This is a genomic window from Streptomyces sp. SGAir0957 (assembly GCF_043523415.1).
Genome location: NZ_CP027293.1, coordinates 1,716,365 through 1,947,050, shown reverse-complemented (window position 1 = coordinate 1,947,050; position 230,686 = coordinate 1,716,365). Strand labels below are relative to the sequence as shown.

The following is a 230,686-nucleotide window of genomic DNA, read 5'->3' as shown; positions in this document are numbered from 1 at the left end:
TCGCACCGTCGCCGGGGGCCGGTCGCCGGCTTCGGGTACGTGCCGTCCCCTGAGCCCAGACCGTGACGGATTCCGGCGGCCATCCGGCCCGGCACTACCCCGCCGGGCCGGACCAAGCCCACGGGCCCGGATCCCGCCCAGACCCCGCGCCGGGCCCGTCGGCCCGGCGTCACCCCGCCGGGCCCGGGCCGGCCCCCGGTTCCGTGCGGCGGCCGGGCCCCGCACCGCGCGGCGGGAACGGCGGCAGCAGATCGGTCATGCGGACGATCCCCACCGCGCGGCCCCCCTCCACCACGGCCAGGCGCCGCACCGCGTGCCGGCGCATGAGCGCCGCCGCGGCGCTCACCACCGTCTCCGGGCCCACGACGACCGTCGCCGGGGTGCACACCGCGTGGGCGCTGACCGTCAGCGGGTCCGCGCCCTCGGCCACCGCGCGCACCGTGATGTCCCGGTCCGTGAGCACCCCCAGGATGCGGCCGCCCTCCGCGACCAGGACGTCGCCGATGTCCTGCGCCCGCATCAGCTGGGCCGCCTCGACGAGCGAGGCCTCCGGGCGTACCGCAGCCGCTCCCGGCCTCATGACTTCCCGCACCAGATCGGCCATGGCTGTGGGCCTTCCTGCCCTCGGACGGGCCCGGGACGACTGCGCCGGGCACACGGCACCCGGCGCAGTACCCCTCGGTCGGAGGGTTATGCGTTTGCTCCCTCGATTGGAGGGCAGGCGTAGGTGAGTGCTTCGGACTGGAGGCACGTCCGTGGGAGAGATACCGCTCGGTATCGACCCCGGGTGTGTCCGTGGCCGTGCAGTGACGTTCGCGACTCTCTCCCTCGGTGACCACCGAACCCCAAAGCACTTCCAGGGGAGTTGCGATCCATGCGTACGCCCACCAGCGCACCCGTGAACCCGGTGAAGTCCGGCCGACGCCATCCGCATGACGACGCGCCCGACACGGCCGAAGCGTTCGCGAAACTGTCCGACATGCCCGACGGACCCGACCGGGACCAGCTCAGGCACGGCGTCGTCGAGGCCTGGCTGCCCATGGCGGAGCGGCTCGCGGGCCGCTTCCGCAACCGCGGCGAGTCCTACGACGACCTGCGCCAGGTCGCCGCGATGGGTCTCGTCAAGGCCGTCGACCGCTACGACCCCGCGCGCGGCAACGCCTTCGAGAGCTACGCCGTGCCCACCGTCACCGGCGAGATCAAGCGCCACTTCCGTGACCACATGTGGACCCTGCACGTGCCGCGCCGCGTGCAGGACCTGCGCAACCGGGTCCGGTTCGCGCAGCAGGAGCTGGCCGGGAAACTCGCGGGCCGCGCCCCGACCGTCCCGGAGATCGCCGAGCTCGCCGACCTGACCGAGGACGAGGTGGCGACGGGCCTGGAGGCCCTGGAGAGCTTCACCGCCCTCTCCCTCGACGCGGAGCTGCCCGGCAGCGACGACGGCTACTCCCTCTCCGACGCGCTCGGCGGCGCCGACCCGGCCCTCGACACGGTCATCGACCGCGAGGCCGTCAAGCCGCGGATCGCCGCGCTGCCGGAGCGGGAGCGGCAGATCCTCTACATGCGGTTCTTCGGCGACATGACGCAGAGCCGCATCGCCGAACAGCTCGGCATCTCGCAGATGCACGTGTCGCGCCTCATCTCGCGCTGCTGCGACCGGCTGCGGGACGAGGTGCTCGCCGACGCGGCGTGAGCTGCCCGCGCACCGGTCATCGGCGCAGCGTCAGCGCGATGTGACGGGACATCACGTCCACGGCCCGCGCCTCCGCCATGGAGAACGCGGGCCGCCCCGCCGACCGGCACAGGGTCAGCACACCCTGGACCGGTTCGCCGGGCGCGGGGATCAGCGGCACGCACAGCAGCGACGTGACGTCCGCGCGGACCAGGACCGGCGCGCCGGACGCGTCCTCGCCGAGCGCCCCCGGGTCCTCCGGGCGCACCAGCAGCGCCGGTGAGCCGCCGCGCGCCGCCTCGACGACGAGGGGGCTCGCGGCCGGGTCCTGGGCGGCGATGTCGCGGAGCGCGTCCGCGTCGGCGCCGAGCACGGCCGTACGGACGACGTGGGCGGCGCCCCGGTCCGCTATCACCCAGTCCGCGAACCGCCCGTAGAGCGTCCGGGCGGCGCGGCGCAAAGCCTCGTCCGGGTCGTCGGCGGGCGCGCCGATCAGCTCCCGGGCCATCAGGTCCACGAGGTCGAGCAGCGCCGTGTGACGCGTCGCCTCCGCGAGGTCGGGGACGGCACCCGCGCCCGGGGGAGCGGGCGGCACCGGCGGGTCGTCGCCCTCGGGCTGGAGCAGGACGAGCACGGTGGTGTGCCGCTCACTGCCCGGCCGCAGGCCCGTCAGCGTGGTCCGGATCGCCGCCTGCGGGCTCTGCTGGAGGTGCACGGTCAGACCCCGGTCGCCCTCGCCCCTGGCCACCGCCGCGATCTGCGAGCGGAACGCCGCCCGGTCGGCGTGGGCCAGGAACCCGGTCAGCGGGCGGCCCGTCGCGTAACCGGCGCGGACCCCGGTGAGCGTCGTCGCGGCGAAGTTCAGGCGGCGCACCACCGACTCCCGGTCGACGAGGGCCACCGCCTGCGGCAGCCGCTGGAAGACGGCGCGCAGCAACTGCTGCTCCTGCCGGTCGGCGGCCGCCGCGCGGCTCGTGCCGCCCCCGGCCGCCGGGTCCCGCTGCCGGGCCCCCAGGCGGCGTACGGCGTGGTCGAGTTCGAAGAGGGCGGCGTCGAGCACGGCGGGCAGTTCTTCCGCGGGGCGGGCGCGGGCCGCCTTCAGCTCCGCGACGCGGCGTACGAAGTCCGAGAGTTCCTCACCGAAGTCACCGAAGTCCTCCATCCGCGACATGCCGTGAACCTATCCCGCACGTCTGTTTTCCGGGACAGGCCCGGGGAAAGCGCGGTAGGTAGTGGGAGGAGGCGTGTGCTCATGCGACAGCCCTTGCCGGATCCCCAGTCGTCCCGGCTGTCCGTCCGCAGGCTCGCCGAACTCGCCGAGGGCGCGGCGACCTGCATGTCCGACTGCTGCGGCGCGGTGGCCACGGCGTCCGACGGCGGCGGGGAGCGGCCGTCCGCCGCGACCCACCCCGACCTCACCGCCCTCGTGACCGTGCAGCTGTCGTCCGGCGAGGGGCCGATCCCGGCCGCCGAGGCGGAGGGCAGGCCCGTCGACGCCGCGGATCTCCTGGTCGACGAGCGGTGGCCGCGCTACCGGGCCCTGGCGCTCGACACCGGGGTGCGCTCCAGCGTGACCATCCCGTTCCGCAGCGGCGGTCTCACCGTCACCCTCAGCCTCTACAGCTTCCGCCCCGGCACGCTGCGGGACGCCCCGCGCGGCCCGGTCCGCGCCCTCGGTGACCTGGCCGCGACCAGCCTGGCCCGCGACCGCTCCTACCAGGCGGCCCTGACCGAACTCGACCAGCTGGGCGCCGCCCTGCGCAGCCGCCCCGTCGTCGACCAGGCGTGCGGCATCGTCATGCACGTACTGGTCTGCGACGCGGACGAGGCGTTCGCCGTCCTGCGCCGCATCTCGCAGGCCACCAACCGCAAACTGGCCGAGGTGGCCGCGGCCGTGGTCGAACGCCGGGGGCGCGGCCTGGAGCGGGAGTTCGCCGCGCTGACGCACTGAGACCGGCCTTCGCCCCGGCCTGTGTCACCCGTGCGGCGCAACGCCCGCACCCGCCCCATGACCGCGCGACCGCCCCTTCGGGTACGCGCGGGGGAGAGGTACGCCGCGCGCGGACACCCATCTGGATGTGACGCTGGGGGCAGCGCCCTCGCGACGGGCGCGGTGGCGACACACGGCACGGAGGCAGCATGCGGCCATCGGACCCCACGGCCCGGACCGCCCCGAAGGACAGAGCGCGCGGCGCCGGCCCCGCGGGGCGTGGACCGGTGCGGTTCAATCCCGTCATGCCCGAGCCGGGGCTGCCCGTCCTCCCCGAGGTGGCGGGCGTCGTCGCGGGCGCGGCGGGCCGCCCGCACCCCGAACCGCCCGGCGGGGCGCCCGCGCTGCTCGACGCGGCCCGCGGCTACTGGGAGCGCCGTGGGCTCGGCGCCGGGCACGGGCGGGTCGTCGCGGCGCCGGGCGGCGCGCCGCTGCTGCTCGCCCTGACCGCGGCCGCCGGCGGCGACGTCCTCGTCCCGCGGCCCTGTCCGGCGTGGTGGGCGCCGCAGGCCCGGCTTCTCGGCCGGCAGGTGTTCCCGGTGCCGACGCCCGTCGAGTGCGGCGGCGTCCCCGACTCGTACGCCCTCCTGGAGACCGTCCGCCGGGTCCGGGCCGAGGGCGGCGATCCACGGCTGCTCGTCCTGTCCGTCGCCGACGACCCGACCGGGACCGTGCCGCCGCCCGAGGTGCTGCACGAGGCGGTGGAGGCCGCGGCGAGCGAAGGGCTGCACGTGGTCGGCGACGAGACCTGGCGCGACACCGTGCACCCGGGGCCCCCGGGCACGGACACCGTCCTGTTCAGCCCCGCCGAGATGTACCCCGACCTGGTCACCGTCGTCACCGACCTCGCCGGGGGCCATCTGCCGCCCGCCCTGCCCGCCGCCTGCGCCCGGTTCGCGCCGACCGCGCACGGCGAGCGCCTCGCCGACCGCGTCCTGGACTTCCTCACGGCGACCGGCGCCGTGCTCGCGGCCCCGGTCGCGGCGGCGGCCACGTACGTGCTGGGCGAACCGGAGGACGTCACCGCCCACCGCGCCCTCGCCGTCGCGCTGCACGGCGCTCTCGCCACCGCCGCGCACCGCGCCGTGCTCGCCGGGGGCGGCCTGGCGCTGCCGCCGCGCGCGGGGCGCCACCTCTACGTCGACCTGGACCCGCTGCGGCCCGCGCTCGCGGAGCGGGGCGTCGCCGACAGCCAGGACCTGGAGGACTTCCTCACCGAGCGCCTCGGCATGGCGGCGCCGGGCGGCCACCGCTTCGGCGACGACCCGGCCGCGCTGCGCGTACGCCTGTCCACCGGGCCGCTCCTCGGAACAACCCCGGACGAGCGCACGGCGTCCCTCACCGCACGGGAGCCCCTGCGACTGCCGCACGTGGAGATGCAGGTGAACAAGGTCACGGCGGTGCTCGACGAGCTGTACGGCGAGGGACGGGAGAGCGAGCGATGACCCAGGCGTCCGAACCGGCGACGGAGCGGCGGAGCGATGCCGGCGGGGCCGCCCGGCCCCTCGTCGAGCCGCGGCCGCTCGGCGGGGGAAGCGCCGTCGAGGCGCCGCCGCGCCGCTGGCCCCGCTCGTTCGCCGACCGCCTGACCGCACCGCTGCCGGGCCTGCGGGCCTTCGCCCGGTTCGCCCGTGAAGGCGCGCTGCGGCCCCGCAAGGACGGGCTCGCCGACATCCCGCACCTGCCGTTCGCGCCGGGCCCGCTGCCCCCGGTCGACGCCCGTACCGTCGCCGTCACCTGGGCCGGGCACGCCAGCTGGGTCGTCCGGATCGGCGGCCTCACCGTGCTCACCGACCCCGTGTGGTCCCGCAGGATCCTCGGCACCCCGGCCCGGATCACCCCGGTCGGCGTCGCCTGGAGCGCGCTGCCGCCCGTCGACGCCGTCGTCATCAGCCACAACCACTACGACCATCTGGACTGGCCCACGCTCAGGCGCCTGCCGCGCACCACCCCGGTGTTCGTCCCGGCGGGGCTCGGCCGCTGGTTCGCCCGGCGCCGCTTCACCCGCGTCACCGAACTCGACTGGTGGGAGGCGGCCGAACTCCACGGCGTCCGCTTCGACTTCGTGCCCGCGCACCACTGGTCCAAGCGCTCCCTCACGGACACCTGCCGCACCCTGTGGGGCGGCTGGGTCCTCACCGACGCGGACGGGCAGCGCGTCTACTTCGCGGGCGACACCGGGTACGGCCGCTGGTTCGCCGAGATCGGCCGCCGCCACCCCGGCATCGACCTGGCGCTCCTGCCGATCGGCGCGTACGCCCCGCGCTGGTGGCTGCGGGACGTGCACTGCGACCCGGAGGAGGCGGTGCGGGCCGCGCGGGACGTGGGGGCGCGGCGGATGGCGCCCATGCACTGGGGCACCTTCCTGCTGTCCGCCGAGCCGGTCATGGAGCCGATTTCGCGGCTGCGGGCTGCTTGGGACCGGGCGGGGCTGCCGCGCGACGCCCTCTGGGATCTCCCGATCGGGGCGTCGCGCGTCCTGCCCGGCTGACGCCGGACCTCTGCACCGGATACGGCTGCCCCGCCGTCGTGGCCGGGCGCGCCGTTCCCCGCGCCCCGCGGGGTTCGGCATCAGGCGTGCTGGCTGCCTGCCAGGCGTCTTACTTTGCGCCACAGTGCCGGTGTCGCGCTGATGGCCACCGTCAGGACGATCGCCGCCACGACGCCCTGCCACGGCTCCTTGAACAGGGAACCGCCCAGGATTCCGATGATCTGGTACGTCACCGCCCAGGCCAGGCACGCCGGTATGTCGCCCCGGGCGAACCGGCGCAGCGGCATCTTCGCCATCAGGCACGCCAGCATCACCGGGATGCGCCCGGCGGGCACCAGACGGGAGAGCACGAGGACCATCACGCCGTGGTCCGCGAGCTTGTCCTGCGCCTGTTCGAGCCGCTCCTGCGGGGCCCGTGAGCGGATCGCCTCCAGCCAGCGCGAACCGTTCTTGGAGTGCATGCCGCGCCGCCCCAGCCAGTACAGGGCGATGTCCCCGAGGAACGCGGCGAGCGAGGCCACCCCGAACAGGAGAAGCAGCGAGAACGGCGCGGTCTGGTGGAACGCCACGACCGCCGCCGAGCTGACGAGGGCGCCCGTCGGAATGACCGGCACCAGCGCGCCGAGGACGACGAGCAGGAACAGCGTCGGATAGCCGGCGACCTGCTGGGTCGTCTCGGTCGGCACCACCCCGGCGACGGCGGCGAACGTCATCTGGCCACCTCCGGGCGGACGCTCTCGCCGTGCGCCAGCCGATGCACCGACACCTCGGGCGCCCGCAGCGCCGCCTGCCGCACGAACTCCTCGCCCGGCGTGTGGAACTCGTGCGGGCGCACCGCGTCCATCCCGATCGGCCAGTACGTCCCGTAGTGCACCGGCACCGCGCTGCGCGGCGCGATGCGGGCCAGCGCCTCGGCGGCGCGCGCCGCGTCGAGGTGGTGCGGCCCGAGGTGCGGCCCCCACCCGCCGACCGGGAGCAGCGCGACGTCGACGTCCCCGACGACGTCGGCCATGTCGTCGAAGAGCCCGGTGTCGCCCGCGAAGTACGTACGGGCCTCGCCGCTGATCACGTAGCCGAGCGCGGGGGAGCGCTGCGGCCCCACCGGAAGGCGCCGCCCGTCGTGCGCGGCGTGCACCACCCGTATCGAGACCCCGCCCGCCTCGACGACGGCGCCCGGCTCGACCTCGGTGATCTCCAGCGACCGCAGCCGCCGCAGCCCCGGCACGGAACGCGCCGCGCCGCGCGGCACCAGCACCCGGGTGCCGGGCGCGAGCCTGCCGAGCGAGGGCAGATGCAGATGGTCGGCGTGCAGATGGGAGACGAGCACCACATCGGCGCGCGCGGCGCTCGGCGGCGGCGGGGCCCCGCGGCGGCGCCGCAGATGCGCCAGGCGCCGGGCGAACAGCGGATCGGTGAGCACTCTCGTGCCCGAGTCCTCCACCGTGCAGGTGGCGTGCCCCCACCAGGTGATCTCCACCGGCACCCGTTGCCTCCTTACGTGCGACTGCCTTGAGCGTACGTGCAGGAGTAGGGTCGAGCCGAAAGCTGAGGTGAGGGGGACACCATGGGCGCACCCGACGAGGCCGGCGGCGCGGTGCGGGTCGCGGCGATCGCCAGCCTGATCCCGCTGGAGGAGCTGGACGCCGACCCGTTCCTCGTGGACTCGCGCAGCCAGCACGCCATGTGCGCCCGCTGGGCCGCCGAGCGCGGCTACGTCGTCACCCGCGAGCTGCTCGTGCACGGGGTCCGCCCCGACCACGACATCCTCTGGTCGGACGTGGACGCGGGACAGATCGACGTCTTCGTCGCCCCCAGCGACCGCGTCCTGCGGGCCGCGCTCCGCTCGGTCGACGCGTTCTCCGCGGAGTGCGCGCGGCGCGGCGTCCGCCTGGAGACGGCGGGGTTCGCGGAGCCCTCGTACGACACGGAGATGAAGGCGCGGGTGCACCGCAGGCTTTCGATGCCGACGGCGGGGTACGACGGCTGCTGACGGGCGCTGCCCGTGATCAAGGAAAGCGCCTGACGGAGCCGTTCGCGGAGCCGTCCAAATCGTATGAAACCCTGGCCTACGACAGTCAGCGCACAGCAGCACAGGGGCGAGGGGAGCCAGGGACGTGGCCGCAGGCCGATGGAGGCGCGCGGCGAGCACCGCATGGCGCTCGCTCACGGTCTGGGCGGCGTCCACCCTGACCATGCTGATCATGGCGGGGATCCTGCCGGACTTCCAGCTCCAGTCGGACACCGGCGACAGCGCCAGCCACATCGCCACCACGGCCGCCCTCGGCGCGGGCGCCTTCGGCCTCCTCTCCGCACTGGTCTGGCCGCTCCTCGTCCGCGCCCTGCTCCTCGTCCCGGCGCTCGTCCTCGCCCTCGCCGTGTTCTTCCTGAACGGGGCCCTGCTCCTGTTCGCCCTGCACCTCATCCCGGACAACCGGGGCGAGGTCGGCCCGGAGACCGCCGTCCTGGTCGCCGCGGTGATGTCCGCCGTGGCCTCCGCGACCGGCGGCGCCCTGGCCGTCCGGGACGACGACGCCTACCGGCGGCGCCTGTACCGGCTCGCCGACCGAAGACGCCGCGCGGCCGTCGAGGACGAGGCGGCCGCATCGGGACCGCCCGCGCCCGGCACCGTCTTCCTCCAGCTCGACGGCGTCGGCCACGAACTGCTCGTCCGCGCCGCCCGCGACGACGTGATGCCCACCGTCGCCGCCTGGCTGCGCGACGGACAGCACCGCCTCACCCCCTGGCGCACCGACTGGTCCAGCCAGACCGGCGCCAGCCAGCTCGGCATCCTGCACGGCTCCAACCACGACGTCCCCGCCTTCCGCTGGTACGAGAAGGACACCGGCGAGATCCAGGTCTCCAACCGGCCCACCAGCGCCGCCGAACTCCAGCGCCGCGCCATAGAGCGCACCGGGGACGGCGGACTCCTCACCGTCGACGGCGCCAGCCGCGGCAACCTCTTCAGCGGCAGCGCCGAAGAGGTCGCCCTCGTCCTGTCCGTGGCCGCACGGCGCGGCAAGGAGAACCGCTCGCGGGCCGGCTACTTCGCCTACTTCTGCGACCCCGCCAACGCCGTGCGCACCGCCCTCTCCTTCTGCGCCGAGGTCGGCCGCGAGATCGGCCAGTCCGTGCGCGCCCGGATCCGCCGCGAGCGCCCCCGCGTCGGGCGCGGCGGGCTCTACCCGTTCATCCGCGCCTTCGCGACCGTCGTCGAACGGGACGTCGTCGTCGCCGCCGTCATCGGCGACGTCCTCGCCGGGCGCACCGCCGTCTACGCCGACCTCGTCGCCTACGACGAGGTCGCCCACCACTCGGGACCCTTCAGCCGCGACGCCCGCAAGGTCCTCGAACGGCTCGACCGCTCCCTCGCGCTGATCGTGAAGGTCGTCGAGCACGCGCCGCGCCCGTACCGCATCGTCCTCCTGTCCGACCACGGGCAGAGCCCCGGCGAGACGTTCCAGGCCCGCTACGGGCTGACCCTCCAGGACCTCGTGCGCGCGGGCTGCGGCCTTCCCGTGCCGCGCAAGGCCCGGCGCACCCACAGCGGCGCCGAGGCCCGCTCCGCCGTCCGGGCCGCGCTGCGCCGCCCCGTCGAGGAGAAGGACGGGGAGTCCGCGCCCAGGGGCAAGCAGCACGAGCCGATCGTCCTCGCCTCCGGCAACCTTGGCCTCGTCTCCTTCCCCGACGTGCCCCACCGGATGAGCAAGGAGGAGATCGACGCCCGCCACCCGGCGCTCCTGCCGACCCTCGCCAACCACCCCGGCATCGGCTTCCTCCTGGTCCGCAGCGAGGAGCACGGCGCCGTCGTCCTCGGCGCGCGCGGCGCCCAGGTGACCCTCGCCGAGCTGGCCGACGGGCGGGGCCCGCTCGCCGACTTCGGGCCCGGCGCCGCGGCCGCCGTGCGCCGCACCGACTCCTTCCCGCACACCGCCGACATCATGGTCAACTCCATGTACGACCCGGTGGACGGGGAGGTGCTCGCCTTCGAGGAGCAGATCGGCTCGCACGGCGGGCTCGGCGGCGCCCAGAGCCGCCCCTTCCTGCTCTCCCCGGCGGAGCTGTCCGACCCGGTGCCGGGCGGCGGCGAACTCGTCGGCGCCGAACAGGTCCACAAGGTGCTGCGGCGCTGGCTGCGCGAGGAGCACGGGCCGCAGGTGCCGGTGGAGAATTCGCTTTCGCAAGCCCCCGAAGTCGCATCTTTTGTCGCGGCACCCCCCGAGCCGCGGGATGAATCCGCCTGATTTGGAGCGCGCCGCCCCCGCGACCGACCATGGAGTGCCGCCCGGCGATCCCGCGGTGGCGTCAGCACTTCCGAGAGGCGCACCACCCCATGCACGACACCGGGCCCGCACCGCAGACGGCTCCGGCCAGGGACGACGACCAGGACAGCAGGCACGCCCGCAGGTTCGGTCTCCCCATCGCCACCGCCCTGGTCATGGGCAACATCATCGGCGGGGGCATCTTCCTGCTCCCCGCCTCCGTCGCCCCGTACGGCACGGTCAGCCTCGTCGCCTTCGGCGTCCTGACGGTCGGCGCCATCGCGCTCGCCCTCGTCTTCGGCCGCCTGGCGCATCGGCATCCGCAAACAGGTGGCCCGTACGTCTACGCCCGTGAGGCCTTCGGTGACTTCGCCGGGTTCCTGGCCGCCTGGTCGTACTGGATCACCACCTGGGTCTCCAACGCGGCGCTCGCCGTCGCCGCCGTCGGCTACCTCGACGTGCTGCTCCCGATCCACGGCTCCACGTTCTGGACGATCGTCGCGGCCCTGAGCTGCCAGTGGCTGCCCGCGCTCGCCAACCTCGCGGGCACCCGGTACGTCGGCGCGGTGCAGCTGATCTCCACCGTGCTGAAGTTCGCGCCGCTACTGCTCGTCGCCGTCGGCGGCCTGTTCTTCTTCCACGCCGACAACCTCGGCCCGTTCCGCGCGACGGACGACTCCGCGCTCGGCGCCGTCTCCGCGTCCGCCGCGATCCTGCTCTTCAGCTACCTCGGCGTCGAGTCCGCGTCCGTCAGCGCGGGCGAGGTCCGCGACCCGCAGCGCAACGTCGGCCGCGCCACCGTCCTCGGCACCGGGCTCGCCGCGCTGCTCTACCTCCTCGGCACGGTCTCGGTGTTCGGCACCGTCGCGCACGACCGGCTGGTCGACTCCACCGCCCCGTTCTCCGACGCCGTCAACGCGATGTTCGGCGGCACCTGGGGCGGCACCGCCGTCGCCGTCGCCGCACTCGTCTCCATGGTCGGCGCGCTCAACGGCTGGACACTGCTCAGCGCCCAGACCCCGTACGCCGCGGCCCGCGACGGCCTGTTCCCGCAGGCGTTCGCGAAGAAGCGGCGCGGGGTGCCGACGGTCGGCGTCGTCGTGGCCGTCGTCCTCGCCTCGCTGCTCACGGTCTACAACTACACGGCGGGTTCGACGGGCGTCTTCGAGACACTCGTGCTCGTCACGACGTTCACCGCGACCGTGCCGTACCTGCTCGCCACCGCCGCGCAGATCTACTTCCTGCTGTCCGGTCAGGGCGACCGCGTCAACCGTTCGCGCCTGGCCCGGGACATGGTCCTCGCGGTCGCCGCGTTCGGCTTCTCCATGTGGCTGGTCGGCGGCGCCGGATACGCGGCCGTCTACCAGGGCGTGCTGTTCCTGTTCGCCGGCGTCCTCGTCTACGCGTGGATGGCGGCCCGCAAGAAGCGGACCGCCACCCCCTGACCCCCGTCGGTCACCTGGCCAGGGGCGCGACCACCCAGCGCAGCTTCTTGAACATGCTGTCCCGCGAGCCCAGCTCGATCAGCTTGCGGGCGGCCGGATAGGCCTCGTTGCCCTCGATCTCGTAGCCGACCTCGAGCGTGCCGGGGACGTCCCTGACCTCCAGCTGCGCCTCGATGTCGGCGGCCGAGCGCTCACTGTCGGACGCCATCGCCGTCAGGTGCGCGATGCGCCGCTGCTGCGCCTCGTCGAGCGCCTGGCGCGGGTCGCGCGAGCCGGGCGACGCGAGGGCCTGCTTGCCCTTGCCGGACGGCGGGGCGACCGCCGAGCTCGGGGTGCGGACGTCGCCGGTCGGCTGCCGCGTCGACAGGGTCGCCTGGACGACGGTGCCGTCGTTGTCCAGCGCCACGCGGAACTCGCCGCGGCCCGGCGTGATCACCGGTACGCCGCCGAAGACCTGCCGGAACGTGACGTGCGTCTGCAACGACACCGGCTCACCGATCTGCGAGCCGTCCTTCTTGCCGCTGTTCTGCATCAGGTCGTGCACGCCCTCGACGACCAGTTCGGCGCCGCCCGTCGCGTCGCCGTGCTGCTCGACGAAGGCGCGGGCCAGCTCCACCGCGCGGTCGGTCGGCAGCTGCTCGGTGTTGCGGTGGTTGGCGTCGGCCAGCTTCACCCAGCGCACCGCACCCGGCGCCGTCGACACGTACTTGTCGCCCGAGTTCGCGCTCAGCACGCCCTGCCGCTCCACATGCACCTCTTGCAGCGCGGCCTGCGGGAAGTGCGCGAGCTGCCCGAGCTGGGTCAGCTCCTGGCCGGGCTGGCGCGGCGCGAGCTGCACGATCTTCGGCTCGGCCGGTGCCTGCGTCATCGGGTCGCGCAGGCCCTCGCGGGCGTAGTACCAGCGCCAGGCGTACCAGGCGTCGGAGACGTGCTCGCGGAAGAAGTTCCGCTCCTGGTTGAGACGGTTGGTCGCCTCGGCCTGGGTGGCGCCCGTCGCGGCGACGGAGGGGGCCTGCCCGTGGTAGATGTCCCAGCTCGCGTTGAGCCACGCGTCGCAGTACGTCTGCCCGGCCCGCCACTTCTCCCAGAACTTCTTGCCGTAGTCGCCGCTGTCGATGCTCGTCGTCTCGAATCCGAAGATCATCCGGGAGCCGAGGTTGGGCCCCGCCCATGTGCGGATCGGGGAGTGCCCGTCGAGGACGCGCAGCGAGTTGCACGTCGACCAGAACACGTAGTTGGCCCGCTCGTTGCCGAACGCCATCCGGTTGGAGACCGCGTCCGAGCGGTTGTCCCACTTCGCGCCGAGCGGCGCGAAGAACACCCCGTTGCCGTCCATGCCGCCGTGGCCCGAGTGGTACACGGCGACGACGGCGTCCATCCCGTACCGGTCCTGCCAGTTGTCGTACGTCTCCTCGTACGCCCACACCTGCGCACCCGCGTCCGCGAACCAGAAGTTGCGGTCGTAGAACTGCTGGAGGTACGCCAGCCAGCCGGTGGCGTCCTCGTGCGTGTGCGAGAGCGGGTTCTGGTTCACGAACTTCTGGATGCTGAACGCACCCCACCAGCCGAACGTCGAGTCGCGGTCGGCCGCGCCGGGCTTCCCGGTCTCCAGCGGTGACGGACCGCGCTCTGAATAGATCATGCGCATTGGTCTAACCCCCTGCGAACCCCCGTGCGGATTCCCCTGGTCGGGTGGGCCAAAGTGTCACCGTCGCTCCGGTTTGCCCAGCGCGTATTCCGGCCATTGGCCAGTGGCGCGGTCCTCCCCGTACAGCGGGGGCGGATGTGGTCGGATGGGGGCCGGAGACAATCGGGAACGGTCCCGTCCGGGGGCCGTACGGAAGGGAAACATCGTGGCAACCACGCGCACCGCACACACCGTGTGGGAAGGCAACCTGCTCGAGGGCAACGGCGTCGTCACCTTCGACTCGTCCGGCATCGGCGAGCAGCCGGTGTCGTGGCCCTCGCGCGCCGAGCAGGCCAACGGCAAGACGAGCCCGGAGGAGCTGATCGCGGCGGCGCACTCGTCCTGCTTCTCCATGGCGCTCTCGCACGGCCTGGCCGGCGCGGGCACCCCGCCCACCAGGCTGGAGACCTCCGCGGACGTGACGTTCCAGCCCGGCGAGGGCATCAAGGGCATCCACCTCACCGTCCGGGGCAGCGTGCCCGGCATGGACGAGCAGGCCTTCGTCGCGGCGGCCGAGGACGCCAAGAAGAACTGCCCGGTGAGCCAGGCGCTGACCGGTACGGAGATCACGCTGACGGCCGAGCTGGCCTGACCGCCGCCCCGTCGCCGTTCGTCCCCTTGACGCGGGCCCGCTCAAGATTTGTGCTTGATGACTGAGCGGGCCTGCTTCCATGGGATGCGAGCGGCGAGAGGGGACGCGTCATGGCGCGTGCGGTCGGGATCGATCTCGGTACGACGAACTCGGTGGTGGCCGTACTGGAGGGCGGTGAGCCCACCGTCGTCGCCAACGCGGAGGGCGCGCGCACGACCCCCTCCGTCGTCGCCTTCGCGAAGAACAAGGAGGTCCTGGTCGGCGAGGTCGCCAAGCGGCAGGCCGTCACCAACGTCGAGCGCACCGCGCGCTCCGTGAAACGCCACATGGGCGACGGGAACTGGCACTTCCCCGACAGCGGCACCATCGACGGCGCCCGCTACAGCGCGCAGGAACTCGCCGCCCGCGTCCTGCAGAAACTCAAGCGCGACGCCGAGTCCTACCTCGGCGAGGACGTCACCGACGCCGTGATCACCGTGCCCGCCTACTTCGACGACGCACAGCGCCAGGCCACCAAGGAGGCCGGCGAGATCGCGGGCCTGAAGGTGCTGCGCATCATCAACGAGCCGACGGCCGCCGCGCTCGCGTACGGCCTGGACAAGGGCGAGGAACAGACCGTCCTCGTCTTCGACCTGGGCGGCGGCACCTTCGACGTCTCGCTCCTGGAGATCGGCGACGGCGTCATCGAGGTCAAGGCGACCAACGGCGACACCCGGCTCGGCGGCGACGACTGGGACCAGCGCGTCGTCGACTACCTGGTGAAGCAGTTCAGGAACGGCCACGGCATCGATCTCGCCGCCGACAAGATGGCCGTGCAGCGGCTGCGCGAGGCCGCGGAGAAGGCGAAGATCGAACTGTCGTCGTCGAGCGAGACGACGGTCAACCTGCCCTACATCACCGCGTCCGCCCAAGGCCCCCTGCACCTCGACGAGAAGCTGACACGCGCCCAGTTCCAGGAGCTGACCGCCGACCTCCTCGACCGCTGCAAGAAGCCGTTCCACCAGGCCGTGCAGGACGCGGGCGTGGACCTGTCGGCCGTCGACCACGTCATCCTCGTCGGCGGCTCGACGCGGATGCCCGCCGTCACCGACCTCGTACGGGAGCTGACCGGCAAGGACCCGCACAAGGGCGTCAACCCCGACGAGGTGGTCGCGATGGGCGCGGCTCTCCAGGCGGGCGTCATCCGCGGCGACGTCAAGGACGTGCTGCTGCTCGACGTGACGCCGCTGTCCCTCGGCATCGAGACCAAGGGCGGCGTCATGACCAAGCTCATCGAGCGCAACACGACGATCCCGACGCGGCGTTCGGAGACCTTCACCACCGCCACCGACAACCAGCCCTCCGTCGGCATCCAGGTCTTCCAGGGCGAACGGGACATCGCCGCCTACAACAAGAAGCTCGGCGTCTTCGACCTGACGGGCCTGCCGCCCGCGCCGCGCGGCGTCCCGCAGATCGAGGTCACCTTCGACATCGACGCCGACGGGATCATGCACGTGTCGGCCAAGGACATGGCGACGGGGCGCGAGCAGAAGATGACGGTGACCGGCGGCTCCGCCCTGCCCAAGGACGAGATCGACCGGATGATGCGGGAGGCCGAGGCGCACGCCGAGGAGGACCGCGCCCGCCGCGAGGCCGCCGAGGCGCGCAACGAGGCGGAGCAGCTCGTCTACCAGACGGAGCGGTTCCTGCGGGAGAACGAGGAGCGGGTCCCGTCCGGGATCCGCGCGGAGGTGGACGCGGCCGTCGCCGAGTTGCGGACGACGCTCGCCGCCGATCCGCCGGACACGCACGCCCTGCGCGAAGGCGTACGCAAACTGGCCACCGTCAGCCAGAAGGTGGGCCAGGCGATGTACCAGGACGCGCAGAGCGGAGGCGGCGCGGCGCAGGACGTGCCCCGTGAGGAGCCGCACGAGGACGTGGTGGACGCCGAGATCGTGGACGACGAGAAGGGCGAGAAGGGCGGTGACAAGGGCACCGGCGCCTCTTCATGACCCCCTGTCACTCCTCCGCGGGGCCGAGCCGCTCCCGCCACTCCGCCATCAGTTCGAGCGTCCGCTCCGCGCTCGCCGCCTGCGCCACCAGGTGGTCGAGCACCTCCAGATGCATGCCCACCTCGTCCCGCGAGTCCAGGTACAGGGCCCCGGTGATGTACTCGCTGTAGACCATGTCGGGCAGTTCGCGCACGGGGAAGCGGAACAGGGTGAACGGGCCGAACGTGCCCGGGTGCGGCCCGCTCGCGAACTCGGCTATCTGGAGCGTGACGTGCGGGAGCCGGGCCACTTCGAGGAGGTGGTCCAGCTGGTCGCGGAGCACGTCGGGGCCGCCTGGCGGGCGGCGCAGCGCCGTCTCGTCCATGACGACCCACAGGTGCGGGGCGTCCTCGCGGGTGAGCAGGGACTGGCGGGCGAGGCGCAGGGAGACGTGCCGGTCTATCTCGTCGGGCTTGGAGCGGCCGACCGTGCCCGCGTCGAAGACGGCCCGCGCGTACGCCTCGGTCTGCAGCAGCCCCGGCACGAAGTGCGGTTCGTAGGCGCGGATCATCTCCGCCGCGCCCTCCAGGCTGACGTAGAGGCTGAACCAGTCGGGCAGCACGTCGTGGAACCGCTGCCACCAGCCGGGCAGGTTCGCCTCCTCGGCGAGCGCCACGAACGCCTCTATCTCGCGCTCGGGGACCTCGTACAGCTCCAGGAGCATCTGGACGTACGGGATCTTCAGGGCGACCTCGGCGGTCTCCATGCGGCGGATGGTGGCGCCGGTGACGCGCAGGGCCTTGGCGGCCTCGTCGCGTTTGAGCCCCGCGGCCTCCCTGAGGTCGCGCAGGCGCCGCCCGAGTACCACCTGGCCCACGGTGGGGGCGGGCCGTCGTTCACTCACGTCACACGTCTCCCCACGTGCCGTTCTCTTCGTGCAGCGGCTATGAGCCGGTGCGCTCCCACCCCCGTCGCTCCGGTCGCGCGGTCAGGCGCCGCGGGTCGCGGCTGCGATAGACCACGTAGGGCCGGAACAGGTACTGCAGCGGCGCGCTGAACATATGCACGAGCCGGGTGAACGGTACCAGCGCGATGAGTGACATGCCCACTACCGCATGGATCTGGTAGAGCACGGGCACCCCCTCCATCCGCGAGATGTCCGGGCTCAGCGTGAACAGGCTGCGGGCCCAGGGGCCGATGGTCTCCCGGTAGTTGTAGCCGTCGCCCGAGGAGTGCGACAGCTTGGCGACCATGCCGAGGACGAGGGAGGCGAGCAGCACGACGTACATGAGCTTGTCGTTGCGGGTCGTCGCGAGGAAGACCGGCGCCTTCGTACGGCGCCGGTAGATCAGCAGGAAGATGCCGACGACGGCGAGGACGCCCGCGAGGGTGCCGCCGATCAGCGACAGCAGATGGTAGGAGTGCTCGCTGACGTGCACCGCGTTCGTCCACGACATCGGGATGAACAGGCCGATGACGTGGCCCGCGAGGACGAACAGGATGCCGTAGTGGAAGACCGGCGAGGCGATGTTCAGAAGCTTGGACTCGTAGATCTGCGAGGAGCGCGTCGTCCAGCCGAACTTGTCGTAGCGGAACCGCCAGATCGTGCCCGCGGCCAGCAGGACGAAGGCGATGTAGGGCAGCGCGCCCCAGATCAGCGTGGTCACCGGGCGCGCTCCTTCACGAACAGCGGCAGGGATTCGCGGCCCCCCAGGTCACCGAAGGGCTCCAGGCCGACGTCCTCGCGCGGCGGGCCCGAGCGGGCGAGCGCGAGCGCCTCGGCGCGGTCCTTGGGGGAGGGCCCTGGCAGCGAGGCGCAGACGGCGTCGAGAACGGCCGCGTACGGGGTGCCGTGCTCGGTCAGGGCGAGGCGCAGGAGTTCGAGGCCGCTGCGGTGCTCCTCCAGGAGGAACGGACCGGCCTGCGCCGAGAACTCCAGGACCGCGGGCAGGAAGTCCGGCAGCTCCTCGCCGGTGAACTCCATGCCGTGCTCCCGGTAGACCTCCTTGAACCGGACCAGGGACATGCCGCGCCGCCGGGTGTCCCCGTCGCGCCACCAGGTCAGGTACAGGCTGTGCCGGTTCTTGAAGTCGAAGACCTGGACGTAGTGGGCGGCCAGGTCCTGAAGAGCGGTGCTCTCGGCGTGGTCGACGAAGGGGGCGAGCTGCTGCGCCGCCGCCCGGACCAGCGGAAGCCGCTCGTACAGCTCCTCGTCCGGGTACGTGAGGCAGAGCGCCGCCGCCTGGTGGAGGAGTGCGGAGGGGGGCGTCACGGGCTCTCCTTCGGGTCGTCGGCGGTCTGGCGGCGCTTGGTGAGGTGGAAGTTCTCGAAGGAGACGACCGGCAGCAGCTTACGTCCGCCCGCCATGGTGTTCCCGGAGTCGCCGCCGAAGGGGCCCTCGCCGCCCATGCCGGGCCCGTCCGCGTGGTCGAGGCTGCAGGAGTCCGGCAGCGCCGACTCCTCCAGGCGCTGGGCGTCACCGACGGCGGCCGTCGGGATGACGTACCGCTCCTCGTACTTGGCGATGGCGAGCAGCCGGTACATCTCCTCGATCTCGTGCGCCTCCATGCCGACCGACGCCGCGACGGACGTGTCCGGCTGGTCGCCGAGGTTGATGGCCCGCATGTGCGAGCGCATGGCCGCCAGCTTCTCCAGGGAGGCGCGGACGGGGCCGATGTCACCGGCGGTGAAGATCTCCGCCAGGTAGGCGAGGGGGATGCGCAGGGTGTCGATCGCGCCGAAGAGGTTGGCGTGGTCCTCGCCGTCGTGCCCGGTCTCGTTGAGTGCGTCCACGACGGGGGAGAGCGGCGGGATGTACCAGACCATCGGCATCGTCCGGTACTCCGGATGCAGCGGGAGCGCCACCTTGTACTTGCTGATGAGCGCGTGCACCGGGGAGCGGCGCGCCGCCTCCATCCAGTCGTACGGGATGCCGGCCTCCTCGGCGGCCCGCTGCACGTCCGGGTCGTGCGGGTCGAGGAAGACATCGAGCTGCGCCTCGTACAGCGCGGTGTCGTCCTTGGTCTGCGCCGCCGCCGTCACCTTGTCGGCGTCGTAGAGGATGACGCCGAGGTAGCGCAGGCGCCCCACGCATGTCTCGGAGCAGACGGTGGGCAGGCCCACCTCGATGCGCGGGTAGCACATGGTGCACTTCTCGGCCTTGCCGGTGCGGTGGTTGAAGTACACCTTCTTGTACGGGCATCCCGTCACGCACATCCGCCAGCCCCGGCACTGGTCCTGGTCGACGAGGACGATGCCGTCCTCCGCGCGCTTGTACATCGCGCCCGACGGGCACGAGGCGACGCAGGACGGGTTCAGGCAGTGTTCGCAGATGCGCGGCAGGTAGAACATGAAGGTCTCCTCGAAGGCGAACTTCACCTTCTCGGCGGCCTGCTGCCGGGTCTTCTCCACCATCGGGTCGAGGTCGCCGTACTGCGGGGCGCCGCCGAGGTTGTCGTCCCAGTTCGAGGACCACTCGATCTTCATCGGCTTGCCGGAGATCTGCGAGCGCGGCTCCGCCACCGGGTAGTCGTCGCCGAGCGGCGCCTCGGTCAGGTTCTTGTAGTCGTACGTCCAGGGCTCGTAGTAGTCCTTCATCTCGGGCAGCTTCGGGTTGGAGAAGATGCCCGCGAGCTTCTTGAACCGGCCGCCGTTCTTCAGCTTCAGGGCGCCCCGCTTGTTCAGCTCCCAGCCGCCGCGCCACTTCTCCTGGTCCTCGTAGCGGCGTGGATAGCCCTGGCCCGGGCGGGTCTCGACGTTGTTGAACCAGACGTACTCCATGCCGTTGCGGTTGGTCCACGCCTGCTTGCAGGTGACCGAGCAGGTGTGGCAGCCGATGCACTTGTCGAGGTTCATGACCATCGCGATCTGAGCCATACAGCGTCCGATGGTGACTTCGTCACGGGGCATGGGGTCAGTACTCCACCTTCTGCGAGCGGCGCCGGATGACGGTGACTTCGTCGCGCTGGTTGCCCGTCGGGCCGAAGTAGTTGAACGCCCAGGAGAGCTGGGCGTAACCGCCGATGAGGTGCGACGGCTTGAGGATGAGCCGGGTGAGCGAGTTGTGGATGCCGCCGCGCTTGCCACTGGCCTCGGCCTTGGGGACGTTGACGGTGCGCTCCTGCGCGTGGTGCATGTAGACCGTGCCGGCCGGCATACGGTGCGAGACGATCGCGCGGGCGACGACGACGCCGTTGCGGTTGACCGCCTCGATCCAGTCGTTGTCCTTCACGCCGATGGCGTCGGCGTCCTGCGGCGCCATCCAGATCGACTGGCCGCCGCGCGAGAGCGCCAGCATGAACAGGTTGTCCTGGTACTCGGAGTGGATGGACCACTTGTTGTGCGGGGTGAGGTAGCGGACGGTCACCTCCTTCTCCCCGTCCGGGCCGAGGCGCGGCTCGCCGAAGAGGCGGTTCATGTCGAGCGGCGGCCGGTAGACGGGCAGCGCCTCGCCGAGTTCGTGCATCCAGTCGTGGTCGATGAAGAAGTGCTGGCGCCCGGTGAGCGTGTGCCACGGCTTGGCGTGCTCGGTGTTGAGCGTGAACGCCGTGTACCGCCGCCCGCCCGCCTCGCTGCCCGACCACTCGGGCGACGTGATCAACGGCACGGGCGCCGCCACCGTGTCCGCGTACGTCACCCGTTTGCCCTCGTGCTCGGCGGCGAGGTGCGCCATCTCCTGGCCGGTACGGGCTTCGAGCGTGTGGAAGCCCTGGGTGGCGAGGCGGCCGTTGGTCGTCCCGGACAGGGCGAGGATGGTGTTGGCCGCCTTGACCGCCGTGTCGAGCAGGGGCCGTCCGTCGGCGGGCCCGCCGCGCACGACGCCATTGCGCTCGCGCAGCTCGGCGACCTCCTGGTCGGGTTTGAGGGCGATGCCCTTCGCGGGCAGACCCAGCTTCTCGACCAGCGGACCGAGCGCGCCGAACTTGGCGCCGATCGCGGTGTAGTCCCGTTCCACGACGACGAGGTTCGGCATCGTCCTGCCCGGCACCGGCTCGCACTCGCCCTTGCGCCAGTCCAGGACGACCCCGCCCGGCTGCGCGATCTCCCCGGGGGTGTCGTGCTGGAGCGGCGCCGCCACCAGGTCCTTGCGCACGCCCAGGTGATCGACGGCCAGCTCGCTGAGCCTGTTCGCGAGCGCCTTGAACGTGTCGAAGTCGGTCCGCGCCTGCCACGGCGGGTCCACGGCGGGCGAGAACGAGTGCACATAGGGGTGCATGTCCGTGGAGGACAGGTCGTGCTTCTCGTACCAGGTCGCGGCGGGCAGCACGACGTCCGAGAGAAGGGTGGACGAGGTCTGCCGGAAGTCCAGCGAGAGGAGCAGGTCGAGCTTGCCCTCGGGCGCCTCGTCGCGCCAGGTCACGGTGGTCGGCCGCTCCTCCGGCGCCGCCTCCTGGGCCCGGAGGGAGGAGTGCGTGCCCAACAGGTGCTTGGTGAAGTACTCGGCGCCCTTCGCGGAGGAGCCGAGCAGATTGGCGCGCCAGAGGGTGAGGACGCGCGGCCAGTTCTCGGGCGCGTCGGGGTCCTCGACGGCGAACTTGAGCGTCCCCGCCTTCAGCTCGTCCACCGTGGCTCGGACATCCTGCTCACCGAGGTCGAGGGAGCTGCGGTCGAACGTCGGGTACGACGGCATCCACCCCGTCCGCGCCGAGAGCGCGAGACAGTCGGCGCCCGTCATCCCCCGGAAGGCGCCCTTGCCGAGCGGCGAGGCGAGGACGTCCGCGCCGAACCGGTCGTAGCGCCACTGGTCGGTGTTGGTGAACCAGTACGCCGTGCCGATCATCTGCCGGGGCGGGCGCGACCAGTCGTTCGCGGAGGCCAGCGAGGCCCACCCGGTCACCGGACGGCACTTCTCCTGCCCCACGTAGTGCGCCCAGCCGCCACCGTTCCTGCCCTGGCAGCCGGTGAGCTGGAGCAGGGAGAGGAAGCTGCGGTAGATCGTCTCGGAGTGGAACCAGTGGTTGGTCCCGGCGCCCATCAGGATCATGCAGCGCCCGCGCGACTTCTCGGCGGTCGTCGCGAACTCGCGCGCGATCTTGACGCACTTCGCGGCCGGTACGGAGGTGTGGATCTCCTGCCAGGCGGGGGTGCCGACCGCGTCCGCGTCGTCGTACGAGGACGCCCACGCACCCGGCAGCCCCGCGCGGCCCACCCCGTACTGGGCGAGCACCAGATCGAAGACGGTGGTGACCAGCGGCCCGTCCTGCCCGCCGAGCCGCGTCGCCGGAACCCCGCGCCGGACGACCTCACCACGCCCCTGCCCGTGCGCGCCGCCGTCGGTGTCGAAGCGGGGCAGGAGCACGGGCACGCCGGTGGCGACGTCGGCACCGTACAGACTCAACTGCGGCTCGATGTCCTCCAGTTGGAGATTCCACCTGCCTTTCCCCGACTCGGTCCAGCGGAAGCCGAGGGAACCGTTGGGCACGGCGGCCCGCCCGGTCGCCTCGTCGAGCACGACCGTCTTCCACTCCGCGCCCTCACCGCCCTGCCCGAGGTCGGATGCGCGCAGGAACTTCGACGGGACATAGCCGCCGTCCCGCTCCTCCAGAGTCACGAGGAACGGCAGATCCGTGAACTTCTTGACGTAGTCCGTGAAGAACGGGGTCCGCCGCTCGACGAAGAACTCCTTGAGGATCACGTGCCCCATCGCGAAGGCGAGCGCGCCGTCCGTGCCGGGGTGCGGGTGCAGCCACTCGTCGGCGAACTTCGCGTTGTCCGCGTAGTCCGGCGCCACGACCACGACCTTCTGGCCGCGATAGCGCGCCTCGGCCATCCAGTGCGCGTCCGGCGTCCGGGTGACGGGAACATTGGAGCCCCACATCATCAGATACGCGGCGTCCCACCAGTCGCCCGACTCCGGCACGTCCGTCTGGTCGCCGAAGACCTGCGGCGACGCCACCGGCAGATCGGCGTACCAGTCGTAGAACGACAGCATCGGCGCGCCGATCAGCGACATGAACCGGGCCCCGGCGGCGTGCGACACCATCGACATCGCGGGGATCGGCGAGAAACCGGCGACGCGGTCGGGCCCGTACGTCTTGATCGTGTGGACGTGCGCGGCGGCGACGATCTCGACCGCCTCGTCCCACGTGGCCCGCACCAACCCGCCCTTGCCGCGCGCCTGTTGGTACCGCCTGCGCCGCTCGGGGTCGTTCTGGATGTCGGCCCAGGCGAGCACCGGATCGCGCAGCCGCGCCTTGGCCTCCCGGTACATCTCCAGGAGCAGGCCCCGGATGTACGGGTAGCGGACCCGGGTGGGGGAGTACGTGTACCAGGAGAACGCCGCGCCGCGCGGGCAGCCGCGCGGCTCGTACTCCGGGCGGTCCGGGCCCACGCTCGGGTAGTCGGTCTGCTGGGTCTCCCACGTGATGATGCCGTCCTTGACGTACACCTTCCAGCGGCACGACCCCGTGCAGTTCACCCCGTGCGTCGAGTTCACGACCTTGTCGTGGCTCCACCGGTCGCGGTAGAAGACGTCCCCGTCCCGGCCGCCCTTGATCCGCACACTGTGCAGGTCGTCGGAGGCGGTCCCCCGCCGGAAGAACCGCCCGGCCCGCAACAGCGCGGCGTCCGGCTCGGGCGGGCGGTGCGTCGTGTCTGTCACCGTGTGTGCTCCCTCGCAGTGCCGTCTGGTGCACGCTAGGGGCCGGGGGCACGGGCCACCTTCCGGCGGGGGCCGTACGGGTGGAGCGCGGGGGGCGGGCCGCCGTACGGGTGGAGCGCCGGGGGCGGGCCGCCGTCCGGGGCGTCACCCGTACGGCCCCCGCCATGGGGCGGCTCCGGGGCTCAGCCCACCTCGGACTGAAGGTACTTGACGGTCGCCGGGTCGGCCGGGAGCAGTGTCTCGATGGCCAGCTCCGCGACGGTCACGTCCATCGGCGTGTTGAACGTCGAGATCGACGACACGAACGACAGCACGTGCCCGTCGTGCTCGATCACCATCGGCAGCGCGAAGTACGGCACCGCCTCGTCCGGCACGTGCCCCGGCGCGTCCGCCGGCACCGGGTACGCCGCGACCTCCTCGTACAGCGCCCGCAGCTCCTCCGAGCGGGCCAGCGCGATCTGCCGCTCCATCTGCGCGAGCAGGTGCCCGCGCCACTCGCGCAGATTCCTGATCCGGGGCGCGAGGCCCTCCGGGTGCAGGGTCAGCCGCATCGCGTTCAGCGGCTGCTCGGCGAGCAGCTCCGCGGGGAGCGACGCCATCAGGGCGGCGAGCCCGCGATTGGTGGCGACCACGTTGTACGTCGCGTCGACGATCAGCGCCGGGTACGGCTCGTAGCCGCGCAGCAGCCGCTCCAGACCGTCCCGCAGCGCGCCCATCGACGGGTCGTCGAGCGACGTCTGGCTGAACCGGGGCGCGTAACCCGCCGCGAGCAGCAGCGCGTTGCGCTCCCGCATCGGGACGTCCAGGTGCTCGGCGAGGCGCAGGATCAACTCCTCGCTCGGGCGCGAACGGCCCGTCTCCACGAAACTGATGTGCCGCGCGGAGGAGTCGGCGCGCAACGCCAGCTCCAGCTGGCTGACCCGGCGCTGCTCGCGCCAGCCGCGCAGCAGACGGCCCACCTCGGAAGCGTTTTTGCGCGTCGCAGTCGTCATGGGGAGACCGTAACCCGCTGCGGGTGGCACGCTGGGGCCATGCCTACCGAACCGCTCTCCCAGAAGGACATCGAGGACCGCCTCGCCGAACTCCCCGGCTGGTCGCTCGACGGTGACCGCATCACCCGTGAGTACCGTCTGCCGAGCCACTTCGCGGCGACGGGCCTCGTCGTGCACATCGCCCAGGTCCAGGAGGAGCTGGACCACCACTCCGACCTGACCCTCGGCTACCACACGGTGACCCTCGCCGTGCACACGCACGACGCGGGCGGCGCGGTGACGGCGAAGGACTTCGAACTCGCCGAGCGCGTCGAGGCGTTGGCGCCGGCCCATGGCGCGAACTGACGCCCACCCCCTCGGTACGGTTGTGTCCGTGCTCGACTACGACGCGGAAGCCGCACAGTACGACGCCAGCCGTGGCGGGGAGCCCCGCGCGCGAGCCGCGGCGCAGGCCGTGCTCGGGCTCGTCCCGGACGACGCGTGCTCCCTTCTGGACCTGGCCTGCGGCACCGGCATCGTGACCCGCCGCCTGGCCCGGCCCGGCCTGCGCCCGTTCGGCGTGGACCTGGCCGACGGGATGCTGCGGGCGGCGGCGCCGCGCCTGGCGGGCCGGGTCGTGCGGGCCGACTGCCGTCAACTGCCCTTCGCAGAAGCCCGGTTCGACGTGGTCGCCTCGGTCTGGCTGCTGCACCTCCTCGCCGACGCGGCACCCGTCGTCGCCGAGGCGGCCCGCGTGCTGCGCCCCGGCGGCGTCTACCTCACGACCGTCGACAAGAACGCCGCGCACCTGGTCGGCAGCGACCTCTGCGCCCTGGTCGAGCCCTACCGCCCGCACCCTCCCGCCGACGCCGCCGACCTGATCACCTCCCACGCGGCCGTCCACGGCCTGCGCCTCTGCGGCCGGGCGACGTTCGTGGGCCACGGGCAGGGCCGCGCCCCGGCCCGCGTCGCGCGGGAGGTGCGGGCCGGGCGGGTCTACGCGGCGGGCGGCGAGGAACTGGCCCGGCGCCTGGAACGCCTGCCGGACCAGGACGTCCCGCGCCCCGACCCCACGTACACGGTGCTGGCCTACCGCCGCGAACGCTGACCCCCTGCCGTGCGGCGTCACACCGCGTCGAGGCGGGCCCGCTCCTCCGCCGTCAGCTCCAGGTCGACGGCGGCCAGGCTCTCCTCGATCTGGGCGACGGAGGAGGCGCCGACGAGCGGAATGGCCGGGACCCGATGCCCGATCATCCACGCCAGGACGACCTGGTTGACGGTCGCGCCGGACGACTTCGCCACCTCCCGCAGCGCCGCGAGCCGGGGCCGGGTGCTGCCATGGTCGTGTCCGGCGCTGAGCGGCTTGTCGTCCCGGACGTAGGCGCCGCCCAGCAGCGGGGAGTAGGCGACGAGGGTGAGGTCCTCCTCGGCGCGGACCATGCTGAGCAGGTTGCCGTCGGCGGTGCCGAGCTCGCCGTCCGGGGAGAGCGGGCTGGGGGTGTCGATACGGTGCCGCAGGTAGCTGTGCTGGTACTGGAGCACCTCGTACCCGGCGAGCCCTTCGGCGCGGGCGATCGCGCGGGCCCGCTCCACCTGCCACGCCCAGTGGTTGGAGACACCGAGCAGCCCGACCGTCCCCTCGGCCACGAGCGCCCCGAACTCCCGCACCGTCTCGGCGAGTTCCACCTTCGGGTCGGGGATGTGGGCGTAGAGCAGATCGAGCCGCTCCATGCCCAGGCGGGCCGTGCTGCCCGCGACCGCGGTGCGGATCGCCGCCGCGGAGAGCCCCTCGGCGTTGTCGACGAACCCGGTGCCGGGGGCGAGCGGCGCCGCGCCCAGCTTGGTGGCGACGACGATCTCGTCGCCGATGCCACGGCTGCGCCGCCAGTTGCCGAGCACGGTCTCGCTCTCCCCGCCGACGCTGCCGGTCTGCCAGAACGCGTAGTTGTCCGACGTGTCGACGAACGTGCCGCCCGCCTCCACATAGCGGTCGAGGATCGCGAACGCCGTCTTCTCCTCGGTCACCGTGCCGAACAGCATGGCACCCAGACTGAGCACGCTGACCTCGCGCCGGGTGGCCGGGTCGGTGCCGATGGTGCGGTACTTCATACGGGGCTCCTTCACTTCTGACCCGGGTGCGGGCCGGGCTGTCGGACGGGAGTCAACGCGTTGAAGCGCACACGAAGTCAAGCCGCCCCGCACACACGGCTCCTCTGCGGCTCGCGCCACCTCGGATCCACGGCCCACGACCGGCAACTGAACGACGGCGCGCGGCAACTGACGGAAGGTGAGCCCTTCACGAGGTCCGATCCCCAGGAGCCCCCACATGCCCACAACCCGCCCCCACCGCAGACGCCGCGGCCCACTGCCGGTCACCACCGCGGCCGTCGCCCTCGTCGCCGCCGGACTGACCTTCCTGCCCGGCGACAACGCCGCCGCCGCCACCGCCCGGCAGGCCGAGAAGCTCGACCGCGGCCTGGTCAGCGTGCACACCGACGCCGGAAACCTGATCAGCTGGCGCTGGCTCGGCACCGACCCGGACACCGTCTCCTTCAACGTCTACCGCGCCGGTACGAAGGTGAACTCGACCCCGGTGACCGGCTCCACCAACTACTTCCACTCCGGCGCCCCGAACTCCGCCGACTACACCGTCCGCGCGGTCGTGAACGGCACCGAGCAGGCCGACTCGCCGCACGCGATCCAGTTCCGGGCCGGCTACAAGGACGTACCGCTCTCACCGCCCGCGGGCGGCACCACCCCCGACGGCGTCGCCTACACCTACGAGGCCAACGACGCCTCCGTCGGCGACCTCGACGGCGACGGCGTCCTCGAATTCGTCCTCAAATGGCAGCCCACCAACGCCAAGGACAACTCCCAGTCCGGCTACACCGGCAACACCATCGTCGACGCCGTGAAACTCGACGGCACCCGCCTGTTCCGTGTCGACCTGGGCCGCAACATCCGCTCGGGCGCGCACTACACCCAGTTCCAGGTGTACGACTACGACGGCGACGGCAAGGCCGAGGTCGCCATGAAGACGGCGGACGGCACGGTCGACGGCAGAGGAAACGTCATCGGCAACTCCTCCGCCGACCACCGCAACTCCAGCGGCTACGTCCTCTCCGGCCCCGAATACCTGACGATGTTCAACGGGCAGACCGGCGCCGCGATGGGCACCGTCGACTACGTCCCCGCGCGCGGCACCGTCTCCTCGTGGGGCGACTCGTACGGCAACCGCGTCGACCGCTTCCTCGCGGGCACGGCCTACCTCGACGGCGCCCGCCCCTCCCTCATCATGGCGCGCGGCTACTACACGCGGTCGGTGATCGCGGCCTGGGACTGGCGCAACGGGGCGTTCACCCGCCGCTGGACGTTCGACACGAACTCCTCTACGAACAGCGGCAAGGGCTACGACGGTCAGGGCAACCACCAGCTGTCCGTCGCGGACGTCGACGGCGACGGCAAGGACGAGATCGTCTACGGCGCGATGGCGGTAGACGACAACGGCGCGGCGCTGTGGACCACGAAGAACGGCCACGGCGACGCGATGCACGTCGGCGACCTCGACCCGTCCCGGGCGGGTCTGGAGGAGTTCAAGGTCGACGAGGACGGCTCGAAACCATCGTCGTACATGGCCGACGCGAGGACGGGAGCCGTCATCTGGTCCACGGCCGCCAACGGCGACAACGGACGCGGTGTCTCCGGCGACATCTGGTCCGGCAGCGCGGGCGCCGAATCCTGGTCGTCGGCCGAGTCCGGCATCCGCAACCCCAAGGGCGCGGTGGTCTCCTCCCGCAAGCCGTCCTCCACGAACTTCCTCTCCTGGTGGGACGGCGACACCACCCGCGAACTCCTCGACGCCACCCGCATCGACAAGTACGGCACGTCCGCCGACACCCGCCTCCTCACCGCATCCGGCGTCCACTCCAACAACGGCACGAAGGCGACGCCGTCCCTCGCGGGCGACATCCTCGGCGACTGGCGCGAGGAAGTCGTCTGGCCGACCACCGACAACACGGCCCTGCGCGTCTACTCGACCCCCCTGGAAACCTCCACCCGCATCACCACCCTCCTCCACGACACCCAGTACCGCACGTCCCTGGCCTGGCAGAACACGGCCTACAACCAGCCACCGCACCCGAGCTTCCACCTCGGCGCGGGCATGGCGACGGCGCCACGTCCTACGATCAACACGCCCTGAGACGGCGGGGACCGGTTTTGTCGCAACTCTGTACTGAGACGGCTGCTCCGGTTGATACCCCGTGGGCCCAAGGTGTCTAGTTGATCACCGCTGTCGGCTGTCACTCACCGCGCCGACAACGACCGCAACGACATCAACACCACGGGGGATCACGGGGCATGGGCATAGTGCTGCCCGACATCGTCGACAGGGCGCTCGACCTTGCGGGCGTCGACTGGCCGAACGTCGACGAGGACGACTACACGGACATGGCCGACTCTCTCCGCGAGTTCGCGGAGAAGTTCGAGGGCCACGGAGCGGACGCGCACAAGGCGTTCACGCGGATCCTCAGCTCGTCGGAGGGCTGGGCGGTCGACTCCATGGAAAAACACTGGTCGCATGTGAAGGCCGGCCATCTGGAGAAAATTCCGGACGTGGCGCGGACGTTCGCGTTCGTGTGCGACCGGATCGCCGAGATCATCATCGCGATGAAGACGAAGGCGACGATCGAACTCGGCGTCCTCGCCGGCACGATCGTCGCCGAACTCGCCGCGTCCGGGGTGACGCTCGGCATCTCGGCCGCTGCCGCCGCAGGCGAGATCGTACTGATGCGGCAGATCGTGAAACGCCTGGTCAAAGAGGCGATCGAGGAGATCGTCGCGGAGATCGCGGCCAAGCTGGCGGAGCCCGTCACGGCGAAGCTGGAAGAACTCGCGATCGACAAAGCGCTCGACCTGGCCGAGGGGGCGTTCCACCCCGACGGCGGGGGCGGCATGAACCTCGCGTCCGCGGGCGGGGGTGGCGGTGGCGGTGGCGGTGGCGGTGGTGCGGGCAAGCGGACCCTTATCGACCACGTCGAGTTCGAGGACGGCGCGGGCAAGGTGTCGCTCCACGGCGTGGACCTTGGCGGGAACGCGCACGTCCACCTCGGCAAGGCCAAGGGCGCCTTCGGCCGGACCAAGGGCCGGGACGGGTTCACCGCCACGTTCGACCACGCCCTGGAGAAGGCGCTCGACGCCGCGACCAAGTCCGTCACCCGCACCGCCAAGCACGTCACGGACGAGATCCCGCAGCGCGTGAAGGCGGCGTCCCGGCACCAGAAGACGACCGACCACAAGGTCCGTACCCGGACCGACGCCATCGACGTGACCAAGCCGGAAGGGCGCGAAGGAGCCGGCGGCGGCGGTGGCGGAGGCGGCGGGGGTAACGGCGGCGGCAGTGGACGGGGCGACGACGACGGCCCTCGCCGGATGGACCCGCAGCCGGGCTGGCACGGCAGAAGCGCTGGTCAGATGCGACACTACCGGCGTGATGCGATGCAGGTGGATCACCTCGACCCGGAGGCGCAGCGCCGTGCGCTGGTCGATGAGGCCAAGAACGTGGCGGACGAGGCACGGAAGGCGTCGAACGGGCCCGACGGACAGCCCGTGTTGGGCCGGGCCAGGATCAAACAGGGTTGTTCCGGAGCGCTCCTGCACGACGGTGTGCTGACGGGACACTCCAGTGTGACGAAGCTGAAGGCGAATCCGCAGAACCCGGAACCGCAGCAGCGACTCGATACGCATCCGGCCCTGCGAGATGTGCTGGACGACGTGCAACGCCGACTGGAGAGTCGGGGCGAGCTGACGGGGACCGGACACGGACAGTGCACGGAAGTTGCGCTGATCTCCGACAGATTGCATGCCATAGCGGAGCGCGACGGTGTTGAGATACGCAGCGCCGAGGACATCAGGCGCGTCATGGACGGGGCGCAGGTGCATACGCGCCAGATCGGCGACATGAACCCGAACAGGCCCGGTTACCTGAGCCACGGGGAGTACAAGAAGCCGTGCCCCTCCTGCGAGGTCATGCTGCCACTCATCAACGTCACGGCTGTTTGAACGAAAGAGGATGGAAACTGTGCCCATTCTGAAATCGCCCGAGGAAGTGGATGCCTGGCTGTCGGAGGCCGGGTGGTATCCAGGGCGTCGGTGCGACGACCTCGCGGCCGCCGAGGTGGCGGACGTGCTCCAGGACTTCCGGGACGACGGTGGCAGTCTCGAAGTGATCGAACCCGCGCTTGCATTCGTGCGTGAACACGTCGGACTCGTGGCGCCCCGCCACGCATCCACCAACGACAGGGTGGAATTCAACCCCCGCCTCATGTACCGGGAAGCAGCGGAGGATGTGCAGGAAGTCGCCGACGGGCTGGGGAAGCGGGTCTTCCCCGTCGCGCACGACACGTACGACGGTGGCACGGTCCTGATGGACGAGGCGGGGCGGTTCTTCTACCTGCATCACACCGGTGCATACTTTCTCGGCGATGAGAAGTACTCGGCGCTGATGAGCTATTCGCGCGGGTACCCGCTCGAGGACGCGGAGGATTACTATGTCTGAGCACGTACCCATGACCGCCGCGTCCCTTCTGGTGAACGGGCAGATCTTCAGTCAGACCGATATCGACCCGGGCGTCGAACCCGATCTGCACCCCGCGATCACGGAATTCTTCGCGCAGCTCCCCGCGGCAGAGCGGGAACCGTTCCTCGGCTACTGCGCCGAATCCGCGCTGATCTCCGACCAGTTCTGGGGCCTCGACCAGATGCACGCGGACGGGCGGAGCACGACCCTCGACGAGGCGCTGCCGCATTTCGCCGGGTCCGCCCTGGTGGCGAGGAAGGTGCGCCCGGCGGGCGACCCGGAGCACGGACGCCCGGCCGAGCCCTGCCGTACGTGCACCGCCCTGATGGAGCGGCTGGGCATCGAGCTGATGGAAGCGTGACCCCGCACCACCGGCCCGCGGAGCGGATCGGCTGGACCGCGGGCCGTGACGTCGAACGGGTGGCGATGCGCGCGGCCCTGCGCCTGGGCGCGATGGCAGAGGGCTACGGAACGACATTCACGGTCTTCCCCGCCGCCAAGTCCTTCCTGAGCGAGTTCTACGGTCTCGGTCACCACCCCACCGGACCGGGCAGGGAAGTGGCGGCGGCCGGGTTTTCCCTCGACCCGGAGAAGGCCAGGTTCCAGCTCGCCCGGCTGGGCCGCCTGTCGGCCACGCTCCGGACCGCCCTCTTCCCGGTCGGCGTCACGCAGAGCGACTCCGTGCTCGCCGTGGCCGAGGAGGGACAACTGCTCTGCTTCGGGCTGGGCGGTTCCTGGCACGTGGGGGACAGCGCGCTGGAGGGCGTCGAGAACCTGATCACGGGGATCGCCCCGCGCAGACTGCGCGAGACCGAGCACGCCTGGGACGTGAAACCGGCGGAGCCCGGCCGGTCGACGGTGGTCGGGGCCGTGCAGGCCGCGCTGACCGCCGTGTACGTCCTGCACCACCACGGGATCTACAGCGCCCGGAGTCTGTGCCTGACCCTGACCGGTCTGCGCGGCAGCGGGGCCGAGACCGCCCGGCGGTCGATCGCCATACCGCGGGGACCGCTGGGCGAGGCACTGACGCCGATCGTCGGCGCGGCGGACGAGATCCTCGCGGCCCACGCCGACGGCGCGGGCTGCGAGGTGAGGCTGGACGTGGAAGCGGGTCGTACGCAGGCGGAGAAGCCGGCCGGACTGGTCCGGTTCTCCGTACGCTACGGCCACATGGCCATGCGGCCCGACGGCCTGGAGTCCCGCCTCCGGATCGGCGCGGGCGCGCGGACCGGCAGCGTCCACGCGCGGGCCGAGGACGCCCTGCGCGACCTGCGGCAGATGGCGTGAGAGCGGGCGTGCGAGGACGACGGCGAGGAGACCGGCCGGGCGCCACGTCCCGGAGGGTGTGGATCGGTGCGGTACGGGCTGGAGGCGATGCCCGAGCCGGTGCCCGAGCCGATGCCCGAGCTGTCGCAGGCGGCGGGCGTCGTCACGGGCGCGGCCGGGTGGCCGCGCTCCACCGCCCGGCCGGTCGACGGTTCGGTCGTCAGCCCTTCGCGCACCCCTTCCCGCCCACCGAGAACGCCCCCGGCGTCCCGTTCGCCGAGGTCTTGGTGCCCGTGAAGCCGAACGCCGCCGAGGCGCCCGGGGCCACCTTGCCGTTCCAGGTCACGTTCTTGGCCGTCACCGTCGACCCCGACTGGCTCGCCTCCGCGTTCCACGCCTGGCTCAGCTTCTGCCCGTCGGGGAAGGACCAGGTCAGGGACCAGCCGTCCCAGGTCGTGGGGCCCGTGTTCGTCAGCGTCACGTCCGCCTGGAAGCCGCCCGGCCATTCATTGGTCACCTTGTACGTGACCTTGCACGCGGCATCGCCGGAGCCCCCGTCGCCCGGGTCCGTCGGGGTGCCCGCCGTGTCCCCGTAGATGACTCCCCGCCCGTTCGTGGCGACGTACACCCGGCCGTAGACGCGCGGGTCGCCCGTGATCGCGGCGCCCGTCCAGCCCCACTGGTGGGCGTCGTCGTTGATCCGGGTCCAGGTGGCGCCCGCGTCTGTGGAGCGGAAGATGCCGCGGACGCCGCCGATCTTCGCGCTGGTGAACAGGGTCTGGTAGGTCGCGCCCGGCGCCGCCTTGCCGAAGCCGATCGTGTCGGCCTGGTCGACGTTCGACACCTTGGTGAACGTGGCGCCGCCGTCCTTCGAGTGCCACAGCCCGTACGCGCCCTGCGTCGAACCGCCGGCCAGCCAGATGTCCCCCTTCGCGCCCGGCACCGCCTTGAACCGGACCGGGCCGTCCGTCGGCAGCCCGCTCGACGCCTTCGCCGTGAAGGTCGATCCGCCGTCCGAACTCGCGTAGAAAGTACCCGACTTGAATGCGTAGAAGGTCTTCGCGTCCGCCCGGTCCGATTCCACCACCGCGCCCGCCGGTACACCGCTCGACGCCGTCCACGACGAACCCGTACCCGTCTGGACCCCCGCGCCCTCCGGGCTCCACACGTACCGGCCGCCGTCCGCCGACACCGCCACCGTGCCGCCGCCCGTGACGCCGGACGGGTCGGTTCCCGCGTACCAGTTCGCACCGTTGTCGGAGGAGAAGGCGATGTGCGCCCCCGAGTCGACGTTGCCGACGCGAACGACCGCGTCCGGCCGTGCCTCGGCGAAGTCCAGGCTCGTCGACGTCGTGAAGTTCGGGCTGGTGTACATCATCGGCGGAACCTTCGTCAGGTCCGTGTGGCGGAAGCCGCCGATGTCACCGAGCGCGCTGAGCAGCGGTGCGCCGGAGGGCGGGGACGCGAGGTCGTTGACCGCCGTCTCCTCCAGGCCCTTCACCATCGGTTTGATGGTGACGCCGCCCGTGGTGCCCGTGTCCCACGCGCCCAGGTTCTCCGTCCCGTAGATCGTCGCGCCCGTCCCGTACATCATCCGGTTCGAGTCGAACGGGTCGATCTCGAGGGCCTCCGTCATCCAGCCGAGCTTGGGTGTCTGCTCGGGCGGTGTCGGGTTCGCGCCCCACGTCAGCCAGGGGACCGAGGAGACGTCCATCGTGTAGCGGTTCGCGCGCTCCGGGTACGCGGTGTAGTCCCATGCCTTCGTCCACGTACCGCCGCTGTCGCGGGAGCGGAAGATCAACGTGTCCGGCCACCAGGAGCTGTAACCGGAGACCATCACCGTGCCGGGGTGCTGCCGGTCGAGCGTCAGGCCGCTGAAGCCGTAGTACGTGTCCGCCTCGGCGGCCGGGCTGATGTTCTTCCACTCGCCGGTCTTCGTCGCGTACCGCCAGACCTGGCCCTTCGCGCCGTCGTACGGGCCGCCCGTGTCGCTGTACGCGAGGTAGAGGTAGCCGTTCTGCGCGTCCAGAACGCCCTTGTGGGGGAGGTAGCCGGTGGGCTGCCCGGCGACGCGCTGCCACGTCGCGCCCGCGTCCGTCGAGCGGTAGACCGCGTTGTCCTTGTCCGCCACGCCCGCGTAGATCGTCTGCGTGCGGGACGTGCCCGTGCCCGTCGACTCGTCGAACGTCACCCACACCACGCCCTGGAGATCGGACGCGTAGCCCGACGTGTCGGACGGGTCCTGCCGGTACGTGCCGGGGTTCGGGAACGCCGTGACCTGTGACCATGTCACGCCCGCGTCCGTCGAGCGCCACAGCCCCTTGCCGCTCGGCGCGCCCAGGTAGAGGACCTTGTTGTCGTGCGGGTCGATCGCGAGGCGTTCGCCCATGCCGCGGCCCGGCATGTTGCCGCCGAGCTTGAAGGGCAGGTCCGTCTTCTTCCAGGTCGCGCCGCGGTCGGCGGAGCGCAGGATCGCGCCGCTCCCGGGGTCCCAGTCGTTGGTGTAGGTGCCGACGGCCGCGTACACCTTGTCCGGGTCGACGGAGTCGGTGGCGAGGGAGGCGACGCCGGTGTGGCCCCAGTCGTCCCAGCCGACCGAGTCGAGCAGCGGGGTCCAGGACTTCGTCGCCTGATCCCAGCGGTAGGCGCCGCCGATGTCGGTACGGGCGTACGCGAGGTTCTTCTCGGCGCGGTTGAAGACGATGCCGGGGACGAAGCCGCCCCCGTCGATCCGGGCGTTCTTCCAGGTGTACGTGTCGGCGGCCAGGGACGTGCGGGGTGCGGCAGGCGCTTCGGCCGCCGTGGCCGCGCCCGTCGTCGTCAACAGGCCCGCCACGAGAGCCAGTACGCCTGCCAGGGGCAAGCGGGGTCTGCGCATGAGGTCTCCAGGGAGGGGAGCGGGAGGGGGAGCAGGGTGAGGGCCGGGCGGGCCCCGGGGAGGGGGACCGCCCGGCCCGACTTACGCGGAGCCGTCGCCGGCGGGGCGTCTATTCGAGCAGCTCCGCGTACGAGCCCATGGCGAGCGCGATGTCCGCCTGGGCCCAGAATCGGTGGTACGTGAACGTCGGTGCCGCGCCGCCCGCCAGGTAGGCCTCGACCTTCGACCAGTTGGGGTCGCTCTTGTAGAAGGAGCGCAGCGAGGAGAAGGTCGACGAGGAGTTGATGGCGTCGCCGTTCGGCATGGTGCCCGTCCAGCCGCTCGGCACGTAGACCGGGTCGCCGAACCGGCTGTAGTCGGCCCGGGTCTCGGGCACGGCGATGCCGAGGGCGTCCTGGTTGTTCGCCCACATGCCGTCGAGGAGCGCCTTCGCGACCGACTTCGCCTGCGTGTCACCGGACTTGGCGGCGTAGTACGTCAGGGTCTTGGCGTAGGCCGCGGCGACACCGACGTCGTTCGTGTAGTCGGCGACCGTGACGTGCAGGCCGCTGTTGGCCCCCGGACTCGACGCGTTCCAGGTGTCCGGCTTGCCCGACCACTGGAGCGTCGACGGGATCCGGAACGTGCCGTCGGGGTTGACGGTCGTCTTGGACAGGGCCCACTTCACCCACTTGTCCAGGACCACCTTCGCGTCGGCGTCGCCCGTCTGCTGGTAGTACTCGGCGACGCGCTCCATCGACCACGCCTGGAAGCCGAACCACTGGTTCGACGGCGGGTCGTGGTAGACCGGCGCCTCGTCGTAGTACATGCCGTAGAAGGTCGGCGTGCCGGACGGCGGGGTGCTGTAGCTGCCGCCCCAGCTGTTGGTCGCGCCGCCCGCGATGGCACCCTCGTCCGACTGCAGCCAGCGGTAGAACTCCAGCTGCCGGTCGAGGGATTTCGCCCAGTCCGCCTGTCCCGTCGCCGACTTGGGCTTCAGGTCCGCCACCGAGGAGAGGGCGTACGCGGCGAGCGGGTTCTGGTAGCCGCCGTGCGTGTGGCTGGAGCCGATGCGCCAGGCCCAGCCCGCCGAAGTGTCGGTGGCGCCGCCCCACGCGTAGTACCAGGACATCAGGTAGTGCGAGGCGTCCTTGCCGGTGCCCGCGGGGCAGGTGGTCGGACCGGTGCAGTTGCCGACCTTCTTGAAGTACTTGTCGTACATCGAGTAGCGCAGGTAGTCGCCCATCTTGGCGGCCTTGCCGACGGTCGCGGAGACGTCGGCGCTCTTGCCCTGCTGCTTGGCCCAGATGTCCGCCCAGTACGCGGCCTGCACGGCCCGCGCGTCGGCGTCCGGGGCGTTGGTGAACTTCCACTGCTTGGCGTAGGACGAGTCGCCGGTGAACAGGTCCAGGTAGCCGTTCTTGCCGCCGTACTTGAACTGGTCACAGGTCGGCTGCGGCACCGTCTCCCACACCGATTCCTGCGCGCCGCGCTGGAAGGTGTTGATGTAGGACGGTCCGGTCGCGGTCGGGCCCGCCTCGCATTTGCCGGGCTCGTTGCCGTAGCCGTATACGTTGTCGACGTCCTGGAGCCAGTGCATGCCGTAGATGTCGTCCGTGCCGTACGCGCTCTTCAGCTCGCCCGCGATCGGGTCGCTGCCGACGGAGACCGACGGGTCGAGCTTGGCCGGGTACTGGGACGGCAGGTCGTGCTCGGGCGCGTAGGTCGCGGGCTTGGAGGCGTTGTAGAAGGAGTTCGTCGGCTGGTCGGCGTGGGTGGGGATCATGTACTTCTCCATGATCGACCAGGCCCCGTTGAACTTGGACCAGTCGCCGGTGACCTTGCCGTACATCGCCTGGAGCCAGAGCAGGTAGCTGTACGCCTCCGACGTCGTCTCATGGCCGTGGTCGGGCGCCTCGACGATCAGCGTCTCCACCGAGTGGTACGGGACGCCCTCCGGCGAGAAGTAGCCGTTCGCCGGGTTGGTGATCTTCCCGTAGAGGTCGAGGAAGCGGGCGTCGTACGTCTTGGAGGCGGCGAGCTGGGTCACCGTGACCGTGGCCTTGGAGTGCCCCGGGGCGCTCACGGAGAAGGTCGCCGCGCCCGTGCCCGTCGCGTCGGCCGCGATCGTCACCTTCTGCGCCGTGTTCCAGTTCGACGGGGTGAAGGTCAGGCTGGCGCCCGAGGAGACGGACAGGCCGGTGTTGCCGCTCGCGCGGGCCGTCGAGACCGTGACGCCGGCGGAGGGTTGCGTCGACAGCTTGACGTCGAACGTGCCCGACTTGCCCTGCTGGACGCCGAGTTGGGACGGCGAGGCGACCACGGCGGGGCCCGCCGCGACCGTGATGCCGACCGGCGTCGACTCACCGGACGCGCCCAGACTGTCGTACGCCTTCGCGTACAGGGAGTGCGTGCCGGAGGCCAGTGAGGACGTCGACAGCTCGTACGGGGCGGACGTGTCCGTGCCGAGGAGTGTCGTGTCGTCGTAGAACTCGACCTTGCCGATGCTCGCCCCGTCGGCCGCGGCGGCGGTGGCGGCGAGCGGGACGGCGTCGCCCGCCGAGTAGACCGCGCCGGCCTTCGGGCTGGTGAGCACGGTGACCGGCGGCTGATGGGCGCCCGCGCAGACCGTGCCGTTGATCGCGAAATCGGTCGGCGCCGCATTCGAGCCGCTGTACGTGAATTGCGCGCCCGCGCTGGTGGCGGCCCCTGGGGCGATCTTGGAATTGTACGAGAGGTTTTTCGCGGTGATCGTTTTCCCGGACTGCGACCAGGCGGCGTTCCAGCCGTTGGAGAGCTTCTGGTTCCCGGCGTAGCTGTAGGTGAGGCTCCAGCCGTCGATCGCGTCGGCGCCGCGGTTGGTGATCGTCAGCTCGGCGGTGAAGCCGGAGCCCCAGTCGTTGGTCTTGTAGTCGACGCTGCACGCAACCGCCGCCGCGTCGGCGGCGGTTGGGAGTGCTACCAGTGTGGCGAGCGGTAAAGCCAGGGTGGCCGCGACAGCGGTCCACAGCCGCCGGGCCCGTCTCTTGGGCATGGACTGGTTCCTCCTTGCGGTTCGGGGGAGGCGGGGGGTCAAAGAGGTGCGGCTGTGATGTGGGCGTCACAACCTGTGAACCAGTGGGAGCGCTCCCAAGGATGGGGACGCGGCATAAGGGGGTCAAGAGGCTTGAAGAGTCGAATTAATTCGACAGCAAGAATTCGTAACTCCTCTGTTGCTTGACGGCAGTTCCTTCTCTACAGTCCTCCAGCAACCAGTGGGAGCGGTTCCATCAGTTGTCGCGCCGGCCTGTGCCGGTCGTGGCCGAGCTGCGAGGAGTCGCTCATGCACCACCCCTCTCACCACCCCTCTCACCACCCCTCTCAGCGCCGTGTCCGCGGCGTCGGCGCGACTGCTCGCGCGCACTGATCGCAGTTTCCCCGGGGCGTCCGGCAACCTCCGCGCGCCCCGCGGCGACCACCCCTCGGCCCCGACGATCACCCGTGGTCCGAGCCGAGCCGAGCAGCGCACGCCCGATCCGCACCACCTCACCCCCAGGGGACACCGACACCCCGGGGCACCCCCCAGGAAAGGGACACCGCACACCATGAGCCGTATCAGATCGCGAGCCGGTACCGCCGTGCTCACCGCCCTCGCCCTCACCGGCGCCGCCTGTGCGGGCAGCGCCGTCGCGGCGCCCGCCGAAGCCGCCGCCGCCGCGGGCTGCAGCGTCGACTACAAGGTGCAGAACCAGTGGGACAGCGGCTTCACCACCGCCGTCACCGTCACCAACAACGGCGCGGCGGTCAGCAGTTGGGACGTCACCTGGTCCTACGCCGGCAACCAGAAGGTCACCAGCGGCTGGAACGCGAACATCACCCAGTCCGGCGCCGCCGTCAGCGCCAAGAGCCTGTCCTACAACGGCTCCCTGGCCACCGGCGCCTCCGCCTCCTTCGGCTTCAACGGCTCCTACAGCGGCACCAACGCGGCGCCCACCACGTTCAAGCTGAACGGCGTCACCTGCAACGGCGCCACGGACCCGACCGACCCGACCGACCCGACGGACCCCACGGACCCGACCGACCCGACGGATCCGACCGGCCGCGTCAACAACCCGTACGCCGGCGCCAAGGTGTACGTGAACCCCGAGTGGTCGCGGCAGGCCGCCGCCGAGCCCGGCGGCACACGGATCTCCAACCAGCCGACGGGCGTCTGGCTCGACCGCATCGCCGCGATCAACGGCGTGAACGGCGGCATGGGCCTGCGCGACCACCTCGACGCGGCCCTCACCCAGAAGGGCAGCGGCGAGGAAGTCGTCCAGCTGGTCGTGTACGACCTCCCCGGCCGCGACTGCTCGGCCCTCGCCTCCAACGGTGAACTCGGCCCGACCGAGATCGACCGGTACAAGAGCGAGTTCATCGACCCGATCGCCGCGATCCTCAAGGACTCCAAGTACGCGGGCCTGCGCATCGTCACCACGATCGAGATCGACTCGCTGCCCAACCTCCTCACCAACGTCAGCGGGCGCCCGACCGCCACGCCCAACTGCGACGTGATGAAGGCCAACGGCAACTACCAGAAGGGCGTCGGCTACGCCCTCGACAAGCTGGGCGACATCCCCAACGTCTACAACTACATCGACGCGGGGCACCACGGCTGGCTCGGCTGGGACGACAACTTCGGCCCCTCCGCGGAACTCTTCAAGACGACCGCCACCAGCAACGGCGCCAAGCTGTCCGACGTCCACGGCTTCATCGTGAACACGGCCAACTACAGCGCCCTGAAGGAGACCAACTTCTCCATCAACGACTCCGTCAACGGCGTCTCGGTCCGCCAGTCCAAGTGGGTCGACTGGAACCGCTACACCGACGAGCTGACCTACGCCCAGGCCATGCGCGACAAGCTGGTCTCGCTCGGCTTCGACTCGAACCTCGGCATGCTGATCGACACCTCCCGCAACGGCTGGGGCGGTTCGGCCAGGCCCGCGGGTCCGGGCGCGAAGACCACCGTCGACACCTACGTCGACGGCGGCCGCATCGACCGCCGTATCCACCTCGGCAACTGGTGCAACCAGTCCGGGGCCGGCCTCGGTGAGCGACCGAAGGCCGACCCGGCCGCCGGGATCGACGCGTACGTGTGGATGAAGCCGCCGGGCGAGTCCGACGGTTCGAGCTCCGCCATCGACAACGACGAGGGCAAGGGCTTCGACCGCATGTGCGACCCGACGTACACGGGCAACCCGCGCAACAACAACAACATGTCCGGCGCGCTGCCCAACGCGCCGCTCTCCGGGAAGTGGTTCTCCGCCCAGTTCCAGGAGCTGATGAAGAACGCCTACCCCGCGCTGTAGGCGCGGCGTCAACGGCCCGCCGGGGCCCGGGACATGCGGTCCCGGGCCCCGGCGGCACCGCTCGTCCGGCTCAGACCAGGTCGAACTCGGCCGGGTCCGCGCCGAGCCGCCGGTCCTCGTTGAGCGCGCTGATCGCGCCCAGGTCCTCGGTGTCCAGCTCGAAGCCGAACACGTCGATGTTCTCCTTGATCCGCGACGGGGTCACGGACTTCGGGATGACGACATTGCCGAGCTGGACGTGCCAGCGCAGGACGACCTGCGCGGGCGTACGGCCGTGCTTCTGCGCGATCGCCACGATCGCCGGGACCTCCAGAAGGCCCTTGCCCTGGCCGAGCGGCGACCACGCCTCGGTGGCGATGCCGCGCTCCGCGTGGATCTCGCGCGAGACGTGCTGCTGGAGGTGCGGGTGCAGCTCGATCTGGTTGACGGCCGGGACGACGGACGTCTCGGCGATCAGCCGGTCCAGGTGCTCGGGCAGGAAGTTCGAGACGCCGATCGCGCGGGCCCGGCCGCTCTCGTAGATCTCCTCGAACGCCTTGAACGTCTCCACGTACAGGTCCTTGGAGGGGAGCGGCCAGTGGATCAGGTACAGGTCCACGTGGTCGAGGCCCAGCTTCTCGAGCGAGGCGTCGAAGGCGCGCAGCGTGGAGTCGTGGCCCTGCTCGGAGTTCCAGAGCTTGGTCGTGACGAAGAGCTCGTCGCGGCTCAGGCCGGACGCGGCGATGGCCCGGCCCGTACCCTCCTCGTTGCCGTAGACGGCCGCGGTGTCGATGCTGCGGTACCCGGCCTCCAGGGCCGTCGACACGGCCTTCTCGGCCTCGTCGTCCGGCACCTGCCACACGCCGAAGCCGAGCTGCGGCATCTCGACGCCGTTGTTCAGGGTGATCGGGGGGACCTTGCTCACGAGGTGTCGATCCTTAAGTCGTCGGTTGGTGCTCCCCATGATCAACGATCGGGGGCGCGAGCGCATTCCGTTGATCATGATCAGGGGGCGGGTTCCGTACCCGGGCGCTCTCCCCGGGCAGGCATCCCCGTACCCGCTCATCGGCGCGGCTCACCGCCGGAGTTCGCCGGGCGTCAGGCGCGGTACAGCGCGTCGATCTCCGCCGCGTACGCCGTCTCGATCGACTTGCGCTTCAGCTTGAGCGACGGGGTGAGGAGGCCGTGCTCCTCGGTGAACGGATGGGCCAGTATGCGGAACGTGCGGATCGACTCCGCCTGCGAGACGAGCGTGTTCGCGGCGACCACCGCCCGCCGCACCTCCATCTCCACATCGCCGTCGCGGACCAGCTCGGTGGGGGTCATCAGCTGCTTGCCGCGCATACCCAGCCAGTGCTCGACGGCCTCGGCGTCGAGGGTGACGAGCGCGGCGATGTAGGGCCGGTCGTTGCCGACGACGATGCACTGCGAGACCAAGGGATGGTCCCGGACCCGCTCCTCCAGCTGCTGCGGCGAGACGCTCTTGCCGCCGGAGGTCACGATGATCTCCTTCTTGCGGCCGGTGATGGTCAGGTAGCCGTCCTCGTCGAGGGCGCCCAGGTCACCGGTGGCCAGCCAGCCGTCGTGCAGCGCGGCGTCCGTCGCCTTCGGGTCGTTGAGGTAGCCCTGGAAGATGTTGGCGCCGTACAGCCAGATCTCGCCGTCGTCGGCGATGTGCACCGTCATGCCGGGGATGGCCTTGCCGACCGTGCCGTAGCGGGTCTGCTCGGGCGGGTTCGCGGCCGCGGCGGCGGTCGACTCCGTCAGGCCGTAGCCCTCGTAGATCGCGACGCCCGCGCCCGCGAAGAACAGGCCGAGGCGGCGGTCCATGCCGGAGCCGCCCGACATCGCCTGGCGGACCCGGCCGCCCATCGCCTCGCGCACCTTGGAGTAGACGAGCTTGTCGAAGAGGGAGTGCTGCATGCGCAGGGACGCCGACGGTCCCGGGCCGGTGCCGAACGCCTTCGCCTCCAGCGCGTCCGCGTACTTCACGGCGCACTCCACGGCCTTGTCGAACGGGCCGGACTTGCCTTCCTTCTCCGCCTTCCTGCGGGCGGCGTTGAAGACCTTCTCGAAGATGTACGGCACCGCGAGGATGAACGTGGGCCGGAACGCCTGGAGGTCGGGGAGCAGGGCCGCCGCGTTGAGGCGCGGCTGGTGTCCCATCTTGACCCCGCCCCGCACGGCGGCGATCTGCACCATCCGCCCGAAGACGTGCGCGAGGGGCAGGAACAGCAAGGTGGAGGCGACGCTGTCGCGCTTGGAGGCGAAGACCGGCTCCCAGCGGGCGACCATCGTGTCCGCCTCGAACATGAAGTTGGCGTGCGAGATCACACAGCCCTTGGGGCGGCCCGTCGTGCCGGACGTGTAGATGATGGTGGCCGTCGAGTCCGGGGTGACCGCGCGGCGGTGCCGGTGCACCGTCTCGTCGTCGAGGTGGGCGCCCGACGCCGACACCTCGCCGACCGCGTCGGCGTCGAGCTGCCACAGGCGCCGCAGGTGGGGGAGGCGGTCGATGACCGTGGCGATGGTCATCGCGTGGTCCTCGTGCTCCACCACGGCGGCCGTCACCTGGGCGTCGTAGAGCATCCAGAAGACCTGCTCGGCGGAGGAGGTGGGGTAGATCGGGACGACCTGGGCGCCCACGGTCCACAGCGCGAAGTCGAACAGCGTCCACTCGTACCGCGTGGGGGACATGATCGCGACGCGGTCGCCGAACCGGATGCCCTGCGCGAGCAGCCCCTTGGCCAGGGCGAGCACCTCGTCACGGAACTGGCCGGAGGTGACGTCGTGCCACCGGCCCTCCTTGTCCTTGCGGCCGAACGCGATGTGTGAGGGGTCCTCCAGGGCGTGATCGAACACGGCGTCGGCCAGGCCGCCCACCGGCGGCGCCGTCGCCAGAGCGGGATTGGTGAACTCGCGCAAAGTTGCTCCTTGTGGCGCTCCGCACAGCGTCGGTGACGGTACCCGACCGCGGCCTCCGGCGGGAGGGGTGCCGAGGTGCCGGAGGCACACGGAATAGGCACAGGTCAGCCGGGTAAATGCGGCCACATGGGGAGGGCCGGGACAGAATTCTTACGCCCGAGTAAGTTTCGGTGGCGTAATCTCCCGGCCCTCTTCACCACTCTCCACGGAATCTGTACGGAGAGGTCACCGGCGCGCGACGACGCCCTACGCACCGGAACGCCAGGTTCCACCTACGACCCGGCGGCGACGCTACCAGCCCCGCCAGGGTCGCGTGGCTGCTACCGGACCCCCCGATGGAGTCGGTCCCCGCCCGCCAGGATGGCCTGCGCCAGCGCCACCGCGGGCCCACCCAGGTCCCGCCCCCGCCCCGCGGAACCGTGGAGCAGCACGAAATCGACCTCCCCCAACTCCGGCAACCCCCGGTCAGGGACCCGTACGAGCCCCGGCGGCACGAGCCCCCGCGCATGTGCCATGACCCCGAGCCCGGCCCGCGCCGCCGCGATCAGCCCGTTCAGCGACCCGCTCGTACAGGCGATGCGCCAGGCCCGCCCATGCCGCTCCAGCGCTTCGAGCGCCATCGCCCGCGAGATCCCGGGCGGCGGATAGACGATGAGCGGCACGGGCCGTTCCGGATCGAGCCGCAGCCGCTCGGAGCCGATCCACACCATCCGGTCGTGCCACACGGACTCCCCGCGCGGATCCTCGGGCCGCCGCTTGGCGAGGACGAGGTCGAGCTTCCCGGCGTCGAGCTGCTCGTGCAACGTCCCGGACAGTTCGACGGTCAGCTCCAGATCGACCTCGGGATGCTCGTGCCGGAAGGACTCCAGGATCTCGGTGAGCCGGGTCAGGACGAAGTCCTCGGACGCCCCGAACCGCAGCCGCCCCCGCAACCGCGTCCCGGTGAAGAACGCGGCGGCCTGCTCGTGCACCTCCAGGATGCGCCGCGCGAACCCGAGCATCGCCTCCCCGTCCTCGGTCAGTTCGACGGAGTGCGTGTCCCGGGTGAAGAGGGTGCGCCCCGCCGCGTCCTCGAGGCGCCGCACATGCTGGCTGACCGTGGACTGCCGTACCCCGAGCCGCCGCGCGGCCTGCGTGAAGCTGAGCGTCTGCGCGACGGCGAGAAACGTCCTCAACTGCGCGGGTTCGTACATCCCCCGACCCTACCCCGGTCATCACGGACGGCGATCACAGTCAGAGTGGTGTACGGGATTCCCGATCACGGTGGAAGGGAGGACCATGAAGAGGGCACGACCTGAACCGAGAGCTAGGAATCAATGAAACGCCTGCACTGGCCGCGCTGGATGCCGATCGACCCGTACATCCTGGCGTTGATCGGGACCGTGGGGATCGCCGCGCTCCTTCCGGCCCGCGGCACCGCCGCCGATGTCGCCTCGGGCGCCTCGACGGGGGCGGTCGCCTTCCTCTTCTTCCTCTACGGGGCGAGACTCTCGACCCGGGAGGCGATGGACGGACTGCGCCACTGGCGGCTCCACGTCACGGTTCTGGCCTGCACGTTCGTGGCGTTCCCGCTGCTCGGTCTGGCGGCGCGCGGCCTGGTCCCGGTACTGCTCCCGAGGAACCTCTACGAGGGCCTGCTCTTCCTCACCCTCGTCCCCTCCACCATCCAGTCGTCGATCGCGTTCACCTCGATCGCGCGCGGCAACGTCCCGGCGGCGATCTGCGCGGGCTCCTTCTCCTCCCTCGCCGGCATCGTCCTCACCCCGCTGCTCGCGGCGGCGCTGCTCGGCAACAGCGGCGGCGGCTTCTCGGCCGACTCGCTCGTGAAGATCGTGCTGCAACTGCTCGTGCCGTTCGTCGCGGGCCAGCTGCTGCGCCGCTGGGTCGGCGCCTTCATCGCCCGCCACAAGAAGGTCCTCGGCTACGTGGACCGGGGCTCGATCCTCCTCGTCGTCTACACGGCGTTCAGCGAGGGCATGGTGCAGGGCATCTGGCACCAGGTCAGCGCCGTCCGCCTGGCGGGCCTGCTCGCCGTCGAGGCCGTGCTGCTCGCGGTGATGCTGGCGGCGACCTGGTACGGCGCGAAGGCGCTCGGCTTCGACCGGGCGGACCGGATCGCGATCCAGTTCGCCGGTTCGAAGAAGTCCCTCGCGTCGGGGCTGCCGATGGCGAGCGTGCTGTTCGGCGCGCACGCCTCGCTCGCGGTGCTGCCGCTGATGCTCTTCCACCAGATGCAGCTGATGGTGTGCGCGGTGATCGCCAAGCGCCGCGCGAAGGACCCGGAGGAACCGGGCGAGGCGCCCTCGCTCAGCCGAGCCGGAGGGACACGAACCGCGGCCGGTACAGCGCCACGTTCCGGCTGAGGTGCGCCTGGGCGGTGGCGGGCGCCGCGTCGAGCCAGTTGACGTCGTAGCTGAGCACGAGCCGCCCGCTCCCGCTCACGGCCTGGTGCGCCTGCGGGTTGTACGCGGCGACGGTTCCGTCCGGCAGCGGCGCCGTGAACCCCTTCGCGGGCCCGTGCCAGGGCCCGGTGGGGGAGCAGGCCCAGTACGAGGTGACCGTGGACAGTCCGGCGGTGCCCGCGGCCATGGTGAACAGGACGTACGTCCCCGCGTCCCGCACCACCCCGAACGCGCTGCCCACCCCGCGCCGCCGCCCGTCCCCGAGCACGGGCGTGCCCGGCGCCCCGGCCCGCCAGCGTTCACCGTCCCAGTACCGCCAGTCCCGCGGTGAGCCGAGCTGCCCGCGCTCGACCCGGGCGACGTAGGCGCGGCGCACGGGCGCCTGCCCGTCGTCACCGCCGAACACGTAGGTCCACTCCCCGTCGTCGACCATGGTCGTCCCGTAGAGCACACGCCGGGCCGGGTCGGGCACCTGCCGCTGGTCGAGCACCTGCGTCAGGGAGTCGAGCCGCAGGTCGGGCAGGGTGAGGGTGGCCACCTCGGTCGCCGTGGGCACCCCGTAGATGTAGGGCCCGGTCCCGGCGGTCCGCGTCCACAGCAGCACCCGTACGACCTGCTCCTGCGCGCCCGGCGACCGCGGTTCCACCCGCGCCGCGACGGGCCACCGCCACTCGCCGGCCCCCGTGTCGGGAAACAGCGGTGCGGCGAGGGTCCGCTCGATCCGCCCCGAACGCCCCATCAGCACGGCCGAGTTCCGCACCATCGGCGCATTGGCGTCCCGCCAGGAGTGCGGCTGTCCCGCGAGGTTGGGCGGCGGATGGACGGGCCCGAGATACGTGTCGGAGAACAACCACAGCACGCGCCCGTCGGGCAGCGCGACGGAGTGCGTCCCGTCCCCACCGGTCCAGTCGTCACCGCGGGAGTTGTCGTCCCCGTACCGTTCCCACCGCTCGGTCAGCTGGTCATCGGCCGTCCAGCCGACCACGGAACGAGCGCCGCACGAGGCGCCGCCCCCGCCGTGCTCGACGAGGGCGACCCACACCACGAAGCCGCAGACAAGAGCGAGCACCAGCCCGATCAGGGGCGCGGGGAACCGCGCGACCGGCCGGAACCGGCCGTGGGCCGCCGACGATTCCCCACCACCCCTCACACATCGCGACGCTAACCCCCCGAGCCGACACGATCCAGCGGCAACCAGAGAACAGGCCTCCCACCGGAGGTGACCCGCACATCGTCGAGGGCCCCGGCGAAGAACGCCCGGCTGTCCATCCGCTGCCCCACATGCACCCCGAACGGCGAGTTCCGGCTGACGGACCCGGGCACGGCGGCGGCGCTCCTCACCACGACACCGTCGACGCTGAGCGTGAACCCACCCTCCGAGCGCCGGAGTTCGGCCTGATGCCAGGCCCCGTCGTTGTACGCGGAGCTACTGCTCACCGACACACTCCGCGCAGGACCCGCCCCGTCGCGCGCGGTCATCAACCCGATGATCCGGTTCGAGGCCGGCTCTCCCCGCAGCCACACCTGCGGCTGCGTCGACCCTGTGCCGCCCATCCACAGGAACGGCTGCTCCCCGCTGGTGGCGGTGTACCGGAACCGCACGGAGGCGACGAAGTCGCGGTCGTCCAGGGTCAGCGAGTGCCGGTAGGGCAGCCGCACCGCGTCGTCGACCCCGTCGAAGGAGAGCGCCCGGCCGACCGCCCCGTCGGTCACCGTCGCCCCGCCGAGGACGGCTGCCGGGCGTGCGCCGGGCGCCTGGTCGAGCGTCGTCGGATCGGGCCCGCGCCGCTCCTTCAGCCAGTCGAGTGTGAACCGCGCGAAGCGGATCTCGTCGCGCGCGTCGACGGCGCCGCCCTCGTACAGGAGGCCGACGTGGTCCCGGTCGGCCTGCACCAGGTCCGAGTAGCCGGACCAGTCCGTGGTCACGACGGTGGAGCGGTCGAAGCTGTCCCAGGTGCGGCCGCCGTCGTAGGAGGAGCGGATCGTCATGGTGCGGCGCCGGTCGGGGTCGCCGGGGCAGCCGAGCAGCAGCTGCCGGCCGCCCTTTCCGACGGGCAGGATCGAGCACTGCACCTGCGGCGCGTACAGGTCGGGCAGCGCGGTGAAGGGGCGGGCGAAGGAGGCGCCGCCGTCCCGGCTCACGGTGTGCGTGCGGTGGCCGAGGTCGGTGCCGTCCTGCTCGCGTCCGCTGACGTAGACCGTGCCGTCGGGGAGTTCGGCGAGCGTCATCTCGGACGGCTTCTGACGCCAGGTGCCCGCCGGCGGTATCGGCCAGGTGTCCTTCGCGCCGATCCGCCAGTGTTCGCCGTGGTCATCGCTGATCACGAGCGTGGCGTGGTTGGCGGTGACGCGGCTGCCGTCCCACGTCTCGGCGTTGACCGTGAAGACGAGGCGTCCGCGGTGGCGGCCCTTGGTGAGCTGGATGCCGTGCACGGGCCCGGTCGCGTACCAGGAGTTGAACTCGGGCGGCAGCAGTTCGTCGCTCAGGTCGCGCGGCGCGGACCAGGTGCGGCCGTCGTCGTCGCTGTACTGGAGGTGCGGGGTGCGGTCGCACGGGACGGGGCAGTTCCCGCCGCCGGGCAGGCCCGTGTTGTAGGTCTCGGCGAGGAGGATGCGGCCGGTCCGGCGGTCGACGACCGGGGCCGGGTTGCCGTGGGTGTCTCCGGCGCCCTCGTTGACGACCTGGAGCGGTGACCACGTACGGCCGCCGTCCTCGGACCGTTTGACGACGACATCTATGTCACCGGCGTCGGAGCAGTCGTGCGTGCGGCCCTCGGCGAAGGCGAGGAGGGTGCCCTTGACCGTCCGTACGACGGCCGGGATGCGATAGCAGGCGTAGCCGGGGTCCTGCGACGCCTTGAACAACACCTGTTGCTCGAACGGGGGTTGGGGCTCGGCCGCCGTCGCGGTGGTGGCCGGGAGTGCCGCCGCGACAGCTATGGCCGCGGCCGCGGCCGCGGCCGCCACCAGCGATCTCGGCGATCTCAGACGTGCGCGCACGAAGTTACGTCGCATGACGCGACCCACCCTTCAGGTCATACCGCCACAGGGTTATAAAGCAGACATCCCACGTCCAACGTATGCGCCAAAGACGCTACTGGCGTGCCCCGACACCCCACAAGAACCGCGCACCCCCGGCTCACCCCGGCCGGGCTCCGGAACAGGCGCCTCCTTCAGGAACGGAACCCCGGGGCCACCGCTGCGGGCATACCGGAGGGGCCCGGCCGGCGCAGGGGGCGCTCCCCGCCGGTCCCGGGCCCCGCCGACGTGCCGCGGGGAGCGGGCTCAGCCCTGCCGCGGCGAGGCGGCCGTCGCCGCCTCGTGCAGCACGAGCCGGTCCTCACCCGCGTACACGTTCATGGAGGCGCCCCGCAGGAAGCCGATCAGGGTGAGGCCGGTCTCGGCGGCGAGGTCGACGGCGAGCGACGAGGGCGCCGACACCGCCGCGAGCACCGGGATGCCCGCCATGACGGCCTTCTGCGCCAGCTCGAACGAGGCCCGCCCGGAGACCATGAGGACGGACCGCGACAGCGGCAGGTCCCCGCTCTGCAGGGCGCGCCCGACGAGCTTGTCCACCGCGTTGTGCCGCCCCACGTCCTCCCTTATGTCGACGAGGGTGCCCTCCTCGTCGAAGAGGGCCGCCGCGTGCAGGCCACCCGTACGGTCGAAGACCCGCTGGGCCTCGCGCAGCCGGTCGGGGAGCGAGGAGAGCAGCTCGGGGGTGAGCCGCAGCGGGGGAGTGTCGGCGATCGGGAAGCGGGCCGTGGTGCGCACCGCGTCGAGGCTCGCCTTGCCGCACAGCCCGCAGGAGGAGGTGGTGTAGACGTTGCGCTCCAGCGTGATGTCGGGCAGGACCACCCCGGGCGCCGTGCGCACGTCCACCACGTTGTACGTGTTCGAACCGTCCTGGGTGGCGCCCGCGCAGTAGACGATGTTCAGCAGCTCGTCGGCGGCGCCGAGCACGCCCTCGCTCACCAGGAAACCGGCGGCGAGCGCGAAGTCGTCGCCGGGGGTGCGCATGGTGATGGCGAGCGGCTTGCCGTTCAGCCGGATCTCCAGGGGTTCCTCGGCGACGAGGGTGTCCGGCCGGGTCGAGACACGTCCGTCCCGGATGCGAAGCACCTTGCGCCGTTCGGTGACTCGTCCCATGTCCTGATCAGTCCCGGTTCTGTACGTGCTGGTAGCCGAAGCGGCCCTTGATGCAGAGGTTGCCGTGCGTCACCGGATTGTCGTGCGGCGACGTGACCTTCACGATCTCATTGTCCTGCACATGGAGCGTGAGGTTGCAGCCGACTCCGCAGTAGGCGCACACCGTCACGGTCTCCGACTGTGCCGACTCGTTCCAGGTACCCGCCGCACGCATGTCGAACTCCGACTTGAACGACAACGCTCCCGTCGGACACACCTCGATGCAGTTGCCGCAGTACACACATGCCGACTCGGTGAGCGGCGCGTCCTGCTCCACCGCGATACGTGCGTCGAAACCGCGCCCGGCGACCGAGATCGCGAAGGTGTTCTGCCACTGGTCGCCACAGGCGTCGACACACTTGTAGCAGAGGATGCATTTGCCGTAGTCGCGCACGTAGAGGTCGTTGTCGATCCGGGGCTCCTCACCGAGCCGCTCGGCGTCCGGGCCGAACCGGTCGGGCTGCGCCCCGTACTCCTTGAGCCAGCTTGCGACCTGCGGAGTCGTCGACAGGTCGACCGACGACGCGAGGAGTTCGAGGACGACCTTGCGGCTGTGCCGGGTCCGCTCGGTGTCGGTGCGCACCTCCATCCCCGGCTCGGCCTTCCGGGAACACGCGGGTACGAGCGTGCGCGCCCCCTCCACCTCCACGACACACACCCGGCAGGCGTTCTTCGGCGTGAGGGTGTCTCCCTGGCACAGGGTCGGTACGTCCTTCCCGGCGGCGCGGCACGCGTCGAGGAGCGTGGACCCCTCGGGCGCGCGGACCGGCTCCCCGTCGAGCGTGAACTCCAGGAGGCGACGCGGGATACCCAGCTCGGTGACGGTCATGACGCGTAGACCCCCAGGCGGTCGATGGCGGACTCGATGGCGTTCCAGGCGGTCTGGCCGAGACCGCAGATCGAGGCGTCCTGCATGGTGCGGCCCACCTCGCGCAGCAGGGCGATGTCGTCGTCGGCGGCGATGCCCTTCTTCTCGGCGATCCGGTGCAGCGCCTCCTGCTGCCGCACCGTCCCCACCCGGCACGGCACGCACTGCCCGCAGGACTCCTCGCGGAAGAACTGGGCGATGCGCAGCAGCACGCGGGGGAGCGGCACCGCGTCGTCGAGGGCCATGACCACCCCGGAGCCGAGCGTGGTGCCCGCGGCGCGGGTGCCCTCGAAGGTGAGCGGGATGTCCAGTTCGTCGGGGCGCACGAAGCCGCCCGCGGCGCCGCCGAGGAGGATCGCGCGGAGCGGGTTCGGGGTTCCGGCGAGGGCAAGGAGGTCGCCGAGGGTGGCGCCGAAGGGCAGCTCGTAGACCCCGGGCCGGTCCACGGCGCCGGAGACGCAGAACAGCTTGGGCCCGGTGGACCGCCCGGTGCCGATGGCCGCGTACGCCTGCGCGCCCATGGTCAGGATGGGCAGCACATTGACGAGCGTCTCGACGTTGTTGGCGGCGGTCGGCTTGCCGAACAGGCCCTTCTCGACGGGGAACGGCGGCTTGGAACGCGGCTCGCCCCGGTACCCCTCGATCGAGTTGAACAGCGCGGTCTCCTCCCCGCAGATGTAGGCGCCCGCGCCGCGCCGAATCTCGATGTCGAAGGAGAACCCCTGCCCGAGGATGTCGGGCCCCAGGAACCCGCGCGCCCGCGCCTCCTCGACGGCATGGCTCATCCGGGCGAGCGCGAGCGGATACTCGCCGCGCAGATAGAGGAAGCCGCGCCGGGCCCCGACCGCGTACGCCGCGATGGTCATGGCCTCGACCAGCGCGTACGGGTCACCTTCCAGCAGGACGCGGTCCTTGAAGGTGCCGGGCTCGGACTCGTCGGCGTTGCACACGAGGTAGTGCGGCTGATCCGGCTGCGCGGCGGTGCCCTGCCACTTCCGCCCGGTGGGGAAGGCGGCCCCGCCCCGCCCGACGAGCCCGGCGTCGGTCACTTCCTGGATGACGGCGGCGGGCCCGAGGGCGAAGGCGCGCCGGAGGGCGGAGTAGCCGCCGGCGGCGCGATAGGAGTCGAGGGAGGCGGGGTCGACGACTCCGATGCGGCGCAGCAGTATCGGCTCCGCCGCGTAGGCCGGCGCATCCGGCGACGAATGCAGCCCCGACTTCAGCCCCTCCGGCGATTGAGGAGCGGGGTCCGGGGCGGAGCCCCGCAACGGCGCGAGCGGCACGGCCGACGCGGAAGACCCGGCCCGCACCAGCAGCGCGGCGGGCGCCCGCTCACACAATCCCAGACACGCCGACTCGGCCACATACACATCAGGCCCGAACCGCTCCCGCGCCGAGCCACACATATCCGGACCCGAGACTCGCGCACACGCCAGATCCGTACACACATGCACCACCGTCGCGGCCCGCTCCCGCAAGGAGAACATGGAGTAGAACGTGGCCACCCCGTACGCCTCCGCAGGCGGCACGGTCAGCCGCCGGCACAGATAGCCGAGCGCGCCCGGGCTGATCCACCCGACCCGGTCGTTGACCGCGTGCAACCCCGGAAGCAGCAGATCCCGCCGCTCCCGCACAAGGGCCCGCCCGCCCCGCGCCCACCGCAGATCCGCGTCGGACCGGTCGCCGGCCCCCTCCCACGCGGACTCGGGCGGCCCGAGCAGCGCGTCGACGGCCGCCCGCTCCTCGGCCGTGGGTTCGCTGTCACCGAAGCGCAGATCCACGTGCACCCAGCCCCTTCCCGCCGCTCACACCGCTGCTCACACGTGCAGCTGGTTCAGCTTCTCGATACGTATCGCCGACGCCTTGAACTCCGCCGTCCCGGCGATCGGGCAGTTCGCCTCGATCGTCAGCGCGTTGGTGTCCACCTCGTCGGGAAAGTGCATGGTCATGAAGGCGAGCCCGGGGCGGAGCCCCGGATCGACCCAGACCGGCGCGGTGACCACCCCGCGCCGTGAGGAGACACGTACCTCCTCACCGACCACGACCCCGTACCGCTCGGCGTCCTCCGGGCACAGCTCGACGTACTCGCCGCGGCGCAGCGGCGAGGCGAAACCGCCGCTCTGCACCCCGGTGTTGTAGGAGTCGAGGCGGCGCCCGGTCGTCAGCCGGATCGGGAACGCCTCGTCGGTCAGGTCGACCGGCGGATCGTGCTCGACCAGCCCGAACGGGGCGCGCCGCCCGCGCCGCACCGGGTCGGTGTCCCACAGCCGCCCGTGCAGATAGGAGGAGGGCAGCACGTCCACGTCGGGGCAGGGCCATTGCAGCCCTTGGTGCTGTGCCAGACGGTCGTACGTCATGCCGAAGTGATCCGGCGACAGGGCGCGCAACTCGTTCCAGACGGCCTCGGCGTCCGCGTACTTCCAGTCGTGGCCGAGGCGGGTGGCCAGGTCGCAGAGGATGTCGATGTCCTCGCGGGCCTCGCCGGGCGGGGTGAGCGCGGCCCGTACGCGCTGGACGCGGCGTTCGCTGTTGGTGGTCGTGCCCTCGGTCTCCGCCCACGCGGCCGTCGCGGGCAGTACGACGTCGGCCAGTTCGGCGGTCCTGGTCAGGAAGATGTCCTGCACGACGAGGTGGTCGAGGGCGGCGAGCCGGCGCACGGCCTGCTCGCTGTCGGCCTCGGACTGCGCCGGGTTCTCGCCGATGCAGTACACGGCGCGCAGCCGCCCGTGCTCCATCGCCTCGAACATGTCGGTGAGCGTCATCCCGTACCGCGCGGGGAGCACCGTGTCCCACGCCTGCTCGAACTTGGTCCGGTGGCCGTCGTCGAGGAGGTCCTGGAAGCCGGGGAGCCGGTTGGGGATGGCGCCCATGTCGCCGCCGCCCTGCACGTTGTTCTGCCCGCGCAGCGGCTGCACCCCGGCGCCGTACCGGCCGACGTGGCCGGTGAGCAGGGCGAGGTTGATGAGCGCCCGGACGTTGTCGGTGCCGTTGTGGTGCTCGGTGATGCCCAGCGTCCAGCACAGTTGCGCGCGTTCGGCGCGTGCGTAGGTGTGCGCGAGATCGCGGACGGCGGCGGCGGGGACACCGGTCACCTTCTCCGCGAGCGACAGCGTCCACGGTTCGACGAGCGCCCTGAACTCCTCGAACCCGCTGGTCGCCCGCTCCACGAACGCCTTGTTGTGCAGACCCGCCGCGATGATCTCCCGGGCGACGGCGTGCGCGAGCGGGATGTCGGTGCCGACGTTCGGGCCGAGCCAGCTCTCCGCCCACTCGGCGGTCGAGGTGCGGCGGGGGTCGACGGCGTACATCCGCGCCCCGTTCCGTATCCCCCGCAGTACGTGCTGGAAGAAGATCGGGTGCGCGTAGCGGGCGTTGGAGCCCCACATCACGATGAGGTCGGTGTGCTCGACCTCCTCGTACGAGGAGGTGCCGCCGCCCGAGCCGAACACCGCCGAGAGACCGGCGACGCTCGGCGCGTGACACGTACGGTTGCAGGAGTCCACGTTGTTGGTGCCCATGACGACACGGGTGAACTTCTGCGCCACGAAGTTCATCTCGTTGGTGGCGCGGGCGCAGGACAGCATCGCGAAGGCGTCCGGACCATGTGTCTCGCGGGTGTGCCGGAACCCGTCGGCGGCCAGGGTGAGGGCCTCGTCCCAACTGGCCCGCCGCAGCGGCGACGTGCGGTCGCCGGGTGTCTCGCGCACGAGGGGGTGGGTGAGCCGGGTGTAGCTCCTCGGCGGCTTCCTCCGCGATGTCATGCGGCGTCCCTCCTCATGCCGTCGGCGAGCAGATCCGTGAGGGCGTGCACGGTGCGCAGGGTGGGCACCTCGACACCGGTGATGTCCGCGAGCTCCACCACCGCGGCCAGCAGCACGTCCAGTTCCAGGGGCTTTCCGCGCTCCAGGTCCTGCAGCGTGGAGGTGCGGTGGTCGCCGACCCGCTCGGCGCCGGCCAGTCGCCGCTGCACGGAGATGTCGGGGGTGCAGCCGAGCGAGGCGGCGACGGCGAGCGTCTCGGCCATCATGATCTCGATGACGCGGCGGGTCCCGCCGTGCCGGCACATCTGTCGCATCGTCGCGCGCACGAGGGCGCTGATCGGGTTGAAGGAGATGTTGCCGAGCAGCTTGATCCAGATGTCGGCGCGCAGGTCGGGCTCGACGGGGCACTTCAGGCCGCCCGCCCGCATGGCGTCGCTGAACGCGGTGCAGCGCGCCGACACCGTACGGTCCGGCTCCCCGACGGAGAACCGCGTCCCCTCCAGATGGCGGACGACTCCGGGCGCCGACAGCTCCGTCGCCGCGTAGACGACGCAGCCGACGGCCCGCTCCGGCGCGAGGACCGCGCTCACCGTGCCGCCCGGGTCGACGCTTTCGAGGCGGTGGCCGTCGTGCGGGCCGCCGTGCCCGTGGAAGTACCACCAGGGGATGCCGTTCTGCGCCGCGACCACCGCCGTACGGTCGTGCAGGAGCGGCTCGATCAGCGGCCCGCACGCCGCGTACGAATGCGCCTTCAGACCGAGGAAGACATGGTCGACGGGCCCGATCTCGGCGGGGTCGTCGGTGGCGTGGGTTCGCGCGGTGAAGTCGCCGCGCGCGCTGAGGACCCGGACACCGCTGCGCCGGATGGCCGCCAGGTGCGGCCCGCGGGCGACGAGATGGACGTCGGCGTCGGCGCGGTGCAGCGCGGCTCCGACGTAGGCGCCGATCGCTCCGGCGCCGAGGACTGCGACTTTCACTGGCGTGCTCCGTCCGGTCGAGGGTGCGAAGCGGAACCTGTCTGGTGCGTGGAGCGGAGACTGTCGGTTGAATATTGTCTACAGTATGGAAGTTGGGCCGACAAGGGAGTTGAACCGCATACCGTCGACGGATTTCGTGCGGCTGTGCTCCGACCTCTTCCCAACGCCCCCGCGCCTGCCTACCGTTCTCGATCATGAGGCCCCCCGTCGCACCCCCCGGCTGGAGCCGCTGGCTCGTACCGCCCGCCGCCCTCTCGGTCCATCTCTCCATCGGCCAGGCGTACGCCTGGAGCGTCTTCAAACCACCCCTCGAATCCGCCCTCGGCCTGAGCGGCACGCAGAGCGCGCTCCCGTTCCAGCTCGGCATCGTGATGCTCGGCCTGTCCGCCGCGTTCGGCGGCACGCTCGTCGAACGCAACGGCCCGCGCTGGGCGATGACCGTCGCCCTCGTCTGCTTCTCCTCGGGCTTCCTGCTCTCCGCGCTCGGCGCCGCCACCGAGCAGTACTGGCTGATCGTGCTCGGCTACGGCTTCGTCGGCGGCATCGGGCTCGGCATCGGCTACATCTCCCCGGTCTCCACCCTGATCAAGTGGTTCCCCGACCGGCCCGGCATGGCGACCGGCATCGCGATCATGGGCTTCGGCGGCGGCGCGCTCATCGCGTCGCCGTGGAGCGCGGAGATGCTGGACGCGTTCGGCACGGACAGCGACGGCATCGCCCTCGCGTTCCTCGTGCACGGCCTGGTCTACGCGGTCTTCATGACGCTGGGCGTCCTCCTCGTGCGCGTGCCGGGCAAGGAGGTACGGGCAGGGGAGCGGGGAACCGCGCGGGCGGCGACCCCCACCGGCCCGCAGGTGTCGGCGAAGCAGGCCATCCGCACCCCGCAGTTCTGGTGCCTGTGGCTCGTCCTGTGCATGAACGTGACCGCGGGCATCGGCATCCTGGAGAAGGCCGCGCCGATGATCACGGACTTCTTCCAGGACTCCAGCACCCCGGTGACCGCGAGCGCGGCGGCCGGATTCGTCGCCCTGCTCTCCGCCGCCAACATGGCGGGCCGCATCGGCTGGTCCTCCGCCTCCGACCTCATGGGCCGCAAGAACGTCTACCGCCTCTACCTCGGCGTGGGCGCCGTGATGTACCTCCTCATCGCCCTCTACGGCGACGCCTCCAAGCCCCTGTTCGTCCTGTGCGCGCTGGTGATCCTCTCCTTCTACGGGGGCGGCTTCGCGACCGCGCCCGCCTACCTGAAGGACCTGTTCGGCACGTACCAGGTCGGCGCCATCCACGGCCGGCTGCTCACGGCCTGGTCGCTCGCCGGTGTCCTCGGCCCGCTCATCGTCAACTGGGTCTCCGACAGCCAGGAGAGCGCCGGGAAGCACGGCCCGTCGCTGTACGGCGTCTCCTTCGTCATCATGATCGGGCTGCTCGTCGTCGGCTTCGTCGCCAACGAACTCATCCGGCCCGTCCACCCCCGCCACCACGTCCCCGCCCCCGACGCTCCCGAGGAGTCCTCCGATGACACCGCCGAGCACGACCGCGACCGCCAGCAGCCCGCCTAGGCGGCGCGGTCTCATCGCCTTCGCCTGGCTGTGGGTGGGCCTGCCGCTCGCCTACGGACTGTACGAACTGGTGCAAAAGGCGACACAGCTGTTCACAGGCTGACCGGTCGGTACTCTCAGGAACTCTCCAACCCAGCCCGCGCAATCCTGTGCTTTACCTCACCTCGTACTCACCGGTCGCTGAGCAGACTGATACGTCCGCGGCTCGCGCCTGGCGCGATCCGGGCACACGACCAGGCATACGAGGGGCACTCCATGAACGGTTCGCGCATCGTCGGCATCGGCCACTATCAGCCCGCCGGAATCCTCACGAACGAGGATCTGGCGGGCATGGTCGACACCGACGACGAGTGGATCCGCTCCCGTGTCGGCATCCGCACCCGGCACATCGCGGGGCCCGACGAGCCGGTCGACGAGCTGGCCGCGCACGCCGCCGCGAAGGCGCTGGCCGCGGCGGGCCTGACCGCCGACGCCATCGACCTGGTGGTCGTCGCCACCTCCACCGCCGTCGACCGCTCCCCGAACATGGCGGCCCGCGTCGCCCAGCGGCTCGGCGTCCCCTCCCCGGCCGCGCTCGACCTGAACGTCGTCTGCGCCGGGTTCACCCACGCCCTCGCCACCGCCGACCACACCCTGCGCGCGGGCGCCGCCACCCGCGCCCTCGTCATCGGCGCGGACAAGATGTCCGCCGTCACCGACTGGACCGACCGCTCCACCTGCGTCCTCGTCGGCGACGGCGCGGGCGCCGTGGTGATCGAACCCTGCGCCGACGGCGAGGAGCCCGGCATCGGCCCCGTCCTGTGGGGCTCGGTCCCGGAGATGGGCAACGCCGTCCGTATCGAGGGCGAGCCCGCGCGCTTCTCCCAGGAGGGCCAGTCCGTCTACCGCTGGGCGACCCGGCAACTGCCGCCGCTCGCCAGGCAGGCGTGCGAGAAGGCGGGCCTCGCCCCGGCCGACCTCGCCGCCGTCGTCCTGCACCAGGCCAACCTGCGCATCATCGAACCCCTCGCGGAGAAGATCGGAGCGGTGAACGCGGTCGTCGCCCGGGACGTCGTCGACTCCGGCAACACCTCCGCCGCGAGCGTGCCCATGGCGCTGTCCAAGCTGATCGAGCGCGGCGAGGTGCGCAGCGGGGCGCCCGCGCTCCTCTTCGGTTTCGGCGGCAATCTCTCGTACGCGGGGCAGGTCGTGCGCTGCCCGTGAGCGGCCGGCCGCGGCGGCCCGGGGTGTGACGAGGCCAACTGCCCCTGGTGGTGGTGATTGTGCTCGGTAAACTGTATTCCAAAGACAATCGCAGCCGCGACGATCGAAGCCCACGAGGGGGACCGCGATGTTGTCCACAGGACTGCCGCAGGGGGCGGTGCCCAAGCTCGAACGCCCCGGGCCGCTGCGCGAGCGCGTCTACGAGGCGCTGCTCTCCCTGATCACGACCCGCGCCCTCCAGCCGGGCCAGCACCTCGTCGAGAGCGAGCTGGCCGGACATCTCGGGGTCTCGCGCCAGCCGGTGCGCGAGGCGCTCCAGCGCCTGAACACCGAGGGGTGGGTGGACCTGCGCCCGGCGCAGGGCGCGTTCGTGCACGAGCCGACGGAGGAGGAGGCCGACCAACTCCTCACCGTCCGCACGCTCCTGGAGGCCGAGGCCGCCCGGCTCGCCGCCGCCAACGCGGGCAAGACCGGCATCACCGCCCTGGAAGAGCTCTGCGCCAAGGGCGAGCAGGCCGTCGCCGACGGGGACGTGGACCTGGTCGTCGCGACGAACGCCGAGTTCCACCGCAAGGTCATGGAGCTCGCGGGCAACGTGGTCCTGGCCGAACTCGCCGGGCAGGTCGACGCCCGCGTCCGCTGGTACTACCAGCCCGTCGCCCGCCAGCGCGGCAAGCAGTCCTGGATCGAGCACCGCGAACTCATCGCGGCGATCTCGGCCCGCGACGAGTCCCGGGCCACGGCCGTCATGCGGACGCACACGGAACACACCCGCGAGACGTACCACCACCGCAACCAGGACTGAACACCCCGGCGCGCCCCGACCCCCGCAGCCCTCCCCGTACTCACCCGCGCATCCATCTTTGTCCTGTGACTGGAGAAAGTCATGGGTAATTCCTGCGCAACTTCTTCCCACACCCGGCAGGCACTGCTACGTTCCCCATCGAAAGAACGGCGAAAGTACCGGAGCCCGAAGAGGCGGGGAGGGGCACGTGAGACGCATGACGGCTCGACCCGCGAACGCGCACCAGGCGCGCCTGCTGCGGCTGCTGCGCGACGGAGGGCCCAACTCCCGCGCTCAGCTCGGCGACCAGATCGACCTGTCCCGCTCCAAGCTGGCCGTCGAGGTGGACCGCCTCCTGGAGACCGGACTCGTGGTCGCCGACGGACTCGCCGCCTCGCGCGGCGGCCGCCGGTCCCACAACATCCGGCTCGCCCCCGAACTCCGCTTCCTCGGTGTCGACATCGGCGCGACCTCGGTCGACGTCGCGGTCACCAACGCTGAGCTGGAGGTGCTCGGGCACATCACCCAGCCCATGGACGTACGCGAGGGCCCGGTCGCGGTCTTCGAGCAAGTACTCGCCATGGCGGCCAAGTTGCGGGCGTCCGGACTCGCCGAAGGGTTCGACGGGGCGGGCATCGGCGTGCCGGGCCCGGTCCGCTTCCCCGAAGGCGTCCCGGTCGCCCCGCCGATCATGCCCGGCTGGGACGGCTTCCCGGTCCGCGAGGCGCTCAGCCAGGACCTCGGCTGCCCGGTCATGGTCGACAACGACGTGAACCTGATGGCCGTGGGGGAGCAGCACGCGGGCGTCGCCCGCTCCGCGCGCGACTTCCTCTGCGTCAAGATCGGCACCGGCATCGGCTGCGGCATCGTCGTCGGCGGCGAGGTCTACCGGGGCACCACCGGATCGGCCGGCGACATCGGCCACATCCAGGTCGAGCCCGACGGAAGGCAGTGCGCCTGCGGCAACAAGGGCTGCCTGGAGGCCTACTTCAGCGGCGCGGCGCTCGCCCGCGACGCCGAGGAAGCCGCCCGCGACGGCCGCTCGCCCGAGCTGGCCGGACTCCTGGAGTCGGCCGGAAAGCTCAGCGCCGCCGACGTGGCGGTCGCCGCCGCGGCCGGTGACGGCACCGCCCTCGACCTCATCCGCGACGGCGGCAACCGCACCGGCCAGGTCATCGCGTCCCTCGTCTCCTTCTTCAACCCGGGCCTGGTCGTCATCGGCGGCGGTGTCACCGGCCTCGGCCACACACTCCTCGCCGCCCTGCGCACCCAGGTCTACCGCCAGTCGCTGCCGCTCGCGACCGGCAATCTGCCCATCGTCCTGGGCGAGCTGGGCCAGGCCGCAGGGGTCATCGGCGGCGCCCGCCTCATCAGCGACCACCTCTTCTCACCCGCGTAACACCCGTCAGCCTTCCTCGAAGATTCCTCCACTTCACTTCACAGCACGCGACTTCCTTTCACGTCACTGCCTTTCGCGCCACTTCATTTCACGTCACTCCACTCAGCACAGCGCCCTGCTCTGCCCTGCCCTGAAACCGGCCCGCACCCGCTGCTAGGGGAACCGCCATGGCACTTTCGGCACCAGAACCACCGCTGCTCACGATGTCCGGCATCACCAAGTCGTTCCCCGGCGTACGCGCCCTCGACGGCGTGGACCTAGAGGTCCAGGCGGGTGAGGTGCACTGCCTCCTCGGCCAGAACGGTGCGGGCAAGTCCACCCTCATCAAGGTCCTCGCCGGCGCCCACCAGCCCGACGAGGGGTCCATCACCTGGCGCTCCGAGCAGGTCACCCTGCGCTCGCCGATCGCCGCGATGCGCCTCGGCATCGCCACCATCTACCAGGAGCTCGACCTCGTAGAAGGACTGTCGGTGGCCGAGAACGTCTTCCTCGGACACGAACCGACCTCGGCCGGATTCGTGGTCCGTGGCAAGGACGCCAGAGCAACAACTGCCGCTCTGCTCAAGCGACTTGGCCACGGGGAGATCGACCCGGGCACGCTCGTCGGCGACCTGTCCGCCGCCGGGCAGCAGATCGTCTCGATGGCCCGCGCCCTCTCCCACGACGTCCGCCTCATCGTCATGGACGAGCCGTCCGCCGCCCTCGACCCCGACGAGGTCGACAATCTCTTCCGCATCGTCGAGAGCCTCACCGCCGACGGCGTCGCCGTCGTCTACATCTCGCACCGTCTGGAGGAGATCCGCCGCATCGGCGACCGCGTCACCGTCCTCAAGGACGGCCGTGCCGTGGCCGGCGGACTGCCCGCCAAGGACACGCCGACGCGCGACGTGGTGGCGCTGATGACGGGCCGCAACGTCGAGTACGTCTTCCCGGAGCGGCCGTCGTCCGGTGCCGCGCCCTCGACTTCTGCAGAACCGGTTCTGCACGCCGAGAACCTGTCCCGCGACGGCGAGTTCGAGCCACTCGACCTCACCCTGCGCTCCGGCGAGATCGTCGGCCTCGCCGGACTCGTCGGCTCCGGCCGCTCCGAGATCCTGGAGACGATCTACGGCGCCCGGAAACCGACGACCGGCCACGTCACGGTCGAAGGGCGGACCCTGCGCCCCGGAAGCGTCCGCGCGGCGGTCCGGGCCGGGCTCGGACTCGCCCCCGAGGAGCGCAAGGCGCAGGGCCTGCTGATGCTGGAGTCCGTCACCCGCAACGTCTCCGTCTCCTCCATGTCCCGCTTCTCCTACGGGGGTTGGGTCGACCGGGGCCGGGAGAACGAGGCCGCGCACAAGGTCACCCGCGAACTCTCCCTGCGCCCCGACAACCCGGCCGTCCCCGTCCGCACCCTCTCCGGCGGCAACCAGCAGAAGGCCGTCCTGGCCCGCTGGCTCCTGCGCGGCTGCAAGGTGCTGCTCCTGGACGAGCCGACCCGCGGCGTCGACGTCGGCGCCCGCGCCGAGCTGTACGCGGTCATCCGCCGCCTCGCCGACGAAGGGCTCGCCGTGCTCCTCGTCTCCAGCGAGGTCCCCGAGGTCCTCGGCCTCGCCGACCGCGTCCTCGTCCTGCGCGAGGGCCGCGTCGTCCACGAGGCCCCGGCGGCGGAACTGACGGAACACCGGGTCCTGGACCTGGTGATGGAAGGAACACCGGCGCGATGACGCAGCTCGCCGCATCCGCCCCGCCCCACAGACGAACCCGACCAGAAGGGACCCCGGCGCCATGACGCAGCCCGCCTCACCCGCCCGCCCGGCGGAGCCCAAGACCGCGCCGGCCTCACCGTCCAGCGCCCTGAAGACCCTGCGCCTCGACGTACGGACGCTGTCCTTGCTCGGCGTCCTCGCCGCCCTGATCGTCGTCGGCGGCATCACCCAGCCCGACTCGTTCCTGGACACCGACAACGTCCAGCTGATCCTGGTCCAGGCGTCCGTCATCGGCGTCGTCACCGTCGGCATGACCTTCGTCATCATCTCCGGCGGCATCGACCTCTCCGTCGGCGCGATCGTCGCGCTCGCCAGCTGCTGGGCGACCACGGTCGCCACCCAGGAGTACGGGTTCATCGGCATCCTGTTCACCGCGGTCGTCGTCGGCGTCGGCTGCGGCCTCGTCAACGGTGTCCTCATCGCCTACGGCGGCATGGTCCCGTTCATCGCCACCCTCGCGATGCTCGCCTCCGGGCGCGGTCTCGCCGAGCAGATCACCGACGGCAAGACCCAGGTGGTCACCGTCGACAGCGTCCTGAAGCTGGGGGAGCGCGACGCCTACGTCCTCGGAATCCCGCCGCTCGTCCTCGTCTTCGCCGCGGTCACGATCATCGGCTGGCTGGTCCTCAACCGCACCACCTTCGGCCGCCGCTCGGTCGCCGTCGGCGGCAACGCGGAGGCCGCCCGGCTCGCCGGCATCGACGTACGCCGCCAGCGGCTCTACCTCTACCTGCTGTCGGGCCTGTGCTGCGGCATCGCCGCGTTCCTGCTCATCGTCCTCGCCGGGTCCGGCCAGAACACCAACGGCAACCTGTACGAGCTCGACGCCATCGCCGCCGCCATCATCGGCGGCACCCTCCTCACCGGCGGCCGCGGCACCATCGTCGGCTCCGTCCTCGGTGTCCTGATCTTCACCACCATCACCAACATCTTCGCGCTGAACAACCTCCAGAGCGACGTCCAGGAGATCGCCAAGGGCGCGATCATCGTCGCCGCGGTCCTGGTCCAGCGACGCACCGCGAACACGCATTCCTGACCTCTCAGCCCCGCTCAGCCCGCTCAGCCCGCTCAGCCCCGCTCACCCCCGTTCAGCCCCGGGAAGGGACGACGCCATGCCAGAGACCACGAGCCGCAGAGGACTCCTGTTCGGCGCGGCAGCAGCCGTCACCGCAGGCGGTCTGCTCACGGCCTGCACCAGCAACGAGCCCAGCGACAAGGGCGACAGCAGCAAGGCCGCCGACCAGCCGGTCGCCGACGACAAGCCCGGCAAGCAGGTGACCATCGGCTTCGCCGGACCGCAGGCCGACCACGGCTGGCTCAACGCCATCAACGAGAACGCCAAGGAACGGGCGAAGAAGTACTCCGACGTCACCCTCGAGGCCACCGAGGGCTCGAACGACACGGCCGCGCAGATCGGCCAGGTCGAGACCCTCATCAACAAGAAGGTCGACGTCCTCGTCATCCTGCCCGCCGACGGCAAGGCGCTCACCCGGGTCGGCCTCAAGGCGATGCGCGCCGGGATCCCCGTCGTCAACCTCGACCGCATCTTCAACACGCCGCAGGCCTACCGCTGCTGGGTCGGCGGCGACAACTACGGCATGGGCCTGAGCGCCGGCAACTACATCGGCGAGAAGCTCAAGGACAAGAAGAACGCCAAGGTCATCGAGCTGGCCGGGATCGACAACCTCGAACTGACCAAGCAGCGCACGCAGGGCTTCGACGACGCCCTGAAGAACTACCCGAACATCGAGAAGGTCGCCCGCCAGGCCGCCGACTTCACCGTCGAGTCGGGCCAGGCCAAGATGGCCCAGCTCCTCCAGGCGCAGAAGAGCTTCGACGCCATGTGGAACCACGACGACGACCAGGGCGTCGGCGCCCTGCGCGCCATCAAGCAGGCGGGCCGCGACGACTTCCTGATGGTCGGCGGCGCGGGCGCCCTCTCCGCGATGCAGGCCATCGAGGCCGACGACAGCGTCCTGAAGGCCACCGTCCTCTATCCGCCGACCATGGCCGCGTCCGCCATCGACCTGGCCCGCGCGCTCGGCCAGGGCAAGGGCATCAGCGGCATGGCCGAGTTCGAGATCCCCGCCCACGTGACCCTGTTCTCCGCCGTCGTCGACAAGGAGAACGTCGGCAAGTACATGTCCACCGGATTCAAGTGACGGGCGCCGGCACGAGGCATCGGGCGATCACCGCGTGGACCAGGAGGACTTCCGCATGGCAGGCAGCAGCACGGGTACGACGGCTCGGGTTACGGGCGGCGACGACGGCGAGGACGGGGCCGGCGAGGTGAAGCCGGTCCTGGGGGTCGGCATGGTCGGCTACGCGTTCATGGGCGCCGCCCACTCGCAGGGGTGGCGCACCGTGGGCCGGGTCTTCGACCTGCCGCTCACCCCCCGGCTCGCCGCGGTCTGCGGCCGTGACGGCTCCGCCGTGCGCGCCGCCGCCGACCGGCTCGGCTGGGCCGCCGCCGAGACCGACTGGCGGGCGCTGATCGAGCGGGACGACGTCGACCTCGTCGACATCTGCACCCCCGGCGACAGCCACGCCGAGATCGCCGTCGCGGCGCTGGAGGCGGGCAAGCACGTGCTGTGCGAGAAGCCCCTCGCCAACTCCGTCGACGAGGCGGAGGCCATGACGGAGGTCGCCGAACTGGCGGCCTCGCGCGGGCAGGTGGCGATGACGGGCTTCAACTACCGGCGCGTGCCCGCCATCGCCCTCGCCCGCCGCATGGTCGCGGAGGGCCGCATCGGCACCCTGCGCCACGTCCGCGTCAGCTACCTCCAGGACTGGCTCGTCGACCCGGCGTTCCCGCTGACCTGGCGGCTGCAGAAGCCGTACGCGGGCTCCGGCGCACTCGGCGACCTCGGCGCGCACGCCGTCGACCTCGCGCAGTACGTGGCGGGCGAGCCGGTCGCGGGCGTCTCGGCGCTCACGGAGACGTTCGTACGGGAGCGGCCTTTGGTGGAGGGCTCGTCGTCCGGGCTCTCCGGGACCGGGGGAGGGCGGTTCGGGCAGGTCACCGTCGACGACGCGGCCGTCTTCACCGGCCGCTTCGCCTCCGGCGCCCTCGCCTCCTTCGAGGCGACCCGCTTCGCGACGGGCCGCAAGAACGCCCTGAAGGTCGAGCTGAACGGCGAGCGCGGCTCCCTCGCCTTCGACCTGGAGCGCCTGAACGAGCTGTCCTTCCACGACCAGACCGAGCCGAGCGCCAGCGCCGGCTTCCGCCGCATCCTCGTCACCGAACCCGAACACCCCTACCTGGAGGCGTGGTGGCCGCCGGGCCACGGCCTCGGCTACGAGCACACCTTCGTGCACCAGGCCCGCGACCTCGTCCACGCCGTCGCGGAGCGCGCCGTGCCCGCCCCGTCGTTCGCCGACGGCCTCCAGGTGCAGCGCGTCCTCGCGGCGGTCGAGGAGAGCGCGGCCAAGAACTCCGTCTACACCCTCGTCCAGGTTTGACCTCGTCCAGGTTTGACCTCGTCCAGCTTGACCTCGTCCAGGCTTAGGAGGCTTGACGACCGTGCCACGCCAGTTCACCCTGTTCACCGGCCAATGGGCGGATCTCCCGCTCGAAGAGGTCTGCCGCCATGCCCGCGACTTCGGCTACGACGGCCTCGAACTCGCCTGCTGGGGCGACCACTTCGAGGTCGACAAGGCCCTCGCGGACCCGGGCTACCTCGACTCGCGCCACGCGCTGCTCGACAAGTACGGCCTCAAGTGCTTCGCCATCTCCAACCACCTGGTCGGCCAGGCCGTCTGCGACGCCATCATCGACGAGCGGCACGAGGCGATCCTGCCCGCCCGTATCTGGGGCGACGGCGACGGGGAGGGGGTGCGGCAGCGCGCCGCCGCCGAGATCAAGGACACGGCCCGCGCGGCGGCGGCCTTCGGCGTCGACACCGTCATCGGCTTCACGGGTTCCTCGATCTGGCACCTGGTCGCCATGTTCCCGCCGGCCCCCGAGTCGATGATCGAGCGCGGCTACCAGGACTTCGCGACGCGCTGGAACCCGATCCTCGACGTGTTCGACGCGGAGGGCGTGCGCTTCGCCCACGAGGTGCACCCGAGCGAGATCGCATACGACTACTGGACGACGCACAAGGCCCTTGAGGCCGTGGACCACCGCCCGGCGTTCGGCCTCAACTTCGACCCGTCGCACTTCGTGTGGCAGGACCTCGACCCGGTCGGCTTCCTGTGGGACTTCCGGGACCGGATCTACCACGTCGACTGCAAGGAGGCCCGGCGCCGCCTCGACGGCCGCAACGGGCGCCTCGGCTCCCATCTGCCGTGGGGCGACCCGCGCCGCGGCTGGGACTTCGTCTCCGCCGGTCACGGGGACGTGCCCTGGGAGGACGTCTTCCGGATGCTCCGCTCGATCGACTACCAGGGGCCGATCTCGGTGGAGTGGGAGGACGCGGGCATGGACCGCCTCCAGGGCGCTCCCGAGGCGCTGAGCCATCTGCGGAAGCTGGACTTCGAGCCGCCGAGCGCGTCGTTCGACGCGGCGTTCAACAGCTGATCCGGAGCCCCTTCGCGGCTCGTTTGTCCGACGGGCCGAACGCCTTTGTCCTGCACTGGGAAAAAGCTCAACCAGTTGTGACGCTAGGGGTGTTCGGCTCGGACAAACAGAGTTAACGTCCGTGTCACACACCTCCGGGGTGACGGCGCACCCCGGCGCCCCCACCGCACGTCTCCGCACCCATTCCGTACGGCACACCCCGTTCCCGGAGGGACTTTCGTGCACAGCAGCAGAAGCAGAAACCGCAACGGCACCACCACCCGGCGCTCCAGACTCCGCACCACGATCGCCCTGCTCACCGGCTCCGTCCTGGTCGGCTCCTCGCTCGCGCTCGTGCCCGGCACCGCCGTCGCGCACCCGGACCACCCGGAATCGCCCGCCGCCGACTCCGACTTCCAGCAGGTCACCCTCGCCAAGGGCGCGGACGAGACCGGCGAACCGATGTCCCTCGCCGTGCTGCCGGACCGCAGCGTCCTGCACACCTCCCGCGACGGCACGCTGCGCCTGACCGACGAGGGCGGCTCCACCTCCGTCGCCGGCACGCTCGACGTGTACGACCACGACGAGGAGGGCCTCCAGGGCGTCGGCGTCGACCCGGGCTTCAAGGACAACCGGTTCATCTACCTCTACTACGCGCCGCCGCTGAACACCCCGGCCGGTGACGCCCCGGAGAACGGCACCGCCGCCGACTTCGCCCCGTTCGACGGCGTGAACCGGCTCGCCCGCTTCGTCCTCAAGGAGGACGGCACCCTCGACAAGGCGAGCGAGAAGAACATCCTCGAGGTCAAGACCTCGCGCGGCACCTGCTGCCATGTCGGCGGCGACATCGACTTCGACGCCGACGGCAACCTGTACCTGTCGACCGGCGACGACACCAACCCCTTCGCCTCCGACGGCTACAGCCCGCTGGACGAGCGCGCCGACCGCAACCCGGCCTTCGACGCGCAGCGCAGCTCGGGCAACACCAACGATCTGCGCGGCAAGGTCCTGCGCATCAAAGTCAAGGACGACGGCTCGTACGACATCCCCGAGGGCAACCTCTTCGCGCCGGGCACCGAGAAGACCCGCCCCGAGATCTACGCGATGGGCTTCCGCAACCCGTTCCGCATCAGCGTCGACAAGCCGACCGGCACCGTCTACGTGGGTGACTACGGTCCGGACGCCGGCGCCGCCGACCCCAAGCGCGGTCCGGCCGGACAGGTCGAGTTCGCCAAGGTCACCAAGGCCGCCAACTTCGGCTGGCCGTACTGCACCGGCGCCAACGACGCCTACGTCGACTACGACTTCGGCACGAAGGTCTCCGGCGCCACGTTCGACTGCGACGCGCCCAAGAACACGTCGCCGAACAACACCGGTCTCACGGACCTGCCGCCGGCCCAGCCCGCCTGGATCCCGTACGACAACGCCTCCGTGCCCGAGTTCGGCTCCGGCTCCGAGTCGCCGATGGCGGGCCCGGTCTACCGCTACGACGCCGACCTCGACTCTCCGGTGAAGTTCCCCGAGGAGTACGACGGCGACTTCTTCGCCACCGAGTTCGGCCGCCAGTGGATCAAGCGGATCGAGCAGGACGGCTCCGGGAACGTCTCGAAGATCAACGACTTCCCGTGGTCCGGCACCCAGGTCATGGACAGCGCCTTCGGCCCCGACGGCGCCCTCTACGTCCTCGACTACGGCCTCTCCTGGTTCGGCGGCGACGAGCACTCGGCGCTGTACCGCATCGAGAGCGCCGTCGGCGGCCACTCCCCGATCGTCGAGGCGAAGGCGTCCAAGACGTCCGGCCAGTCGCCCCTGCGCACCACCTTCACGGCGACCGGCACCGAAGCCGACGACGACCCGATCACGTACACCTGGGACTTCGGCGACGGCACGACGGGCACGGGAGCGAACCCCAGCCACACGTACCGCAAGGACGGCACGTACGTGGTGACGGTCACCGGTGACGACGGCACCGGCCGCACCGGGACCGCCAGCGTCCGCATCGTCGTCGGCAACACCGCCCCCTCGGTGAAGTTCCAGAACCCGCCGAACGGTGCGCTGTTCAAGTTCGGCGACACCATCCCCTTCAAGGTCGCGGTCAGTGACCCGGAGGACGGCACGATCGACTGCTCCAAGGTCACCGTGCGCTACCTCCTCGGCCACGACAACCACGCCCACGCCATCACCTCGGCCAACGGCTGCGAAGGCACCATCACCGCGCCCGCCGACGCCGAGCACGACCCCAACGCCAACATCTACGGCGTGCTCGACGCCGAGTACACCGACGGCGGCGGGGGCGGCCAGGCCGCGCTGACCACGCACGACCAGGTCCAGCTCCAGCCGCGCCACCGCCAGGCCGAGCACTACACCGCGCAGCAGGGCATCACGCTGCAGGACAAGACCCAGGCCAACGGCGGCCGCACCGTCGGCGACATCGACGACGGCGACTGGATCTCCTTCACCCCCTACAACCTCACCGGGGCCAAGAAGCTCACCGCCCGGATCTCCTCCGGCGGCGCGGGCGGCTTCCTGGAGGTCCGCGCCGGCTCTGCGACGGGCACCCTGCTCGGCTCCACGACGGTCCCCGTCACCGGCGGCTGGGAGACGTTCCAGAACGTCGACGTGCCCCTGCGCAACGTCCCGAAGAAGACCACCGACCTGTACCTCGTGTTCAAGGGCGGTGACGGCGCGCTCTACGACGTCGACGACTTCGAGATCAGCAACGACCCCCCTGTGAAGGGCGCCAAGCGGGTCCTCGTCTTCTCCAAGACGGGCGGCTTCCGCCACGACGCGATCCCCGAGGGCATCGCGGCACTGAAGGAACTGGGTGCCACCAGCAACATCACGGTCGACGCCACCGAGTCCGCCGCCCAGTTCACCACCAACAACCTCGCCCGCTACGACGCGGTCGTCTTCATGTCGACCACGGGTGACGTCCTGAACGACGCCCAGCAGAAGGCGTTCGAGGGCTTCATCGCGAACGGCGGCGGCTACATGGGCGTCCACGCCGCGGCCGACACCGAGTACGACTGGTCGTACTACGGCGGCCTCGTCGGCGCCTACTTCGACTCGCACCCGGCCATCCAGAAGGCCACCGTGCGCGTCGAGGACACCGCCAACCCGGCCACCGCCCACCTCGGCAAGGCCTGGGAGCGCACCGACGAGCTGTACAACTACCGCACCAACCCGCGCGACAAGGTGCACGTCCTCGCCACCCTCGACGAGACGACGTACCAGGGCGGGAACATGAAGGGCGACCACCCGATCGCCTGGTGCCAGAGCTACGGCGGCGGCCGCTCCTTCTACACCGGACTCGGCCACACCAAGGAGTCCTACGCGGACGACGCCTTCCGCACCCACCTGCTCGGCGGCCTGAAGTACGCCGCCGGCCAGGCCAAGGCGGACTGCAAGCCGAACAAGGGCTACCGGTCGATCTTCAACGGCCAGTCCCTCGACGGCTGGAAGCAGGCAGGCCCCGGCAAGTTCTCCATCAAGGACGGCACCCTCAACTCCGAGGGCGGCATGGGCCTCCTCTGGTACCAGGCCAAGGAGCTGAAGTCGTACTCCCTCAAGCTCGACTGGAAGATGCAGGGTGACGACAACTCCGGTGTCTTCGTGGGCTTCCCCGCCTCCGACGACCCCTGGTCCGCGGTGGGCAAGGGCTACGAGGTCCAGATCGACGCCACCGACGCCGTCGACCGCACCACCGGCTCGATCTACACCTTCAAGGCCGCCAACATCAAGGCCCGCGACCAGGTGCTGCGCCCGCCGGGCCAGTGGAACTCCTACGAGATCAAGGTCCAGGGCGAACGCCTCCAGGTGTTCCTCAACGGAGTCAAGATCAACGACTTCACCAACAAGAACCCCGAGCGCTCCCTGACGGACGGCTACATCGGCATCCAGAACCACGGCGACGCCGACCATGTCTCCTTCCGCGACATCCAGCTGAAGGAACTGCCCGGCTCGGGCGAGTGAGGACCGCCTGAACCGTCCGGCTCGGGCCAGTACGGACAGCCCGGTCCGGGCGACCAGAACGGCGGTGGGCGGAGGACGCCGGACCTCCGCCCGCCGTCCCCACCAAGTGACCCGGCCGGGGTGCGAGCGCCCTGGCCGGCTCCGGCACCAGGCATGCCCGTCCCGGGCGCGCATGCGCACCCGGCGGGCACCGCCATCGCTCGCACTCGCACCACGTACGACCCCGCTCGATGAACGTCCCCAGTTCATGTACGCCCCCCTCGGTTCAAGTACGACCCCAGTTCGAGAACGATCTCGGGTCGAGAACGCCCCCAATTTGTGTACGCCCCCAGTTCATGTACGACCCCGGTTCGTGTTCGACAAGGAGGCTGCCCATGTCCGCCGAACCGTCCCCCGCCGCTCCTCTCACCTCCCCGACCCCCTCCCCCTCCTCCTCTTCCTCCGCGCCCTCCACGGCACCCGCTCCGCGCTACGGCGTATGGCTCGTCGGAGCCCGCGGCTCCGTCGCCACGACCGCCGTCGCGGGATGCGCCGCCGTCGCCGCGGGCCTGCACCCGCCGACCGGCATGGTCACCGAGACCGCCCCCTTCGCGGACGCCGGCCTGCCAACGTTGTCCTCCCTCGTCTTCGGTGGCCACGACACCGACGACTGCCCGCTGCCCAAACGCGCCGAACACCTCGCCGCGGGCGGCGTCCTGCCGCACGGCCTGCCCTCCGCGATCGCCGCCGAACTGGTCGCGGCCGACCGGGAGATCAAGCCCGGCGGTCCGCTGCCCGGCCGCGACGACGACCGCACCCAGGACGAGCTGATCACCACCTTCGCCACCGACATACGGGATTTCATCCGCACCCAGGGCCTCGCGGGCGCCGTCGTCGTCAACGTCGCCTCGACGGAACCCGCCCCGGCCGACGGCGACGCCCTCCCGGCCAGCTCCCTCTACGCCGCCGCCGCACTCCGCGCGGGCTGCCCCTACGTCAACTTCACTCCCTCCACGGGCCTGAACCACCCCTCCCTGGCATCCGAGGCGTCCGCCGCCTCCGTCCCCTACGCGGGCCGCGACGGCAAGACCGGCCAGACCCTCCTGCGCTCCGTGCTCGGCCCGATGTTCCTGCAGCGCGCCCTCGCCGTCCGCGCCTGGTCCGGCACCAACCTGCTCGGCGGCGGCGACGGCGCCGCCCTCGCCGACCCCGCCGCGGCCGCCGCCAAGAACGCCGGCAAGGAACGCGTCCTCGCCGACACCCTCGGCGGCGCCCCCGAGGGCCAGGTCCACATCGACGACGTGCCCGCGCTCGGCGACTGGAAGACCGCCTGGGACCACATCGCCTTCGACGGCTTCCTCGGCGCCCGCATGGTCCTCCAGACCACCTGGCAGGGCTGTGACTCCGCGCTCGCCGCGCCCCTCGTCCTCGACCTCGCCCGGCTGCTCCTCCGCGCCGCCGACCTCGGCCTCACCGGCCCGCGCCCGGAACTCGGCTTCTACTTCAAGGACCCGGACGGCGACGCCTCCTCGGCACTCGGCGAACAGTTCGCCGCGCTGGTGGACTTCGCCCAGCGGCTGCGGGACCCCGAGTGAGCGGCGGCCGACGACGTGCCTGGGCCGAACTCCTGCGCCTTCCCGCCCTCTTCACCGTCCCCGGCGACGCCCTCGCGGGCGCGGCGGCGACCGGTGCCCGCCCCGGCCGCGGCACCTTCCTCGCCATCGGCTCCTCTCTGTGCCTGTACGAGGCGGGGATGGCCCTCAACGACTGGGCCGACCGCGCCGAGGACGCCCTCGACCGCCCCCACCGCCCGATCCCGTCGGGCCGCGTCCACCCCACGGCGGCCCTGACGGCAGCGGCCGCGTTCACGGCGGCGGGCATCGCCCTGGCCTTCCGCGCGGGCCGCACCCCGGGAACCCTGAGCGCGGCGCTCGCGGCGACGGTCTGGGCGTACGACCTGGGCCTGAAACGAACCCCGGCCGGCCCGGCGGCGATGGGCGCGGCCCGAGCCCTGGACGTACTCCTGGGAGCGACGGCCTCCGGCCCCGGGCCCGGCTCCGGCTCCGGCCCCGGTGAGGTGGGCCCGGGCGCGGGCTCGGCCGCCGGTGGGGCCACGCCGTCACGGGGCCCCACTTTGAGCGCGCTGAGCGCGGCGCTCCCCACGGCGGCGCTCGGGCTTGTGCGTGCCCTCCCGTCGCCGGGTGCCACCGGCGCGAGACGGCCCGTCCTGGGGGCCACCCGCGGGCGGGGCCCCGCTTCGGGCGCGCTGAGCGCGGCGCTTCCCGCCGCTCTCACCCTGGGGGCCCACACGGCCGCCGTCACCACCGTCTCCCGCAACGAGACGACCGGTGGCGCCCCCGCCGCCCCCGCCGCGGCCCTGGCCACCACCGCCCTCCTGACCAGGCACCTTCTCAAGCTCCCGGCGGGCCGAGGAGCCGCAGCCCCCCTCGGCCTGCCGGGTCCCGCCGCGTACGCCGCCACCGCGGCACGCCCCCTCCTGCACGCCCTCCTCAATCCGTCCCCGCCCTTGACCCAGCGCGCCGTCGGCGCCGGGATCCGCGCCATGATCCCGCTCCAGGCCGCTCTGGCGGCTCGCGCGGGTGCCCCCCGAACGGCTCTGGCCACCGCCGCCCTCGCCCCCTTGGCCCGCCGCTTCGCGAAGAAGGTGAGCGTCACATGAACCCCCGAACGCCTCGGCTCACCCGAAGCGGCGCTCCGAGCCTTGCCCCCGACACCGCCGAGCGCGGCGACCTCCGCTGGGGCTACGGCACCAACGGCCTCACCGACCTCCGCCTCGACGACGCCCTCGCCCTCCTCTGCGACCTCGGCTACGACGGGGTGGGCCTCACCCTCGACCACATGCACCTGGACCCGCTCACCCCCGACCTCGGGGAACGCACCCGCCAGGTCGCCCGGCTCCTGGAGCGGTACCAGCTGACGGCCACCGTCGAGACAGGCGCCCGCTACGTCCTCGATCCGCGCCGCAAACACGGCCCCTCCCTCCTCGACCCCGATCCAGACGCCCGTCAGGCCCGCGCCCGGCTGCTGATCCGCGCCGTCCACGTCGCCGCCGACCTGGGCGCCCACGCGGTGCACTGCTTCAGCGGCATCACCCCCGACGGCACGGACCCGGACACCGCCTGGAAGCTGCTCGCGGACGAACTCGGCCCGGTCCTGGACGCCGCCACCACCGCAGGTGTCCCGCTCGCCATCGAGCCCGAGCCCGGCCACCTCCTGGCGACGCTCGCCGACTTCCACCGGCTGCGCCACGCCCTGGGCAGCCCCGACGCGCTCGGCCTCACCCTCGACATCGGCCACTGCCAGTGCCTGGAGAACGACTCGCCGGCCGACTGCGTCCGCGCGGCGGCGCCCTGGCTGCGGCACGTGCAGATCGAGGACATGCGGCGCGGCGTCCACGAGCACCTCCCGTTCGGAGAGGGCGAGATCGACTTCCCGCCGGTCCTGGACGCCCTCGCCGCCACCGGCTACCAGGGCCTGACCGTGGTCGAACTGCCCCGGCACTCCCACGCGGGCCCCCAGCTCGCCGCCGAGGCGATCCGGTTCCTGAGAACGGCAGCGCGCTCCACAGCGGCAGAAGCAGCAGCCGCAGGAGCAGCCGCACGAGGAGGCCGGGCATGACGACCGACTCCGCCACCGTCGCCGCGCTCCGCGCCGGCCTCGACAACGCCCTGACGGGGGCCGCCCGCGCCTGGCTCGACCAGGCACTCGCCGAGGCGGCCGCCCACTCCGGCCCCCGCGACGAGAAGGCCCCGCCCGTGTGGGAGCTGCGGTTCGCGGAGGCGGGCCGCCGCACCGGCGCGGACCACGCCGACACCGCCCGCGTGCTGCTCCTGCACGCGGCCCGCGCCGACGTCGACACCCTCACCCGTGTGTACGCGCAGGGCAGTGCCGCCGAACGCCGCGCCGTCCTGACGGCCCTGCCCCACCTCGTACCGGGGCCGGAAGGGCTGCCGCTCACCGAGGACGCCCTGCGCACCAACGACACCCGGCTCGTCGCCGCCGCCGTCGGCCCGTACGCCGCCGAGCACCTGCCCGCCCACGACTGGCGCCACGCCGTCCTGAAGTGCCTGTTCACCGGCGTGCCCGTCGACGCCGTCGCCGACCTGTCGCGCCGCGCGGCGGGTGACGCCGAACTCGCCCGGATGCTCGGCGACTTCGCCCAGGAGCGCACCGCCGCCGGCCGCCCCGTACCCGAGGACCTGCACCGCGTGCTGAGCCTGACGGCCCCCGCGAAGAAGGAGTCCTGATGCGCATCTTCGACCCCCACATCCACATGACCTCGCGCACCACCGACGACTACCAGGCCATGTACGCGGCCGGGGTCCGCGCCCTCGTCGAGCCGTCCTTCTGGCTGGGACAGCCCCGCACCTCGCCCGCCTCCTTCTTCGACTACTTCGACGCCCTGCTCGGCTGGGAGCCCTTCCGCGCCGCCCAGTACGGCATCGCCCACCACTGCACGATCGCCCTCAACCCCAAAGAGGCGAACGACCCGCGCTGCACCCCCGTCCTCGACGCCCTGCCGCGCTACCTGGTCAAGGACAACGTGGTCGCCGTCGGCGAGATCGGCTACGACTCGATGACCCCCGCCGAGGACGACGCGCTCACCGCCCAGCTGCAGCTCGCCGCCGACCACGAACTGCCCGCGCTCGTCCACACCCCGCACCGGGACAAACTCGCCGGCCTGCGCCGCACCCTGGACGTCGTCCGCGAGTCCGCGCTCCCCGTCGAGCACGTCCTCGTCGACCACCTCAACGAGACCACCGTCAAGGAGGCCAAGGACGCCGGCTGCTGGCTCGGCTTCTCCGTCTATCCCGACACCAAGATGGACGAGGACCGCATGGTCGAGATCCTGCGCCTCTACGGAAGCGAGAAGGTGCTCGTCAACTCGGCCGCCGACTGGGGCAAGAGCGATCCGCTCAAGACCCGCAAGGTCGCCGACGCGATGCTCGTCGCCGGGTTCACCGAGGACGACGTCGACCAGGTCCTGTGGCGCAACCCGGTCGCCTTCTACGGGCTGAGCGGCCGCCTCCAGCTCGACGCGGTCACCCCGCCGGAGGCGACCCACGAGGGCAACTCCATCCTGCGCGGAGGGGCGTGACGTATGCGCTTCCGCCACCCCGACGGCTCCACCGTCCACCTCGCGTACTGCACCAACGTCCACCCGGCCGAGACCCTCGACGGCGTCCTCGCGCAACTCCGCGACCACTGCGAACCCGTCCGCAGACGCCTCGGCCGCGACCGCCTCGGCATCGGCCTCTGGCTCGCGAAGAACGCCGCCCGCACCCTGATCACCGACCCGGCGGCCCTGCGGGGCCTGCGCGCGGAGCTCGACCGGCGCGGCCTCGAGGTCGTCACCCTCAACGGCTTCCCCTACGAAGGGTTCGGCGCCGAAGAGGTCAAGTACCGCGTCTACAAGCCCGACTGGGCCGACCCCGAGCGCCTCGCCCACACCAGCGACCTGGCCCGCCTCCTCGCCACGCTGCTCCCCGCCGACGTCACCGACGGCACCGTCTCCACGCTGCCGCTCGCCTGGCGCACCGCTTACGACGCCCAGCGCGCCGACACCGCCCGCGCCGCCCTGGTCACGCTCGCCGAGCGCCTCGACGCCCTGGAGGAGCTGACCGGGAAATCGGTCCGCGTGGGCCTGGAGCCCGAACCGGGCTGCACCGTCGAGACCACCGCCGACGCCATCGCCCCGCTCACCGCCGTCGCCCGCCCCGACCGCATCGGCCTGTGCCTCGACACCTGTCACCTCGCCACCTCCTTCGAGGACCCGGACACCGCGCTCGACGGCCTCGCCGCCGCCCATGTCCCCGTCGTCAAATCGCAGCTCTCCGCAGCCCTGCACGCCGAACACCCCCATCTCCCCGAAGTCCGCGAGGCGCTCGCCGCCTTCGACGAACCCCGCTTCCTGCACCAGACCCGCACCGTCACCGCCGGCACCCTGCACGGCACCGACGACCTCGGCCCCGCCCTCGACGGCACCGCCCTGCCGGACGCCGCTCCCTGGCGCGCCCACTTCCACGTCCCCCTGCACGCGGCCCCCGCCGCCCCGCTCACCTCCACGCTGCCCGTCCTCAAGGCCACACTGGCCCGCCTCGTCGGCGGAGCGCGCCCGCTCACCCAGCACCTTGAGGTGGAGACGTACACCTGGCAGGCGCTCCCGCCCGAGCTGCGTCCACGGGCCCGCACGCAGCTCGCCGACGGCATCGCCGCCGAACTCGCCCTCGCCCGCGATCTGTTGACCGACCTCGGCCTCAAGGAGCTGCCATGACGGACACCCGCCCCACCCCGCTCCTCGTCCTGGACGTCGTCGGCCTCACCCCCCGTCTCCTCGACCACATGCCGCACCTCAAAGCGCTCGGCCAGTCCGGCTCCCGCGCGCCCCTCGGCACCGTTCTGCCCGCCGTCACCTGTGCCGCCCAGTCCACGTTCCTGACCGGCACCATGCCCTCCGAGCACGGCATCGTCGGCAACGGCTGGTACTTCCGCGAACTCGGCGACGTCCTCCTGTGGCGCCAGCACAACGGCCTCGTCTCCGGCGACAAGCTCTGGGACGCCGCCCGCCGCGCCCACCCCGGCTACACCGTCGCCAACATCTGCTGGTGGTACGCCATGGGCGCCGACACCGACATCACCATCACCCCCCGCCCCGTCTACTACGCCGACGGCCGCAAAGAACCCGACTGCTACACCCGGCCCCCGGCCCTGCACGACGAACTCACAGACAAACTCGGCACGTTCCCCCTCTTCCACTTCTGGGGTCCGGGCGCCGACATCGTCTCCAGCCAGTGGATCATCGACGCCACCCGCCACGTCATGGCCACCCGCCACCCCGACCTGACCCTGTGCTACCTCCCCCATCTCGACTACGACCTGCAGCGCTTCGGCCCCGACGACCCCCGCTCCCACCGGGCCGCCGCCGAACTCGACACGGCCCTCGCCCCGCTCCTCGACGACGCCAGGGCCGAGGGACGCACCGTCGTCGCCCTGTCCGAGTACGGCGTCACCCGCGCGGACCGGCCCGTCGACATCAACCGCGCCCTGCGCCGCGCCGGCCTCCTCGAAGTGCACACGCAGGACGGCATGGAGTACCTCGACCCGATGGCGTCCCGCGCCTTCGCCGTCGCCGACCACCAGATCGCCCACGTCTACGTGCGCCGCCCCGAGGACCTCGACGCGACCCGCGCCGCCCTCGCCGGCCTGCCCGGCATCGAGCAACTCCTCGACGACCAGGGCAAGAAGGATCACCACCTCGACCACCCGCGCGCCGGTGAACTCGTCGCGATCGCGGAGCCCGACGCCTGGTTCACGTACTACTACTGGCTCGACGACGCCCGCGCCCCCGACTTCGCGCAGCTCGTCGAGATCCACCGCAAACCCGGCTACGACCCGGTCGAACTCTTCATGGACCCCCTCGACCCCTACGTCAAGGTCAAGGCCGCGACCGCGCTCGCCCGCAAGAAACTCGGCATGCGCTACCGCATGGCGGTCGTGCCGCTGGACGCCTCACCTATTCGCGGCAGCCACGGCCGCCTCCCCGCGAGCGACGACGAAGGTCCGCTCATCATCAGCTCCACCCCCCACGCACTTCCCGGCCGGGTCCCGGCCACCCAAGTGAAATCGCTGCTGCTCGAACTGGCCGGTCTGGGCTGAGACAGCCCTCGGCGCCATCCGATATCCGCCCGGCCCTGACAAGGACCGATTACAGAGAGTGAAGCACGCGCCACTGACAACGCGCCAGTGGTTCCGCCGACTTTCACCCGCACGTCGACCAGCACCGGCCAGAACCGCACCACCGTCACGAAAAGCACCGGCCAGAACCGCACCACCAGCACGAGCCGCAGCACCCGCCCGACGACCATCACCCGCACGTCGAAGAGAGGCACCCGTGACCGACTTCCAGGACACCCCCGCCGACGAGGCCCTCAGACAGCGTCTCGGTGTCAACCGCCGCCGCTTCCTCAGCACCTGCACCGCCGTCGCCGCGGGTGCGATCGCCGCGCCCGTCTTCGGCGCCTCACCCGCCTTCGCCCAGCCGCACCCCGGTCACGGGCACGGGCACGGTCACGACCACGGGCACGACCACGGCCACGGAGGCGATCTCGTGCCGGCGAACAAGCGCGGCATCATCCTCTACACCGTCCGCGACGCGACCGGCCGCGACCCGCTCTCCACCGACCTTCCCTCCGGCTTCCGGGAAGTCTTCAAGGAACTGGCCCGCTACGGGTACAAGCAGGTCGAGTTCGCCGGCTACGGCCAGCACGCCAACGCCCCCGGCGGCGCCAACCTGGAATCCGTCGCGGGCGCCAAGCTGCTGCGTTCCTGGCTCGACGAGTACGGCCTGCGCGCACAGGGCAACCACGGCTTCATCCCGTCGTCCTGGCCGCTCAGCACAGCCGACCTCGACACGTTCAAGAAGCATCTGGAGATCGCCAACATCCTCGGCATGGCCCACATGGGCACCGGCGGCGACCCGACCAACAGCTCCTACAAGGTGGACTGGGACGTCGCGGCCGACAAGTGGAACGCGCTCGGTGACATCGCCCGCAAGGCCGGCATCAAGCTCTACACCCACAACCACGACGCGGCGTACGGCTTCCTGCTCGACGGCGGCCCGCTGGACGCCCAGGGCCGCCCGACCCGCAGTTCCGGCATCCGCAAGCTGGAGTACTTCCTCAAGGTCACCGACCCGAAGACGGTCTGGCTGGAAATGGACGTCTTCTGGGCCCACGTCGCCCAGTACAAGTTCCACACCTACACCGCCCACGACGGCTCGCAGCGGGAGAAGATCTTCGACCCGGCCGGGCTCGTCGTCCGCCACAACAAGCGCTACCCGCTGTTCCACGCCAAGGACGGCACGCGCAACGAGACGAGCGGCGAAGGCTACGACATGGGCGTCTTCGGTGAGGGCGTGCTCGACTACCGCACCTTCTTCAGCCGGGTCGGCGAGAAGAACTACCGCAACCCCATGGTCGAGCAGGACAACGCGCCCAGCTCCACGGATCTCGGCCAGTCCCTGAAGTACGCCAAGATCGGCTACGACAACCTGGCGGCCCTGCACAAGAAGCGCTGACCGCGGGGGACCTGAGCGAGCGGACATGAGAGGGGCCCGGCCGTCGAGCCGGGCCCCTCTCAATCCCCACCAGTACGTACTGCGCGTCCCACGAGTACGTACTACGCCTCCCACCAGTACTTACTGCGCGGCGGCGCCCCTTTCCCGGCCCGGCTGGCGCAGCAGCAGCGCGACCGCGGCCGCCACCATGGAGACACCGCCGGCCAGCGCGTACGCCCCGTTGTAGCCCCATGCGGCGACCACCATCGAGCCGAGCCCGCCGCCGAAGAGGCCGCTGACGAGTTTGCCGCTGTAGACGAGCCCGTAGTTGGTCGCGTTGTAGTTCTCGCCGAAGTAGTCCGGGGTCAGCGCCGCGAACATCGGATAGAAGGCGCCGCCGCCGAACCCCGACAGGAACGCGAAGGACAGGAACAGCCATTCGCTGCGGATGTCGCCCGCCCAGATCACGCCGAACTGCGCGAGGCCGAGGACGACGATGACGAAGACGAGGCTGGGCTTTCGGCCCAGGAGGTCCGACATCCAGCCGACGACCGCGCGTCCGACGCCGTTGATGACGGCCATGACGCCCATCGAGGACGCCGCGACCAGGGGGCCGAATCCGACTTCCTTGGCGAAGTCCACCTGGAAGGAGATACCGAAGATGGAGACTCCGGCCGTCAGTACCAGACTGAGCCACATCAGCGGCAGCATCCCGGTCCTGATGGCCTCCTTGGGCGTGAACTGCCGTACCGCGGGCGGATTCTTCGCCAAACTCCGCTCGTTCTTCCCCGAGCCCGGCCTCGCCGGCGTATCGACCTCCGCGGGCCACCAGTTCTTTGGCGGGTCCCGGAAGAAGAAGGCACAGACGAGTACGACGACCAGGACGTACGCACCGATCATGTCGAGCACCCGGTGGTAGTTCGACGTGTCGAAGCCATAGTTGAAGATGAAGATGAACGGCAGTGACCCGTAGGCGAATCCGCCGTTGACGAATCCGGTCCTGCCGCCCTTGCGTTCGGGGAACCATTTGCCGACCATGTTGATACAGGTCGCGTAGACGAGGCCGGAGCCCAGGCCGCCGACGACACCGAATCCGAGGATCGCCAGCCATACATTGCCGAAATGGCTGAGCGCGAGGAATCCCAGCATGCACATGAAGGCGCCGCTCATGGTCGCCCTCTTCGCCGTGAGGATCCCCTTCTCCCGCAGCCAGCCGGCCGGGAAGGCGATGCCCGCCTGGAAGAACACCCAGACGCTCAGGATCCAGAAGGTGTTCGACTGTGTCCATCCATGGGCGCTGGACAGGGTGTCCTCCGCCGAACCGTACGCGTACTCGGAGACGCTGATGGCCATCATCGCGACCCATGGCAGATACACCATGAGTTTCCGTGAATGGCCGAGGATGTCGTGGTCCGTCTCGCCGACGCGGTAGACGCGGCCGTTCTCGTCGGTGATCTCTCGGTATCTCGTGCCGGGTGCAGGTGCGGTATTGCCTGCGGCGATGGGCTCCGCCGTCATATCAAGCCATCTCCTCACCGAGCGGTTGCGGATTGGGTCGGATGTCCCGGGGCTTGCGCCTGCCGGGCGGGGACAGGAAGAGCGCGATGAAACCGGCGAAGAACGAGATGCAGCCCGCCAGGATGAAGGCGCCGGAGTGCCCCCAGGCGCTCACGACGAGGGCGCCCATGCCCGCGCCGAGTCCGGAGACGAGCTTGGAGCTGTAGACCATCCCGTAGTTGGTGGCATTGTTGTTCTCGCCGAAATAGTCGGCGGTCAGCGCGGCGAACATCGGGAAGATGGCGCCGCCGCCGAAGCCGGACACCGCGGAGAACACGAGGAACAGGGGAAGGTTCCCGGCCTCGGCGGAGAACAGGATGCCGAACTGGGCGGCGCCCAGAATGGCGCAGACCGCGAGCAGACACTGTTTGCGGCCGTAGCGGTCGGAGAGCCAGCCGATGACGCCGCGCCCGGTGCCGTTGACGATCGCCTTGAGCGACATGGCCGTGGCGACGATCCCGCCGGCGAAGCCCGCCTCCTCACCGATGTCGACCTGGAAGGCGATTCCGAAGATGTTCACGCCGGACGTGCATGCCAGACAGAACCACATGAGCGCCACCCGGCCGGTCCTCCACGCCTCCATGGGGGTGTACTGCTTGACGGCCGGGGGGTTCTTCTCCAGGGACCTACGCGCGCGTGAGTCCTTCGGCGGGTTCAGCGGGTCGATGTGCGGGGGCCACCAGTTCTTCGGCGGGTCCTTGAAGAAGTAGCCGGCGGTCGCCACCATCGCGGCGAGCAGTACGCCCACCGAGAGCAGCACCCAGCGGAAGTTCGTCAGGTCCATGTAGCCGGTGAACAGGAAGACGAACGGCACGGAGCCGTAGGCGAAGCCGCCGTTCACGAAGCCGGTCTTGCCGCCCCTGCGCTCCGGATACCACTTGCCCACCATGTTGACGCAGGTGGCGTACACCATGCCCGCGCCCATGCCGCTCAGGACGCTGAAGCCGATGTAGGCGAGGACGACGTGCGGCGCCAGAGCGAGCGACAGGTACCCCATGAAGGTGCCCGCGGCGCCGATCATCATCGCCCAGCGGGCCGGAAGGCGGCCGCTCTCGCGGAGCCTGCCCGCGGGGAAGGCGACGGCCGCCTGGAAGAACACCCAGACGGTCATCATCCAGAAGATGTGCAGGCTGTTCCAGTCGTGCGCGGTGTGCAGCGTGTCCTCGGCGGACGCGAACGCGTACTCGGCGGAGGAGATCCCCATCATGCCCACCCAGGGCAGGATCACCATCCACTTGCGCTTGCGCCCCATGATGTCGATGTCGCTCTCGCCAACGCGGTACACCCGGCCGTTGACGTCCGCCACCTCCCGGTAGGGAACGGCGGCGGGCAGCTCGGTGGTCGTCATGACGGTCGCACCCCTTGCGTCGAAAGACTTGGCCAGCGCCCCCTGTCCAGTCGCTTTCGTGTGCGCACGGGACCTGGGTCCGGCCGGCGCGCACCGTCGGCCGGACCCGCCGGAGGTCACCTCATCGACCGCCCCCCCAACAGCCCGGCCGCGCGCGCCCACCGGTACTTGGCGCCGAGGACCGCCACCGGCTTCTCGGTCGTGTACGGGTACGCCACCACGCCGCGCTCGAAGAGGTAGCGGCACGCTTCCTCGACCTCGACGTCCCCGGCCAGCGACGCGACGACCGGCTTCTCGATGCCGCGCTCCTGGAACTCCCGCACCACGCGGGCCGTTACCTCTGCGAAGACCATGGGAGGGGTGACGATGGTGTGCCAGTAGCCGAGCACGAGCGCGTGAACGCGCGGGTCCTCCAGGCCGAGCCGGATCGTCGCCTCGTACGTCGACGGCGGCTCGCCCCCGGTGATGTCGACGGGGTTGCCAGCGGCCCCGAAGGGCGGGATGAACCGCCGGAAGGCCGCGTCCAGGTCGGGCGGGATCTCCATGAGGCGCAACCCGTTGTCCGTGACCGCGTCGGAGAGCAGCACACCGGAGCCGCCCGCGCCGGTGATGATCACGACGTTGTCGCCCCGCGGGGTGGGCAGCACGGGCAGCGCCCGCGCGTACTCCAGCATGTCGTTCAGGCCCGGGGCCCTGATGACCCCGGCCTGCCGCAGAATGTCGTCGTAGACGGCGTCGTCGCCCGCGAGGGCGCCCGTGTGCGATCCGGCGGCCCGCGCGCCCGCGGCCGTCCGCCCCGCCTTCAGGACGACGACGGGCTTCTTCTGCACGGTCGCGCGGGCGGCCTCCACGAAGGCCCGCCCGTCCTTGAGGTCCTCCAGGTGCATGGCGATGCACCGGGTGTGCGGGTCCTCGCCGAACCAGGTCAGCAGGTCGTCCTCGTCCAGGTCCGACTTGTTGCCGAGCCCCACGATCGCCGAGACACCGGTCCCGGTGGTGCGCGCGAAGCCCAGGATGGCCATGCCGATGCCGCCGGACTGCGAGGTGAGGGCGACGCCGCCCTTCACGTCGTAGGGCGTGCAGAACGTGGCGCACAGGTCGTGCCAGGTCGCGTAGTAGCCGTAGATGTTCGGCCCGAGCAGTCGCACCCCGTGCCGCTCGCCGATGGCCACGATCTCGTCCTGGAGCGCCTGTTCGCCGGTCTCGGCGAAGCCGGAGGGGATGAGCACCGCGTTCGGGACGCCCTTGCGCCCGACCTCCTCCAGGGCCGCCGCGACGAACTTCGCGGGGATCGCGAAGACCGCCACGTCCACGTCGCCGGGCACGTCCGTGACGCTCTTGTACGCCTTGCGGCCCAGAATGTCGTCGGCCTTGGGGTTCACCGGATGGATCTCGCCGGAGAAGCCGCCGTCGATCAGGTTGCGCATCACGGAGTTGCCGATCTTGCCCGCCTCGTTGGAGGCGCCGATCACGGCGACCGAGCGCGGCTGCATGAGCCGCCGCATCGTCGTGAGGATCTCCTCGCGCGTGTACGTGCGCCGGGGCTTCGGCGCTCCTTCGGCGAGGAGGACGCGGATGTCGGCGGCGACCGCTCCCTCGGGCGTGGCGATCACCGGGTTGAGGTCGACCTCCGCGATCTCGGGAAAGTCCGTGACCAGCTGCGACACCCGCCGGATCTGCTCGGCCACCGCCCACCGGTCGACCCCGCGCGCGCCCCGCACCCTGCGCAGCACCTCGGCCGCCCGGATGGAGTCGAGCATGCCGGCCGCTTCGCCGGCGTCGACCGGGGCGAGCCGGAAGGTGACGTCCTTCAGGACCTCCACAAGGACACCGCCGAGCCCGAAGGCGACGACCTTGCCGAACGTCGGATCGGTGACCGCCCCGACGATGACCTCCCGCGCCGCGCCGCCCGTCGGCAGCAGCTCCTGCACCTGTACGCCTTCGATCCGCGCGTCCGGCGCGTACGCGCGCGCGTTGTCGATGATCCGGTGGAACGCGGCGCGTATGTCCGCCGCGCCCTCCACCCCGACGACGACCCCGCCCGCGTCGGTCTTGTGCAGGATGTCGGGAGAGACGATCTTGAGCACGACGGGCTTGCCGAAGCGTGCCGCGGCCGCCACCGCTTCGTCGACGTCGGTGGCGAGGGCTTCGCCGGGGACGGCGATCCCGTACGCGTCGGCGATCACCTTGCCCTCCGGCGCGGTGAGCGCGGTGCGGCCCTCGGCCCGTACGGCGTCCAGCAGCGCGCGTACCGTCGGTTTCCGGTCCTCGGCCAGCAATCAGATCACCCCGTTCGACTTGAGCAGGCGCAACTCTTCGTCATTGAGCTCCAGTTCACGGACGTAGACCTCTTCGTTGTGCTCGCCGAGGAGCGGGGAGGCGGTCACGTCGACGGGGGAGTCGGAGAGCTTGAGCGGGGAGCCGACGGTCGTGAAGGAGCCCCGCTGCGGGTGCGCCACCTCGACGACCATCTCGTTGGCGACGAGCGAGGCGTCCTCGATGATCTCCTTGGTGGAGAGGATCGGGCCGCACGGGATGTTGTGCGCGTTGAGCCTCTCCAGGACCTCCCACTTGGGCAGCGTCGCGGACCACTCCTCGATCAGCTGGAACATCTTGCTGAGCTTCGGCAGGCGGGCCTCGGGGGTCGCCCACTCGGGGTCGGCCGCCAGTTCGGGCCGCCCGATGAGGTCGGTCAGCGGCTGCCAGCCGACCGGCTGCACGATCACGTAGACGTAGTCGTTCGGGCCACCAGGCGCGCACTTCACGGCCCAGCCGGGCTGTCCGCCGCCCGAGGCGTTCCCCGAGCGCGGCACCTCGTCGCCGAAGTCCTCGTTCGGGTACTCGGCGAGCGGGCCGTGCGCCAGGCGTTGCTGGTCGCGGAGTTTGACGCGGCACAGGTTGAGCACGGCGTGCTGCATGGCCACGTTCACGCGCTGCCCGCGCCCGGTGCGCTCGCGCTGCAGCAGGGCGGCGAGGATGCCGGCCACCGCGTGGACGCCGGTCCCGGAGTCGCCGATCTGGGCGCCTGTGGCGAGCGGCGGCCCGTCCTCGAAGCCGGTGGTCGCCATGGACCCGCCCATCGCCTGGGCGACGACCTCGTACGCCTTGAAGTTGGTGTACGGGCCCTCGCCGAAGCCCTTGATGGACGCGTACACGATCCGCGGGTTGATCTCCTGGATGCGCTCCCAGGTGAAGCCCATGCGGTCCACGGCGCCGGGACCGAAGTTCTCGACCATGACGTCGGAGCGGCGGATCAGTGCGGTGAGCAGCTCCTTGCCGCGTTCGGTCTTGGTGTTGAGGGTGATGCTCCGCTTGTTGCAGTTGAGCATGGTGAAGTACAGGGAGTCGACGTCGGGGATGTCCCGCAGCTGTTTGCGGGTGATGTCCCCGGTGGGGGCCTCCAGTTTGACGACGTCGGCGCCGAGCCATGCGAGGAGCTGGGTGGCGGAGGGCCCCGACTGGACGTGGGTCATGTCGAGGACGCGGATGCCTTCGAGAGCCTTGGTCACGAGGGACTCACCTCACTTGTACATGGTCTGGTTCATGGTTCCGGGGGCGTACGCGTCCGGGTCGACCCACACGTTGATCAGGGACGGTTTGCCGGACTCGCGCGCGCGGCGCAGCGCCGGGCCGATGTCGGCGGGGTCGCGGACCTCCTCGCCATGGCCGCCGAGGATGCGGGCGAACTGGTCGTAGGGGACGTCGCCGAGGGTGTTGCCCACGCGCTCGCGCGCGGCACCGTACTTCGCCTTCTGGCCGTACCTGATCTGGTTCATCGAGGAGTTGTTGCCGACGATCCCGACGAACGGCAGGTCGTAGCGGACCAGTGTCTCGAAGTCCCAGCCGGTCAGGGAGAACGCGCCGTCGCCGAAGAGCGCGACGACCTCCTTGTCGGGCCGTGCCTTCTTGGCGGCCAGGACGAAGGGGATGCCGACGCCGAGCGTGCCGAGCGGGCCCGGGTCCATCCAGTGGCCGGGCGCCTTGGGCTGCACGACCTGCCCGGAGAAGGTGACGATGTCGCCGCCGTCGCCGATGTAGAGCGAGTCCTCGGTGAGGAAGTCGTTGATCTCGCCGACGAGCCGGTAGGGGTGGATGGGGGAGGCGTCGGAGCGCAGGCTCGGCAGCCGCTTCCCGATCGCGGTCTGCTCGGCGGCGCGCAGCTCGTCGAGCCACTCCTTGCGCTTGGCGGCGCCCCCGTTGAGCCGCCCGGAGGCGGCCTCGGTGACGGACTTCAGGATGAGCCCCGCGTCGCCGACGATGCCGAGGTCGATGTCGCGGTTCTTGCCGACGGTGCGGTAGTCGAGGTCGATCTGCACGACGGTCGCGTCGGGGGAGAGGCGCTTTCCGTAGCCCATACGGAAGTCGAAGGGTGTGCCGACGATGATGATGAGGTCGGCGTTGGAGAAGGCGTAGCGGCGCGACAGCTGGAAGTGGTGCGGATCGCCGGGCGGCAGGGTGCCGCGGCCCGCGCCGTTCATGTAGGCGGGCACGTTCAGGGTGCGGACGAGGTCGATGGCGGCGGCGGTGCCGCGGGTCGTCCACACCTGGCTGCCGAGCAGGATCGCGGGCTTCTCGGCGTGCACGAGCAGGTCGGCGAGTTTCTCGACGGACTCCGGGTCCCCGGCGGACCGGGTGGACGCCCGGTAGTGGCCGGCCTTCGGCACGCGCGCCTTGTCCACCGGCACCTTCGCGTCGAGCACGTCGCGCGGTATCTCCAGGAAGGAGGGCCCGGGCGCCCCGTGGTAGCACTCGCGGAACGCCATGGAGACCATGTCGGCCGCGCGCGCGGTGTCCGGCACCGTCGCGGCGAACTTGGTGATCGGCGCCATCATGTCCACGTGCGGCAGGTCCTGGAGAGAGCCCATCTTGTGCTGGGTGTGGGCCCCTTGGCCGCCGATGAGCAGCATCGGTGACTCGGCGCGCAGCGCGTTGGCGACTCCGGTGACGGCGTCGGTGGTGCCGGGTCCGGCCGTCACGACGGCGCAGCCGGGTTTGCCCGTCACGCGCGCGTGGCCGTCCGCGGCGTGCGCGGCGACCTGTTCGTGGCGTACGTCGACGACTTCGATGCCTTCGTCGACGCAGCCGTCGTAGATGTCGATGATGTGGCCGCCGCACAGGGTGTAGATGACTTCCACCCCCTCGGCCTTGAGCGCCTTGGCGACCAGATGCCCGCCGGAGATCTGTTCCTGGCCGTGGTCCTTGTCCGCGTCGGACTGGGGCATGACGAAGTCCCGTCCCTTCGTAGGGGGAGCGCTGAGGGGTTTCGTAGATTGCATACAGTCGACGAATACTGTATGAACCTTGTTATCCCGCATTCGATGAACGGTGTCCAGGGGGCGTGCGGCACTTTCGAGTCAGGAGCCGGAATGGACCTGTACGAGCATCAGGCGAGGGAACTCTTCGCGGAACACGGCATCTTGGTCCCGCGAGCGGACGTCACCGACTCCCCCGGGGAGGCGCGGCGGATCGCGCGCCGGCTCGGCGGCCGGGCCGTCGTCAAGGCGCAGGTACGCACGGGCGGCCGCGGCAAGGCGGGCGGCGTCAGGCTCGCCACCGACCCGGCCGCCGCGGAGGAGGCGGCACGCGACATCCTCGGCATGGACATCAAGGGCCACACCGTGCGCACGGTCATGCTCGCTCAACCCGTCGACATAGAAGCCGAGTTCTACGTCTCCTACGTCCTCGACCGCGCGGCCGGCACCTTCCTCGCCGTCGCCTCCGCCGAGGGCGGCATGGAGATCGAGGAGGTCGCGGCGGCCCGGCCCGAAGCGGTCGCGCGGGTTCCTGTCGACCCGGTCCAGGGCGTCACCCCGGCGGTGGCCGCCCGCATCGCCGAGACGGCCGGACTCCCCGCGCAATGCGTCGACGTCCTCGTCCGCCTCTGGTCCGTCCTGACCCGGGAGGACGCCGTCCTCGTCGAGGTGAACCCGCTCGTCCGCACCGCGCAAGGACAGATCCTCGCTCTTGACGGCAAGGTCACTCTCGACAACAACGCCCGCTTCCGACAGACACGTTGGGGCGCGCAGGGGACGGCGTACGACGATCCGCAGGAGGCCGAAGCGGCGGCCAAGGGGCTCACCTACGTGAAGCTGGACGGCGAGGTCGGCGTCATCGGGAACGGCGCGGGGCTCGTCATGTCGACGCTCGACGTCGTCGCCGCCTGCGGCGCCCGGCCCGCCAACTTCCTCGACATCGGTGGCGGCGCCTCCGCCCGCGTCATGGCCGACGGGCTGGACGTCGTCCTCGCCGACCCGTCCGTGCGGTCCGTCCTCGTCAACGTCTTCGGCGGCATCACCGCCTGCGACGCCGTCGCCGACGGCATCGTGCGCGCGCTCGACAGGGTGCGGCCGACCAAGCCGATCGTCGTCCGGCTCGACGGCAACAACGCCGCACGGGGCCGCGCCCTCCTGGACGAACGGGCCCACCCGCTCGTCCGGCAGGCCACCACGATGGACGACGCCGCCCGGCGGGCCGCGCGCCTCGCCCTCACCGCCGACGCCAACGCCGTATAGGGAGCCGGGACATGGCCATCTACCTCACCAAGGAGAGCAAGGTCCTCGTCCAGGGCATGACGGGCGCCGAGGGCATGAGGCACACCCGCCGCATGATCGACGCGGGGACCGACGTGGTCGGCGGCGTCAACCCCCGCAAGGCGGGCCGCAGCGTCGACTTCGACGACCGCACCGTCCCCGTCTTCGGCACCGTCCGCGACGCCGTCGAGGCCACCGGCGCCGACACCACCGTCGTCTTCGTCCCGCCCGCCTTCGCCAAGGCCGCCGTCATCGAGGCCGCCGACGCGCGCGTGCCGCTCGCCGTCGTCATCACGGAGGGCATCCCCGTGCACGACGCCGTCGCCTTCCACGCCCACGCGCGCCGCACGGGCACGCGGATCATCGGCCCCAACTGCCCGGGCCTGATCACGCCGGGCCGGTCCAACGCGGGCATCATCCCCGCCGACATCACCGAGCCCGGCCGGATCGGACTCGTCTCCAAGTCCGGCACGCTCACCTACCAGCTCATGCACGAACTGCGCGACATCGGCTTCTCCACCTGCGTCGGCATCGGCGGCGACCCCGTCATCGGCACCACGCACATCGACTGCCTCGCCGCCTTCGAGGCCGACCCCGACACCGACCTCGTCGTCCTCATCGGGGAGATCGGCGGCGACGCCGAGGAGCGGGCCGCCGCGTACATCCGCGACCACGTCACGAAACCCGTCGTCGCCTACATCGCCGGATTCACCGCGCCCGAGGGGCGGACCATGGGTCACGCGGGCGCCATCGTCTCCGGTTCGTCCGGTACGGCGCGGGCGAAGAAGGAAGCCCTGGAGGCCGTCGGCGTACGCGTGGGGTCGACCCCGACCACGACGGCACGGCTGGTCCTGGAACAGCTCGCCCAGGGCGGCAACACGCGCAGCGCGCACGGACGCCCATGACCCACACCCCGCCCCGCCCGAACCGCACCTCGCCCCGACCCGCCCGAACCGCGCACCGTGAGCGGAGACCCCACCATGGCATCCACCCTCAAGGCAGGCACCTCCTGGGACGAGGTCTGGCAGCGCTGCCGCACCGTCGCCCCCGAGGCCTTCCGCGACGACCGCGTCCTCAACCTCTGGAACGCCGCCTGGCACGCCGACGGCAGCCCGCTGCCCGCCACCACCCCCGTCGACGGCGGCCCCGTCGCCGGTCCGCCGCGCCTCGACGCGGCCACCGCCCACCGGGCCGTACGCGCCTCGCTCGACCAGCACCGGGCCTGGCGCCACGTCCCCCTCGCCGAGCGGCGCGCCCGCGTCGCCGCGACCCTCGACGCCCTCGCGCACCACCGCGACCTGCTCGCGCTGCTCCTCGTCTGGGAGATCGGCAAACCGTGGCGGCTCGCCCTGGCCGACGTGGACCGGGCCGTCGACGGCGTGCGCTGGTACGTCGACGGCATCGACGCCATGCTCGGCGACCGCACCCCGCTGACCGGCCCGGTCTCCAACATCGCCAGCTGGAACTATCCGATGAGCGTGCTCGTTCACTCCCTGCTGGTCCAAGCACTGGCAGGGAACGCGGTCATCGCCAAGGCCCCGACCGACGGCGGTGTCTCCTGCCTCACCCTGGCCTGCGCCCTCGCCGCCCGCGAAGGCGTCCCGGTCACGCTCGTCAGCGGCAGCGGCGGGCAGCTCTCCCAGGCGCTCGTCCGCGCGCCCGAGATCGGCTGCGTGTCCTTCGTCGGCGGGCGCGACACCGGCGCCCGCGTCGCCACGGACGTCGCCGACCTCGGCAAACGCCACATCCTCGAACAGGAGGGACTCAACACCTGGGGCATCTGGAACTTCACCGACTGGCCGAAGCTGACCGCGACCATCCCCAAGCTCTTCGACTACGGCAAGCAGCGCTGCACCGCCTACCCGCGCTTCGTCGTGCAGCGCGACGCCTTCGACGCGTTCCTCGCCGCGTACCTGCCCGCCGTTCGTACTCTGCGCGTCGGACATCCGCTGGCCGTGGCCGATCCGGGGGACCCGTACCCGGACCTCGACTTCGGCCCGCTCATCCACGCGGCCAAGGCGAAGGAACTGACGGACCAGGTCGCCGAGGCCGTCGACCGCGGCGCCGTGCCCGTGTACCGCGCCGCCCCCGACCCCGGCCGCTTCCTGCCGGGCCAGGACACCAGCGCGTACGTCCACCCCGTCACCCTCCTCGGCCCGCCCCCGTCGTCACCGCTCCACCACGCCGAACCCTTCGGCCCCGTCGACACGATCGTCCTGGTCGACACCGAGGCGGAGCTGCTCGCCGCCATGAACGCCTCGAACGGCGCGCTGGTGGCGACCCTCTCCACCGACGACGAGGCCACGTACGCGCGGCTCGCCCCGCAGATCCGCGCCTTCAAGACCGGCCACGGCACGCCCCGCTCGCGCGGCGACCGGGACGAGCTGTTCGGCGGGTTCGGGGCGTCCTGGCGCGGCGCCTTCGTCGGCGGCGAGCTGCTGGTGCGGGCGGTCACCCGGGGCCCGGCGGGGGAGCGGCCGCCGGGGAACTTCGCCGAGTACCGGCTGCTGCCCGGGTGACGGCCCCGTCACTCCTCGTGCAGAGGTAAACCCGCTGGTCACGTGGGGCGGATACGCAGGTGAAAGGCACTCCGAAACCTTGGTATTGTTGTCCATGTCGCCGCGGGGAACACGCCGCGAACGACAGACACCTTGTCCGGGTGGCGGAATGGCAGACGCGCTAGCTTGAGGTGCTAGTGCCCTTTATCGGGCGTGGGGGTTCAAGTCCCCCCTCGGACACCAGCGCAGTACAGAAATCCCCAGGTCGCATGGTTGACCTGGGGATTTCTGCGTGATCAGGACGCGTTGGCAGGGGTCAGCGGTCGTCGGTGCGGGGCTTGCGCAGGCGCAGGTGGAGGACCGTGCCGCCGAGCAGGGCGACCGCGCTGGTGGCCGCGAGGGTGGCGGCCTGGTTGAGGGTGGACGCGGCGTTCTTCTCCGACGCGGCGGTCACGTCGGCCGTATCGGTCACGTCGGCCGTGTCGGTCACGTCGGTCGCCCCGGATGCATCGACCACACCGGTCACATCCGTCGCCTCGGTCGCCGTCTTCGCCGCCCCGTGATGCGCCGTATGGTCCGCGTGCGCCGCGGCCGGGACCGCCGCGGTGATCGCCTTCGCGGCGCTGGACAGTCCGGTGACCTCGCCGTTGCCGCCGTCGAAGACCAGGTCCGAGCAGGAGAAGAAGTTCTCCTGGCTGTCGGAGCGGACCCACTGGACGAACATCATGTGGCGGCCGGTGCGCTGCGGCAGCTGCAGGTTCCAGTAGTAGTGGCCCGCTTCCGTGCCCGGACCGCCGCTGCTGGGCGGGTTCGTGATCGTCTGCACCTGCTCCAGGTCGGCCCAGCGCAGCGGCTGCGTCGCGTCGAAGCCCTGCTTGGTGACGTAGACCCGGAACGAGCCCGGGTGGTGCGCCCAGTTGCTGTACTTCACCTGGATCGTGGCGCCCGCCGTCAGATGGGTCACGGGCCAGTCGGTACGGGCCGCGTTGTAGGCGGAGAAGTTGTACGGGCTGCGGTCGCCCGCGCTGCACAGTTTGCCGTCGGCGACGTAGCCCTGGCCGCGCCCGCCCGCGTTCGAGTCGAGCACCGCGAACCAGTTGTAGAGCGGGGTGGTGCCCGCCGACTGCACCGCCGCCTTGCAGGCGGGGTTGGCCGGCATCTGGGTCGAGGAGTGCGCGAGCAGGTCCTTGTAGCAGAGGTAGGTGCGGGAACCTGGCGTCAGCGCCACGCCGTGTGCCGAGGCCGGGCCGGGAAAGGCGAGGACCGCCGCCACGGCCGTGCCCAGGGCGCCGGCCAGGGCCGCGACTCTCGCCGACCGGGACGTGCGAGACGAGAGAGAGATGCGAGACGAGGGAGAGGTGTGAGACGAGGGAGAGGTGCGGGAGGCTTGAGGGGAGTGAGAGGCGCGCCCGGGGCGTAAGCGACGGGTCGGGCGAGGATCAGTCATGGAACGTCTCCTTCTGGGGGCCTGGAGTTTCCGATGAGTGGCTCGCCCGGTGGTTGCCGCCGACGCCCCGAAGGTTGCCGCCCCTTTCCAGATTCTTGGAACGCGCCCTCGGTCAGGTCGACGCGGGGCGCAGCACGTCCACCACCAGATCCTGCAACCGGGCCGTCTTCTCCGGGCAGTTGACCGCCGTGGTGGAGAGGAAGACGCCGAGGAGCATCAGCGTGATCTCCCCGGCCTCCACGTCTGCCCGCAGGGTGCCCGCCCGTACCCCGGCGTCGAGGATCAGCGCGATCGCCGCGGTGATCCGCTCCCGGGTGGCCGGGGTCGCGATGGTGCCCGCGGCCCAGCCCGCCCGCAGGGTGTCCGACATGCCGCGCTTGGCCGCGCAGAAAGCGGCGTACCGCTCGACCCAGGCACGCAGCGCGGCCTCCGGCGGGAGCTCGGCGAGGAGCGCCGGCGCGCTGTCGACGACGGCGTCGAGCTCGGCCGCGTACAGGGCCTCGACGAGCGCCTCGCGCGTGGGGAAGTGGCGGTAGAGCGTGCCGATACCGACCCCCGCCTCGCGGGCGATGGCGTCGAGGGGAGCGGCTCCGCCCGACGCGGTGAACGCGGCGCGGGCGGCGGCGAGGAGCTTGTCGCGGTTGCGGCGGGCATCGGCGCGGGCCGGCCGTCGCTCGGGGGCCCGGACCGGCCGGGTGTGCGCTCGGGGGCCCCGGACTGGCCGGGTGCGGCGGAATCAGGCGCGGTCAAAACGGAGGCCCTCCGGTTAGTGGTACGGTCGCAATAACGGAGTCCCTCCGTTTACCCCATCGTCGCACGAGGGCGGAACCGTCATGTCATCTCCTGCTTCCAGTGCAAGCGACCGCTCCGACCAGTTCACCGCCGGCGGCGCCCGTCGCGCCGGCGGCCCCGGCGCGCTCGCCGGGCGCACCGTCTCCCGCATCGGCTTCGGCGCCATGCAGCTCGAACGGCTTCGCGACGACCGCGCCGCCGCCGTCGCACTGCTGCGCCGCGCCGTCGAACTCGGCATCGACCACATCGACACCGCCCAGTTCTACGGGCACGGCTTCGTCAACGAGGTCATCGCCGAGGCGCTGCGCCCCGAGGACGACGCCTTCGTCGTCAGCAAGGTCGGCGCCGAACCCGCCCACGACGGGCCCCTCCCGCTCCGCCTCGCCCAGCGGCCCGAGCAACTGCGGGCCCAGGTCGAGGACAACCTCAAGAGCCTCGGCCTCGACCGGATCCCGCTGGTCAACCTGCGCCGCGCCGACACCGGCCCCGGGCTGCGCGCCGAGGGGGACCAGCTCGTCGACATGGACGACCAGCTCGCCGTCCTCACCGACCTGCGCGACGCGGGCAAGATCGGCGCGATCGGCGTCAGCAACGTCACCGCCGACCAGCTGCGCCAGGCCCTCCCCGTGGGCGTCGCCTGCGTGCAGAACGCCTACAGTCTCGTGGCGCGCGGCGACGAGGACATGCTGCGGCTCTGCGTCGACGAGGCCATCGCCTGGGTGCCGTACTTCCCGCTCGGCAGCGCCTTCCCGGGTATGCCGAAGGTGACCGACGAGCCCGCCGTCGTCGAAGCCGCGCGGACACTGGGCGGCACCCCGGCCCAGACCGGCCTCGCCTGGCTGCTCCACCACGCCCCGAACGTGCTGCTCATCCCGGGCACCGCCGACCCGGAGCACCTGCGGGCCAACGTCGAGGCCGGCGCGATCGTCCTCGACGGGGCGACGCTGGCCGCGCTCGACGCCGTACCGACGCGTGCCGGGGACATCGAGCTGCACTGACGCCGGTGCCCTGGAGCGACCTCTACGGCACCCGCGCCGTCCACTGCGGCGTGCCGAACTTCGTCCGCACCAGTTCCTCCGCGCGGGCCATCTCCGACTCCGTCACCCGGTCGTCGGAGAGCCCGTAGCGGGCGCGGAAGGAGTCGATCATGCGGGTGATGACCTCCTCGCGCGGCAGCCCCGTCTGCCGGCGCAGGGGGTCGACGCGCTTCTTCGCGCTCTTCGTGCCCTTGTCGGAGAGCTTCTCCTTGCCGATGCGGAGCACCTCGACCATCTTGTCGGCGTCGATGTCGTAGGACATGGTCACGTGGTGCAGGACCGCGCCCTGACCCGCCACGACGCGCTTCTGCGCGGCGCCCGCGACCTTGCCGATGTCGGTCGCGATGTCGTTGAGCGGCTGGTACCACGCCTTGATGCCCATGTCGCCGAGGGCTTCCAGCACCCAGTCGTCGAGGTAGGCGTACGAGTCCTGGAAGGACAGGCCCGAGACGAGGGACTCGGGGACGGCGAGCGAGTACGTGATCGTGGACTTCGGCTCGGCGAACATCGCGCCGCCGCCGGAGATCCGCCGTACGACGGTGACGCCGTGCCGGTCGACGCCCTCGGCGTCCACCTCGTTGCGCAGGGACTGGAAGCTGCCGATGATCACGGCGGGGCGGTCCCACTCCCACACGCGCAGGGTCGGCGGGCGGCGCCCGAGCGCGACCTCCTCCACCATCACCTCGTCCAGCGCCATGTGCAGGACGGGGGACTGCGGGGCGTCGTGGATGAGCTGCCAGTCGTAGTCGCGCCAGTCGGTGGCCTGGGCGAGCGCACGCCGCACGGCCGTGGCGACACCCTCGGTGGTCAGGCCGAGCATGACGGTGCCGGGCGGCAGCGCCGCCTCGACGCGCGCCGCGAGCGCCGCGTGGTCGGCGTCGGCGGGGGCACCCTCGAGCGCGGCGTTGATCGCCAGGAGCGCGTCGTCCGGCTCCAGGAAGAAGTCGCCCGCCACGCGGACGTCGCGCAGGAGGCCGTCCGCCACCTCGACATCCGCGACGACGAGCTTGCCGCCGGGGATCTTGTACTCGCCGTGCACTGTGCGCCGCCTTTCCGCTGCCGCGGACGTTCGGAGTCCACGGCGTTTCTCTGGCGGGGGCCGTCGCCGCTCCTCGGCGTTTCACCGCCAAGGCCGTTCCGGGTCCGCGGCTTCTCGCCGCCGCGGGCATCCCGTACCCGCCGCCGTTCTCACCTCCGCCAACGCTATCCGCAACCCGGACATTCCGGTTGGCCGCACCCCCGGACGGCGGCGCTTCCCCTCCTGATGCGGCGTCAGGGTGGCCTCGCCGTGCCCTTCCCCGCACGTGACCGGACACACCCTTGTCGGGGACGGGGGCGCCGGGGTGGAGTTCCCCTATCCGAACCCTGGGGGTGCGCGATGAGGGAGTACGTGCGTGGCGCCGCCTGGTGGGCGCCGGACGGCAGGCCCGTACGGGCCGACCCCGCCGACCGGGACCGGCTGCCCGGGGACACCTGGGAACGGGCCAGGACGCCGGCCGGGGTCCGCCTGGAGTTCACGGCGCACGGCGTCACGGCGGTCGAGGTCGTCTACGAGCCGTGCGCCCCGGCGGAGGCGGACCCCGACCGGGACGTGCCGGCCGTGTTCACCGTGATCGGGGGCGTGGACGTACGGGCGCGGACCACCCCGGGCGCGCACGTCGCACGGCTTCCGCTGCCGCGCCCCGACGGCACCTACACCGTGCAACTTCCGCAAGGGGTACGGCCGTTGCTGCGGGAGGTACGGGCGCTCGGTGGCGGCACGCTCGCGCCCGCCCCGCGCCGCCCGCGCTGGCTCGTCTACGGCGATTCGCTCGTCGAGGGACGGGCCGCGACCCGGCCGCACTTCGCCTGGCCGTCCGTGGCCGCGCGGATGCTGGGCGTCGAGGACGTGAACCTCGGGTACGCGGGAGCGGCGCGGGGCGAGGTCGCGTCCGCGCAGCAGATCGCCGCGCTCGACGCGGATCTGCTGACCGTCGCCTTCGGCACCAACTGCTGGGCCCGTACGCCCCATCCGGTCCCGCTGCTGTACGAGACGGCGCGCGCGTTCCTGGCCGTCGTCCGCGCGGGCCACCCGCAGGCCCCGCTGCTCGTGCTCTCCCCGGTGCTCCGCCCGGACGCCGAGACGGCGCCGAACGCACTCGGCGCCACGCACGCGGAGCTGCGGGACGCGGTCGAGCGCGCGGCCCGCGACGCCGCCGGGCACGGTGACAAGCAGCTCGCCCTGCTGCCCGGCGGCGCCCTGCTCACCGCCGAACACCTGGTGGACGGGGTGCATCCGGGCGACCGCGGCCATCTGCTGCTCGCCCGCGCCGTGACGAAGAGCCTCTCCGCGGTGGCGCGAAGCCTCACCGGTGCCGGTGCCGGTGCGGGTGCGGGTGCGGGTGCCAATGCCAATGCCGGTGCCGATGCCGGCGGCGCGGCGGGCGTGGCACCCCAGGGACTTCCGCAAGGCCCTTGACTAAAACCTGTTCGGAGTCGAAGGATCCCTTCCGCACGCCAGTTGCTTTCTGGTGGAACCTGTTCGCTCTGGAGGGGTCTCGCTCATGCCTGTCACCCGTAGAACCGTGCTGGCCGCAGGCGCGGCCACCTCCGCGGCCGGAGCGCTCGCCGCCCCCGCCACCGCGCACGCCGCCGACCACGCGGCCGGACGCGCCGGGGCGGTCGGGCGCCGCACCGCCGAGCTGACCGACGACTGGCGCTTCGCGCTCGTCGACCCGGGCGGCATCACCGACCCGACCGGCGCGTACGACGGCGCCGAGCAGCCCGGGTTCGACGACTCGCGGTGGCGCACGGTCGCCGTCCCGCACGACTGGAGCATCGAGCAGACCCCGACCACCGACCACAACACGACCAGCGGCACCGGCTTCCTGCCGGGCGGACTCGGCTGGTACCGCACCACGTTCACGCTGCCGCGCGGCTGGGGGGGCAAGCGGATCTCCGTCGAGTTCGACGGCGTCTACATGGACTCCGACGTGTACGTGAACGGCCGGCTCGTCGGCAACCACCCCTACGGCTACACCGGCTTCGCCCACGACATCACCGGCCTCGTGCACACGGACGGCCGCACGCCCGACGTCCTCGCCGTCCAGGTCCGCAACCGGCTGCCCAGCAGCCGCTGGTACTCCGGCAGCGGCATCTACCGCCACGCCCGCCTCGTCGTCACCGAACCGGTGCACGTCGAGCGCTGGGGCACGTGCGTCACGACGCCCGGCCTGGCCGCCACCCTCGCCCAGGGGTACGCGACGGTCGACGTCCGTACGACGGTGGCGAACGAGGCGGACACCGCGCAGGACGTCACCGTCGTCTCCACCGTCCGCGACCCCGGGGGGCGGCGCGTCGCGCGGACGGAATCCGTGCTGAAAGGGGTCGGGGGCGCCCGGGAGGCCCATCACGAACTGCGGGTGCGGGCACCGCGGTTGTGGTCCGTCGAGACCCCGGGCCACCAGTACACCCTCGTCACCGCTCTCCGCGTGGACGGCCGCACCGTCGACACGTACCGCACCCGCTTCGGCATCCGGCACGCCGTGTTCGACCCGGAGCGGGGCCTCTCCCTCAACGGCGCCCACCTGAAGATCAAGGGCGTCGACCTCCACCACGACCTCGGCGCCCTCGGCGCGGCCGTCCAACCCGACGCCGTGCGACGCCAGTTGAGCATCATGAAGAGCATGGGCGTCAACGCCCTGCGCACCTCCCACAACCCGCCCGCGCCGGAGGTGATCGCCGCCTGCGAGGACCTCGGCCTCATCATGCTGGTCGAGGCGTTCGACTGCTGGCGCACCGGCAAGAACACCTACGACTACGGCCGCTTCTTCGACGCGCACAGCGACGCCGACATCGCCGAGATGGTCCGCGCCGCCCGCAACTCACCCGCCGTCCTCATGTGGTCGATCGGCAACGAGATCCCCGACTCGACCCGCACCGAGGGCATCGCCATCGCCCAGCGCCTCGTCGATGACATCAAGGCCCTGGACACGACGCGGCCCGTCGTCATCGGCTCCGACAAGTACCGCTCGCTGCCCGCCGCCGGATCGCCCGCCGACCTGATCCTGGCGAAGCTGGACGGCCTCGGCCTGAACTACAACACCGCCGCCTCCGTCGACGCGCTGCACGCCCGCTACCCGCACCTGTTCCTCTTCGAGTCGGAGTCGTCCTCGGAGACGTCGAGCCGGGGCACCTACCAGGAGCCGCAGCACCTCAACACCGGCGAGAACCACACCCCCGGCAGGCGCGCCACCTCCAGCTACGACAACAACCTCGCCTCGTGGACGATGAGCGGCGAGTACGGCCTGAAGAAGGACCGCGACCGGCGGTTCTTCGCGGGCGAGTTCCTGTGGTCCGGCATCGACTACATCGGCGAACCGACCCCGTACGACGTGTTCCCGGTGAAGGCGTCCTTCTTCGGCGCGGTCGACACGGCAGGGTTCCCGAAGGACATGTACCACCTCTTCCGCAGCCAGTGGACCGACGAGCCGATGGTGCACCTGCTGCCGATGGACTGGACGACGCACGAGCCGGGCGAGGAGGTGGAGGTGTGGGCGTACGCGAACGTCGCCGAGGTCGAGCTGTACCTCGACGGCCGCTCGCTCGGCGTGCGTGCCTTCGACCGGAAGACGACGCTCGACGGCCGCGCCTACCTGGAGACCACGGAGGCCACGGGCGACGACAAGACCGTCACCTCGGGCGCCTACCCCGGCAGCTACACCAGCCCGAACGGCAGCGCGGGCAAACTGCATCTGACGTGGAAGGTGCCGTTCGCGGCCGGTGAACTGAAGGCGGTCGCGCGGCGGAACGGGAAGACCGTCGCCACCGACGTCCTGCGCACCGCGGGGAAGCCGCACGCGATACGGCTCACGGCCGACCGGAAGACGGTCGCGGCGGACGGGCGGGCGCTCGCGTTCGTGACCGCCGAGATCGTCGACGCGCGCGGGACGGTCGTGCCCGGCGCCGGGCACCTCATCGAGTTCGCCGTCACGGGCGGCTCGCTGGCCGGGGTCGACAACGGGCGGCAGGAGAGCGCCGAGCGCTACCAGGCCCGCACCCGCACCGCCTTCCACGGCCTCGCCCTCGCGATCGTCCGCTCGGGCACGAAGCCGGGCGCGCTCACGGTCACCGCGCGGGCGGAGGGGCTGCGCGCGGGGAAGGTCTCCGTGCGGGTGACCGGCCCGGCCGGGTCGCCGGTGACCCCCGTGGCGCCGTTCGCTCCGGACCCGGGGCCCGGATCACCCACGTACCCTCTCGCGGACGCCAGTTACTCGGGCGCCACGGACACCCTGCCCGCCGCCATGCTCGACGGCGACCCGGCCACCCGGTGGTCCAACGCCTTCCAGAAGGCCGCCACCGCCCTGCTGCCCGCGTTCGACGGGGCCCGGCCGCGCGACTGGGTCTCCGTGACGTTCGAGGAGGAGCGGACCATCGGCCGGGTCGAGGTCTCCTTCACGGTCGACGATCGGCACACGCTGCCCGAGGCGGTCACCGTGTCGGTGGGGGACGTCACCGTGCCGGACGCCGACGTCGCGTGGGCGACCGTCTCCGGTGAACCGACCGTCATCACCTTCGACGCGGTACGCGGCAGCGGCGTCCGGCTCGACCTCGTGAGCGGAGCGCCCGGCACGCGGGAAGGGGCGTTCGGGATCAGCGCGCTCGACGTGTCCGCATCATGACCTGGCACGCGGGCGGAGCCCGGCGCTCGGCCCGCGCGGTGAGCGGGACGTGATCGGCTAGGCTGCCGGTCTTCAATGGCATGTACACATGGGGGGAACCGTGTCCTGGAGGCGAAGGCCGGCGTCGGCCGGATCGATACTGGTGCTCACGGCCGTGCTCACAGCCGTGCTCGCGGCGTGCGGCGGCGACAGCGAACCCGAGACGGTCACCGGGGTCCGCGACTCGGTGCGGCACGTCACGCCGCAGACCGTCAGGGACACCCGGCCGCGCATGGTCAGGAACTGTGTGAGCGACAGCCGCGAGGTCAAGCACTCCAAGCGGAGCAACGGCAAGACGAAGACCTGGTACACGACCGAGAAGTACCAGAACTGCACGAAGGTGCGCCGGGGCACCGAGTCGTACACCCGTGTCGTCCGCAGGGAACGCTGGTGCGTCGAGCTCGACGACGTCGGCGGCCGGTCCGACCGGGACGACGTCTGGTACCGCGTCCGCCCCTCCGTCTACGACGAGGTCAGAGCGGCGGACGAGCGGACGAAGGTGACGTTCGCCTACGACGCGCGGGGCTGCTGAGCCCCGTCCGGCGCCCGCCCGTTCACCTGCGGACCGCCCGCTGCACGGCCTCGGCCGCGAGCTGGGCGGCCGCCCGCCGGGTCGCCGCGGCGAGCAGGTCCGTGTGGATCGGGCCGCCCGCCGCGAGATGCCGGTCGTAGGGCAGGTGGACGACGCCGACGCCCGTCTCCCGGATGTGCGCGGTGGCCGCCGCCAGGTCCAGGTTCTGGTCCGGGGCGCCCGAGGTGAGCGCCACGACGGTGGTCGGCAGCGTGGAGTGCGGCAGGTTGCCGAGCCAGTCCAGGACGACGCGGGTGCCGCCGACGCCCTCCGCGGTCATCGGGGCGACGACGATACGGGCGTGTGCCGTGTCCATCGCCGTCCGGGCGACGTCGCCCGGCAGCGTCTCGCAGTCGACGACCGTCATCGCGAAGTGGCGGCGCAGGCCGAGCGTGACGCTCCGGTAGGTGGGGACGTCGAGCGGGGGGCCCACCCGGCCCTGGCTCGCGGGGAGCAGCCAGCCGCCGTCCGGGAGCGGTACCAAGTAGCCGGTGATGTCGAGGAGATGCATCGACGGGGTCAGGATCCGGGCCAGTTCGCCGGCCGACCAGCGCACCGACTGGGCACCCAGGCGCACCGCGAGCGTGCCGAGCGCGGCGTCCGCCTCCAGGGCGAGTACGGGGTCCTGGCGGACGCGTTGCAAGGTGCGGGCGACCAGCGCGGCGGTCGTCGTCTTGCCGACCCCGCCCCGGATCGAGGTGACCGCGACGACCCGGCCCGTCGTCACCGGGTGCTGCAACTCCCGTACCCAGGGCCCCTCTTCACCCCCGGCCTGCGCCGAGGGCCTGGCCATCCGGCGCAACGACTGCCCGGACCGCCGCGCCACGGAGTCCCCGTGCTGCGGCTTCCCGCTCGCCTGCGCGAGACGCGGATCGACGGTGAGGACGGGCTCGGGGGCGGGAAAGGCGAGCTCCGTACCGGGGCGCGGGCGCAGGACCGGGGCGGTGTTCGTCTGCTGCGCGGGGACCACGGGCGGGGCCGAAGGCGGGAGCGGGGCCCCGGCCGGGGGCGGGGGCGGCGCGGTGACGGTGGTGCGGGGTGCCTGCGGCGCGGGAGGAGTGTCGGTCACGGCCGGGGCGCCGACGGACTCGTACCCCGGGAGGGGCCGGGGGGTCGTGTCGATGACGGGCGGGGGCGCGGTCACGCCGGCCCGGGGCGGTTGCTGCGGGACGGCGTCCTGGACCGGTGGCACCGGGGCGGAAGCGGGGCCGGTGGACACGGTCACGGTCGGCTCCGGGGGAGTGGCGCGGGCCGGCGGTACGGGGGCCGGGGCGGCGGGCTGTGCGGTGGGTGCGGCCGGGGCGGCGGGCTGTGCGGTGGGTGCGGGCAGGGCCGTGTCCGGCGGGGTCGCGGTGGGACCGGCCGGGCCCCTGTCCGGCGAGTTGGGAGTGGGGCCGGTCGGGCCCCTGTCCGGCGAGTTGGAGGCGGGGCCTGCCGGGCTCGTGTCCGGCGAGTTGGAGGTGGGGCCGGTCGGGTTCGTGTCCGGCGGGGTCGCGGTGGAGCCGGCCGGGGCGGGGGAGTGCGGAGGCTTCGGGGTCCGGGTGCGGCGCACGGTGCCGGGGTTGGGCCGGGACACATCGCGCCGGCGTACCGGCAACGGGGTCTTGCCCTGCCCGGCACCGGAGCTCGCGGCCGACTCCCCGGAGCTGTGAGCGGGCTGGTCCGGTCCCGGGGCGTCCAGCGCGGCCGGGGCCGGGGCCAGGTCGATCAGTCGGTACAGGGCCGAATCCGCTGCCGAGGCCGACGCCGTCTCCGCGTTGTTCTCCACCGGGTTCATCGAACTCACCGCACCCCACGGGTCGTAGCCCGCGACGGCATCTGCGGAACAGTCATCCGTGCCCCCACGTCGCACATCATCGGCAGACCCCCGGAACTGAGGCGATTCGCCTTCACTCGCGCCTTCTGCGGTCCCTTGTGGACCACCTGCCGCGAAAGCCTATCTCCCCGCGCCCGTGCCCCCGGGATCGGTCACCGGCTCATCGCGCCAACTGCCGGGCCCGTCCCGCCCCGACGCCCGCGATCCCCATCGGCACGCACACCACCGCGAGCAGCGCCAACGGAACCGTCCAGCCCCCGGTCGCGTCGTGCAGCGCGCCGAGGAGGAACGGGCCCGCCGCCGCCAGCAAGTACCCGACCCCCTGCGCCATTCCGGACATCTCGGCGGCCCGCGCCGCGTCCGGGGAGCGGAGCACGATCACCGCGAGTGCCGTGCTGATGAGCAGTCCTGAGCCGAAACCCTGCATGAGCATCCACGCGTACGCCCCGCCGACGGGCGCCACTATCAGGCCGATCAGCGAGACGAGGAACAGCACCGTGCCGGTGAGCGCGAACGCCACCTGGTTCCGGGACCGTCCGACGAGCGCCGTGAAGGCGAGCGAACCGGCGATCCCCACCAGGCTCATCAGGGACAGCATCCAGCCGGCCTGCGCCGACGACATGCCCTGGTCGGTCAGCATCGCGGGGATCCACGCCGCGCACGCGTAGTACTCCAGGGACTGGAGCCCCATGAGGAGAGTGATCTGCCAGGCGAGGCGGGAGTGCCGCAGCGGGGTACGGGCGACGGCCGCGTCCCCGGCGACCGCGGTCGGCGCGTCCGAGCGGCGCAACTGCGGCAGCCACACCACGAACGCCAGCGCAGAGAGCACCGCCCACACCCCGATCGCCCCGCGCCAGCCGAGCCCGAGGGCGTCGCCGAGCGGCACCGTCACCCCGGCCGCGAGGGCCGCGCCGCAGAACAGGGCCACGGAGTACAGACCCATCATCAGGCCCGTACGGTGCTGGAAGTGGCGCTTGATGACGCTGGGCACGAGCACGTTCGACAGGGAGATCGCCGCGCCGAGCAGCACCGTTCCCGCGAAGAGCGCGGGCAGCCCGGGGGCCAGGCGCACCGCGATGCCCGCCGTGAGCAGCGCCATCATGACGCCGAGCGCCCGCGTCATCCCGATCCGCCGGGACAGCTTCGCCGCGAAGGGGGCGAGGAGTCCGAAGCACAGGATCGGCAGTGTGGTGAGGAGCCCGGCGAGTGAACCGCTCAGGCCCGTCGCGCCGCGGATCGTGTCGAGTTCGGGGGAGACCGACACCACGCCCGGCCGCAGGTTCATGGCGATGAGCAGGATGCCCGCCGCGAGCAGCGCGCCCGCCACGGGCAGGGGTGGGGGCGGCGCGGCCGCGGCCGCGCCGACGGGCGGGGCCTGGGTCGGGGCTGGAGTCGGAGCAGGGGTCGGAGCAGGGGTCGAAGGGTCGGCACTGTGCGGCATGCGTCCAACGTAACATCCCATGTTTCGGGCCATCGGGGCGACCGTCGGGGCGCGTAGCCCCGCCTCACGCCGGGTGTAGCCCCGCTCCAGCGCGGCCATGAGCGCGGCGCACCGCGCACAGATATGGGATATTTGAAGCCACGCCTCCATAAGAAAGGCCCCGCCTTGCACCCCACCCTCGTCCAGCAGACCATCCACCGCATCGAGCAGCGCATCGAGCGCGGCGACTGGCCCGTGGGGCACCGCCTGCCCGCCGAGGGGCAGCTCGTCGAGGTGTTCGGGGTCGGGCGGAACACGGTGCGGGAGGCGGTCCGCGCGCTATGCCACACGGGGCTCCTGGAGGCGCGGCGCGGCGACGGCACGTACGTCCGTGCCGCCAGCGACCTCAACGCCGCTCTGCAACGGCGCCTGCGCCGGGCCGAGTTGAGGCATGTGCTCCAGGTCCGCCTGGCCCTGGAGCGGGAGGCCGCGCCCGCCGCCGCCCTGCATCGCGGCGAGGAGGACCTGGCCCGCATCCTGTCGGCGCTGCTCGCGCGGCGCCGTGCCGACGAGCGCGGGGACGTGGTCGCGTTCGTGGACCGGGACCTGGAGTTCCACCGGGCGGTCGTCGCGGCGAGCGGCAATCCGCTGATGACCGATCTCTACGAGAGCATCACGGCGTCGGTGCGGCACAGCATCGAGACGCTCGTCCCGGACTGGACCCCCGAGCTGCCGGGCGCCTCCGCCCACGACGACCTGGCCGACGCGATCGCGCGCCGCGACCCGGACGCGGCGGTCAAGGCCGCCTGGGCGCACACGCGGACCGTGGAGGACGCCATGGAGCGGCTGGCGGAGCGCGGCGACAGGGCGGGGGAGAGCGAGTGATGTGACGTCGCGCCGCGGGGGAGAGCGAGTGATGTGACCCCGCGCCGCCCCCTGTCCGCCGCACCGCCCGCGCTCTACCCTGAGACCCTGTCCGCGCCTCACCGGGCTTCGAGGGGGAGTCGCATGAGCGACGGCAGCGATGGCAGCGACGGCGACAGGGACGGCGGCGAAGGGCGGCGTGCGAACCCCCCGGGCAAGGGGGAGCGCCTCGCCGACTGGGCCGACGGCCGTCTCGGGATCTACCAGCTCGCCAAGTCCCAGATGCGCAAGATCTTCCCGGACCACTGGTCCTTCATGTTCGGCGAGATCTGCCTCTACAGCTTCATCATCCTCATCCTCACCGGCACCTATCTGACGTTCTTCTTCGAGCCGAGCAACGCCGAGGTCGTCTACAACGGCTCGTACGAACCGCTCAAGGGCATCCTCATGACGCGGGCGTACGAGTCGACGGTCGACATCAGCATGGAGGTGCGCGGCGGGCTGCTCATCCGGCAGATGCACCACTGGGCCGCGCTCGTCTTCGTCGCGGCGATGCTCTGCCACATGATGCGGGTCTTCTTCACGGGCGCGTTCCGCAAGCCCCGCGAGGTCAACTGGCTGTTCGGCTGGACGCTGCTGATGCTCGGCATCGTCACGGGCCTGACCGGCTACTCGCTCCCCGACGACCTGCTCTCCGGCACCGGGCTCCGCTTCTCGCAGGGCGCGATCCTGTCGGTGCCGATCGTCGGCACGTATCTGTCGTTCTTCCTCTTCGGCGGCCAGTTCCCCGGCGAGGACTTCATCGCCCGGCTCTATCCGGTCCACATCCTGCTGCTGCCCGGCATCATGCTCGGCCTGGTCGTGGCCCATCTGATCCTGGTCTTCTACCACAAGCACACCCAGTTCGCGGGCCCGGGACGCACGGAGCGGAACGTGGTGGGCGCGCCCTTCCTGCCGATCTACGTGGCGAAGGCCGGCGGTTTCTTCTTCCTCGTCTTCGGGCTCCTGGCGTTCATGGGCGCGATCGCCACGATCAACCCCGTCTGGGCCTTCGGGCCGTACCAGACACACCTCGTGACGACCGGCGCCCAGCCCGACTGGTACCTCGGCTTCTCCGAGGGCCTGATCCGGGTGATGCCGGGATGGGAGATCAACGTCTGGGGGCACACGTTACAGCTGGGCGTCTTCATTCCGTTCATGCTGTTCCCCCTGGTCATGACCCTGATCGCGGTCTATCCGTTCGTGGAGGCGTGGGTCACCCACGACCGGCGCGAGCATCACATCGCCGAGCGCCCGCGCAACCGTCCCGTGCGCACAGGGCTCGGTGTCGCCTGGCTGTCGCTGTACGGCGTTCTCCTGATCGGAGGGGGCAACGACATCGTGGCGCTGCGCTTCCATCTGTCCATCAACGCCATCACGTGGGCGGTGCGGATCGGCTTCTTCGTCGTGCCCGTGCTCGCGTTCTTCGTCACCAAGCGGATCTGCAACGGGCTCCAGCGCCGTGACCGCGAGAAGTCCCTGCACGGCCGTGAGTCCGGCACGATCAAACGGCTGCCGCACGGCGAGTACATCGAGGTCCACGAACCGCTCAGCCGCGCCGAGTTGTACAAGTTGAACCTGCACGAGCAGCCCGCACCCTACGAGCTGGGGCCGCGGGTCGACGAGAACGGGGTGGCGCGGAAGTTCACCGTGCGCCAGCGGGTCCGCGCGCGGCTCGCCAAGGCGATGTACGGGCCCGGCTCGTACGTGCCGAAGGCGACCGTGGAGGAGTACCAGGCGCTGCACGCCGGCTGGCACGAGTCCGAACGCGACCCGTCCGCCCACTGAGGTCGGCCCACTGAGGTCGGCCCACTGAAGTCCGCCCGCCGAGGCGCCCTTCTGTTCCGTGTGCGGCTTCGCTGCTACCTTCCACCTAACAAATGTTAGGTCGGAAGGTGGCGGTGCCGCTCATGCCCGTCTCTCTGTCATACGCCTCGTACGCCGGTTCCTCGCCCCCCGCGCGGGCCGTCGCCGTCGTCGACGTCGACTACGCCCCGGTCAACGCCCTGCCCGTACAGGGCTGGTACGACCTCGCCGACACCGTCCGCGCGGCGGGCCGCGACCCCGACGTGCGCTGCGTCCTGCTCACCGCCACCGGCCGAGGCTTCAACGCCGGGGTCGACCTCAAGGAGATGCAGCGCGACAGCGGCCACACCGCGCTGATCGGCGCGAACCGGGGCTGCGCCGCCGCCTTCGCCGCCGTGTACGAGTGCGAGGTGCCGGTCGTCGCCGCCGTGCACGGGTTCTGCCTGGGCGGCGGGGTCGGGCTCGTCGGGAACGCCGACGCGATCGTCGCCAGCGACGACGCCACCTTCGGCCTGCCCGAGCTGGACCGGGGCGCGCTCGGCGCCGCCACCCACCTGGCCCGCCTGGTCCCGCAGCACCTGATGCGCGCCCTCTACTACACCTCGCGCACCGTCACCGCCGCCGAGCTGCACGCGCACGGGTCGGTGTGGAAGGTCGTCCCCCGCGCACAACTACGCGCGCAAGCAATGGGGTTGGCCGGTGAGATCGCCCGCAAGGACGGCTACCTCCTGCGGCTCGCCAAAGCCGCGCTCAACGGCATCGACCCCGTGGACGTGCGCCGCAGCTACCGCTACGAGCAGGGTTTCACCTTCGAGGCGAACCTCAGCGGCGTCGCCGACCGGGTCCGCGCCGCATTCGGCACCGCTCCCGGGGAGGCGAAGTGAGCGCCCCCGACAAGACCCTCTCCGCCGACGACGTGGCCGGGCGGCTGCGCAGCGGCATGACGCTCGGCATCGGCGGCTGGGGCTCGCGCCGCAAACCCATGGCACTCGTGCGGGCCCTCCTGCGCAGCGACGTCACCGACCTCACCGTCGTCTCCTACGGCGGCCCCGACGTGGGCCTGCTCGCCGCCGCCGGGAAGATCCGCAAGCTGGTCGCGCCGTTCGCCACCCTCGACTCCATCCCCCTCGAACCGCACTTCCGCGCCGCCCGCGAGCAGGGCCGTATCGAGCTGACAGAGATCGACGAGGCCATGTTCATGTGGGGGCTGCGCGCCGCCGCGAACCGGCTGCCGTTCCTGCCCGTGCGCGCGGGGCTCGGCTCGGACGTCCTGCGCGTCAACCCCGGCCTGCGGACGGTCACGTCGCCGTACGAGGACGGGGAGACGTTCGTCGCGATGCCCGCCCTGCGCCTGGACGCGGCTCTCGTCCACCTGAACCGCGCCGACCGGCGCGGCAACGGCCAGTACCTCGGCCCGGACCCGTACTTCGACGACCTCTTCTGCTCGGCCGCAGACGCCGCGTACCTCTCCTGCGAGCGGATCGTGGACAGCGCCGAACTCGCCAAGGGCGGGCCCCCGCAGTCGCTCCTCGTCAAACGGCACCGCGTCACCGGCGTCGTCGAGGCGCCGAACGGGGCGCACTTCACGTCCTGCGCGCCCGACCACGGCCGCGACGAGGCGTTCCAGAAGCTGTACGCGACCACGCCCTTCGAGGAGTTCCGGGCGCGCTTCCTGGCCGGGGACGAGCAGGAGTACCAGGCCGCCGTCGAGGCGTGGCGGCAGGAGCGGGAGGGGGAACCCCGATGAGCGACCCGAGTGAGCCCGGCGCCCCGACGGCCACCCGCGCCGACCACTGCGTGATCGCCTGCGCCGAGGCGTGGCGCGGCGACGGCGAGCTGCTGGCGAGCCCGATGGGGCTGATCCCCGGCATCGGGGCGCGCCTCGCGCGGCGTACGTTCGCCCCCGACCTGCTCCTCACCGACGGCGAGGCCATGCTGATCGGGCCCGACGGGGAGTGCGAGGGCTGGCTGCCCTACCGCCAGCACCTGGAGCTGGTGGCGAGCGGGCGGCGGCACGTGATGATGGGCGCGAGCCAGCTCGACCGGTCCGGCAACCAGAACATCTCCTGCATCGGCGACTGGCACCGCCCGGCCCGCCAGCTCCTCGGGGTGCGCGGCGGCCCGGTCAACACGCTCAACAATCCGGTGAGTTACTGGGTGGCGAAACACTCGCGCCGGGTCTTCGTGGACAAGGTCGACATGGTGAGCGGGGTCGGCCACGACCGTGCCGCCGCGGCCGGACCCTCCGCGACCCGCTTCCACCAGCTGCGGCGCGTCGTCACCGACCTGGCCGTGCTCGACTTCGCCACCCCGGACCGCACGATGCGGCTCGCGTCGCTGCACCCCGGGGTCACGGTCGCCCAGGTGCGCGAGGCGACCGGGTTCGCGCCGGCGCTGCCCGACGAGATCCCGTACACCCGGGAGCCGACCGCCGAGGAGCTGCGACTGATCCGGGAGGAGCTGGACCCGGACGGGCTCCGCCACCGCGAGGTGCCCGCGTGAGCGGCGCCCCCGTCCTGCGGACCGCCCTCACCGACCTCACCGGCGTGCGCCACCCGCTCGTGCAGACCGGCATGGGCTGGGTCGCCGGGCCCCGGCTCGTCTCCGCCTCCGCCGAGGCCGGGGCGCTCGGGTTCCTCGCCTCCGCGACCATGACGACGTCCCGGCTCCGCGCCGCCGTACGGGAGGTGAAGGCCCGGACCGACCGGCCCTTCGGGGTCAATCTGCGGGCCGACGCCGGGGACGCGCGGGAGCGGGTGCGCGTCATCGTCGACGAAGGCGTGAGGGTGGCCTCGTTCGCGCTCGCGCCGTCCCGTGAGCTGATCGCGGAGCTGAAGGACGCGGGGGTCGTCGTCATCCCGTCCGTCGGGGCGCGCCGGCACGCCGAGAAGGTCGCGGCGTGGGGCGCCGACGCCGTCGTCGTCCAGGGCGGCGAGGGCGGCGGGCACACGGGGGACGTGGCGACGACCGTGCTGCTGCCCCAGGTCGTCGACGCCGTCGACATTCCCGTGATCGCCGCCGGTGGGTTCCGCGACGGGCGCGGGCTCGTCGCGGCGCTCGCCCACGGTGCCGCCGGGATCGCCATGGGCACCCGCTTCCTTCTCACCTCCGACTCGACCGTGCCGGACGTGGTGAAGGCCCGCTATCTCGCGGCCGGTGTGCAGGACATCACCGTCACCACCGCCGTCGACGGGCTGCCGCACCGCATGTTGCGCAGCGAACTCGTCGCCGGGCTCGAACGCGCGGGGCGGCCCGCCGCGCTGTTGCGGGCGGTGCGCCACGCGGCCGCGTTCCGCAAGGTGTCCGGGGTGAGCTGGGCGCGGATGGTCCGCGACGGGCGCGCGATGCGGCACGGCAAGGAGCTGACCTGGAGCCAGGTGCTGCTCGCGGCCAACACGCCGATGATGCTCAAGTCCGCGATGGTCGACGGGGACCCGCGTGGCGGTGTCATGGCGTCCGGGCAGGTCGCGGGCGTCATCGACGACCTGCCGTCGTGCCAGGAGCTGGTGGACCGGATCATGGCGGAGGCGGAGGAGACGCTGGCGAGGCTCGGGGCGGCCCCGCTGCCTACAGACGCTCGATGATCGTCACGTTCGCCTGGCCGCCGCCCTCGCACATCGTCTGGAGCCCGAACCGGCCGCCCGTGCGCTCCAGTTCGTGCAGCAGCGTCGTCATCAGGCGTACCCCGGTCGCGCCCAGGGGGTGGCCGAGGGCGATCGCGCCGCCGTTGACATTGACCTTCGCCGGGTCGGCGCCGGTCTCCTTCAGCCAGGCGAGGACGACCGGGGCGAACGCCTCGTTGATCTCCACGAGGTCGATGGCGTCGAGCGACAGACCGGTCTTCTTCAGCGCGTACGCCGTCGCCGGGATGGGCGCGGACAACATGCGGATCGGGTCCTCGCCGCGTACGGAGAGATGGTGGACGCGGGCCCGGGGCGTCAGGCCGTGCTCGCGCACCGCCCGCTCGGAGGCGAGCAGCATCGCGGCCGCGCCGTCCGACACCTGCGAGGAACAGGCCGCCGTGATCGTGCCGCCCTCCAGGACGGGGGTGAGCGCCGCCATCTTCTCCAGGGTCGTGTCGCGGCGCGGGCCCTCGTCGGCGGTGACGCCGCCGTACGGGACCGTCTCGCGGGTGAACCGGCCCTCGTCGACGGCGCGGACCGCCCGCTGGTGCGAGCGGAGCGACCACTCCTCCATGGCCCGCCGGGAGATCGACCACTTCTCGGCGATGAGCTGCGCGCCGTGGAACTGGTTGACGGGCTGTGTGCCGTAGCGGGCCCGCCAGCCCTCGCTGCCCGCGAACGGGCCCTGCGTCAGCCCGAGCGGCTCGGCCGCCAGCCGGGACGCGAACGCGATCGGCACCATCGACATGTTCTGCGTGCCGCCCGCGACCACCAGGTCCTGGGTGCCGGAGAGCACGCCCTGCGCCGCGAAGTGCACCGCCTGCTGCGAGGAGCCGCACTGCCGGTCGATCGTCACGCCCGGCACCTCCTGCGGCAGCCCGGCCGCCAGCCACGACGTGCGGGCGATGTCACCGGCCTGCGGCCCGACCGCGTCGAGGCAGCCGAACACGACGTCCTCCACGGCGGCCGGGTCGACGCCGGTGCGCCGCATGAGCGCGGTCAGTACATGCGCGCCCAGGTCGGCGGGGTGCACGGCGGACAGGCCGCCCCTGCGCCGGCCCACCGGGGTGCGCACGGCGTCCACGATGTACGCCTCGGGCATGATCGACTCCATTCCGGTCTCACGGGGCTCAGGGTCTCTGGGGCTTTGGGTCTCTGGGGGTCGGCTATGCGTGCCGGTCGCTGACGGAGAGCACCTCGCCCGTCAGGTACGAGGAGTAGCCGCTGGCCAGGAACACGATCACGTTGGCCACCTCCCACGGCTCGGCGTACCGGCCGAACGCCTCGCGCGAGGTCAGTTCGCCGAGCAGCTCCGGCGAGGTCACCTTCGCCAGATGCGGGTGCATGGCGAGGCTCGGCGACACCGCGTTGACCCGGATGCCGTGCTCGGCCGCCTCGACGGAGGCGCAGCGCGTCAGCGCCATCACCCCGGCCTTGGCGGCGGCGTAGTGCGCCTGCCCGGCCTGCGCCCGCCAGCCGAGCACGGAGGCGTTGTTGACGATGACGCCGCCGCGGCCCGCCGCCTTCATCAGCCGCAATGCCGTACGCGTGCAGCGGAACGTGCCGGTCAGCGTCGTGTCGACGACCTTCGCCCACTGCTCGTCCGTCATCTCGGTCAGCGCGGCGGTGCCGCCGAGGCCCGCGTTGTTCACGACGATGTCGAGGCCGCCGTGGGCCGCGTCGGCCAGCGCGAACAGGGCTTGCACCTGGTCCTCGTCGGTGACGTCGCACGGGATGCCGGTCACGCGGTCGGCGCCGAACTCCTTCGCCAGCGCCTCGACGGTCTCGGCGGTCCGCCGCGCGTGCGCGTCCCCGACGACGACGCGCGCGCCCTCTTCGAGGAAGCGGCGGGCGGTGGCGCCGCCGATGCCCGCGCCCGCCGCCGCGGTGATCACGGCGGTGCGGCCGGCGAGGAGATGGTGGCCGGGCTCGTACGGGGGCGGCGGGCTCATACGCGTACCTCCGGGTGTCGACGGATGTCGGCGCTGACGGCTAATCTACCAAACAGTTGTTAGGTGAAAAGGGGGCGCGAGTCCGATGGACCTGACGATCGACGCCGACGACGCGGCGTTCCGGGCGCAGGCGCGCGACTGGCTCGCCGCACACGTCCCGGACGAGCCGCTGCCCTCCCTGGAGACCGAGGAGGGGTTCGCCGCGCACCGCGCCTGGGAGCGCGAACTGGCCGCCGACCGCTGGTCCGTCGTCTCCTGGCCCGAGCGGTACGGGGGCCGGGGCGCGGGGCTCGTACGGTGGCTGCTCTTCGAGGAGGCGTACTACGCGGCAGGGGCCCCCGGGCGCGTCACCCAGAACGGCATCAACCTCCTCGCGCCGACCCTGTTCGACTACGGCACCGAGGAGCAGCGCGACCGGGTGCTGCCGTCCATGGCGAGCGGGGAGACGGTCTGGGCGCAGGCCTGGTCCGAACCGGAGGCGGGGTCCGACCTCGCCTCCCTGCGCTCAACCGCTGCCCGTGTCCAGGGTGGTTGGGTGCTCAACGGGCAGAAGACATGGTCCTCGCGCGCGCCCTTCGCCGACCGCGCCTTCGGCCTGTTCCGCAGCGACCCCGCCACGGCGCGCACCGACAAGCCCCATCGCGGCCTCACCTACCTCATGTTCGACCTGCGCGCGCCCGGCGCCACCGTCCGGCCGATCCCGCGCCTCGACGGCAAACCGGCCTTCGCGGAACTCTTCCTCGACGACGTGTTCGTGCCCGACGCCGACGTCATCGGGGAGCCGGGGCAGGGCTGGCGCATCGCCATGTCCGCGACCGGCAGCGAACGGGGCCTGACGCTGCGCTCCCCGGGCCGGTTCCTCGCGAGCGCGGCCACGTTGGCGCACCAGTGGCGGGCGACGGGCGACACCGCGCTGCGCGACCGCGTCGCCGACGCCGTGATCGGGGCCCGCGCCTACGAGTTGTTCACCTGGGCGCACGCCTCCCGCGCCATGGAAGGGCAGGACGTCGGGGCGGAGTCCAGCATGAACAAGGTGTTCTGGTCGGAGTTCGACGTGGCGTTGCACGAGACCGCCCTCGAACTCAGCGGCCCGGAGCGTGACTTGGCGGACAGTCCCTGGTCCGAGGGGTACGTCTTCTCCCTCGCGGGGCCCCTCTACGCCGGGACCAACGAGATCCAGCGCGATCTCATCGCCGAGCGCCTGCTCGGCCTGCCGAAGGGGCGGCGCTGATGCGGTTCCTCCTCGACGCCGAGCAGCGCGAGTTCGGCCGGACGCTCGACGCGCTGCTCGGCAAGTCGGACGTGCCCGGGGCGGCCCGCGCCTGGGCCGAGGGCGACTTCGCACCCGGCCGCACCCTGTGGCGCCGGATCGCCGGACTCGGGGTGTTCGCGCTCGCGGCGCCTGACCCGTACCCCGTCGAACTGGCACTGGCCTGCGAGCAGCTGGGCCGCCACGCGGTGCCGGGGCCATACGTCGAATCGCTGGCGGCGGCAGCCCTGTGCGGCCGCCTCCGCGTCCCCGGGGAGGCGGACGCCATGGTCACGCTCGGCCTCCCCGGGAGCGGCCCGTACGTCCTGGACCCGGACGCCGCCGGCCGGCTCCTTGTCGTGGAGGGCGGCGACCCCTGGACCCTGCGCCTCGCCCCCGGCCACGGCCCCGTCCGGCCCGGTCTCGATCCGGCCCGCCGGTACGCCCGGCCGCTGCCGGGCGGTGAGCGGCCGGCCGCGGGCCCGGCCGTGCGGGACGCCGCCGCGCACGCGCAGGCCTTCGCCCGGCTCGCCACCGCCGCGCAGGCCCTCGGCGTCGGGCGGGCGCTGCTCGACCGGACCGTGGCGCATGTGCGGCGGCGGACGCAGTTCGGGGTGGCGATCGGGGCGTTCCAGGCGGTCAAGCACCGGCTCGCCGACACCCTGATCGGCCTGGAGTTCGCCCGGCCGCTCGTGTTCGGGGCGGCGGTGACCATGCGCCCCGCGGACCTCGCCGCCGCCAAGGTGGCCGCGGGCGAGGCGGCGTACGCGGCGGCCCGTACCGCGCTGCAACTGCACGGCGCCATCGGCTACACCGCCGAGTTCGAGCTCAGCCTGTGGCTGATGAAGGCGCGGGCGCTGCGCGACGCGTGGGGGACGCCGGGGGAGTGCCGGGCCCGGGTGCTCACCCCTGAGCCGCGTACGCCCAGAAGTCCCGCATGAGCGGCGGCAGCGGTGACGGGCCGGTGAGGGAGAGCTGGGTCAGCAGGATCGTCACCGTGCCGGTCGACGGGGTCAGATGGGCGGCCGTACCGGTGCCGCCGACCCAGCCGTAGCGGCCCGGCACGTTCCACGGGTCGCGGCGTTCGACGTCGACGGAGCCGCCGTAGCCCCAGCCCGAGCCGAGCGTGAACAGGTCGCTGTCGGTGCGCTGGGCCGCCGTGAGGTGGTCGGTCGTCATCAGGCGTACCGACTCGGGCGAGAGCACGGGGGCGCCGTCCGCGAGGAGCATCCGGGCGAACGCCCACCAGTCGTCGGCGGTGGAGACGAGCCCGCCCGCGCCGGAGGGGAACGCGGGCGGACTGCTCCACCGGCCGTCGGGGGTGTCGACGCGCTCGGCACCCCCGTCGGCCGTGGGTACGTAACAGCTGGTGAAGCGCGAGCGCTTCGCGGCGGGGACCGCGAAACCGGTGTCGCGCATCCCGAGCGGCTCGAAGATCCGCTCGGCGAGGAAGTCCGGCAGGGGCTGCCCCGTGACCCGGGCGATCAGGAGGCCCTGGAGGTCGGAGCAGGTGTTGTAGAGCCACGCCTCGCCGGGCTGGTGGAGGAGCGGGACGCGGGCGAGCGCCGCCAGCCAGGTGTCGGGGCCGGGCGCGTGCTGCGGGTCGTGCGGGTCCGTCAGCGCGAAGACCGGCTGCACGGCGGGCAGGGTGAAGTCGGTGGGGAAGCCCCAGCCCGCGCGGGACGTCAGCACGTCCTCCACCGTGATCGGCCGTCTCGCCGGCACGACGTCACCGGCCGGGCCCGCCGGGTCCCGTACGACCACCGGGTCGGCCAGTTCGGGCAGCCAGCGCCCGATCGGCGCGTCGAGGGTGAGGCGGCCCTCGTCCACCAGGATCATCACGGCCGCCGCGACGACCGGTTTGCTGATCGAGGCGAGGCGGAAGAGCGAGTCACGGGCGAGCGGCACCGTCCCCTCGGCGTCCGCGTGGCCGACGACCGCGACCTCGGCCCGGTCGCCGCGGGCCACCAGGCCCACGGCTCCCGGCACCGGACCCTTCGTGACGTGCGGCTCCAGGACATCGTGCAGAGCGGTGGAGGTCTCGGGCATCGGGGTCACCCTCCAGGGCGAGCGGTGGCGCGTGGCAGGACATGAGGGGTGACTCCCGGACCTCTCCTAACTCATCGCCTCACCGTCCCAGAGGGTGTCGTGCGCCCGGTGCGCGTCGGTCAGCCCGTTGGTGAAGAAGCGCTCGTAGTACTCGCCCTCCACGTGGTGCGCCTGGAGCCAGATCCCGGGCACGTGGATGGCGTCCGTGTGCGCGGGGAAGCGGCGGTGCGTCGACAGGATGTACGTGCAGACGTCGCGGGCGCAGTCGATGACCCGCTCGTCGTACTCGCTGGCCTCGGCGAGGTAGTGCTGGCCGTAGTCCTCCTTGTAGATGCGGGTGAAGACGTCCTTGTCGGCGTAGGTGCCGCCGGTGCCGAACTTCGACTCGACGACCGCGTCCACCGCGTCCGACATCGAGGCGTGGGCGGGCGGGCAGGCGGCGGCGATCAGCGGTTCGCCGGTCGCCGGGTCGGTCAGGCCGACCGGGTGCGAGCGCAGCGTGGCGTACTTGGGCAGGGGCACGTGCCAGCGCCACAGGTCCGCCAGGCGCCAGCGCGGCGTGACGAACGTGAAGCCGAGCATCCGGCCGTACACCTTGCTGAACTTCGGGTCGCCGAGCGCGATCTGCGGGTTGACCGAGGCGTGGATCCAGGCGCCGAGGCCCATCGCCTCCGCCGTCAGCATCACGTTCTGCAGGAGGAGGTCCGCCTCGATCTGGGTGCGCAGCGGGCCGAGCGCGCCCAGGGGGAGTTTCAGGTCCTTGTTCAGGAACCCGTTGTCCATCCACTTCTTCACGCCCGCCGGACGGTAGAGGTTCCGGTCGTCGACGAAGGTGGGCCGCGCCCCGTCCGGCTGGGTGAGCAGGTACATCAGCGCGTTGATGTACTGGTGGGAGAGGTCGACGACCGGGAAGAGCACGGTCGTGCCCGGCAGATTGGACAGGAAGCGGTTGGAGTCCAGGTAGGCCGGGAAGTCGCGCAGGCCCTCGGCCACGTCGAGGCGGTGGTCGAGGATCCGCACCTTCGTCCGCCGGGCGCGCTCGATCAGAGTCTGCGCGTCGAACGGTTCGTGCGGGGCCGGGTCGAGCTTGCGCAGGAAGTACGTGCCGCTGTCGTTGATCAGGAAGAAGTACGTGCCCTGCGCGTTGTCGGGGCTGCCCGCCGTGCGGCCCGTCATGGTCAGGTTCGGCTTGGCCATGATGGGCTTGCCGTCGCGCGGGTCCTCGAAGGGGCGGTCCGGCATGGTCAGGCCGGTGGAGCCGGTGACCGCGATCAGCACCGCCTCCTCCAGCTCGGTCAGCGGCCGCGCCTCGTGCGGGGACCGGTAGCTCATCGACCCGGCGGGCACCGACGCGCCCCGGGAGACCCGGTGGGTGCGGCGCCGCCAGACCGTCTGGAGGAACGGGCGGGAGAGGAGGTCGTCGAGGCCCCGGCTGCCCGCGTTGCCGTCAGCCGGCGTCATCGGTGCCTCCACCGCCACCGTTGTCGCCGCCGGCGACCGGTGACACCGGACGCCACGGCGCGAACGCGCTGGCCTCGCGCGGCAGCAGGGACGCGAGGTCCGGGCAGTGCCGCAGGACGACGGACTTCATGCCGCCCTTCTCCACCCAGTCCATGCCGAGCGGGGTGTAGATCTCCGGACGGTAGTCGACGGTGAGGAACCGGTCGCTCTGCAGCCGGCGCGTCGCCATCAGGATGAAGATGCGGAACGCTGTGTCCGAGAAGCCGAAGCCGGTCGGCGGGTTCTCCGCGAACAGGCCGACGACCGTGTCGATCTCGTCGACCGTCCGGTACACCTCCTTGAGGCGGGCGAGGGTCTCCGGCTCGCGGGTGAGGTCCTCGAAGCGCTGGATGCGCTGCTTGTGCAGGCCCGCCCGGAAGTCGTTGTAGCGCGGCACCCCGCGCCTGCGGGTGCGCACCAGGTCGACGACCGAGAGGTCGATGATCTCGCCGTCGCGCTGGAACTGCTGCAGCGACTTCGGGTAGTTGTGCAGGGTGATCGCGCCCGGGTGCGCGATACCGAACGAGTAGAGCGTGTTCGCGAGGCCCGTCTTGCGGATCTGGCTCTCCGCCGCCGCGCCCTGGATGTCGTGGAAGCCGACGGTCTCCAGGCGCTGCCCGAAGTGGAACTCGCGCAGCTCGTAGTCGTCGGGGATGAGCGGATGCATCCGGTAGACGGTGACGAAGTCCTCGGTCAGCGAGTACGGCGCCCCGTGGTGGTCGGGCAGCGTCTTCGGGATGCCGGTGAGGGAGTGCGCCTCCAGGAGCCACAGGCCGAGCTGGTTCAGCCAGTTCCTCGGCGGGCCCTCCCAGTTGGTGCGCAGGCCGATGTCGATCGCCTTCGTCGCGAGGATCGCCGGGGTCCACTCCACCGTGTGGATCTTCGCGATGAGCGCGGAGACGACCAGCCGGGCCGTGTGGTAGATCCGGTCCTCGCTCATCGACGGGTACTCGGCGCGCAGCGCGTCGCACACCGCGTTGTGCTCACGGGCGAACAGCGTGTGCATGGCGCTGAGCCCCATCCACCAGTTGTCCTTGAACCCGGTGATCGGGATGCCGCCCCGGTCGATCGGGATGTGCCCGCCGTCGAGCAGGAGCCTGGCGCCGCCCTCCGGCTCGCGCAGCTGCCGCGCGGTCGTCTCGTCGCCGCCGTACACCTCGGACCCGTCCCACCAGTGCGAGGCGGTGTTCCCGAAGAGGACGGGCGGCTGGTCGCCGGGCACCTCGATGCCCTCGTTCTCGGCGAACCGCATCACGCTCTCCTGCGGCCCGCCCGGCGTGTTCGTCCACGTGCCCCCGCCCGGCGGCAGCGGCACCTCGACCGTCCTGCCGCCCTCCGGGTAGCGCCGGTGGTTGACCCAGTCGTGCACCTGGAACTGGATCCAGGCCGCCGCCAGGATGTTCAGGGACGTCGCCGGTACGAAGCTCTCCCGGGTCAGCAGCTGACGGCTGACCGTCACCGGGTTCGGGGTGTCGAAGAGGTCGGGCCGGTACCGCGGCTTCAGGTTGCGGCCGAACGCCGCGCCGACCGCGCCCATCTTCGGCGCCGACAGATCGTTATAGGTCCCGTCGTACGAGCGTGAGGTGCGCAGCCGCTCGTCGACGGGGACCGGCACGGGCACGGCCTTCGGCGGCGCCTCGGGCACGTCCGTGTCGATCAGGTTGAGGCGGCGGAGCACCTTGCGCAGGAAGACGAGGTTGAGCAGGCTCGCGTCGACCGGCAGCCGGTGCCAGGGCACGGCCCGGTTCAGGACGCGGAAGGCGAACGCGAACGGCACGTCCAGGACACGGTTCCTGACCGGCTCCGTCGTGGTGAACCGGAGGTCGTGCCGCTGGGCGCTGCTCGCCTGGTAGGCGGCCTTGCGGGCCCGGTTGATGTTGCCGAGGGGACGGAAGTCGTCCGTCGTGAACCACGGGTTGAACGACAGCCCTTCGACGCGCCGCGCCGCCGACCCCGCCTCGGCCGTCGTGATGTCCTGCCGGGGGATCGTCAGCCGGGCCACCACGATCGGCGGCGTGATCGCGTCCTCCCACTCGACGGCCGCGTCCTCGACGGGCGTGCGCCGCTCGTCCACGTAGCGCTGCACGCACAGGTCGAAGGCGACGTCGTCGCGGGACAGCCGCTGCCCCAGCTCCTTGCGCAGGAAGTCCGGGTCGCTCCGGTCCGGGTGCGGTGCGCCGCCGCCGGTCGCCGCGGGCCGGAACAGATAGCGGACCGGGCCCGCCTCCGCCCACAGCAGCGCGCCCCGGCTCCAGTAGGTCTCGCGCGCCAGGCTGGTGACCTTCTGCCGGGTCGCCGCCTGGACGTTGCGCCGCATCCGGGCCGCGGTGGAGAGCCCCACCGCCAGCGGCAACCTCACGAACAGGCCGAACGCCTTCTGCAACGGGGTGCGCGCGCCGGCCATCGCCTTGGCGAACGCCACGAACTCGCGGGCGTTGCTCGCGTGCGAGACGGGGAAGCTCGTCGCGAGCAGGTCGTGGCTCTCGTCACCCGTCACCTGGACGCGCACGGCGATCCCGTGCAGATCGGGCGCTCCGTCGGGGCCGCGCATCCCGCTGGCGTTGGAGAGCCGGACCGTCGCCGGATAGTCCGCGCCCGGCTGGGCGAAGCCGCCGCGCAGCGCGGCCGGGAGGTCGTCGGCGAACCGCAGGCGGGCGTTCTCCACACCGAGCGCGGCCTTCGCGTGGAAGGTCCGCTCATGGCCCGGGGCGCCAACGGCCCGCCGGTTCGCGACCTGCACCGCCATGATCTCGCGGGCGAGGCGTTCGAACACGAGGCGCTCCGCCTCGGGGCTGCCGCCCTCGTACCGCTCGTACTGTGCCGACTCGTACGGTGTGTGACGTTCGGTCTCGGCCATGGGTTGCCGTCCCTGTCGTGTGCTGTGCGTCGTCGGTCGCGCCGGAGGTCGTACCTGGTACATGACGGAGGAAGAAGGAGGAAGGGCCAGTGACGCTATCGGCGCCGTGACATGGACCGCAGCGCCGCTTCCCGCCATGTCCCGACATCGGCCGCTCGCACGAACTCCCGTACGTATGAGGGGGTTTGGGCATGTCAGGGCCGAGCGCCCCGGCGGCCCCCGCCGTGACCCCGTACCGTGCGCCGCCCGCTCCTCACTCGCCCCTCCAGGGCGCCCCGGCGGTGGCCGGTCAGCGACGCCTTGACGGCGTGTCGTCCCGGTGGTGTGCTCGGCAGCCCGTCCAGGGAGGCCCTTCATGCGGGACATGACCGAGCACGGACCGACCTTCGCCGAGCTGCGCCCCTTCAAGGAACCGACCTTCGTCGAAGGGGGCCGGGCGACCTTTCCCGTCTACCCCGACCTGCCGGCACGGCTCCTCGACGACAAGGGGCACCCCGACCCGGACGGCGTCCTTCCGCACGCCTTCGCGACGCTGTCGGCGTACGCCTACGCCGGATTCGACCAGGGCGCCGACCCCGCCACCGTCGCGATGATGGCGACCCGGCTCGGCCTGGAGGAGAACCGCTGCCGCGTCTTCGTCCAGCGCGTCGACGCGCTCTACATCTCCTCCGCCGCCTACCTGATCCAGGACAAGGACCGCCGCGTCGCGATCCTCTGCTATCGAGGCACCCAGCCCGAGGACATCATCTCCATCCTCACCGACGCCGACGTGCACCCCGACACCCTCCGCGTCGACCTCGACGGCGTCCGCCACCCCGTGCACGCGGGCTTCTACCGCAACATGCGCGCCACCCGCCACCTGGTCCTGGAGGCCCTCGACCGGGCCGTGCGCGGCGAGTCCCTCGACCCGCGCGAGGACGGCACACGGGGCGGCGGCCTCGAAGCGCTCTACATCACGGGGCACAGCCTCGGCGCGGCCATGGCGGCCCTCATGGCGGTCACCCTCGTCCACGAACCGCGCTACGCCCGCATCGCCCGCTGTCTGCGCGCCGTCTACACCTTCGGCCAGCCCATGCTCGGCGGCCCCGAACTCGCCCGCGCCTGCGAGCGCGCCACCGACGTCAACGGCACCCACCTGCTGCGCGACCGGCTCCTGCGCTACATCTACGACCACGACGTGGTGCCCGCCCTGCCGCCGCGCCCCGTCGGCCCGTACGCCCCGTTCGGCCGCGAGTTCCACTTCCGCAAGGAGCGCACCGGTCTGGACGCCGCGTTCGGGGCGGCGGCCGACGTGGCGGCCGAGGCCGTCTCGCTCCCGGGCGACCTGCTCGCCGGGGTCAGCCCCGTGCACCGGCTTCGCCGCCTCGCGGCGGTCCCGCGCTCGGTCCAGGAGCACGGCTGGGTCGAACGCCGCGAACCGGCGCCGACCTACCCGCAGATGGACAGCCTCGCGGGGCTCGCCGTCGTCGCGCCGCTGGCGTTCTTCGCGGCGCGGCTCGCCCTGACCCGCTCCCTCCCGTTCAAGTACTCCTTCGAGGACCACGGACCCGGCCACTACGTGAACGCGCTCACGCCGGACAACGTGCTCAGCGAGTTCGGGGACCTGCGCTGACCTGTGAATTCCGCAAGCCCCGCGGTCAGTCCCGGCACAGCTCGGACAGGGGGAGTTCGGCCGGGGCGCCCGGCCGGAAGGCGATCGCCCGGTCCGCCACCCACTGGCCGCCCGCGAGGCGGACCGTGCGCACGGCGAGCGTGTGCGCGTCGCCCTCGCGGGCCACGAACACCTCGTTGTACCCGTTGTGCTCATCCGTCTCGCGGCTGCCGAGCGCGGGCGCCCCGGCGATCCGCGTCGTCCACTCCTGCTCCCCGCCGAGCAGCCGCTCGGCGGCCAGGAACCCCAGATGCGTATGGCCGTGCAGGACCAGGGACGTCTCGGCGGCGGCCAGCGCCCGCTTGGCCTGCCCCGCGTTGACCACCCCCGAGTACGGGGCGATCTCCACCGCGGGCACCGGGGAGAGCGGGTGGTGCAGGGCGGCGAGCGTGGTCCAGCCCGGGTCGGGGGCGAGCCGGTCGAGGACGGCGCGGGAGACGACCCCGGGGTCGATCCGCTCGAAGTCCAGTATCAGCGAGGCGAGTTCGGTCTCGTCGAGCGCGGTGGCGAACTCCTCCTGCGCCGCCTCCAGCTTGCCGCGGTCCTCGTCGTGGGCCGCCTCGCCGCCCGACTCGGCGGAGCCGAGCAGCGCGATCCGAAGCCCCGCCTCCGGGTAGCGCACGTACAGGCGCCTGCGGTCCTGGCGGGGCTCGTGCAGGTCCGGGTGGGGGAACTCGGCGAAGGTCCGCGCGAACCACTCGTGCCGCGCCCCGGGCCGGGGATCGAGGGTGAGGTCCCACGACACGTCGTGGTTGCCGCCGACGAGCAGGATGCGGGGATCGTCCGGGCGCAGGTCCGGGTGGTCGGCGAGGCTCTTGCCCGCCTTGCGCAGCCAGTTGAGCGCGACGGTGCCGAACGCGTCGTGCGGCCGGTTGACGAGATCGCCGGTGACGAGCAGCAGGTGCGGTGCCCGGCCGAGTTCGCCGAGGCGGCGCAGATGCTCCAGATAGCTGTCCATCGGGGATCCCGCGCCCGCGAGATCGGCCAGCCTGCGGCCCGCCTCGGTGACGTCCTTGGCGTCGACGTTGGAGCGCAGGCTGCCGCCGTGGTGCAGGTCGGAGACGTGGTGGACGCGGAGCACCTCGGGCAGGTGGCGGGCGAGGACCGGGTCGGCGGCCGGGTCCGCGGCGCCGGAGCGCGGCTGCTCGGCCCGGGTCTCGGCCCGCCCCTCGGGTTCGGAGACGGTCAGCCCCGAGCCGCGCCAGCGGTGGGCGCGCAGCGACGCGCGCCCCGCCGCCGAGGTCCCGTCGTGGAACCACTGGTCGATGTAGGCGTGCCGCTCCACGGCCGCGTCGCTCGCCGCCCGGTCGAGGGCTTCGGCGTCCGTGCGCAGCTCCGGCTCCAACTCGGACACGTACAGCGCGAGTTCGAGGAGGAACGGGGTCTGGAGCCAGCCCGGGAAGGAGTCGCGGAGCAGCTCCACCACACCCGGCGCCCAGTCCGGGGCGCGCGCCGCCATCCGCGCACACTCCCCGGCCGACAGCACGGGCGGCCGGACGACGTCCTTGGGGTGGTCGGCGCCCAGGTAGGGCCCGAGCAGCTCGTGCTCGGCCGGGGTCGCGAGGACGACGGGGACGATGCCCGCCTCCCGCACCTGGGCGAGCCCGGCGGCGAGCACGGCCGGGTCCACCCCATGGCCCGGCCGCCCCGGCGCGGACAGCGCGGGCTCGTCCACGAACAGCACCGAGCCCGGGGCGGGCGCCGGGGCCGAACGCCGGCCGAGCAGGCAGCCGAGCCCCGCCCGGCGGACCGCCGCCTCGCCGGAGCGCAGATCGATACGGCGCGCCCCGCCCGGGGCCGCCCCCGCCCGCTCGGCGGCCTGCGCGAGCCAGCTCTTCCCGGCCCGCCGCGCCATGACCGCCACCCACGCGGTGCTGTTCGGCGGCCGGCCCTCCACCAGCGGGCGCGCCCACGCCGGGACGGCGCCGTCGGCGAAGCGGATGTCGAGGTCGTGGCGGTAGGCCTGGCTGGGCCAGAAGTCGCTCATGGTCGTCATTCCCGGGGAGGCTGGTCAGGACTGGGGCAGGGCGGCGGATGGACGGGTCACGGCCGGGACTCCTCGTCGCGCAGCGCACTCTCGCTGTGGCCGACCCAGTCGAGGAACGGCCGGTCGGCCAGCCACCGGTTGTTGAGGCCGAGCAGGCCCACCTCCCGCAGGTCGTTGCGCTGGGCGCGGGCCGGGTCGACCGGGACGGCGCCGGGGTCGGCGAGGAGCGCCGCGCGCCCGGCGGGGCCGATCTCCTCCCAGCGCGCCCGGAAGTGGTGGTCCCACTCCACGACGAGGCGCTGCTCGACGAGGTCGGCGAGGGCCTGGTCGTCGGAGAGCGGGCGGACCTCGTTGTCCTGCGCGGCGCGGACCAGGGCGTCGCCGACGACCTGGAGGTAGAAGGGCCAGGTGCCGACGAGGTCGAGAACGGCCTGCCCGGTGCGGTCCGGGGCGATGTTCACGCCCAGGTTCTCCGCGGTGCCGGTGAGGAACTTCAGGGCGGCCTGGTGGTCGAGCGGGCCGAGGACCCGCGCGTTCACGTCGTTGCCGAAGCTCGAACCCGGCGCGGTCAGCGCCCAGCGCACCACCCGGTGCCAGTCCTTCTCGGTGCCGGTGTAGACGAACCAGGCCCCGGCCTGCCCGAGGTCGCGCAGCCACGAGACGACACCGGGGTCGTAGTGGACGAGCCGGCCGATCTCGTCGAGGAGGAACGCCATCCGGTCGGAGCCCGAGCGCCGGCCCACCTTGTTGATGAGCCGCTGGGCGGCGCCGGGCCCGGAGAGCCGGCGGTCCAGGAGGTGGGCGAGGGCGTCCGGGGTCTCGACCTGCCCGCTGGAGGGGAGCACCAGGATCGGCTGGACGGCGGTGGCGCCGTCCGCGCGCAGCCGCCGCCACAGCTCTTCGAGCACCCACGTCTTGCCCGCCCTGCGCGGTCCGAGCAGGGCGACCGAGGCGCCGGTGGCGTGCCGGTCGCGCAGCCAGGCCAGCTCCGCCTCACGCCCCACCGGGCGGCCCTTGCCCGTCCCCACGTGGAACTGGTCGGCCACCAGCGGCAGATCCTCGATGCGGAACGGGCGCTGGCTGCCCTGGACGTCGGTGTCGCGGGCGCGCGCCTCGGCCGCGTACCGGGCGAGCGCGTCGGTCTGGCCCTGCCGTGTCGTGGGCCCCGGCAGCGTCGCGATCTGCAGCAGCCGCCCGCTCTCCGCGCTCAGCGCCCGCCCGGCGGGCTGCACCTCGGGGAAGCGCCGCCGGGGGAGCCCCACGTTGGCGTACCAGTCGGGGGCGGGAAGGCGCAGGACGAGGAGGCGCTCGGTCAGCGAGACCAGGCGCCGCGTGCTGAGGATCTGGGCGCCGCCCGCCAGGACCGTGCACACGCCGACCTGCGGGCCGCCGCGCAGCACCGCGTACAGATCGTCGACGGCGCCGCCGCCGTCGGTGGAGCCCATGCTGGTCAGGAACTCCTCCCAGCCGTCGAGGAGGACGAGGAGGTAGTGCATCCGGCGCGGTCCCGCGACGGACTGGCGCTGCGCGCCGATGTCCGCGAAGCCGCCGTGCGAGAGCAGCTCCTGACGCCTGCGCACGGTGGCGGTCAACATGCCGAGCAGCCGCACCATGTGGTCGGGGCGGCCCAGGTGCACGACGGTGCCGCAGTGCGGGAGTTCGGTGAGCGCCTGGAGCGCGCCGTCGCCGCAGTCGATCCCGTACACGTGGATGTCGGCCGTGCTGTGCTGGCGGGCGACCGCCGCCGCGAGGGTGCGCAGGAACTGGGAGCGGCCGGTGCGGGGCGCCCCCACGATCCGCAGGTTGCCGTCGCGCGCCAGGTCGAGGATGGCCGGGCGCTGCGTCTGCTCCTCCGGCGCGTCCTCCAGGCCGAACGCGAGGGGCGCGAGGCCCCGGCCGCGCGAGGGCGGCCGGATGTCGGTGAGCGGCAGGACCTCCTTGAGCGGCGGTGGCAGCGGGGTGGGCGGCGGTTCGACGGCGAGCAGTTCGGTCGCCTCGCACAGAGCGTCCACCAGCAGCGCGAGATCCGTCGTGCCGACCGAGTCGGGTTCGGCCCGCACGGTCAGCGGGGTGCGCGGCTGGGACCCGTAGGGCGTGATCTCCCGGACGACGACCGCCTCGCGGCCCGCCGGCCGGTGCAGGCCGCCGACGCGGGCGGTCTGGACGAGCAGCGGGTCGAAGGTGCCGGTCCTGATCAGGGCGATACCGGGCGACGACGTGCTCAGCTGGGCGGCGTCCGGCGCGTCGATGACGTCCATGCTCTCGCCCGGGTCGAGGAGGCGCAGGGCGACCCGCAGGTTGGTCAGGGCGCGGATCTCCGCGCTGACCACGCCCGACGGGCGCTGGGTGGCGCAGACCAGGTGGATGCCGAGGGAGCGGCCGCGCCGGGCGATGTCGATCAGGCCTGACAGGAAGTCGGCGTCCTCGCGGGCGAGCGAGGCGAACTCGTCCATGACGATGACGAGCCGGGGCAGCGGCGGCGGAGCCGGCTCCGTCCCGCCCCGGCCCCGGTCGCGCAGGTCCGCGTACTCGTGGATGTCCTTCACCTGGGCCTCGAACAACCGGCGTTCGCGGCGGCGCAGTTCGGCGCCGAGGCCGTCGAGGACACGCTCGCCGAGCCCCGGCCCCACATCGTTGACGACCGCCACCGTGTGGGGGAGGCGGGCCAGGTCGCCGAAGGCGGCGCCGCCCTTGTGGTCGACGAGCATGAACGTCATCTCGTCCGGCCGGTTCGCCACCGCCAGCGAGGCGATCCAGGTGCAGAGGAACTCCGTCTTGCCGGACCCGGTGGTGCCCGCGACCAGGGCGTGCGGGCCGTCCCGCAGCAGATCGAGGGCGACCGGGGTGGGCGTGGACCGGCCGATCAGCGCCTCCGTGCCGCGCGGCGACGCCTCCCAGCGCGCCACGATCTCCTGCGGATCGGGCGTGCCCAGGCCGAGCAGGTCCAGGAGGCGGTGCGGACGCGGGCGCAGATCGTCGGCGGAGGCGTCGCGCAGCGGGGCGACGGCGCGGGCCGTCCGGTCCAGCCAGTCGTCGGAGACGGTGTCGGCGATGCCCGTCAGGTCGGTGCCGCCCGCCGCGTACAGGGTGAAGGCCGTCGAGTCCGGGGAGCGCGGCGGGAGTTGCTCGGCCTCGATCACCGCCGCGCACTGCTGCGGCAGCGACCGCACGTCCGGCGCCAGGCATACGGTGAAGATCCCGGCGGCCGGGCCCTCGCGCAGCAACTGCGGCACCCCGGGCAGCGAGATGAGCGGGCGGGCCCCGTCGAGGACGAGCACCAGATGGCGCCGGGAGCCGTCGGCCGTCGGCAGCGGCCTGCTCTGCCGCTCGCGCAGCGTCGTCAGCGCCTCGGAGACCTGCCGCAGGTGGCCGGCGTAGTCGGTGCTGATCCGCGGCCGGCTCTCCCCGTCGTACGAGCGCAGGCCCGGCAGCCAGCGGGCGAACCGCCAGTCGGCCGACCCGGCGGGCGTCGTGAACACCCGCACCCCCACGTCGGCCGGGCTGTGCAACAACGCCACCTGCGCGACCAGCCACGCCCCGATGCGGCGGGTCACGGGGGTGGTCCCCGCGATGCCGAGGACGCCCGTGCCCGGCAGGTCGACGGCGACGGGGACGGGGTAGGCCCCGACGCTGTTGACGCCGACGCGCAGCCGCAGATGGTCGCTGTCGCCCACCCGGCGCTCCCACAGGCGGGCCGTCTCGCCGTAGGCCCCGGCCAGGATGTCGGCGGGGCCGGGCACCAGGTACGCGGTCTGCGCCCGCAGCTGTTCGCGGGCCCGCTTCGCGGCGCGGCGCAGCCGGAACCGGCCCGGCCTGCCCGGTTCGACCGGCGGCCCGGCCGGGAACACCCGGGGCGGCCTGCGGAACATGAGGGTGCCGTCGCCGCCCGCGGTGAGCAGGTCCTGCGGCAGGGCCGTGAAGTCGGGCCCGGCGGCCGTCGGCGGGGCCGGAGGCCGGTGCAGCCAGAGCGTGCAGCCGTCCCGCAGCGGCGACTCGTCGAGCGGCGCGTCCAGCGCCACGTTCTCCGGACCCGACGTGCCCTGCGCGCCGCGCAGCGCGAGCCGCGTCACCTCCGGCAGCCCGCACACATGGCCGAGCGCCTCCGCGACGGCCCGGACCGGGGTGTCCCCGGCGGCCGTCACCGCCACGTCCCGCTGCACGCCGTCCGGCGCCACCACCGTAAAGATCCGCCCCATGCTCCCCGCCCCCGTAGTCGGGCCCCAGAGCCCCATGCTCGTGAACGAGCCCCGTCGTCGACCGGGCCGTCCCTCCCGAACCTCAGCGCGGCGCGGGCGCGGGCCCGGGAACCGCCGTCTGGTCCCGCAACTGCTGCTCGCTCGCGGCGAACTCGGTCAGCCAGCCCGCCGTCTCGCCCTCGACCTGGCTGTGCACGGCCGCCACCAGCGCGGTGATCAGGTCCATGCGATGCTCCAGGTCCTCGGCGGTGATGCCGTCCGCCGCGGGGCCCGCCCGCAGCTCCTCGCGCGACCAGGCGAGCCGGAACTCGCTGAGCTTCGTGCGCAGCGCCTGCGCCGCCGCCATGTCCCGCATCCAGGCGGCGGAGAGCCCGAAGAAGTGGTCGAAGCCCTTGCAGCCCGCGGCAAGCGCGAGCAGCACGTACCCGAGCGCCTGCGGCGGGCCCTGGTCGAGGGAGCCCGCGAGCGGGACGGCCGTCCCCGCTATGGCCAGGAGGATCGTCAGGCCGCGGATGAGGCGCGAGCCGCGCCGCTTGAGCCGCCGGTCGCGCAGATACCAGTCGACGGCGTCCTCGGCCTCCTGCTCCGCCCACGCGCGGATCGCCAGGAGCGCCTCGCGCCTGGCCTGCGGCGTGCCGCCCGCCACCACCGGGAACGGGCGGCTGCGCAGATCCCGCTTCGGGCCCGCGCGCCCGTCCCCCGACCTGTCCCTCGGCCTGTCACCCACCGTGTCACCGCTGATCCCCCGACGCAGCATCAACACCACCCGAACGTAAGCGAGTTCACTCATAGTGAGCGTAACCGCTCGGGGTGCTCCCTGTCCCGGTCCCCGCACTCACGTCCTGCGCGCCCCGCCCCGCCCGCAGGCTGCCGGCGCCCCGTCCGTCACGCCAGTTGCCGCCGCACCAGCTCGTGCAGGCGCCCGCCGGTGTCGGCGAGGAGTTCGGCGGGCGCGCCCTGCTGGACGACGCGCCCCGCCGACATGACGATCACCCGGTCCGCGTCGAGGACCGTGGACAGGCGGTGCGCGATGACGACGCGGGTGGCGTGCAGGGCGCGCGTGCTGTCGATGACGATGCGCTGGGTCTCGTTGTCGAGCGCGCTCGTCGCCTCGTCGAAGAAGAGCAGGCGCGGGCGGCGGATCAGGGCCTGCGCGATCATCAGCCGCTGCCGCTGCCCGCCGGAGATCGCCCCGCCTCCGGAGATCATCGTGTGCAGGCCCATCGGCATCCGCTTGATGTCCTCGGCTAGCCCCGCCATCTCGGCCGCCGCCATGGCCTCCTCCTGCGTGAACGACTCGGCGCCGCAGATGCAGTCGAGGATCGAGCCGGTCAGCGGCTGCGCGTTCTGCAGGACGACCCCGCACTGGCGCCGCACCGCCGCCTGGTCGAGCGCGGCGAGGTCCTGGCCGTCGTAGAGGACGCTGCCGGACGTGGGCGCGTCGAAGCCGATGAGGAGGCGGAGCAGGGTCGACTTGCCGCAGCCGCTCTCGCCGACGACGGCCACGAACTCGCCGGGCCGGATCGCGAGCGACACGCCGTCCAGGACGAGCGGCCCGTCGTCGGTGTAGCGGAAGGAGAGGTCGCGGGCCTCCAGGGCGCCGGTCAGCTCGCCGGGCTGGGTCGCGGTGCCGCGCACCTCCGGCTCGGCGTCGAGGACGGGCTTGATCTGCTCGTACATGGGCAGCACGGCGGCGGCCGAGATGAGCGCGCCCGTCAGCTGCGTCACGGAGGTGAGCAGCATCGTCACCGCCGTGTTGAAGGTGAGGAAGGACGCCGCCGACATGCTGCCCCGGGCCGGGCCCGCGAGCAGCATGAACATCACCAGTGAGCACAGCGGCAGGTAGACGGCGTTGAGGACCGTCGTCGCGTTCTTGATGCGGCCCGCGCGGCGGTGCAGGTCGCGGCTGCGCGCGAACTCCTTCGCCCAGGCCGCGTACGCGAAGCTCTCCGCCCCGGCGACCCGCAGCTTCGGCAGCCCGCGCAAGGTCTGGTAGGCGCGGTTGTTGAGCTTGTTGCCGAGCTCCACGAGCCGCCGCTGCCAGCGCAGCTCCCACAGGCCGAGGGTGAGGAAGACGAGGGCGACGACCACCAGCATGCCGAGCGCGGCGAGCGCGAGCGGCACGCTGTAGAGGAGCAGCAGGACGAGGTTCATCGCGCCGATGGTCACCGACTGCACGGCCACCGGGCCGACCCCGGACAGGAGCCGGCGGATCGCGCTGATGCCCATGGCCGCGCTCGCCAGTTCGCCGGTGGAGCGGGACGCGAAGAAGCGGGTCGGCAGCCGAAGCAGCCGGTCCCAGACAGCGGGTTGGAGCACACTCTCGACGCGTCCCTCGACCCGCAGCACGGTGACGTTCTGCAGCAGCATGAAGACGGCGGAGACGAGGCTGGTGATCACGACGGCGAGGGACACCTGCGTGATGAGGCTCGTCTGCGCGTTGGGCACGTACGTGCCGAGCACATGGCCCGTCGCGACCGGGACCAGCGCGCCGAGCCCGACCGTCACCAGACCCGCGAGCAACAGCCTGCGTACGTCGGACGCGGCGGCGCGCAGGCTGAACCGGGCAAGCCGCCAGGGCGTCAGCCTCTCCTCGGGCAGCGGCCGGTACAGCATGACGGCCCGCTCCTCGAAGTCCTCCGCGGTGTCCTCGTCGATCCGGGTGCCGCCGCGCTCGGCGGAGGGGTGCACGGCCTCGTAGCCGCCGCGCCGCCACAGCAGGGCGACCGGCGCCCCGGACGCGGCCCGGAACCCGACGAGGGGGCCCATGTCCTGCCGCCACCAGTTCCCGGCGAGCCGTACCGGACGGGTCCGGATCCGGGAGGCCACCGCGACCTGCTCGACCGGGTCGATCCGGTCGCTGACCGCGCCGCCGCGGCCCGGCTCGGCGAGCCGGATCCCGGCCGCGTCCGCCACCACCTTGCACGCCGCGTACGTCGCGTCGACGCCGCTCTGTGTGGTGCGCCCGCGCCGCCCGCGCGGACCGATGGAGGCGAGCAGCGTGCGGTCGGCCTGTTCGCGGACGGCCTCGCCCGCGCGGATCCCGGCCGCAGCCCGGTCCTCGTGCGCGCTCTCCATGCGCTCGATCCAGCGGTCGAGGGTGGCGAGGAGCCGGTACTGCTGGTTGACCATCCGCTGCCACAGCGCGCCGTCCATCAGCAGATCGGCTGCCGCGTCGGCGGCGTACGCGGACCCGTACTGCACACTGCCGGGCGCGAGTTGCGGCCAGAGCACGTCGTCGTCGCCGGTGAAGTCGTCGTCGGAGTGCCCGGCCCGCCCGCTGAGCGGCGCCTCGAAGAGCACCCGCTGACCGCGCCCGACCCCGAGCGCGAACGCCTCCTCCAACAGGCTCCACGCCACGTCGTACGTGCCGTCGTGCGCGGCCGGGGTGTACGGCAGCTCGCGCAGCGCGATCCGGCGCAGGGCGCAGCCCGCGAGGGGCCGTCCGACCAGGGTGTGCTGGGTGCCCTCGACCGGGCCGAGCAGCAGCGTGCCCGGTTCGAGGCGGCCCAGGAAGTGCCAGTGCCCCTGCGCGTGGGCGTCCACGGCGAACAGGTCGAGCGCGCCGTCCACGACGAGCCACAGCACCTGCGGCCCTTCGAGCGACAGGCTGCGCAGGCCCGCGCAGTCGACCGGGGTGCCGAGCCCGCCGAACGCCGCGACGACCTGGTCCGAGGCCGCGTACGGGGCGGACTCCGTCGATGTGTACGTCACTTCAGTGCTCCCTGACCAGCTCGGCGTAGGGCCCGCCCGCCGCCACCAGATGTTCGTGGCGGCCCCGTTCGACGACCTGGCCGTGGTCGAGGACCACGATCTCGTCGCTGTCGCGCACGGTGCTCAGACGGTGCGCGATGACGACGCACGCGCAGCCGCGCCGCCGGATGTTGTCCATCACGATCTGTTCGGTCTCGGCGTCGAGCGCGCTCGTCACCTCGTCCAGGACGAGGATGCTGGGGCGTCGCACGAGCGCCCGCGCGATCTCCAGGCGCTGGCGCTGCCCGCCGGAGAAGTTGCGGCCGTCCTGCTCGACGCGGCTGTGCAGGCCGCCGGGCCGCCGCGCCACCACGTCGTACAGGCAGGCGTCGCGCAGCGCGTCGGCGACCGCCTCGTCGGAGATCGACGGGTCCCACAGCGCCACGTTGTCGCGCACCGTGCCCTCGAAGAGGAAGACGTCCTGGTCGACGAAGGACACGGACGCGGCGAGCGCGCCGCGCGGAATGTCGTCGAGGCGCCGGTCGTCGATCCGGATGACGCCCTCCCAGGGCGTGTACAGACCGGAGATCAGCCGGGAGACGGTCGACTTGCCGCTGCCGGACCCGCCGACGAGCGCCACCTGCTGACCGGGCCCGACCGTCAGCGAGAACCCGGACAGGAGCGGCTTGTCGAGCGGGCTGTACCCGAACGTGATGCCGTCCAGCTCGACGTGCCCCTTCAGGCGGCGCGTGCTCGCCACCGCCTCCGGGCGCGCGTACAGGCTGTCGACGGGGAAGTTTTCCACGTCCTTCAGGCGGGCGACGTCGGCGGCGAAGTCCTGGATGCGGCCCGCGACGCCGTTGAGCCGGGTGATCGGCGCGGTGAACCGGGCGACGAGCGCCTGGAAGGCGACGAGCAGACCCACGGACAGATGCCCCTCGACCGCCCGCAGACCGCCGATCCACAGGATCAGCGCACTGTTGAGCGTGGCGAGCGTCGGCGCGACGATCCCGAGCCACGCGCTCGGCACGCCGAGCCGCTGCTGCTCCTCCAGGGTCGTCGCGTGTTGCCCGGCCCAGCGCCGGAAGTACCCGTTCTCGCCGCCGGTCGCCTTCATCGTCTCGATGAGCTGGAGCCCGGTGTACGAGGTGTTGGTCAGCCGCGCCGAGTCCGCCCGCAGCTTCTGGGTACGGGTCGCGCGCAGCCGGACGACGATCCGCATCGCCACCACGTTGAGCAGCGCGATGCCGACACCGACCAGGGTCAGCTGCGGGTCGTAGGTCCACAGCAGCGCGGCGTACAGGAGCACCACGACGCCGTCGACCCCGGCGGCGGTGAGGTCGCGGGCCAGCGTCTCGGCGACCGCGTCGTTGGACTGGAGCCGCTGCACGAGGTCGGCGGGGCTGCGCTGGGCGAAGAACGTGACCGGCAGCCGCAGCAGGTGGCGGAAGAAGCGGGCGCTGCTCAGCGTCGAGGAGATGATGCGGCCGCGCAGCAGGTTCGCCTGTTGCAGCCAGGTCAGGACACCGGTCAGGGCCACCATGGCGGCCATCGACGCGAACAGCGCGCCGAGCAGCGAGGTCTGGTCGCCGATCAGGAACAGGTCGATGTACGTCTTGCTGAGCGCGGGCACCGCCGCGCCCACGGCGACGAGGAGCAGGCTCGCGAGGAGCGCGGCGAGCATGGTGCCGGTCGTGCCGCGAAGCCGTCCGGGAAGGGCCTTCAGGACACCGGGGCGGCGCCCGCCCGTCCGGAAGCCGTCGCCCGGCTCCATCACCAGGACGACCCCGGTGAAGCTGGTGTCGAAGTCCTCCATTGCGACGAACCTGCGCCCCTTGTCGGGGTCGTTGATGTGGACGCCGCGCCGTCCGAAGCGGCGGCCCATGCCGTCGTAGACGACGTAGTGGTTGAACTCCCAGAAGAGGATCGCCGGGCCCTGTACGTCGGCGAGGGCCGCCGTCTCCATCTGCATGCCCTTGGCGGTCATGCCGTAACTGCGCGCCGCCTTCAGCAGATTGCTGGCGCGCGATCCGTCCCGCGAGACGCCGCACGCGATGCGCAGCTCCTCCAGCGGGACGTGGCGGCCGTGGTGGGCGAGGACCATGCCGAGCGCGGCGGCGCCGCACTCGACGGCCTCCATCTGCAGCACGGTCGGGGTGCGCACGGTCCTGCGGCGCCTGGGCGGCGGGGGAGCGGAGCGGGCGCGACGGCGGTCGGGGCGGTGGCTCGCGGGCGGCAGCGAGGTGGCGCTCATGGCAGCAGCCAATCCATCGGGCGCTGCTCGGCGAGGTGCACGGCGGCGGAGGCGAGCGTCATGGAGGTGAGCGGGTAGGGCGGCCCGTCCTCCGTCGACCAGGCGTAGCCGGACTTCGTGTGCGCGTCCTTGGTGAGCTGGACGAGCACGGGCACGCGGGCGCCGCCCTTCGTGAACTGTCCGGCCAGCTCGCCGTCGCCGAGGAAGTCGGTGACCTGGCGCCGGGTCTGGGCGGCGCGGCCGACCGCCTTCACCTTGCCGCGCAGCACGCCGTAGCTCTGGGCGGCGGGCACGGTGAGATCGACGGCGGCGTTCGCGGGCACGTTCGCCGCGCCGGTCGCGGGCACGTAGACCATGGCGAGCAGCGGGTCGCGCACGGACGTGGTCCGCTCCAGGGTCGCGACGTCGGCGCCCGTGGTGACGACGGAGCCGATGCGGGCGACGAGCGCGGTGACGCGCCCCGCGTCGATGGCGCGCACGACCCGGTTCCCCTGCTCCGTACGCACCCTGAGCAGCGGGGCGTCCTTGCCGACCCGCTGCCCCTCCTTCACGTACACGCCCGTGACCTGCCCGGTGACCGGGGTCTGGAGGACGTAGCTGCCCTGCCCGTACGTGAGGATCCCGCTCGCCCTGAGCGTCGAGTCCACCGAGCCGGTGACGGCCCACACGCAGGACGCGGCCATGACGACGACGGTCACGGCCAGGGCGAGCACCCCCTGCGGCCGCGCGAGGCGCACCGGCAGATCGAGCTCCTCCGGTGACTGCAGCTTGCTGAGGGCCTGTTGGCGGAACTGCACGCGATGTTTCCCTTACGTAGCCCGAAAGCCCCGGGACCGTGAGGTCCCGGGGCCTTGGAGCCGCCGCCCGTCAGGTGGCGGCGGCGTGATCCGTGGTGGATCCGGCTCAGAGGCCGGCGACCAGACCGGTGGCCAGACCCGTGACGGCGCCGACGTTGACGCCCGTCAGGCCCTCGACGGTGCCGGTGACGCCCGCGACGACGCCCGAGACCGGGGCGATCGAGTCGACGGTGCCGGTCACGTTGGCGGCAACGCCGCCGACGAGGCCGCCGGAGACGTTGTCCAGCTCGGCGTCGGAGATCTCGAGGGTCTGGACCTGGGGGGTGTTGCTCATGAGGAGAGCCGCCCTTCTCAGTGGGTATTCGGGTATCGCGATAAACGCGGGAACGCTGCACGGAATCGGTGGAGGCGAATCCGTGAGGTCCTGCGGTGCGGAGGATCAAAGCACGTCGACGCATCGCACAGCTAATCGGAAGGTCCCCGGTGAGAGGGGATGTGCGCGGTCAATTACCGCCTGGTGCAGGACCATTCACCGACCGGCGCCATTCCCTTCACAACCTTCACGGAAGGAATTGCGAGGAGAGCGGTGCCACTTTCAGCAAAATGGACACTCGCGCATCAATGGGTTTCCTCGTCCGCGACGCGCGATGGATTTTTGTGTTCCCCCGTGACTGCTCTGCGCACTCGCTGTGCAGGTTTCTGGCACACCACCGCGGCGGCCGACAGAACGGCCGGTGGCGCGAACCCCCACGACGGCGTACGCGCGTGCAGGGCCACCGCGCAGGCGGCCCCGCAGACGACCGCGACGAGCCGGGCGACGACCCAGAGCTGCCCGGCCCCGCGCCGCGAACCGTCCGTGAACCCGGTGACGAGCGTGGTGAGGGTCCCGGTGAAGTACGTGGTGGGCGCGGCACCGGCCGCGACCATCGCCGCCGACTGGCCGCCCATCGCGAGCGCGGCGGTCAGCAGCAGCACGGTCCGCCACGCGGCGCCGGGCCGCCCGTCGCACACCGCGCCCGCGACCGCGACGCCCGCGAGCAGTACGGTCTGCGCCGCGAGACAGGCCACGACGCGGCCCCGCCACGGGTCCCGAGGGGCCGGTCCCCGGCACCCGCGCGCCACGAGCACCGCCCCGACGACGTACCCGGCGAGCGCGTACAACGGCCCGGCCACCCCTTCCCCGTGCCCGGCCCCGCCCCCGGCCACGTCCCCGAACGCCACGCCGAGCAGCACGAGGTTCCCGGTCATCACTCCGGCGAAGACGGTGCCGAGCGCGGTGAACGCCAGCGCGTCCACGGCGCCGGAGGCCCCGGCGAGCAGAAGAAGAGAGAGCCGCGCGCGTGTGGTCATACGGGGGACGGTAGGCGCGCCGCCGCCTCCGTCCGGGCCCACCGCGCCGCGGCCCGACACGCTGCGGGTCAGCGGCAGGCTCGCCGACGGGATCCTGCCCTACCTCGCGGGCCCGCGCGCCCTGGAGGAGCACATCGTGCCCGGCGTCGTCACCGGGGACGCGGACGCGGTGCGCCCCGCGGTGTACGAGCGGCTGTCGTTCTGCGCGCGGATCCCGTCCTGCGCCCGCGTCGTGGAGCTGTCCGGCCATCGGCACCCCAGTGACCTCGCCGTCGTCGGCGACGAGAAGGCGCTCACCGAGGCGGTGCGCCGTTACCGGGACGCGGGCGCCACCGACGTGGTCGTCAGCGGCACCGAGGCCGACGGCGACGACTCGCGCGTACGGACCTGGGAGGTCCTCGGCGAACTGGCCTGACCCGGCCCCGGCCCACGGCTGTCGAAGCGCTTCGATGCCGTTCTGGACAGGTCCCCGCCGCCGCCATAGGGTCGGTAGGCCGAACACCCCACGGCAGCCCGTCCCCGTCGGAGTGGTCCGCACCGGCGCCCCTCGTCACGGCTCAGGAGAACCACATGGTCACGCTCGCAGAGGTCGCCCGGCACGCCGGAGTCTCCGCCAGCACCGTGAGCTACGTCCTCAGCGGCAAGCGCTCCATCTCCGCCGCCACCCGGGAGCGCGTCGAGACCAGCGTCCGCACGCTCGGCTACCACCCGAACGCGGGCGCGCGGGCCCTGGCCAGCAGCAAGTCGAACATCATCGCCCTGATGGTGCCGCTGCGCACCGACATGTACGTGCCGGTGATGATGGAGATCGCCATGGCCGTCGCCACCGCCGCCCGCGCCCACGGCTACGACATCCTGCTGCTCACCGGCGAGGAGGGCGCCCAGGCGGTGCGCCGCATAGAGGGCAGCGCCCTCGCCGACGCCATGATCGTCATGGATGTCGAGCTGGACGACGAGCGGCTGCCGCTCCTGCGCTCCGCGCCCCGCCCCGCCGTCCTCATCGGCCTGCCGTCCGACACCACCGGACTGACCTGCGTCGACCTGGACTTCGCCGCCGCAGGCGCCGTCTGCGCCCAGCACCTGGCCGACCTCGGCCACCGCGAGGTCGCCGTCATCGGCGAGGCCGCCGCCGTCTACGAGCGGCGTACCGGGTTCGCCGAGCGGACCCTGACCGGCCTGCGCGAGCGCAGCCGCGACCTCGGCCTGCGCCTGCTGCACCGCCCCTGCGAAGGCTCGTACGCCGCCGTGTCGGCGACGCTCTCCCGTGTCTTCGACGAGCGCCCGAACACCACCGCCTTCGTCGTGCAGAACGAGGCGGCCACCGACCCGCTGCTCGCGCTCCTGCGCCAGTCGGGCCGCGCCGTGCCCGAGGACGTGTCGGTCGTCGCCGTCTGCCCCGAACAGGTCGCGGCGCACGCCTCGGTGCCGCTGACCGCGGTCGCGGTGCCCGCGCAGGAGATGGGGCGGCGCGCGGTCGAGCAGGTCATCGCGCGGATCGAGGGGCGCGGCTCGGACGAGGAGGTCGTGCTCCTGGAGCCGGAGCTGACCCTGCGCGAGAGCGCGGCCCAGGCCCCGGCCGGCACCTGAGCCGCGCGTCCGTCCGCGCCGGGCGGAGTCAGCTGCTGGAGACCTTGAAGCTGTTGGTCCGGAAGTCCAGGCCGCCGGAGGACGAGGTGATCTCGTAGCCGAACTGGACGTCCCCGATCGTCTCGTTGCCCCACCACCCCTTGGTGTCCTTGATCCACTTCAGGATCGGCAGGATGTTCACCGTGCCGGAGGACGAGTCGGAGGTGCGCAGGAACGAGAACACCTCGTTGGCGCCGTTGTTCCCCTTGTAGACGGTCCAGGTGTGCCCGCCGAGCGTCACGTTCCCCTGCGAGGTGCCGAGCGGGCCGACGGCCCCGTTGTGGTTGACCCAGAGCATGACCTCGTAGTCGTAGTCGCTGTCCCAGATGTCGTACGACGTGTTGTACGCGCCCGACGACGGCACCGTCACGTTGTAGCCGCTGGTGAGCGAGGACAGGGAGGTGATCGGCTTGTTCACGATCTTCTTGGCGTTCGGGTAGGACTTGATGCCGCCCGTGTTCGGGTGGTTCGCCCAGACACCCCAGTTGGACGAGGAGTTGGCCCAGATCGACTGGGCGCCCGCGCCGGAGCCCCAGATGTTGTTGTACAGGATGTAGCCGTCGGAGGTCGTGTAGGTGCCCCATTGGTCGGACGACGACCAGACCAGCGCCTGCGCGGGGGCGGCGGCGAGGGCGAGCGCGGCCGACGCGGCGACTGCGGCGCCGAGCAGGGTGCGACGGCGTACGGAGGTGGGGTGCGGGGTGCGGGGCATGGTGTTCCCTTCCATGGTGGGTGGGGGGAGGTGCCGGAACTACCGCGTGCTGCAGGTGAGTTGTTGTTCCTCGCCCGCGGTCAGGCGCAGCCGCCCGGGTCCGCCGACGGGCGTCATGAGGGCCACGTCCGCGTCCCGGCCGGGGCGGATCGCGGCCGTACAGGTGGCCCCGTTCCAGGCCAGGTCGACGCGGGCGCCGAATCGCGTGCGCAGGCCGGACGCCGAGCCGCGCCGCCACCCGTCGGGCAGCGCGGGCAGCAGGACGAGCCGGTCGGGCGTGGACTGGAGCAGTGCCTCGGTGAGCAGGGCGGGCAGGGTGTGCGCGGCGTCCGCGTTGTAGACGTCGCGGCGCGGATAGTGCGCGCTCATCAGGGAGCGGTGGAAGTAGTCGCCGGTCAGGACGTGGCGCAGCGCGTCACCGACCCGGGCCGGATCGCGCAGCCGGGCCGCGATGAGGGCGTGATGGAGGTGGCCGTGCGCCGAGTCGTTCTCGGCGCTGCGCAGTTCGAGCGCACGGTGCGCGGCCTTCGCCCACGCGGGGGTCTCGTACGGGTTGATCTCGTGGTGCGGCCACACCGGGTAGAGGTGGCTGAGATGGCGGTGGTCGTAGCTGTCGTCGAGGCCGGGCCAGGCCCATTCGGCGAGCGCGCCGTCCGCGTTGATCCGGTAGTCGGGCAGCCGGCCGGCGAGGGCGTTCCAGCGGTCGGCGTCGGGGCCCGGGTGCCAGGCGGCGGCGGTGCGCAGGGCGTGCCGGGCCGCCGCGATGTCCATCGTGGCGTTGAGGGTGCCCCAGCTCGCGTTCGCCGGACGGTTCTCGGGCGAGTACGACGGCACGACGACGACGCGCCCGTCGGGACCGGTACGGCGGAGGAAGTCCTCGTAGAAGACGGCGACCTCGGCGAGCGCGGCGGCCAGCCACGCGGGCCGGTCGCCGCTCGTCTCCGCCTGTTCGACCAGCGGCGTCAGCAGCCAGTCGGCGCCCGCCGTCCACAGGTGCATCGGCCACTCCCGCTGGAAGTGGTAGGCGTGTCCGGACTCGCCGTCGGTGTGGGCGGGCGCGACGATGCCGCGCGCGCCGAAGATCTCCCGGGCGTTGTCCCGCCAGTGCGCCAACTGGGCGCGGATCAGCGCCCCTTGGGCGTCGGTGGTCTCCGGCAGCGCGCAGGTGACGGCGGACGCCGTCTGGAGGTTCAGGTTGGCGTCCGTGGTGAACGCGCCCGACCACGCCGTGTCCCACGCTCCGGTCCACAGTCCGGTCAGGCGGGGCGGCAGCGCGCCCGATGAGCTGAGCAGGTGGTAGCGGCCCGCCGCGAACAGGCGCTCCAGGAGGGCGTGGCTGTCCGGGCGCTCAAGGAGGGCGCTGCCCGGCAGGCCGCGCTCGGCGGGCGGCGCGTTCAGGTCGAACGCCACCCGCTCGTACGCGGTGCGGTGGAGCTCCTCGTGCCGGGCGAGGAGGTCCGCGTACGTCACCGCCGGGTCGCCGGTCACCAGCGCCGCAAGGCCGGCGGCCTCGGTGGCGGCGTCCAGCTCGCCGGTGTGCCGGTGCACCCGCGTGAGCAGCAGCAGCCCGGTCGCACCGGTGACGCGCAGCCCCTTGACGCCCACCGATCCGTGCCCGGCGTGGACGAGCGCCAGAGTGACCCCGGTGTACGCCAGGTCACTGTCGGGGTAGCGGCAGCGCACCGTCAGCTGGGCGCCGTGCGACGTCAGGACGACCGCGCGGCCGACACCGAGCCCGTCCGGCACCCCGGCGAGCCGGTGATCCAGCCACAGCTCACCGTCGAGCCCCGGCCCGGTCACGTACTGCACGACCACGTCGTCCGAGCGGGAGACGAAGACCCGGCTGTGCCAGCCGCCGCACCGGGCGTCCGCGACCCCCGTCGCGAAGTCGACGGAGCGGCGGTAGCCCCGCCACTCCACGCTGTCCCGTACGAATCCGACCTGGAACGCCGGATGGAACGGCCGCACCCAGCGCAGCGCGCGCCCGTCCGTGAACCGCTCGGCGGCGTCCACGTCCCCGGCGAGCAGGCTGTCCTGGAGGGCGGGCAGCCGGTCGGCCAGGGCGGGCGGGCCCGGCTGCGGTCCCGCGCCGTCCGGGCGGACGAGGGTGTGCTGCGTGACGATCACCCGGTCGTCGTGCGGGTCGCCGAAGACCAGGGCGCCATGGTGGCCGTTGCCGCTGAGGAAGGCGTCCTCCCAGCGTGCGGCGGGCACCGGCTCCCAGGTCCCGTGCGGATGCTCAGGCGGCACCGGGCCCCCGCTCCTCGCGCTCGGGCGCCGCCTCGTCCTCGCGCACGAGCACCGCCTCGTCCTCGTCGCGCACGAGCACGTCGAGCACGGCCACGCCGAACCGGCCGAGCCGCACGCACCCCTCGTGCTCGGTACCGCTCAGCACGTCCCGGTACACGGCGCCGTCCGGCAGCGGCACGACCGTCTCGCCGCGCCCGTGGTGCAGCAGGAACAGCAGCCCGCCCCGGCGTACGGCCTCCACCCCTGCGGGGAGGCCGGACAGTGGAGGCCGTACGCCCGCTCCGGCGGCGATCTCCGCGAGGAGCGCGCGCAGCGCCGGAGGTTCGGGGAGGGTGGAGAGGTACCAGGCGTGGCCCCGGCGCAGGACGGCGGGGAGCCCGTCGAGGTCGCCACCGCGATAGGCGGCCACCACGTCGGCGTCCTCGGCGGCCGTCAGCTCCTCGGACCAGAGCGTGCCGGTGAACTCCCCGCAGTCCACGCTCTCGTCCTCGTCGAGCGGCCACCACTCGTGCAGTGTGCGGATGCCGAACAGCTCGCGCAGCCGGGCGTCCATGCCGCCGCTCCGTACGCGGTCGTCGGCGTCGGCGATCCCGGTGAAGAACCCGCACACGAGCGTCCCGCCGCCGCGCGCGTACGCCACGAGGTTGTCGATCGCCGCGTCCGTGCAGAGGTAGAGCTGCGGCACGACGACGACGCGGTACGCGGACAGGTCGTGCTCGGGGTGCGCGAAGTCGGCGGTGAGGTGCGCCTCCCAGAGCGCCCGGTGCCAGGCCCGTACGACCTCCTCGTACGCGACCCGCTTCGACGGCCGGCCCTCCTGGTCACCCGCCCACCAGGCGTGCCAGTCGTGCAGGACGGCGATGCCGGACCGCTCGTGCGCGCCCGCCACGCCGAGCCGGGCCAGCTCGGCGCCGATCCGCTTGACCTCGGCGAACGCCCGCCCCTCGGCGCCCGCGTGCCCGACCATCCCCGAGTGGAACTTCTCGGCGCCCTGCCGGGACTGCCGCCACTGGAAGTAGTGGACGGCGTCCGCGCCGCGCGCCACGGCCTGGAGCGACCAGAGGCGGTTGAGCCCGGGCGGCTTGGGGTGGTTGACCTCGCGCCAGTTCACCGGGCCCGCCGCCTGCTCCATGACCATCCAGGGGCCGCGGGCCTGGCCGCGCGTCATGTCGGCGATCATCGCGTTGTACTGCCCGCCCAGCGGATCGCGCGGATCGGGATAGACGTCGACCGAGACGACGTCCTCCCGCTCCGCCCACGCCCAGCCGTTCTGCCCCACCCAGAGGGGCATGAAGTTGGTCGTGACCGGGATGTGCGCGGGGGAGTGGCGGCGTACGAGGTCGCGTTCGGCCACGTAGCACTCCATGAGCGCGTCCGAGGTGAAGCGGCGGAAGTCGAGGAGCTGCGCCGGATTACGGGTGTACTGCGCGCGGCGCGGCGGGATCACGTCCGCCCAGGTGTCGGCGTGCTGGCTCCAGAACGCCGTGCCCCACGCCTCGTTCAGCGCGTCGAGCGTGCGGTACCTGGCGCGCAGCCAGTCGCGGAAGGCGCGGGCCGCTTCGTCGCCGAAGTCGAACGTGCAGTACTCGTTGTTGATGTGCCACATGCGCAGCGCGGGGTGGTGCCCGTACCGGATCGCGAGGTCCTCGGTGATCGCGGCGGCGTAGCGGCGGTAGACGCTGGAGGAGTGCGAGAACTGCTGGCGGGAGCCCCACCACACCGTGTGCCCGTCCTCGTCGCGCGGCAGTGTCTCGGGGTGGAGCCGGCCGAGCCAGGGCGGCGGGGACGCGGTCGGGGTGGCGAGGACGACGCCGATGCCGTGCGTGTGCAGCAGGTCCATGAGGCGGTCGAGCCAGTCGAACTCCCGCGCTCCTGGCCGGGGTTCGAGCTTCGCCCAGGAGAAGACGCCGACCGTGACGGAGGTGACGCCCGCCTCCTTCATCAGGGTCATGTCCTCGGCCCACACCTCTTCGGGCCACTGCTCGGGGTTGTAGTCGCCGCCGAACAGCAGGCGGCCTTCGTGCGCGATGGTCGAAGCAGCGATGCTCACCCCTTCACCGCCCCCGTCAGCATCCCCTTCTTGAAGTGGCGCTGGACGAACGGCGACGCCACCGCGACCGGGATCAGCGCGAGCACCATCACGGCCATCTGAAGTCCGAGCGTGGAGAGTTCGCCGGTGCGCACCGCCTGCTGGAGGCCGGTCGGCGCCGCCGTGTTCTTCTGCACGAGCTGGATGAGCACGTTCTGGAGCGGCATCATGTCCTGGTCGCTCAGGTAGATCGACGCGTTGAACCAGGCGCTCCAGTAGCCGACCGCGTAGAACAGCGAGATGACGGCGAGGACGGCGCGCGAGAGCGGCATGATGATCGTCAGCAGGATGCGCAGGTCGCCCGCTCCGTCGATGCGCGCGGACTCGGTCAGCTCCGGGGAGATGCCCATGAAGAAGCCCCGCAGGACGAGGATGTTGAAGACGCTGACCGCGCTCGGCAGGATCAGCGACAGATAGGTGTCGGTCAGGCCGAGCGACTGCACCAGCAGGTACGTCGGGATGAGCCCGGCACCGAAGAACATCGTCGCCATCAGCGCCATCAGGAGGACGCGGTGGCCCAGGCTGCCGGGCCGCGACAGCCCGTACGCCGCGAGGACCGACACCGCCATGGAGAAGACGGTGCCGACGAGCGTGACGCCGACCGAGACCAGGATCGCCCGGCTGACCTGGCCGCCGCCGAGCAGCTCCGTGTAGTTGACGAAGGTGATGCCCTCGGGGACGACCACGAGGCCGCCCGCCCGGTCGATCACCGGCTTGGGGGAGAGGCTGGTGACGACGACGATCCACAGCGGGGCGAGCACGGCCAGGCAGCACAGGACGAGGAAGCCGCCCTTCGCCGTCAGGCCGGCCCTGCTGGGCGGCTCCTCCCACACGGGGCGGGGCGGCGCTTGCAGGCTGCGGATCAGCTGCGTGTTCAGGCTCACTTCTTGTACACCCCCTGCTCACCGAGCAGATGAGCGAACTTGTTCGCGGCGAGCACGAGGCAGACCCCGATCACGCCCTTGACCAGGCCGACCGCCGCCGCGTAGCTGAAGTCGCCGTTCTGGATGCCCATGTTCCACACGTAGGTGTCGAGCACTTCGCTGACGCCGACGCCGACCGCGTCGCGCTGGAGCAGGAACTGCTCGAAGCCGACGCTGAGCGCGTCCCCGACCCGCAGGACGAGGAGGAGCGCGATGACCGGGCGCAGCGCGGGCAGCGTCACGTGCCACATGCGGCGCCAGCGGCCCGCGCCGTCCATGGCGGCGGCCTCGTACAGGTCGGTGGAGACGGCCGCGAGGGCGGCGAGGAAGACGATGATCCCCCAGCCCGCGTCCTTCCACACGGACTGGGCGGTGACCAGGAACTTGAAGAAGTCGGCGTTCGTCATCAGGTCGAAGCCGCCCCAGCCGTGCTTCTCCATCGTCTGCGCGATGATGCCCGCCCCGCCGAAGACCTGCTGGAAGACGGTGACGACGAGCACCCACGAGAAGAAGTGCGGCAGATACATGATCGCCTGGGCGACGGCCCGGACCCGGGGCCGGATCACGCTGTTGATGAGCAGCGCGAGCGCGATGGGGACCGGGAAGAACAGCACGAGCTGGAGGAGGAAGAGCACGACCGTGTTCTTCGTGGCGTCCCAGAACAGCGGGTCGTCCACCAGGCGCGAGAACTGCTCCACGCCGAGCCAGGGGCTGTGGAAGATCGCGGTGACGCCGTTGCTCGCGGCGTAGGGGTCGTAGTCCTGGAACGCGACGACATTGCCGAGCAGCGGGACGTAGTTGAAGAGCAGGAGCAGGGCGAGGGCGGGCAGCGTCATCAGGATCAGCGTGCGGTCGCGGCGCAGCCGGACGCGCCACGGGATCCGGCCCGCCTTCTTCGCCGCCTTCGGCGGGACCTGTGCCTTGGCCGCCGTGGCGGCGACCGCGGCCGCCGGCTCCTCGACGGCCGTGGGCGGACGGGTCCCGTCGGGCCTGCTCCCGGCGGTGAGGGACATCAGTTGCCGCTGCCGTTCTCGTCGATGAGCTTCTTGTACCAGTCGCGCAACTTGTCGCCGCCGGAGGACTTCCAGGTGGAGATGGACTGCTGTACGTCGGAGAGCTTCTTGTTGCCGCGTACGAAGTCGATCTCCAGCTGCTCGAACTGGCTGGAGAGGTTGGCGTAGCGGGTCGGCTCGACGATGTTCATGCCGTAGGTGGACGTCTTCTTCATGAAGGCGCCCATCCGCTGCTCCCACTCGACCTGCTTGCGCGCGATGTCCGGGTAGTCGGGGTGCGCGAAGTAGGGGGCGGGGGCGGCGAGCATCACCCAGGCGTTGATGACCTCCTGGTTGCCCTGGTCGGTCTTGACCGGGACGCCGTCCTTGACCGTGTAGTGGGTGCCCTCGGTGCCGTAGTCGACGAGGATGCGCTCCTTCGTGCCGTACGGGGCGGCGGCGAAGTTGGCGGCGGCGAGCGCGTTCTCGACGGTCTCCTTGGAGGCGCCCTTGCGGATCAGCGACCAGATGTTGGCGGGCTGGGACGCCCACAGCTGTGGATCGCCGCCGTCGGGGCCGAAGATGTCCATCGCGTCCATCGCGAACTCCGGGTTGGACGCGGCCTGTTCGGCGGTCTTGCCGTACCAGGCGGACATGTCCATGTTGTACATGAGGATCTGGCCCGCGCCGAAGCGCTGCCCCGCGTCGCCGGAGCGGGCCTTGTCGTCGGGGTGGACGACGCCCGCGTCGAACAGCTTGCGGGTCCACTCCAGCGCTTCGAGGTACTCGGGCTGCTCGATGCGGTACGTCAGCTTGCCGTCGTCCCCGATGTGCCAGCCGAGCGAGCCGGAGGGCCGCACCCCGAAGATGTTGAACGCGGTCCAGGACATGTCACCGCAGGCGTACACCTTCGCCTTGGCGCTGGTCGCCTCCTTCGCCCAGCTCAGGAAGGTGTCCGTCGAGGTGGGGACCTCGTAGCCCTTCTTGTCGAAGACGTCCTTCCTGTAGTACGCGATGTTGAACGTCGCGGCGGCGGTCGGCATCGGGATGCCGCGCAGCGCGCCGCCGAAGATGCCCATGCGCCAGGAGTCGGAGGGGATCGCGGCGAGGTTCGGGTACTTCTTCACCTTGTCGCCCGCCAGATACGGGCCGAGGTCCATGAACTTCGCGGTGACCGCGTTGGAGATCTTGCCGACCAGCTCCCAGCTCGGCACCACGACCATGTCGGGGAGGGAGCTGGAGGCGAGGACCGCGCCGAGCTTCTGGCCGTAGGTGTTGCCGTCCTGGTTCTGCCAGGTGACCTTGGTGCCGGCCGCCGTGTCGAGCGCCTTGTAGTAGGCGCAGTCGCTCTTCGGCGGAGAGCCCCAGAACGGGGACATGATCTTGACGGGTGTGCCGGTGCCGAGCTTCTCCGGGACCGAGGCGGCCAGGGACGCCAGGGTGACCTTGCCGGTGTACCCGGCGGCCGAACCGTTCTTCGACGGCAGGTCGGGGTCGGCGAACTTGCTGGCGACGAAGGTCGGCAGCAGCTTGTCGGCGGCCTTGCCCGAGGTGGTGCCCTCCCGGTCCTTCTTGTCCGTCCCGCCGCAGGCCGTGAGCAGTGGCGCCCCGCCGGCCACGACAGCGGCGGCCAGGGCGCTGGAGGCGAGGAAACTCCTCCGGCTGGGAGCGGAGGCGGCGGAAGGCGAGTTCGGCGTCATTGCGGCAACCCTTCAAGGAACGCGACGAATTTTGTCGAAGCGCTTCGATGTTGCAGCGAGGCTAAGGGAACGTTTCCGGGGTCACAAGATTGGTGCACGGAATTCCTCACCCGACTTTCTCCGCACGGCTCTTGACACTTCCTCAGGCGAGTACGGAGCATCGAAGCGCTTCGAAGATCCCTCTGCCACCTTTTCCGCTTCTCTGCCAAGGGACCCGTCCGTGACCGACAATCCCCCGCTCCGCCCCGAGGCCACCGCCCCCGCGGACAAGCGCGTCGACGATCTCCTGACGACGCTGACGCTCGACGAACGCATCGCGCTCCTGCACCAGTTCACGCCCGCCGTCGAGCGGGTGGGCCTCGCCGCGTTCCGCACCGGGCAGGAAGCACTGCACGGCGTCGCGTGGATGGGTCCTGCCACCGTCTTCCCGCAGGCCGTCGGCCTCGGCGCGACCTGGAACGACGACCTCGTGCGCCGCGTCGGCGACGCCGTCTCCGCCGAGGTCCGCGCGATGCGCGCCCGGGACGACCGCGTCGGCCTCAACGTGTGGGCGCCCACCGTCAACCTGCTGCGCCACCCGCTGTGGGGCAGGAACGAGGAGGGCTACTCCGAGGACCCGCACCTCACCGCCGCCATCGCCACCGCCTACACCCGCGGCCTGCGCGGCACCCACCCCGCCTACTGGCGCACCGCCCCCGTCCTCAAGCACTGGCTCGCCCACAACAACGAGACCCGCCGGGACACGACGAACTCCTCCGTACGCCCCCGCGTCCTGCACGAGTACGACCTCAGGGCCTTCCGGCGGCCCGTCGAGGCAGGCGCCGTGGCCGGTGTCATGCCCGCCTACAACCTCGTCAACGGCCGCCCCAACCACGTCTCGCCGTACCTGCGCGCGCACTTGCGGAGCTGGACCGACCAGGCGCTCCTCGTCTGCTCGGACGCGGGCGCGCCCAGCAACCTCGTCGACTCCGAGCACTACTTCGCCACCCACGAGGAGGCGACCGCCGCCGCCCTCGTCGCGGGCGTCGACAGCTTCACCGACCACGGCACGGACCCCTCGACGATCGTCGGACGCCTGCGCCGCGCCCACGACCAGGGACTGATCACCGAGTCCGACATCGACACGGCCGTCCGCCGCCAGCTCGACGTACGGGCCCGGCTCGGCGAGTTCGAGGACACCGACCCCTTCGCGGACGTGCGGGACTTCGACACCGAGGCGCATCGGGCCCTCGCCCGGGAAGCGGCCGAGCAGGCGATCGTGCTGCTCAAGAACGACGGCCTGCTGCCGCTGCCCGAGGGTGCCAGGATCGCCCTGGTCGGCCTCCTCGCCGACGAGTCCAAGCTGGACTGGTACAGCGGCGCCCTGATCCACCGCTCCACTCCGCTCGACGGGCTGCACGAGCGGTTCGCCGCGGACCGCGTCACCTTCGCGGAGGGCGTCGACCGGGTGCGGCTGCGCTGCGAGGCGGGATGGCTGCGGGTGCCCGACGCGCCCGGGGGAGCGGGGACGGCAGGCGCGCAGGCGGCGCTCGACCCCGCCCTCCTCGCCGGCCGCACGGACCTGCCGCCGCTCACCACGTCCCGCGACGCGGGCACGGAGTTCGCCCTGGCCGACTGGGGCGACGGCGTCCTCACCCTGCGCGCACCGGACGGCCGCTACCTCTCGGTCGCGGACGACGGCCACGTGCGCGCCTCCGCCGAACAGCCCGGAGGCTGGATCGTCCAGGAGACGTACGCGCTCGAACCCCACGGGGACGGTCACCTCCTGCGGCACGCGGGAACGGGTCGGTACGTCTCTGTCGCCGCCGACGGCGTGCGGGTTGCCGACGAGGGCACCGTCTTCGGCGTCGACTTCGTCGAGCGCGGCGAAGAAGCCGTGGCCAGGGCCGCCGCCGAGGCGGACGTGGTGATCGTCGTCGCGGGCAACGACCCGCACATCAACGGCCGCGAGACCGAGGACCGCACGACCCTCGCCCTGCCGCCGCACCAGGAACGGCTGTGGCGGGCGGCCCACGCCGCGAACCCCCGTACCGTCCTCGCGCTGGTCTCCGCCTACCCGTACGCCGTCCCCGACGCCCACGCCGCGCTGCCCGCCCTGCTGTGGACCGCCCACGGCGGCCAGGCGGCGGGCCGCGCCCTCGCCCGGGTCCTCGCGGGCGACGTCAGCCCCGCCGGACGCCTCCCGCAGACCTGGTACGCCGCCGACACCGACCTGCCCGACCTGCTCGACTACGACGTCATCGGCTCCCGCCAGACCTACCTCTACTTCGAGGGCACGCCCCTCTACCCGTTCGGCCACGGCCTGTCCTACAGCTCGTTCGCCTACGACGCGCCCTTCGTGTCACGCGGCGACGACACCCTCGAATTCACCTTCACCGTCACCAACACCGGAGCCCGCACCGCCGACGAGGTGGCGCAGCTCTACGTCCGCCCGCTCGACATGCCGGTCCCGCGCCCGCGCCGCCAGCTCCTCGCGCACCGCAGGCTCACCCTCGCCGCGGGCGGATCCGAGCGCGTCACCTTCACCGTGCCGCTCACCGACCTCGGCCACCACGACGTGGCCCGCGACCGGTGGAGCGTCACGGCCGGCACGTACGAACTCCTCGTCGGCGCCTCCAGCGAGGACATCCGGCACACGACGCAGCTGACCGTGGAGGGGGACGCACCGGCGCCGCGCCCCGTGCACACGGACGGTCTCGACGCGGCGTCCTACGACGAGCAGCACGGCACCGAGATCGTCGACCGCGCGAAGACGTCCGGCGACGCGGTGACGGCGGTCGCCGAAAGGGCCGAACTTCACTACTTCTACTGCGACTTCGGAGCCGACGGAGTGTCCGGTGCGCGCCTGGAGGTCAGCGGCGAGGGGACCGTCGAGCTCGACGAGGGACGCGTGGTCACGGTCCCGGCGACCGCGGGCCCGTACGACTACGTCACCCTGCACGCCGACTTCACCGCGACCGGCGTGCGCGACCTGCGCGTCCGGCTGCGCGGCACCGTCCGCCTGGCCAGGATCGCCTTCATCCCACGGGGGACCACCACATGAAGTTCACCGACGGTTTCTGGCTGATGCGCGAAGGGGTCCGCGCCGCCTACGCCACCGAGGTCCGCGACGTCGAGGCGGAGGCGGACCGGTTCACCGCGTACGTCGCCGTCCGGCACGTGCGGGGCCGGGGCGACACGCTCAACCAGCCGCTGATCACGGTCGACTGCTTCTCACCCGCCGAGGGAGTCATCGGCGTCCGCGTCACCCACCACGCGGGCAGGCGCCACCGCGGCCCCGACTTCGCACTCCTCGCAGGCGAGGACGAGGGCGAGGGCGGGGGCGGCGGCGCGCGCGTCACCCGCGACGGCACCGTCACCGAGCTGACCTCGGGCCCGCTCGGCGTGCGCCTGGACACGGCGGCGGGCTGGGGCCTGGACTTCCACGACACCGCGACCGGGCGCCGCCTCACCGGGATCGAGGGCAAGGGCACCGCCTTCGCGACGACCCCCGACGGCGCCCACCACATGGTCACCCAGCTCGCGCTCGGCATCGGCGAGCAGATCTACGGCCTCGGCGAACGCTTCACCCCGTTCGTGAAGAACGGCCAGAGCGTCGACATCTGGCAGGCCGACGGCGGCACCAGCAGCGAACTGGCCTACAAGAACATCCCCTTCCACCTCTCCTCCCTCGGTTACGGCGTCCTCGTCAACCACCCCGGGCGGGTCAGCTACGAGATCGGCTCGGAGTCCGTCGGGCAGCTCCAGTTCAGCGTCGAGGACCAGTCGGTCGAGTTCTACGTCGTCGCGGGCCCGGCCCCGAAGGACGTGCTGCGCCGCTACACCGCGCTGACCGGCCGCCCGGCGCTGCCGCCCGCCTGGTCGTTCGGCCTGTGGCTGACGACGTCCTTCTGCACCGAGTACGACGAGAAGACGGTCACGTCGTTCGTCGACGGCATGGCCGAGCGCGACATCCCGCTCAGCGTCTTCCACTTCGACTGCTTCTGGATGCGCGAGTACCAGTGGTCGGACTTCGCCTGGGACCCGGAGGTCTTCCCCGACCCGGTGGGCATGGTGCGCCGGCTGAAGGCGCGCGGCCTGCGCATCAGCATGTGGATCAACCCCTACATCGCGCAGAAGTCCCCTCTCTTCGCGGAGGCGGCGGACCAGGGTTTCCTGGTGCGGCGCCCCGACGGGGACATCTGGCAGTGGGACCTGTGGCAGCCCGGCATGGCCCTCGTCGACTTCACCGACCCGGCCGCGTGCGCCTGGTTCCAGTCGAAGCTGAAGGTCCTGCTCGACCAGGGCGTCGACACCTTCAAGACGGACTTCGGCGAACGCGTCCCGACGGACGTCGTCTGGCACGACGGCTCCGACCCCGCCCGCATGCACAACTACTACGCCCAGCTCTACAACCGCACCGTCTTCGACCTGCTGCGGAAGGAACGCGGCACGGGCGAGGCCGTCGTCTTCGCCCGCTCGGCGACCGTCGGCGGCCAGCAGTTCCCCGTGCACTGGGGCGGCGACTGCTTCGCCTCGTTCGGCGCCATGGCCGAGTCGCTGCGCGGCGGCCTCTCGCTCTCCCTGTCCGGCTTCGGGTTCTGGTCGCACGACATCGGCGGCTTCGAGGGCACCCCCGACCCGGCCGTCTTCAAACGCTGGCTCGCCTTCGGCCTCCTCTCCTCCCACAGCCGCCTGCACGGCAACGTCTCGTACCGGGTGCCGTGGGAGTTCGGGGCGGAGGCGGTCGAGGTGGCCCGCACGTTCACCAAGCTCAAGCACCGCCTCATGCCCTACCTGTACGGGGCCGCCGTCGAGGCGCACCGCACCGGTGTCCCGGTGATGCGCCCGATGCTGCTCGACTTCCCCGGCGACCCGGCCTGCCGCACCCTCGACCGCCAGTACATGCTCGGCCCCGACCTGCTCGTGGCCCCGGTCTTCTCGGCGGAGGGCGACGTCGAGTACTACCTGCCCGAGGGCGTGTGGACCCACCTCCTGACGGGGGAGCGGGTACAGGGCCCCGGATGGCGCCGCGAGACGCACGGCTTCGACAGCCTGCCGCTGTACGTGCGCCCGGGCGCGGTCGTCCCGATGGGCGCGGACGACCGCCGCCCGGACGGGGACTGGCTCGACGGACTGACGCTGCTCGTGGCGCCGGGGGTGCGGGACGTGACGGTGACGGTCCCGGACCACCGGGCGGGCGCGGGCGCGGCGCCCGCCGCCTCGTACCGGGTGCGCCGGGACGAGGACGGCGGGGCTGTGAGGGTCGAGGGGAACGAACGCCCCGCTACCGTCAGGGAGTTGTAGGGCGGCGCGCTCCCTCGTACGCGAACCAGTCGACGTGCACGGTGCCGGCCGCGGCGTACAGGCCGATGACGCGGCCGGTGAACCCGCCCGCCACCTCGGTCGACAGATACCGGCCGTCGAGCGCGGCGAGCGCGGTGAACGTGCTGTCCGCCTCCTCGACCCCGAAGGTCAGCGTGTCGGGGCCGGTGCGGGCGTCGTCGGGCGTCACCGTCTCGGCGATCTCGACACCGAGGACGAGCGGCTGCCCGGTCGCGGGACGTGCGGCGAGCACGGTGCGGGCCGGGCCGATCCGGGCGACGACGCGTACTTCCTCCGCGTCGGCCTCGATCTCGTAGTGGTGCCGCTCGTCGAGGCGCACCGCGAGACCGCCGCACCCCCGCGCCGCGTCGACCCGGGTGCGGACGCGGCACGTCAGATCCTCCTGCCGCCGTCCGACGAAGGTGACGTCGGGCTCGTCGAGCGAGGCCCCGGCGGCGCGCAGCGTGAGCCGCCCGGGCGGCTCACGCGTGGTGACGTGCGTGGTGGGACGGGCGCGCGGCGAGATCCACTCGGGGGCGAGCGCGGCGCTCGTGAAGTCGTCCCGGTACGTGGCCGGGGGTGTCTCGGAGCCGCTGACGAGGGCCCCCACCACCGGCCAGCCGTCCTCCCATGTCACCGGCGCGAGGAACGTCTCCCGGCCCAGCACGTGCCACCCCGGTGAACCGCCGCGCGGACGCACCCCGAGGAACACCATCCACCACGCACCGTCCGGCGCCCGGACGAGATCGGCGTGGCCGGTGTTCTGCACGGGGTCGTCGGTGGAGCGGTGCGTCAGGACCGGATTGCCGGGGCACGGCTCGAACGGGCCCGTCGGCGCCGGACCCCGCGCGACCGACACCCCGTGGCCACGCTCGGTGCCGCCCTCCGCGATGAGCAGATACCAGAAGTCGCCGACGCGGTAGAGGTGCGGGGCCTCCGGGGCCTTGGCGCCGGGCGTGCCGGACCAGACGCGGCGCGGCTCGCCGAGCGTCTTGCCCGTGTACGGGTCGATGCGGAACTGGGAGACCCCGGCGACCGTGCAGTAGCAGGCGCCGTCGTCGTCCCAGGCCAGGTCGGGGTCGATGCCGTGGACGTCGGGCAGCGGGACGGGGTCCGACCAGGGTCCGGCCGGGTCGGTGGCGGTGACCAGGAAGTTGCCGCCGTCGCTGACGTTGGTGACGATCAGCCAGAACCGGCCGTCGTGGTGGCGCAGCGTGGGCGCGTAGATCCCGCCGGACGACGGCGACTCCACGGGCAGCCGCAACTGCTCCGGCCGGTCGAGGACGTTGCCGATCCGCGTCCAGTTCCGCAGGTCGCGGCTGTGGAAGAGGGGGATGCCGGGGACGTACTCGAAGCTGGAGCACGCGAGGTAGTAGTCGTCGCCCACGCGGCAGATCGTGGGGTCGGGGTGGAAGCCGGGGAGAACGGGGTGTCCGCCTGTCATGCGGTACCTCTCTAGGGCGTCTCTGAGGCGTTGATGCGGCGATTCCGGGGGCGCTTCCGGGCGCACGCAGGCGCCGTCGAAGCGCTTCGAACGGATCACCGGAGGGTAGTCAGCCGCCGAGGCCCCGACAAGGGTCAGCGCTCCAATCGACGGTGCGCGCTCTCCGGCAGCCGCAGGTACACCGCCGACGACACCAGGCACAGCACGGCCACGTACCAGGGGAACAGGCCGCTGTGCCCCCACTCCTTGAAGAGCGTGCCCACGTACGGGGCCGTGCCGCCGAACAGAGCGACCGTCAGCGAGTACGGGAACCCGATCCCGGCCGCCCTGACCCGCGCCGGGAAGATCTCCGCGTTGACCGCCGCCGAGATCGACGTGAACCCGGTGAGCAGCACCATGCCCGCGCACTGCGCGAACAGCAACGAGGCGAACGAACCCGTCAGGGAGTGCAGCAGCGGCACGCTCAGGAGGGCGAACCCGATACCGAAGAAGAGGAGCGGCGGCTTGCGGCCGAATCGGTCCGAGAGCAGGCCGCCGACCGGCTGGAGCAGCGCGAAGAACGCCAGCGAGACGGTGCCGGCGAGCAGCGCGTCGGACTTGGTGATGTCCGTGTTCAGCTCCGCGTACGTCGGCAGGTACGAGGTCCACGTGTAGTACGCGAGGGTGCCGCCCGCCGTGATGCCGCAGATCAGCAGCGATTCGCGCGGGTGGTGGCGCAGCGCGTCGAAGAGCCCCGGGCGCGCCTCCGGCGTGGCGAGGTCCTGGCTCCGGGTCTCCTGCGCGCCCTGCCGGATCCAGAACCCGACGAGGCTGAGCAGCGCCCCCACGAGGAACGGCACGCGCCAGCCCCAGCCGTCCATCTGGCCGTCGTCGAGGAGGGTCACGAGGAGCGCGGCGATGCCGGACGCCGCCAGCTGCCCGAGGGACGTCGACACGTACTGGAAGGAGGAGAACAGGCCGCGGCGCCCCGGCCCGGCCGACTCGACCAGGAAGGTGGTGGAGGCGGCGAACTCCCCGCCCACGGAGAGCCCTTGCAGCAGCCGGGCGAGCACGAGGACGACCGGCGCGAGGACGCCCACGGCCGCGTACGTCGGCGTGAGCCCCACCAGCAGGCTGCTGCCGCCCATCGACAGGATCGTCACCGTGAGCGCGGCGCGCCGCCCGTGCCGGTCGGCGACCGCCCCCATGAGCAGCCCGCCCACCGGCCGCATGAAGAACCCGACCGCGAAGACGGCGAACGTGGAGAGAAGCGGGACCAGCGAGTTGTCCGCGCTCTCGGGAAAGACCTGGTCGGCGATGTAGGTCGCCAGGAAGGTGTACGCGTACCAGTCGTACCACTCGACGGCGTTGCCGACGGAGGCGGCGAGGAGCTGGCGGGCGGGGCGGCGCGGGGGAGCGGCGGTGGTCCGTGCGTCGGGGGCGGGCGGCGGGGACGGGGTCGTGCGATCTGTCATGATCGCGACCATCCCCCGAACCCCACCGCCCCACACTTCACCGGTGCGCGGATCAGGACTTCCTGTACGAGATCACCGTCGTCGCCACCAGGCACGGCGCCGGCGGCACGATCGCGACGCGGAGGGTGGCGCGCGCGGCGTCGTAGTCGATGCCCTCCGCCTCGAAGGAGCCCGAACAGATGCTGCGCTGCGGGATGGCGAACAGGGACGAGACGCGGCCCGTGACGGGCTTGCCGTCCAGCGGGCGCTCCAGCGCGACCTCCAGGACCTCCTTCGTGGCGTTGTCGGAGGAGCACAGCAGATGCGTGGCGTCGGTGAAGTCGCAGCCCTGGATGTTCTCGACGCTTCGGTCGAGGGTGATCTGCCCGGCCTGCGGGAGGTTGGCGCCGGGCGCGGGCGCCGACTTGTTCAGGACCGGCGTCGGGAAGACCTGGAGCCGCTGCATGGCGCCCCATTCGCCCGCCACCAGCCACTGCCCGTCGGGCGCCACCGCCGCGAAGGAGTTGTTGAGCAACTCGCCCTGGTCGAGCGTGTGCTCGTAGGTGGTGCGGGTGCCGTCGGGGGCGGTCGCCGCGAACATCTTCTTCGTCGCGTCGTCGCCGCCCTGGTACGCGTCGAAGGTGTAGCCGCCCGCCACGTCCGGGTCGCCGACGTGCGACCAGCCGGCTATGCGCAGGGCGAGCGGGATCAAGGCGAGCCCGCGCGTCACGAGCGAACCGTCGGCGCGCGTGGCGAGACCCTGGCCGCCGGTGAGGGAGTTGACGGACGACGTGCCGGTCTCGGTCCAGGACGGCGCGGCCGTGGCGGACGCGGCGCCCGCGCCCAGGGTGAGCGCGCCGGTCAGCGCGGCGAGCGTGAGCAGTCGGCGTCTGGTGCGCCGCGGCGCGGGAAGACGCGTGGGGAGTTTCATGGGGGGCCTCCGCCGGTCGAAGATCAGGTCGGGGACAAGGCTGCCCTACGATCGCGCCATGAGGCTGACGATTCTCGGCGGTGGCGGATTCCGGGTGCCCCTCGTGTACGGCGCGCTGCTCGCCGACCACGCGCCAGGCAGGGTCACCCAGGTCACGCTGCACGACGTCGACCCGGACCGGCTGCGCGCCATCACCGGAGTACTGCGAGAACAAGCCACCGGCGTGCCCGACGCGCCCGCCGTGCACGCGACGACCGACCTCGACGAGGCGCTGCACGGCGCCGACTTCGTCTTCTCGGCGATCCGCGTCGGCGGCCTGGAGGGCCGCGCCGCCGACGAGCGGGTCGCGCTCGCCGAGGGCGTCCTCGGGCAGGAGACGGTCGGCGCGGGCGGCATCGCGTACGGGCTGCGGACGGTGCCGGTGGCGACGCACATCGCGCGCCGCGTGCGCGACGTGGCCCCGGACGCCTGGGTCATCAACTTCACCAACCCGGCGGGCCTGGTCACCGAGGCCATGTCCCGGATCCTCGGCGACCGCGTCATCGGCATCTGCGACTCACCCGTGGGCCTCGCCCGGCGCGTCGCCCGCGTGCTCGGCGCGGACCCGGCCGACGCCTGGGCCGACTACGTGGGTCTGAATCATCTCGGCTGGCTGCGCGGCCTGCGCGTGAGCGGACGGGACGAACTGCCGCGCCTGCTCGCCGACGACAAACTGCTCGGCTCCTTCGAGGAGGGCCGGCTCTTCGGCACGGACTGGCTCCGCTCGATCGGCGCGATCCCCAACGAATACCTGCACTACTACTACTTCAACCGTGAGACGGTCCGCACCTACCGGGAGGCGGTGCGCACGCGCGGCGCGTTCCTCGCCGCACAGCAGTCCGCGTTCTACGCCGATCCGTCCTACGCCGCCTGGGACCGCACCCGCGCCGAGCGCGAAGCCACGTACATGGCGCACAACCGGGAGGCATCGGGCGCGGGGGAGCGGGACGCCGCGGACCTGGAGGAGTCCGGCGGATACGAGAAAGTCGCCCTTGCCCTGATGCGGGCCATCGCCCGGGACGAACGTGCCACACTCATCCTGAATGTCCGCAACCGGCGCACCCTCGCGGGGCTCGACGCGGACGCCGTCATCGAGGTGCCCTGCCTCGTCGACGGCAACGGCGCCCACCCCGTGGCCGTCGATCCGCTGCCGCCGCACGCTGCGGGACTTGTCACCGCGGTGAAGGCCGTGGAGCGCGAAGTGCTCGCCGCGGCCGAGTCCGGGTCCCGCGAAACGGCCGTCAAGGCGTTCGCCCTGCACCCTCTTGTGGACTCGGTGACGGTGGCGAACCGCCTGATGGACGGCTATCTCTCCGCCCACTCCGGCCTCGCCTACCTCTCTGGTGGAGGACGCCGAAAGGACGTGTAAAGGCTTGTAAAGGCGGTAGTCGGGAAGAGGCGGTCGAAAGGCCGCCTCTTTTGCATGTCTGACACCGTGTCGCCCTCCTCCGCACTGGAAGCAACCCCTCCGCAGGTGTGATGCGTTCTACACAGAGAATCCGAGAAATTCCTCGGGAGTGTGACGCCGGAGAGTCACCATGCGCTTGACTTGGTGCGCCCCCCAACTAGGAGTACTCATGCGACCGTTCGCTCTGAACTACGCTCGCCCCACGCGAGAGACCGAGGTCAGCGCGGTGTACACATATGACTCCGCACTGCAGTTGAACGTGCTGGCCGACGGCGGAGTGGCCGCACGCGACTACGCAGTGTTGCGAGAATGCGCCGCGACCACCTCCACCGCGGGATCCAAAACCCATTTCGACGACTGAACGGCCGCCCGAAATGACGGTGCTGATCCTGACGAGTGAACAGGATGTGACGGCCGACATGGCGGTCGTCGAATTGAACGCCCGGGGAATCCCGGTGCTGCGGCTCGACCCGGCCGAACTGCCCGGCGGCGTCGACGTCTCGGGGGAGTACGCGCACGGCGTGTTCCACGGTCACCTGTCCGTCGCCGGACGCGTCGTCAGCATGGGCGGTCTGCGCTCCGTCTGGGTGCGCAGACCCGGCGTGCCGGCCTCCCGGGCCGGCGCCGCCTCCCCCTGGCTCACCGAGGAGGCGTCGCAGGCGCTGTACGGGATGCTGCGCTGCACCGACGCGCGCTGGATGAACCACCCTGACGCCGCGAGCCAGGCACGGCACAAGCCGTGGCAGCTGTGGCTCGCGCGGGAGTGCGGGCTCCCGGTGCCCGCGACGCTCATCACGACGTTCCCCCGGGTCGCCAAGGAGTTCGCCGAGCGCTACCCCGACCTCGTCGTGAAGCCGGTCTCCGGCGCGCACCCGGGCGACGGCGCCCTCGCCGTGCCGACGACGCGGGTGCGGCCCGACGAGGACTTCGGGGACGTCGCGCACGGTCCGACGCTGCTGCAGCGCCGGGTGCGCAAGGTCGCCGACATCCGCCTCACGTGCGTCGGGGACCGGCTGTTCGCGGCGCGGGCGGCCGCCGCGGCCGACACCGGGGACGCCGTGGTGGACGTACGGTTCGACCCCGGCGCGGAGCCCTGGCGGCCGGTGAGCGTGCCGAGACGGGTGGCGGAGGCGGTGCACGCCTATCTGAAGCGAGCCCAACTCGCCTACGGGGCCTTCGACTTCGCCGAGGACACGGACGGCATCTGGTGGTTCCTGGAGTGCAACCAGTCCGGCCAGTTCGGCTTCGTGGAGATCGAGACGGGACAGCCCATCGGGCGGGCGGTGGCGGAGTGGCTGGCGGGCGAGGAACTGAGCCGCACGCCGACGCCGACGCCGACGCCGGTGTGAGGCGGGGGGTGTGATCTTTACGGGGCGGGGGGTGACAAGGTACGGAAGGGGTGCTGCCGTCACCCCGCGCCACCCGTAGCCGTCCTCTGTGAGGGAGTCCGCCCATGACCGACGCGTCACCCGAGTGCACCACCCGGCAGGGCGCCGTACGCGGCCGCACCGAGCACGGCGTCACCGCCTTCCTCGGCGTGCCCTACGCCGCCGCGCCGTTCGGACCGCGCCGGTTCGCCGCACCCGCGCCCGCCGAGCCCCGGACCGGGGTCCACGACGCCACCGGGTACGGCCCGACCGCGCCGAAGGCCCCGTACGCGCCGCCCTTCGACGCGCTCATCCCGGACACGTCCATGCCGGGCGAGGACTGCCTCAACCTCAACATCTGGACCCCGGAGCCGGGTCCAGGGGCGCGGCTGCCGGTGCTGGTGTGGCTGCACGGCGGCGCCTTCTCCAACGGCTCGGCGAACTCCTCGGGCTACCGCGGCCACACCTTCGCCCGCGACGGCGTCGTCTTCGTCGGCGTCAACTACCGCCTCGGCACGGACGGCTTCCTGCACCTGCCGGGCGCCCCCGACAACCGCGGCCTCCTCGACCAGATCGCCGCCCTGGAGTGGGTGCGGGACAACATCGCGGGGTTCGGCGGCGACCCGGACCGCGTCACCGTGTTCGGCGAGTCGGCGGGCGGCGTGGCGATCGGCCAGCTCCTCGCGGAGCCGCGCGCCCGGGGCCTGTTCCGGCGGGCGGTGCTGCAGAGCGGGGCCTGCCACCACTTCATCGGCCCGGACACGGCGCGCCGCATCGGCGAGCGCATGGCGGCACACCTGGGCGTCGACCATACGGCGGAGGCGTTCGCGGCGGTCCCGCTGCCCGAACTCATCGACGCGCAGGCCGTGCTGCGGGCGGACTTCGCTAGCCGCCCCGACCCGGCCGTATGGGGCGACGCGGCGCTCAACGGCATGGTCTTCGAACCGGTGGCACCCGGCCTCCGCCTGCCGGGACCCGACCTCGGCGTCGACCTCCTCGTCGGCTCCAACCGCGAGGAGAACCGCCTGTACATGGCGCCGACGGGCCGCTTCGACACGATCTCCGAGCGCCGCGTCGAACGCTCCGCGGCCGCCTACGGCGTCGACCTGGCCGGCTACCGCGCGACCCGCCCCGGCGCCACCCCCGGCGAACTCCTCGACACGCTCGTCACCGACTGGTTCTGGCGCGTCCCCGCGATCCGCCTGGCCGAGTCGGTCCCCGGCACCCACCTCTACGAGTTCGCCTGGCGCTCCCCGCAGTACGAGGGCGCCCTGGGCGCCTGCCACGCCCTCGAACTCCCCTTCGTCTTCGACCTCCCCGACGACCCCGACTACTCCGCGCTGACCGGCGGAAAGGCCCCGCACGAGCTGGCCCGCGAGATGCACGCGGCATGGGTGTCCTTCGCGGCGACCGGCGACCCGGGCTGGCCGGCGTACGACCCGGAGGCGGACCGCACGACGATGATCTTCGACACAGTGCCGGGGACGGAGTCCGACCCCCGCGGGGCGGAGCGGGAGCTGTGGGAGGGCGTTCGCTGAGGCTGCCGGGTCGCCCACATTTTGCGCGACCGTCACTTCGGCCCCCTTTCGCTCACCCGGGTTCATCTTGAACACTCCCCGTTGCCCCTCATCGCACACGGACCCCCTTCCCGAGGCAACGGAGACCCCCACACCCATGACCGAACTGAATCGGCGCCGCTTCCTGCAGATCGCCGGCGGCACCGCCGCCTTCACGGCGCTGTCCGGATCCATCGACCGGGCCGCCGCCATCCCGGCGGCGCGCCGCACCGGCACCGTCGAGGACATCGAGCACATCGTGGTGCTGATGCAGGAGAACCGCTCCTTCGACCACTACTTCGGGACGATGAAGGGCGTCCGCGGCTTCGGCGACCCGCGTCCGGTGACGCTGCCCAGCGGCAAACCGGTGTGGTACCAGTCGAGCGCGGGCAAGGAGACGCTCCCGTACCACCCGGACGCCGACGACCTGGGCATGCGCTTCATCGCCGGGCTCGACCACGACTGGGCGGGCGGCCACAGCGCCTTCAACAAGGGCGCGTACGACAACTGGATCGCGGCCAAGGGCACGGGCACGATGGCCCATCTCACCCGCCAGGACATTCCGTTCCACTACGCGCTCGCGGACAAGTTCACGGTCTGCGACGACTACCACTGCTCGTTCATCGGCGCGACCGACCCGAACCGCTATTACATGCTCACCGGCCACGTCGGCAACGACGGCACCGGCGGCGGCCCGGTCCTCGGCAACGAGGAAGCGGGCTACGGCTGGACCACGTACGCCGAACGCCTGGAGAAGGCGGGGATCTCCTGGAAGGTGTACCAGGACATCGGCGACGGCCTCGACGCGGCCGGCGGCTGGGGCTGGATCAACGACGCCTACCGCGGCAACTACGGCGACAACTCGCTCCTCTACTTCAACACCTACCGGGGCGCCAAGCCCGGCGACCCCCTCTACGAGAAGGCCCGCACCGGCACGAACGCCAAGGCGGGCGACGGTTACTTCGACATACTCCGGGCCGACGTGAAGGCCGGGAAGCTGCCGAAGATCTCCTGGATAGCGGCGCCCGAGGCGTTCTCCGAGCACCCCAACTGGCCCGCCAACTACGGCGCCTGGTACATCTCCCAGGTCCTGGACGCCCTCACCTCCAACCCGGCGGTGTGGAGCAAGACGGCCCTGTTCATCACGTACGACGAGAACGACGGCTACTTCGACCACGTCGTGCCCCCGTACCCGCCGGCCTCGGCCGGCCAGGGACTCTCGACCGTCGACACGAAGCTCGACTACTACCCCGGCGGCACCCGCGCGGCGGGCCCGTACGGCCTCGGCCAGCGCGTCCCGATGCTGGTGGTCTCCCCCTGGTCGACCGGCGGCTACGTCTGCTCGGAGACCTTCGACCACACCTCGATCATCCGCTTCATGGAGCGCCGCTTCGGGGTCGAGGAGACCAACATCTCGCCGTGGCGCCGCTCCATCTGCGGCGATCTGACCTCCGCCTTCGACTTCTCCCTCACGGTCACCGACCCGGCGGAGCTGCCCGACACGACGGCCTACGAGCCGCCGGACCGCGACCGCCACACCAGCTACGTGCCGAAGCCGCCCGCCCAGGGCGCGGTCCCCAAACAGGAGAAGGGTTCACGGCCCAGCCGCCCCCTCCCGTACGCGCCCTACGTGGACGGCGCGCAGGACCTGTCGACGGGCAAGTACAAGCTGACGTTCAGCGGCGGCGACAAGAAGGGCGCTGCTTTCCAGGTGCGCTCCCAGAGCCGCGGCGACGGCCCGTGGACGTACACGACGGAGGCGGCGAAGTCGCTCTCCGACAGCTGGAACTCCGTCTACTCCGGCGGCAAGTACGACCTGACGGTGCACGGCCCGAACGGATTCCTGCGCTCCTTCCAGGGCAACAACAAGGTCGCGGAGCCGGAGATCACCGCCCGGCACGACGGCGCGAGCGGCAACCTCGCGCTCACCCTCCGCAACCCCACCACGGCCGACGTCCACATCACGGTCACCAACGCCTACGGCGGCCAGCCGCAGACGTACACCGTGCGGGCCGGTGCCACCGCGCGGCAGACCGTCGACCTGCGCGCCACCAAGCGCTGGTACGACCTGAAGATCGTGGTCGAGGGCAACGCCGGATACCTGCGGCGCTTCGCCGGACACGTGGAGAACGGGCAGGTGGGCGTGAGCGACCCGCGCATCGCGACCGCCTGATCTCCGCCGGCTCCCTGTGCCCCTCGTCACCGCGGGGCACAGGGAGCCGCGATACGGTGCCCCGGTGACGACGCAATCGAACACCCCTGCAGGGTGGTACCCGGACCCGCAGGGCGCTCCCCAGTCGCTGCGCTATTGGGACGGTTCCCAGTGGACCGAGCACACGCACGCCCAGGCCCCCGCGGCCCAGCAGCCCCAGGTACCCCCGCAGCCGCAGCCGCAGCCGCCGCAGCCGCAGGCGGTGCAACGGCAGGTCCGGCAGCAGGCCGGGGTCGCGCCGACCGCGCAGGGCGGCGGCTCCCTGTTCACCGAACCGGTCCTGGTGGTGAACCAGAAGGCCAAGCTCATCGAGCTGACCAACGAGTACAGCGTCATGGACCAGAACGGCAACGTCCTCGGCTCCGTCACCGAGATCGGCCAGTCCAGCCTCAAGAAGGCGCTCCGCTTCGTCTCCAGCGTCGACCAGTTCATGACGCACAAGCTGGAGATCCGGGACGCGTACGGCCAGCCGCAGCTCGTGCTCACGCGTCCCGCGAAGTTCATGAAGTCGCGGGTGATCGTGGAGCGCCCGGACGGTTCGCCGGTCGGCGAGATCGTCCAGCAGAACGTGATCGGGAAGATCAACTTCGCGATGAACGTGAACGGGCAGCAGGTCGGCGCCATCAAGGCGGAGAACTGGCGGGCCTGGAACTTCGCGATCGTCGACCACGCGGATCAGGAGGTCGCCCGCATCACGAAGACGTGGGAGGGCCTCGCCAAGACGATGTTCACGACCGCGGACAACTACGTCCTGCAGATCCACTTCCAGCTTCCCGAGCCGCTGCTCAGCCTGGTGGTGGCGACGGCCCTGACGGTGGACACGGCCCTGAAACAAGATTCCCGAGGCCTCGGCTGACCCGGCCCCCTATCAAGGCCCTCTTCCCACACCGCCCTAGCAGGAGGCCGCCCCCTGAGGTTCTAGCGCGGCCCTGCTCGCGCGGTGCCCTGGCGCTCGGCCTGAGCGCGGGGTTCTCGCACGGCCTTTCTCTCGCAGTGTCCCGGCGCAGGCCGACGAGTCCTCGTACGGGCCTGTATGCACGCTGCCCCGGCGCTGGGGTGCCGCCTTGCCCACCCTGCCGCCCCAGGCGGCAGATTGCCCAAGGCGGGGCGGGGTGGGGTGGGCCTTGGTCGGTGACTGGGCGGGCCACCGGGGTGCACTCGCGTTGCTACGGGAGGGGACGTGTCGGGGTGCCCCCGCAGGACTCCGCGGGAATGCAGTCCAGGATGACGCGCCTATGGCGGACCGTGGGGGATGAGGCCTATCCGGCCGAGGAGGTACCCCGGCGCGGCCCCGCCCCACCACACGACCGACGGCGCACCCAGAGCGCCCCGGGGCAGCGGCCAACCGGGCCGTCAGGAGGCGCGCAGGCTGAGCGCCTCGGGATCACTCTGCGCCGGCACGGCAGGCAGAGAGACCACAGCCGCACCAGCCGCACCCCCCGCACCCACCCCGGCCCCCCGCCCCGGAGACCGCGTCAACAGCACGACCCCCCGAGCCGCGAGCACCGCCCCCGCACCCGCAAGCGCGAACCCCGCGACCCCGCCCTGCAAACGCTCGCCGAGCAGCGAGAGGCCGATGACCGCGGCGGCCACCGGATTGGCCAGCGTCACCATGGCGAGCGGGGCGCCGAGCCCGCCCTGGTACGCGGTCTGGGACAGGAGAAGCCCGCCGGCGGCGAACGCCGCGACGAGCAGCGCGACCACGATGACCTGCGGGGCGAGCAACGGCCCTGTCCGGTCGGTGGCCGCGACGGTGACGGTCTGGGTCAGCGCGGAGGCGACCCCCGAGGCGACGCCGGAGGCGGTCGCGTGCCGCAGCCCGGGCTTGGCGCCGCGCCGCGAGAGGGCGCCGATGAGCGCGGCGGTGGCCCCGGCCACCACGAGCGCCTCGGGCAGCGTGAGCGTGTCGTCGGGCGCGGGACCCGACGCGGTGACGAGCAGTGCGGCGAGTCCGGCCAGGGTCAGGGCCGTGCCCCGCCATTCGATGGCGGTGACGTGCCGCCCGGCGATGCGCGCGCCGAGGGGCACGGCCGCGACGAGTGTGAGCGCGCCGAGCGGCTGCACCAGGGTGAGCGGCCCGTACTTGAGCGCGGCGACGTGGAGCAGCGCGGCCCCGGCGTTGAGGACGACCGTCCCCCACCAGGAGCCGGTGCCGAGGAGCCGCAGAAGGCCGGCTCCGCCCTGGGTGGTGCGGGCGGCGAGCCGTTCCTGGGCGACCGCGGCGGCGGCGTAGGCGACGGCGGAGACCAGCGAGAGGGCGACCGCGAGGAGGGTGGCGGTCATCGTCCGGCCCCGGTCGTGACGGGCTGCGGGGCGGTCGCCGCGGAGGTCGATCCCGGCGTGGGGGAGACCTTGAGCGGAATCCGCAGGGGCAGGTGATCCAGTACGTCCGAGGCGGACAGCGAGTCCGGCGGCGTACGGAAGGCGGCGGTCGTCCAGGGTGCGGGGTCCGACGCGCCGCCGGCCCGGACCGCGGCCGCTGCCGCGGCGGCCGAGGGGGCGGGCAGCAGATGGCGGCGGATCGCGGCGGGAGCGCCGACGGTGTGGGGCATGCGGACCACCGCGAGGGCGATGCCGAGCAGCCCGGCGGCCACGATCGCGTCGAGCCAGTAGTGGTTGGCGGTGCCGACGACCACGAGCAGCGTGAGGAGCGGGTGCAGCAGCCACAGCCAGCGCCACCGCGACCTGGTGGCGACGATCAGGCCGATGGCGACCATCAGCGCCCAGCCGAAGTGCAGCGACGGCATGGCCGCGAACTGGTTGGCCAGGGTGTCGGTGGACGGCTTCGCCGCGTACACGGAGGGGCCGTAGACCTGGGCGGTGTCGATGAGGTGCGCGGCGTGCAGCATCCGTGGCGGGGCCAGCGGGAAGCCGAGGTGGAGCACGAGGGCCGCGGCGGTGAGGACGGCGAGCACGCGCCGGGTCCACACGTAGTGGCGCGGGCGGCGCAGGTACAGGAAGACGAGGAGGGCGATGGTGGCCGGAAAGTGCACGGTCGCGTAGTACGTGTTGGCGATGTGCACGAGGGCGTCGCCGTGCAGCAGCGCGCTCTGGACGGCGCCCTCGCCGGGCAGGCGCAGGGCCCGCTCGGCGTCCCACACGTCGTGGGCGTTGCGGAACGCCTCGGCGGTGTGACCGTTGGCCAGGCCTCGGCCGAACTTGTAGACGAGGAAAAGTCCTACGACGAGTAGGAGCTCGCGGACCAGGGGCGGTCGGGCAGATCGGCTGTCCGGCTCCGGTTCGACAGGCTCGGTAAGGGAATCCATCCCCCGGCCCCTTTTCGTGACGACTGGGTGGTGCGGGTGGTGCGGTGGGTGCTTCTGAGTCTCTGGGTGCGCTCAGGGCGATGCGGTAAACGCCGAGGCGTCCGTCTCATCGACACGCCACTGTACCGATACGCCTCTGTACCGATACGCGAGTGTACCGAAACGATTTGGTACCGATACGCCAGTGTACCGAAACGTGCGCGTACCGGTACACTGGCGTATCGATAGTCTGTGTGATCTCATCGACACCCGTCGGCGCCGGCCGGCACGCACCGCAGAGCCAGCAGTCAGGAGTGGGGAGCCATGACGGAGCGAGACCCGGCCACCGCGACAGTGCCGACCGCCTCGCGCCGATCGAAGATCACTCCCGAGCGCGCGCAGGAGTTCTACGACGCGGTCCTGGACCAGCTGCGCAGGAACGGCTATGACGCGTTGACGATGGAGGGCGTGGCGGCCCAGGCGTGCTGCAGCAAGTCGACGCTGTACCGTCAGTGGAGGACAAAGCCGCAGCTCGTGGCCGCCGCGCTGCGAGCCGGACGCTGTACGAAGTTCTCGGCGTCGGACACCGGCAGCCTTGCCGGCGACCTCGTCGCCGCCGCACGCAACGCGGCGGCGCAGTCCCTGCCGGACACGGCGCTGCTGCAGGCCCTCGGGCACGCGGTGCGCCAGGACGGCGAGCTGAAGGGCGCGCTGCGGGAGGCGCTGGTCGAGCCGGAGCTGGCCTCGATCGACGCCATGATCGAGCGGGCCGTGGCGCGGGGCGAGATCGCCGCCGACCATCCCGCACTGCCTTATGTGGCCGCGCAGCTCTTCGGAGTCATGCGCAGCCGCCCTTTCCTGGAAGGGCGCGACGCGGACGCCGACTACCTGGTCGGCTTCGTCGAGCACGTGCTGATTCCAGGGCTCGGCCTGACCGCTCCGGCGGAGCGGGCCACCTGATACGGGAGGCCGCCGGTCGCAGGGATGACCGACCGGCGGTCTGCCCGCGCCGCACCGTGGGGACGGGGGCGGCGCGCACCCCCGGGCCGGGCGGTTTCCTCCATGAGCGGAGAGGAACCCGCCCGGCCCCAGGTCGTTCCGGCCCGGGTCTTGCCGTGCCTTCCGGTGCCTTCCCGTGCCTTCCCGTGCCTTCCGGTGGCAGGGGAGCGGGGCTCAGACGTCCTTGCCGTCGCCCCCGCCCACGCCGCCCCCGCCGGTGACCTCGGCCTTCTTGATGCCCTTGAGGAGCTTGTCGATGGAGGTGTTGTCCGGCCCGGCGGCCTCCTCCTTCTTCGTGCGCGGGATGTCGACGCCTATGCGGACGACGAGAAGCGTCTTGGCGTCGGAGGGCGAGGGGAAGACGACCGACTCCACCCAGGCGTCGATCCTCGACTTGGTGTCCACGTTCCAGCGGACCCGGTAGCCCTGCTGCCCGGCGACGGTGACCTTCTCGGAGAGCAGCTCGTCGTGCTGGACGATGCCGCCGTAGACCTTGCCGCCGTAGGACACCTTGGAGTTCTCCAGGATGTCCTCCTTGGCCGCGGCCTCGGCCGTCGCCCCGTCGAGCTTGAGGCTCTTGGCGGACGCAACGGAGGCGCCGCCCTTCACGCAGGTCTGCTGCACGTCGTCGGGGCACTTGTACGGGCCGGTCTGCACGCCCGCCCCGCCCGCGCCGTCGCTGCCGGTCCAGCCGTCGAGGACGGGCAGCGCGATGCCGTTCACGACGTCGGTGGCGTAGCCCTCGTCGAGCGGCGGCTGTGTGGAGCCGGGTCCCTCGGGGGACGGCTCGTCGCCGCCGTTGCCGCCGCCGGGACCGTCCTCGCGGCCCTTGGGGCCGCGCGGCTGCTCGGAGGCGGCGCCCACCGAGCCGCTCTTGCCGCCGCCGTCGCCCGAGGCGAGCGCGTAGACCCCGCCGACGACGCCGGCGAGCACGACGACCGCGACACCGGCGGCGATCGCGACGCGCGCCCGGTTGCGCGGCTTCGGCGGCAACTGCTGTGGATAGCCGGGATAGTTGCCGTATGCCGGAAACGTCCCGGGGGCGGTCTGCGGGAGCGGCGGCGGGGCCGTGGCGGGCCGGGTCTGGTCCGTCCAGCGGCCGCCGTCCCACCAGCGTTCGGTGCGCGGCCCTTCGGGAACCTGGCCGGGGTCGGGGTACCAGCCTGCGGGAGTCTGCGACGTCATGAACGGAACAGTATGAGGCGTGCCTGAAAAGGACATGAGAGGGTCCCCGAAGCGGTCGGAATCGTTGCCGGTTCCGTTACCGACCGAAACCTGTCAACCCGGCGGATGCGCCAGGTCCGGCCAAATCCCGCCGGGCTCCCCGACCCCCCACCACGGCGCGGCGTCGCGCATTACTCTCGTGACCAGCACATCGATCGATCGGCGTGCACGAACACCAGGAGGGTGCGGGGATGACTCAGGGACGGCACACCGACGCCGCCTCCGCCGGCCCGCCGCTGTACGAGCGGGAGTCCGAACTCGGCGTGGCCCTCGGGGCGTTGGACGACCTGTGCGCGGACGCCGCGTCCTCGGGCAGCCTCGTCGTCTACCGGGGCGAGGCCGGGATCGGCAAGACGGCCCTGCTCGGCCGGGTCCGCGAGATAGCGGAGGGCCGCGCCACCGTGTGGTCCGCCCGCGGCGGCGAGACGGTCACCTCCGTCCCGTTCAACGTCGTCCGCCAACTCCTGCAGCCCGCGCTGCTCGCGCTCTCCGACGAGGAGACCCGCGAGTACTTCGGCGACTGGTACGACATCGCGGGCCCCGCCCTCGGCATAGCCGAACCCACCGGCCGCCAGGCCGACCCGCAGGGCGTGCGCGACGGCCTCGTCGCCGCCGTCTCCCGCCTGGCCCGACTGCACTGGCCGCTGGTCATCCTCATCGACGACGCGCACTGGGCCGACCTGGAGACCCTGGAGTGGCTGGCCGCGTTCGCCGAGCGCCTCGACGACCTGCCGGTCCTCCTCGTCGTCGCCCAGCGCGACCCGGAGAACGAGGCGGCGGCCGCCTGCCTGCGGGCGGTCGCCGACGCCGCCCGCCCCGGCACCGCCCAACTGCGCGCCCTCACCCCCGACGCCACCGCCGGACTGACCCGGGCCACGCTCGGCGACCACGCCGACGACCCGTTCTGCCGCGAGGTGTGGGCGGTCACCGGCGGCAACCCGTACGAGACCGTCGAACTGCTCGCCAAGGTGCAGGACAGCGATCTGCGCCCCGAGGAGGACTCGGCGGGGCAGCTGCGCGCGCTCAACAAGTCGGCGCGCGGCCGCGGCCTCGTCGCCCGCCTCGAAGGGCTCGGCATCGAGGCGACCAGGTTCGCCTGGGCCGCCGCCATCCTCGGCACCCGCATCGACGCCGGACTCGCCGCGCTGCTCGCCGGGCTCAACCCCGAGCAGGCCGGCCGCTGTGCCGAACGGCTGCGTGCCGCCCGCATCCTCACCGACTCCGTCTACGGCACCGAGAACGCGCTGGAGTTCGTCCACCCGCTCATCGCCACCGCCGTCTACGACGCGATCCCGCCCGCCACCCGCACCGCCATGCACGGCCAGGCCGCCTGGGCCGTCACCGCGTCCGGGCACGGACCCGCCGCCGCCTCCCGCCACCTGCTCGAAGTGCACCCGGACGACGACCCGGAACTCGTCGAGCAGATGCGCGCCGCCGCCCGCGAACACCTCGCCGTCGGCGCGCCCGACGCCGCGCGGCGCTGCCTGGAGCGCGCCCTCCTGGAGCCGCCGCTGCCCGAGATCCGCCCGCACCTCCACTACGAGCTGGGCTGCGCCACCCTGCTCACGTCGCCCGCCACCACCATCCGGCACCTGGACGCCGCGCTCGACACGACGCCCGGCCTCGTCGGCGACCAGCGCGTCGACGCGGTCTGCCGCCTCTCCCAGGCCCTGGTCCACAACGACCAGCTCGAAGAGGCGCTGCGCGTCATCGACGCCGAGGCCGACCTCCTCGAACCGGGCCCGGCCCGGCTGCGCCTGCAAGCCGTCCACTTCATGTGGGAAGGCATCCACGCGGGCGAGGAGGACTCCCCGGGCCGCTCCCGCAGCCTCGCCCTGATCGCCGACCAGCTCGCGGGGCGGGACAACGCGGAGCGCGTGCTGCTCATCCTGCGCGCCTTCGACGCCATGACCCGCGGGGAGAACGCGGAGGAGGTCATAGAGCGCTGCGACCGCGCCCTGGTCAACCGGCGCCTCGCGCCCGGACTCGGCTGGCTCGACTCCGAGTGGGGCTTCGAGGTCCTCACCATGCTCGGCAGCGCCTACCTCTTCGCCGACCGGCTCGACCGCGCCGAGTCCCTGTTCACCGGCGCCGTCCGCGAGTACGAGTCGGCCGGCTGGAGCGGCGGCCACCTCTCCCTCGCCCACGCCTTCGTCGGCTACGTGCACCGCAGGCGCGGCCGGCTCACCGACGCCGAGGCGTTCCTGCGCGAGTCGCTGCGCCTCGCCGACCGGGTCGGGCACGGCCTCCCCATGCACTGGGACGCGGCGTGCATGCTCATCGAGACACTGCTCGCCCGCGGCAAGGCGGACGAGGCGCAGGCGATCGCCGAACGCTACTCGTTCGGGCCGCCCTACCCGTCGACGATCGTGCTGCCCGACGCGCACTCGGTCCGCGGCCGGCTCCTCCTCGCGACCGGCCGCGTCGAGGAGGGCGTCAACGAGCTGGAGACCGCCGCGAAGGCCGCCATCGCCCGCGGCGGACACAACACCATCATGGCGCCGTGGGCCTGCGACCTGGCCCGCGCCCTCGCCCCCACCGACCCGCACCGCGCCGCCGAACTCGTCACGGAGGCCCGCGTGCAGGCCGAGCGGTTCGGCACGGACACGGCGATAGGAGAGGCGCTGCGCTGCGCGGCGGCCCTGGAGACGGGCCAGCGCCAGCTCACCCTGTACGCGAAGGCGGTCACCTACCTCGAGGCGTCGCCCTGCGCCTACGAGCACGCCCTGGCCCGGGTCGAGTACGGCATGGCGGCGCGTTCGCTCTCGGAGCTCAACCGCGGCCTGACGCTTGCCCGTTCGTGCGGGGCGGACGGTCTGGCGGCGAGGGCGAGGGAGGTCCTGGAGACGGGCCGGGGCCTGCGCTAGCGGCTCCCGCCCGCGTCCTCCTCCAGCACCCGCTGGGCGACGGCGAAGGCGGAATTGGCGGCGGGCACCCCCACGTAGACGGCGCACTGCAGGAGCAGGGCGCCGATCTCGTCGGGGGTGAGGCCGTTGCGGCGCGCCGCCCGTACGTGCAGGGCCAGCTCGTCGAGGTGCCCGTGGGCGACGAGCGCGGTGAGGGTCACCATGCTGCGCTCGCGCCGCGACAGGGTCGGGTCGGTCCAGATCTCGCCCCACGCGTACCGGGAGATGAAGTCCTGGAACCGGGCGGTGAACGGCGTCTGCCGCGCCTGCGCCCGGTCGACGTGCGCATCCCCGAGGACCTCGCGGCGCACCTCCGTCCCGCGCGTGGCGCGCTGCCCGAGGTGCGTGCGCAACAGCCCGACCACGGCCTCCGGCCGCTCCGCGACGGCAAGGTGCGAGGCCCCGGCCAGCTCGACGAGTTCGGCGCCGGGCACGGCGTCCGCGATCTCCCGGGCGTGCGCGGGCGGCGTCGCGGGGTCCTCCCGCCCGGCGACGACCAGCGTAGGCGCGGCGATGTCCGACAGCCGCTCCCGCAGGTCGAACGCGGCGAGCGCGTCACAGCACGCGGCGTACGCGGCCGGATCGGCGTCCTGGTTGTCCCGCACGAGCCGCTCGACGCGGAAGCCGGGCGTGAACCACCGCGCCGGGGCGGACTCGGCGATCTGGCCGATCCCGTTCTCCCGCACGTGGGCGGCCCGCTCGCGCCACGCCTCGGCGCCACCGAAGTGGGCGGACGAGCACAGCACGGCGAGACTGCCGACGCGCTCCGGGTGGTGCACGGCGAGATGCATGCCGACGGCGCCGCCGAGGGAGACCCCCGCGTACGCGAACCGCTCGATCCCGAGCGAGTCGGCGAGTGCGAGCACGAGCCCGGCGAGATCACCGACGGTGGCCCCCGCCTCGATCAGCCCGGGATCGGACCGCCCGTGCCCCGGCAGATCCCACCCTACGACCCGGTGCCGGCTCGACAGCTCGGGCGCGACCTGGTCCCAGAGCGCGAGCGAGGTCCCGAGCGACGGGCCGAGGAGCAGCGGGGGAGCGGAGGGCGAACCCTCGACGCGGTGATGGAGGAGGGGGGAAGCCATGAGGGTGCTCCAGTGGGTGAGGCCGGGTCGTCGTTCGGGGCCGGCGGGTCCGGAAGGTGCGCGGTGCTCGGTCGGTCACTGCCGCCGCAGCGCCCGGTCCACCAGGTGCGGGGCCGCCCCGACATAGCGCTCCGGGTCCGTGAGCGCGGCCAGGTCCACTGTCCTCAGGGCCGGTTCTTCGGACAGCAGGTCGGCGAGGGGGCGGTTCTCCGTCGCGGCCCGGCGCGCCGCCTCGGCCAGGAGTTCCTTGGCGCGGGTCCGGCCGAGCACCGGCGCCAGCTCCGCCGACAGACGCTCGGAGACGATCGCGCCGTGCGTCAGGGTCAGATGGGCGCGCATGGCGTCGGCGCGGACCACCAGGTCAGCCGTCAGTTCGGCCGCGTCGCGGGCCGCCCCGCCGGTCAGCCGCAGCAGTTCGCGCAGGGTCGTCCACTCGGCGTGCCAGGCGCCGGCGGGCCGTTCGTCCTCCGCCGCCATCGACCCGAACAGGGTCGCCGCGAGCGCGGGCGCGCGCCGGGCCGCCGCCGCGATCAGCGTGGAGCGGACCGGGTTGGCCTTGTGCGGCATCGCGGACGACCCGCCGCCCGCGCCCTCGGCCAGTTCGCCGATCTCGGTGCGGGACAGGGTCGTGACGTCGACGGCGAGCTTGCCGAGCGCGCCCGCCGTGAACGCCAGCGCCCCGGCCAGATCCGCCACCGGCGCGCGCAGCACGTGCCACGGCAACGCGGGCGCCGTCAGGCCGAGTTCACGCGCGTAGGCCGGGACCAGCTCCAGCGGCTCTTCGGCGCCGTACGCCTCGAACGCCGCCAACGTGCCCGCCGCTCCGCCCAGTTGCACCGGCAGGCCCGCGCCCACCGTGCGCAGCCGGTCCCGCGCGTCCAGGACCAGCGCCCGCCATCCGGCCGCCTTGAGGCCGAACGTCGTCGGCACGGCGTGCTGGGTGAGGGTGCGCCCTGCCATGACGGTGTCCCGGTGGGCGGCGGCGTGGCGGGACAGCGCGGCGGCGACGCGGTCGAGCTCGGCCAGGATCTCGTCCAGGCTGCGCGCCGCGACCAGCATGAGCGCCGTGTCCAGGATGTCCTGGCTGGTCGCGCCCCGGTGCACGTACGGCCCGTGTTCCGGAGGGACCGCCGCTGTCAGGTCGGCGGCCAGCGGGATCACCGGGTTGCCGCCGGTGCGGGCCCGCCGGGCGAGGTCGCGTACGTCGAACGAGGCCGCCGTCGCCGCCGCGGTCACCGCGTCGGCCGCCTCGACCGGCGCGAGCCCGAGCGACGCCTGGGCCCGCGTCAGGCCCGCCTCCGCGTCCAACAAGGCTTGCAGGAACGCCGTTTCGGAGGTCGTGCGCTCGGTGGGCGCGTCCTCCGTGCCGGGGTCGAACAGGGTCACGTGAACTCCAGGAAGACCGTCTCGCCCTCGCCCTGAAGGCGGAGGTCGAAACGGTACGTGCCGCCCGGCTCCTCCCGCGCGATCAGCGTGTCGCGCCGCGCGCCGTCCAGTTGCGACAGCAGCGGGTCGGCGGCGAGTGCCGCGTCGTCACCGGGCAGATAGATCCGGGTGAAGAGATGGACGAGCAGGCCGCGCGCGAACACGCAGACGCTGAGGTACGGCGCGCCCGCGCCCCGCGCGCCGGGCCGCAGGGTGCGCGCGTACCAGTGCCCGCCTGCGTCGGTCTGGACGCGGCCCCAGCCGGTGAACTCGACGCCGTTGCGCCCGAGGTGACCGCCGCTCGCGGGGTCGCGCCGCATCGAACCGTCGACCTGGGAGATCCGCCCGGCGGGGTCGGCGCCCCACACCTCCAGGAACGCGTCCGGCACCGGCTTGCCCGCGCCGTCGTACACGTACCCCTGCACGGTGACCGTGTCCGGGTGCCCGACGGGCGCGATGTCCCCGCCGCCGGGGAACGGCAGCGCGTATCCGTAGAACGGCCCGACCGTGTGCGACGGAGTCGGCGGCACGCTCTCCGCGCCGCTCGTGTCGATCTTCGTCATGCCTTGTCAGCGCCCTTCTTCGATCCAGGTGGCGGACGGCCCGTCGAGCACGATGTCCCAGTGGTAGCCCATCGAGAACTCCGGCACGGACAGGTCGTGGTCGTACGTCGCGACGAGGCGCTGCCGCGCGGAGTCGTCGGTGACGGACTGGATGATCGGGTCGTACGGGAACAGCGGGTCGGCGGGGAAGTACATCTGCGTGACGAGCCGCTGGGTGAACGCCGTGCCGAAGAGGGAGAAGTGGATGTGGGCCGGGCGCCAGGCGTTGACGTGCTGGCCCCACGGGTAGGGGCCGGGCTGGATCGTGGTGAAGCGGTAGCGCCCCTCGGCGTCGGTCAGGGTGCGTCCGACGCCGGTGAAGTTCGGGTCGAGCGGCGCGTCGTGCTGTTCGCGCTGGTGGGCGTAGCGGCCGGCGGAGTTGGCCTGCCATACCTCGACGAGCTGGCCCCGGACCGGGCGCCCGGCGCGGTCGAGGAGGCGTCCCTCGACGGTGATGCGCTCGCCGAGGGGTTCGCCGGTGTGCTGCCGGGTCAGGTCGCTGTCGGTCTCGGTGATGTCGCGTTCGCCGAAGGCGGGCGACGCCAGCTCCACCGATTCCGGGTCCTTCGACAGGTCGATGGCGACGAGCGGCTGCTTCGGGTGGCGCAGGACGGAGGAGCGGTACGGGGCGTAGTCGCGGCGCGGATGGTGCTCGACGGGCGCGCCCTCGGCGATCCGCTTCTCGTAGGCGGCGTGCGCGGCCGCGATCTCCGTGTCGATGGCGTGCTGGGTGAGTGCCATGGGTCTTCTACCGTTCCCTCTTCTGCCGTTCTCCGAGGTCTTCCGGGACGCGGACCGGCGCCGCCGTCTTCGCGAGCAGTTCGTCGGCGCCGACGCCGGGCGCCAACTCGACCAGTTCCAGGCCGTGTCCGGTCACGTCGAGCACCGCGAGGTCGGTGATGACCCGGTCGACGCAGCCCTTGCCGGTCAGCGGCAGCGTGCACTCCTCGACGAGCTTCGGGGAGCCGTCCTTCGCCGTGTGGGTCATGGTGACGAGGACGGTGCGGGCGCCGTGCACGAGGTCCATCGCGCCGCCGATCCCCGTGATCATCTTGCCGGGCACCGCCCAGTTGGCGAGATCGCCGCGGGCGGAGACCTGCATGGCGCCGAGCACGGCGACGTCGATGTGGCCGCCGCGGATCATCCCGAAGGAGAGCGCCGAGTCGAAGAACGAGGCGCCCGGCAGGACGGTGACCGTCTCCTTGCCCGCGTTGATCAGGTCCGGGTCGACGGCGTCCTCGGCCGGGTAGGGGCCGGTGCCGAGGATGCCGTTCTCCGACTCCAGGACCACCTCCACGTCGCCGGGCAGGTAGCTGGGGATGAGGGTGGGCAGGCCGATGCCCAGGTTCACGTACTGTCCGTCGCGCAGTTCACGCGCCGCGCGTGCGGCCATCTGCTCCCGTGTCCACGCCATGCTCAGCCACTCACCGTTCGCTTCTCGATCCGCTTGTCGGCGGCCTGCTCAGGGGTGAGCGCGACGACCCGCTGCACGAAGACGCCCGGCAGATGCACCGCGTCCGGGTCGATCTCGCCCGGCTCCACCAGCTCCTCCACCTCGGCGATGGTGACCTTTCCGGCCGTCGCGGCGAGGGGGTTGAAGTTCCGGGCCGACTTGGTGAAGACGAGGTTCCCGTGCCGGTCGCCCTTCGCGGCCCGTACGAGGGCGAAGTCGGTGCGGATGGCGCGCTCCAGGACGTACGCGGTGCCGTCGAACTCCCGCACCTCCTTGGGCGGCGACGCCTTCGCGACCCCGCCCGCGCCGTCGTAGCGCCAGGGCAGTCCGCCGTCCGCGACCTGCGTGCCGACCCCGGCCGGGGTGTAGAACGCGGGGATCCCCGCGCCGCCCGCGCGCAGCCGCTCCGCGAGGGTGCCCTGCGGGATCATCTCGACCTCGATCTCCCCGGCCAGGTACTGCCGGGCGAACTCCTTGTTCGCCCCGATGTAGGAGCCGGTGACCCGGGCGATGCGGCCCGCCGAGAGCAGGACGGCGAGGCCCGACTCCATGGCGCCGCAGTTGTTCGACACCACGGAGAGGCCGGTGGTGCCGCGCTCGTGCAGGGCGGAGATCAGTACGGTCGGCACGCCGCTGAGCCCGAAGCCGCCGACGGCCAGGGACGCGCCGTCCCCGACGTCGGCGACCGCCCGCGCGGCGGTGGCCATCACCTTGTCCATGTCAGGGCCTGTCTCTGGAGGGGGAGCTGTCTCTGAAAGGGGTCCGAAAATGCTCAGCGCACTGAGCATTTCGGCAAGTGGCCCACACGTTGCCATCGCCCCACCAGCCCGTCAAGGGTCTAAGATCGCTCAGTACACCCACACAATGCGGAGGACCCAGATGGCCGCGGTGGACCTGACCACCCACCCCGGGCACCTCGCCCGGCGACTCCAGCAGGCGCACCACCTGCTGTGGAACACGATGGTCTCGGAGGAGATCACCTCGCCGCAGTTCGCGGTCCTCAACGCCCTCGTCGCCGAGCCGGGCCTCGACCAGCGCACGGTCGGCGAGCGCGTCGGCCTCGACCGGTCCACGATCGCCGAGGTGATCAGCCGCCTCACCCGGCGCGACCTGCTGGCGAAGGAGCGGGACCCGGACGACGGGCGCCGCTGGCTGCTGCGGCTGACCCCGCAGGGCCTGCGCACGCACAAGAAGCTGACCGTGCGCACCGCGCGGATGAACCAGGTGTTCCTGGCGCCGCTCAGCGGCGCCGAGCAGGCGCTGTTCCTCGACCTGATCCAGCGCGTCGCCGACGCGGCGGAGGACCTGCGCAACCCGGCGGAGAGCCGGCCGTAGGGCCTCGGCCCACCCGGGCTACCGCTTCGCGAACACCACCCACACGGGGCCCGGCGCGAACGCCAGCGGCTGCCCGTCCGCCGTGAACTCCGTGCCGTCCGTCGCCGTCGGCCGCTGCCAGCGCGCCTCGTAGGCCCGCCCGTCCCGCAGGACGACGGCCCGCCCCGAGCCGACCGTGCGCGACAGCGGGGAGGCGGCGCCGAACTTGTCGTGGAAGCGGGAGTCCTCGACGTCGACGTACTGCACGACGGCCGTCGCCGCGGAGAGCCGCGTCCCGCCCGACGTCACCGCCGCACGCCCGTCCATGCTCACCAGCCACCTCCGCCGCGACGCCGACCAGTCGAAGGCGAACCGGGCCGAGGGGAAACGCACCGTCCGCGCCGTCTCGGGCCGCCCGCCCCCGGGCACCCGCGCCGCGAACCGGAACCCCGCCGCGTCCCCCGCGTTCGTCCCCGTCGCGAGCCGGCCGAGCTTCGCCGGGCGCAGGAAGAGGTTGTGCGGGGCGGGCTTCTCGCTGCCCCGGAAGTACGCGGCGCCGCTCGCGCCGCCCGCCGGCCTCGCCCGCAGCGGCGCCGCGTCGATCAGCGGCCGGAGCCTGCCCTGCGCCCCCGAGTAGGCGAGCGTCGGGTCGCCGAACTGGCGCAGCAGCTCCAGATCGGTCTCGCGCGCGCTGCGCACCGGCCCGATCACGTCCGGGAGGGTCGAGCCGAACACCGCCATCAGGCGGCTCAGGCCGCCCTCTACCTGCTCCACGTAGACGATGTCGGCGTGCTCGACGCCGGTCTGCGGGCGGGCCGCGCCCACATTGTCGATCTTCACCGCGAGGAGCGGAGAGTCGCGCGCCGCCGAGGGGCCGTTCCCGTCGGACGGCGTCACCGGCTCGCACGCCGCCACGACCATCCCGAGCGCACCGGCGACGAATCCGCGCCGCGCCATCCTGTTCGCGTCCACGGCCCCTGCATACCCGCGCGGGGGCCGTCGCAAGGCCCGCGAACCGGCCAAGGTCAGCGCAGCACCTCCGCCAGGTCGAACTTCACCGGCTCCTCCAGCTGTGCGTACGTACAGCTCTCGGCGGTCCGGTCCGGGCGCCAGCGCCGGAAGCGGGCGGTGTGCCGGAACCGCGCCCCGTTCTCCATGTGGTCGTACGCCACCTCGGCGACCCGCTCGGGGCGCAGCGCCACCCACGACATGTCCTTCTTGCCGGTCCAGCGGCTCGGCGCGCCCGGCATCCGGGACGCCTCGTGCGCCGCGTCCTCGGTCCACGCGGCCCAGGGGTGGTCGGCGGCGGAGTCCAGGCGCAGCGGCTCCAGCTCGGCGATCAGCTCCGTGCGGCGCTTCATCGTGAACGCGGCGCAGACCCCGACGTGCTGGAGCGTGCCCGCGTCGTCGTAGAGGCCGAGGAGCAGGGAGCCGACGACGGGGCCGCTCTTGTGGAAGCGGTACCCGGCGACGACGCAGTCCGCCGTCCGCTCGTGCTTGACCTTGATCATGGCGCGTTCGTCCGGGCGGTAGCGCAGGTCGAGGGGTTTGGCGACGATGCCGTCGAGCCCCGCGCCCTCGAACTGGTCGAACCAGCGCCCGGCGAGGTCGGTGTCGGTCGTGGCGGGCGCCACGTGCAGCGGGGCCGACGCGTCCGCGAGGGCCTCCTCCAGACGCCGCCTGCGCTCGGTCAGCGGGGCGTCGAGCAGGGCTTCGTCGCCGAGGGCGAGGACGTCGAAGGCCACGAAGGACGCCGGGGTGCGCTCCGAGAGGGTCTTCACGCGGGACGCCGCCGGGTGGATCCGCTCGCTGAGCGCGTCGAAGTCGAGCCGCCCTTCCCGGGCGACGACGATCTCCCCGTCCAGTACGCAGCGCTCCGGGAGCCGCTCGGCGAGCGCCGCCACCAGTTCGGGAAAGTACCTGGTCAGCGACTTGGTGGAGCGGCTGCCCAGCTCGATCTCCGGGCCGTCGCGGAAGACGATCGCCCGGAAGCCGTCCCACTTCGCCTCATAGTGCATCCCGGCGGGCAGCTTGGCGGCGGACTTGGCGAGCATCGGGCGGACCGGCGGCATGACGGGAAGATCCATGCCGCCGATTCTGTCCCTGATGCCTGCTTGCTGCGATATGAGCGATTTACGTCCGGTATGCGCGGTACGTTCCTTCCGCCTAGCGTGGGTCCATGGGCAGCAAGGGCGCGGCAGTGGAGCTGGAAGCGGGCGGGCGGACGGTGCGGCTGTCCAGCCCCGACAAGGTGTACTTCCCCGAGGGCGGCTCGTCGGGGTACACGAAACTGGACGTCGCGCAGTACTTCCTGTCGGTCGGCGACGGTATTCTGCGCGCCCTGCGCGACCGGCCCACCACCCTGGAGCGCTACCCGGAGGGCGTCACCGGCGAGTCCTTCTACCAGAAGCGGGCCCCGAAGAACCTGCCCGACTGGACCCCGACCGCCACCATCGAATTCCCGTCCGGGCGCAACGCCGCCGAGATGTGCCCCACCGAGGTCGGCGCCGTGCTGTGGGCCGCCCAGTACGGCACCCTCACCTTCCACCCGTGGCCGGTGCGGCGCGGCGACCTCGACCACCCGGACGAACTCCGGATCGACCTCGACCCGCAGCCCGGCACCGACTACGCCGACGCCGTCACCGCCGCCCGGGAACTGCGCGCCGTGCTCGACGAGTTCGGCGGCCTGCGCGGCTGGCCCAAGACCTCCGGCGGCCGGGGCCTGCACGTCTTCGTGCCGATCGAGCCGCGCTGGACCTTCACCCAGGTGCGCCGCGCCGCCATCGCGGTCGGCCGGGAGCTGGAGCGCCGTATGCCGAAGGCCGTGACCACCGCCTGGTGGAAGGAGGAGCGCGGCGAGAAGATCTTCGTGGACTACAACCAGACGGCCCGCGACCGCACCATCGCCTCCGCCTACTCGGTCCGCGCCCGCCCGCACGCGCCCGTCTCCGCCCCGCTGACCTGGGACGAACTCGGCGACGCCGAGCCGCGCGACTTCGACATCTCCACCATGCCCCAGCGCTTCGCCGAGGTCGGGGACCTGCACGCGGGGATGGACGACGAGCACCACTCGCTGGAGGCGCTCCTCGAACTCGCCAACGAGGACGAGCGGGAGCGCGGCCACGGCGACCTGCCGTACCCGCCCGAGTACCCGAAGATGCCGGGCGAGCCGAAGCGCGTACAGCCGAGCCGGGCCAGACACGAGGACTGACCCGGCTCGACCCACTCACTCAACCGTTACGGCAGTTCCTTCACCCGGACGTCCCGGTAGGAGATGACGTCCGACGTGCTGTGCACCTGGAGCCCGATGTAGCCGGAGGAGTAGCGCCGGCCGTCGGTGCCCGGGTCGTCGGCGCGCGGCGGCTCGAAGACCTGGCCGCCGGTGTTGTCGAACTCGTTGATCAGCGCACCGTTGCGGTAGATCGAGAAGTGCTGGTCGACCACCTTGACCTCGTAATCGTTCCACGTGCCCTTCTGGGTGACGCCCGCGCCCGCGAGGCCGACCCGGTCGAAGCCGTAGACCGAACCGGTCTTGTACATGTCGCCGTCGGGACGGTCGAGGGCCTGGATCTCGTGCCCGTACTTGATGGCGACCCACTCCGGGTTCGGCTCCTCGGGGTGGTCGTGCACCCACGGGAAGCGGACGAAGACACCGCCGTTGGCGTTGCCCGTGCCCGGGGCGTCGTCGCGCCACTGGAGCTTCAGCGAGTAGTTCGCGTACTTGCGCTGCGGGAACCAGAGCATGCCCATGCCGTCCACCGTGGTGTCGCTGGTGATGGACCCGTCGGCGTTGAGGTTGAACTTGCCGCCGCCGACCTGCTCCCACTTCGCGAACTGCTCCCGCGAGCCGTCAAGGATCTTGGTGTAGCCGTCGGTCTGGCCGGGCTTGCCGATGTCCGACTGCTTCGCCGCCTTGTTGATCTTGTTGTACTCGCGCTGGTCGATCGCGCCGTCCTTGAGGAGCTTGTCGGTGACCGTCTTCACGTGCTTGACGAACAGCGCGTGCGACGACCAGTCCTTCTCGTCCTCGATCAACTCACCGATGCGGCAGCGGTTGTTGGTGACGCGGTTCGGGATGCCCGTGTCGGTCGTGCCGACGAACACCGTCGTCCGCTCGTCGTACTCCGGGCAGTTGGGCGCGGGGACGCCGCCGCCCGAGGCGACCGCGAAGACGAAGAGCTGGGCCTGCGAGGCGTTCCCGGCCTTGTCGCTCGCCCGGTAGGAGACGGAGTGCGCGCCGACCCGGTCCACCACCACGGGGGCGGTGTAGGCGAGGTAGGGTCCGCCGTCGAGCGAGTACTCGATCTTGTCGACGCCGGAGTCGTCGTCCGTCGCCGTCACGGTCAGCTTCGCGTTGTTGATGTACGCGCCGTCGGAGTTCTTGTCCCCGGCGACGGAGAGCGACACCGTCGGCGCCGTCGTGTCCTGGGCGGGCGGCGCCACGACCGCGAAGTCGACGGACTTCTCGGCCGCCTGGTTGCCCGCCTTGTCCGTGGCCCGGTAGCGCACCTTGTACGTGCCCGGGTCGTGGACCATGACCGGCGCGGTGTACGGCTGCCAGGCGCCGTCGGCACCGACCGCGTACTCGACCGTGTTGACCCCGGAGCCGGTGTCCGACGCGGAGACCGTCACCGTGGCCATGCCGACGTAGGCGCCGGATGCGTCCTTGTCACCGGTCACGGTCGCCGAGGTCTCCGGCGCCGTCGTGTCGTTCGTGTCCGGGGCGACCACCGTGAAGTCGAGGGACTTCTCCTCGGCGGTGTTGCCCGCCTTGTCGGTCGCCTTGTACGTCAGGGTGTGCGCGCCGACCTGGTCGACGACGACCGGGGCGGTGTAGGGCGTGTACGCGCCGCCGTCGAGCGCGTACTCGATCCTGTCGACGCCGGAGCCCGCGTCGGTCGCGGTGACCGAGACGGAGGCGGAGCCGACGAACGCGCCGTCCGCGTTGGTCTGCCCCTCGGCCTTCGCCGAGGTCTCCGGGGCGGTCGTGTCGTCACCGCCGCCGCCGTCCGTCACCACCAGGACACCCTGCATGGAGAGGTGGCCCGGGATCGTGCAGTGGTAGCGGTACGTGCCGGGGGAGAGGGTGACCTCGGCGGTGTGCTTGCCGCCCTGGTCGTCGGCCGGGTTGGCCAGGATGTTGAGCGGTACGTCGTTGTTGTACTCGGGGTCCGACACGTCGAAGGTCAGCGTGTGCGGCATCCCCGTGGTGTTGCCCGTCGCCGCGCTGTTCTCGAAGACGATCGTCGCCTTGCCGGCGACCGCCGTCGTCGGCGCCGACGCGTACTTCGTGATGTCGTCACCGGCCGTCCAGGTCAGCACCTGGTCGGCCGCCGCTTCGGGCGCGGGGGCCGCGGTCGCGGCGGGCAGCGCGCCGAGCCCGAGACACATGAGGACGGCGGCGAGCAGAGCGGTCAGCAACCGGTGTCCGCGCGGAGGTCGAGGTCTATTTCGCATGAGGATCAGCCCTTCCCGACCAGCTGGTTGGCGGCCGGAGTCGCCTCGCCACCGGTGTACGTGACCTTCCACAGCGCCGACTTGGAGTCGGAGGTGAAGAAGCCGCGCCCGTAGTCGAGGACGTAGAGAGCACCGTCGGGACCGAACTTCCAGTCCATGAGGTTCTTGATGCCGTCGTTGCCGATCGGAATGATCTTCTTCAACGACTCGGAGTGGACCGGGACCGACCCGTCCCCGTGCGTCTTCGGATCGGTGAGAACGGCGTTGCGCGGCTGGTCGGCGTCGTAGAAGTCGCCGACGAACCACTTGCCGTCCCAGTAGCTCGGCCACTTGTCGGCGTTCGGGATCGACGCGTCGTAGCGGTAGACCGGGCCGTCCATGGCCGCCTGGCCGCCGCCCTTGAGCCACGGAAGCAGGTACTTGGCCTCGGACTGCTTGTACGACGGGACGCCGTTGGCGTCGCGCGGGAAGTCCGGGGCGCCGCCCTGCGGCGAGTACCAGATGTTGTTGCCGGTGACCGGCGGCAGGTTGACGAGGCCGTCGTTGTTCGGCGACTCGTTCTTCGGGTGGGCGCAGTCGTACCAGCCGAGCGGCTTCGTCGGGTCCGGCAGATTGCGGTCGCGGTAGGGCTGCTTGTTGCCCATGCAGTACGGCCAGCCGCGGTTGGAGGCCTTGGTGATGACGGCGAACTGGTCGTACTTGGCCGGGCCCCAGGTCGTCGACGGCTCACCGGCGTCCGGGCCGACCCAGCCCGCGTAGAGCGTGTCGGTCATCTTGTCGACGGAGATGCGCGCCGGGTTGCGGACGCCCATCACATAGATCTCGCCGCGCGTCTTGCCGCCGCCCTCGGCGCTCTCCTTGCCGGTGAAGAGGTTCCCCTCCGGCAGGGTGTACGTGCCGTCGGCCTCGGGGTGGATGCGCAGGATCTTGCCGTTGAGGTTGTTGGTGTTGCCGGCGGTGCGCCGCGCGTCGGCGAAGGAGACGCCCTTGTAGTTCGGCTGCGGGTTGTTGCCCGAGTACCCGTCGCTGAACTGCGAGGAGTTGTTGTCACCGGTCGCGATGTAGAGGTTGCCCTTGGAGTCCCAGGCCATCCCGCCGCCCGCGTGGCAGCAGCTGTGCACCTGGACCGGCCACTTGAGCAGCACCTTCTCGCTGCCCATGTCCAGCTTGTTCGTGGCGAGGTCGAAGGTGAACCGGGAGACCCGCCGCTCGGCCATGTGCTTGTCGCGGTCGAGCTGCGAGTGCGGCGTGTAGTGCAGGTACACCCACCCGTTCTGCTCGAACCTCGGGTCCAGCTCGATGCCGAGGAGCCCCTCCTCGACCTTGACGAGCTCGTCGCCGCCGCCCTTGTTGCCGAAGATGGTGAGAGCGCCCGCGAGCGTCACCTTCTTGGTCTTCGGGTCGTAGACGTGGATCTGCCCGGTGCCCTTGCCGACGTCGGGGTTGTTCCAGTCGGTGATCACCGGCTGCGAGGAGTCGGCGCCGCCGCGGCCGATGTAGAAGATCCGCCCGTCGGGAGCGGTGACCAGCCCGTGCGGCTCGCCGATCTGGTCGTTCTGCCCGGCCTGGTTGGGCTGGGTCAGCCGCTCGGCCTTGTAGTTGGCGTTGATCGCGGCCTTGCAGTCGGCGCGCACGATCCGCGACGTCCAAAGCAGCGCCCCGCGCAGGTGGTCGCGGAAGTCCGCCTCGTCGTACGAGGAGACGGTGCCGCCCATCCCGGTGTAGAAGGAGCGCCCGCCGTCGTAGTCACGGCACCATGAGACGGGGTGGTCGGCGCCGTTCGCGCTGTCGCCCGGCTTGTACGTGGACTCGTTGACCCGGGCGACCGTGTGCACGTCGCCCGACGGGTTCTTCACCCAGTTCAGCCACTGGTCGGGGCGCTTCCACTGCACCGGCAGGCTCTTCGTCGCCGGGTTCTGCCGGTCGCCGACCTCGACGGTCGCGCGCTGCACGGCGGTCGGCGAGGAGGCGGCGGGCCGGGCCCCGATCAGACCGGTGAACCAGTCCGAGTACGGCTCGGCGCGGGCGGCGTCATGGATGCCGACGAACCCGCCCCCGGCCTCCATATAAGCCTCGAGGCCGGCTTCCTGGTCGGGATCGAGGATGTCACCGCCCCCGGTCAGGAAGACGATGGAGTTGAACCGGCCCAGCTTCTTCTCGTTCGTGAACACGGAGGCGTCGTCCGTCGCCGTGATCGTGAACTGCTGGCCCGCCGAACCGGACTGGCCGATCTTCTCGATCGCCTCGATGCCCGCGTTGACCGTGGGCGACTCGTCGCCGCCGGCCGCGGAGCCGTAGAAGACGAGCACGCGCGGGGACGCGGCGCCGGGCGGCGATTTGATGGACATCGTTGTCACGGACGGGCTCGGGTCCTGGTACGCGCTGGCGGTGGGTCCGCTCAGCAGCCCGGCGCCGAGCGCGCCCGCCGCGACCCCGACCGCCCACAGGCGGCCGCGTCTGCTCCTGCTCGCTCTGAACTCCCGTACGGGCAACGGCTTCTGATGCGGTAACCGCCGCATGTGCTCACCCACTCCTCATAGGACACGGACAGCGCGGTGAAAGCTAGACCTCTTTGCGCGGTTCGCCAATAGGTATGACCGGGATTCCACAAACTTTGTCCTGAGTGTGGATAAACGAAGATCAGCTGGCTACCGTGCGAAGCGCGACGCTCACTGCGACGAGAAGGCCCGTACGAGGGTGGGGAGTTGGCTGTGACGACAGACCGCGACGAACGGCACGATCCGAACCGGGTGACCGAGCCGAACCGTGCGACCGACCAGGACAGGCGCGCGCTGAGCCGCCGGATGCTGATCGGTGGCGCGGTGGCGGCGACGGCGGGTGTGACATCGTTGTCGATAGCGGCTTCGGCCCCGCCCGCGGCGGGCGCGGACACCCCGCCCCGCACCGCCCCCGCGGGCGGCGAGGTACGCCGCCTCACCCTGTATGCGGAGAAGCTCGCGGACGGCCAGCTCGGCTACGGCTTCGAGAAGGGCAAGGCGTCGATCCCGGGCCCCCTGATCGAACTCAACGAGGGCGACACGGCCCACATCGAGTTCCACAACCTCACCGACGTCGACGCGAGCCTGCACGTGCACGGCATGGACTACGAGATCTCCAGCGACGGTACGCGGATGAACCGCAGCCACGTCGAGCCCGGCGGCAGCCGCACCTACACCTGGCGGACGCACGCCCCGGGCCGCCGCAAGGACGGTACGTGGCGGCCGGGTTCGGCGGGGTACTGGCACTACCACGACCACGTCGTCGGCACGGATCACGGCACCGGCGGCATCCGCAAGGGGCTCTACGGGCCGGTGATCGTGCGCCGCAAGGGCGACATCCTGCCCGACCCCGGCAAGACGTTCACCATCGTCTTCAACGACATGACGATCAACAACAAGGGGATGCACGAGGCGCCCACCTTCGAGGCGACGGTCGGCGACCGGGTCGAGATCGTCATGATCACGCACGGCGAGTACTACCACACGTTCCACATGCACGGGCACCGCTGGGCCGACAACCGCACCGGCATGCTGACCGGGCCCGACGACCCGACCCAGGTCCTGGACAACAAGATCTGCGGCCCGGCGGACTCCTTCGGGTTCCAGATCATCGCGGGCGAGGGCGTCGGCGCGGGCGCCTGGATGTACCACTGCCATGTGCAGAGCCACTCGGACATGGGGATGGCGGGGTTGTTCCTGGTGAAGAAGGCGGACGGTTCGATCCCGGCCTATGACGACCCGCATCACTAGGCGGCTCCGCGCGCCCTGCGGCTCGGGGGCGGGGACGCGTGGGTGCGCTCGGGCGGGGTGTGGGTGTAGACCCTCGGTAGTACGTGTACGGGCCGACGCGTCGCCGAGGGAGTCGAGTTGAGCAAGGATCGTACGTACGACTACGTCATCGTCGGGGCCGGGTCCGCCGGGTGTGTGCTCGCGGGGCGGCTGAGCGCGGATCCGGGGGTGCGGGTCGCGCTCGTGGAGGCCGGGCCGCGCGACCGCAAACCGGAGATCCGGATCCCGGCCGCGTTCCCGAAGATGTTCAGGACGGCGTACGACTGGGACTACACCACCAGCAAGCAACCCGCGCTCGACGGGCGGCGGTTGTACTGGCCGCGCGGGCGCACACTCGGCGGGTCCTCCTCCCTCAACGCCATGATGTGGGTGCGCGGGCACCGCGACGACTTCGACGCCTGGGGCGAGGCCGCCGGGCCCGAGTGGGCCTACGACCGGTTCGAGCGGTACTTCCGGCGCGCCGAGCGGTGGAGCGGACCCAGGGGCGAGGGGTCCGCGTACGGCGCCGACGGGCCTCTGCACATCGCGCCGCTGCGGCAGCCCAACCCCACCACCTCCGCCTTCCTCGCCGCCTGCCGGGCTCAGGGACTGACGGAGCTGGAGGAGCTGAACCGGGGCGACAACAGCGGGTTCGCCGCCACGCCCGTCAATCAGCGGCGCGGGCGCCGCTGGAGCGCCGCCGACGGGTACCTCGGGCCCGCGGCCCGCCGCCGCAACCTCGACATCTACACCGGCGCCCGCGTCACCCGTATCGACTTCGACGGCGTCCGCGCCGCCGGGGTCGTCGCGGAGGGCACCCCCGCCGGGACGCTGCGCGCGACCCGCGAGGTGATCCTCGCCGCCGGTGCCATCGGTTCCCCGCAACTGTTGCAGCAGGCCGGGATCGGGGACCCGGAGACGCTCGCCGCCGCCGGGATCGACACCCGCGTCGCCTCACCGGACGTGGGCCGGCACCTCCAGGACCACCTCTCCTACGCGGTCACCGTCCGCTGCCCGCGCCCGGTCTCGCTCACCGGCGCCGACACCCCGGCCAACCTCGCCCGTTTCCTGCTGGGCGGTCGCGGCCCCCTCACCTCGAACGTGGGGGAGGCCGTCGCCTTCATCAGGACCAGGCCCGAACTGGCGGCGCCGGACGTGGAGTTGGTCTTCGCGCCCGTTCCCTTCGTCAACCACGGGCTCACCGCGCCCACCGAACACGGGATCACCGTCGGCGTCGTCCTGCTCCAGCCGCGCAGCACCGGCCGCATCACGCCGACGGGGGCCGACGCACGGCCGGGCATCGACCCCGCATACCTCTCCGACCCCGGCGGCGAGGACCTGCGGACGCTCGTCGCGGGCGTCCGCCGGGCCGAGGAGCTGCTCGCGGACGACGCGCTGCGGGCCTTCGGCTCGGCGCCGATGGCCACGTACCCGGGTGTCGTCGACGACGAGGCGCTCGCCCGCGCCGTCCGGGGCGGCGCCGAGACCCTGTACCACCCCGTCGGCACCTGCCGGATGGGCGCCGACGCCGGCTCGGTCACCGATCCCCGGCTGCGGGTCCGCGGCACGGAGGCGCTGCGCGTCGTCGACGCCTCCGTCATGCCGCGCATCACGCGCGGGCACACCCACGCGCCCACGGTCGCCCTCGCGGAGAAGGCCGTCGACCTGATCCGCGAGGACGCCGCGAGGTGACGTGGGTCAGGAGCCGACGCTCACCGTGAAGCGGCGCGGGTTCCCGTCGTTCGCCGCGCCCGACACGTCCGGCTGGCCGTCGGGGCGCACGTCGTCGTACGGGAACGCGTAGCCGATCGGGGAGTTGGCGTGGACGATCCGCGACCAGTGGTTGGTCGTGGCGTCCTTGTAGTAGTCGCCGGTGCCCGCCCCGTTGGGCTGGGTGGGGTGGGTGAGCATGATGCTGCGGTTGAATCCGGCGGCGAGACGGGCGAGCAGCGCCTTCTTGTCGTCGGAGTCGGCCGGGTTGTTGGTGAACGGGCCGTGGTTGCAGGTGAAGATGTCCTTCGAGGACGGCTTGGTGAAGGTGTGGCCGCCGTTGAAGGTGAGGGTGTCGCCGCTGACCCGGCCGGTGAAGACGCCGCGCCCGCCCTGGAGGTCGATCTTGAGGTCGGTGGAGCGGTACTTGTCCCAGACCCGGTCGATGTAGCTGTTCCACACGTCGCGGAACGGCATCTGGTCGGGGCGGTCGAAGTAGGGCGCCATCAGGTTCTGCGGGGAGATGACGCGCAGGACCTTGCCGTCGCCGCCCCTGATGACGAGCTTGTCCCAGGGCTGACCGTCCTTCGCGGCCTGCGCGGTGAGGTCGGCGGCGATCTTCTCCACGGCGCCGTCCGGCAGCGGTGCGACGGTGTGGGTGGCGTCGCCCTCCAGGGTCAGCCCGATGGGCAGGGCCGTCACGAGGTCGACGTAGCTGATGTTGGCGTACAGCTGCTGCGTGTTGAAGGTGAACTCGCAGAACGACCAGGTCTTGTTGTAGTTCTTGTCGGTCGGCGTCGCGAACGCCGGTTCGACGAGGCCGGGGCCCGGGTTCAGGAAGAAGTCGAGGGTGTTGTCGCGGACGAAGTAGACGCGCGCGCCGAACATCTGAGGCAGCGTCACCACCTTGGGTCCGGCGCCCGCCCCGTTCAGCGGGATGGCGCAGTCCACGGGCAGCGGGGTCTGCGGGGCGCTCGGCGAGGTGGGCCGGTAGACGCTGCCGTCGGCGCGCAGCAGCACCCAGTTGCCGGTGGACTGCTCGTGGCCGGTGACGTAGGCGCGGACGGTGCCGGGCAACGACTTGTTGACGAGGGCCAGTTCGCAGGTGGCGGGCGCGGCGCCCGCGGTCCAGGCGGGGTAGGAGAGAGAGGCGGCGGCCGTGGCGACGGTCGCTCCGGCGCCGGCGAGGAACATCCTGCGCGATATCACGATCGCACTCCTGTGATGTGGGGGGTGAACTGTGGGGGAGGCCCACTGTGGCGAGCGGGATTGCGGTCGTCAAGACTTATGACAGGGAGCGCTCCCGGCGGTTGAGTCCGTTCAAGGATTGAACGTGGAGGAGCCTGGAGGGCATTGGTCCGTACCTTGCCTGGTCAGCGGCGTGCGGGGGGATTGTCAGTGGGCGGTGCAAGACTCGGCGGTCGGAGAGAAACCCGAAGGAAAATCCCTCGACGAGGAGGGCACCAACATGATCACGACGGACTCCGTGAACGGCGCGCCGAACTGGCTGGACCTCGCCACCCCCGACCTGGACGCCTCGACCGCCTTCTACGGTGGCGTCCTCGGCTGGCGGTTCCGCCCGGGCGGCGCCGAGACCGGCGGATACGGGATGTTCACGCACGACGGGAGGACGGTGGCGGGAGCGATGACCGTCACCGCGGACCAGGGCGCCCCGGGCTGGACCGTGTACTTCCGCGCGGCGGACGCGGACGCGGTGGTCAAGGCCGCCGAGCAGGCGGGCGCCACGGTGTACCTGCAGCCGATGGACGTCCTGGACCAGGGCCGCATGGCGATCCTCGCCGACCCGGCGGGCGCGGCGTTCGGCATCTGGCAGCCCCGGCGGCACCAGGGCTTCGAGCACGTGACGCGGGACGGCGGGCTGAACTGGGTGGAGCTGCACACCACCGACGTCGCCGCCGCGAAGGAGTTCTACCCGGCGGTCCTCGGCTGGGGCACGTTCGACGTGGAGTTCCCGGGCGGCTCGTACACCACGGTCAACCCGGCGGACACGGACGAGAACGGGATGTTCGGCGGCATCGCCCCGATGGACACCGAGCCGGGTGAGGAGACGCCCGACCCGCACTGGACGCCGTACATCCATGTACCGGACGTCGACGCGGCGGCGGCCGCGGCCCAGAGGCTCGGCGGTACGGTGCGCTCCGCGCCGGCCGGCGTGGCCGGGGTGGGCCGGATCGCCACGCTCACCGATCCGCACGGGGCCGCGTTCGCGGTGATCAAGGGCGACCCGAACCAGACATAGTCCGGGTGACCGGCAGGCCGCCCGGCGAGCCGCGTTGATCGTTCGTTGATCCCGCGTTTTTCGCCGGGCGGCACCCTCGTCACCATGTACGCGAACACGACTCTCACCCCCACGGCTCCCGCCTGGCAGGAGCAGGCCCTGTGCGCCCAGACCGGCGGGGACTTCTTCTTCCCCGAGCCGGGCAGCTCCGTCCGTGAGGCCAAGCTGATCTGCCGGATGTGCGAGATCCGTCCCGCCTGCCTGGAGTACGCCCTCAGCCACGACGAGCGCTTCGGCGTCTGGGGCGGCCTGTCCGAGAAGGAGCGCCACCACCTCCGGCGCACCCCGCCTCAGCCGTAGGTCACCGTGAACTCCCGGGTGCCCGCGGGTACGTGCACATCGTCGCCGAAGCCCCCGACGTCCAGGTTCCGGCCGTCCGCGACCGCGGAGCGCACCGGGCCGAAGCGGCACGGGTAGACGAAGCGCACACCGTGCGGCGCGGAGCCGATCCGGACACGGACCCGCTTCGCCGCCGCCTCATGGGTGAGGCGGTAGCCGAAGGGCCGGCCGAACAGGGTCGGGGCGTTCTCGACCGCGACCGGCTGCGCGTCCCGCAGCCAGTGCGGGCGCACACCCGGGGCGATGTAGAGATGCGGGTCGCGGTCCTCGTCCGCCTCGAAGAACAGGATGTCGCGGAGCAGCAGCAGATACTCGGCGGCGGCCCAGCCGTGCGGGATGTCGCCCATGTACCAGTGCAGGGCCGGCACCTCGGCGAAGTCCGACGCGATCGGGAACGCGTGCTGCTCGTTCCACGCGCCGGGCGCCACCGTGCGGCCCTGCGTGTGCGGGAACGCCGCGTCCACCACCCAGCCGAGCAGCTCGTCGGCGCGCCCCGGATTCCCGGCGAGCAGATAGGCGTGCGCGAGCTGCATGGTCAGATACGGCCCGTACGCGTTCCACGCCGCCTCGTGCCGGAAGCCGCCCGTCACGAAGTGCGCGTACAGCGTGTCCAGGGTGTGGCGGGCGGCCACGTCGATGTCGTCGCCGAGCTTGTTGCCCATGTGCAGGCGCAGCGGGTGGAAGTAGGCCGCCGCGCCGATCATCGTCGAGTCGAGCCGGCCGACGTCGCCGGGGCCCGTCGGCAGGTACGTCTCCCAGGCGCCGCGCCGCCGCTGCTCGGCGAGGACCCAGCGCATCGACGCGGCGGTGGCCGCCTTCAGGTCGTCGAAGGCGCCCCACAGCTCACCCGCCTCGGGCGCGCCGATCCGCTCCGCGAGCCGCGCCGCCTCGTAGAGACCGGCCAGGCCCCACAGGTCGTCCCAGTAGTGCGGCTTGTCCCGCTCGCCCAAGTGCTCCGCGCTCCAGCCGCTGTGCAGCAGCCCGTAGCCGTCCCGGTTGTCCCGCAGCCAGCGCGCGCCGTCGAGCACGTACGGGGCGTAGAGCCTGGCGCCGAACGCGGCGGCCCGCCCGGAGGTGCGGTCGAAGCGGCCGAGCGCCCAGAGGGCCTGCCCGTTGCTGTCCCACTCGCGGTCGTCCCTCTCGTGCGGGCCGCCGTAGAACCCGTACTCGGCGCACGGCCCGATCCGCCCGCCGCCCCGGTTGAACCGCAGCGGGTAGTGCGTGCCGAGCTGGTGCCCGGCGAGCGCCGTGTCGCCGGCGAGGGAGCACGCCGTCGCCTCCACCGACGAGTCCCGGATCCAGAACGAGTCGTACACGGTCGGGCCCGGATGGATCTCCCCGAGGTCGGAGAGGACGAGCAGCTGGGACCGCGCCTGGCGGAACAGGTCGGCCAAGTGCGCGACCGGGCGCGGCAGTTCGGGCTGCACGCCCTGCCGGAGCAGCTTCTCCGACCAGAAGTCCCGGTTGTTGCCCTCCAGTTCGTCGGCCGGTGTCGCGCGCAGCTCGGCGAGATCGTCGGAGCCGCTGTAGAGATCGACGGGCAGCCGTACGTCGATCTCGAGGAGTTCGTCCTCGACCACCCGGTACGGCCAGGTGAAGACGGCGCTGCACAACCCGGCGACCTGGTCCTGCGCCTCCAGCGCCCCGTTCAGCTTCCCCGCCGTCACCAGGTCGTGGAACGGGCTGTGCCGCACGTACTGGTCCGGGTCGGTGCTGAACTCCGTGTTGCCGTACACCCCGTACGCGTCGGGCGCCGTGTCGAAGACCGGGCCCCAGCCGCTGTTCGTCTCGACCCGCCCCTCACCGGGCAGGTACCGCAGGAACGTGAGGCGGCGGTCGGTGATCTGCCGCCCGTTGCGGTCGTGGCGCTGGAAGCCGCTCGGCCCGGCCGGCATCACCGCCGCGCACAGCAGGCCCTCGCGCGCCCGGCCCGTCGGCGAGCCCACGGTCAGGCGCGTCACCACGGCGTCCCGCTGCCGCGCCCCGACCGGCACCGCGAACGTCCGCTGCACGAACTCGACCCCGTCCGCCGTACGGAACCGCGTCAGGACGACCGGCAGATGCGGGGCCTCCACACGCTGCTCCACCGTCCCGCCGTCCGTCAGCTGCGGCAGGTGCAGCGCGCCCGTCGCCGGGTCGAAGAGGAAGAACGACAGGCAGTACTTGTCGTAGACCGGCTCGATCTCCCCGGCCTGCCCGATCAGGGACTCCTGCCGGTGGTCCTTCACCCCGACCATGCCCCAGTACCGGTACAGCGCGTTCGAGGCGAACGCCGCCTCCTTGGAGTCGTACGTCCCCGCGTCGAAGTCGTCGCTCCAGCGCCGCATCGCCGCTTGCGCCCACCACGGCACCGGGTACGGCACCTGGGCGCGCCCGGCCCAGCTGCGCCACATGACCTCGTAGAACATCCACTCGTGCGTCTGCGCCATGGAGCCCACCTCCTGCCCGCACCGTGGCACCGCGCGGGCGGCTCGGCTAGGTACTTACGGGCGCCATCTCCACCCGGGGTTCCACCCATGGGTCCAGGCGTCGGAGGCCTTGCCGCAGCAGGCTTGGGCACATGACAACGACCGAGTGGCTCACCGACATCGCGCTCCTCCTCATCGTCTTCCGCCAGCTCCGCGAAGGCCGCCTCGACCTCAGGTCCTTCCTGCTCCCGCTGGGCATCGTGGCCTTCGTGGCCCACTCCTACCTCGACACCGTCCCCACCGGCGGCAACGACCTCGTCCTGATCGGCGCCCTGGTGGCGGTCGGCGCGGCGCTCGGCGTCGCCGGCGGGATCCACACCCGGATCCGGACCTCGGGCGAGCACCTGCTGATCAAGGCCGGGGCGGTCTCGGCGACCCTGTGGGTGCTCGGCATGGGCGCCCGGATGGGGTTCCAGCTGTGGACCGAGCACGGCGGCGCCGACACCGTTGCCCGCTTCAGCGTCACCCACCACATCACCAGTGATCAGGCGTGGGTCGCCGCGTTCGTCCTGATGGCGCTCACCGAGGTGGTCACGCGCCTCGCCACGATCTTCCTGCGGAGCCGGACCGTACGGAGCCGGGCCGTACGGAGCCGGACCGTGGGGGTCGCCGAAACGGTCGCACCGGCCGCGCCCGTCCTCGACCACACCCGCTGACCATGCGTTATGGTCTGGCCGTGCCCGCAACCGAGTCCGATCCGCCGTCCGGGGCAGCCCGCTCCCGGGCGGCGGGCGCGTGGTCGCTCCCCGGCCAGGACACCCGTACGCAGTGGGTCGCGACCCTCGCGGTCATCGTCGCCGGGGCCCTGACCATCCGGCCCATGGGGTTCACCGGGCGCGGCCTCGCGGTCACCGCCCTCTTCGTCGTCAACTGCCTGGCCCTGCTCGCCCGTCGGCTGCCCGAGACCAAGGTGTCCCCGCGGCTCGCCCTGGTCTGGCTGTCGCTCGGCATCGTCGCGGCGGCCGCGCTCATCGGCGTCAGCTCCACCGGCACGGCCCACCTCTTCGCCTTCTTCCTCGCCGGGCACGCCGGTTACCGCCTGGAGATCAGACCGGCCCTGCTCCTCGCGCTGGCGTGCAGTCTGCTGTGCGGCGGCGTCCTGTTCTTCCGGCTCGGCCCCGGCTACCACGAACTGCCGTACGTCGTCGGGCTCGTGACCGGCGTCCCCGTCGTGATCGGCGTCGTCAACCGCAGCCGCAATCGGGCGATCCGGGCGGCGATCGACGCGGCCGAGTCCGCCGAACGCGCGGCGCGCGCCGAGGCCCGTACCGCCGTCCTCACCGAGCGCGGTCGCATCGCCCGCGACGTGCACGACGTCCTCGCGCACTCGCTCGCCGGGATCAACATGCAGCTCGAACTCGCCGACGCGCTCCTCGACACCGGCGACCTGGACCGGGTCCGCGAGGCCAACGACAAGGCGCACAGCATGGTCAAGGAGAGTCTGAAACAGGCGCAGTGGACGGTGCACGCCCTGCGCGAGGACGCCCTGCCGCTCGTCGAGAGCCTGACCGCGATGGTCGAGTCCTCCGGCCACCGCGACGCGCTGACCGTCACCGGAACCGTCCGTGACGTGCCCGCCCGCGTCGTCCAGAATCTGCTGCGGATCGCGCAGGAGGCGCTCACCAACGCCGCCCGGTACGCGCCGGGCGGCGCGGTCCGGGTGGAGCTGGCGTTCGCCGCCGCGTCGACCACGCTGCGCGTCCGCAACGGCCCCGCGACCCGTGCGGGCGTCGCGGGGGGCGGCAGCGGCATGGGGCTGATCGGTATGCGCGAGCGCGTCGCCCTGCTGGGTGGCACCATCACGGCGGGCCCTGTCGTCGAGGGACCGGACCAGGGCGGCTGGCAGGTGGAGGCGGTGATCCCGGAGTGAGCGGAAGCGACGTGACGGAACAGGGTGTGCCCGGTGGGCAGTTGAGGGTGGTCGTCGCCGACGACCAGGCCGCCGTACGGGAGCCGCTCGCCGCGGTGCTCGGCCTCACCGACGGCATCGAGGTGGTCGCGGCCGCCGCCGACGGCACCGAGGTCCTCGCCGCGGTCGCCGGGGCGGGCCAGGTGGACGTGGTCCTCATGGACCTGCGTATGCCGGTCATGGACGGCACCGAGGCGACCCGGCGGCTGAGCGAGGAGCATCCGGAGGTCGCGGTGGTGGTGCTGACCACCTTCGCCGACGACGACTCGATCCTCGCCGCGCTGAGCGCGGGCGCCCGCGGCTACCTCACGAAGAACGCCGGACGCCAGGACATCGTCCGGGCCATCCGGGCGGCCGCCGCCGGGCAGTCCGTGCTCGACCGCGAGGTCCAGGACCGGCTCCTCGCCACGGTCAGGACGACCCGCCCGGCGGCGCCGGACCAGGCGGCGCTGCCCGCCGACCTCACCCCCCGCGAGCGCGAGGTCCTCACCCTCATCGGCCAGGGCCTGCCCAACCGGGCCATCGCCGAGAAGCTGTTCATCAGCGAGGCCACGGTGAAGACGCACATCAACAACCTGTTCGCCAAGGCGGGCATCAGGGACCGGGCGGACGCGGTGCGCCGCGCGATCGCGGCGGGCCTCGGCTAGCCGAGCAGGCTGTCGAGTTCGGCTTCGAAGAGGAGCCCGGGGTCGAAGCCCATCCCCGTGAAGTGCCCGGCCGCCTCCAGTGACAGGACACCGTGCAGCCGCGTCCACACGGACAGCGCCCGGTGCAGGGCCGCGGGCGGTGCGCAGTGCCCGTCCGCCCATTGCCGGTGCTTCTCGATGTGCCGGTCGAAGGGCGCCGCCGCGTCGTCATAGGTCAGCGCCGCGCAGGCGTCGAGCAGCGGCGCCATGATCTCCGAGGCGATGACGGTGATGTCGTCGGGCGCGTGATACCCCGGTACGGGTGTGCCGTAGACCAGGAAGTAGCGGTGCGGGTCCGCGAGGGCCCAGCCGCGCAGGGCGCGCGCGAGGGCGGCGACGTCCTTCTCGGTCGCGCGGAACGTGTCGGCGAGGCTCCGGTACGCGTCCCTGATCAGCTCGGTGATCAGCTCGTCGCGGCCCGCGAAGTAGCGGTAGAGCGCGGGGCCGCTCATGCCCATCTGCTTGGCGATCGCGTTGAGGGAGAGCGCGGAGGCGCCGGCGGTCGCGATCTGCTCCCAGGCGTGCTGCTTGATCTCCGCGCGTACCTGGGCGCGGTACCGCTCGCGCGGGGTCTGTGGTTCCGCCATGGCCGCGATCGCCTCCGTTCAGGGATACCCTTGCGTTAGAAGGTATCACGAACGTTATTGACGCCTGCGGAGCGGCAGGGTAGAACTAATCTCCGTTAGAGCCTGTAACGAGGGTGAGTCCCGCTAGGGCCCACCCCGGACCCCAGGGGGAGTCATGCCCGTACTCAGTCGCACAGCCCTGCGCGCCACCGCCCTGACCGCCGTGCCGCTCGCCGTCGCGGTCCTCGGCGCCACCGCCCCGCCCGCCGAGGCCGCGAGCCCGCACTCGCTCACCTGCCACGGCAGGAGCGTCGACCCCGACGCCCGCGTCCGCTACCGCACCGCCGCCGTGATCCACGCCCCGCTGCGCACCATATGGAAGCTGCAGACGGACGTGGAGCGGTGGCCGTCGTGGCAGCCGCACGTGGAGAGCGTGGCGCGGCTCGATCACGGCCCGTTCCGGCCGGGCTCCGCGTTCCGGTGGACGACGCCGGTGCCGCCCAATCCGGCGACCCCGGCCACCAGTCTGGACATCACCTCGACCGTCCGGCAGATGGAGCGGGGGAGCTGCATCCGCTGGACGGGCCCGGCCGTCGGCGAGGGGCTGCACATCGACGGCGTCCACGTCTGGAACTTCACCCGGGTCAAGGGCGGGGTGCTCGTGCGCACGGAGGAGACGCACACGGGGCCCCAGGTCGACGCGGACGTGCCCGCGGCGACCCGGATCCTCGGCGACGGCCTCGAAGCGTGGCTCGGCGACCTGAAGAAGGCGGCCGAGTCGGAACGGTAGAGGCGGGGCGGGAGAGGCGGGGCGGCGCAGGGGTCAGGCGTTGGCGGCCCGTGCGGCGAGCCGGGCCTTGCGGGCCGCCAGCTTCTCGTCGAACTTGGCGGCCTCGCCGTCGAGCCCGTTCATGAACAGGCCCAGCTCCTCCTGGGCCTGGAGACCCTCGGGGCCGAGCCCATCGATCTCCATGACCTTGAGGAAGCGCAGCACGGGCTGGAGCACGTCGTCGTGGTGGATGCGCAGGTTGTAGACCTCGCCGATGGCCATCTGCGCCGCCGCCCGCTCGAAGCCGGGGATGCCGTGCCCCGGCATCCGGAAGCCCACGACGACGTCGCGCACGGCGCGCATCGTCAGGTCGGGGGCGAGCTCGAACGCGGCCTTCAGCAGGTTCCGGTAGAAGACCATGTGCAGGTTCTCGTCCGTGGCGATGCGCGCCAGCATCCGGTCGCAGACCGGGTCGCCGGACTGGTGCCCGGTGTTGCGGTGCGAGATGCGGGTCGCCAGCTCCTGGAACGCGACGTAGGCGACCGAGTGCAGCATCGAGTGCCGGTTGTCCGACTCGAAGCCCTCGCTCATGTGCGCCATACGGAAGTTCTCGAGCTTGTCCGGGTCGACGGCGCGCGACGCGAGCAGGTAGTCGCGCATGACGATGCCGTGCCGGCCCTCCTCCGCCGTCCAGCGGTGCACCCACGTGCCCCAGGCGCCGTCACGGCCGAACAGCGAGGCGATCTCGTGGTGGTAGCTGGGGAGGTTGTCCTCCGTCAGCAGATTGACGATCAGCGCGGTCCGGCCGATCTCCGTGACCTGCGACTGCTCCTTCTCCCAGGCCTGGCCGTCCTCGAAGAAGCCGGGGAAGTTACGGGCGTCGGACCACGGCACGTACTCGTGCGGCATCCAGTCCTTGGCGACCTTCAGGTGCCGGTTCAGCTCCGTCTCGACCACTTCCTCCAGCGCGTGCAGGAGGCGGGCGTCGGTCCATGTGGTCGACGAGCCGAGGCGGGGAGAGATCACGGTCACGGGGGCTCCTGGGGGACGGAGGTACAGCGAGCGGTAATACTTACGGTGTCGTAGGTTACGTTGCCGTAGGTTAAGCGCTCGATAAAGGGCCGACGTCACATCCGGAGCCCCAGGAGCCGGAGTGAGAGGCACGTCACACGGCGCGCCCCGGGTGGTCCGCCGGAGCCTCGGTGTCCCTGAGGGTCCCGTCGAGCAGGAGCCAGCGGGTCACTCCGATCGACCGCAGGAACGGCAGGTCGTGGCCGGCCACGATCAGCGCGCCCTCGTACGACTCCAGGGCCGACGTCAGCTGTCGCACGCTCGCCATGTCCAGGTTGTTGGTCGGCTCGTCGAGCATGAGGAGCTGGGGTGCCGGCTCGGAGAGCATCAGCGCGGCCAGGGTCGCTCGGAAGCGTTCGCCGCCGGACAGGGTCGCGGCGAGCTGGTCGGCGCGCGCGCCCTTGAACAGGAAGCGGGCGAGACGGGCCCGGATCCGGTTGTGGGTGGCGTCCGGCGCGAACCGGGCCACGTTCTCCGCGACGCTCAGGCCGTCGTCGAGCACGTCGAGCCGCTGCGGCAGGAAATGCAGCGGCACCCGCGCCGTCGCCTCGCCCTCCAGCGGTGCCAGCTCACCCGCGACGGTACGCAGCAGCGTCGTCTTGCCCGCGCCGTTGCGCCCGATGAGGGCGATGCGTTCGGGACCGCGCAGCTCGAACTCGCCCCGCACGGACGCCCCGTGGGCCCACCGCAGATCGCGCAGGGTGAGTACGGAACGGCCGGGCGGGACGGCGGTGAAGGGCATGTCGACGCGGATCTCGTCGTCGTCCCGCACCGCGTCCACCGCCTCGTCGAGCCGCTCCTTCGCCTCGTGGAGCCTCTCCTCATGCATGATGCGCTGCTTGCCCGCCGAGACCTGGGCGGCCCGCTTGCGCGCACCCATGACGATCTTCGGCTCGCGCTTGCTGTCCCACATCTTCTGCCCGTACCGCTTGCGCCGGGCCAGCTTCATGTGGGCGTCGGACAGTTCGCGCTTCTGCTTCCTCAGCTCGGACTCGGCGACGCGCACCATCCGCTCGGCCGCGTCCTGCTCGACGGCGAGGGCGTCCTCGTACGCGGAGAAGTTCCCGCCGTACCAGACGACCTCGCCGCCGCGCAGATCGGCGATCTGGTCGACGCGGTCGAGGAGTTCACGGTCATGACTGACCAGGACGAGGACGCCGGACCACCGTTCGACGGCGGCGTACAGGCGCCGGCGCGCGTACAGGTCCAGGTTGTTGGTCGGCTCGTCGAGAAGCAGCACGTCGGGCCGGGCCAGCAGGAGTGCGGCGAGCCGCAGCAGCACCGACTCGCCGCCGGACACCTCGCCGATGGTGCGGTCCAGGCCGATGTGGCCGAGGCCGAGTTCGCCGAGGGTGGCGAGGGCGCGCTCCTCCACGTCCCAGTCGTCGCCGACGACGGTGAAGTGCTCCTCGCGCACGTCACCGGCCTCGATGGCGTGCAGCGCGGCGCGGGTCCCGGCGATGCCGAGCGTCTCGTCGACGCGGACCGCGGTGTCCAGGGTGACGTTCTGCGGCAGGTAGCCGATCTCGCCGGACACGCGCACGGTGCCGTCGAGCGGCGTCAGTTCTCCGGCGATGAGCTTCAACAGGGTCGACTTGCCGGACCCGTTGACGCCGATGAGCCCGGTGCGCCCGGGGCCGAAGGAGACCTGGAGCCCGTCGAAGACGCCGGTGCCGTCCGGCCAGGAGTAGGAGAGACCGCTGACGGCGACGGAGACGGGGCCGTGGCCGTGGCCGTGGGTGTGGGGGTGATGGGGCATGGACATACGGGCCTCGCGGTTGCTCGGTGCGAACGGTGACGGATGCAACGCGTTCGAGACACCGCGGGCGGCCACGGCCAGGAAAAGGGCCTGCGGCGGCGCGGGGAGGACGGCTCGGGCTCGATGATGCCGAGGTCTCGCACGACGACATGGACGCGGCGAAGAGCACGTGCGGAAGCAACGTGCGCGGCGTGACATGCGCGGTGTCTCAGGACCTCAGACGAGCAACGTCCTACTCCGATCGACGACAACAGAACCGCGATACACGCTAGAAACCCCCCAGCGCGCCGTCAACCGATTAACGGGCCACCAGGACAACGCTGCCAGGGGCGCGAGGAACTGCGCGCCCAGCCCCGACGAGACAGGCCCCCGCCCACCCGGCGCCCCCACTCCGCCCGAGCGCCCCGGGTCGTGCTGAACCGGCTCGCGCACAACGCCGCCCAGGGGCACGGGGAACTGCGCGCTCAGCCCCGACGAGACCGGCACCCGCCCACTCGGCGACGCCATCAGCCACGACGAGACCCGTCCCCGGCGAGCCGGCTCACCGCCCACACCCCGCCCGCCACCAGAACGCCCCCCACCAGAACGCCCCCCACCACCAGAACCCCCACCGCCACGACCCGCCCACTCCCGACCCCTCCGGAGGACCCCGCGCTCCACACCACCCCGGCCCCCACAACCGCCGCCCCCGCCTCGCCCCACACCCGCCGTCCAGCCCGCTGCCCCGTACCCCCGTGGACCACGGATCACTGGCGACGAGGTACCCGACCAGCAGCACCGCCGCGCACAGCCCCTGCCACCCGGACACCCCGCCCCCGACCGCCGCGAGCGACACCGCCACGGCCGCGAGCAGCGTCGTACGATGCCGGGCCACTTGGTCCAGCCGGCGCGGGGACGCCGCGGTCGGACGCCGGTCCACCCCGGGCGCCGCCCACGCCGCGAACAGCACGACGGCCCAGAAGGGCACGGCCCGTGACAGCCCGTGCACCGTCTCCCAGGGCCGAACGGCGACCACCACGAGGGCCACCCCGAGCACCCGCACGGGCAGCGTCCGTACTCCGAGCGCGACCAACTGCCGCCGCTTCGAAGTCATCGCGGCCGCCCTCCGACCCGCCCCGCGAGGAGCGGCGCGAGCGCCAGGTCCAGCGGCTCCCCTGCGGAGTGCCGCAGCACGGGGACCCCGCTGTCCCGCAGGGCGAACCGCATGGCGTCCCGTTCCGCCCGCCACAGCCGCACCCCGATCTCGGCCGCCACATCCCCGTCCCGTACCGGAGGGTCCCCGCAGGGGATCTCGACGACGACGGGGCGGCGCCCGCGCGCCTCCAGGTCCCGCAACACCTTGAGCACCCGGCCGTCGCTCAGCGGCGTGAACACGTACACGAGCGCGCCTTCGGGCAGGGCGGGCGGCGGTACGCGTTCCAGCCCCGGCGCGTCGAACCGCCGGTCCTTGCGGACGTCGAGGACGCTCTCGACGATGCGGTAGAACGCCGCGTCACCGGTCGCGGGCCGCAGCCACCGCGTCGTACCGCCGGTGGAGACGACACCGACGCGGTCGTGCGTGCGCAGGTAGGCGCGGGCGAGCCCGGCGGCGGCGCGGACCGTCTCGTCGAGCGAGGAGACGCCGGTCGCGGGGTCGACGAGGTCGCCGAACGCGTCGAGGAGAAGGACGGTGTCGGCGGCCCGTTCCGCCGCGAACCGGTGCAGGTGCACGGCGGACCGCCGGGTCGTGGACGGCCAGTGGATGCGCCGCTGCCGCTCTCCCGGCTCCCATGCCCGTACGCCGATGACCTCGACGCCTTCGCCGGTCTGCGCGGACGTGTGCTCGCCGAGCCGCTGCGGGAGCCGCACCGGGATCGGCGTGAACCGGGACTGCGCGGCGTGCGGGAACACCGAGACGTCCGGCACGTCGACGCGGACACCGCGGCGTACGGTGCCGCCGGCGTCGTACACGTCGAGGTCGACGGGGCCGAGCGACCAGCGACCCCACAGCGACGCCGTGTACCGCAGGACGACGGCGGACCGGCCGGCCGCCACCTCGTCGAGCCGCAGCCCGGGGCCGAGGGTGACGCCCGGGTCGAGGCGGACGGCGCCGCCGTCGTGGGCGACGGCGATCCGGACGGTGACGGTGTCGCCCTCGAAGCAGCGGCGCGGCGTGACCGTCACCGAGGTCTCGACGCGGCGCGCGTACGCCTGCGGCAGCGACAGCGCGAGCAGCACCAGCGGCGCGGCGGCGAGCGCGAGCAGCACCGGTCTCCCGGTGAGCAGTGCCGCGCCGAGGGCGACGACGGCGACGGTGAGGAGCCGCAGCGCCCGTTCGCCGAGGCGCGGCCCGGCGGGCGGCGGCGCGGGCGGCCGGGCGGGCTCGGTACGGCCGTCGAGGGCGCGCAGCACGGAGGCGGTGGACCGGGGCCCGGCCGGGGGCTGGGTCGGGGACGGGGCCGGTGTCGGCGTCATGACGGGACGGCGGCCGTCCGCCGCGTCGAGGGCGTCCCGACGCTGTCGACGATCTCCCGGAGCACCTCGTCGGTGGAGACCTCGCGCACCCACAGCTCGGGCCGCAAGGACACCCGGTGCGCGAGCGCGGGCACGGCCAGGGACTTCACGTCCTCCGGGACGACGAAGTCCCGCCCTTCCAGGACGGCCCGCGCCCGCGCGAGCTGGACGAGCGCGAGCCCGCCGCGCGGCGAGGCGCCGATGCTGATCTGGGGGTGCTCCCCCGTGGCGCCGACGAGCGCGACGGCGTAGGCGAGGAGGTCGTCGTCGATCTCGACGCGCTCCACGGCGGCCCGCCATGCCACCACGTCGGCGGGGGAGGCGAGGTGGTCGAGGACGGCCTCGGGCGCGGCCCGGTCGACCCGCGCCCGCAGCATGGACTGTTCCTCGTGGGCGGCCAGGTATCCCATCCGGACCCGTAGCCGGAAGCGGTCGAGCTGCGCCTCGGGCAGTGAGTACGTCCCCTCGTACTCCACCGGGTTGGCGGTGGCGATGACCATGAAGGGGTCGGCCAGCGGGCGCGTGGCCCCGTCCACCGTCACCTGGGACTCGGCCATCGCCTCCAGGAGGGCGGCCTGTGTCTTGGGCGGCGTCCGGTTGATCTCGTCGGCGAGCAGGAGGTGGGTGAAGACGGGGCCGGGGTGGAACACCATCGCGCCGGTCCGCTGGTCGTACAGGGACGCCCCGGTGACGTCCGACGGCAGCAGGTCGGGGGTGAACTGGATCCGCCGGAAGTCGAGGCCGAGCGTGGTCGCGAACGAGCGGGCGAGCAGCGTCTTGCCGAGCCCCGGCAGGTCCTCGACGAGCACGTGGCCGCCGGCGAGGACGCCGAGCATCACGAGTTCGAGGGCGTCGGCCTTGCCCACGACGGCGCGCCCGACCTCGCGCAGCACGGCGGCCGCCTGCTCACCGGCCTGCCGGGACGTCAGGGAGGGGGGTGTTGAAGGTGGCGTCACGTCGTGTGTCCTCATCCGGCGGGCCGAGCGGTGCGGGTGGGCGGGGTACGGGGTGTGCTGAGCGCGTCGAGGCGGTCGGCCAGGCGGCGCAGCACCTCGACGGGCACGTCGCCGTCGGGCCCGGTGGCGGGCGTCGCGGGCCCGAGCCACGGCCACAGGTCCGTGCCGACGAGTGCGGCGGCGCGCTCGGGCTGGTGGTCGAGCGAGACGTGGTGGTGCTCGGCGAGCGCGGCGGCGAACAGGCGGCGCAGCTCGGGCCGGAGCACGGCGCGGTAGTAGAGGGCGCCGTCGGGGCTGACGGCCGTGCGTACGTTGCTCCGCCACTCGCCCATGCCGGGTTCCCGGGCGCGCAGCAGCCGTACGTCGTCGCGCCACCCGGAGTCGAGGGAGCCCGCCCCGGCGACGTACCGGGCGACGGCGAGCCCGGCGACGACGAGCACGGTGACGACGGCGCCGGCCGCGACGGGCCCGTCGACGAGCCACACCAGGAGGACGGCGGAGCCGGCCACGGCGCCGAGCAGCGCCAGGAGCCGGTGGACGGTGAGGGGCCGGGTCATCCCGCCGCCACCTCCCGGTCGCGGAGCTGTCCGGCGATCTCCTCCAGGGCGTCGGCGGCGGCCACCCGCCGGGTGTCGTCCATGGGGTGCGAGGAGTAGCGGGCCTCCTGGAAGAGGCCGGTGAGGCGGGGCGCCGCCGGGCCGGTCGCGAGGCCCGCGCGGGCGGCGCGGGCGAGCAGGTCGGCGGGGCTGTCGGAGGCGCGCCGGGCCACGCCGGAGGCGGCGAGCGCCTCCTCCATGGCGGCGTAGCAGGCGATCACGGCGGCCCGCGCGTCCGTGCCGTCGGCCAGCGCCCGGTGCCCGGACCGCACGGCGGACAGCAGCAGTTCACGGTCCCGCTCGGCGTCGTCGTCCTCGGCGGTCGTGGCGGCGGGCCGGGTCAGCACGGGGTGCCGGCCGCGCAGCAGCCGTACGAGGACGATCACGAGCACCGTCGCCGCGGCGAGGGCGGCCAGGCAGAGGAGGACGTACAGCGGCCAGGAAGGGCCGGAATGCTCGCTGTTCGCCGGTGGGCTGCCCGTGATCCCCGACGGGAGCGGAGGGGCGCTCGGCACCGGGGCCGGGCGGGCGTGGGAGGGGCTCCGGGCGAAGCGGTGCAGCACCAGGGCGAGTACGCCGAGCAGCAGCGGCCCGGCCATCAGCAGCGGCAGCGCCGCCTGCCGCAGACGTTCCTCGGCGGGGTGCACCGCCGTCCTGTCCGTTCGGATCCGGCCGCGCAACCGCTTCATGCAGGCGGTGAGGGTCAGCGCCCACACCGCGACGAGTCCGACCACCAGGACGCCCCGGCCGCCGAGCGGGCCGGTCCCTCGTTCGAGCAGGCCGTCCTCGGGCCGCAGGAGCAGGGCGGCCGAGGTCAGCAGCAGAACGATGCCGACCGCGATCAGCGCGGCGGGTGGTGGCGCGGCTCTCGCCCCGCGTCCGTCCCGTCCCCCACGCACCATGCAGCCCCCGCCGAACACACGCGCGTCCCCCCGGACGCCTGATTCACCGCATCCTGACACCTGCCGCCGCGCCTGTCACCACATCTCCCTGCATGATGCACGCGGTTCATCCGGTGTTCCGCCGGGCGTCCGACGCGCTCACGCCTGCCGCAGCAGCTCCGCCAGGTCGCTGTCCACGTCCACGTGCTGGGACTCCTCGCCGACCGGGACCAGCGTCTTCGTCGCGGAGAGGAAGCGCTCCAGTTCGCCGGTGCGGATGTGCACGATCGCCGTGCCCTCCATGGCGTGGAACTCCAGGACCGTGCGGTCGTACCCGTACGGCCGCACGCGCACGTCACCGAGGCCCGCGGGCTCGCGGACGCCCGTGGCGAGCAGTTCACGGGCGAACGTCCAGCAGACGTCGACGCCTTCGAGGGTGGCGGCGGCCGGGAACGACATGCGCACGGCGAACGGGTCGCGCGCGTCGTAGCCGAGGGTCGCGGGGATGCTGGCCATGCGGGGTGCGGCGGCGACGATTCGGGCCTCGACGGCCTGCTCGATGAGGGTGGACAACGCCTGCTCCTAGGGACGACTGCACGGACTACGACGGACGGACGGCCTCACTTGAAGAGACGGCGGAACGGGTAACTCCGTGCACCTGAAGCCGGACGAAAGACGAGTGACCTCTGTCACCGATTTCAATCAGAGTGATCTGGACGCCACCCGGATGGTGGACTACGCTCCCCGCGCCATGACGGATCTGAGGCGTGTGGGCATACGGAGAGTCACGGGAATTCCGGGGCTGAGCAGGCTGGTCGGGCACGTGGGGGTCCTGAGCAGGGCGGCGGCTGTCGCGGGGCTGACCGCGACGCTCGCGCTCGGCGCCGCGCCGCACCCCGCCGCGGCCCGTGCGACGGCCCCGCAATGGCAGCTGAAGGACACGCACACCGACGCCCGGTTCCGCGGCCTCGCCGCCGTCGACCGGTCCACCGCCTGGGTCGCCGGGTCGAAGGGCACCGTGCTGCGCACCACGGACGGCGGCGCGCACTGGAAGCGGGTGGCGCCGCCCGGTGCGGCCGACGAGGCGCTGGAGTTCCGCGACATCGAGGCGTTCGACGCCCGCCGTGCCGTGGTCCTGGCCATCGGCGAGGGCGAGGCGTCCCGGATCTACCGCACCGACGACGGCGGCGCGAGCTGGACGGAGTCGTTCCGCAACCCGGACCCGAAGGCGTTCTACGACTGCGTCACCTTCTTCGACCGCCGCTCCGGGCTCGCGATGAGCGACCCGGTCGACGGGAAGTTCCGCATCCTGTCGACCCGGGACGGCGGCCGGTCCTGGCGCGTACTGCCCAGTGCCGGGATGCCGCCCGCGCAGCCGGGGGAGGCCGGGTTCGCCGCGTCCGGGCAGTGCCTCGTCGCGTCCGGCCCGAAGGACGTCTGGCTCGCCACCGGGGGCGGCGCGAGCGCCCGGATCCTGCACTCCCGCGATCGTGGCCTGAACTGGACGGTGACCGACGCCCCGGTCCCCGCGGGCGACCCGGCCCGCGGCGTCTTCGGCCTCGCCTTCCGCGACCGGGCGCACGGCATCGCGGTGGGCGGCGACTACACCGCGGGCCACCCCTCGCCGCGCGCCGCCGCGGTCACCGGCGACGCGGGCCGCACCTGGACCCCGTCGGACCGCCCGCCGCCCGCGTACCGCTCCGGCGTCGCCTGGCTCCCGCACAGCCGCACGGCCGCGCTCGCCGTCGGCCCGACCGGCACCGACCTCACCACGGACGCGGGCCGCACCTGGCGCACGGTGGACCCGGGCTCGTACGACACCGTCGACTGCGTGCGCGACGGCGCCTGCTGGGCGGCGGGGGAGAAGGGGCGCGTGGCACGCCTGGGGCGCGGAGTGAAGTAGCCGGGCCGCCGCCCGCACCGGTGCGGGCGGCGGCCGCCGGGCCGTGGGGAGCCGCTTCGTCCAGGGCTCCTTCAGGGAGGGCCCCTTCGGGAGGGCTGTTTCAGCCGGGGCTACTTCTCCACGGCGTCCGCGAACAGCGGCACCACGTGCTCGAGCGCGTACCGCACGGAGAGCACCGAGTCGGTGGCAAACGCCGAGCTGAGGTTCTTGTCGTCGAAGACCACCGCGTGGCCCTTCTTCGCGGCCGGGATCGAGGCGAACAGCGGGTCCGAGGTGATCTTCTTCGCCGTCGTGCCGATCGGCGCCATCACCATCAGGTCGGCGTCGAGCATCTGGAGGTTCTCCTCCGACACCGGCACCGAGAACGCCTTGCCCGCCTTCTTCTCCACCGCCGGGTTGTTGGTGAAGCCGAGCCGCTCGACGAAGTCGAGACGCCCCGTGCCGTGCACGTAGGCGCCCCAGGTCGACGCCGTACGGGAGCCGACCGTGATGGTCTTCCCCTTGAACCCGGGGTGCGCGGCGGCGGCGTCGGCGAACTGCTTCTCCGTGTCCGCGATCAGCTTCTCGCCCTTCTCGGGCACCCCGAGCGCCTGCGCGACCATCGTGGTCTGCTTCTCCCAGGAGATCTTGTACTGGTCGCCGCCCTCCGGGACCCCGACGGTCGGCGCGATCTTGCTGAGCGTCTCGTAGCGCGTCCGGTCGCCGCTCGCCTTGGTGTCGAGGATGAGGTCCGGGTCGAGCGCCGCGATCTTCTCGTACTCGGGCTCCAGGGTGCCGATCTTCTGCGGCGCCTTGTCGTACTTCCCCTCGGCCCAGGGGCCGACGCCCTCGCCGCCGAACGCCAGCCAGTCGCTCGCCGCGACGGGCTGCACGCCGAGTGCGAGCGCGGTCTCGGCGTCGCCCCAGCCGAGCGCGACGACGCGCTTCGGACGGTCCTTCACCGTGACCGTGCCGAACTTCGTGGAGACCTTCGCGGGGAACGCGCCGGACGCCGCCGGGCCGGCGCTGTCGTCCTTGTCGTCGGCCGATCCTGAGCCGCAGGCCGCGAGCGAGCCGGCGAGCGCGAGGGCGACGGCGCCGACGAGGAACCGGCGGCGGCCGGAGCGGAGGGTGGTGGGGGAGGACATGAGGGTGCTCTCTTCCGACTGGTTGTACTAGTGGTGCGGGTGCGGGTGCGTGGCGCCGACGTGGTGGCGCCCCATGGGGACGATGAGCGGGGTGCCGGACGCCGGGTCGGGGACGACGGCGCTGCGCAGCCCGAACACCTCCGCGACGAGGGACTCGTCGACGATCTCCGAGGGCGCGCCCTCGGCGACGATCCGGCCGTCCTTCATCGCGATGAGGTGATCGGCGTAGCGGCAGGCGAGGTTGAGGTCGTGCAGGACCACGACGAGCGTGACGCCGCGCTCCCGGTTCAGGTCGGTCAGCAGGTCCAGGACGTCGAGCTGGTGGCTGATGTCGAGGTAGGTCGTCGGCTCGTCGAGCAGCAGCACGTCCGTCTCCTGGGCCAGGGCCATCGCGATCCAGACGCGCTGGCGCTGGCCGCCGGAGAGTTCGTCGAGGGAGCGTTCGGCGAGGTCGAGGACGTCGGTGGCGTGCAGGGCGGTGGCCACGGCCTCGTCGTCGGCGGGCGTCCACCGCCGGAACCAGCCCTGGTGCGGGTAGCGGCCCCGGCCGACCAGATCGGCGACGGTGATCGACTCGGGGGCGACCGGCGTCTGCGGCAGCACGCCGAGCACCGCGGCCACCTCCTTGGTGGACATCTCGTGCACGCTGCGCCCGTCGAGGAGCACGGTGCCCGCGGTCGGGGCGAGCAGTCGCGCCATCGAGCGCAGCAGGGTCGACTTGCCGCAGGCGTTGGGCCCGACGACGACGGTGATCCGCCCGGCCGGGATGTCGACGTCGAGGTCGGAGACGATGCGGCGCTCGCCGTAACCGAGTGCGAGCCCGCGGGCTCCCAGAGTGTGCGCGGACGTCACGGGGTTCTCCTCGGGGCACGGTCGGGGGACAGGGGCACGGTCGGGGGACAGGGGAGGTATGTGCACGTCAGCCGCCCTGGCCCGCGCGGTTGGAGCGGGCGAGCAGCCACAGCAGGTACGGGGCGCCGATCACGCTCGTGACGATGCCGACCGGCAGCTGGGTGCCCGGGATCAGGTGCTGTCCGGCGAAGTCGGCGACGATGACGAGCAGCGCGCCCGTCGCCGCCGACGGCAGCAGCGCCGCGCCCTGGCCGGGGACCAGGCGGCGCGCGATGGGCGGCGACACGAAGGCGACGAAGCCGACGGGCCCGGCGGCGGCCGTGGCGACGCCCGCGAGGGCGGTGGCGCAGGCGAGCAGCGCGAGCCGGTCCCGTTCGACGCGCGCGCCGAGCCCGCCCGCCGTGTCGTCGCCGAGTTGCAGCGCGGGCAGCGCCCGCGCGGCCAGAACGGTCAGCGGTACGAGCAGGGCGGCGCCGACGAGCAGCGGCCAGAAGTGCGGCCAGGAGCGCCCGTTGAGACTGCCCGCCAGCCACAGGAACGCGGTCTGCGCCTCGGTGACGTCGGACCGGGTCATCTGGTACGAGATCACGCTCGACAGGCCGGTTCCGATGCCCAGGCCGATGAGGACGAGCCGGTATCCGCTCACGCCCTTGCGCCAGGCGAGCAGATACACCGCCGCGCCCGTGGCCAGGGAACCGGCGAGCGCCACGAACGACAGCGGCGTGCCGCTCAGCCCGGCGAGCCCGCCCGCCAGGACGACGGCGGCGCCCGCGCCCGAACTCACCCCGATCACGTCGGGGCTCGCCAGCGGATTGCGCAGCAGGGTCTGGAACACCGCGCCCGACAGCCCGAAGCAGCAGCCGACGAGCAGCGCCAGGAGGGCGCGCGGCAGGCGCAGTTCGAGGACGACGAACCGCGCTCCGCCGTCGCCGCCGCCGAGCAGGGTGGCGAGGACGTCGGGCACCGGGACCGTGTAGTCGCCGAAGCTCAGCGTCGCGCACAGGGCGGCGAACGCGGCCAGGAGCAAGGCCCCGCCGACCGCGGCGAACCGGGCGCGTCCCCGGCGTCGTACGGCGGCGACCCGGGCCACCGCTCCGGCCGGTACCGCGCCGCCGCTCACAGCTCCACCGTCTTTCTGCGCCGTACGAGCATCACGAACGGGACCGCGCCGAGGGCGGCCGTCATGACGCCGACCTGGACCTCGCCGGGCCGCGCGATCAGCCGCCCGACGACATCGGCGAGCAGCAGCGCGGCGGGCGCCAGCAGGGCGCTGAACGGGAGGATCCACCGGTAGTCGGGCCCGGTGATCAGCCGCGCGGCGTGCGGAACGGCCAGGCCCACGAAGGCGATCGGGCCCGCGACGACCGTGGCGGCCCCGCACAGCAGGACGACGCACGCCGCCGCGCCGAGCCGCGCCAGGGCGATCCGCTGGCCGAGCCCGCGGGCCGTGTCGTCGCCGAGGGCGAGGGTGTTGAGCTGCGGGCCGAGCGCGAGGGCCAGGACCGCGCCGACGGCGATGAAGGGCAGCGCCTGCCACAGCACGCCGCCCTCGCGTCCGCTGAGGGAGCCGACCTGCCAGAACCGGAACTGGTCGAAGGTCCTGCTGTCGGTGAGGAGCATCGCGCTGGTCAGGGCGGAGAGCGCGGCGGCGACAGCGGCCCCGGACAGGGCCAGCTTCACCGGCGTCGCGCCCTCGCGGCCGAGGCTGCCGATCCCGTAGACGAGGACGGCGGCCAGGCACGCGCCGAGGAAGCCGAACCAGATGTACTGCCGCGGCTCGGTCAGGGCGAGCACGCTGATGGCGAAGACGACGAAGACGGAGGCTCCGGCGTTGACGCCCAACAGGCCGGGGTCGGCGAGGGGGTTGCGGGCGATGCCCTGCATGACGGTGCCCGCGAGGCCGAGCGCGAGGCCCGCGAGGAGCCCGGCCGCCGTGCGCGGCATCCGGACCTCGCGCACGATCAGCTGCGCGCGGACACCGCGGTCCGGATGGAAGAGGCCGTCCACGACATCGGGGAGCGGCACGTGCCCCGAGCCGACGCCGAGGCTGAGGGCCACGGCGGCCACGAGGACGAGGGCGACCCCGCCGAGTCCGAGGAGCAACCGCCCCGTTCTTCGTCCTGCCTTGCTGGCTCGCACTGGTTCCGTTCCGTGTTCGCTGGTCGGCCGCGCGGCGGCCGGCACCGGAACGCGAGGTTCCAGGCATTAGGTGAGGCTAACCTAACATCAGATAATGTTCACGCGGCAACTACTGTGGCGGGCATCCCGCGGCCGACGCCGCAGGCCCGCACGAACTACCTGGAGTTGGCTTGCTGCACACCACGGACACCGGCTACGTGGAACTGGACTCCGCGGACCGGCTGCGCGAGATCCTCGGCGAGCCGCACCCCATCGTCATCGACAAGGTCCACCCCCGCCTCGCCGAGATGGACCGCGACATCATCGCCCGCTCCCCGTTCTGCCTGCTCTCCACGGCGGACGCCCGCGGCAACTGCGACGTGTCGCCGCGCGGGGACGGCCCCGGCTTCGTCCACATCGTTGACGACACCACGCTCGCCCTCCCCGACCGGCCGGGGAACCGGCGCGGCGACAGCTTCCACAACATCCTGGAGAACCCGCACGCGGGCCTGCTGTTCCTGATACCCGGCGCCACCGAGGTCCTGCGCGTCAACGGGCGGGCCCGCATCCTCACCGACGCGCCCTTCTTCGACGCCATGGCGGTCAAGGGACAGCGCCCCACCCTCGCGCTGCTCCTCGACATCGACGACATCTACCTGCACTGCCCGCAGTCTTTGCGCCGCGCGGGCCTGTGGAAGCCGCAGACGTGGGAGAAGCCCTGAACTCTCGGGGCGGCCCCGTTGACTCCCTGGGTGGCCCGTTGGCACCTAGGGTGGCCCGGTGACTCCTAGGGCGGCCCGGTGACTCATAGGGTGGCCCGATGCGGATGATCACGGGGGTGCCCGACGACCGGCCGGCGGACGAGGCGGCGGCGCGCGCGGTCCAGGACGCGCTGCGCGACCGCGTCGTCCTGGACGAGCCGGGGCCGCAACCGGGGACGGGCACCGTCACGGGGATCGACGTCGCCTACGACGACGCACGGGACGTCGTGGCCGCGGCCGCCGTCGTCCTGGACGCCGCCACGCTCGACGTGGTCGAGGAGGCCACCTCCGTCGGGCGCGTCGCCTTCCCCTACGTGCCGGGCCTGTTGGCGTTCCGCGAGATACCGGCCGTCCTCGGCGCCCTGGAGGCGCTGCGCACCGACCCCGGCCTCGTCGTCTGCGACGGCTACGGGCTCGCCCACCCGCGCCGCTTCGGCCTCGCGAGCCACCTGGGCGTCGTCACCGGGCTTCCCACGATCGGCGTCGCGAAGAACCCGTTCGCCTTCACGCACGCGGAGTTGGGCCCCGCACGGGGGAGCGCCGCCGCACTGCTCGACGGGGACGAGGAGGTCGGCCGGGCCCTGCGCACCCGCGACGGGGTGAAACCGGTGTACGTCTCCGTCGGCCACCGCGTCTCCCTGGCGAACGCCTGCGCGCACACGCTCGCCCTCACCCCCGCCCGCCGCCTCCCCGAGACGACCCGCAAGGCCGACCGGCTCTGCCGGGACGCGCTGCTCGGCCGCACGGGGGTGTGAGCGCGGTTCACCGCCGCGCGGCCACCCGGAACGTGAGCCCCGCCTTCTGGAGACGGTCGATCAGGGCGTCGCCCATCGCCACCGCCGTGGTCACCTGGCCCGCCGTCGCCGGGAGTTCGTCCTGGGCCAGTCACATCGCGGACTCCGCCAGCATCTTCGCCGTCTCCCCGTAGCCGGGGTCGCCGCCGGACACCTCCGTGTAGACCCGGCGCCCGCCGCCCTCGCCCACGAACCGCACCGAGAACCGGCTCTTGGCGCGGCGCGCCTCGTCAGGACCGTCGCCGGGGAGCAGGCGGCCGCCCAGCCAGCGCCGTACGGGTGCCACCTGGGCCGCGGCGAACAAGGCCCCGGTGACGGCGACACCGCCCACCGCGAACGGCAGCGTCCGGATCGCCGCGTAGTGCCGGTAGCGGAAGTCCGGGCCGTAGCGCTCCAGCGCCCGCGCGGAGCGCTGCACCACGCGCGGGTCGATCGTCGGCAGCGGCAGCGCCCAGGCCCCGACCTCCCTGGCGAACCGGGGCGCCCCCGTCGGCGCGTACGCGGTGCGCCCGACGAGCCGCGGCTCGTGGCGGCGCCGGTCCTGCTGCGCGGCGAGCATCTGCCGCGCGCGCCCGAACTGGTTCAGCGCGGTCGCGAACGTGCCGCCCGAGAGCGTGGCGTTCGTCCACACGAAACCGTCGACCCGCAGCGGCACGCCCTCCGGCAACTGCCGTACCGTGAAATACGCGCCCAGGTCGTGCGGGATGGAGTCGAAGCCGCAGGCGTGCACCAGGCGGGCGCCCGTCTCCCGCGCGCGTGCGTCGTGCCGCACGTACATGCTGTCCACGAACTCGGGCTCACCCGTGAGGTCCACGTAGTCGGTGCCCGCCTCGGCGCACGCCGCCACCAGCCCCTCCCCGTACTTCAGGTACGGGCCCACGGTCGTGGCGACCACGCGCGCGCGGGAGGCGAGTTCGCGCAGGGAGGCCGCGTCGGCCACGTCCGCGCGCTCCAGGGGGAGGACCGCGCAGGCGGGATCGATGCCGGTGAGCCGCTCGCGCAGCCGCTCCAGCCTGCCCAGGTCGCGGCCGGCGATCGCCCAGCGCAGCCCCTCCGGGGCATGGGCCGCGAGGTACTCGGCGGTCAGCACCCCCACGAAGCCGGTCGCGCCGAACAGGACCACGTCGTACGCCCTGTCCGTGCCCCTGTCCGCCCGGCGCCCGGACGTGCCGGCGCTGTCAGACCTGTTCATGACACCCCTTACCAAGCTCTCGCGTACGCCCGTGCTGCTGCCGGTGGTGGGGGCGAGGCTAGCGTGCGCGCCGCCCGGGCGCGGGGCCGGGCCCGGGTGCACCGCAAATTGACTGAGCGCTTGCTCGCTGGGGGGTTGTGCTGACCGGGGCGGCTTCATAGCATCACTGGTGTTACATCAGTTGTGTCACAGACTGGGAGCGTAGCCGGATGGCAGTGGCAGGCACGGAGACCGGCGGCGGCCCGCTCGCCGGGGTGCGCGTGGTCGAACTCGCCGGGATCGGCCCGGGACCGTTCGCCGCGATGCTCCTGGCCGACCTCGGCGCCGATGTCGTACGGGTGGACAGACCCGGCGGCGCGGGCCTCGCGATCGATCCCGCGTACGACGTCACCAACCGCAACAAGCGCTCGGTGATCGTCGACCTGAAGAGCGCGGACGGCGTCGAGACGGTGCTGCGCCTCGCCGAGCGCGCCGACATCCTCATCGAGGGCTACCGGCCCGGCGTCACCGAGCGCCTCGGCGTCGGCCCGGACGCCTGCCGGGCCCGCAACCCGAAGCTCGTCTACGGCCGGATGACCGGCTGGGGCCAGGACGGGCCGCTCGCCCAGCGCGCCGGGCACGACATCGGATACATCGCGGTGACCGGCGCCCTCGGCATGATCGGCAGACCCGACGAGCCGCCGACCGTCCCCGCCAACCTCGTCGGGGACTACGCGGGCGGCGCCCTCTACCTCGTCGTCGGCGTCCTCGCCGCCCTCCATCACGCCCGCGCGAGCGGCGCCGGACAGGTCGTGGACGCCGCGATCGTCGACGGCACCTCGCACCTCGCCGCGATGATCCACGGCATGCTCGCGGCGGGCGGCTGGCAGGACCGGCGCGGCGCCAACCTTCTCGACGGCGGCTGCCCCTTCTACGGCACCTACGAGACCGCCGACGGCCAGTACATGGCGGTCGGCGCCCTCGAACAGCGCTTCTACGACGAGTTCATGCGGCTCATGGGCCTCACCGAGGTCGCGCCCGCACGCGGCGACCTGGCCCGCTGGGACGAACTGCGCGCCGCCGTCGCCGCCCGCTTCAAGCAGCGCACGCGGGACGAATGGGCGGAGGTCTTCGCGTCCTCCGACGCCTGCGCGGCGCCCGTCCTGTCCCTGCGCGAAGCCCCGGACCACCCCCACCTCGCCGCCCGCGCGACCTTCGTCGACCACGACGGCATCACCCAGCCCGCGCCTGCGCCGCGCTTCTCGGCCACGCCGACCGCCGTCCGCACGGGCCCGGCCATGCCGGGTGGCCACACGGCGGAGGTGGCCCGCGACTGGGACGTACCGGACCTGATCCACACGCCTGGCACTTCTGGCACCTCTGGCACTTCTAGCACCTCTGGCACTTCTGGCACTTCTGGCACTTCTAGGAAAGGCAGTTGATCGCGAGCATGGAGCGACGCCTGTTCAGCGCCGAGCACGAGGCGTTCCGCGAGACCGTCCGCACCTTCCTCGCCAAGGAGGTGACCCCGCACTACGAGCAGTGGGAGAAGGACGGCATCGTCGCGCGCGAGGCATGGCTCGCCGCCGGCCGCCAGGGGCTGCTCGGCCTCGCCGTCCCCGAGGAGTACGGGGGCGGCGGCAACGCCGACTTCCGCTACAGCGCCGTCCTCGCCGAGGAGTTCACGCGCGCGGGCGCCGCCGGGCTCGCCGTCGGCCTGCACAACGACATCATCGGCCCGTACCTGACCTCCCTCGCCACCGACGAGCAGAAGCGGCGCTGGCTGCCCGGGTTCTGCGACGGCTCGACGATCACCGCCATCGCGATGACCGAGCCCGGCGCGGGCTCCGACCTCCAGGCCATCCGCACCACGGCCGAGGACAAGGGCGACCACTGGCTGCTCAACGGCTCGAAGACCTTCATCTCCAACGGCATCCTCGCCGACCTCGTCATCGTCGTCGCCAAGACCACGCAGGACGGCGGCGCGCACGGCCTGTCCCTGCTCGTCGTCGAACGCGGCATGGACGGCTTCACGCGCGGCCGCAACCTCGACAAGATCGGCCAGAAGGCGCAGGACACGGCGGAGCTGTTCTTCGACGACGTGCGGGTGCCGAAGGAGAATCTGCTCGGCGAGCTCAACGGCGCGTTCCTCCACCTCATGACCAACCTCGCCCAGGAGCGCATGGGCATCGCCGTCGCCGCCATCGCCGCCGCCGAGCACCTCCTGGAGATCACCACGACATACGTCAAGGAGCGCGAGGCCTTCGGACGCCCGCTCGCCAAGCTCCAGCACATCCGGTTCGAGATAGCCGAGATGGCCACCGAGTGCGCCGTCACCCGCACCTTCCTCGACCGCTGCATCGAGGACCACGCGGCCGGCACGCTCGACGCCGTGCACGCCTCCATGGCCAAGTGGTGGGCGACCGAACTCCAGAAGCGTGTCGCGGACCGCTGCCTCCAACTCCACGGCGGATACGGGTACATGACCGAGTACCGCGTCGCGAAGGCGTTCACCGACGGGCGCATCCAGACCATCTACGGCGGCACGACCGAGATCATGAAGGAGATCATCGGCCGCTCGCTGCTGTCCTGACCCCCTCGTTCCCTGTCGTCCCTTGTCGCTCCGAAAGGCACTTCCGTGACCACTGACGCGTACGTCTACGACGCGATCCGCACCCCGCGCGGGCGGGGCAAGGCCACCGGCTCCCTGCACGGCACCAAGCCGATCGACCTCGTCGTCGGGCTCATCCACGAGATCCGGGCCCGCTTCCCCGGCCTCGACCCCGCCGCGATCGACGACATCGTGCTCGGCGTCGTCGGCCCCGTCGGCGACCAGGGCTCCGACATCGCCCGTATCGCCGCCATCGCGGCCGGGCTGCCCGACACGGTCGCCGGGGTCCAGGAGAACCGCTTCTGCGCGTCGGGCCTCGAAGCCGTCAACCTGGCCGCGATGAAGGTCCGCTCCGGCTGGGAGGACCTCGTCCTCGCCGGTGGCGTCGAGTCGATGTCACGCGTCCCGATGGCCTCCGACGGCGGCGCCTGGTTCGCCGACCCGATGACCAACTACGAGACCGGGTTCGTGCCGCAGGGCATCGGCGCCGACCTCATCGCCACCGTCGAGGGGTTCTCGCGGCGCGACGTGGACGAGTACGCGGCGCTCTCCCAGGAGCGGGCCGCCGCCGCGATCAAGGACGGGCGCTTCGACCGGTCGGTGGTCCCGGTCAAGGACCGCAGCGGCCTGACCGTCCTCGACCGCGACGAGTTCCCGCGGCCGGGGACGACGGCCGACTCGCTCGCCAAGCTCAAGCCGTCCTTCAAGGACATCGGCGACCTCGGCGGGTTCGACGCGGTCGCCCTCCAGAAGTACCACTGGGTAGAGAAGATCGACCACGTCCACCACGCGGGCAACTCCTCCGGCATCGTCGACGGTGCGTCGCTCGTCGCCATCGGCTCCCGCGAGATCGGGGAACGGTACGGCCTGACGCCGCGCGCCCGCGTCGTCTCCGTCGCCGTCTCCGGCTCCGAGCCCACCATCATGCTCACCGGGCCCGCGCCCGCGACCCGCAAGGCGCTCGCCAAGGCGGGGCTGACCATCGACGACATCGACCTCGTCGAGATCAACGAGGCCTTCGCGGCGGTCGTGCTCCGCTTCGTACGGGACATGGGGCTGTCGCTCGACAAGGTCAACGTGAACGGCGGGGCGATCGCGCTCGGGCATCCGCTGGGGGCGACCGGGGCGATGATCCTGGGCTCGCTGGTCGATGAGCTGGAGCGGCGGGATCTCCGATACGGGCTGGCGACGTTGTGCGTCGGGGGTGGGATGGGGATCGCCACGATTGTGGAGCGGGTGTAGCGGGGTCCTTGCCGGGGTGGGGCGGAGTGGCTCGGCACGGCTGAGCGTGCGCCGGTCCCGTGGTCCTGTGACCGCACCGCCGTCGTGTTCCCGCGGTCCTGTCGCCGCACCGCCGTCGAGGTCCAGCGGTCTTTTCGCCGCACCGCCGTCGTGGCTGAGCGCGCAGTTCCCCGCGCCCCCGAGATGCGCACTCCGTGCGCCATCTCAGGGGCCGCGCCCTGATGGAGCTGCGGCGGAGCCGCAAGCTTCAGGGGCGCGGGGAACTGCGCGACCAGCCACGACGCGACCGCACCCGGCGACGAGACACCACCACCCACCCCGGACTCCGCCCCCCGGGCCCACCAACCGCCCGCCCGCCACACACATACGCCCCCCATGGGAGACCCAGTCATGACCCAGAGCACGACCATCCACTGGCAGCAGGACGACACCGGCATCGTCACCCTCGTCCTCGACGACCCGAACCAGTCCGCGAACACCATGAACCAGGCGTTCAAGGACTCCATCGCCGCCATCGCGGACCGCGCGGAGGCCGAGCGGGACTCGATCCGCGGCATCATCTACACCTCCGCCAAGAAGACGTTCTTCGCGGGCGGCGACCTGAAGGACATGATGAAGGCGGGGCCGCAGGACGCGCAGGCCGTCTTCGAGACCGGGCTCGGCATCAAGAACTCGCTGCGCCGCATCGAGACCCTCGGCAAGCCGGTCGTCGCGGCGATCAACGGCGCGGCCCTGGGCGGCGGCTACGAGATCGCCCTGGCCAGCCACCACCGGGTGGCCCTGGACGCGCCGGGCTCCAAGATCGGCCTCCCCGAGGTCACCCTGGGCCTGCTCCCGGCCGGCGGCGGCGTCACCCGTACCGTCCGCCTCATGGGCATCGCCGACGCCCTCCTGAAGGTGCTCCTCCAGGGCACCCAGTACACCCCGCGGCGCGCCCTGGAGAACGGCCTGGTCCACGAGGTCGCCGCGACCCCCGAGGAGATGATCGAGAAGGCCCGCGCCTTCATCGACGCGCACCCCGAGTCGCAGCAGCCCTGGGACAAGCCGGGTTACCGCATCCCGGGCGGCACCCCGGCCAACCCCAAGTTCGCGGCGAACCTCCCCGCGTTCCCGGCCAACCTCAAGAAGCAGCTGAACGGCGCCCCGTACCCGGCCCCGCGCAACATCCTGGCGGCGGCCGTCGAGGGCTCCCAGGTCGACTTCGAGACGGCCCTGACCATCGAGGCCCGCTACTTCACCGAGCTGGTCACGGGCCAGACCGCGAAGAACATGATCCAGGCGTTCTTCTTCGACCTCCAGGCCGTCAACAGCGGAGCCAACCGCCCGAAGGGCATCGAGCACCGCAAGGTGCGCAAGGTCGCCGTGCTCGGCGCCGGGATGATGGGCGCGGGCATCGCCTACTCGTGCGCCCGCGCGGGCATCGACGTCGTCCTCAAGGACGTCTCCGACGAGGCGGCGGCCAAGGGCAAGAGCTACTCCGAGAAGCTGTGCGAGAAGGCGGTGAAGCGCGGCCGTACCACCCAGGAGAAGGCGAACGCCCTGCTCGCCCGCATCACCCCGACCGCCGACCCGCGGGCGCTCGCCGGCTGCGACGCGGTCATCGAGGCCGTCTTCGAGGACCCGTCGCTCAAGCACAAGGTGTTCCAGGAGATCCAGCACGTCGTCGACGGCGACGCCCTGCTCTGCTCCAACACCTCGACCCTGCCGATCAGCCTCCTCGCCGAGGGCGTCGAGCGCCGCTCGCACTTCATCGGTCTGCACTTCTTCTCGCCGGTCGACAAGATGCCGCTCGTCGAGATCATCAAGGGCGAGCAGACCGGGGACGAGGCGCTTGCCCGCGCGTTCGACCTCGTACGGCAGATCAACAAGACGCCGATCGTCGTCAACGACTCGCGCGGCTTCTTCACGTCGCGGGTCATCGGCCACTTCATCAACGAGGGCGTCGCCATGGTCGGCGAGGGCATCGAGCCCGCCTCCGTCGAGCAGGCCGCCGGGCAGGCCGGCTACCCGGCCAAGGTGCTGTCCCTGATGGACGAGCTGACGCTGACCCTGCCGCGCAAGATCCGCAACGAGACCAAGGCCGCGATCGTCGAGGCGGGCGGCGAGTGGGCCGCGCACCCCGCCGAGGGCGTCATCGACCGCATGGTCGACGAGTTCGGCCGCCCCGGACGCAGCGGCGGCGCGGGCTTCTACGAGTACGGCGAGGACGGCAAGCGCGCCGGGCTCTGGCCGGGCCTGCGCGAGCACTTCACGAAGCCGGGCGCGGAGATCCCGTTCGAGGACATGCGGGAGCGCATGCTCTTCTCGGAGGCGCTCGACACCGTGCGCCTCCTGGAGGAGGGCGTCCTGACCTCGGTCGCCGACGCCAACATCGGCTCCATCTTCGGCATCGGCTTCCCCGGCTGGACCGGCGGCGTCCTGCAGTACATCAACGGCTACGAGGGCGGCCTCACCGGATTCGTCGCCCGCGCGCGCGAGCTGGCCGAGCGCTACGGCGACCGGTTCCTGCCGCCCGCGCTGCTCGTGGAGAAGGCGGAGCGCGGGGAGACCTTCAAGGACTGACCCGCTTCATGCGGGAGGCGTTCAGCTCGGGGGGCGTTCAGCTCAGGAGGCGTTCAGCCCTCGGCGCGGAACGCCTCCCGCAGCTCCTCCTTCAGCGACCGCTGGAACGCCGTCACCAGGGCCTGCACCACCATCGGCTGCATATGAGCCGACAGGGACTTCATCGCCGCCAGGTGCTCCGGGTCCGACTCCTGCTCCCGGTAGGGGCCCCACACCTCGTCCCGGAACAGCCGCGACAGCTCGTGCGCCGCCTGCCGGGTGTGCTCCAGGAGGACGGTGCGCGCGGCGAGGATCGTCTCGTGCGCGATCGGTACGCCGAGCAGCTGCACGCCGAGGCGGAGGAGGCCCAGGTCCACGCGGTAGACGTCGGCGTCCTCCTCGTACGTGATGACACCCATGGCGGAGAGCCGGTCGAGGTCGGTCCCGGACAGGGCGCGGCCCGCCCGGCGCTCCAGTTCGGCGAGGTCCATGTCCTCCGCCGTGTCCGGCGCCCAGCTCGCCACCACCGCGCGGTGGATGGCCAGGTCGTGGGCGCTCAGGTCGGGCGGCAGCTGCTCCAGGTAGCGCTCGATCGCGGCGAGCGTCATGCCCTGGTGCTGCAACTCCTCGATCAGCGCGAGCCGCGACAGATGGTCCTGCCCGTAGTGCCCGACCCGGCGCGCGCCGATCACCGGCGGCGGCAGCAGTCCGCGCGTGCTGTAGAAGCGGATCGTGCGGACGGTGACGCCCGCGCGCGCGGCCAGTTCGTCGACGGTCAGCGTGGGGGAGGAGGCCGCCTCGGCGTCCTCGATGTCCTCGGTGTCCGTCGTGATGTCGGTGGTCATGTCCGCCTCGGGTCGATCGGGTTCAACAGTATTGCTGACACACCACTGTTGTGAAAGTGCTCCGCGCGATCCCTTACCTGGTTGTGAGAAGAACCGCTATGTGATCTGTACCACCGCATCCATAGTGATCTCTGGGGGAAGGTGCACCGTCGGTCCGTGCACTGTCAGGGGTGCGACGGGCCGCTCTCAGTACATCCGGACCCCGGCCGGCTTCCTGTCGCCGGGCACCACAGAGTGGACACCCCCACGTGAGCAAGGACGCCGTGAACACGGCCGTGGACGCATCCCCCACGGATGCGTCCCGGACGCCCGCCGACGCGGGCGACGCCGGTTACAGCAAGGACCTCAAGGCCCGCCACGTCAACATGATCGCGATCGGTGGCGCGATCGGCACCGGACTCTTCCTGGGCGCGGGCGGCCGCCTCCACTCGGCGGGCCCCGCCCTCGTCTTCGCGTACCTGGTCTGCGGAGTCTTCGCGTACCTGGTGGTGCGCGCCCTCGGCGAGATGGTCGTGTACCGGCCCTCGTCCGGTTCGTTCGTGTCGTACGCGCGCGAGTTCCTCGGCGAGAAGGGCGCCTACGTCGCCGGCTGGATGTACTTCCTGAACTGGTCGATGACCGGCATCGCGGACATCACCGCGATCGCGCTCTACACCCAGTACTGGTCCGCCTTCACCTCGATCCCGCAGTGGGTGCTCGCCCTGATCGCCCTCGCGGTCGTGCTCTCCGTGAACCTCGTCTCGGTGAAGTACTTCGGCGAGATGGAGTTCTGGTTCGCGATCATCAAGGTGGCCACGCTGGTGGTGTTCCTGCTCGTGGGCGTCTTCCTGCTCGCCACGCAGCACCCGGTCGACGGCCGGACACCGGGCATCAGCATGATCACGGATCATGGCGGTCTGATGCCGAGCGGCTTCATGTCGGTGGTCCTCGTCATGCAGGGCGTCGTCTTCGCGTACGCCGCCCTCGAACTGGTCGGCGTCGCCGCCGGTGAGACCGCCGAGCCGCAGAAGGTCGTCCCGCGCGCGGTGAACTCGATCATGTGGCGCGTCGCCCTGTTCTACTGCGGCTCGATCCTCGTGCTCGCGCTGCTGCTCCCGGCGACGTCGTACACCTCGAACGAGAGCCCCTTCGTCACCCTCTTCAGCAAGCTGGGCATCGGCGGCATCGGCGACATCATGAACCTGGTCGTGCTGACCGCCGCCATGTCCTCGCTCAACTCCGGCCTCTACTCCACGGGCCGCATCCTGCGCTCCATGGCGATGTCGGGCTCCGCGCCCAAGTTCACCGCCCGCATGAACCGCAGCCAGGTCCCCTACGGCGGCATCCTGCTCACCGCGGGCGTCGGCGTCCTGGGCGTCGGCCTGAACTACCTGCTCCCGCACGACGCCTTCGAGATCGTCATCGAGATCTCCTCGATCGGCATCATCGGCACCTGGGTCATGATCATGGTCGCGCACCTGGCGTTCGTCCGCCGGGCCAAGGCGGGTCTCGTGGAGCGCCCGAAGTTCCGGCTGCCCTGGTCCCCGGTCACCGAGATCGTCACCATCGCCTTCCTGCTCCTCGTCCTCGGCCTCATGTGGAACGACGCCGAGACCGGCCGCAAGACGCTCTCCCTCGTCCCGATCGTCGCGCTCCTGCTGGTCGTCGGCTGGTTCGCCGCCCGCCGCCGCATCGCCCGCGAGGCGGCCCCCGAGGCGACGCGCAAGACGCCCGGGGGCGCGTGACGGCGCCTGGCGTCGCCGGTGTGCCCATCGGGTAGGACACAGGCATGGCGCTGGTTCCGTGGGACGTTCATCTCAGGTCGGGGCAACTGGCGGTCTTCGCGGCCACCTTGGCGACGGCGCTTCTCACCTCGGTCCGCCGCCGCCCCCGGCCCCCGGCACCCGAACCGGCCGCTCCACCGCCGCCCCCGCCCCACCTGCGGGCCCAGGTCGTCCCCCCGCACCACACGCCGCCCGGCACCGCCCACACGGCGGCGGTGACGGACCTGTGCACGTGCGTGGCCGAACTCGCGTCGGACCTGGCGAAGCGGTACGGCGGGGAAATCTGACGCGTACGGGGGCCGCTCCCGCGTGCGGCGTGCGGGGGCCGCTCCCGGGGGCGGCGTGCCGGCCCGTCCGGCGGGGGCGCACACTGGGACGTACACGCACCACCGGCCCCGTACGCCCCGCAGGACACCCCATGAAGCTGCACGACCCGGATCCGCCGCCGCCCCCCGTGGGCGGCATCCTCTGGGAGACCGCCGGTGAGATCCGCGCGCTGCTGGCGCTGCCCGCCGCGTTCGTGCTCCAGGTCGCGCACCCCGCCGTCGGCGCCGGAGTCGACGACCACTCCGTGTTCCGCACCGACCCCTGGGGCCGCGGACAGCGCTCGCTCACCTCGGTGCTGCTGTGGATCTACGGGGGCGAGGAGGCCGCCGCCGAGGGCCGCAGACTGCGCCGCCTCCACCGCGCCGTCCAGGGCACGGACCCGCACGGACGCCGCTACCACGCGCTGACCCCGGCCTACTACGCCTGGGTCCACGCCACCGGCTACCCCGTCGCCCGCTACGCCCGGCGCTACTTCGCCCGGCCCTTCACGCCCGGCGAGGACGAACGGTTCTACGCGGAGTGGCTCATGGTCGGCCGCGTCCTCGGCATCCACGACCGGGACATGCCGCAGAGCGTCGCGGAGTTCTGGCCGTACTACCGCAAGGTGCTCGATCAAGAGGTCGGGCGGAACGCGGTGGTCGACGAGCTGACCGCCCGGGACCGCGCGGTTCCGCCGCCGCCGGGCCGTCCCGTCCTGCGTCTGCTGTGGCCCGTCCTGCGGCCTGTGCTCACGCGGGCCATGGCGTTCCTCGCGACGGGGCTGCTGCCGCCTGAGGCCCGGGAGGCGGTGGGCCTCCCGTGGACCCCGCGTCAGGAACGCCGCCTGCGCCGGTTCGCGGTGCTGGTCCGATGGGTCGCCCCGCGCCTCCCGGAACGCCTCCGCTACCTCCCACTCGCCCGCCGGGCGAGGACGGCGACCCGTCTGCCATGACCGGTCCGTGCGCCATCTCAGGGGCCCTGGGGCTGCGGCGAAGCCGCATGCTTCAGGGGCGCGGGGAACTGCGCGACCAGCCCCCACGCACCTGCAGGTCGCTCAGTGCTCCGCATGCACCCCGTTCGTGGCGGCGATCTTCTTCCAGGACTTGGGCCGCTCCGGCGCCGACACCGCACCCACCGCGGCAGCGGACGGCTTCACCGGCTGGTACAGCCACGTGTCGAACAACCCCGCCAGCGGCTTACCGGAGACCTTCTCCGCGTACTGCACGAAGTCGGAGACACTCGCGTTGCCGTACGCGTGCACCGTCGGCCACCCCTTCAAGATCTTGAAGAACTTCTTCTCCCCGACGGCATTGCGCAGCGCCTGTATCGCCACGGCCCCCCGGTCGTACACGGCGCTCGCGAACTGGTTCTCCGCCCCCGGATCACCCGGCTTGACCTGCCAGAACGGGTCGTCCGCAGGGTGCTGCGCGTACACGTAGTCGGCCAGTTCCCGGGCCGTGCCCTCGCCCTCCTTCTCGGACCAGAGCCACTGGCTGTAGCGGGCGAAGCCCTCGTTGATCCAGATGTCCTTCCAGTTGTCGACGGAGACGCTGTCGCCGTACCACTGGTGGGCCAGCTCGTGGACGACGACGGAGACGTTCGACCCGTTGGCGAACTGCTTCGGTGAGTAGAAGGGCCGCGTCTGCGTCTCCAGGGCGAAGGACGAGGGGACGTTCGGGACGTACCCGCCGAGCGCCTCGAAGGGGTACTTCCCGAAGACCGTCTCCAGCCATTCGGCGACCTCGGTGGTCCGCTCGACGCTGGCCTTCGCGGCGCCCTCGTTCGCGCCGAGGTCCTTGCTGTACGCGTTGACGACCGGCAGACCGTCCGCCGTCGTGTCCGTCGTGATGTCGAACTTGCCGACCGCGAGCGTCGCGAGATACGTGGCCTGCGGCTTGCTGGAGCGCCAGTTGAACCGGGTCCAGCCGAGCTTGGAGCTCTGCGACTGGAGGGTGCCGTTGGAGATCGCCTGGGTGCCGTCGGGGACGGCGACCGACACGTCGTACGTGGCCTTGTCGCGCGGGTGGTCGTTGGACGGGAACCACCAGGCGGCCGCCTCCGGCTCGTTGGCGGCGACGCCGCCGTCCGGGGTCCGCTGCCAGGACGTGAAGCCCCACAGTTGCACCTCGGACGGTGTGCCCGCGTACTTCACGACGACCGTGAACGGCGTGCCCTTGGGCAGCCCGGCGGCGGGCGTCACCTCCAGCTCCTGCACGCCCGACTTCGTGAACGTCGCCTTCTTGCCGTTGACCCGGACCTCGCTCGCGGTCAGCCCGAAGTCGAGGTCGAACCGGGAGAGGTCCTGCGTGGAGGAGGCGAGGATGGTCGCCGTGCCCTCCAGGAGGTCCGTCCCCGGCTGGTACTTCAGGCGCAGGTCGTAGTGGGAGACGTCGTAGCCGCCGTTGCCGTACGTCGGGTAGTAGGGGTCGCCGATGCCCGCGGCGCCCGGCCGGAAGTCCGCCGCCGATGCCGGGATCGCCAGCACGAGGGAGGCCGCGAGCGCGCCGGGGGCGATGAGTCTGCGGTACACGAAAGCTCCAAGTCGTCGGGTCGGGCCAAGACTTGATCTCGTCGGGCAGGCCGAGTTCGATCTCGTCCGCGAGCCTATTCAGCACCTTCCGCCCCGGTCATGTCCATGGCCCCCGCTGTCACACGATCGCCATTCGGCCGACATGCGCCTCTCTGTCCCACGCGCCTGTCATCCATGCGTACGGCCCCCTGTCGCGCGGGAGTTGACCCGTGTACCTTCCGCGCCATGCCGATACCTGCCAGACGCACCCCTCAGCTCTGGAGAACGTACGCAGCCGCGGCGGTCGCCGCACTGCTCGCCGTTCTCGTCGTCCCCGGCGCCGCCCGTGCGGCCGCGCCCGCTCCCCGTGAGTCGCAGCCGGTCTACTCGTACGAGAACGCGATCCGCGAGTCCGTCTGGGTCGACACCCGCGTCGACGGGGACGGCGACGGCAGGACGGACCGGGTCGCCGTCGACATCGTCCGCCCGCGCGAGGCCGCAGCGCAGGGCCGCAAGGTCCCCGTGATCATGGACGCCAGCCCGTACTACTCCTGCTGCGGGCGCGGCAACGAGTCGCAGCTGAAGACGTACGACGCGAACGGCAATGTCGTTCAGATGCCGCTCTACTACGACAACTACTTCGTGCCCCGCGGCTACGCCTTCGTCGCCGTCGACCTCGCCGGTACCAACCGCTCCGACGGCTGCGTCGACGTGGGCGGACGCTCCGACGTGCAGTCCGCCAAGGCCGTCGTCGACTGGCTGAACGGCCGCGCCGAGGGCTACGCGAGCCGTACCGGCGGCGAACGCGCCGAGGCGTCCTGGACCAACGGCCGCACCGGCATGATCGGCAAGAGCTACGACGGCACCATCGCCAACGGCGTCGCCGCGACCGGCGTGAAGGGCCTGGAGACGATCGTCCCGATCAGCGCGATCTCGTCCTGGTACGACTACTACTTCCAGCAGGGCGCCCCGCTCTACGACTCGGGCCCCGAGTGGCTGTCCGACTACGTGGAGAGCCCCGAGGCGCGCGCCCGCTGCGCCGCCGTGCAGCAGCGACTTGTCGACGAAGCGCCCCGCAGCGGCGACTGGACCCGGCTGTGGGAGGAGCGCGACTACGTCAAGGACGCGCACAAGGTGAAGGCCAGCGTCTTCGTCGTCCACGGTATGCAGGACCTCAACGTCCGCGCCAAGCACTTCGGCCAGTGGTGGGACGCCCTCGCCAAGAACGGCGTCGACCGCAAGATCTGGCTGTCGCAGACCGGCCACGTCGACCCGTTCGACTTCCGCCGCGACGTCTGGGTCGACACCCTGCACCGCTGGTTCGACCACGAACTCCTCGGCTACGACAACGGCGTCGACCGCGAGCCCATGGCCGACATCGAGCGCGCCCCCGACCGCTGGAGCACCGACCAGGTGTGGCCCGCGCGCGGGGCCGCCACGACCGCCCTGCGTCCGGCGAAGGGCGGTGCGCCCGGCGTCGGCACCCTCGGCCTCGCGGCGGGCCGCGGCACCGAGACGTTCACCGACGACCCGGCGCTGAGCGAGACCGACTGGGCCGCGCGGATCGACACCTCCACGCCGGAGAAGGCCGGGTTCGTCAGCCGCCCGCTCGGCAAGGACCTGCGCCTGTCCGGCTCCTCCAAGGTGACGGTCACCGCGACCCCGACCACCACCAGCGCGCACCTGAGCGCCGTCCTCGTCGACCTCGGCCCGGCCACGATCCGCGACTACGCGGGCGCGGGTGAGGGCATCACGACGCTCACCGACCGCAGCTGCTGGGGCGCGAGCACGACCGGCGACAGCTCCTGCTTCAAGAACACCCAGGCGAAGACAGCCGACGTCGACGCGACGGTCTTCAGCCGCGGCTGGGCCGACCTCGGCACCTACGCGAACCCGGACAAGGGCCGCCCGCTGACCCCCGGCAAGAAGTACACGCTCACGATCCAGCTCGCCGCGAGCGACCACATCGTGCCCAAGGGCCACCGGCTCGCACTGATCGTCGCCGGGACCGACAAGGACCTCATCGACCCTCCGTCGACCAAGCCGACGCTCACCGTCGACCTGGCGCGGACCGCGGCCAGTGTCCCCGTCGTCGGCGGCGCCAAGGCGTTCGCGGCGGCCACCGCGGGGACGCACCACGCCGCTGCGCACGCGACCGGCGCCGAGGGCCTCAGCCCGTTCCGGCAGGACCGTCCGGTCCCGGGAGGCAGCGAGCGATGACGTCCCGCAAGCGCACCCTGGCCCTGGCCACCGCCCTGGCGGCGCTCTCCGCGCCGCTCGTGGCGTCGACCCCCGCGCTGGCCACCGGCACGCTGCCACGCACCGGCTTCGAGCGGACGCACGGCGCCCGCTGGACGAGCCAGGACGAGGAACAGCGGCTCCTCGCCACCGTCGACAAGGCGTCCGCGCAGGTCTCCGTGGACCGGATCGGCACGACGAAGCAGGGCCGCCCGCTGCAGCTCGTCCGGGTCGGCGCCCGGCACGCCCCCACCACCGTGCTGCTGATCTGCAGCCAGCACGGCGACGAACCGTCCGGGCGCGAGGCGTGCCTCACCCAGATCCGCGACCTGGCGTACGCGAAGGACAAGGCGACCCAGCGCTTCCTCGCCCGCACGACGCTCCTCGTCGTGCCCACCGCCAACCCCGACGGGCGCGCCGCCGACACCCGGGGCAACTCCGACGGCGTCGACATCAACCGCGACCACATCGCCCTGCGGACCGCCGAGGCGCGCGCGATGGCGGCCGTCCTGCGCGACCACAGGCCGAACGTCGTCTACGACCTGCACGAGTACGGGGCCACCCCCGAGTACTACGACAAGGACCTCTTCGACCTCTGGCCGCGCAACCTGAACACGAACGCCCGGGTCCACGACGAGGCCGAGACGCTCTCCCTGGACTACGTCCGGCCCGCCGCCAACGCCGCCGGGCACTCCACGGGCACGTACGGCATCTGGACCGACCCGGTCACCGGGGAGCCGGTCAAGCAGACCGCCGGTGACGGACAGGAGCGCATCCTGCGCAACATGTCCGGCATCAAGCACGCGCTCGGCCTGCTCATCGAGAGCCGCGTCGACCCGGGCACCCCCGCCGAGGAGGCCGACGATTCGCTCAACAACCGGCGCCGCCGCGACTCGCAACTGCACGCCTTGAGGGGCTTGTTCCGCTTCACGGGTGAGCGGGCCGTGCGGATCGCGGCGGCGACGGACGCCGCCCGCCTCGCCGGGTTCCGCGACACCGGCCCCGTCTACGTGGGCGGCGCCGACAACGACCCGGCCGAACCCGCCGAGATCATCCAGGACCCGCCCTGCGGCTACCGGCTCAGCCAGGGCCAGTACGCCGAGTACAAGGACGAGTTGGCCCTGCACGGCATCACCGTACGGCGCACGGGCGACGGGGCGTATGTGCCGCTGCGCCAGTCCCAGCGGGCCCTCGCGGCGCTGTTCCTCGACGCACGGGCGCCGTACCACGTGACGGAGGGGGCGCCCGACACCAAGTGTTGAACACCTGATGATCGGGTGTGGGACGCGTCGGATGTGGTAGGTCCTGAAGGGTGTCAACTCCGCAGAAACCCCCCACCGATGCGTCCGCTCCCGATGCGTCCGCTTCCGACGCGTCCGCCCCCGGCGAGGACGCGACAGGCGGCCGGAGCCCCGCCACCGACCGGATCGTGTTCGGCGTCACCGCCGTGCTCACCCTGGCCTTCGTGGTCTGGGGCTCCGTCGCGACCGACAACCTGGAGTCCGTCTCCACCAGCGCCCTCAACGGCCTGATCCACAACGGCGGCTGGGCGTTCATGCTCGCCGCCACCGGCTTCGTCGTCTTCGCGCTGTGGCTGGCGATCAGCCGCTACGGGAAGATCACGCTGGGCAAGGAGGGCGAGGAGCCGGAGTTCCGCACCGTCTCCTGGGTCGCCATGATGTTCAGCGCCGGCATGGGCATCGGTCTCATGTTCTACGGTGTGAGCGAGCCGCTGGCGCACTTCACGACACCGCCGCCCGGCACCGACCCGGCCGACGCCGCGAACGCCATGGAGACCGCCATGGCGACGACCCTGTTCCACTGGACGCTGCACCCGTGGGCGATCTACGCGGTCGTCGGGCTCGCCATCGCCTACAGCACGTTCCGGCGGCGCAGGCGGCAGACGATCTCCTCCGTCTTCGTGCCGCTCATCGGCGAGAAGCACGCGCACGGCGCGTGGGGCCGGGTCATCGACATCATCGCGATCTTCGCCACGCTCTTCGGCTCGGCGGCCTCGCTCGGGCTCGGCGCGCTGCAGATCGGCTCCGGCTTCGAGGAACTGGACTGGATGGACAAGGCGGGCACCGGGCTGCTCGTCTCCATCATCGCCGTGCTGACCGTGGCGTTCGTGGCGTCCGCCGTCTCCGGGGTGGAGAAGGGCATCCAGTGGCTGTCGAACACCAACATGGTGCTCGCGCTCATCCTGGCCGTGTTCGTCTTCATCGCGGGGCCGACCATCATCGTCCTCGACCTCCTCCCCACCTCCATCGGCGCCTACCTCGGCGACCTGCCCCAGCTCATCGGCCGCACCGAGGCCTCCAGCGGCAAGGGCGTCGCCGACTGGCTCGGCAGCTGGACGGTCTTCTACTGGGCCTGGTGGATCTCCTGGACGCCCTTCGTCGGCATGTTCATCGCGCGCATCAGCCGCGGCCGCACCATCCGCCAGTTCGTCGGCGGCGTCATCCTCGTCCCGTCCACCGTCAGCCTGCTCTGGTTCGCGATCTTCGGCGGTTCCGCGATGAAGATGAAGGAGCACGGCCAGCTCACCGGCGCCACCACCCAGGAGGCGCAACTCTTCGGCCTCCTGAACGAGTTCCCCATCGCCACGGCCACCAGCCTCCTGGTGATGATCCTCGTCGGCATCTTCTTCGTCTCCGGCGCCGACGCGGCCTCCATCGTCATGGGCACGCTCTCCCAGAAGGGCGCGCTCGAACCCGGCCGGTTCGTCGTCGTCTTCTGGGGTGTGGTGACCGGCGCGGTCGCCGCCGTCATGCTCCTCATCGGCGACGGCTCCGGCAACGCGCTGACCGGCCTGCAGAACCTCACCATCCTCGTCGCCGCGCCCTTCACCCTCGTGATGATCGGCATGTGCGTCGCCCTCATGCGCGACCTGCGCCGCGACCCGCTCATCGTCCGCGGCGACATGGGCCTGGAAGTGGTCGAGGCGGCCGTCGTCGCGGGCCACGAGAAGTACGGCGGCGACTTCGAGATCACGATCGGCCCGGGGGACGGCCCGGAGACGGAAGGGGACCCGATCGGCAAACACTGACCCCGGTGGGGCGGTGACCTTGGGCCCGGCGCCGGCGACGGAGGCGGGCGGTGACGGAGTGCCCCGCGACCCCCGCCCGGCGCCCTATTAGGATCACAGCCCTGATGACTGCCACCCTCGTAGCCAAGAACCTTGCCGCCGGACACGGGGACCGTGCCCTGTTCGCCGGGCTCGATCTCGTCGTCGCGCCCGGTGACGTGATCGGGCTCGTCGGTGCCAACGGCGCCGGCAAGTCCACGCTCCTGCGCCTCCTCGCCGGGCTCGCCGCCCCCGAGGAGGGCGAG

At 72.1% G+C, this 230,686-nt stretch carries 173 protein-coding genes, 1 tRNA gene and 2 pseudogenes (1 of these 176 only partly in view); 89 read left to right on the top strand and 87 right to left on the bottom strand.

Going from position 1 to position 230,686, the window contains the following annotated elements; translation table 11 throughout:
• Positions 1-169 precede the first annotated feature (169 nt).
• On the bottom strand, positions 170-604 hold the full coding sequence (locus C1N81_RS13745) for a CBS domain-containing protein (protein ID WP_394429091.1): 435 nt from the start codon (positions 602-604) through the stop codon (positions 170-172).
• A 270-nt stretch (positions 605-874) separates the two neighbouring features.
• Here C1N81_RS13745 and C1N81_RS13740 point away from each other — a divergent pair, with 270 nt between their 5' ends.
• Positions 875-1,693: an RNA polymerase sigma factor SigF gene (locus C1N81_RS13740; RefSeq protein ID WP_394429090.1), complete on the top strand. Its 819-nt coding sequence runs from the start codon at positions 875-877 to the stop codon at positions 1,691-1,693.
• Positions 1,694-1,709: 16 nt separating this feature from the next.
• On the opposite strand, the gene C1N81_RS13735 is transcribed toward C1N81_RS13740, so the two are convergent.
• A complete protein-coding gene (locus C1N81_RS13735) occupies positions 1,710-2,843 on the bottom strand; it encodes a PAS domain-containing protein (RefSeq protein WP_394429089.1) in 1,134 nt (377 codons plus the stop codon).
• Positions 2,844-2,924: 81 nt separating this feature from the next.
• Between C1N81_RS13735 and C1N81_RS13730 the strand changes: the two genes are divergently transcribed.
• The 3 genes from C1N81_RS13730 to C1N81_RS13720 all read left to right on the top strand — a co-directional run bounded on the left by C1N81_RS13730 (position 2,925) and on the right by C1N81_RS13720 (position 6,153).
• Positions 2,925-3,623, top strand: a complete 699-nt coding sequence (locus C1N81_RS13730; protein ID WP_394429088.1) for an ANTAR domain-containing response regulator — start codon at positions 2,925-2,927, stop codon at positions 3,621-3,623.
• A gap of 284 nt (positions 3,624-3,907) precedes the next feature.
• Positions 3,908-5,107, top strand: a complete 1,200-nt coding sequence (locus tag C1N81_RS13725) for an aminotransferase class I/II-fold pyridoxal phosphate-dependent enzyme (protein ID WP_394429087.1) — start codon at positions 3,908-3,910, stop codon at positions 5,105-5,107.
• The gene (locus tag C1N81_RS13720) at positions 5,104-6,153 is read left to right on the top strand and encodes an MBL fold metallo-hydrolase (protein ID WP_394429086.1); all 1,050 of its coding nucleotides are present in this window, start codon (positions 5,104-5,106) and stop codon (positions 6,151-6,153) included. The genes C1N81_RS13725 and C1N81_RS13720 overlap by 4 nt, the downstream gene beginning before the upstream one ends.
• A gap of 80 nt (positions 6,154-6,233) precedes the next feature.
• On the opposite strand, the gene C1N81_RS13715 is transcribed toward C1N81_RS13720, so the two are convergent.
• Together C1N81_RS13715 and C1N81_RS13710 are read right to left on the bottom strand one after the other, a co-directional pair.
• Positions 6,234-6,866 carry a DedA family protein gene (locus C1N81_RS13715; RefSeq protein ID WP_394429085.1) on the bottom strand — a complete coding sequence of 211 codons (633 nt, stop codon included), beginning with the start codon at positions 6,864-6,866 and terminating at the stop codon, positions 6,234-6,236.
• A complete protein-coding gene (locus C1N81_RS13710; protein ID WP_394429084.1) occupies positions 6,863-7,636 on the bottom strand; it encodes an MBL fold metallo-hydrolase in 774 nt (257 codons plus the stop codon). Before C1N81_RS13710 ends, C1N81_RS13715 begins: the two co-directional genes overlap by 4 nt.
• An 81-nt stretch (positions 7,637-7,717) precedes the next feature.
• Here C1N81_RS13710 and C1N81_RS13705 point away from each other — a divergent pair, with 81 nt between their 5' ends.
• The 3 genes from C1N81_RS13705 to C1N81_RS13695 all read left to right on the top strand — a co-directional run bounded on the left by C1N81_RS13705 (position 7,718) and on the right by C1N81_RS13695 (position 11,857).
• Positions 7,718-8,143, top strand: a complete 426-nt coding sequence (locus tag C1N81_RS13705; RefSeq protein WP_394429083.1) for a hypothetical protein — start codon at positions 7,718-7,720, stop codon at positions 8,141-8,143.
• Positions 8,144-8,267: 124 nt separating this feature from the next.
• Entirely contained in the window at positions 8,268-10,394 is a 2,127-nt protein-coding gene (locus C1N81_RS13700) for an alkaline phosphatase family protein (protein ID WP_394429082.1), read from the top strand.
• 89 nt (positions 10,395-10,483) lie between these two features.
• Entirely contained in the window at positions 10,484-11,857 is a 1,374-nt protein-coding gene (locus tag C1N81_RS13695; protein WP_394429081.1) for an amino acid permease, read from the top strand.
• A 10-nt stretch (positions 11,858-11,867) separates the two neighbouring features.
• On the opposite strand, the gene C1N81_RS13690 is transcribed toward C1N81_RS13695, so the two are convergent.
• On the bottom strand, positions 11,868-13,499 hold the full coding sequence (locus C1N81_RS13690; protein WP_394429080.1) for a DUF6345 domain-containing protein: 1,632 nt from the start codon (positions 13,497-13,499) through the stop codon (positions 11,868-11,870).
• A 211-nt stretch (positions 13,500-13,710) separates the two neighbouring features.
• Between C1N81_RS13690 and C1N81_RS13685 the strand changes: the two genes are divergently transcribed.
• Positions 13,711-14,136 carry an OsmC family protein gene (locus tag C1N81_RS13685; RefSeq protein WP_394429079.1) on the top strand — a complete coding sequence of 142 codons (426 nt, stop codon included), beginning with the start codon at positions 13,711-13,713 and terminating at the stop codon, positions 14,134-14,136.
• A 110-nt stretch (positions 14,137-14,246) separates the two neighbouring features.
• A complete protein-coding gene (dnaK, locus tag C1N81_RS13680; protein WP_394429078.1) occupies positions 14,247-16,127 on the top strand; it encodes a molecular chaperone DnaK in 1,881 nt (626 codons plus the stop codon).
• Between the two features lie 7 nt (positions 16,128-16,134).
• Here the strand turns inward: dnaK and C1N81_RS13675 are convergent, their stop codons facing one another.
• From C1N81_RS13675 to C1N81_RS13650, 6 genes are all read right to left on the bottom strand, one after another.
• Entirely contained in the window at positions 16,135-17,010 is an 876-nt protein-coding gene (locus C1N81_RS13675) for a helix-turn-helix domain-containing protein (RefSeq protein WP_394429077.1), read from the bottom strand.
• Between the two features lie 40 nt (positions 17,011-17,050).
• Positions 17,051-17,773 carry a respiratory nitrate reductase subunit gamma gene (gene narI, locus C1N81_RS13670; RefSeq protein WP_394429076.1) on the bottom strand — a complete coding sequence of 241 codons (723 nt, stop codon included), beginning with the start codon at positions 17,771-17,773 and terminating at the stop codon, positions 17,051-17,053.
• Positions 17,770-18,378: a nitrate reductase molybdenum cofactor assembly chaperone gene (gene narJ, locus C1N81_RS13665; RefSeq protein ID WP_394429075.1), complete on the bottom strand. Its 609-nt coding sequence runs from the start codon at positions 18,376-18,378 to the stop codon at positions 17,770-17,772. The genes narI and narJ overlap by 4 nt, the downstream gene beginning before the upstream one ends.
• Complete coding sequence (gene narH, locus C1N81_RS13660; protein WP_394429074.1) at positions 18,375-19,982, bottom strand: nitrate reductase subunit beta; 1,608 nt, start codon at positions 19,980-19,982, stop codon at positions 18,375-18,377. The genes narJ and narH overlap by 4 nt, the downstream gene beginning before the upstream one ends.
• Positions 19,983-20,019: 37 nt before the next feature.
• Positions 20,020-23,706, bottom strand: coding sequence for a nitrate reductase subunit alpha (locus tag C1N81_RS13655; protein WP_394429073.1), 3,687 nt, complete (start codon positions 23,704-23,706; stop codon positions 20,020-20,022).
• 182 nt (positions 23,707-23,888) lie between these two features.
• Positions 23,889-24,698 carry a helix-turn-helix domain-containing protein gene (locus C1N81_RS13650; RefSeq protein ID WP_394429072.1) on the bottom strand — a complete coding sequence of 270 codons (810 nt, stop codon included), beginning with the start codon at positions 24,696-24,698 and terminating at the stop codon, positions 23,889-23,891.
• A 39-nt stretch (positions 24,699-24,737) separates the two neighbouring features.
• On the opposite strand from C1N81_RS13650, the gene C1N81_RS13645 reads away from it, so the two are divergent.
• Positions 24,738-25,043 (top strand): 4a-hydroxytetrahydrobiopterin dehydratase, encoded by a 306-nt coding sequence (locus C1N81_RS13645; RefSeq protein WP_394429071.1) that lies wholly within the window; start codon positions 24,738-24,740, stop codon positions 25,041-25,043.
• A 28-nt stretch (positions 25,044-25,071) separates the two neighbouring features.
• The gene (locus tag C1N81_RS13640; RefSeq protein WP_394429070.1) at positions 25,072-25,785 is read left to right on the top strand and encodes a class I SAM-dependent methyltransferase; all 714 of its coding nucleotides are present in this window, start codon (positions 25,072-25,074) and stop codon (positions 25,783-25,785) included.
• A gap of 17 nt (positions 25,786-25,802) precedes the next feature.
• Here the strand turns inward: C1N81_RS13640 and C1N81_RS13635 are convergent, their stop codons facing one another.
• Complete coding sequence (locus tag C1N81_RS13635) at positions 25,803-26,786, bottom strand: aldo/keto reductase (RefSeq protein ID WP_394429069.1); 984 nt, start codon at positions 26,784-26,786, stop codon at positions 25,803-25,805.
• A gap of 217 nt (positions 26,787-27,003) precedes the next feature.
• On the opposite strand from C1N81_RS13635, the gene C1N81_RS13630 reads away from it, so the two are divergent.
• The 5 genes from C1N81_RS13630 to C1N81_RS13610 all read left to right on the top strand — a co-directional run bounded on the left by C1N81_RS13630 (position 27,004) and on the right by C1N81_RS13610 (position 32,541).
• Positions 27,004-28,878: a rhamnogalacturonan lyase gene (locus C1N81_RS13630; protein WP_394429068.1), complete on the top strand. Its 1,875-nt coding sequence runs from the start codon at positions 27,004-27,006 to the stop codon at positions 28,876-28,878.
• Positions 28,879-29,036: 158 nt separating this feature from the next.
• Positions 29,037-30,737, top strand: coding sequence for a WXG100-like domain-containing protein (locus tag C1N81_RS13625; protein WP_394429067.1), 1,701 nt, complete (start codon positions 29,037-29,039; stop codon positions 30,735-30,737).
• A 19-nt stretch (positions 30,738-30,756) separates the two neighbouring features.
• The gene (locus C1N81_RS13620; protein ID WP_394429066.1) at positions 30,757-31,233 is read left to right on the top strand and encodes an SUKH-3 domain-containing protein; all 477 of its coding nucleotides are present in this window, start codon (positions 30,757-30,759) and stop codon (positions 31,231-31,233) included.
• Complete coding sequence (locus tag C1N81_RS13615; RefSeq protein ID WP_394429065.1) at positions 31,226-31,615, top strand: YwqJ-related putative deaminase; 390 nt, start codon at positions 31,226-31,228, stop codon at positions 31,613-31,615. Before C1N81_RS13620 ends, C1N81_RS13615 begins: the two co-directional genes overlap by 8 nt.
• Positions 31,612-32,541 (top strand): SUKH-3 domain-containing protein, encoded by a 930-nt coding sequence (locus tag C1N81_RS13610; protein WP_394429064.1) that lies wholly within the window; start codon positions 31,612-31,614, stop codon positions 32,539-32,541. The genes C1N81_RS13615 and C1N81_RS13610 overlap by 4 nt, the downstream gene beginning before the upstream one ends.
• Positions 32,542-32,740: 199 nt before the next feature.
• On the opposite strand, the gene C1N81_RS13605 is transcribed toward C1N81_RS13610, so the two are convergent.
• Positions 32,741-35,398 carry a cellulose binding domain-containing protein gene (locus C1N81_RS13605; protein WP_394429063.1) on the bottom strand — a complete coding sequence of 886 codons (2,658 nt, stop codon included), beginning with the start codon at positions 35,396-35,398 and terminating at the stop codon, positions 32,741-32,743.
• A 109-nt stretch (positions 35,399-35,507) separates the two neighbouring features.
• Positions 35,508-38,411: a glycoside hydrolase family 48 protein gene (locus C1N81_RS13600; protein WP_394429062.1), complete on the bottom strand. Its 2,904-nt coding sequence runs from the start codon at positions 38,409-38,411 to the stop codon at positions 35,508-35,510.
• Between the two features lie 550 nt (positions 38,412-38,961).
• Here C1N81_RS13600 and C1N81_RS13595 point away from each other — a divergent pair.
• Positions 38,962-40,704, top strand: a complete 1,743-nt coding sequence (locus C1N81_RS13595; RefSeq protein WP_394429061.1) for a glycoside hydrolase family 6 protein — start codon at positions 38,962-38,964, stop codon at positions 40,702-40,704.
• A 70-nt stretch (positions 40,705-40,774) separates the two neighbouring features.
• Here the strand turns inward: C1N81_RS13595 and C1N81_RS13590 are convergent, their stop codons facing one another.
• The 3 genes from C1N81_RS13590 to C1N81_RS13580 all read right to left on the bottom strand — a co-directional run bounded on the left by C1N81_RS13590 (position 40,775) and on the right by C1N81_RS13580 (position 44,801).
• Entirely contained in the window at positions 40,775-41,566 is a 792-nt protein-coding gene (locus tag C1N81_RS13590; RefSeq protein WP_394437931.1) for an aldo/keto reductase, read from the bottom strand.
• A 215-nt stretch (positions 41,567-41,781) separates the two neighbouring features.
• On the bottom strand, positions 41,782-43,608 hold the full coding sequence (locus tag C1N81_RS13585; RefSeq protein ID WP_394429060.1) for an AMP-dependent synthetase/ligase: 1,827 nt from the start codon (positions 43,606-43,608) through the stop codon (positions 41,782-41,784).
• 320 nt (positions 43,609-43,928) lie between these two features.
• Positions 43,929-44,801 (bottom strand): LysR substrate-binding domain-containing protein, encoded by an 873-nt coding sequence (locus tag C1N81_RS13580; RefSeq protein WP_394429059.1) that lies wholly within the window; start codon positions 44,799-44,801, stop codon positions 43,929-43,931.
• Between the two features lie 123 nt (positions 44,802-44,924).
• Between C1N81_RS13580 and C1N81_RS13575 the strand changes: the two genes are divergently transcribed.
• Complete coding sequence (locus tag C1N81_RS13575) at positions 44,925-45,971, top strand: bile acid:sodium symporter family protein (protein WP_394429058.1); 1,047 nt, start codon at positions 44,925-44,927, stop codon at positions 45,969-45,971.
• On the opposite strand, the gene C1N81_RS13570 is transcribed toward C1N81_RS13575, so the two are convergent.
• The 7 genes from C1N81_RS13570 to C1N81_RS13540 all read right to left on the bottom strand — a co-directional run bounded on the left by C1N81_RS13570 (position 45,916) and on the right by C1N81_RS13540 (position 55,804).
• On the bottom strand, positions 45,916-47,091 hold the full coding sequence (locus tag C1N81_RS13570; RefSeq protein WP_394437929.1) for a hypothetical protein: 1,176 nt from the start codon (positions 47,089-47,091) through the stop codon (positions 45,916-45,918). The genes C1N81_RS13575 and C1N81_RS13570 overlap by 56 nt on opposite strands.
• Positions 47,092-47,171: 80 nt before the next feature.
• Positions 47,172-49,025, bottom strand: coding sequence for an exo-alpha-sialidase (locus tag C1N81_RS13565; protein ID WP_394429057.1), 1,854 nt, complete (start codon positions 49,023-49,025; stop codon positions 47,172-47,174).
• A gap of 270 nt (positions 49,026-49,295) precedes the next feature.
• Positions 49,296-50,159, bottom strand: a complete 864-nt coding sequence (gene fdhD, locus C1N81_RS13560) for a formate dehydrogenase accessory sulfurtransferase FdhD (protein ID WP_394429056.1) — start codon at positions 50,157-50,159, stop codon at positions 49,296-49,298.
• Positions 50,160-50,166: 7 nt separating this feature from the next.
• On the bottom strand, positions 50,167-51,027 hold the full coding sequence (locus C1N81_RS13555) for a 2Fe-2S iron-sulfur cluster-binding protein (protein ID WP_394429055.1): 861 nt from the start codon (positions 51,025-51,027) through the stop codon (positions 50,167-50,169).
• Positions 51,024-52,847, bottom strand: a complete 1,824-nt coding sequence (locus C1N81_RS13550; protein ID WP_394429054.1) for an NADH-ubiquinone oxidoreductase-F iron-sulfur binding region domain-containing protein — start codon at positions 52,845-52,847, stop codon at positions 51,024-51,026. Before C1N81_RS13550 ends, C1N81_RS13555 begins: the two co-directional genes overlap by 4 nt.
• A 36-nt stretch (positions 52,848-52,883) precedes the next feature.
• Entirely contained in the window at positions 52,884-54,827 is a 1,944-nt protein-coding gene (locus C1N81_RS13545) for a molybdopterin oxidoreductase family protein (protein WP_394429053.1), read from the bottom strand.
• Positions 54,824-55,804 carry a 2-dehydropantoate 2-reductase gene (locus tag C1N81_RS13540; protein WP_394429052.1) on the bottom strand — a complete coding sequence of 327 codons (981 nt, stop codon included), beginning with the start codon at positions 55,802-55,804 and terminating at the stop codon, positions 54,824-54,826. Before C1N81_RS13540 ends, C1N81_RS13545 begins: the two co-directional genes overlap by 4 nt.
• 194 nt (positions 55,805-55,998) lie before the next feature.
• On the opposite strand from C1N81_RS13540, the gene C1N81_RS13535 reads away from it, so the two are divergent.
• From C1N81_RS13535 to C1N81_RS13450, 18 genes are all read left to right on the top strand, one after another.
• A complete protein-coding gene (locus C1N81_RS13535) occupies positions 55,999-57,363 on the top strand; it encodes an OFA family MFS transporter (protein ID WP_394429051.1) in 1,365 nt (454 codons plus the stop codon).
• Between the two features lie 255 nt (positions 57,364-57,618).
• The gene (locus tag C1N81_RS13530; RefSeq protein WP_394429050.1) at positions 57,619-58,566 is read left to right on the top strand and encodes a beta-ketoacyl-ACP synthase III; all 948 of its coding nucleotides are present in this window, start codon (positions 57,619-57,621) and stop codon (positions 58,564-58,566) included.
• Between the two features lie 127 nt (positions 58,567-58,693).
• A complete protein-coding gene (locus C1N81_RS13525) occupies positions 58,694-59,371 on the top strand; it encodes a GntR family transcriptional regulator (protein WP_394429049.1) in 678 nt (225 codons plus the stop codon).
• 196 nt (positions 59,372-59,567) lie between these two features.
• Positions 59,568-60,749: an ROK family transcriptional regulator gene (locus tag C1N81_RS13520; RefSeq protein WP_394429048.1), complete on the top strand. Its 1,182-nt coding sequence runs from the start codon at positions 59,568-59,570 to the stop codon at positions 60,747-60,749.
• Positions 60,750-60,916: 167 nt separating this feature from the next.
• Positions 60,917-62,455 (top strand): sugar ABC transporter ATP-binding protein, encoded by a 1,539-nt coding sequence (locus C1N81_RS13515; RefSeq protein WP_394429047.1) that lies wholly within the window; start codon positions 60,917-60,919, stop codon positions 62,453-62,455.
• 61 nt (positions 62,456-62,516) lie between these two features.
• A complete protein-coding gene (locus C1N81_RS13510; RefSeq protein WP_394429046.1) occupies positions 62,517-63,533 on the top strand; it encodes an ABC transporter permease in 1,017 nt (338 codons plus the stop codon).
• A gap of 76 nt (positions 63,534-63,609) precedes the next feature.
• A complete protein-coding gene (locus tag C1N81_RS13505) occupies positions 63,610-64,659 on the top strand; it encodes a substrate-binding domain-containing protein (protein ID WP_394429045.1) in 1,050 nt (349 codons plus the stop codon).
• A gap of 55 nt (positions 64,660-64,714) precedes the next feature.
• A complete protein-coding gene (locus tag C1N81_RS13500; RefSeq protein ID WP_394429044.1) occupies positions 64,715-65,959 on the top strand; it encodes a Gfo/Idh/MocA family protein in 1,245 nt (414 codons plus the stop codon).
• Between the two features lie 61 nt (positions 65,960-66,020).
• Positions 66,021-67,019: a sugar phosphate isomerase/epimerase family protein gene (locus C1N81_RS13495; protein ID WP_394437927.1), complete on the top strand. Its 999-nt coding sequence runs from the start codon at positions 66,021-66,023 to the stop codon at positions 67,017-67,019.
• A 219-nt stretch (positions 67,020-67,238) separates the two neighbouring features.
• Positions 67,239-70,970 (top strand): ThuA domain-containing protein, encoded by a 3,732-nt coding sequence (locus tag C1N81_RS13490; protein ID WP_394429043.1) that lies wholly within the window; start codon positions 67,239-67,241, stop codon positions 70,968-70,970.
• A 374-nt stretch (positions 70,971-71,344) separates the two neighbouring features.
• The gene (locus C1N81_RS13485) at positions 71,345-72,544 is read left to right on the top strand and encodes an inositol-3-phosphate synthase (protein WP_394429042.1); all 1,200 of its coding nucleotides are present in this window, start codon (positions 71,345-71,347) and stop codon (positions 72,542-72,544) included.
• On the top strand, positions 72,541-73,629 hold the full coding sequence (locus C1N81_RS13480; protein ID WP_394429041.1) for an SCO3242 family prenyltransferase: 1,089 nt from the start codon (positions 72,541-72,543) through the stop codon (positions 73,627-73,629). Before C1N81_RS13485 ends, C1N81_RS13480 begins: the two co-directional genes overlap by 4 nt.
• Positions 73,626-74,588 (top strand): sugar phosphate isomerase/epimerase family protein, encoded by a 963-nt coding sequence (locus C1N81_RS13475; RefSeq protein ID WP_394429040.1) that lies wholly within the window; start codon positions 73,626-73,628, stop codon positions 74,586-74,588. Before C1N81_RS13480 ends, C1N81_RS13475 begins: the two co-directional genes overlap by 4 nt.
• Positions 74,585-75,217 carry an EboA domain-containing protein gene (locus C1N81_RS13470; RefSeq protein ID WP_394429039.1) on the top strand — a complete coding sequence of 211 codons (633 nt, stop codon included), beginning with the start codon at positions 74,585-74,587 and terminating at the stop codon, positions 75,215-75,217. The genes C1N81_RS13475 and C1N81_RS13470 overlap by 4 nt, the downstream gene beginning before the upstream one ends.
• A complete protein-coding gene (locus C1N81_RS13465; protein WP_394429038.1) occupies positions 75,217-76,068 on the top strand; it encodes a TatD family hydrolase in 852 nt (283 codons plus the stop codon). Before C1N81_RS13470 ends, C1N81_RS13465 begins: the two co-directional genes overlap by 1 nt.
• 3 nt (positions 76,069-76,071) lie before the next feature.
• On the top strand, positions 76,072-77,244 hold the full coding sequence (eboE, locus tag C1N81_RS13460; RefSeq protein WP_394429037.1) for a metabolite traffic protein EboE: 1,173 nt from the start codon (positions 76,072-76,074) through the stop codon (positions 77,242-77,244).
• On the top strand, positions 77,241-78,626 hold the full coding sequence (locus C1N81_RS13455; RefSeq protein WP_394429036.1) for a nucleotide pyrophosphatase/phosphodiesterase family protein: 1,386 nt from the start codon (positions 77,241-77,243) through the stop codon (positions 78,624-78,626). Before eboE ends, C1N81_RS13455 begins: the two co-directional genes overlap by 4 nt.
• A 235-nt stretch (positions 78,627-78,861) precedes the next feature.
• The gene (locus C1N81_RS13450; protein WP_394429035.1) at positions 78,862-80,046 is read left to right on the top strand and encodes a sugar phosphate isomerase/epimerase family protein; all 1,185 of its coding nucleotides are present in this window, start codon (positions 78,862-78,864) and stop codon (positions 80,044-80,046) included.
• A gap of 120 nt (positions 80,047-80,166) precedes the next feature.
• Here C1N81_RS13450 and C1N81_RS13445 read toward each other — a convergent pair whose 3' ends face one another.
• The 5 genes from C1N81_RS13445 to C1N81_RS13425 all read right to left on the bottom strand — a co-directional run bounded on the left by C1N81_RS13445 (position 80,167) and on the right by C1N81_RS13425 (position 88,152).
• The gene (locus tag C1N81_RS13445; protein ID WP_394429034.1) at positions 80,167-81,543 is read right to left on the bottom strand and encodes an OFA family MFS transporter; all 1,377 of its coding nucleotides are present in this window, start codon (positions 81,541-81,543) and stop codon (positions 80,167-80,169) included.
• 1 nt (position 81,544) lies between these two features.
• The gene (locus C1N81_RS13440; protein WP_394429033.1) at positions 81,545-82,930 is read right to left on the bottom strand and encodes an OFA family MFS transporter; all 1,386 of its coding nucleotides are present in this window, start codon (positions 82,928-82,930) and stop codon (positions 81,545-81,547) included.
• A 116-nt stretch (positions 82,931-83,046) separates the two neighbouring features.
• The gene (locus tag C1N81_RS13435; protein WP_394437926.1) at positions 83,047-85,206 is read right to left on the bottom strand and encodes an acetate--CoA ligase family protein; all 2,160 of its coding nucleotides are present in this window, start codon (positions 85,204-85,206) and stop codon (positions 83,047-83,049) included.
• 3 nt (positions 85,207-85,209) lie between these two features.
• A complete protein-coding gene (gene frc, locus C1N81_RS13430; RefSeq protein ID WP_394429032.1) occupies positions 85,210-86,439 on the bottom strand; it encodes a formyl-CoA transferase in 1,230 nt (409 codons plus the stop codon).
• Positions 86,440-86,451: 12 nt separating this feature from the next.
• Complete coding sequence (locus C1N81_RS13425; protein WP_394429031.1) at positions 86,452-88,152, bottom strand: thiamine pyrophosphate-binding protein; 1,701 nt, start codon at positions 88,150-88,152, stop codon at positions 86,452-86,454.
• A 144-nt stretch (positions 88,153-88,296) separates the two neighbouring features.
• Between C1N81_RS13425 and sucC the strand changes: the two genes are divergently transcribed.
• The 4 genes from sucC to C1N81_RS13405 all read left to right on the top strand — a co-directional run bounded on the left by sucC (position 88,297) and on the right by C1N81_RS13405 (position 92,201).
• Positions 88,297-89,442 carry an ADP-forming succinate--CoA ligase subunit beta gene (sucC, locus tag C1N81_RS13420; RefSeq protein ID WP_394429030.1) on the top strand — a complete coding sequence of 382 codons (1,146 nt, stop codon included), beginning with the start codon at positions 88,297-88,299 and terminating at the stop codon, positions 89,440-89,442.
• A gap of 11 nt (positions 89,443-89,453) precedes the next feature.
• The gene (sucD, locus tag C1N81_RS13415; RefSeq protein WP_394429029.1) at positions 89,454-90,365 is read left to right on the top strand and encodes a succinate--CoA ligase subunit alpha; all 912 of its coding nucleotides are present in this window, start codon (positions 89,454-89,456) and stop codon (positions 90,363-90,365) included.
• Between the two features lie 75 nt (positions 90,366-90,440).
• Positions 90,441-91,979, top strand: a complete 1,539-nt coding sequence (locus C1N81_RS13410) for an aldehyde dehydrogenase family protein (RefSeq protein WP_394429028.1) — start codon at positions 90,441-90,443, stop codon at positions 91,977-91,979.
• 134 nt (positions 91,980-92,113) lie between these two features.
• Positions 92,114-92,201 (top strand) — tRNA-Leu (locus tag C1N81_RS13405).
• 73 nt (positions 92,202-92,274) lie between these two features.
• Here C1N81_RS13405 and C1N81_RS13400 read toward each other — a convergent pair.
• Together C1N81_RS13400 and C1N81_RS13395 are read right to left on the bottom strand one after the other, a co-directional pair.
• Positions 92,275-93,300 (bottom strand): lytic polysaccharide monooxygenase auxiliary activity family 9 protein, encoded by a 1,026-nt coding sequence (locus tag C1N81_RS13400; protein WP_394437924.1) that lies wholly within the window; start codon positions 93,298-93,300, stop codon positions 92,275-92,277.
• 217 nt (positions 93,301-93,517) lie between these two features.
• On the bottom strand, positions 93,518-93,976 hold the full coding sequence (locus C1N81_RS13395; protein WP_394437922.1) for a TetR/AcrR family transcriptional regulator: 459 nt from the start codon (positions 93,974-93,976) through the stop codon (positions 93,518-93,520).
• Between the two features lie 262 nt (positions 93,977-94,238).
• On the opposite strand from C1N81_RS13395, the gene C1N81_RS13390 reads away from it, so the two are divergent.
• A complete protein-coding gene (locus C1N81_RS13390; protein ID WP_394429027.1) occupies positions 94,239-95,195 on the top strand; it encodes an aldo/keto reductase in 957 nt (318 codons plus the stop codon).
• A gap of 22 nt (positions 95,196-95,217) precedes the next feature.
• Here C1N81_RS13390 and C1N81_RS13385 read toward each other — a convergent pair whose 3' ends face one another.
• Positions 95,218-96,273, bottom strand: coding sequence for a lipoate--protein ligase family protein (locus C1N81_RS13385; RefSeq protein WP_394429026.1), 1,056 nt, complete (start codon positions 96,271-96,273; stop codon positions 95,218-95,220).
• 339 nt (positions 96,274-96,612) lie between these two features.
• Between C1N81_RS13385 and C1N81_RS13380 the strand changes: the two genes are divergently transcribed.
• From C1N81_RS13380 to C1N81_RS13370, 3 genes are all read left to right on the top strand, one after another.
• Complete coding sequence (locus tag C1N81_RS13380) at positions 96,613-97,692, top strand: GDSL-type esterase/lipase family protein (protein WP_394429025.1); 1,080 nt, start codon at positions 96,613-96,615, stop codon at positions 97,690-97,692.
• 85 nt (positions 97,693-97,777) lie between these two features.
• Positions 97,778-100,894 (top strand): sugar-binding domain-containing protein, encoded by a 3,117-nt coding sequence (locus C1N81_RS13375; RefSeq protein WP_394429024.1) that lies wholly within the window; start codon positions 97,778-97,780, stop codon positions 100,892-100,894.
• A 154-nt stretch (positions 100,895-101,048) separates the two neighbouring features.
• On the top strand, positions 101,049-101,465 hold the full coding sequence (locus C1N81_RS13370) for a hypothetical protein (protein WP_394429023.1): 417 nt from the start codon (positions 101,049-101,051) through the stop codon (positions 101,463-101,465).
• Between the two features lie 22 nt (positions 101,466-101,487).
• Here the strand turns inward: C1N81_RS13370 and C1N81_RS13365 are convergent, their stop codons facing one another.
• Positions 101,488-103,281, bottom strand: coding sequence for a hypothetical protein (locus C1N81_RS13365; protein WP_394429022.1), 1,794 nt, complete (start codon positions 103,279-103,281; stop codon positions 101,488-101,490).
• 199 nt (positions 103,282-103,480) lie between these two features.
• Positions 103,481-104,761 carry a CynX/NimT family MFS transporter gene (locus C1N81_RS13360; RefSeq protein ID WP_394429021.1) on the bottom strand — a complete coding sequence of 427 codons (1,281 nt, stop codon included), beginning with the start codon at positions 104,759-104,761 and terminating at the stop codon, positions 103,481-103,483.
• 165 nt (positions 104,762-104,926) lie between these two features.
• On the opposite strand from C1N81_RS13360, the gene C1N81_RS13355 reads away from it, so the two are divergent.
• From C1N81_RS13355 to C1N81_RS13330, 6 genes are all read left to right on the top strand, one after another.
• Positions 104,927-105,625, top strand: a complete 699-nt coding sequence (locus C1N81_RS13355) for a FadR/GntR family transcriptional regulator (protein ID WP_394429020.1) — start codon at positions 104,927-104,929, stop codon at positions 105,623-105,625.
• 123 nt (positions 105,626-105,748) lie between these two features.
• Positions 105,749-107,431, top strand: coding sequence for a cytochrome bc1 complex cytochrome b subunit (locus C1N81_RS13350; RefSeq protein ID WP_394429019.1), 1,683 nt, complete (start codon positions 105,749-105,751; stop codon positions 107,429-107,431).
• 122 nt (positions 107,432-107,553) lie between these two features.
• The gene (locus C1N81_RS13345) at positions 107,554-108,333 is read left to right on the top strand and encodes an enoyl-CoA hydratase family protein (RefSeq protein WP_394429018.1); all 780 of its coding nucleotides are present in this window, start codon (positions 107,554-107,556) and stop codon (positions 108,331-108,333) included.
• Positions 108,330-109,196, top strand: a complete 867-nt coding sequence (locus C1N81_RS13340) for a CoA transferase subunit A (protein WP_394429017.1) — start codon at positions 108,330-108,332, stop codon at positions 109,194-109,196. Before C1N81_RS13345 ends, C1N81_RS13340 begins: the two co-directional genes overlap by 4 nt.
• A complete protein-coding gene (locus C1N81_RS13335) occupies positions 109,193-109,951 on the top strand; it encodes a CoA-transferase subunit beta (RefSeq protein WP_394429016.1) in 759 nt (252 codons plus the stop codon). Before C1N81_RS13340 ends, C1N81_RS13335 begins: the two co-directional genes overlap by 4 nt.
• A gap of 14 nt (positions 109,952-109,965) precedes the next feature.
• Complete coding sequence (locus C1N81_RS13330; protein WP_394437920.1) at positions 109,966-111,033, top strand: NAD(P)H-dependent flavin oxidoreductase; 1,068 nt, start codon at positions 109,966-109,968, stop codon at positions 111,031-111,033.
• On the opposite strand, the gene C1N81_RS13325 is transcribed toward C1N81_RS13330, so the two are convergent.
• Both C1N81_RS13325 and C1N81_RS13320 read right to left on the bottom strand, forming a co-directional pair.
• Positions 111,017-112,174 (bottom strand): acetyl-CoA C-acetyltransferase, encoded by a 1,158-nt coding sequence (locus C1N81_RS13325; protein ID WP_394429015.1) that lies wholly within the window; start codon positions 112,172-112,174, stop codon positions 111,017-111,019. The two genes, C1N81_RS13330 and C1N81_RS13325, sit on opposite strands and share 17 nt — an antisense overlap.
• Positions 112,175-112,238: 64 nt before the next feature.
• Positions 112,239-113,024 (bottom strand): SDR family oxidoreductase, encoded by a 786-nt coding sequence (locus C1N81_RS13320; RefSeq protein WP_394429014.1) that lies wholly within the window; start codon positions 113,022-113,024, stop codon positions 112,239-112,241.
• A gap of 85 nt (positions 113,025-113,109) precedes the next feature.
• On the opposite strand from C1N81_RS13320, the gene C1N81_RS13315 reads away from it, so the two are divergent.
• Together C1N81_RS13315 and C1N81_RS13310 are read left to right on the top strand one after the other, a co-directional pair.
• Positions 113,110-114,255 (top strand): acyl-CoA dehydrogenase family protein, encoded by a 1,146-nt coding sequence (locus C1N81_RS13315; protein WP_394429013.1) that lies wholly within the window; start codon positions 113,110-113,112, stop codon positions 114,253-114,255.
• On the top strand, positions 114,255-115,214 hold the full coding sequence (locus tag C1N81_RS13310; protein WP_394429012.1) for an acyl-CoA dehydrogenase family protein: 960 nt from the start codon (positions 114,255-114,257) through the stop codon (positions 115,212-115,214). The genes C1N81_RS13315 and C1N81_RS13310 overlap by 1 nt, the downstream gene beginning before the upstream one ends.
• Here the strand turns inward: C1N81_RS13310 and C1N81_RS13305 are convergent.
• The 3 genes from C1N81_RS13305 to C1N81_RS13295 form a co-directional block, all read right to left on the bottom strand.
• Positions 115,177-116,322 (bottom strand): serine hydrolase domain-containing protein, encoded by a 1,146-nt coding sequence (locus C1N81_RS13305; protein ID WP_394429011.1) that lies wholly within the window; start codon positions 116,320-116,322, stop codon positions 115,177-115,179. The two genes, C1N81_RS13310 and C1N81_RS13305, sit on opposite strands and share 38 nt — an antisense overlap.
• A 66-nt stretch (positions 116,323-116,388) precedes the next feature.
• Positions 116,389-117,783: a hypothetical protein gene (locus C1N81_RS13300; protein ID WP_394429010.1), complete on the bottom strand. Its 1,395-nt coding sequence runs from the start codon at positions 117,781-117,783 to the stop codon at positions 116,389-116,391.
• Positions 117,770-120,679 (bottom strand): peroxidase family protein, encoded by a 2,910-nt coding sequence (locus tag C1N81_RS13295; RefSeq protein ID WP_394429009.1) that lies wholly within the window; start codon positions 120,677-120,679, stop codon positions 117,770-117,772. Before C1N81_RS13295 ends, C1N81_RS13300 begins: the two co-directional genes overlap by 14 nt.
• 355 nt (positions 120,680-121,034) lie before the next feature.
• Between C1N81_RS13295 and C1N81_RS13290 the strand changes: the two genes are divergently transcribed.
• The gene (locus C1N81_RS13290; RefSeq protein WP_394429008.1) at positions 121,035-122,291 is read left to right on the top strand and encodes a lipase family protein; all 1,257 of its coding nucleotides are present in this window, start codon (positions 121,035-121,037) and stop codon (positions 122,289-122,291) included.
• Positions 122,292-122,316: 25 nt separating this feature from the next.
• On the opposite strand, the gene C1N81_RS13285 is transcribed toward C1N81_RS13290, so the two are convergent.
• The 8 genes from C1N81_RS13285 to C1N81_RS13250 form a co-directional block, all read right to left on the bottom strand.
• Entirely contained in the window at positions 122,317-124,326 is a 2,010-nt protein-coding gene (locus tag C1N81_RS13285; RefSeq protein WP_394429007.1) for a metallophosphoesterase family protein, read from the bottom strand.
• 47 nt (positions 124,327-124,373) lie between these two features.
• On the bottom strand, positions 124,374-128,513 hold the full coding sequence (locus tag C1N81_RS13280) for an FtsK/SpoIIIE domain-containing protein (RefSeq protein WP_394429006.1): 4,140 nt from the start codon (positions 128,511-128,513) through the stop codon (positions 124,374-124,376).
• A gap of 82 nt (positions 128,514-128,595) precedes the next feature.
• Positions 128,596-129,303: an SLATT domain-containing protein gene (locus tag C1N81_RS13275; protein WP_394429005.1), complete on the bottom strand. Its 708-nt coding sequence runs from the start codon at positions 129,301-129,303 to the stop codon at positions 128,596-128,598.
• A gap of 95 nt (positions 129,304-129,398) precedes the next feature.
• Complete coding sequence (locus tag C1N81_RS13270; protein ID WP_394429004.1) at positions 129,399-132,227, bottom strand: NHLP bacteriocin export ABC transporter permease/ATPase subunit; 2,829 nt, start codon at positions 132,225-132,227, stop codon at positions 129,399-129,401.
• Position 132,228: 1 nt separating this feature from the next.
• Positions 132,229-134,460: an NHLP family bacteriocin export ABC transporter peptidase/permease/ATPase subunit gene (locus tag C1N81_RS13265; protein WP_394429003.1), complete on the bottom strand. Its 2,232-nt coding sequence runs from the start codon at positions 134,458-134,460 to the stop codon at positions 132,229-132,231.
• Positions 134,457-135,257 (bottom strand): HlyD family efflux transporter periplasmic adaptor subunit, encoded by an 801-nt coding sequence (locus C1N81_RS13260; protein ID WP_394429002.1) that lies wholly within the window; start codon positions 135,255-135,257, stop codon positions 134,457-134,459. Before C1N81_RS13260 ends, C1N81_RS13265 begins: the two co-directional genes overlap by 4 nt.
• A gap of 106 nt (positions 135,258-135,363) precedes the next feature.
• The gene (locus C1N81_RS13255) at positions 135,364-135,591 is read right to left on the bottom strand and encodes a type A2 lantipeptide (protein ID WP_394429001.1); all 228 of its coding nucleotides are present in this window, start codon (positions 135,589-135,591) and stop codon (positions 135,364-135,366) included.
• A gap of 284 nt (positions 135,592-135,875) precedes the next feature.
• Positions 135,876-136,607 carry a DUF1275 family protein gene (locus C1N81_RS13250; RefSeq protein ID WP_394429000.1) on the bottom strand — a complete coding sequence of 244 codons (732 nt, stop codon included), beginning with the start codon at positions 136,605-136,607 and terminating at the stop codon, positions 135,876-135,878.
• 52 nt (positions 136,608-136,659) lie between these two features.
• On the opposite strand from C1N81_RS13250, the pseudogene C1N81_RS13245 reads away from it, so the two are divergent.
• Positions 136,660-137,022: pseudogene (locus C1N81_RS13245) on the top strand (LLM class F420-dependent oxidoreductase); the annotation flags it as partial.
• Positions 137,023-137,177: 155 nt separating this feature from the next.
• Entirely contained in the window at positions 137,178-138,194 is a 1,017-nt protein-coding gene (locus C1N81_RS13240; RefSeq protein WP_394428999.1) for a LacI family DNA-binding transcriptional regulator, read from the top strand.
• Positions 138,195-138,222: 28 nt separating this feature from the next.
• Here the strand turns inward: C1N81_RS13240 and C1N81_RS13235 are convergent, their stop codons facing one another.
• From C1N81_RS13235 to C1N81_RS13210, 6 genes are read right to left on the bottom strand one after another with little or no spacing between them, the layout of a single operon-like run.
• A complete protein-coding gene (locus C1N81_RS13235) occupies positions 138,223-138,945 on the bottom strand; it encodes a GH12 family glycosyl hydrolase domain-containing protein (protein ID WP_394428998.1) in 723 nt (240 codons plus the stop codon).
• Positions 138,946-138,984: 39 nt separating this feature from the next.
• Positions 138,985-141,195: a glycosyl hydrolase family 95 catalytic domain-containing protein gene (locus C1N81_RS13230; RefSeq protein ID WP_394428997.1), complete on the bottom strand. Its 2,211-nt coding sequence runs from the start codon at positions 141,193-141,195 to the stop codon at positions 138,985-138,987.
• Positions 141,185-143,239 carry a beta-galactosidase gene (locus C1N81_RS13225; RefSeq protein ID WP_394437918.1) on the bottom strand — a complete coding sequence of 685 codons (2,055 nt, stop codon included), beginning with the start codon at positions 143,237-143,239 and terminating at the stop codon, positions 141,185-141,187. Before C1N81_RS13225 ends, C1N81_RS13230 begins: the two co-directional genes overlap by 11 nt.
• A gap of 2 nt (positions 143,240-143,241) precedes the next feature.
• Positions 143,242-144,168, bottom strand: coding sequence for a carbohydrate ABC transporter permease (locus C1N81_RS13220; protein ID WP_394428996.1), 927 nt, complete (start codon positions 144,166-144,168; stop codon positions 143,242-143,244).
• Complete coding sequence (locus C1N81_RS13215) at positions 144,165-145,220, bottom strand: ABC transporter permease (protein ID WP_394428995.1); 1,056 nt, start codon at positions 145,218-145,220, stop codon at positions 144,165-144,167. The genes C1N81_RS13220 and C1N81_RS13215 overlap by 4 nt, the downstream gene beginning before the upstream one ends.
• On the bottom strand, positions 145,220-146,899 hold the full coding sequence (locus tag C1N81_RS13210) for an extracellular solute-binding protein (protein ID WP_394428994.1): 1,680 nt from the start codon (positions 146,897-146,899) through the stop codon (positions 145,220-145,222). The genes C1N81_RS13215 and C1N81_RS13210 overlap by 1 nt, the downstream gene beginning before the upstream one ends.
• A 220-nt stretch (positions 146,900-147,119) precedes the next feature.
• Between C1N81_RS13210 and C1N81_RS13205 the strand changes: the two genes are divergently transcribed.
• Both C1N81_RS13205 and yicI read left to right on the top strand, forming a co-directional pair.
• Complete coding sequence (locus C1N81_RS13205) at positions 147,120-149,942, top strand: glycoside hydrolase family 3 C-terminal domain-containing protein (RefSeq protein ID WP_394428993.1); 2,823 nt, start codon at positions 147,120-147,122, stop codon at positions 149,940-149,942.
• Positions 149,939-152,185, top strand: a complete 2,247-nt coding sequence (yicI, locus tag C1N81_RS13200) for an alpha-xylosidase (protein ID WP_394428992.1) — start codon at positions 149,939-149,941, stop codon at positions 152,183-152,185. Before C1N81_RS13205 ends, yicI begins: the two co-directional genes overlap by 4 nt.
• On the opposite strand, the gene C1N81_RS13195 is transcribed toward yicI, so the two are convergent.
• The 3 genes from C1N81_RS13195 to C1N81_RS13185 all read right to left on the bottom strand — a co-directional run bounded on the left by C1N81_RS13195 (position 152,172) and on the right by C1N81_RS13185 (position 156,011).
• Positions 152,172-153,647 carry a glycoside hydrolase family 43 protein gene (locus C1N81_RS13195; protein ID WP_394428991.1) on the bottom strand — a complete coding sequence of 492 codons (1,476 nt, stop codon included), beginning with the start codon at positions 153,645-153,647 and terminating at the stop codon, positions 152,172-152,174. The two genes, yicI and C1N81_RS13195, sit on opposite strands and share 14 nt — an antisense overlap.
• 134 nt (positions 153,648-153,781) lie before the next feature.
• The gene (locus C1N81_RS13190; RefSeq protein WP_394428990.1) at positions 153,782-155,101 is read right to left on the bottom strand and encodes an MFS transporter; all 1,320 of its coding nucleotides are present in this window, start codon (positions 155,099-155,101) and stop codon (positions 153,782-153,784) included.
• Positions 155,102-155,153: 52 nt separating this feature from the next.
• Positions 155,154-156,011: a hypothetical protein gene (locus C1N81_RS13185; RefSeq protein ID WP_394428989.1), complete on the bottom strand. Its 858-nt coding sequence runs from the start codon at positions 156,009-156,011 to the stop codon at positions 155,154-155,156.
• A gap of 58 nt (positions 156,012-156,069) precedes the next feature.
• Here C1N81_RS13185 and C1N81_RS13180 point away from each other — a divergent pair, with 58 nt between their 5' ends.
• The 6 genes from C1N81_RS13180 (at position 156,070) to C1N81_RS13155 (ending at position 163,449) form a co-directional block, all read left to right on the top strand.
• Complete coding sequence (locus C1N81_RS13180; protein WP_394428988.1) at positions 156,070-157,419, top strand: 6-phospho-beta-glucosidase; 1,350 nt, start codon at positions 156,070-156,072, stop codon at positions 157,417-157,419.
• A 208-nt stretch (positions 157,420-157,627) separates the two neighbouring features.
• Complete coding sequence (gene tgmA, locus C1N81_RS13175; RefSeq protein ID WP_394428987.1) at positions 157,628-157,819, top strand: putative ATP-grasp-modified RiPP; 192 nt, start codon at positions 157,628-157,630, stop codon at positions 157,817-157,819.
• Between the two features lie 13 nt (positions 157,820-157,832).
• The gene (tgmB, locus tag C1N81_RS13170; RefSeq protein ID WP_394428986.1) at positions 157,833-158,807 is read left to right on the top strand and encodes an ATP-grasp ribosomal peptide maturase; all 975 of its coding nucleotides are present in this window, start codon (positions 157,833-157,835) and stop codon (positions 158,805-158,807) included.
• Between the two features lie 104 nt (positions 158,808-158,911).
• Positions 158,912-160,363, top strand: coding sequence for a carboxylesterase/lipase family protein (locus tag C1N81_RS13165; protein ID WP_394428985.1), 1,452 nt, complete (start codon positions 158,912-158,914; stop codon positions 160,361-160,363).
• Between the two features lie 136 nt (positions 160,364-160,499).
• Positions 160,500-162,554, top strand: a complete 2,055-nt coding sequence (locus C1N81_RS13160; RefSeq protein ID WP_394428984.1) for a phosphocholine-specific phospholipase C — start codon at positions 160,500-160,502, stop codon at positions 162,552-162,554.
• A 64-nt stretch (positions 162,555-162,618) separates the two neighbouring features.
• Complete coding sequence (locus tag C1N81_RS13155; RefSeq protein WP_394428983.1) at positions 162,619-163,449, top strand: phospholipid scramblase-related protein; 831 nt, start codon at positions 162,619-162,621, stop codon at positions 163,447-163,449.
• Between the two features lie 497 nt (positions 163,450-163,946).
• Here the strand turns inward: C1N81_RS13155 and C1N81_RS13150 are convergent, their stop codons facing one another.
• Entirely contained in the window at positions 163,947-164,876 is a 930-nt protein-coding gene (locus C1N81_RS13150) for a DMT family transporter (protein ID WP_394428982.1), read from the bottom strand.
• The gene (locus C1N81_RS13145; RefSeq protein WP_394428981.1) at positions 164,873-165,859 is read right to left on the bottom strand and encodes a phosphatase PAP2 family protein; all 987 of its coding nucleotides are present in this window, start codon (positions 165,857-165,859) and stop codon (positions 164,873-164,875) included. The genes C1N81_RS13150 and C1N81_RS13145 overlap by 4 nt, the downstream gene beginning before the upstream one ends.
• A gap of 303 nt (positions 165,860-166,162) precedes the next feature.
• Between C1N81_RS13145 and C1N81_RS13140 the strand changes: the two genes are divergently transcribed.
• Complete coding sequence (locus C1N81_RS13140) at positions 166,163-166,798, top strand: TetR/AcrR family transcriptional regulator (protein WP_394428980.1); 636 nt, start codon at positions 166,163-166,165, stop codon at positions 166,796-166,798.
• Between the two features lie 213 nt (positions 166,799-167,011).
• Here C1N81_RS13140 and C1N81_RS13135 read toward each other — a convergent pair whose 3' ends face one another.
• Positions 167,012-168,022, bottom strand: coding sequence for a DUF2510 domain-containing protein (locus tag C1N81_RS13135; protein ID WP_394428979.1), 1,011 nt, complete (start codon positions 168,020-168,022; stop codon positions 167,012-167,014).
• Between the two features lie 230 nt (positions 168,023-168,252).
• Between C1N81_RS13135 and C1N81_RS13130 the strand changes: the two genes are divergently transcribed.
• Positions 168,253-170,928 (top strand): ATP-binding protein, encoded by a 2,676-nt coding sequence (locus tag C1N81_RS13130; RefSeq protein ID WP_394428978.1) that lies wholly within the window; start codon positions 168,253-168,255, stop codon positions 170,926-170,928.
• Here the strand turns inward: C1N81_RS13130 and pcaD are convergent.
• From pcaD to C1N81_RS13100, 6 genes are all read right to left on the bottom strand, one after another.
• The gene (gene pcaD, locus C1N81_RS13125; RefSeq protein WP_394428977.1) at positions 170,925-172,052 is read right to left on the bottom strand and encodes a bifunctional 3-oxoadipate enol-lactonase/4-carboxymuconolactone decarboxylase PcaDC; all 1,128 of its coding nucleotides are present in this window, start codon (positions 172,050-172,052) and stop codon (positions 170,925-170,927) included. The two genes, C1N81_RS13130 and pcaD, sit on opposite strands and share 4 nt — an antisense overlap.
• 75 nt (positions 172,053-172,127) lie before the next feature.
• Positions 172,128-173,438: a 3-carboxy-cis,cis-muconate cycloisomerase gene (pcaB, locus tag C1N81_RS13120; RefSeq protein ID WP_394428976.1), complete on the bottom strand. Its 1,311-nt coding sequence runs from the start codon at positions 173,436-173,438 to the stop codon at positions 172,128-172,130.
• Positions 173,435-174,040 (bottom strand): protocatechuate 3,4-dioxygenase subunit alpha, encoded by a 606-nt coding sequence (gene pcaG / locus C1N81_RS13115; protein WP_394428975.1) that lies wholly within the window; start codon positions 174,038-174,040, stop codon positions 173,435-173,437. The genes pcaB and pcaG overlap by 4 nt, the downstream gene beginning before the upstream one ends.
• A 6-nt stretch (positions 174,041-174,046) precedes the next feature.
• A complete protein-coding gene (pcaH, locus tag C1N81_RS13110) occupies positions 174,047-174,820 on the bottom strand; it encodes a protocatechuate 3,4-dioxygenase subunit beta (protein WP_394428974.1) in 774 nt (257 codons plus the stop codon).
• Positions 174,821-174,827: 7 nt separating this feature from the next.
• Positions 174,828-175,493, bottom strand: a complete 666-nt coding sequence (locus C1N81_RS13105; protein ID WP_394428973.1) for a CoA transferase subunit B — start codon at positions 175,491-175,493, stop codon at positions 174,828-174,830.
• A gap of 2 nt (positions 175,494-175,495) precedes the next feature.
• Entirely contained in the window at positions 175,496-176,251 is a 756-nt protein-coding gene (locus C1N81_RS13100; RefSeq protein ID WP_394428972.1) for a CoA transferase subunit A, read from the bottom strand.
• Positions 176,252-176,411: 160 nt separating this feature from the next.
• Between C1N81_RS13100 and C1N81_RS13095 the strand changes: the two genes are divergently transcribed.
• On the top strand, positions 176,412-176,867 hold the full coding sequence (locus C1N81_RS13095; protein ID WP_394437916.1) for a MarR family winged helix-turn-helix transcriptional regulator: 456 nt from the start codon (positions 176,412-176,414) through the stop codon (positions 176,865-176,867).
• A gap of 18 nt (positions 176,868-176,885) precedes the next feature.
• Here C1N81_RS13095 and C1N81_RS13090 read toward each other — a convergent pair whose 3' ends face one another.
• Both C1N81_RS13090 and C1N81_RS13085 read right to left on the bottom strand, forming a co-directional pair.
• On the bottom strand, positions 176,886-177,767 hold the full coding sequence (locus C1N81_RS13090) for a DUF3048 domain-containing protein (protein WP_394437914.1): 882 nt from the start codon (positions 177,765-177,767) through the stop codon (positions 176,886-176,888).
• Between the two features lie 104 nt (positions 177,768-177,871).
• Positions 177,872-178,933: an ATP-dependent DNA ligase gene (locus tag C1N81_RS13085; RefSeq protein WP_394428971.1), complete on the bottom strand. Its 1,062-nt coding sequence runs from the start codon at positions 178,931-178,933 to the stop codon at positions 177,872-177,874.
• 92 nt (positions 178,934-179,025) lie between these two features.
• Here C1N81_RS13085 and ligD point away from each other — a divergent pair, with 92 nt between their 5' ends.
• On the top strand, positions 179,026-180,057 hold the full coding sequence (gene ligD / locus C1N81_RS13080; protein WP_394428970.1) for a non-homologous end-joining DNA ligase: 1,032 nt from the start codon (positions 179,026-179,028) through the stop codon (positions 180,055-180,057).
• A 26-nt stretch (positions 180,058-180,083) separates the two neighbouring features.
• On the opposite strand, the gene C1N81_RS13075 is transcribed toward ligD, so the two are convergent.
• Together C1N81_RS13075 and C1N81_RS13070 are read right to left on the bottom strand one after the other, a co-directional pair.
• On the bottom strand, positions 180,084-182,303 hold the full coding sequence (locus C1N81_RS13075; protein WP_394428969.1) for an OmpL47-type beta-barrel domain-containing protein: 2,220 nt from the start codon (positions 182,301-182,303) through the stop codon (positions 180,084-180,086).
• 5 nt (positions 182,304-182,308) lie between these two features.
• The gene (locus tag C1N81_RS13070) at positions 182,309-184,822 is read right to left on the bottom strand and encodes a ThuA domain-containing protein (protein WP_394428968.1); all 2,514 of its coding nucleotides are present in this window, start codon (positions 184,820-184,822) and stop codon (positions 182,309-182,311) included.
• 285 nt (positions 184,823-185,107) lie between these two features.
• On the opposite strand from C1N81_RS13070, the gene C1N81_RS13065 reads away from it, so the two are divergent.
• Both C1N81_RS13065 and C1N81_RS13060 read left to right on the top strand, forming a co-directional pair.
• Positions 185,108-186,052, top strand: coding sequence for a multicopper oxidase domain-containing protein (locus C1N81_RS13065; RefSeq protein WP_394437912.1), 945 nt, complete (start codon positions 185,108-185,110; stop codon positions 186,050-186,052).
• 117 nt (positions 186,053-186,169) lie between these two features.
• The gene (locus C1N81_RS13060; protein ID WP_394428967.1) at positions 186,170-187,762 is read left to right on the top strand and encodes a GMC family oxidoreductase; all 1,593 of its coding nucleotides are present in this window, start codon (positions 186,170-186,172) and stop codon (positions 187,760-187,762) included.
• 6 nt (positions 187,763-187,768) lie between these two features.
• Here C1N81_RS13060 and C1N81_RS13055 read toward each other — a convergent pair whose 3' ends face one another.
• Entirely contained in the window at positions 187,769-188,989 is a 1,221-nt protein-coding gene (locus C1N81_RS13055; protein ID WP_394428966.1) for a glycoside hydrolase family 64 protein, read from the bottom strand.
• A 259-nt stretch (positions 188,990-189,248) separates the two neighbouring features.
• Here C1N81_RS13055 and C1N81_RS13050 point away from each other — a divergent pair, with 259 nt between their 5' ends.
• Positions 189,249-190,040 carry a VOC family protein gene (locus tag C1N81_RS13050; protein WP_394428965.1) on the top strand — a complete coding sequence of 264 codons (792 nt, stop codon included), beginning with the start codon at positions 189,249-189,251 and terminating at the stop codon, positions 190,038-190,040.
• Between the two features lie 84 nt (positions 190,041-190,124).
• Positions 190,125-190,379 carry a WhiB family transcriptional regulator gene (locus C1N81_RS13045; RefSeq protein WP_394428964.1) on the top strand — a complete coding sequence of 85 codons (255 nt, stop codon included), beginning with the start codon at positions 190,125-190,127 and terminating at the stop codon, positions 190,377-190,379.
• Here the strand turns inward: C1N81_RS13045 and C1N81_RS13040 are convergent.
• Positions 190,370-192,847 (bottom strand): glucosidase family protein, encoded by a 2,478-nt coding sequence (locus tag C1N81_RS13040; protein WP_394428963.1) that lies wholly within the window; start codon positions 192,845-192,847, stop codon positions 190,370-190,372. The two genes, C1N81_RS13045 and C1N81_RS13040, sit on opposite strands and share 10 nt — an antisense overlap.
• Before the next feature lie 131 nt (positions 192,848-192,978).
• Between C1N81_RS13040 and C1N81_RS13035 the strand changes: the two genes are divergently transcribed.
• The 3 genes from C1N81_RS13035 to C1N81_RS13025 are packed head-to-tail and all read left to right on the top strand — an operon-like array spanning position 192,979 to position 195,442.
• Complete coding sequence (locus C1N81_RS13035; protein WP_394428962.1) at positions 192,979-193,542, top strand: hypothetical protein; 564 nt, start codon at positions 192,979-192,981, stop codon at positions 193,540-193,542.
• A 2-nt stretch (positions 193,543-193,544) separates the two neighbouring features.
• A complete protein-coding gene (locus C1N81_RS13030; protein ID WP_394428961.1) occupies positions 193,545-194,756 on the top strand; it encodes a sensor histidine kinase in 1,212 nt (403 codons plus the stop codon).
• An 11-nt stretch (positions 194,757-194,767) separates the two neighbouring features.
• Positions 194,768-195,442, top strand: a complete 675-nt coding sequence (locus tag C1N81_RS13025) for a response regulator (protein ID WP_394428960.1) — start codon at positions 194,768-194,770, stop codon at positions 195,440-195,442.
• On the opposite strand, the gene C1N81_RS13020 is transcribed toward C1N81_RS13025, so the two are convergent.
• Positions 195,439-196,068 (bottom strand): TetR/AcrR family transcriptional regulator, encoded by a 630-nt coding sequence (locus C1N81_RS13020; protein ID WP_394428959.1) that lies wholly within the window; start codon positions 196,066-196,068, stop codon positions 195,439-195,441. The two genes, C1N81_RS13025 and C1N81_RS13020, sit on opposite strands and share 4 nt — an antisense overlap.
• Before the next feature lie 154 nt (positions 196,069-196,222).
• Here C1N81_RS13020 and C1N81_RS13015 point away from each other — a divergent pair, with 154 nt between their 5' ends.
• Positions 196,223-196,837, top strand: a complete 615-nt coding sequence (locus C1N81_RS13015) for an SRPBCC family protein (RefSeq protein ID WP_394428958.1) — start codon at positions 196,223-196,225, stop codon at positions 196,835-196,837.
• 33 nt (positions 196,838-196,870) lie between these two features.
• Here the strand turns inward: C1N81_RS13015 and C1N81_RS13010 are convergent, their stop codons facing one another.
• The 8 genes from C1N81_RS13010 to C1N81_RS12975 all read right to left on the bottom strand — a co-directional run bounded on the left by C1N81_RS13010 (position 196,871) and on the right by C1N81_RS12975 (position 205,145).
• Positions 196,871-197,848 (bottom strand): acyl-ACP desaturase, encoded by a 978-nt coding sequence (locus C1N81_RS13010; RefSeq protein ID WP_394428957.1) that lies wholly within the window; start codon positions 197,846-197,848, stop codon positions 196,871-196,873.
• A 133-nt stretch (positions 197,849-197,981) separates the two neighbouring features.
• Positions 197,982-199,646, bottom strand: coding sequence for an ABC-F family ATP-binding cassette domain-containing protein (locus tag C1N81_RS13005; protein ID WP_394428956.1), 1,665 nt, complete (start codon positions 199,644-199,646; stop codon positions 197,982-197,984).
• A gap of 541 nt (positions 199,647-200,187) precedes the next feature.
• Positions 200,188-200,739, bottom strand: coding sequence for a hypothetical protein (locus C1N81_RS13000; RefSeq protein ID WP_394428955.1), 552 nt, complete (start codon positions 200,737-200,739; stop codon positions 200,188-200,190).
• A complete protein-coding gene (locus tag C1N81_RS12995; protein ID WP_394428954.1) occupies positions 200,736-202,100 on the bottom strand; it encodes a DUF58 domain-containing protein in 1,365 nt (454 codons plus the stop codon). The genes C1N81_RS13000 and C1N81_RS12995 overlap by 4 nt, the downstream gene beginning before the upstream one ends.
• A complete protein-coding gene (locus tag C1N81_RS12990; protein ID WP_394428953.1) occupies positions 202,097-203,095 on the bottom strand; it encodes an AAA family ATPase in 999 nt (332 codons plus the stop codon). Before C1N81_RS12990 ends, C1N81_RS12995 begins: the two co-directional genes overlap by 4 nt.
• Positions 203,096-203,106: 11 nt before the next feature.
• Positions 203,107-203,652 carry a hypothetical protein gene (locus C1N81_RS12985; protein ID WP_394428952.1) on the bottom strand — a complete coding sequence of 182 codons (546 nt, stop codon included), beginning with the start codon at positions 203,650-203,652 and terminating at the stop codon, positions 203,107-203,109.
• Positions 203,649-204,593 (bottom strand): DUF4129 domain-containing protein, encoded by a 945-nt coding sequence (locus C1N81_RS12980; RefSeq protein ID WP_394428951.1) that lies wholly within the window; start codon positions 204,591-204,593, stop codon positions 203,649-203,651. The genes C1N81_RS12985 and C1N81_RS12980 overlap by 4 nt, the downstream gene beginning before the upstream one ends.
• A gap of 138 nt (positions 204,594-204,731) precedes the next feature.
• A complete protein-coding gene (locus C1N81_RS12975; protein WP_394428950.1) occupies positions 204,732-205,145 on the bottom strand; it encodes a spore wall synthesis regulator SsgD in 414 nt (137 codons plus the stop codon).
• 178 nt (positions 205,146-205,323) lie between these two features.
• On the opposite strand from C1N81_RS12975, the gene C1N81_RS12970 reads away from it, so the two are divergent.
• Positions 205,324-206,475, top strand: coding sequence for a WD40/YVTN/BNR-like repeat-containing protein (locus C1N81_RS12970; protein ID WP_394428949.1), 1,152 nt, complete (start codon positions 205,324-205,326; stop codon positions 206,473-206,475).
• Positions 206,476-206,585: 110 nt separating this feature from the next.
• On the opposite strand, the gene C1N81_RS12965 is transcribed toward C1N81_RS12970, so the two are convergent.
• From C1N81_RS12965 to C1N81_RS12950, 4 genes are all read right to left on the bottom strand, one after another.
• Positions 206,586-207,602, bottom strand: coding sequence for an iron-siderophore ABC transporter substrate-binding protein (locus tag C1N81_RS12965; RefSeq protein ID WP_394428948.1), 1,017 nt, complete (start codon positions 207,600-207,602; stop codon positions 206,586-206,588).
• 27 nt (positions 207,603-207,629) lie between these two features.
• A complete protein-coding gene (locus C1N81_RS12960; RefSeq protein WP_394428947.1) occupies positions 207,630-208,454 on the bottom strand; it encodes an ABC transporter ATP-binding protein in 825 nt (274 codons plus the stop codon).
• Between the two features lie 67 nt (positions 208,455-208,521).
• The gene (locus C1N81_RS12955) at positions 208,522-209,574 is read right to left on the bottom strand and encodes a FecCD family ABC transporter permease (protein WP_394428946.1); all 1,053 of its coding nucleotides are present in this window, start codon (positions 209,572-209,574) and stop codon (positions 208,522-208,524) included.
• Positions 209,571-210,638: a FecCD family ABC transporter permease gene (locus tag C1N81_RS12950; RefSeq protein ID WP_394428945.1), complete on the bottom strand. Its 1,068-nt coding sequence runs from the start codon at positions 210,636-210,638 to the stop codon at positions 209,571-209,573. Before C1N81_RS12950 ends, C1N81_RS12955 begins: the two co-directional genes overlap by 4 nt.
• Before the next feature lie 125 nt (positions 210,639-210,763).
• Between C1N81_RS12950 and C1N81_RS12945 the strand changes: the two genes are divergently transcribed.
• Positions 210,764-211,294 (top strand): MSMEG_1061 family FMN-dependent PPOX-type flavoprotein, encoded by a 531-nt coding sequence (locus C1N81_RS12945; protein WP_394428944.1) that lies wholly within the window; start codon positions 210,764-210,766, stop codon positions 211,292-211,294.
• Positions 211,295-211,392: 98 nt separating this feature from the next.
• Positions 211,393-212,088, top strand: a complete 696-nt coding sequence (locus tag C1N81_RS12940) for an endonuclease V (protein WP_394428943.1) — start codon at positions 211,393-211,395, stop codon at positions 212,086-212,088.
• A 7-nt stretch (positions 212,089-212,095) separates the two neighbouring features.
• Here the strand turns inward: C1N81_RS12940 and C1N81_RS12935 are convergent.
• A pseudogene (locus C1N81_RS12935) lies at positions 212,096-213,319 on the bottom strand (saccharopine dehydrogenase family protein).
• A 209-nt stretch (positions 213,320-213,528) separates the two neighbouring features.
• On the opposite strand from C1N81_RS12935, the gene C1N81_RS12930 reads away from it, so the two are divergent.
• The 4 genes from C1N81_RS12930 (at position 213,529) to C1N81_RS12915 (ending at position 219,713) form a co-directional block, all read left to right on the top strand.
• Positions 213,529-214,740 carry a CaiB/BaiF CoA transferase family protein gene (locus tag C1N81_RS12930; RefSeq protein WP_394428942.1) on the top strand — a complete coding sequence of 404 codons (1,212 nt, stop codon included), beginning with the start codon at positions 213,529-213,531 and terminating at the stop codon, positions 214,738-214,740.
• Between the two features lie 8 nt (positions 214,741-214,748).
• Positions 214,749-215,891 carry an acyl-CoA dehydrogenase family protein gene (locus C1N81_RS12925; protein ID WP_394428941.1) on the top strand — a complete coding sequence of 381 codons (1,143 nt, stop codon included), beginning with the start codon at positions 214,749-214,751 and terminating at the stop codon, positions 215,889-215,891.
• 45 nt (positions 215,892-215,936) lie between these two features.
• A complete protein-coding gene (locus C1N81_RS12920; RefSeq protein WP_394428940.1) occupies positions 215,937-217,151 on the top strand; it encodes an acetyl-CoA C-acetyltransferase in 1,215 nt (404 codons plus the stop codon).
• A gap of 390 nt (positions 217,152-217,541) precedes the next feature.
• Positions 217,542-219,713, top strand: coding sequence for a 3-hydroxyacyl-CoA dehydrogenase NAD-binding domain-containing protein (locus C1N81_RS12915; RefSeq protein WP_394428939.1), 2,172 nt, complete (start codon positions 217,542-217,544; stop codon positions 219,711-219,713).
• A gap of 53 nt (positions 219,714-219,766) precedes the next feature.
• Here the strand turns inward: C1N81_RS12915 and C1N81_RS12910 are convergent, their stop codons facing one another.
• On the bottom strand, positions 219,767-220,537 hold the full coding sequence (locus C1N81_RS12910; RefSeq protein ID WP_394428938.1) for a MerR family transcriptional regulator: 771 nt from the start codon (positions 220,535-220,537) through the stop codon (positions 219,767-219,769).
• Positions 220,538-220,785: 248 nt separating this feature from the next.
• Here C1N81_RS12910 and C1N81_RS12905 point away from each other — a divergent pair, with 248 nt between their 5' ends.
• From C1N81_RS12905 to C1N81_RS12895, 3 genes are all read left to right on the top strand, one after another.
• Complete coding sequence (locus C1N81_RS12905) at positions 220,786-222,261, top strand: amino acid permease (protein ID WP_394428937.1); 1,476 nt, start codon at positions 220,786-220,788, stop codon at positions 222,259-222,261.
• Between the two features lie 44 nt (positions 222,262-222,305).
• On the top strand, positions 222,306-222,587 hold the full coding sequence (locus C1N81_RS12900) for a hypothetical protein (protein ID WP_394428936.1): 282 nt from the start codon (positions 222,306-222,308) through the stop codon (positions 222,585-222,587).
• Positions 222,588-222,718: 131 nt separating this feature from the next.
• A complete protein-coding gene (locus C1N81_RS12895) occupies positions 222,719-223,558 on the top strand; it encodes an oxygenase MpaB family protein (RefSeq protein ID WP_394428935.1) in 840 nt (279 codons plus the stop codon).
• 102 nt (positions 223,559-223,660) lie between these two features.
• Here C1N81_RS12895 and C1N81_RS12890 read toward each other — a convergent pair whose 3' ends face one another.
• Entirely contained in the window at positions 223,661-225,136 is a 1,476-nt protein-coding gene (locus C1N81_RS12890) for a M1 family metallopeptidase (RefSeq protein WP_394428934.1), read from the bottom strand.
• A gap of 225 nt (positions 225,137-225,361) precedes the next feature.
• Between C1N81_RS12890 and C1N81_RS12885 the strand changes: the two genes are divergently transcribed.
• The 4 genes from C1N81_RS12885 to C1N81_RS12870 all read left to right on the top strand — a co-directional run.
• Positions 225,362-227,335, top strand: a complete 1,974-nt coding sequence (locus C1N81_RS12885) for a Xaa-Pro dipeptidyl-peptidase (RefSeq protein ID WP_394428933.1) — start codon at positions 225,362-225,364, stop codon at positions 227,333-227,335.
• A complete protein-coding gene (locus C1N81_RS12880; RefSeq protein ID WP_394428932.1) occupies positions 227,332-228,615 on the top strand; it encodes a M14 family metallopeptidase in 1,284 nt (427 codons plus the stop codon). Before C1N81_RS12885 ends, C1N81_RS12880 begins: the two co-directional genes overlap by 4 nt.
• Positions 228,616-228,782: 167 nt before the next feature.
• Entirely contained in the window at positions 228,783-230,402 is a 1,620-nt protein-coding gene (locus C1N81_RS12875; protein WP_394437910.1) for a BCCT family transporter, read from the top strand.
• Positions 230,403-230,506: 104 nt separating this feature from the next.
• Positions 230,507-230,686, top strand: partial view of an ABC-F family ATP-binding cassette domain-containing protein gene (locus C1N81_RS12870; protein ID WP_394428931.1) — the beginning only. The gene runs 1,458 nt beyond the window's last position; 180 of the gene's 1,638 nt are visible here — the first part of the coding sequence; the start codon lies at positions 230,507-230,509; its stop codon lies beyond the right edge, outside the window.

Coding starts and splice junctions, on each gene's coding strand:
- C1N81_RS13745 (WP_394429091.1), bottom strand. CDS start 604: ATGGCCGATCTGGTGCGGGAAGTCATGAGGCCGGGAGCGGCTGCGGTA.
- C1N81_RS13740 (WP_394429090.1), top strand. CDS start 875: ATGCGTACGCCCACCAGCGCACCCGTGAACCCGGTGAAGTCCGGCCGA.
- C1N81_RS13735 (WP_394429089.1), bottom strand. CDS start 2,843: ATGTCGCGGATGGAGGACTTCGGTGACTTCGGTGAGGAACTCTCGGAC.
- C1N81_RS13730 (WP_394429088.1), top strand. CDS start 2,925: ATGCGACAGCCCTTGCCGGATCCCCAGTCGTCCCGGCTGTCCGTCCGC.
- C1N81_RS13725 (WP_394429087.1), top strand. CDS start 3,908: ATGCCCGAGCCGGGGCTGCCCGTCCTCCCCGAGGTGGCGGGCGTCGTC.
- C1N81_RS13720 (WP_394429086.1), top strand. CDS start 5,104: ATGACCCAGGCGTCCGAACCGGCGACGGAGCGGCGGAGCGATGCCGGC.
- C1N81_RS13715 (WP_394429085.1), bottom strand. CDS start 6,866: ATGACGTTCGCCGCCGTCGCCGGGGTGGTGCCGACCGAGACGACCCAG.
- C1N81_RS13705 (WP_394429083.1), top strand. CDS start 7,718: ATGGGCGCACCCGACGAGGCCGGCGGCGCGGTGCGGGTCGCGGCGATC.
- C1N81_RS13695 (WP_394429081.1), top strand. CDS start 10,484: ATGCACGACACCGGGCCCGCACCGCAGACGGCTCCGGCCAGGGACGAC.
- C1N81_RS13690 (WP_394429080.1), bottom strand. CDS start 13,499: ATGATCTATTCAGAGCGCGGTCCGTCACCGCTGGAGACCGGGAAGCCC.
- dnaK (WP_394429078.1), top strand. CDS start 14,247: ATGGCGCGTGCGGTCGGGATCGATCTCGGTACGACGAACTCGGTGGTG.
- narH (WP_394429074.1), bottom strand. CDS start 19,982: ATGGCTCAGATCGCGATGGTCATGAACCTCGACAAGTGCATCGGCTGC.
- C1N81_RS13650 (WP_394429072.1), bottom strand. CDS start 24,698: ATGACGACTGCGACGCGCAAAAACGCTTCCGAGGTGGGCCGTCTGCTG.
- C1N81_RS13645 (WP_394429071.1), top strand. CDS start 24,738: ATGCCTACCGAACCGCTCTCCCAGAAGGACATCGAGGACCGCCTCGCC.
- C1N81_RS13635 (WP_394429069.1), bottom strand. CDS start 26,786: ATGAAGTACCGCACCATCGGCACCGACCCGGCCACCCGGCGCGAGGTC.
- C1N81_RS13630 (WP_394429068.1), top strand. CDS start 27,004: ATGCCCACAACCCGCCCCCACCGCAGACGCCGCGGCCCACTGCCGGTC.
- C1N81_RS13625 (WP_394429067.1), top strand. CDS start 29,037: ATGGGCATAGTGCTGCCCGACATCGTCGACAGGGCGCTCGACCTTGCG.
- C1N81_RS13615 (WP_394429065.1), top strand. CDS start 31,226: ATGTCTGAGCACGTACCCATGACCGCCGCGTCCCTTCTGGTGAACGGG.
- C1N81_RS13605 (WP_394429063.1), bottom strand. CDS start 35,398: ATGCGCAGACCCCGCTTGCCCCTGGCAGGCGTACTGGCTCTCGTGGCG.
- C1N81_RS13600 (WP_394429062.1), bottom strand. CDS start 38,411: ATGCCCAAGAGACGGGCCCGGCGGCTGTGGACCGCTGTCGCGGCCACC.
- C1N81_RS13595 (WP_394429061.1), top strand. CDS start 38,962: ATGAGCCGTATCAGATCGCGAGCCGGTACCGCCGTGCTCACCGCCCTC.
- C1N81_RS13590 (WP_394437931.1), bottom strand. CDS start 41,566: ATGCCGCAGCTCGGCTTCGGCGTGTGGCAGGTGCCGGACGACGAGGCC.
- C1N81_RS13580 (WP_394429059.1), bottom strand. CDS start 44,801: ATGTACGAACCCGCGCAGTTGAGGACGTTTCTCGCCGTCGCGCAGACG.
- C1N81_RS13575 (WP_394429058.1), top strand. CDS start 44,925: ATGAAACGCCTGCACTGGCCGCGCTGGATGCCGATCGACCCGTACATC.
- C1N81_RS13565 (WP_394429057.1), bottom strand. CDS start 49,025: ATGCGACGTAACTTCGTGCGCGCACGTCTGAGATCGCCGAGATCGCTG.
- fdhD (WP_394429056.1), bottom strand. CDS start 50,159: ATGGGACGAGTCACCGAACGGCGCAAGGTGCTTCGCATCCGGGACGGA.
- C1N81_RS13555 (WP_394429055.1), bottom strand. CDS start 51,027: ATGACCGTCACCGAGCTGGGTATCCCGCGTCGCCTCCTGGAGTTCACG.
- C1N81_RS13545 (WP_394429053.1), bottom strand. CDS start 54,827: ATGACATCGCGGAGGAAGCCGCCGAGGAGCTACACCCGGCTCACCCAC.
- C1N81_RS13535 (WP_394429051.1), top strand. CDS start 55,999: ATGAGGCCCCCCGTCGCACCCCCCGGCTGGAGCCGCTGGCTCGTACCG.
- C1N81_RS13530 (WP_394429050.1), top strand. CDS start 57,619: ATGAACGGTTCGCGCATCGTCGGCATCGGCCACTATCAGCCCGCCGGA.
- C1N81_RS13525 (WP_394429049.1), top strand. CDS start 58,694: ATGTTGTCCACAGGACTGCCGCAGGGGGCGGTGCCCAAGCTCGAACGC.
- C1N81_RS13520 (WP_394429048.1), top strand. CDS start 59,568: ATGACGGCTCGACCCGCGAACGCGCACCAGGCGCGCCTGCTGCGGCTG.
- C1N81_RS13515 (WP_394429047.1), top strand. CDS start 60,917: ATGGCACTTTCGGCACCAGAACCACCGCTGCTCACGATGTCCGGCATC.
- C1N81_RS13510 (WP_394429046.1), top strand. CDS start 62,517: ATGACGCAGCCCGCCTCACCCGCCCGCCCGGCGGAGCCCAAGACCGCG.
- C1N81_RS13505 (WP_394429045.1), top strand. CDS start 63,610: ATGCCAGAGACCACGAGCCGCAGAGGACTCCTGTTCGGCGCGGCAGCA.
- C1N81_RS13500 (WP_394429044.1), top strand. CDS start 64,715: ATGGCAGGCAGCAGCACGGGTACGACGGCTCGGGTTACGGGCGGCGAC.
- C1N81_RS13485 (WP_394429042.1), top strand. CDS start 71,345: ATGTCCGCCGAACCGTCCCCCGCCGCTCCTCTCACCTCCCCGACCCCC.
- C1N81_RS13475 (WP_394429040.1), top strand. CDS start 73,626: ATGAACCCCCGAACGCCTCGGCTCACCCGAAGCGGCGCTCCGAGCCTT.
- C1N81_RS13470 (WP_394429039.1), top strand. CDS start 74,585: ATGACGACCGACTCCGCCACCGTCGCCGCGCTCCGCGCCGGCCTCGAC.
- C1N81_RS13465 (WP_394429038.1), top strand. CDS start 75,217: ATGCGCATCTTCGACCCCCACATCCACATGACCTCGCGCACCACCGAC.
- eboE (WP_394429037.1), top strand. CDS start 76,072: ATGCGCTTCCGCCACCCCGACGGCTCCACCGTCCACCTCGCGTACTGC.
- C1N81_RS13455 (WP_394429036.1), top strand. CDS start 77,241: ATGACGGACACCCGCCCCACCCCGCTCCTCGTCCTGGACGTCGTCGGC.
- C1N81_RS13445 (WP_394429034.1), bottom strand. CDS start 81,543: ATGACGGCGGAGCCCATCGCCGCAGGCAATACCGCACCTGCACCCGGC.
- C1N81_RS13440 (WP_394429033.1), bottom strand. CDS start 82,930: ATGACGACCACCGAGCTGCCCGCCGCCGTTCCCTACCGGGAGGTGGCG.
- C1N81_RS13425 (WP_394429031.1), bottom strand. CDS start 88,152: ATGCCCCAGTCCGACGCGGACAAGGACCACGGCCAGGAACAGATCTCC.
- sucC (WP_394429030.1), top strand. CDS start 88,297: ATGGACCTGTACGAGCATCAGGCGAGGGAACTCTTCGCGGAACACGGC.
- sucD (WP_394429029.1), top strand. CDS start 89,454: ATGGCCATCTACCTCACCAAGGAGAGCAAGGTCCTCGTCCAGGGCATG.
- C1N81_RS13410 (WP_394429028.1), top strand. CDS start 90,441: ATGGCATCCACCCTCAAGGCAGGCACCTCCTGGGACGAGGTCTGGCAG.
- C1N81_RS13390 (WP_394429027.1), top strand. CDS start 94,239: ATGTCATCTCCTGCTTCCAGTGCAAGCGACCGCTCCGACCAGTTCACC.
- C1N81_RS13380 (WP_394429025.1), top strand. CDS start 96,613: ATGAGGGAGTACGTGCGTGGCGCCGCCTGGTGGGCGCCGGACGGCAGG.
- C1N81_RS13375 (WP_394429024.1), top strand. CDS start 97,778: ATGCCTGTCACCCGTAGAACCGTGCTGGCCGCAGGCGCGGCCACCTCC.
- C1N81_RS13365 (WP_394429022.1), bottom strand. CDS start 103,281: ATGAACCCGGTGGAGAACAACGCGGAGACGGCGTCGGCCTCGGCAGCG.
- C1N81_RS13360 (WP_394429021.1), bottom strand. CDS start 104,761: ATGCCGCACAGTGCCGACCCTTCGACCCCTGCTCCGACCCCTGCTCCG.
- C1N81_RS13350 (WP_394429019.1), top strand. CDS start 105,749: ATGAGCGACGGCAGCGATGGCAGCGACGGCGACAGGGACGGCGGCGAA.
- C1N81_RS13345 (WP_394429018.1), top strand. CDS start 107,554: ATGCCCGTCTCTCTGTCATACGCCTCGTACGCCGGTTCCTCGCCCCCC.
- C1N81_RS13335 (WP_394429016.1), top strand. CDS start 109,193: ATGAGCGACCCGAGTGAGCCCGGCGCCCCGACGGCCACCCGCGCCGAC.
- C1N81_RS13325 (WP_394429015.1), bottom strand. CDS start 112,174: ATGCCCGAGGCGTACATCGTGGACGCCGTGCGCACCCCGGTGGGCCGG.
- C1N81_RS13320 (WP_394429014.1), bottom strand. CDS start 113,024: ATGAGCCCGCCGCCCCCGTACGAGCCCGGCCACCATCTCCTCGCCGGC.
- C1N81_RS13315 (WP_394429013.1), top strand. CDS start 113,110: ATGGACCTGACGATCGACGCCGACGACGCGGCGTTCCGGGCGCAGGCG.
- C1N81_RS13310 (WP_394429012.1), top strand. CDS start 114,255: ATGCGGTTCCTCCTCGACGCCGAGCAGCGCGAGTTCGGCCGGACGCTC.
- C1N81_RS13305 (WP_394429011.1), bottom strand. CDS start 116,322: ATGCCCGAGACCTCCACCGCTCTGCACGATGTCCTGGAGCCGCACGTC.
- C1N81_RS13300 (WP_394429010.1), bottom strand. CDS start 117,783: ATGACGCCGGCTGACGGCAACGCGGGCAGCCGGGGCCTCGACGACCTC.
- C1N81_RS13295 (WP_394429009.1), bottom strand. CDS start 120,679: ATGGCCGAGACCGAACGTCACACACCGTACGAGTCGGCACAGTACGAG.
- C1N81_RS13290 (WP_394429008.1), top strand. CDS start 121,035: ATGCGGGACATGACCGAGCACGGACCGACCTTCGCCGAGCTGCGCCCC.
- C1N81_RS13285 (WP_394429007.1), bottom strand. CDS start 124,326: ATGACGACCATGAGCGACTTCTGGCCCAGCCAGGCCTACCGCCACGAC.
- C1N81_RS13280 (WP_394429006.1), bottom strand. CDS start 128,513: ATGGGGCGGATCTTTACGGTGGTGGCGCCGGACGGCGTGCAGCGGGAC.
- C1N81_RS13275 (WP_394429005.1), bottom strand. CDS start 129,303: ATGAGTGAACTCGCTTACGTTCGGGTGGTGTTGATGCTGCGTCGGGGG.
- C1N81_RS13265 (WP_394429003.1), bottom strand. CDS start 134,460: ATGAGCGCCACCTCGCTGCCGCCCGCGAGCCACCGCCCCGACCGCCGT.
- C1N81_RS13255 (WP_394429001.1), bottom strand. CDS start 135,591: ATGAGCAACACCCCCCAGGTCCAGACCCTCGAGATCTCCGACGCCGAG.
- C1N81_RS13250 (WP_394429000.1), bottom strand. CDS start 136,607: ATGACCACACGCGCGCGGCTCTCTCTTCTTCTGCTCGCCGGGGCCTCC.
- C1N81_RS13240 (WP_394428999.1), top strand. CDS start 137,178: ATGGTCACGCTCGCAGAGGTCGCCCGGCACGCCGGAGTCTCCGCCAGC.
- C1N81_RS13235 (WP_394428998.1), bottom strand. CDS start 138,945: ATGCCCCGCACCCCGCACCCCACCTCCGTACGCCGTCGCACCCTGCTC.
- C1N81_RS13215 (WP_394428995.1), bottom strand. CDS start 145,220: ATGTCCCTCACCGCCGGGAGCAGGCCCGACGGGACCCGTCCGCCCACG.
- C1N81_RS13210 (WP_394428994.1), bottom strand. CDS start 146,899: ATGACGCCGAACTCGCCTTCCGCCGCCTCCGCTCCCAGCCGGAGGAGT.
- yicI (WP_394428992.1), top strand. CDS start 149,939: ATGAAGTTCACCGACGGTTTCTGGCTGATGCGCGAAGGGGTCCGCGCC.
- C1N81_RS13195 (WP_394428991.1), bottom strand. CDS start 153,647: ATGACAGGCGGACACCCCGTTCTCCCCGGCTTCCACCCCGACCCCACG.
- C1N81_RS13190 (WP_394428990.1), bottom strand. CDS start 155,101: ATGACAGATCGCACGACCCCGTCCCCGCCGCCCGCCCCCGACGCACGG.
- C1N81_RS13185 (WP_394428989.1), bottom strand. CDS start 156,011: ATGAAACTCCCCACGCGTCTTCCCGCGCCGCGGCGCACCAGACGCCGA.
- C1N81_RS13180 (WP_394428988.1), top strand. CDS start 156,070: ATGAGGCTGACGATTCTCGGCGGTGGCGGATTCCGGGTGCCCCTCGTG.
- tgmA (WP_394428987.1), top strand. CDS start 157,628: ATGCGACCGTTCGCTCTGAACTACGCTCGCCCCACGCGAGAGACCGAG.
- tgmB (WP_394428986.1), top strand. CDS start 157,833: ATGACGGTGCTGATCCTGACGAGTGAACAGGATGTGACGGCCGACATG.
- C1N81_RS13165 (WP_394428985.1), top strand. CDS start 158,912: ATGACCGACGCGTCACCCGAGTGCACCACCCGGCAGGGCGCCGTACGC.
- C1N81_RS13160 (WP_394428984.1), top strand. CDS start 160,500: ATGACCGAACTGAATCGGCGCCGCTTCCTGCAGATCGCCGGCGGCACC.
- C1N81_RS13150 (WP_394428982.1), bottom strand. CDS start 164,876: ATGACCGCCACCCTCCTCGCGGTCGCCCTCTCGCTGGTCTCCGCCGTC.
- C1N81_RS13145 (WP_394428981.1), bottom strand. CDS start 165,859: ATGGATTCCCTTACCGAGCCTGTCGAACCGGAGCCGGACAGCCGATCT.
- C1N81_RS13140 (WP_394428980.1), top strand. CDS start 166,163: ATGACGGAGCGAGACCCGGCCACCGCGACAGTGCCGACCGCCTCGCGC.
- C1N81_RS13135 (WP_394428979.1), bottom strand. CDS start 168,022: ATGACGTCGCAGACTCCCGCAGGCTGGTACCCCGACCCCGGCCAGGTT.
- C1N81_RS13130 (WP_394428978.1), top strand. CDS start 168,253: ATGACTCAGGGACGGCACACCGACGCCGCCTCCGCCGGCCCGCCGCTG.
- pcaD (WP_394428977.1), bottom strand. CDS start 172,052: ATGGCTTCCCCCCTCCTCCATCACCGCGTCGAGGGTTCGCCCTCCGCT.
- pcaG (WP_394428975.1), bottom strand. CDS start 174,040: ATGACGAAGATCGACACGAGCGGCGCGGAGAGCGTGCCGCCGACTCCG.
- pcaH (WP_394428974.1), bottom strand. CDS start 174,820: ATGGCACTCACCCAGCACGCCATCGACACGGAGATCGCGGCCGCGCAC.
- C1N81_RS13105 (WP_394428973.1), bottom strand. CDS start 175,493: ATGGCGTGGACACGGGAGCAGATGGCCGCACGCGCGGCGCGTGAACTG.
- C1N81_RS13100 (WP_394428972.1), bottom strand. CDS start 176,251: ATGGACAAGGTGATGGCCACCGCCGCGCGGGCGGTCGCCGACGTCGGG.
- C1N81_RS13095 (WP_394437916.1), top strand. CDS start 176,412: ATGGCCGCGGTGGACCTGACCACCCACCCCGGGCACCTCGCCCGGCGA.
- C1N81_RS13090 (WP_394437914.1), bottom strand. CDS start 177,767: ATGGTCGTGGCGGCGTGCGAGCCGGTGACGCCGTCCGACGGGAACGGC.
- C1N81_RS13085 (WP_394428971.1), bottom strand. CDS start 178,933: ATGGATCTTCCCGTCATGCCGCCGGTCCGCCCGATGCTCGCCAAGTCC.
- ligD (WP_394428970.1), top strand. CDS start 179,026: ATGGGCAGCAAGGGCGCGGCAGTGGAGCTGGAAGCGGGCGGGCGGACG.
- C1N81_RS13075 (WP_394428969.1), bottom strand. CDS start 182,303: ATGCGAAATAGACCTCGACCTCCGCGCGGACACCGGTTGCTGACCGCT.
- C1N81_RS13070 (WP_394428968.1), bottom strand. CDS start 184,822: ATGCGGCGGTTACCGCATCAGAAGCCGTTGCCCGTACGGGAGTTCAGA.
- C1N81_RS13065 (WP_394437912.1), top strand. CDS start 185,108: ATGCTGATCGGTGGCGCGGTGGCGGCGACGGCGGGTGTGACATCGTTG.
- C1N81_RS13050 (WP_394428965.1), top strand. CDS start 189,249: ATGATCACGACGGACTCCGTGAACGGCGCGCCGAACTGGCTGGACCTC.
- C1N81_RS13045 (WP_394428964.1), top strand. CDS start 190,125: ATGTACGCGAACACGACTCTCACCCCCACGGCTCCCGCCTGGCAGGAG.
- C1N81_RS13040 (WP_394428963.1), bottom strand. CDS start 192,847: ATGGCGCAGACGCACGAGTGGATGTTCTACGAGGTCATGTGGCGCAGC.
- C1N81_RS13035 (WP_394428962.1), top strand. CDS start 192,979: ATGACAACGACCGAGTGGCTCACCGACATCGCGCTCCTCCTCATCGTC.
- C1N81_RS13030 (WP_394428961.1), top strand. CDS start 193,545: ATGCGTTATGGTCTGGCCGTGCCCGCAACCGAGTCCGATCCGCCGTCC.
- C1N81_RS13020 (WP_394428959.1), bottom strand. CDS start 196,068: ATGGCGGAACCACAGACCCCGCGCGAGCGGTACCGCGCCCAGGTACGC.
- C1N81_RS13015 (WP_394428958.1), top strand. CDS start 196,223: ATGCCCGTACTCAGTCGCACAGCCCTGCGCGCCACCGCCCTGACCGCC.
- C1N81_RS13005 (WP_394428956.1), bottom strand. CDS start 199,646: ATGCCCCATCACCCCCACACCCACGGCCACGGCCACGGCCCCGTCTCC.
- C1N81_RS13000 (WP_394428955.1), bottom strand. CDS start 200,739: ATGACTTCGAAGCGGCGGCAGTTGGTCGCGCTCGGAGTACGGACGCTG.
- C1N81_RS12995 (WP_394428954.1), bottom strand. CDS start 202,100: ATGACGCCGACACCGGCCCCGTCCCCGACCCAGCCCCCGGCCGGGCCC.
- C1N81_RS12985 (WP_394428952.1), bottom strand. CDS start 203,652: ATGACCCGGCCCCTCACCGTCCACCGGCTCCTGGCGCTGCTCGGCGCC.
- C1N81_RS12980 (WP_394428951.1), bottom strand. CDS start 204,593: ATGGTGCGTGGGGGACGGGACGGACGCGGGGCGAGAGCCGCGCCACCA.
- C1N81_RS12970 (WP_394428949.1), top strand. CDS start 205,324: ATGACGGATCTGAGGCGTGTGGGCATACGGAGAGTCACGGGAATTCCG.
- C1N81_RS12965 (WP_394428948.1), bottom strand. CDS start 207,602: ATGTCCTCCCCCACCACCCTCCGCTCCGGCCGCCGCCGGTTCCTCGTC.
- C1N81_RS12940 (WP_394428943.1), top strand. CDS start 211,393: ATGCGGATGATCACGGGGGTGCCCGACGACCGGCCGGCGGACGAGGCG.
- C1N81_RS12930 (WP_394428942.1), top strand. CDS start 213,529: ATGGCAGTGGCAGGCACGGAGACCGGCGGCGGCCCGCTCGCCGGGGTG.
- C1N81_RS12925 (WP_394428941.1), top strand. CDS start 214,749: ATGGAGCGACGCCTGTTCAGCGCCGAGCACGAGGCGTTCCGCGAGACC.
- C1N81_RS12915 (WP_394428939.1), top strand. CDS start 217,542: ATGACCCAGAGCACGACCATCCACTGGCAGCAGGACGACACCGGCATC.
- C1N81_RS12910 (WP_394428938.1), bottom strand. CDS start 220,537: ATGACCACCGACATCACGACGGACACCGAGGACATCGAGGACGCCGAG.
- C1N81_RS12900 (WP_394428936.1), top strand. CDS start 222,306: ATGGCGCTGGTTCCGTGGGACGTTCATCTCAGGTCGGGGCAACTGGCG.
- C1N81_RS12895 (WP_394428935.1), top strand. CDS start 222,719: ATGAAGCTGCACGACCCGGATCCGCCGCCGCCCCCCGTGGGCGGCATC.
- C1N81_RS12885 (WP_394428933.1), top strand. CDS start 225,362: ATGCCGATACCTGCCAGACGCACCCCTCAGCTCTGGAGAACGTACGCA.
- C1N81_RS12880 (WP_394428932.1), top strand. CDS start 227,332: ATGACGTCCCGCAAGCGCACCCTGGCCCTGGCCACCGCCCTGGCGGCG.